Source organism: Chryseobacterium tagetis (genome assembly GCF_016735585.2).
In the GTDB taxonomy this organism is placed as follows: Bacteria; Bacteroidota; Bacteroidia; order Flavobacteriales; family Weeksellaceae; genus Chryseobacterium; species Chryseobacterium tagetis.
On record NZ_JAERSE020000006.1, the window covers coordinates 57,672 to 288,357 of the forward strand.

At 34.6% G+C, this 230,686-nt stretch carries 199 protein-coding genes, 9 tRNA genes, 1 other RNA gene and 1 riboswitch (2 of these 210 only partly in view); of the genes, 117 read left to right on the plus strand and 92 right to left on the minus strand.

The genetic code is table 11. The annotated features are described in order from the left end of the window. A protein-coding gene (gene tsf / locus JI747_RS19085; RefSeq protein WP_225690458.1) for a translation elongation factor Ts crosses the window boundary here: on the minus strand, positions 1–151 show its 5' end (the start). It extends 674 nt beyond the left edge of the window; the window shows 151 of its 825 coding nt (coding positions 1–151); the start codon lies at positions 149–151; its stop codon lies beyond the left edge, outside the window. Positions 152–297: 146 nt separating this feature from the next. On the opposite strand from tsf, the gene JI747_RS19090 reads away from it, so the two are divergent. Then, entirely contained in the window at positions 298–996 is a 699-nt protein-coding gene (locus JI747_RS19090) for a DUF6759 domain-containing protein (RefSeq protein ID WP_225690459.1), read from the plus strand. A gap of 67 nt (positions 997–1,063) precedes the next feature. Here the strand turns inward: JI747_RS19090 and JI747_RS19095 are convergent, their stop codons facing one another. Beyond that, complete coding sequence (locus tag JI747_RS19095) at positions 1,064–2,020, minus strand: acetyl-CoA carboxylase carboxyltransferase subunit alpha (protein WP_225690460.1); 957 nt, start codon at positions 2,018–2,020, stop codon at positions 1,064–1,066. A gap of 49 nt (positions 2,021–2,069) precedes the next feature. Further along, the gene (gene gltX / locus JI747_RS19100; RefSeq protein WP_225690461.1) at positions 2,070–3,575 is read right to left on the minus strand and encodes a glutamate--tRNA ligase; all 1,506 of its coding nucleotides are present in this window, start codon (positions 3,573–3,575) and stop codon (positions 2,070–2,072) included. A 120-nt stretch (positions 3,576–3,695) separates the two neighbouring features. Between gltX and JI747_RS19105 the strand changes: the two genes are divergently transcribed. Beyond that, positions 3,696–4,040: a phosphomannose isomerase type II C-terminal cupin domain gene (locus tag JI747_RS19105; protein ID WP_225690462.1), complete on the plus strand. Its 345-nt coding sequence runs from the start codon at positions 3,696–3,698 to the stop codon at positions 4,038–4,040. Positions 4,041–4,118: 78 nt separating this feature from the next. Here the strand turns inward: JI747_RS19105 and JI747_RS19110 are convergent, their stop codons facing one another. Then, entirely contained in the window at positions 4,119–4,385 is a 267-nt protein-coding gene (locus JI747_RS19110) for a hypothetical protein (protein ID WP_225690463.1), read from the minus strand. A 73-nt stretch (positions 4,386–4,458) separates the two neighbouring features. On the opposite strand from JI747_RS19110, the gene JI747_RS19115 reads away from it, so the two are divergent. Together JI747_RS19115 and JI747_RS19120 are read left to right on the plus strand one after the other, a co-directional pair. Beyond that, complete coding sequence (locus tag JI747_RS19115) at positions 4,459–4,803, plus strand: phosphomannose isomerase type II C-terminal cupin domain (RefSeq protein ID WP_225690464.1); 345 nt, start codon at positions 4,459–4,461, stop codon at positions 4,801–4,803. A gap of 6 nt (positions 4,804–4,809) precedes the next feature. Next, entirely contained in the window at positions 4,810–6,078 is a 1,269-nt protein-coding gene (locus tag JI747_RS19120) for a hypothetical protein (RefSeq protein WP_225690465.1), read from the plus strand. A gap of 69 nt (positions 6,079–6,147) precedes the next feature. On the opposite strand, the gene JI747_RS19125 is transcribed toward JI747_RS19120, so the two are convergent. The 7 genes from JI747_RS19125 to JI747_RS19155 are packed head-to-tail and all read right to left on the minus strand — an operon-like array spanning position 6,148 to position 13,683. Next, positions 6,148–6,972, minus strand: coding sequence for a DUF6492 family protein (locus tag JI747_RS19125; protein WP_225690466.1), 825 nt, complete (start codon positions 6,970–6,972; stop codon positions 6,148–6,150). Then, positions 6,972–7,835 carry a glycosyltransferase gene (locus JI747_RS19130; RefSeq protein WP_225690467.1) on the minus strand — a complete coding sequence of 288 codons (864 nt, stop codon included), beginning with the start codon at positions 7,833–7,835 and terminating at the stop codon, positions 6,972–6,974. Before JI747_RS19130 ends, JI747_RS19125 begins: the two co-directional genes overlap by 1 nt. Next, on the minus strand, positions 7,835–8,974 hold the full coding sequence (locus JI747_RS19135; protein ID WP_225690468.1) for a glycosyltransferase: 1,140 nt from the start codon (positions 8,972–8,974) through the stop codon (positions 7,835–7,837). The genes JI747_RS19130 and JI747_RS19135 overlap by 1 nt, the downstream gene beginning before the upstream one ends. After that, a complete protein-coding gene (locus tag JI747_RS19140) occupies positions 8,974–10,218 on the minus strand; it encodes a glycosyltransferase family 4 protein (RefSeq protein WP_225690469.1) in 1,245 nt (414 codons plus the stop codon). The genes JI747_RS19135 and JI747_RS19140 overlap by 1 nt, the downstream gene beginning before the upstream one ends. A 49-nt stretch (positions 10,219–10,267) precedes the next feature. After that, a complete protein-coding gene (locus JI747_RS19145) occupies positions 10,268–11,506 on the minus strand; it encodes a glycosyltransferase (protein ID WP_225690470.1) in 1,239 nt (412 codons plus the stop codon). Between the two features lie 3 nt (positions 11,507–11,509). After that, complete coding sequence (locus JI747_RS19150) at positions 11,510–12,697, minus strand: glycosyltransferase family 4 protein (protein ID WP_225690471.1); 1,188 nt, start codon at positions 12,695–12,697, stop codon at positions 11,510–11,512. Positions 12,698–12,699: 2 nt separating this feature from the next. Beyond that, positions 12,700–13,683: a glycosyltransferase family protein gene (locus tag JI747_RS19155; RefSeq protein WP_225690472.1), complete on the minus strand. Its 984-nt coding sequence runs from the start codon at positions 13,681–13,683 to the stop codon at positions 12,700–12,702. 62 nt (positions 13,684–13,745) lie between these two features. On the opposite strand from JI747_RS19155, the gene JI747_RS19160 reads away from it, so the two are divergent. Then, complete coding sequence (locus tag JI747_RS19160) at positions 13,746–14,825, plus strand: glycosyltransferase family 4 protein (RefSeq protein ID WP_225690473.1); 1,080 nt, start codon at positions 13,746–13,748, stop codon at positions 14,823–14,825. On the opposite strand, the gene JI747_RS19165 is transcribed toward JI747_RS19160, so the two are convergent. From JI747_RS19165 to pdxA, 9 genes are all read right to left on the minus strand, one after another. Beyond that, positions 14,822–15,565 carry a polysaccharide deacetylase family protein gene (locus tag JI747_RS19165; protein WP_225690474.1) on the minus strand — a complete coding sequence of 248 codons (744 nt, stop codon included), beginning with the start codon at positions 15,563–15,565 and terminating at the stop codon, positions 14,822–14,824. The genes JI747_RS19160 and JI747_RS19165 overlap by 4 nt on opposite strands. Next, complete coding sequence (locus tag JI747_RS19170; RefSeq protein ID WP_225690475.1) at positions 15,559–16,323, minus strand: glycosyltransferase family 2 protein; 765 nt, start codon at positions 16,321–16,323, stop codon at positions 15,559–15,561. The genes JI747_RS19165 and JI747_RS19170 overlap by 7 nt, the downstream gene beginning before the upstream one ends. Before the next feature lie 67 nt (positions 16,324–16,390). Further along, positions 16,391–17,149, minus strand: a complete 759-nt coding sequence (locus JI747_RS19175) for a glycosyltransferase family 2 protein (protein ID WP_225690476.1) — start codon at positions 17,147–17,149, stop codon at positions 16,391–16,393. A gap of 139 nt (positions 17,150–17,288) precedes the next feature. Continuing rightward, positions 17,289–18,536 carry an ornithine--oxo-acid transaminase gene (gene rocD / locus JI747_RS19180; protein ID WP_225690477.1) on the minus strand — a complete coding sequence of 416 codons (1,248 nt, stop codon included), beginning with the start codon at positions 18,534–18,536 and terminating at the stop codon, positions 17,289–17,291. 227 nt (positions 18,537–18,763) lie between these two features. Next, positions 18,764–20,119, minus strand: coding sequence for an acetyl-CoA carboxylase biotin carboxylase subunit (gene accC, locus JI747_RS19185; RefSeq protein ID WP_225690478.1), 1,356 nt, complete (start codon positions 20,117–20,119; stop codon positions 18,764–18,766). Between the two features lie 94 nt (positions 20,120–20,213). After that, entirely contained in the window at positions 20,214–20,696 is a 483-nt protein-coding gene (gene accB, locus JI747_RS19190; RefSeq protein WP_225690479.1) for an acetyl-CoA carboxylase biotin carboxyl carrier protein, read from the minus strand. A 127-nt stretch (positions 20,697–20,823) separates the two neighbouring features. Continuing rightward, positions 20,824–21,027: a 50S ribosomal protein L32 gene (gene rpmF, locus JI747_RS19195; RefSeq protein WP_039365059.1), complete on the minus strand. Its 204-nt coding sequence runs from the start codon at positions 21,025–21,027 to the stop codon at positions 20,824–20,826. A 59-nt stretch (positions 21,028–21,086) separates the two neighbouring features. Continuing rightward, positions 21,087–21,611, minus strand: a complete 525-nt coding sequence (locus JI747_RS19200; RefSeq protein ID WP_225690480.1) for a YceD family protein — start codon at positions 21,609–21,611, stop codon at positions 21,087–21,089. Positions 21,612–21,695: 84 nt separating this feature from the next. Further along, positions 21,696–22,787: a 4-hydroxythreonine-4-phosphate dehydrogenase PdxA gene (pdxA, locus tag JI747_RS19205; protein ID WP_225690481.1), complete on the minus strand. Its 1,092-nt coding sequence runs from the start codon at positions 22,785–22,787 to the stop codon at positions 21,696–21,698. 49 nt (positions 22,788–22,836) lie between these two features. Here pdxA and JI747_RS19210 point away from each other — a divergent pair, with 49 nt between their 5' ends. From JI747_RS19210 to JI747_RS19220, 3 genes are read left to right on the plus strand one after another with little or no spacing between them, the layout of a single operon-like run. Continuing rightward, positions 22,837–23,433, plus strand: coding sequence for a riboflavin synthase (locus tag JI747_RS19210; RefSeq protein ID WP_225690482.1), 597 nt, complete (start codon positions 22,837–22,839; stop codon positions 23,431–23,433). Further along, a complete protein-coding gene (locus JI747_RS19215; protein WP_225690483.1) occupies positions 23,423–24,877 on the plus strand; it encodes a sensor histidine kinase in 1,455 nt (484 codons plus the stop codon). Before JI747_RS19210 ends, JI747_RS19215 begins: the two co-directional genes overlap by 11 nt. Next, positions 24,877–25,575, plus strand: coding sequence for a tRNA1(Val) (adenine(37)-N6)-methyltransferase (locus JI747_RS19220; protein WP_225690484.1), 699 nt, complete (start codon positions 24,877–24,879; stop codon positions 25,573–25,575). Before JI747_RS19215 ends, JI747_RS19220 begins: the two co-directional genes overlap by 1 nt. A gap of 57 nt (positions 25,576–25,632) precedes the next feature. On the opposite strand, the gene JI747_RS19225 is transcribed toward JI747_RS19220, so the two are convergent. Next, complete coding sequence (locus JI747_RS19225; RefSeq protein ID WP_225690485.1) at positions 25,633–26,343, minus strand: cell division ATP-binding protein FtsE; 711 nt, start codon at positions 26,341–26,343, stop codon at positions 25,633–25,635. A gap of 153 nt (positions 26,344–26,496) precedes the next feature. Then, positions 26,497–26,655: a 50S ribosomal protein L34 gene (gene rpmH, locus JI747_RS19230; RefSeq protein ID WP_039365072.1), complete on the minus strand. Its 159-nt coding sequence runs from the start codon at positions 26,653–26,655 to the stop codon at positions 26,497–26,499. 229 nt (positions 26,656–26,884) lie between these two features. Here rpmH and JI747_RS19235 point away from each other — a divergent pair, with 229 nt between their 5' ends. Further along, a complete protein-coding gene (locus tag JI747_RS19235) occupies positions 26,885–27,889 on the plus strand; it encodes a DHH family phosphoesterase (protein ID WP_225690486.1) in 1,005 nt (334 codons plus the stop codon). Here JI747_RS19235 and JI747_RS19240 read toward each other — a convergent pair. The 7 genes from JI747_RS19240 to tilS form a co-directional block, all read right to left on the minus strand. Then, positions 27,884–28,687, minus strand: coding sequence for a patatin-like phospholipase family protein (locus JI747_RS19240; RefSeq protein ID WP_225690487.1), 804 nt, complete (start codon positions 28,685–28,687; stop codon positions 27,884–27,886). The two genes, JI747_RS19235 and JI747_RS19240, sit on opposite strands and share 6 nt — an antisense overlap. Before the next feature lie 48 nt (positions 28,688–28,735). Further along, the gene (locus tag JI747_RS19245) at positions 28,736–29,554 is read right to left on the minus strand and encodes a hypothetical protein (RefSeq protein WP_225690488.1); all 819 of its coding nucleotides are present in this window, start codon (positions 29,552–29,554) and stop codon (positions 28,736–28,738) included. A 9-nt stretch (positions 29,555–29,563) separates the two neighbouring features. After that, positions 29,564–30,346, minus strand: coding sequence for an alpha/beta fold hydrolase (locus tag JI747_RS19250; protein WP_225690489.1), 783 nt, complete (start codon positions 30,344–30,346; stop codon positions 29,564–29,566). Between the two features lie 9 nt (positions 30,347–30,355). Further along, entirely contained in the window at positions 30,356–30,865 is a 510-nt protein-coding gene (locus tag JI747_RS19255) for a hypothetical protein (protein WP_225690490.1), read from the minus strand. Positions 30,866–30,928: 63 nt separating this feature from the next. Continuing rightward, the gene (locus JI747_RS19260) at positions 30,929–31,456 is read right to left on the minus strand and encodes a biopolymer transporter ExbD (RefSeq protein WP_225690491.1); all 528 of its coding nucleotides are present in this window, start codon (positions 31,454–31,456) and stop codon (positions 30,929–30,931) included. Between the two features lie 281 nt (positions 31,457–31,737). Then, positions 31,738–33,807 (minus strand): protein-disulfide reductase DsbD family protein, encoded by a 2,070-nt coding sequence (locus JI747_RS19265; protein ID WP_225690804.1) that lies wholly within the window; start codon positions 33,805–33,807, stop codon positions 31,738–31,740. Between the two features lies 1 nt (position 33,808). Beyond that, the gene (gene tilS, locus JI747_RS19270) at positions 33,809–35,137 is read right to left on the minus strand and encodes a tRNA lysidine(34) synthetase TilS (protein WP_394371167.1); all 1,329 of its coding nucleotides are present in this window, start codon (positions 35,135–35,137) and stop codon (positions 33,809–33,811) included. Positions 35,138–35,223: 86 nt separating this feature from the next. On the opposite strand from tilS, the gene JI747_RS19275 reads away from it, so the two are divergent. The 7 genes from JI747_RS19275 (at position 35,224) to JI747_RS19305 (ending at position 40,451) form a co-directional block, all read left to right on the plus strand. Further along, positions 35,224–36,057 carry an OmpA family protein gene (locus JI747_RS19275; protein WP_225690493.1) on the plus strand — a complete coding sequence of 278 codons (834 nt, stop codon included), beginning with the start codon at positions 35,224–35,226 and terminating at the stop codon, positions 36,055–36,057. Between the two features lie 359 nt (positions 36,058–36,416). Then, positions 36,417–37,064 carry an O-methyltransferase gene (locus JI747_RS19280; RefSeq protein ID WP_225690494.1) on the plus strand — a complete coding sequence of 216 codons (648 nt, stop codon included), beginning with the start codon at positions 36,417–36,419 and terminating at the stop codon, positions 37,062–37,064. A gap of 92 nt (positions 37,065–37,156) precedes the next feature. Next, complete coding sequence (locus JI747_RS19285) at positions 37,157–37,876, plus strand: C40 family peptidase (RefSeq protein ID WP_225690495.1); 720 nt, start codon at positions 37,157–37,159, stop codon at positions 37,874–37,876. Between the two features lie 15 nt (positions 37,877–37,891). Beyond that, positions 37,892–38,359, plus strand: a complete 468-nt coding sequence (locus tag JI747_RS19290) for a DUF1648 domain-containing protein (protein ID WP_225690496.1) — start codon at positions 37,892–37,894, stop codon at positions 38,357–38,359. Beyond that, the gene (locus JI747_RS19295; RefSeq protein WP_225690497.1) at positions 38,356–38,697 is read left to right on the plus strand and encodes a cupin domain-containing protein; all 342 of its coding nucleotides are present in this window, start codon (positions 38,356–38,358) and stop codon (positions 38,695–38,697) included. Before JI747_RS19290 ends, JI747_RS19295 begins: the two co-directional genes overlap by 4 nt. 6 nt (positions 38,698–38,703) lie before the next feature. Then, positions 38,704–39,213 carry a hypothetical protein gene (locus tag JI747_RS19300; protein WP_225690498.1) on the plus strand — a complete coding sequence of 170 codons (510 nt, stop codon included), beginning with the start codon at positions 38,704–38,706 and terminating at the stop codon, positions 39,211–39,213. Continuing rightward, entirely contained in the window at positions 39,213–40,451 is a 1,239-nt protein-coding gene (locus tag JI747_RS19305) for a 3-deoxy-D-manno-octulosonic acid transferase (RefSeq protein ID WP_225690499.1), read from the plus strand. The genes JI747_RS19300 and JI747_RS19305 overlap by 1 nt, the downstream gene beginning before the upstream one ends. Here JI747_RS19305 and JI747_RS19310 read toward each other — a convergent pair. Beyond that, positions 40,443–41,069, minus strand: a complete 627-nt coding sequence (locus tag JI747_RS19310; RefSeq protein ID WP_225690500.1) for a deoxyuridine 5'-triphosphate nucleotidohydrolase — start codon at positions 41,067–41,069, stop codon at positions 40,443–40,445. The genes JI747_RS19305 and JI747_RS19310 overlap by 9 nt on opposite strands. Continuing rightward, positions 41,069–41,821, minus strand: coding sequence for a glycosyltransferase family 2 protein (locus tag JI747_RS19315; RefSeq protein WP_225690501.1), 753 nt, complete (start codon positions 41,819–41,821; stop codon positions 41,069–41,071). The genes JI747_RS19310 and JI747_RS19315 overlap by 1 nt, the downstream gene beginning before the upstream one ends. Before the next feature lie 147 nt (positions 41,822–41,968). Here JI747_RS19315 and JI747_RS19320 point away from each other — a divergent pair, with 147 nt between their 5' ends. From JI747_RS19320 to JI747_RS19375, 12 genes are all read left to right on the plus strand, one after another. Further along, positions 41,969–42,436, plus strand: a complete 468-nt coding sequence (locus JI747_RS19320) for a lipocalin-like domain-containing protein (RefSeq protein ID WP_225690502.1) — start codon at positions 41,969–41,971, stop codon at positions 42,434–42,436. Positions 42,437–42,616: 180 nt separating this feature from the next. Continuing rightward, positions 42,617–45,430 (plus strand): leucine--tRNA ligase, encoded by a 2,814-nt coding sequence (gene leuS / locus JI747_RS19325; RefSeq protein ID WP_225690503.1) that lies wholly within the window; start codon positions 42,617–42,619, stop codon positions 45,428–45,430. A gap of 240 nt (positions 45,431–45,670) precedes the next feature. After that, positions 45,671–46,534: a MotA/TolQ/ExbB proton channel family protein gene (locus tag JI747_RS19330; RefSeq protein WP_047436178.1), complete on the plus strand. Its 864-nt coding sequence runs from the start codon at positions 45,671–45,673 to the stop codon at positions 46,532–46,534. Between the two features lie 60 nt (positions 46,535–46,594). Then, positions 46,595–47,203 (plus strand): ExbD/TolR family protein, encoded by a 609-nt coding sequence (locus JI747_RS19335; RefSeq protein ID WP_225690504.1) that lies wholly within the window; start codon positions 46,595–46,597, stop codon positions 47,201–47,203. Positions 47,204–47,215: 12 nt separating this feature from the next. Further along, positions 47,216–47,788 (plus strand): ExbD/TolR family protein, encoded by a 573-nt coding sequence (locus JI747_RS19340; protein WP_225690505.1) that lies wholly within the window; start codon positions 47,216–47,218, stop codon positions 47,786–47,788. A 24-nt stretch (positions 47,789–47,812) separates the two neighbouring features. Next, on the plus strand, positions 47,813–48,655 hold the full coding sequence (locus JI747_RS19345) for an energy transducer TonB (RefSeq protein WP_225690506.1): 843 nt from the start codon (positions 47,813–47,815) through the stop codon (positions 48,653–48,655). Positions 48,656–48,922: 267 nt separating this feature from the next. After that, positions 48,923–49,795: a PstS family phosphate ABC transporter substrate-binding protein gene (locus tag JI747_RS19350; RefSeq protein WP_225690507.1), complete on the plus strand. Its 873-nt coding sequence runs from the start codon at positions 48,923–48,925 to the stop codon at positions 49,793–49,795. A gap of 98 nt (positions 49,796–49,893) precedes the next feature. Next, a complete protein-coding gene (locus tag JI747_RS19355) occupies positions 49,894–51,543 on the plus strand; it encodes a tetratricopeptide repeat protein (RefSeq protein ID WP_225690508.1) in 1,650 nt (549 codons plus the stop codon). A 74-nt stretch (positions 51,544–51,617) separates the two neighbouring features. After that, positions 51,618–52,337, plus strand: a complete 720-nt coding sequence (gene bshB1 / locus JI747_RS19360; RefSeq protein WP_225690509.1) for a bacillithiol biosynthesis deacetylase BshB1 — start codon at positions 51,618–51,620, stop codon at positions 52,335–52,337. A gap of 35 nt (positions 52,338–52,372) precedes the next feature. Further along, a tRNA-His gene (locus JI747_RS19365) sits at positions 52,373–52,448 on the plus strand. A gap of 328 nt (positions 52,449–52,776) precedes the next feature. Next, positions 52,777–53,211 carry a hypothetical protein gene (locus tag JI747_RS19370; RefSeq protein ID WP_225690510.1) on the plus strand — a complete coding sequence of 145 codons (435 nt, stop codon included), beginning with the start codon at positions 52,777–52,779 and terminating at the stop codon, positions 53,209–53,211. Positions 53,212–53,236: 25 nt separating this feature from the next. Then, the gene (locus tag JI747_RS19375) at positions 53,237–58,273 is read left to right on the plus strand and encodes a DUF4132 domain-containing protein (RefSeq protein WP_225690511.1); all 5,037 of its coding nucleotides are present in this window, start codon (positions 53,237–53,239) and stop codon (positions 58,271–58,273) included. Positions 58,274–58,416: 143 nt separating this feature from the next. Here JI747_RS19375 and JI747_RS19380 read toward each other — a convergent pair whose 3' ends face one another. Together JI747_RS19380 and JI747_RS19385 are read right to left on the minus strand one after the other, a co-directional pair. Next, a complete protein-coding gene (locus tag JI747_RS19380) occupies positions 58,417–58,752 on the minus strand; it encodes a DUF3276 family protein (protein ID WP_034679055.1) in 336 nt (111 codons plus the stop codon). Between the two features lie 99 nt (positions 58,753–58,851). Continuing rightward, the gene (locus JI747_RS19385) at positions 58,852–60,513 is read right to left on the minus strand and encodes an ABC transporter ATP-binding protein (RefSeq protein ID WP_225690512.1); all 1,662 of its coding nucleotides are present in this window, start codon (positions 60,511–60,513) and stop codon (positions 58,852–58,854) included. A 90-nt stretch (positions 60,514–60,603) separates the two neighbouring features. Here JI747_RS19385 and JI747_RS19390 point away from each other — a divergent pair, with 90 nt between their 5' ends. The 4 genes from JI747_RS19390 to JI747_RS19405 all read left to right on the plus strand — a co-directional run bounded on the left by JI747_RS19390 (position 60,604) and on the right by JI747_RS19405 (position 63,231). Then, positions 60,604–61,509 carry a transcription antitermination protein NusB gene (locus tag JI747_RS19390; RefSeq protein WP_225690513.1) on the plus strand — a complete coding sequence of 302 codons (906 nt, stop codon included), beginning with the start codon at positions 60,604–60,606 and terminating at the stop codon, positions 61,507–61,509. Position 61,510: 1 nt separating this feature from the next. Beyond that, entirely contained in the window at positions 61,511–62,026 is a 516-nt protein-coding gene (locus JI747_RS19395) for a DUF1573 domain-containing protein (protein WP_225690514.1), read from the plus strand. A gap of 5 nt (positions 62,027–62,031) precedes the next feature. Then, the gene (gene yajC / locus JI747_RS19400) at positions 62,032–62,397 is read left to right on the plus strand and encodes a preprotein translocase subunit YajC (protein ID WP_225690806.1); all 366 of its coding nucleotides are present in this window, start codon (positions 62,032–62,034) and stop codon (positions 62,395–62,397) included. Positions 62,398–62,499: 102 nt separating this feature from the next. Further along, positions 62,500–63,231 carry an SDR family NAD(P)-dependent oxidoreductase gene (locus JI747_RS19405; RefSeq protein ID WP_225690515.1) on the plus strand — a complete coding sequence of 244 codons (732 nt, stop codon included), beginning with the start codon at positions 62,500–62,502 and terminating at the stop codon, positions 63,229–63,231. Position 63,232: 1 nt separating this feature from the next. On the opposite strand, the gene JI747_RS19410 is transcribed toward JI747_RS19405, so the two are convergent. The 7 genes from JI747_RS19410 to JI747_RS19440 form a co-directional block, all read right to left on the minus strand. Continuing rightward, the gene (locus tag JI747_RS19410; protein WP_225690516.1) at positions 63,233–63,778 is read right to left on the minus strand and encodes a hypothetical protein; all 546 of its coding nucleotides are present in this window, start codon (positions 63,776–63,778) and stop codon (positions 63,233–63,235) included. Between the two features lie 46 nt (positions 63,779–63,824). Beyond that, positions 63,825–65,579: an aspartate--tRNA ligase gene (gene aspS, locus JI747_RS19415; protein ID WP_225690517.1), complete on the minus strand. Its 1,755-nt coding sequence runs from the start codon at positions 65,577–65,579 to the stop codon at positions 63,825–63,827. Between the two features lie 181 nt (positions 65,580–65,760). Further along, the gene (locus JI747_RS19420; protein WP_225690518.1) at positions 65,761–67,935 is read right to left on the minus strand and encodes a S41 family peptidase; all 2,175 of its coding nucleotides are present in this window, start codon (positions 67,933–67,935) and stop codon (positions 65,761–65,763) included. Between the two features lie 13 nt (positions 67,936–67,948). Continuing rightward, positions 67,949–68,155 carry a helix-turn-helix domain-containing protein gene (locus JI747_RS19425; RefSeq protein WP_039365153.1) on the minus strand — a complete coding sequence of 69 codons (207 nt, stop codon included), beginning with the start codon at positions 68,153–68,155 and terminating at the stop codon, positions 67,949–67,951. Between the two features lie 3 nt (positions 68,156–68,158). Beyond that, entirely contained in the window at positions 68,159–68,755 is a 597-nt protein-coding gene (locus JI747_RS19430; RefSeq protein ID WP_225690519.1) for a DUF2975 domain-containing protein, read from the minus strand. Positions 68,756–68,892: 137 nt separating this feature from the next. Beyond that, positions 68,893–69,558, minus strand: a complete 666-nt coding sequence (locus tag JI747_RS19435; protein WP_225690520.1) for a DUF937 domain-containing protein — start codon at positions 69,556–69,558, stop codon at positions 68,893–68,895. A 104-nt stretch (positions 69,559–69,662) separates the two neighbouring features. Next, on the minus strand, positions 69,663–70,172 hold the full coding sequence (locus tag JI747_RS19440) for a DUF2480 family protein (RefSeq protein ID WP_225690521.1): 510 nt from the start codon (positions 70,170–70,172) through the stop codon (positions 69,663–69,665). Positions 70,173–70,337: 165 nt separating this feature from the next. On the opposite strand from JI747_RS19440, the gene lpxB reads away from it, so the two are divergent. The 20 genes from lpxB (at position 70,338) to JI747_RS19540 (ending at position 115,901) form a co-directional block, all read left to right on the plus strand. After that, positions 70,338–71,441: a lipid-A-disaccharide synthase gene (gene lpxB, locus JI747_RS19445; protein WP_225690522.1), complete on the plus strand. Its 1,104-nt coding sequence runs from the start codon at positions 70,338–70,340 to the stop codon at positions 71,439–71,441. A gap of 94 nt (positions 71,442–71,535) precedes the next feature. Beyond that, entirely contained in the window at positions 71,536–73,305 is a 1,770-nt protein-coding gene (locus JI747_RS19450; protein ID WP_225690523.1) for a ComEC/Rec2 family competence protein, read from the plus strand. A 142-nt stretch (positions 73,306–73,447) separates the two neighbouring features. Next, on the plus strand, positions 73,448–74,110 hold the full coding sequence (locus tag JI747_RS19455; protein WP_225690524.1) for a succinate dehydrogenase cytochrome b subunit: 663 nt from the start codon (positions 73,448–73,450) through the stop codon (positions 74,108–74,110). Between the two features lie 15 nt (positions 74,111–74,125). Then, positions 74,126–76,138 carry a fumarate reductase/succinate dehydrogenase flavoprotein subunit gene (locus JI747_RS19460; RefSeq protein WP_225690525.1) on the plus strand — a complete coding sequence of 671 codons (2,013 nt, stop codon included), beginning with the start codon at positions 74,126–74,128 and terminating at the stop codon, positions 76,136–76,138. A 24-nt stretch (positions 76,139–76,162) separates the two neighbouring features. Further along, a complete protein-coding gene (locus JI747_RS19465) occupies positions 76,163–76,930 on the plus strand; it encodes a succinate dehydrogenase/fumarate reductase iron-sulfur subunit (protein WP_039365171.1) in 768 nt (255 codons plus the stop codon). 86 nt (positions 76,931–77,016) lie between these two features. Beyond that, the gene (locus tag JI747_RS19470; protein WP_225690526.1) at positions 77,017–77,874 is read left to right on the plus strand and encodes a hypothetical protein; all 858 of its coding nucleotides are present in this window, start codon (positions 77,017–77,019) and stop codon (positions 77,872–77,874) included. Between the two features lie 121 nt (positions 77,875–77,995). Then, the gene (locus JI747_RS19475) at positions 77,996–79,552 is read left to right on the plus strand and encodes a TlpA family protein disulfide reductase (protein ID WP_225690527.1); all 1,557 of its coding nucleotides are present in this window, start codon (positions 77,996–77,998) and stop codon (positions 79,550–79,552) included. 109 nt (positions 79,553–79,661) lie between these two features. Beyond that, the gene (gene rlmD, locus JI747_RS19480) at positions 79,662–81,074 is read left to right on the plus strand and encodes a 23S rRNA (uracil(1939)-C(5))-methyltransferase RlmD (RefSeq protein WP_225690528.1); all 1,413 of its coding nucleotides are present in this window, start codon (positions 79,662–79,664) and stop codon (positions 81,072–81,074) included. A 35-nt stretch (positions 81,075–81,109) separates the two neighbouring features. After that, entirely contained in the window at positions 81,110–83,581 is a 2,472-nt protein-coding gene (locus JI747_RS19485; RefSeq protein ID WP_225690529.1) for a zinc-dependent metalloprotease, read from the plus strand. Between the two features lie 4 nt (positions 83,582–83,585). Then, positions 83,586–84,056, plus strand: a complete 471-nt coding sequence (locus JI747_RS19490) for a DUF6452 family protein (protein ID WP_225690530.1) — start codon at positions 83,586–83,588, stop codon at positions 84,054–84,056. Then, positions 84,022–84,681: a DUF6048 family protein gene (locus tag JI747_RS19495; protein ID WP_225690531.1), complete on the plus strand. Its 660-nt coding sequence runs from the start codon at positions 84,022–84,024 to the stop codon at positions 84,679–84,681. The genes JI747_RS19490 and JI747_RS19495 overlap by 35 nt, the downstream gene beginning before the upstream one ends. Positions 84,682–84,946: 265 nt before the next feature. Then, a complete protein-coding gene (locus JI747_RS19500) occupies positions 84,947–86,962 on the plus strand; it encodes a M43 family zinc metalloprotease (protein WP_225690532.1) in 2,016 nt (671 codons plus the stop codon). A gap of 207 nt (positions 86,963–87,169) precedes the next feature. Then, the gene (locus tag JI747_RS19505) at positions 87,170–90,157 is read left to right on the plus strand and encodes a reprolysin-like metallopeptidase (RefSeq protein ID WP_225690533.1); all 2,988 of its coding nucleotides are present in this window, start codon (positions 87,170–87,172) and stop codon (positions 90,155–90,157) included. Between the two features lie 165 nt (positions 90,158–90,322). Beyond that, positions 90,323–93,346: a reprolysin-like metallopeptidase gene (locus JI747_RS19510; protein WP_225690534.1), complete on the plus strand. Its 3,024-nt coding sequence runs from the start codon at positions 90,323–90,325 to the stop codon at positions 93,344–93,346. A 190-nt stretch (positions 93,347–93,536) separates the two neighbouring features. Then, positions 93,537–94,268, plus strand: coding sequence for a hypothetical protein (locus JI747_RS19515; RefSeq protein ID WP_225690535.1), 732 nt, complete (start codon positions 93,537–93,539; stop codon positions 94,266–94,268). Positions 94,269–94,286: 18 nt separating this feature from the next. Next, positions 94,287–96,023 (plus strand): T9SS type A sorting domain-containing protein, encoded by a 1,737-nt coding sequence (locus tag JI747_RS19520; protein WP_225690536.1) that lies wholly within the window; start codon positions 94,287–94,289, stop codon positions 96,021–96,023. A gap of 432 nt (positions 96,024–96,455) precedes the next feature. Then, positions 96,456–101,069: a fibronectin type III domain-containing protein gene (locus JI747_RS19525; RefSeq protein ID WP_225690537.1), complete on the plus strand. Its 4,614-nt coding sequence runs from the start codon at positions 96,456–96,458 to the stop codon at positions 101,067–101,069. Positions 101,070–101,479: 410 nt separating this feature from the next. Then, complete coding sequence (locus tag JI747_RS19530) at positions 101,480–106,033, plus strand: GEVED domain-containing protein (protein WP_225690538.1); 4,554 nt, start codon at positions 101,480–101,482, stop codon at positions 106,031–106,033. 488 nt (positions 106,034–106,521) lie between these two features. After that, complete coding sequence (locus JI747_RS19535; protein WP_225690539.1) at positions 106,522–111,018, plus strand: GEVED domain-containing protein; 4,497 nt, start codon at positions 106,522–106,524, stop codon at positions 111,016–111,018. A 362-nt stretch (positions 111,019–111,380) separates the two neighbouring features. Next, positions 111,381–115,901 (plus strand): GEVED domain-containing protein, encoded by a 4,521-nt coding sequence (locus tag JI747_RS19540; protein WP_225690540.1) that lies wholly within the window; start codon positions 111,381–111,383, stop codon positions 115,899–115,901. Positions 115,902–116,078: 177 nt separating this feature from the next. Here JI747_RS19540 and coaE read toward each other — a convergent pair whose 3' ends face one another. The 4 genes from coaE to ruvB are packed head-to-tail and all read right to left on the minus strand — an operon-like array spanning position 116,079 to position 119,250. Then, positions 116,079–116,714, minus strand: a complete 636-nt coding sequence (gene coaE / locus JI747_RS19545; protein ID WP_225690541.1) for a dephospho-CoA kinase — start codon at positions 116,712–116,714, stop codon at positions 116,079–116,081. Between the two features lie 9 nt (positions 116,715–116,723). After that, on the minus strand, positions 116,724–117,590 hold the full coding sequence (locus JI747_RS19550) for an MBL fold metallo-hydrolase (protein WP_225690542.1): 867 nt from the start codon (positions 117,588–117,590) through the stop codon (positions 116,724–116,726). Between the two features lie 22 nt (positions 117,591–117,612). Continuing rightward, on the minus strand, positions 117,613–118,224 hold the full coding sequence (locus tag JI747_RS19555) for an FMN-binding negative transcriptional regulator (protein WP_225690543.1): 612 nt from the start codon (positions 118,222–118,224) through the stop codon (positions 117,613–117,615). 3 nt (positions 118,225–118,227) lie between these two features. Continuing rightward, positions 118,228–119,250: a Holliday junction branch migration DNA helicase RuvB gene (gene ruvB, locus JI747_RS19560; protein WP_225690544.1), complete on the minus strand. Its 1,023-nt coding sequence runs from the start codon at positions 119,248–119,250 to the stop codon at positions 118,228–118,230. A gap of 261 nt (positions 119,251–119,511) precedes the next feature. Between ruvB and hutI the strand changes: the two genes are divergently transcribed. The 5 genes from hutI (at position 119,512) to JI747_RS19585 (ending at position 124,328) form a co-directional block, all read left to right on the plus strand. After that, positions 119,512–120,738: an imidazolonepropionase gene (gene hutI, locus JI747_RS19565; protein ID WP_225690545.1), complete on the plus strand. Its 1,227-nt coding sequence runs from the start codon at positions 119,512–119,514 to the stop codon at positions 120,736–120,738. A 243-nt stretch (positions 120,739–120,981) separates the two neighbouring features. Then, positions 120,982–121,902 carry a formimidoylglutamase gene (hutG, locus tag JI747_RS19570; RefSeq protein ID WP_225690546.1) on the plus strand — a complete coding sequence of 307 codons (921 nt, stop codon included), beginning with the start codon at positions 120,982–120,984 and terminating at the stop codon, positions 121,900–121,902. A gap of 140 nt (positions 121,903–122,042) precedes the next feature. Beyond that, positions 122,043–123,335 carry an aldehyde dehydrogenase family protein gene (locus JI747_RS19575; protein WP_225690547.1) on the plus strand — a complete coding sequence of 431 codons (1,293 nt, stop codon included), beginning with the start codon at positions 122,043–122,045 and terminating at the stop codon, positions 123,333–123,335. A gap of 60 nt (positions 123,336–123,395) precedes the next feature. Then, positions 123,396–123,566, plus strand: a complete 171-nt coding sequence (locus tag JI747_RS19580; RefSeq protein WP_225690548.1) for a hypothetical protein — start codon at positions 123,396–123,398, stop codon at positions 123,564–123,566. Between the two features lie 195 nt (positions 123,567–123,761). After that, positions 123,762–124,328, plus strand: coding sequence for a thioredoxin domain-containing protein (locus JI747_RS19585; protein ID WP_225690549.1), 567 nt, complete (start codon positions 123,762–123,764; stop codon positions 124,326–124,328). A gap of 53 nt (positions 124,329–124,381) precedes the next feature. On the opposite strand, the gene pyk is transcribed toward JI747_RS19585, so the two are convergent. The 5 genes from pyk to JI747_RS19610 are packed head-to-tail and all read right to left on the minus strand — an operon-like array spanning position 124,382 to position 128,562. Next, positions 124,382–125,827: a pyruvate kinase gene (pyk, locus tag JI747_RS19590; protein ID WP_225690550.1), complete on the minus strand. Its 1,446-nt coding sequence runs from the start codon at positions 125,825–125,827 to the stop codon at positions 124,382–124,384. Then, the gene (locus tag JI747_RS19595; RefSeq protein WP_225690551.1) at positions 125,820–126,293 is read right to left on the minus strand and encodes an IPExxxVDY family protein; all 474 of its coding nucleotides are present in this window, start codon (positions 126,291–126,293) and stop codon (positions 125,820–125,822) included. Before JI747_RS19595 ends, pyk begins: the two co-directional genes overlap by 8 nt. Further along, positions 126,271–127,035 carry a ribonuclease III gene (gene rnc / locus JI747_RS19600; protein ID WP_225690552.1) on the minus strand — a complete coding sequence of 255 codons (765 nt, stop codon included), beginning with the start codon at positions 127,033–127,035 and terminating at the stop codon, positions 126,271–126,273. Before rnc ends, JI747_RS19595 begins: the two co-directional genes overlap by 23 nt. Before the next feature lie 9 nt (positions 127,036–127,044). After that, positions 127,045–128,289 (minus strand): beta-ketoacyl-ACP synthase II, encoded by a 1,245-nt coding sequence (gene fabF / locus JI747_RS19605; RefSeq protein ID WP_225690553.1) that lies wholly within the window; start codon positions 128,287–128,289, stop codon positions 127,045–127,047. A gap of 33 nt (positions 128,290–128,322) precedes the next feature. Continuing rightward, complete coding sequence (locus JI747_RS19610; RefSeq protein WP_002976354.1) at positions 128,323–128,562, minus strand: acyl carrier protein; 240 nt, start codon at positions 128,560–128,562, stop codon at positions 128,323–128,325. Between the two features lie 330 nt (positions 128,563–128,892). Between JI747_RS19610 and JI747_RS19615 the strand changes: the two genes are divergently transcribed. The 10 genes from JI747_RS19615 (at position 128,893) to JI747_RS19660 (ending at position 138,739) form a co-directional block, all read left to right on the plus strand. Continuing rightward, positions 128,893–129,789, plus strand: coding sequence for an oxidoreductase (locus JI747_RS19615; protein ID WP_225690554.1), 897 nt, complete (start codon positions 128,893–128,895; stop codon positions 129,787–129,789). Between the two features lie 53 nt (positions 129,790–129,842). Then, a complete protein-coding gene (locus tag JI747_RS19620) occupies positions 129,843–130,646 on the plus strand; it encodes a helix-turn-helix domain-containing protein (protein WP_225690555.1) in 804 nt (267 codons plus the stop codon). Between the two features lie 16 nt (positions 130,647–130,662). Then, on the plus strand, positions 130,663–131,148 hold the full coding sequence (locus tag JI747_RS19625) for a thermonuclease family protein (protein ID WP_225690556.1): 486 nt from the start codon (positions 130,663–130,665) through the stop codon (positions 131,146–131,148). Between the two features lie 194 nt (positions 131,149–131,342). Next, the gene (locus tag JI747_RS19630; RefSeq protein WP_225690557.1) at positions 131,343–132,635 is read left to right on the plus strand and encodes a phage integrase SAM-like domain-containing protein; all 1,293 of its coding nucleotides are present in this window, start codon (positions 131,343–131,345) and stop codon (positions 132,633–132,635) included. 10 nt (positions 132,636–132,645) lie between these two features. After that, positions 132,646–134,151, plus strand: coding sequence for a hypothetical protein (locus JI747_RS19635; protein ID WP_225690558.1), 1,506 nt, complete (start codon positions 132,646–132,648; stop codon positions 134,149–134,151). Positions 134,152–134,254: 103 nt separating this feature from the next. Beyond that, positions 134,255–134,530: a helix-turn-helix domain-containing protein gene (locus tag JI747_RS19640; RefSeq protein WP_225690559.1), complete on the plus strand. Its 276-nt coding sequence runs from the start codon at positions 134,255–134,257 to the stop codon at positions 134,528–134,530. Positions 134,531–134,655: 125 nt separating this feature from the next. Then, on the plus strand, positions 134,656–135,507 hold the full coding sequence (locus tag JI747_RS19645; protein WP_225690560.1) for a ParB N-terminal domain-containing protein: 852 nt from the start codon (positions 134,656–134,658) through the stop codon (positions 135,505–135,507). Between the two features lie 200 nt (positions 135,508–135,707). Continuing rightward, complete coding sequence (locus tag JI747_RS19650; RefSeq protein WP_225690561.1) at positions 135,708–137,105, plus strand: hypothetical protein; 1,398 nt, start codon at positions 135,708–135,710, stop codon at positions 137,103–137,105. Positions 137,106–137,253: 148 nt separating this feature from the next. Next, entirely contained in the window at positions 137,254–138,204 is a 951-nt protein-coding gene (locus JI747_RS19655; protein WP_225690562.1) for a pYEATS domain-containing protein, read from the plus strand. 19 nt (positions 138,205–138,223) lie between these two features. After that, positions 138,224–138,739: a hypothetical protein gene (locus JI747_RS19660; RefSeq protein ID WP_225690563.1), complete on the plus strand. Its 516-nt coding sequence runs from the start codon at positions 138,224–138,226 to the stop codon at positions 138,737–138,739. Positions 138,740–139,108: 369 nt separating this feature from the next. Here the strand turns inward: JI747_RS19660 and JI747_RS19665 are convergent, their stop codons facing one another. From JI747_RS19665 to JI747_RS19695, 7 genes are all read right to left on the minus strand, one after another. Continuing rightward, the gene (locus tag JI747_RS19665; RefSeq protein ID WP_225690564.1) at positions 139,109–142,213 is read right to left on the minus strand and encodes a metallophosphoesterase; all 3,105 of its coding nucleotides are present in this window, start codon (positions 142,211–142,213) and stop codon (positions 139,109–139,111) included. A 527-nt stretch (positions 142,214–142,740) separates the two neighbouring features. After that, on the minus strand, positions 142,741–143,130 hold the full coding sequence (locus tag JI747_RS19670) for a hypothetical protein (RefSeq protein WP_225690565.1): 390 nt from the start codon (positions 143,128–143,130) through the stop codon (positions 142,741–142,743). Between the two features lie 6 nt (positions 143,131–143,136). Continuing rightward, positions 143,137–143,448: a hypothetical protein gene (locus JI747_RS19675; protein ID WP_225690567.1), complete on the minus strand. Its 312-nt coding sequence runs from the start codon at positions 143,446–143,448 to the stop codon at positions 143,137–143,139. Positions 143,449–143,467: 19 nt separating this feature from the next. Continuing rightward, complete coding sequence (locus JI747_RS19680) at positions 143,468–144,463, minus strand: hypothetical protein (protein WP_225690568.1); 996 nt, start codon at positions 144,461–144,463, stop codon at positions 143,468–143,470. Between the two features lie 4 nt (positions 144,464–144,467). Next, positions 144,468–144,842 carry a hypothetical protein gene (locus JI747_RS19685; RefSeq protein ID WP_225690570.1) on the minus strand — a complete coding sequence of 125 codons (375 nt, stop codon included), beginning with the start codon at positions 144,840–144,842 and terminating at the stop codon, positions 144,468–144,470. Positions 144,843–145,408: 566 nt separating this feature from the next. Continuing rightward, a complete protein-coding gene (locus JI747_RS19690; protein ID WP_225690571.1) occupies positions 145,409–146,065 on the minus strand; it encodes a hypothetical protein in 657 nt (218 codons plus the stop codon). 546 nt (positions 146,066–146,611) lie between these two features. After that, complete coding sequence (locus JI747_RS19695; protein ID WP_225690572.1) at positions 146,612–147,226, minus strand: hypothetical protein; 615 nt, start codon at positions 147,224–147,226, stop codon at positions 146,612–146,614. Between the two features lie 658 nt (positions 147,227–147,884). On the opposite strand from JI747_RS19695, the gene JI747_RS19700 reads away from it, so the two are divergent. Next, entirely contained in the window at positions 147,885–148,412 is a 528-nt protein-coding gene (locus JI747_RS19700) for an antirestriction protein ArdA (protein ID WP_225690573.1), read from the plus strand. Positions 148,413–148,592: 180 nt separating this feature from the next. Here JI747_RS19700 and ssrA read toward each other — a convergent pair. Then, positions 148,593–148,993, minus strand: a transfer-messenger RNA (tmRNA) gene (gene ssrA / locus JI747_RS19705). Between the two features lie 247 nt (positions 148,994–149,240). Between ssrA and rpsU the strand changes: the two genes are divergently transcribed. From rpsU to JI747_RS19870, 33 genes are all read left to right on the plus strand, one after another. Next, entirely contained in the window at positions 149,241–149,438 is a 198-nt protein-coding gene (rpsU, locus tag JI747_RS19710) for a 30S ribosomal protein S21 (RefSeq protein ID WP_039365233.1), read from the plus strand. 81 nt (positions 149,439–149,519) lie between these two features. Then, a complete protein-coding gene (locus JI747_RS19715; protein WP_225690574.1) occupies positions 149,520–150,407 on the plus strand; it encodes a tyrosine-type recombinase/integrase in 888 nt (295 codons plus the stop codon). Then, positions 150,404–150,694, plus strand: coding sequence for an HPF/RaiA family ribosome-associated protein (locus tag JI747_RS19720; RefSeq protein WP_225690575.1), 291 nt, complete (start codon positions 150,404–150,406; stop codon positions 150,692–150,694). The genes JI747_RS19715 and JI747_RS19720 overlap by 4 nt, the downstream gene beginning before the upstream one ends. Before the next feature lie 111 nt (positions 150,695–150,805). Next, positions 150,806–150,879, plus strand: a tRNA-Thr gene (locus JI747_RS19725). A gap of 21 nt (positions 150,880–150,900) precedes the next feature. Beyond that, positions 150,901–150,981, plus strand: a tRNA-Tyr gene (locus JI747_RS19730). Positions 150,982–151,068: 87 nt separating this feature from the next. After that, a tRNA-Gly gene (locus JI747_RS19735) sits at positions 151,069–151,141 on the plus strand. An 86-nt stretch (positions 151,142–151,227) separates the two neighbouring features. Continuing rightward, a tRNA-Thr gene (locus JI747_RS19740) sits at positions 151,228–151,301 on the plus strand. Between the two features lie 21 nt (positions 151,302–151,322). Then, a tRNA-Tyr gene (locus JI747_RS19745) sits at positions 151,323–151,403 on the plus strand. An 86-nt stretch (positions 151,404–151,489) separates the two neighbouring features. Further along, a tRNA-Gly gene (locus JI747_RS19750) sits at positions 151,490–151,562 on the plus strand. A gap of 41 nt (positions 151,563–151,603) precedes the next feature. Beyond that, a tRNA-Thr gene (locus tag JI747_RS19755) sits at positions 151,604–151,675 on the plus strand. Positions 151,676–151,981: 306 nt separating this feature from the next. Beyond that, a complete protein-coding gene (locus JI747_RS19760; RefSeq protein ID WP_225690576.1) occupies positions 151,982–152,662 on the plus strand; it encodes a response regulator transcription factor in 681 nt (226 codons plus the stop codon). A gap of 1 nt (position 152,663) precedes the next feature. Then, the gene (locus tag JI747_RS19765; protein ID WP_225690577.1) at positions 152,664–154,028 is read left to right on the plus strand and encodes an ATP-binding protein; all 1,365 of its coding nucleotides are present in this window, start codon (positions 152,664–152,666) and stop codon (positions 154,026–154,028) included. Positions 154,029–154,256: 228 nt separating this feature from the next. Next, a complete protein-coding gene (locus JI747_RS19770; protein WP_225690578.1) occupies positions 154,257–155,498 on the plus strand; it encodes a TolC family protein in 1,242 nt (413 codons plus the stop codon). A gap of 2 nt (positions 155,499–155,500) precedes the next feature. Further along, positions 155,501–156,586: an efflux RND transporter periplasmic adaptor subunit gene (locus JI747_RS19775; RefSeq protein WP_225690579.1), complete on the plus strand. Its 1,086-nt coding sequence runs from the start codon at positions 155,501–155,503 to the stop codon at positions 156,584–156,586. 144 nt (positions 156,587–156,730) lie between these two features. After that, positions 156,731–159,829 carry an efflux RND transporter permease subunit gene (locus JI747_RS19780; protein WP_225690580.1) on the plus strand — a complete coding sequence of 1,033 codons (3,099 nt, stop codon included), beginning with the start codon at positions 156,731–156,733 and terminating at the stop codon, positions 159,827–159,829. Positions 159,830–160,087: 258 nt separating this feature from the next. Next, complete coding sequence (gene tuf, locus JI747_RS19785; protein ID WP_225690581.1) at positions 160,088–161,293, plus strand: elongation factor Tu; 1,206 nt, start codon at positions 160,088–160,090, stop codon at positions 161,291–161,293. A gap of 52 nt (positions 161,294–161,345) precedes the next feature. Next, positions 161,346–161,416: transfer RNA gene (locus JI747_RS19790), tRNA-Trp, on the plus strand. Between the two features lie 12 nt (positions 161,417–161,428). Beyond that, a complete protein-coding gene (gene secE, locus JI747_RS19795) occupies positions 161,429–161,635 on the plus strand; it encodes a preprotein translocase subunit SecE (RefSeq protein ID WP_039369543.1) in 207 nt (68 codons plus the stop codon). Between the two features lie 21 nt (positions 161,636–161,656). Continuing rightward, the gene (gene nusG, locus JI747_RS19800) at positions 161,657–162,199 is read left to right on the plus strand and encodes a transcription termination/antitermination protein NusG (protein ID WP_039369546.1); all 543 of its coding nucleotides are present in this window, start codon (positions 161,657–161,659) and stop codon (positions 162,197–162,199) included. A gap of 221 nt (positions 162,200–162,420) precedes the next feature. Continuing rightward, positions 162,421–162,867, plus strand: coding sequence for a 50S ribosomal protein L11 (gene rplK, locus JI747_RS19805; protein ID WP_039369549.1), 447 nt, complete (start codon positions 162,421–162,423; stop codon positions 162,865–162,867). Positions 162,868–162,878: 11 nt separating this feature from the next. Beyond that, positions 162,879–163,571 carry a 50S ribosomal protein L1 gene (rplA, locus tag JI747_RS19810; RefSeq protein WP_027380917.1) on the plus strand — a complete coding sequence of 231 codons (693 nt, stop codon included), beginning with the start codon at positions 162,879–162,881 and terminating at the stop codon, positions 163,569–163,571. Positions 163,572–163,589: 18 nt separating this feature from the next. Continuing rightward, positions 163,590–164,189 carry a 50S ribosomal protein L10 gene (gene rplJ / locus JI747_RS19815; protein WP_225690582.1) on the plus strand — a complete coding sequence of 200 codons (600 nt, stop codon included), beginning with the start codon at positions 163,590–163,592 and terminating at the stop codon, positions 164,187–164,189. 44 nt (positions 164,190–164,233) lie between these two features. Further along, on the plus strand, positions 164,234–164,602 hold the full coding sequence (rplL, locus tag JI747_RS19820; RefSeq protein ID WP_225690583.1) for a 50S ribosomal protein L7/L12: 369 nt from the start codon (positions 164,234–164,236) through the stop codon (positions 164,600–164,602). Positions 164,603–165,137: 535 nt separating this feature from the next. Beyond that, positions 165,138–168,959: a DNA-directed RNA polymerase subunit beta gene (rpoB, locus tag JI747_RS19825; protein ID WP_225690584.1), complete on the plus strand. Its 3,822-nt coding sequence runs from the start codon at positions 165,138–165,140 to the stop codon at positions 168,957–168,959. Between the two features lie 84 nt (positions 168,960–169,043). Then, entirely contained in the window at positions 169,044–173,309 is a 4,266-nt protein-coding gene (rpoC, locus tag JI747_RS19830) for a DNA-directed RNA polymerase subunit beta' (RefSeq protein ID WP_225690585.1), read from the plus strand. Between the two features lie 86 nt (positions 173,310–173,395). Beyond that, on the plus strand, positions 173,396–173,701 hold the full coding sequence (locus tag JI747_RS19835; protein ID WP_039369566.1) for a DUF3467 domain-containing protein: 306 nt from the start codon (positions 173,396–173,398) through the stop codon (positions 173,699–173,701). A gap of 201 nt (positions 173,702–173,902) precedes the next feature. Then, positions 173,903–174,553: a Crp/Fnr family transcriptional regulator gene (locus JI747_RS19840; RefSeq protein WP_225690586.1), complete on the plus strand. Its 651-nt coding sequence runs from the start codon at positions 173,903–173,905 to the stop codon at positions 174,551–174,553. Between the two features lie 126 nt (positions 174,554–174,679). Continuing rightward, on the plus strand, positions 174,680–175,522 hold the full coding sequence (locus JI747_RS19845; RefSeq protein ID WP_225690587.1) for a DUF5777 family beta-barrel protein: 843 nt from the start codon (positions 174,680–174,682) through the stop codon (positions 175,520–175,522). A gap of 1 nt (position 175,523) precedes the next feature. Then, on the plus strand, positions 175,524–175,874 hold the full coding sequence (locus JI747_RS19850) for a membrane lipoprotein lipid attachment site-containing protein (protein ID WP_225690588.1): 351 nt from the start codon (positions 175,524–175,526) through the stop codon (positions 175,872–175,874). Between the two features lie 12 nt (positions 175,875–175,886). Then, positions 175,887–176,432, plus strand: a complete 546-nt coding sequence (locus JI747_RS19855; RefSeq protein WP_225690589.1) for a YceI family protein — start codon at positions 175,887–175,889, stop codon at positions 176,430–176,432. After that, entirely contained in the window at positions 176,429–176,956 is a 528-nt protein-coding gene (locus tag JI747_RS19860) for an ankyrin repeat domain-containing protein (RefSeq protein ID WP_225690590.1), read from the plus strand. The genes JI747_RS19855 and JI747_RS19860 overlap by 4 nt, the downstream gene beginning before the upstream one ends. A gap of 4 nt (positions 176,957–176,960) precedes the next feature. After that, entirely contained in the window at positions 176,961–177,707 is a 747-nt protein-coding gene (locus JI747_RS19865; protein WP_225690591.1) for a T9SS type A sorting domain-containing protein, read from the plus strand. A gap of 124 nt (positions 177,708–177,831) precedes the next feature. Continuing rightward, positions 177,832–179,112, plus strand: a complete 1,281-nt coding sequence (locus tag JI747_RS19870) for an alkaline phosphatase family protein (RefSeq protein ID WP_225690592.1) — start codon at positions 177,832–177,834, stop codon at positions 179,110–179,112. A gap of 306 nt (positions 179,113–179,418) precedes the next feature. On the opposite strand, the gene JI747_RS19875 is transcribed toward JI747_RS19870, so the two are convergent. Further along, positions 179,419–180,303, minus strand: a complete 885-nt coding sequence (locus JI747_RS19875) for an NmrA family NAD(P)-binding protein (protein ID WP_225690593.1) — start codon at positions 180,301–180,303, stop codon at positions 179,419–179,421. A 100-nt stretch (positions 180,304–180,403) separates the two neighbouring features. Here JI747_RS19875 and JI747_RS19880 point away from each other — a divergent pair, with 100 nt between their 5' ends. Next, positions 180,404–180,769, plus strand: coding sequence for a winged helix-turn-helix transcriptional regulator (locus JI747_RS19880; protein WP_225690594.1), 366 nt, complete (start codon positions 180,404–180,406; stop codon positions 180,767–180,769). Positions 180,770–180,828: 59 nt separating this feature from the next. Here the strand turns inward: JI747_RS19880 and JI747_RS19885 are convergent, their stop codons facing one another. Beyond that, positions 180,829–181,884 carry an NAD(P)-dependent alcohol dehydrogenase gene (locus JI747_RS19885; protein ID WP_225690595.1) on the minus strand — a complete coding sequence of 352 codons (1,056 nt, stop codon included), beginning with the start codon at positions 181,882–181,884 and terminating at the stop codon, positions 180,829–180,831. Positions 181,885–182,133: 249 nt separating this feature from the next. Between JI747_RS19885 and JI747_RS19890 the strand changes: the two genes are divergently transcribed. Together JI747_RS19890 and JI747_RS19895 are read left to right on the plus strand one after the other, a co-directional pair. Further along, on the plus strand, positions 182,134–183,036 hold the full coding sequence (locus JI747_RS19890; protein ID WP_225690596.1) for a helix-turn-helix domain-containing protein: 903 nt from the start codon (positions 182,134–182,136) through the stop codon (positions 183,034–183,036). A 311-nt stretch (positions 183,037–183,347) separates the two neighbouring features. After that, positions 183,348–184,679: a carboxylesterase family protein gene (locus JI747_RS19895; RefSeq protein WP_225690598.1), complete on the plus strand. Its 1,332-nt coding sequence runs from the start codon at positions 183,348–183,350 to the stop codon at positions 184,677–184,679. Between the two features lie 138 nt (positions 184,680–184,817). Here JI747_RS19895 and JI747_RS19900 read toward each other — a convergent pair whose 3' ends face one another. From JI747_RS19900 to lpxK, 5 genes are all read right to left on the minus strand, one after another. Further along, positions 184,818–186,278 (minus strand): alpha-amylase, encoded by a 1,461-nt coding sequence (locus JI747_RS19900; protein WP_262904184.1) that lies wholly within the window; start codon positions 186,276–186,278, stop codon positions 184,818–184,820. Positions 186,279–186,333: 55 nt separating this feature from the next. Continuing rightward, the gene (gene dinB / locus JI747_RS19905) at positions 186,334–187,431 is read right to left on the minus strand and encodes a DNA polymerase IV (protein WP_225690604.1); all 1,098 of its coding nucleotides are present in this window, start codon (positions 187,429–187,431) and stop codon (positions 186,334–186,336) included. Between the two features lie 228 nt (positions 187,432–187,659). Further along, positions 187,660–188,175, minus strand: coding sequence for a TlpA family protein disulfide reductase (locus JI747_RS19910; RefSeq protein ID WP_225690609.1), 516 nt, complete (start codon positions 188,173–188,175; stop codon positions 187,660–187,662). A 93-nt stretch (positions 188,176–188,268) separates the two neighbouring features. Next, complete coding sequence (locus JI747_RS19915; RefSeq protein WP_225690611.1) at positions 188,269–189,084, minus strand: purine-nucleoside phosphorylase; 816 nt, start codon at positions 189,082–189,084, stop codon at positions 188,269–188,271. After that, entirely contained in the window at positions 189,068–190,093 is a 1,026-nt protein-coding gene (gene lpxK, locus JI747_RS19920) for a tetraacyldisaccharide 4'-kinase (protein WP_225690613.1), read from the minus strand. Before lpxK ends, JI747_RS19915 begins: the two co-directional genes overlap by 17 nt. 132 nt (positions 190,094–190,225) lie before the next feature. Between lpxK and truA the strand changes: the two genes are divergently transcribed. The 5 genes from truA to JI747_RS19945 all read left to right on the plus strand — a co-directional run bounded on the left by truA (position 190,226) and on the right by JI747_RS19945 (position 194,859). Further along, on the plus strand, positions 190,226–190,960 hold the full coding sequence (gene truA / locus JI747_RS19925; protein ID WP_225690615.1) for a tRNA pseudouridine(38-40) synthase TruA: 735 nt from the start codon (positions 190,226–190,228) through the stop codon (positions 190,958–190,960). Between the two features lie 157 nt (positions 190,961–191,117). Beyond that, positions 191,118–191,456 (plus strand): hypothetical protein, encoded by a 339-nt coding sequence (locus JI747_RS19930; RefSeq protein ID WP_225690617.1) that lies wholly within the window; start codon positions 191,118–191,120, stop codon positions 191,454–191,456. A 64-nt stretch (positions 191,457–191,520) separates the two neighbouring features. Continuing rightward, a complete protein-coding gene (locus JI747_RS19935) occupies positions 191,521–192,108 on the plus strand; it encodes a Crp/Fnr family transcriptional regulator (RefSeq protein ID WP_225690620.1) in 588 nt (195 codons plus the stop codon). Positions 192,109–192,193: 85 nt separating this feature from the next. Next, a complete protein-coding gene (locus JI747_RS19940) occupies positions 192,194–192,964 on the plus strand; it encodes an alpha/beta hydrolase (RefSeq protein ID WP_225690623.1) in 771 nt (256 codons plus the stop codon). A gap of 131 nt (positions 192,965–193,095) precedes the next feature. Then, positions 193,096–194,859, plus strand: a complete 1,764-nt coding sequence (locus JI747_RS19945; RefSeq protein WP_225690625.1) for an ABC transporter ATP-binding protein — start codon at positions 193,096–193,098, stop codon at positions 194,857–194,859. 69 nt (positions 194,860–194,928) lie between these two features. Here the strand turns inward: JI747_RS19945 and JI747_RS19950 are convergent, their stop codons facing one another. Beyond that, complete coding sequence (locus JI747_RS19950; protein ID WP_225690628.1) at positions 194,929–195,594, minus strand: DUF4919 domain-containing protein; 666 nt, start codon at positions 195,592–195,594, stop codon at positions 194,929–194,931. Positions 195,595–195,813: 219 nt separating this feature from the next. Between JI747_RS19950 and JI747_RS19955 the strand changes: the two genes are divergently transcribed. Beyond that, complete coding sequence (locus JI747_RS19955; protein WP_039369635.1) at positions 195,814–196,026, plus strand: hypothetical protein; 213 nt, start codon at positions 195,814–195,816, stop codon at positions 196,024–196,026. 58 nt (positions 196,027–196,084) lie between these two features. Here the strand turns inward: JI747_RS19955 and JI747_RS19960 are convergent, their stop codons facing one another. The 17 genes from JI747_RS19960 to JI747_RS20040 all read right to left on the minus strand — a co-directional run bounded on the left by JI747_RS19960 (position 196,085) and on the right by JI747_RS20040 (position 210,588). After that, positions 196,085–197,377, minus strand: a complete 1,293-nt coding sequence (locus JI747_RS19960; RefSeq protein ID WP_225690636.1) for an MFS transporter — start codon at positions 197,375–197,377, stop codon at positions 196,085–196,087. A 114-nt stretch (positions 197,378–197,491) separates the two neighbouring features. Then, on the minus strand, positions 197,492–198,244 hold the full coding sequence (locus JI747_RS19965) for a DUF3575 domain-containing protein (RefSeq protein ID WP_225690638.1): 753 nt from the start codon (positions 198,242–198,244) through the stop codon (positions 197,492–197,494). 133 nt (positions 198,245–198,377) lie between these two features. Next, positions 198,378–199,376 (minus strand): T9SS type A sorting domain-containing protein, encoded by a 999-nt coding sequence (locus JI747_RS19970; RefSeq protein ID WP_225690640.1) that lies wholly within the window; start codon positions 199,374–199,376, stop codon positions 198,378–198,380. A gap of 142 nt (positions 199,377–199,518) precedes the next feature. After that, entirely contained in the window at positions 199,519–200,169 is a 651-nt protein-coding gene (ribB, locus tag JI747_RS19975) for a 3,4-dihydroxy-2-butanone-4-phosphate synthase (protein ID WP_225690652.1), read from the minus strand. Positions 200,170–200,261: 92 nt separating this feature from the next. Then, positions 200,262–200,388, minus strand: a riboswitch (FMN riboswitch). A 137-nt stretch (positions 200,389–200,525) separates the two neighbouring features. Beyond that, positions 200,526–200,966, minus strand: a complete 441-nt coding sequence (locus JI747_RS19980) for a DUF1801 domain-containing protein (protein WP_225690654.1) — start codon at positions 200,964–200,966, stop codon at positions 200,526–200,528. Between the two features lie 25 nt (positions 200,967–200,991). Then, a complete protein-coding gene (locus JI747_RS19985; RefSeq protein ID WP_225690657.1) occupies positions 200,992–201,345 on the minus strand; it encodes a DUF2200 domain-containing protein in 354 nt (117 codons plus the stop codon). Between the two features lie 60 nt (positions 201,346–201,405). Continuing rightward, positions 201,406–203,463 carry a M48 family metallopeptidase gene (locus tag JI747_RS19990; RefSeq protein ID WP_225690660.1) on the minus strand — a complete coding sequence of 686 codons (2,058 nt, stop codon included), beginning with the start codon at positions 203,461–203,463 and terminating at the stop codon, positions 201,406–201,408. Between the two features lie 70 nt (positions 203,464–203,533). Further along, entirely contained in the window at positions 203,534–204,088 is a 555-nt protein-coding gene (locus JI747_RS19995; protein WP_225690663.1) for a hypothetical protein, read from the minus strand. Between the two features lie 7 nt (positions 204,089–204,095). Then, positions 204,096–204,521 carry a DUF1801 domain-containing protein gene (locus tag JI747_RS20000; RefSeq protein ID WP_225690665.1) on the minus strand — a complete coding sequence of 142 codons (426 nt, stop codon included), beginning with the start codon at positions 204,519–204,521 and terminating at the stop codon, positions 204,096–204,098. A gap of 98 nt (positions 204,522–204,619) precedes the next feature. After that, positions 204,620–205,138 carry a DinB family protein gene (locus tag JI747_RS20005; protein WP_225690667.1) on the minus strand — a complete coding sequence of 173 codons (519 nt, stop codon included), beginning with the start codon at positions 205,136–205,138 and terminating at the stop codon, positions 204,620–204,622. Positions 205,139–205,241: 103 nt separating this feature from the next. Then, entirely contained in the window at positions 205,242–205,901 is a 660-nt protein-coding gene (locus JI747_RS20010) for a DUF2461 domain-containing protein (RefSeq protein ID WP_225690669.1), read from the minus strand. Positions 205,902–205,957: 56 nt separating this feature from the next. After that, positions 205,958–206,383, minus strand: coding sequence for an NAD(+)--rifampin ADP-ribosyltransferase (gene arr, locus JI747_RS20015; protein ID WP_225690679.1), 426 nt, complete (start codon positions 206,381–206,383; stop codon positions 205,958–205,960). Between the two features lie 138 nt (positions 206,384–206,521). Then, complete coding sequence (locus JI747_RS20020; protein WP_225690680.1) at positions 206,522–206,884, minus strand: hypothetical protein; 363 nt, start codon at positions 206,882–206,884, stop codon at positions 206,522–206,524. 20 nt (positions 206,885–206,904) lie between these two features. After that, positions 206,905–208,077, minus strand: coding sequence for a T9SS C-terminal target domain-containing protein (locus JI747_RS20025; RefSeq protein ID WP_225690689.1), 1,173 nt, complete (start codon positions 208,075–208,077; stop codon positions 206,905–206,907). 153 nt (positions 208,078–208,230) lie between these two features. Next, a complete protein-coding gene (locus JI747_RS20030; RefSeq protein ID WP_225690691.1) occupies positions 208,231–209,022 on the minus strand; it encodes a hypothetical protein in 792 nt (263 codons plus the stop codon). 166 nt (positions 209,023–209,188) lie between these two features. Then, on the minus strand, positions 209,189–209,983 hold the full coding sequence (locus tag JI747_RS20035; RefSeq protein ID WP_225690693.1) for a tetratricopeptide repeat protein: 795 nt from the start codon (positions 209,981–209,983) through the stop codon (positions 209,189–209,191). 416 nt (positions 209,984–210,399) lie between these two features. Next, a complete protein-coding gene (locus tag JI747_RS20040) occupies positions 210,400–210,588 on the minus strand; it encodes a SymE family type I addiction module toxin (protein ID WP_225690695.1) in 189 nt (62 codons plus the stop codon). Positions 210,589–211,044: 456 nt separating this feature from the next. Between JI747_RS20040 and JI747_RS20045 the strand changes: the two genes are divergently transcribed. Continuing rightward, positions 211,045–211,353: a helix-turn-helix domain-containing protein gene (locus JI747_RS20045; RefSeq protein WP_225690697.1), complete on the plus strand. Its 309-nt coding sequence runs from the start codon at positions 211,045–211,047 to the stop codon at positions 211,351–211,353. 67 nt (positions 211,354–211,420) lie between these two features. On the opposite strand, the gene JI747_RS20050 is transcribed toward JI747_RS20045, so the two are convergent. From JI747_RS20050 to JI747_RS20075, 6 genes are all read right to left on the minus strand, one after another. Further along, a complete protein-coding gene (locus JI747_RS20050; protein WP_225690699.1) occupies positions 211,421–213,025 on the minus strand; it encodes an HD domain-containing protein in 1,605 nt (534 codons plus the stop codon). An 89-nt stretch (positions 213,026–213,114) separates the two neighbouring features. Further along, on the minus strand, positions 213,115–214,740 hold the full coding sequence (gene groL / locus JI747_RS20055) for a chaperonin GroEL (protein ID WP_225690701.1): 1,626 nt from the start codon (positions 214,738–214,740) through the stop codon (positions 213,115–213,117). A 96-nt stretch (positions 214,741–214,836) separates the two neighbouring features. Continuing rightward, complete coding sequence (locus JI747_RS20060; RefSeq protein WP_039369684.1) at positions 214,837–215,115, minus strand: co-chaperone GroES; 279 nt, start codon at positions 215,113–215,115, stop codon at positions 214,837–214,839. Positions 215,116–215,264: 149 nt separating this feature from the next. Next, positions 215,265–216,137 (minus strand): hypothetical protein, encoded by an 873-nt coding sequence (locus tag JI747_RS20065; RefSeq protein ID WP_225690703.1) that lies wholly within the window; start codon positions 216,135–216,137, stop codon positions 215,265–215,267. Positions 216,138–216,155: 18 nt separating this feature from the next. Beyond that, a complete protein-coding gene (locus tag JI747_RS20070) occupies positions 216,156–218,537 on the minus strand; it encodes a M1 family metallopeptidase (protein ID WP_225690705.1) in 2,382 nt (793 codons plus the stop codon). Between the two features lie 68 nt (positions 218,538–218,605). Continuing rightward, positions 218,606–219,184: a HupE/UreJ family protein gene (locus JI747_RS20075; protein WP_225690808.1), complete on the minus strand. Its 579-nt coding sequence runs from the start codon at positions 219,182–219,184 to the stop codon at positions 218,606–218,608. Between the two features lie 73 nt (positions 219,185–219,257). On the opposite strand from JI747_RS20075, the gene JI747_RS20080 reads away from it, so the two are divergent. Then, a complete protein-coding gene (locus JI747_RS20080; protein ID WP_225690707.1) occupies positions 219,258–219,758 on the plus strand; it encodes a DUF6702 family protein in 501 nt (166 codons plus the stop codon). Positions 219,759–219,764: 6 nt separating this feature from the next. Here JI747_RS20080 and JI747_RS20085 read toward each other — a convergent pair whose 3' ends face one another. The 3 genes from JI747_RS20085 to radA form a co-directional block, all read right to left on the minus strand. Further along, complete coding sequence (locus JI747_RS20085; protein WP_225690709.1) at positions 219,765–220,358, minus strand: acyl carrier protein phosphodiesterase; 594 nt, start codon at positions 220,356–220,358, stop codon at positions 219,765–219,767. Positions 220,359–220,426: 68 nt separating this feature from the next. Then, on the minus strand, positions 220,427–221,983 hold the full coding sequence (locus JI747_RS20090) for a zinc-dependent metalloprotease (RefSeq protein WP_225690711.1): 1,557 nt from the start codon (positions 221,981–221,983) through the stop codon (positions 220,427–220,429). Positions 221,984–222,139: 156 nt separating this feature from the next. After that, entirely contained in the window at positions 222,140–223,492 is a 1,353-nt protein-coding gene (gene radA / locus JI747_RS20095) for a DNA repair protein RadA (protein ID WP_225690713.1), read from the minus strand. Between the two features lie 59 nt (positions 223,493–223,551). Between radA and JI747_RS20100 the strand changes: the two genes are divergently transcribed. The 4 genes from JI747_RS20100 (at position 223,552) to yidC (ending at position 228,397) form a co-directional block, all read left to right on the plus strand. Next, positions 223,552–223,959 carry a hypothetical protein gene (locus JI747_RS20100; protein ID WP_225690715.1) on the plus strand — a complete coding sequence of 136 codons (408 nt, stop codon included), beginning with the start codon at positions 223,552–223,554 and terminating at the stop codon, positions 223,957–223,959. A 61-nt stretch (positions 223,960–224,020) separates the two neighbouring features. Further along, entirely contained in the window at positions 224,021–224,590 is a 570-nt protein-coding gene (locus JI747_RS20105) for a YceI family protein (protein WP_225690717.1), read from the plus strand. Positions 224,591–224,737: 147 nt separating this feature from the next. Then, the gene (locus JI747_RS20110) at positions 224,738–226,345 is read left to right on the plus strand and encodes a CTP synthase (RefSeq protein WP_225690719.1); all 1,608 of its coding nucleotides are present in this window, start codon (positions 224,738–224,740) and stop codon (positions 226,343–226,345) included. 261 nt (positions 226,346–226,606) lie between these two features. After that, positions 226,607–228,397, plus strand: a complete 1,791-nt coding sequence (gene yidC / locus JI747_RS20115) for a membrane protein insertase YidC (protein ID WP_225690721.1) — start codon at positions 226,607–226,609, stop codon at positions 228,395–228,397. 117 nt (positions 228,398–228,514) lie between these two features. Here the strand turns inward: yidC and JI747_RS20120 are convergent, their stop codons facing one another. Then, entirely contained in the window at positions 228,515–229,099 is a 585-nt protein-coding gene (locus JI747_RS20120; protein ID WP_225690723.1) for a ribonuclease HII, read from the minus strand. Positions 229,100–229,231: 132 nt separating this feature from the next. Between JI747_RS20120 and JI747_RS20125 the strand changes: the two genes are divergently transcribed. Further along, on the plus strand, positions 229,232–230,686 hold the start of the coding sequence (locus tag JI747_RS20125) for a SusC/RagA family TonB-linked outer membrane protein (RefSeq protein WP_225690725.1). The gene runs 1,470 nt beyond the window's last position; 1,455 of the gene's 2,925 nt are visible here — the first part of the coding sequence; the start codon lies at positions 229,232–229,234; the stop codon falls past the right edge of the window.

Sequence of the window (230,686 nt, forward strand, 5' to 3'; positions counted from 1 at the left end):
CAGCAACTTTCTGTCCTTTTTTTCTAAGGATGTCTACCGCTTTTTCGAAGTCTCCTTCAGCTTCAACTAGAGCTTTCTTGCAGTCCATCATACCTGCACCTGTTTGGTTTCTTAATTTTGCTACGTCTGCAGCAGCTGGTGTATAAGACATAATATCTATTATTTTTTTATTTAAAGATTTCGTATTAAATTTTAGTTTATTTTTGAGCAGTGCAAAGATAATGATTTTAATGATAAACTAAAAAATGACTTTTCACGTTATTTAGTTATTTAATAATTTTTTTAAATATTTAGTTAATGAAAAAAACAGTTCTTCTTATACTTTTATGTGTTTTTTCTTTAGGCTTTTCCCAGAAAAAGAAAACCAAAGCTAAGGCTAAAGCGGTTGTTGAAAAAGAAACAACCATTATCTATACAGAAACTGATGCGGAAAATAGTAACGAGGCTAGAGTAGTTGCTGGCTTCTTGAAACAAAATCCCAATCACCCCAAAGTTGATCATTTTAAGAGGAAATTAATGGATATTATTATGGCAACACCTCCAGCTGAGGAATCAAAACCTATGATGGCCTCCGTCGGAAAAGATAAAGCGGCACCTAAAGCAGATAATGCCAGCAAATCTTTAGCATCCAATACAAGCCTTAAGTCGACTGCTCCGTCAAGAACAGTGAATTATGCAAGCGTAGGAGGGACGAGCAAAAAATCGGAACCGGACGAACACGGAAAGAAAACAGCAGCGTTATTGACCCATCTTTTTAATAATGACATTAGTGATAAAGAAGCGTATGTAAATGTTAAAAATAAATCGAAGTGCAATATGGAGATGAAAATAAACGGTAAGAAAAACTATAATTTAATTATTCCTGCAAGAAGTGAAAATTATGTGATGGTAGATAAAGGAGATTATCAGCTGTCTACTAAAGTGTGCGACTCGCCTTATACTACTGCTAAGAAAATAGATAAAGATATTGAGATTGCTTTAAATGTAGGAGAATAAAAAATTAAGTAAGAAAGAACAATAAATAAAAAAAGGTTAAGAAAATTTTCTTAACCTTTTTTGTATCTTAACCTTTGAATTGTCCCATTGCAATGAACTTATCTTGTCTTTGGGTTTCAAGTTCCTGTCCTGTGAATTTTGAAAACGCTTTGATATTCTGTAAAATTGAGTTCTTCAAATTCAAGAAAGTCGTTTCCGGATCATAATGTGCTCCTCCAAGAGGTTCTTCAATGATCGCGTCGATGAATTTTTCTCTTAACGCATCTTTTGGAGTAAGATTCAGTGCGTTTGCAGCATCCTCTTTGTGATCCCAGTTTCTCCAAAGAATTGAAGAACAGCTTTCAGGTGCAATTACGGTATACCATGTGTTTTCCAACATATATACTTTATTTCCTACACCAATTCCTAATGCTCCACCACTGGCTCCTTCACCAATAATATAAGTGAAGATCGGAGTTTTAAGCTGAACCATTTCGAAAATGTTTCTTGCAATCGCTTCACCTTGACCTCTTTCTTCAGCTTCTAAACCAGGATAAGCTCCCGGTGTATCTACTAAAGTTACTACAGGAATCTGGAATTTCTCAGCAAGCTTCATCAATCTTAAAGCTTTTCTGTATCCTTCAGGATTTGGCATTCCAAATCTTCTGTGTTGTCTTTCCTTAGTTGTTCTGCCTTTTTGAGTACCGATTACCATTACTCTTTGACCGTCAAGAGTGATTAGACCACCCACCATTGCAGGATCATCAGCAAAATTTCTGTCACCGTGAAGTTCTAAAAAACTGCCTTTGTCTGCCATTCCGTTGATATAGTCCAATGCATAAGGACGATCCGGATGACGAGATAGTTGTACTCTCTGCCAAGGAGTAAGATTTCCGTAGATTTCTTTTTTCTTTTCTAAAATCTTATCCTCAATTTGGCTGCATGCTAATTTTACATCAACACCACTTTCTTCTCCTACTAAAGAACAAGTTTGGTATTGATCCATTAATTCTTTTATAGGAAGTTCGAAACTTAAATATTCCATTTCTTGAAGTAAATTAAATCTTTCAAATGTATGAAAAATTATGGTAATTTTATTTAAAATTATTTATAGCATTGCTTATTCTAGAGGTAGTTTCCTCTTTTCCAAGAAGTTCCATGATGTCTGGAACGTCCGGTCCTTTCAGTTCTCCTACCAAGGATAAACGTAACGGCATCATCACTTTACCCATTCCTAAACCTTTGTTTTCAGCGAAATCGTGAACAACTTGTTTTAAATTCTCAGCATTGAAATCAGCACCTTCTAAATGTGAGGATAATTCCCCTAAAATTGCTGATGTTTCATCATTCCAAGCTTTTTTTGATGCTTTTTCATCATAAGATGTCGGTGCTTCAAAGAAGAATTTTCCGTTTTCGTAAATGTCAATTGGGAAAGTTGCTCTTTCTTTCATCAGATGAATTACTTTTAATAATTTTTCATCAGAAAGATTGATGTTTAGACTTGAGTTTTTTAGAATATTCAATAATTCGTCATCAGATGTTTTCTGAATATACTGATGATTGAACCATTCTGCCTTTTCTTTACTGAATCTTGCTCCGGCTTTATGAACTTTATTCAGATCAAACTCTTTGGCCATTTCATCCAACGATAAAATTTCTTTGTCATCTGCAGGTGACCAACCTAATAATGCAACCATATTAATAAATGCATCAGGAAGATATCCGCTTTCTCTGTATCCTTTAGAAACATTTCCAGTTACAGGATCTGTAAAATTCAAAGGAAATACCGGGAATCCGAATTTATCACCATCTCTTTTGCTTAGTTTTCCTTTTCCTTCTGGTTTTAAAATTAATGAAAGATGAGCAAACTGAGGCGCTTCCCAACCCATTGCTTCATATAATAAGGTATGTAAACCTAAAGACGGCAACCATTCTTCACCACGGATCACGTGAGAAATTTCCATTTCGTGGTCATCAATGATGTTGGCAAAATGATAAGTTGGCATTCCGTCATTTTTTACCAACACTTTATCATCTAAAGTATTTGTATTTACTGAAGAATTCCCACGGATAATATCTACAAGATTCAACGTTCTGTCAACTGGCATTTTGAATCTTACCACATATGGTGTTTTTTCATCCAGTAATTTTTGAACTTCCTCTTCAGAAAGCGCAAGACTGTTTCTCAAACGGTTTCTTGTTTTATTATCATAAGAGAAAACATCACCTTTTGCTTCATATTCAGCACGAATTGCATCCAGTTCTTCGGCAGTATCAAAAGCAATATAGGCATAATCTGTTTTTAAGATCTGCTCTGTATATCTGTCATAGATATCTCTTCTTTCAGACTGTCTGTATGGAGCGAATTTTCCTCCTTTTTTAGGACTTTCATCCGCAATGATTCCGCACCATTCCAGGGCTTCTTCTATGTAGTCTTCTGCTCCTTCAACGTATCTTGCCGTGTCTGTATCTTCAATTCTTAATACAAATTCACCTCCCTGATTTTTAGCAAAAAGATAATCATATAATGCGGTTCTTACACCTCCTAAATGCAAAGGTCCTGTAGGACTTGGAGCAAAACGAACTCTTACTTTCTCCATTTCAATTAAAATTTTGGTGCAAATTTACTCAATTTTATGCGTTTGAATAAGCTTTTTATAAATTGGTTGTTTCCATCGATCATAATTTCTATTTTTGTATAAATAATGAATTCTTAAACTATGTTAGAAATTGGCGAAAGACCTTGGGGAAAATATTTTGTATTAGCAGATGAGCCGAATTACAAACTGAAAAGAATTGAAGTAAATCCGGGACAAAAATTGTCTTACCAGTATCACCACAAAAGACAGGAACAGTGGACGATCATTGAAGGTGACGCCACAGTGGTTCTGGATGATAAAGAGATTAATCTTAAATACGGTGAAAGTATTTTTATTCCTCTGGGTGCAAAGCATAGAATGATGAATCTTTCTGATAAACCTGTTGTTTTTATCGAAGTTCAGACCGGAACTTATTTCGGTGAGGATGATATTGTGAGGATTGAAGATGAGTATGATAGAAAGTGAGTATGTATTTTCTCCTCACATAGATAAAAATAGGGAATTACAAATTGTAACTCCCTATTTTTATCTTATTTTTATAATTTAGAATGCATAAAATGCTATACCTTCATATGCGTATCCTTGACTTCCGCTTCCTAGTTCTGACCAGTTTTTAGTATACAAATGATCATTTATAGAATGATTATAATATCTGTAAACAGGGTTTCCAGTATTACTGTTAGAATATCCATAACCTACTGTTTCTGCAATAACATATCCTTGACTTATTGCACTTTGTATTTCCACAGAAGAAGTTGCTAAAATATTATCTAAGTTTCCAGGATTTGGCTTAATATATAAAATAAACAAAATTTAATATCAATTTTAGTTTTGAAAAAGTATTTTGAGTACTTTCGCTAAAATTTTTTTTATAACCAGAATTATGTTAGAAATTGGAGAAAGACCTTGGGGAAAATATTATGTTTTAGCAGATGAACTAAATTATAAGCTAAAACGAATTGAGGTAAATCCCGGACAAAAATTATCTTACCAATATCATCACAAAAGACAAGAACAATGGACTATTATTGAAGGTAATGCAATAGTAGTTTTAGATGATAACGAAATTGAATTGGCGTATGGAGAGAGTATTTTTATTCCTCTTGGAGCAAAGCACAGAATGATGAATCTTTCTGATAAGCCTGTTGTATTCATTGAAGTACAAACAGGAACTTATTTTGGTGAAGATGATATTGTGAGAATAGAGGATGACTATGACAGAAAGTAAGGCATAATGAACATGGTAAGAATGTCTCATTATGTGGGTAAGCTAAAACCCTTACTGTTTGTGCTTATTATTTTTATGAATTCTAATTCTTGCTCACAACAAGAAGAAAATTTAGTAGCCGAAAATATACCCGCCATATCTGATAATAATGTTGAATACGGAGGGGTTGTAAATTATCTAACAGATATTGGAACTCTCAATATTAATGTAGCAGCAAATGGAAATTATCCGGGAATAAATGATCCTGCATTTGTAAAAGATATTAATACACCTAATTTTGCATATTGTCATCCTGATGTACAATATTTTTCAAATGGTTTCAATGGATATAAATATTGGATGATATTTACTCCTTTCCTTGGGGTGATAGGGAATGTTCGTGAGTCTGAAAGATATGAAAATCCAACTATCGCTGTATCTAATGATGGAATAAACTGGAGTAATCCTAGTGGTGTTGCAACACCATTGCAAAGAGCACCATCAATGAATGAAGCTTTTCCTGAAAAAGAAGGAGCTGCTAAATATGCTTTTTGGTCAGATGTTGATTGGACTTTTGAAAATGGTAAATTTTCGTTATATTATAGAGGAAGTTTTATAAAGGGTAGTGCATTGAAGAACAGAGGTGCTAAAAGCCCTAATAATGTTGAAAAATTAAAATATAATGCTCAACGAACTATCGTAAGGCAGACTTCAAAAGACGGAGTACATTGGACACCGTTAGAAGCTGCTTATACCAGCAATCCTCCTTATTCTCCTAAAAATAATCATATTCTTTCACCTAGTATTGTTTATAATGGTAGTGAGTATGTAAGTTTTGAGGTCGAAAATAATATCAGTCCAAATTTTCCAGGAAATGATCCGTCATATATTATTCAAAGAACATCTAAGAACGGACTGGACTTTTCGAATTTTAAGCAAAGTAAGGTTGTTAATTTTATTAATAAACCTTGGACTAAAGTAAATTCGGAATATGCTCCATGGCATATACAGGCAACTTATGTAGACGGATATTATTTTTTATGTATTGCTGCTGGTGAAGTTAAAAAATATACTTCAGAAATGCTTTATCTTGCTTATTCTAAAGATGGTCTTAACTTTAAGGTTTTATCTAAGCCATTTGTAGAACAAAATACATACAGGTCTTGTTTTTTTCCAATGAATGTAAATAGTGAAACCATTGATTTCGGAGCTATTATTGCTTATAAATCTGGAGTATTTAAATATAGAGAATTCCAGCTTAATAAGAAAAAGCTTGATGCATGTCTTTCTAAATAATTATTCGGAAAAATATTAAAGCATAATGCTTTAAAAAAGACACAATAATATTATTGTGTCTTTTTTGATTTATCTGAAAAACTTGAAACGTTTTTTTTCTTCCTTTTTATTCCAGTTTGATTGTAAAACAACGCCAAAATAATTTTCTTCTAGTGATTCTAATGTAAATTTTTGTTTAAGAAAATCAGTATACTGTTTTTTGTAATGAAAAACTTTAAAAAGTGGCTCGGCCGGATAGATAGGAATGATATTATTTTTTAGCAGCCATTCTCCATACCAAGTAAATTCACTTGGCCTTTCTTCAAAACAAGATTTAAAAGTAAGATTATTATCTCTTAGATAATTTTCTTCAAATGACTGCCAAACTTTTGTAGACCAAATAACAGGAGAAGGACCGAAATCATATATTTTTCCTTTTCTCTCGAGTTTATCCATAATATATTTTCGGTCGTTTAAAAACTCATCTTTAGGGTTAAATCCTATTTCCTTGATGTTATTATTGCTCCAGCCAAACAATTCTTTCTGCTCATGAATTACAGTATAAGGGATTTCATCAGAATACATAAAATCATAAAAATAAAAATCTTTTATAAAATAACTGTCAGAATCTATACATACATAATTCTCACAGATGTTCAGTTTATGTAATTGCGATTTTATAATTTGTTGATAAATCCATTTGTTTTCTACCGTGCATGTGTAGATATGGCTGTCTTTTATTAGCTTAAAATTCCTTTCTTTGAATTCATTATCAAATAAAACAAAATCCTCATCATTTACGGAAACCACCAATGGCAGGTTATCTTTATTGTGCTTTATAATTGAACCAAGTAATTTTTTAAAAACAATTAAATCATTTTTATAAGTTTTTATAAATAGTACAATTTTTTCCATTATAGCTTCGAATTAAGTCCCCAATATATTCCTTTAAGATAAGCTTTTGCCAGTGAAAAATTATTTTTTTTAAAGGCTTTTTTAGCCAGCTTCAAACGTTCTTTTATAACGAATTTTACATTACCATTATACATTCTGCAAACCCAAATTCGGTTTCTGGTCATATAATATTCATAGAAACTACCTTTATTACTTGCAAGATTATAAGCTTCACATTGAGTATTGACTGCTATTTTCCATTTTGTATTGTTCATAAGACGAAGGCACCATTCAGATTCTTCATAATACATGAAAAATTTTTCATTCATAAATCCTGCCTCGCTCAGAATTTCTTTTCTGAACATAAGAGCACTTCCATCTACATATTTAATATCGTAATTATAATCGGATATTTTTATATCTTTTTTGTTTTGCTCACCATTAGCATGACCTCCCATAAAACCTTTCTCCGGAAATAATAACCCACCATCTGAGAATATTTTATTACGTTCATTTCTATAACAGATTCGAGGTCCTATTATTCCGATATTTGAAAATTCCTTTAAACCTTTATATAACTGCTGGATGGATGCCAAGGATATTTCTATGTCGGGATTTAATAAAAGAAAATAATTTTTACCTTCTTCAATTGCTTTATTTATGGCAAGATTATTTCCGTAAGCGTAGCCTCCATTATGATTACTCAGTATATAATTAATTTGCTTTTCATCTCCAAATTTTTCAATCTTGTCTCTGTCTTTTGAATTGTTATCTACTACATAAATAGATTTTTGAGAGATACCCTCGTTTAATAAAGAGTTAACCTCTCTGCTGGTATCTTCATAAGAGTTATAATTCAGTATAATAATTGCAAGATCATTCATTAATGTAAAATTTTTTCCCATTTTCCCATTGCGTTTTCCTCAGAAAAACTACTTTTAAAATATTTTTCGGCCTGGTCTTTTATATTTTGATAATGTAATTCGTTTTGTAGCAAGGATAATATATTATCTTTAAAAAGCTCAGGCTGATTGGCTGTCAAACATCCATTTAAAGTCTTTGATGAAAAACCATCTATAGCACGTTCTGTTCCTACAACGGGTAATCCATAAGATAACGCTTCTATTACCTTTATTTTGATACCGGTACCTTCAAGCATCGGGCAGATTGCAATTTTTGACAGGTGATAATATTCTTCTAAACTTTCTGAAAATTCAACAAGTTCTACATTTTCTTTTTTTTCCACATGCTTACAGATTCTCCCGATTATTATAATATTAATGTGTTTTGGAAGTAATGGATATACATAATCAAAAAACCATTGAATTGATTTTATATTAAATATATTTTCAGAACCGACAAAAATTAAATCATATTTTTTATTGAGGTTGTTTTTTTCAAAATGTGGTGGGAAAGAAGGAGGAATATTAGTTACTTTTTCTCCTAAAAATCTTTTAAAAACAAGATGCTCATCTTCTGAAATGGTTATTATATTGTCAAATTTTTCAAGATTACGTATTTCTTCACTAAAGCGCTTGCCAATATCTAATGATTTATTTTTATAAAACTCATTCAAAGTAATCCAATCATGTGTATCAATGATTTTTGTGATATTTTTCATAGAGCTATCATCAATTAATCCCGTCCAGAATTCATAATTAATGATAATAATATCGTAATGTTTTGATTTAAAAATATTTTTAAACTCTTTCTTTATAAAATCTGTTAATGAATTATTATTTGGATTAGGCTTTTCGTAGAACTTTGATATTTTATATTTCCAATAATCTGCTGTAGTTTTTATTTTTGGTGGCTTTTGTTTAATTAAAAATAAATTATCTACAATATTCTTATCAATTTTGGTGGTGTCATTTAAATGTTTGTAAACTTCGTCAACTCCAATCAAATCAATAGTATACCCTAATTTTTTTAAAATAGTAAGTGTCGTTTTTGCTCTCGTTGTATTTCCTGCTCTGTTCGAGAACGGATTTTCAGGAAAAAAAAATAGAATTCTTTTTGTCATTACAAAGATTTAATAGCTGAATTGAACTTGTTGATTATAGTATTCCATGAATAATTTTTTAGAACATATTCTCTTGCTTTATTTCCTTCCAGGATCAAATTGTTCTGGTTTTGATTAATGTAAAAAATAAGTGCCTGAGAAAATTCAGTAATATCGGTAAAGCTTTTTCCGCTTTCGCTTTTTTTTATATGAGAATACAAAACCTGACAATTTTTATTTACAATTACAGGGATTTTTAACAACATTGCTTCTAATGTTATTAAGGAAAGGCTTTCATAAAAAGACGGCATTATAAGGGCAGAAGCATTTGTAAGCAAAATATTCTTAAGACTTTCATCTACAAATCCGGTTAGAATAATATCTTCTCCCGAGGTTATTTTTTCATCCAAAGAATTTTTACCAACCAAGACCAATTTTATATCTTTATATTCAGGGTGTGTCTTTTTAAAATGATTAAAATATTCGATCATCATGACGCAGCCTTTGTCTTCAACAATTCTTCCTACATATATAAAATATTTTTTTGAATGGAGGTTTTCCGGTAATGTACCCATTGTAAGATTATAATCATCAAAACCTATTCCTGCAATTTCTGACTTTGTTCTTTTTGTCTGCGGGTAAACTCTTTCTACTAGATCTTTTTCAATCTGAGTATTATAGATGATGCATTTTGCTGAAGAAAATAAGTGTGCATATCCATCCAGATAAAATTGAGGCTCGTCGTGTGCAGTTGGAATGAGAATGCTTTTTTCAGCAACTTCCTGAATACCAATATTGGCAGGATAATACAAATAAGTGAAGAAAATAAAAGCTTTATAATCTCTTTTCTTGTCTTTTATAAAATTAATTAAATCACTGGAAAAAGGACCCTGTACTTCTAACCATTCATTAAAATTAAAAGCTTTTTGACTCTGTTTTCTTCTGTAATATAAATAAGGAAAATTAAAAATATGTAATTTTCTGTTTTTATATTTATAAAGCTCATAAAGGCTTCTTTTTAGCTGATTGAATTTATTGAGATCTTTTTTTAAATTTTTAAATCTTCGTACCTTAATATTATTGATAACTTCTGTCCCCCCAGAATAATGATTATCCCAGGATTCATGATCTATTGCACAAGTTGTAATAACTTCAACATCATAAATGGTTGACAATTTTTCTGCTAATAATCGGGCATGGAGCTCTGCGCCTCCGTTGATTTCCAAACCGTATCTTTGGACAACTATAGCAATCTTGTCTCTCATATGAATAGTATGATTAATTGATTATGAGTTTTTATATGGATTTAGTAAACTACTTTTTCCCTTTTATCTTCTTGAAAAAAACATTTATTTTTTTCCTAGTTTTATTATAGAATGTTCTTTCAAGATAATTTACTCTTTTTGTAAGTCTGTCAATTTCAGATAAATGAAAAACATTATCAATACTATTTCCAGAATTTTCTTTTTTATCAAACTGATAGATAAATGATAATCTTATTTTAAACAAATTTCCAATTGACTCGATTGAGAAATTGTCTCGAATTTGAATTTCTGCGTTATTTTTTATTTTATTTAAAGTTTCTAAATTATATTTGATATATTTCAGTTTTTCAACAGCATCATCAATATCCGGTCTTGCCAAAGTAAGGCCTTCTGCAATTAATCCTTTAGTGTTGGTCGTTTTGATAAAATCATATTGAATAAGGAAGCTATTATTCACATTCATAAAATCTAAGTTTCCAGAGTAGCCTGTTCCGATAACGATTTTTCCATATGACATTGCTTCTGCCATAGTCAGTCCAAAACCTTCAGAGCCATGAAGAGAAATGAGAACATCCGACTTCTGAATTAGTGAATGTAATTTTTCTTTAGAAAAATGTTCATTGATAAGAATAATATTAGAGATACTTGAATATTTTTCCAATGCTTTTTGAGCATCTTTACTTCGGTCGAGATTGTGGGTCTTTATAATTAAAATAGACTCCGGATCGTCATTGAAAACTTTAATAAAAGATTCAATAGTTGCTTCCGGATTCTTTCGGATTGTTGTACTTAGGGAATCAAAAATCGTAACATAAACCTTTGAATTAGGTTTAATATTATATTCACTAAAATCAAATTCGTCAGAAAAAGCTAGTTTCTGAATTGGATGAGAAAATCTAATTACAGGAATACCTGTATATTTTGTGAAAATATTCACACAAAAATCACTCGGAACCCATAATTCATCAAAAATATTTAAAAACTCAACTGTTTTGTCCGATACTTCAGGAAACTCCCAAGCCCAATAAACGATATTATAGTGACCGGCAAGCTTGATATCTTGATTTTTTGAAAAAAACTCATGAGTAACATTGCTGTTGATATGAAAAATATTAATGAAAGATTCCGGATCTGTTTCATTTTCTATTTTTTCAAGCGTATCACTTGAATAGTTTATTCTGTTTACTCTAATACCGGCTCTTTCCATAGCTATAGCATTCAGACGTGTTGCTTCAGCTATCCCAAAATTTCCGTCAAAAAATCCATGGTAATTTATATTCAACTGCATTTTTTACAATGTTTTAAGTTTTTCTTTTACTTCTTCAGGAGAAAAAGAACTTAGGCTGTTTATGGAATTTTGGCTTAATGTATTCCAAAGATCTTCATTATTATTTAGTTGAAGAATCGCTTCGGCGAACGATTTTTCATCATTTGCAATCAATACATTTTTTTTGTCAGTAAGTTTCATTCCTTCAGCTCCAATATCTGTTGTAATAACTGGAAAAAAATATTCAAAAGCCTGACCTATTTTTCCTTTTACACCAGCTCCAAATCTAAGAGGAGCAACCATGATCTTAGAATTCATGAAATGTTCTTCTACGCTTTCTACAAAACCTAAAAATTTAAATTTAGGATATTGTTTTATATCTAACTTATCAGCAACGTTTCCAATTATACTTACCTCAAGTTGAGAATCTTCTTTCCAGACAAGAGGCATTATTTTATCATACAGAAATTTTACGGCATCAATATTAGGCTCATGAATAGATCCAATGAATATAATTCCTTTGCTTCTATTGAAATTTTTTCTTTCAGAGATATCAATTTTAGGATAATGTATATTAGAAATCGTAACGATTTTATTTTTATTAATATATTCACTCATTATTTCTTTTTCTTTATCAGAAATTGCAATAATGTAATCGAGTTGTGGGGCAACAACTGTTTCCAAACGATAGAAATGTTTATAATTTTTCTTTAAAGAAATTCGTGTAGGTTCTATCTGAATAGCTCTCTTAAATCTTAAAAAATGAATATCTACCATATCATAAATAAATTTACTCTCAGGTAAAATATTTTTCATTTTTTTATAAAAAACATCTAGTGATGTAGGGCCATTGAACCAAACATAATTAATATTATTAAAACCTCTGAGAAAATCATAAATGCTTTTGTATTTATTGTTTTCTACAAATATTATAATGCCATTTTCTTTATAGAATTTAACATAGTTATCGTCCTCAAAAATATTCTGAGAAAATATAATACAGTTATATCCTAAGTTTTTATAAATAATAATAATCTCCTTTAATCTATTTGATCCGGAGTCTTTATCATGAGTAGGAAGTACTTTTGATGCAAATAGGATTGTCTTTTTAGATGAATCATATAGATCTATATTTACAATATCTTTTGTTTCAAGAATTTTTAATTTTTTCTTTCTTTCAAAATATTGTTTTATTTTTTTCTTTAATCCCATTATTAGCTTTTATGATCTAGTTTAAAAACTGTATTTACCCAATTGTCAAGAGTATATTTATAGTATATTTCTTGAGGAATACTTTGATATTCAGTTTCAAAAAATGATTTTTCGACATTGCTGAAATCATCATTCAAAATTAATATATTATTTGGGTTATAAAAATCATAATTTTGTATGGTAAAATTGTCTGTAATAAATTTTTTTTCTAATGCCATTGCCTCAAAAATACGGAAACTTAAACCCATTTGGTTATTTCGTTGGAGATCAAGAATGACTTTAGTGTTTTTATACAGCTTAGGCAAAGATTGCTGAGGAACATTTTTTGTTCTAAACGTAATAATGTCAATATTTTTCTTATCAACAATCTGGGCTATTTTCTTCTTCCAGCTTTTTTTTCCGGCAACTATGGTTCTGAAACAGATATTGAGATCGTTGATTTTATTAATGAGCACATTGAGTCTTAATAATCTCTGAGTGTCATATGAAGTAATATAGAAAAGATCAAGTTTGGGATGCTGCTTCTTTGCAGAACAGAGTTCCAGATAATTATAATTGGTAATCTTATTAAACCCAAAATTGGCTACGTCTTCGTCATCAAAAGAAAAAACGGTATCAAAAAAATGTAGAATATGTGCAGCAGGGTTTCTCGACATACTGTCGTAGAGATAAGCAATATTCCTAGTTGCGTATTTTCTAATCTCTCGATGGACCCTTTCTTCAATAGCTTCAGGATTGATAACGAGAATCTGATCCTGTCTACCTATTTTCCGCAAAGATTCTATAATGAAATTTTGTCTTTTTCCATGTTTTAGATTTTTGCCTAAGAATACTTTACTGAAGGTATTTTTTACTCTTGCTCCAAAATTTTTGTGAGTGAAAGCTCCAATGTTGATATGGTATGCTTCAATGCCTTTTTCTTTGAGCTTATTGACGATATGCTCGTCATAATGCCAAAAATCAAAACTAATCAAACAAATTTTCATATCGCAAAAATAAAGATTTTAAATTTTAAATTTATACTTTTGAGCCAAAGCCCGCTTTCTCAATGAAAAAAAATGTTCTGATAGATGTTGAACGATTAAAATATCCAAAATCTGGAATTGCAAACGTTTGTATATCACTGATAAAAGGATTGGATCAAAAAATATCTTCGTTTAACTATACATTTTACGGGCCAAAAGCCAATATTCCTGCTACAAAATCCAAATATAACGTTATAAACTGGAAATTCTGGCAGAAAAAGATCCCGATATCGACCTCTTCCTATGCTCTTATTCATACAACGCATCAGCTTTCAGAATATTTTCATACAATTAAAAAGAATCAAAAAAAAGTAGTGACTTTACACGATCTCAATTTTCTACATGATAACAGCTCGGAAAGGAAGATCAATAAAAGCAAACGTCTTGTGCAAAAGAATATTGGTAACGCAGATACTATTGTGTGTATTTCGGAATTTGTAAAAGACGATTTTGTAAAGAATAAACATTTATTTCAGCTGAAAGAGAATGTAAAAATAGAGGTGGTTTATAATGGCCTAATGTTTCCGGAAAAAGAACATTTTACTGCTCCGCAGAACTATTCTTTCATTAATGAAAAATTTATTCTGAATATCGGAGTTCTTTTTCCTAAAAAGAATCAGAATGTTTTATTGGATTTAATATCAAAAAATGACAGGCATCTGGTTCTCATAACGAGTTCTGCAAAATCAGAGTACAAAGAAAGGTTTCTCGAAAAAATTAAGACATTAGGACTTACTGATCGGGTGCATATTTTAGAAAACGTAGAGAACGAAGAAAAATATTTTCTGCTTCAACATTGTGAATCCTATTGCCATCCTTCATTAGCCGAAGGTTTTGGAATCCCTCCTGTAGAAGCGATGTATTTTGGAAAACCAGTTTTTCTTAGTACATTTACAAGCCTTCCGGAAATTGGAGGAGATTTAGCTTTTTACTTTGAAGATTTTTCAGCCGAAAATATGAATGATGTTTACGAATCTGGAATTGCAGTATTTAATGAAGATAAGGATCTTTTTCAGGCTAAATTAAAAGAAAGAGCTTTAGAGTTCAGTTACCTTAAAATGGCTGAATCCTATGAAAATATCTATAAAGAATTATTAGATTAAAGTTTTAGTTTTCCCAACCTAAGCTTCCATTTGAACATATTGATACTGTCTCCGTATTTTATATCGATACGTTTAATTTCAAATTTGTTTTTCCACGGATAAGAATCTATTTCATTTCCGATTCTTACTGCCGCAGTAATTCCGGATTGTTCAAGCATTTTAAAAAACGCTTTCTTTTTGTTCTTTTCTCTTGGGAATTTCCCATAAGGATAAGCCAGAACATTGGAGAATTCAATGTCTTTTTCCTTTAGAATTTCTATGTTTTTCTTTAGGTCTTCTCTGGCTTCATCAACAGGCATTTCAGAATAATTTCGATGGGCATGACTGTGAAGTGCGATTTCGATAAGTTTAGAATTTAAGTTCCTGATTTCATCAAAACTCATGAAATTCTTTTCCGTAGAGTTTATTCTGCTTTGAATATATTCCGTAGGAATGAAAATGGTTGCTTTTAACTGATGTTTTTCCAAGAGAGGAATCAGATATTCTAGGTTGTTATAATAACCGTCATCAAAAGTTAAAATGATCTTATTCGGAGTATTATTTTCTTTATGAAGGTCTTTAAAAAAAAGAGTAGTGAAGTTATTTTTTATATAAATAAGCTGTTCTTCTAAATTTTCTGTGGTGACAATGAGATTGTCTTTAGGTGCCAGTTCCTTTGGCAATACCTGATGATACATCAGGATACGAACGGTTTTTCTCTTTGATAAACCGAATAATCCTTTTACGGCGTTCGTTAGCATGCTTTACCGAATTTAGAAATTTCGTGAAGCTTTTTGTATTTTAAAAAAGTATAAAAAGCGGCTGTTGCTGCTGCATAATATCCAACCAGGCCATCTAAAAAACCTAAACGGATAAAATAGGACTTGATAAACTGATACATAGGTTTGAAAATGATCTTTACGACATTGGATCTTTTCCCGTTATTATACATTTTTTCCGCCATCATCGAAGTATATTTATTAGATTTTTCGATGTGGTGATAAATATCCTTGTAGGTATAATGGTTTATTTTGCCGTCTACTTTTCCTTTTTTTTCAGAAGTTATAAATTCTTCATGAACAATATCTTCAGAGTATTTCCCGAAGTTTTTTCTGAAAAGCCTTTCCCGTTTTAGATTTCCCCAACCTCCATATTTTAAAGACTGTCCTAAAAAAATATTATTAAAAGCTATTTCATAGACATTAAATGAGGGAGTTTCTGCTTCAATAATTTTCTTTATCGATTGCAGTGCCTGTTGATCTGGGATTTCATCGGCATCTAAAAAAAGAATCCAGTCTCCATTACAAAGACTTAGAGCGTAGTTTTTTTGTTTTCCGAATCCTTCGAATTTTTTTTGTACAAAATTTATTTTTGAAAACTTTTTGCAGATTTCTACCGTATGGTCTGTCGAAAAACTATCAACGACAACAATCTCGTCGGCAAGATCGTGAATTGAGCTGAGGTTTTTTTCGATAATCCGATCCTCATTGAAGGTGATAAATGCCACGGATAGCTTCATGTTGTACTTATGTTTAATACAAAAATACAGTTTATTTTCAGATCCGGAAATTTTTAATTAAGAACGTTTATGCGTACTCTTCTTTGAGGTATTCATAGGTTTTGAAAGAACTTAAAGCACTCAGATAAGAAAGTATAATTCCCTTTTTGCCATCCAAAATTCCAAGCTTTAAAATATACATTTTAAAAAAATTGAAAATGCTTTTTGAAATTTGTTTTATCAGCAGATAAGGTACATTTTTTTCGCGCAAATCTTTTGCTTTTAATTGTGCGTAATGAATTACTTTGTGGTAATAAGCCTGATAAGAATCAAAGGAAAAATGTAAAAGATAGTTTTTCAGAGTCCCCGGATTGTTCAGATTTTGAAGCCCTTCATGTACTCTTTTATTTTCATCGTAGTTACCGACAGATTTTTTGAAAAGACGAATGTTTTTATCATTTTGTGTTCCCGAATAATGCACCGGCTCTCCCATGAAGAAGAATTTTCTTTTAAAGTAATAAGCTTCCTTTGCTTTTGGGTTTTGTATTTCCTGCAAAATTTCAGCTTTAAGGGCGGGAGTTACTCTTTCGTCTGCATCCAAAAACAAGATCCATTCGAAATTGGCATAGGAAAGGCATAAATTTCTTTGTTTGGTAAAGTCTTCAAATTTATTTTGATATACTTTTACTTCAGGAAATTTAGTCTTAATAATATCGATTGTTTTATCTGTACTGTAAGAGTCTAAAACAATAATTTCATCTGCAAAATCTACGGATCTTAATGCCTCTTCTATATTTTTTTCCTCATTATAGGTAATAAGAAGTGCACTTATTTTCGGGTTCTCCATTTTCAACAACTAATTATTAGTATGTATTAGATAATAAATGTTGTCAGAAGTTAAACAATCGTTTGTGTGATTTTGCAATAAAAAAATAACACTCTGAAAATGAGTGTTATTAATTTAAAAAAATCCTAATTTTAGTATATTATTTTTGATATTCCAGCATCGTTTTTTCGATAATCTTTACACAATCTAATAATTGTTCTTCAGTAATCACCAAAGGTGGTGCTAATCTGATGATGTTTCCATGGGTTGGTTTAGCCAATAGACCGTTTTCTTTTAACTGTACGCATAGATTCCATGCAGTAGAGCTGTCGGGCGTATCATTAATTAAAATAGCATTTAATAAACCTTTTCCTCTTACTTTGGTAATCAGATCTGTTTTCTCAATTAATTTTTCAATTTCGGATCTGAATAGCTGTCCTAATTTTTCAGCTCTTTCAGATAGATTTTCTTCTTCAACAACATTTAGAGCGGCTACAGCAACTGCACATGCAATCGGGTTTCCTCCGAAAGTTGAACCATGCTGTCCTGGTTTTATAACATTCATGATTTCGTTGTTTGCCAAAACGGCTGAAACCGGATACATTCCACCAGAAAGCGCTTTCCCAAGAATTAAAATATCGGGTTGTACATTTTCGTGGTGACAAGCAATTAATTTTCCTGTTCTTGCAATTCCTGTCTGAACTTCATCAGCAATGAAAAGAACATTGTGTTTTTTACACAATTCTGAAGCACTTTTCAAGAATCCCTCATTCGGAACATATACTCCGGCTTCTCCCTGAATAGGTTCTACCAAGAATGCTGCAATATTTTCAGCTTCTTTACTTAAAACTTCTTCTAAAGCGGCAATATCATTGTACGGGATTTTAATAAATCCAGGAGTAAAAGGTCCGTAATTTTGGTTTGCATCAGGATCGTTTGAAAAAGAAACGATTGTTGTTGTTCTTCCGTGGAAGTTGTTTTCACAAACAACTATTTTTGCTGCGTTTTCTGAAATTCCTTTTACTTCATAGCTCCATTTTCTTGCCAGCTTTACGGCAGTTTCCACAGCTTCTGCTCCGGAATTCATCGGTAATACTTTATCAAATCCGAAAAGAGTAGTGATCTTTTTTTCGTATTCGCCCAGTTTTGAATTGTAAAAAGCTCTTGATGTTAAAGCCAGTTTTTTAGCTTGTTCTACTAAAGCTTCAACAATTTTAGGATGCGAGTGTCCTTGGTTTACAGCAGAGTATGCTGAAAGAAAATCATAATATCTCTTACCTTCTACATCCCAAACGAAAACACCTTCTCCTTTATCTAAAACTACTGGAAGAGGGTGGTAGTTATGAGCTCCGTACTGGTCTTCAAGATCAATGAAATACTGTGAGTTTTTTACTGCTGCTGTTGACATATATTTTGGTTTTCGACAAAGTTAAAGATTATTCATGAGATCGGTAAACAGAAAACCCATGCTGAAAAATACCCTGATGTAAGGTTAATTTTAAAGCTAATGAAAAGAGAGCAGAGAATATTGTCCACGTTCATTATACGTAGTAGGTATTATATCTTTATAAATAAATTTTATGAAAACAAAAAAACCGCCTCAATTGAGACGGTTTGTGATTTATTTAAAAAATCTTAATGATTATCATATTTTTTATCCATTACGAAATCCTCCATGAATTTTGTAGTATAGTTTCCGGCAAGATAATCTTCATTATCCATTAGTTGTCTATGGAAAGGAATCGTAGTTTTTACGCCTTCAATATAGAACTCTTCCAATGCTCTTCTCATTTTAGCAATAGCTTCTTCACGAGTTTGAGCTGTAGTGATCAGTTTTGCAATCATAGAGTCATAGTTAGAAGGGATTGTATATCCTGAATAAACGTGAGTATCAACTCTTACACCGTGTCCTCCAGGAATATTTAACCCTGTGATTTTACCCGGAGAAGGTCTGAAGTCTGCATAAGGATCTTCAGCGTTAATTCTACATTCGATTGAATGTAATTTCGGATAGTAATTGATTCCTGAAATAGGAGTTCCGGCAGCCAAAAGAATTTGTTCTCTGATCAGATCATAATCAATAACCTGTTCCGTAATAGGGTGCTCTACCTGAATTCTGGTGTTCATTTCCATGAAATAGAAATTTCTATGCTTGTCAACCAGGAATTCAATAGTTCCTACTCCTTCATATCCGATGAATTCTGCAGCTTTTACAGCAGCTTCACCCATTCTTTCACGAAGTTCGTCAGTCATGAAAGGAGAAGGTGTTTCTTCTGTCAATTTCTGATTTCTTCTCTGAACCGAACAGTCTCTTTCAGAAAGGTGGCAAGCTTTACCGAATTGGTCGCCTGCAACCTGAATTTCGATATGTCTAGGCTCTTCAATCAGTTTTTCCATATACATACCTCCGTTTCCGAATGCAGCCACAGCTTCCTGAATTGCAGATTCCCAGTGGTCTTTAAGGTCTTCAGCTTTCCAAACAGCTCTCATCCCTTTTCCACCACCACCGGCAGTTGCTTTAATCATTACAGGATAACCAGTTTCTTCAGCTGTTTTTACAGCATGCTCGTAAGATTCGATCAAACCGTCAGAACCAGGTACACATGGTACACCTGCAGCTTTCATCGTAGCTTTAGCATTTGCTTTATCTCCCATTTTTTCAATTTGCTCAGGAGAAGCACCGATGAACTTGATGCCGTTTTTCTGGCAAATTCTTGAGAAGTTAGCGTTTTCAGATAAGAATCCGTAACCTGGGTGAATGGCATCTGCATTTGTAATTTCAGCAGCAGCAATAATGTTAGGGATTTTTAAGTATGAGTCTTTGCTCATTGCAGGACCAATACAAACAGCCTCGTCAGCAAATCTTACGTGAAGACTGTCTTTATCGGCAGTTGAATAAACTGCAACGGTTTTGATCCCCATTTCTTTACAAGTACGTAAAATACGCATTGCAATTTCGCCACGATTGGCAATTAATATTTTTTTGAACATCTCTCCGAAATTTTAAATTATAAATTTTGAATTTTAAATTATTTTAAATGAAAAACTATTCATCTAAAATTTATAATCTTTCATCTAAAATTCCTTAAGACGGATCTACTAAGAATAAAGGTTGGTCGTATTCTACAGGAGTAGCGTCATCAACTAAAATCTTAACGATTTTTCCGCTTACTTCAGATTCGATTTGGTTGAATAATTTCATCGCTTCGATTACGCAAACTACTTTCCCGTTTGATACTTCGTCACCAACATTTACAAAAACTTCTTTATCCGGAGATGGTTTTCTGTAGAAAGTTCCGATCATTGGAGACTTGATTGTTACATATTTGCTGTCGTCTGATGCAGCTTCAGCTTTTTCAGCAGGTGCAGCAGCAGGAGTTGCAACTTGTGCAGGAGCAGCTACTTGTTGAGGAGCAGTGTGATAAACTGCAGGTTGTGCATAAGCAACTTCGCTTCCAGCTAATGGAGTTTTAATAGTGATTTCGAAATCTTTAGTTTTGTACTTCACTTCAGAAACCTCTGCCTTAGATACAAACTTGATAAGATTTTGTATGTCTTTAATGTCCATAAATTTGATATTTGATTTTGAGCCAAAGATACCAAAAAAACATAAAAAACAACAAAAAACCGCCAAATTTTATCAAAATTGGGCGGTTTTTGTATTAAAACGAGTGTTTTTCAGTGAAAAGCGACTCTTAGTTTTCTTCAGTAGTTGCTACTTCTTTTTCCAATACTACTTTTCCTCTGTAATATAATTTTCCTTCATGCCAGTGAGCTCTGTGGTATAGGTGAAGCTCTCCTGTTGCTGCATCTTTTGCTAATTGAGGAACTACAGCTTTATAGTGAGTTCTTCTCTTATCTCTTCTTGTAGACGATTGTCTTCTCTTTGGATGTGCCATTTTGTAATAACTTTTTTAATTGATGAGCGATGAGATTCATCATCTCATCATTAAACTATTTAATTTTTATTCTTTAAATTTTTTAAAGCGTCCCATCTGGGATCACTTTCATGTTCTTCTTCTTCCTCAATTTCTTTTGGACTGAACTGATCAAGAATTGCTAAATCTTCTTCGCTTACGTTGGGTGATAGCTTTTTCATTGGAATTGAAAGCGCTACATTTTCGTAAATCAATTGTGCAATATTGAATGCATGGTCGCTGGTTGGGATGGTGATAACATCTTCTTCGCTGTCATCATATTCTTCTCCGAACTTCACCAGAACCTTGATTTGATTTTCGATGGGGTGGTCAAAATTTTCGTTTGTAATATCGCAAACCAATTCTACCGTCCCACTTACTTTGATCTCAAATTCTAAAAAAGTAGAGTGTTTGTCTAATAAAACATCTACTGTTATTTTAGGATTTGTAAAATCCTGTTCAGTGTCAAATAATTGAAAGAACTCTTTATCTATCTCAAACTTGAACTCGTGCTTGCCGGTTTTGAGGCCGGAAAAGCTTACATCATAGTTTCTTAACTTGTCCATAAAATGAGTGTGCAAAAATATGCATTTTTTTTATAATAACAAATAATTTTTATAACAAATTAATTTAAAATTTGTTTCAATGTTTTAACCTTCTGTATCTTGAGGAAGGTCTTCGTCTACTCCGTTGTCCATAGCCATTTTTCTAGGCTGCATACGATTGTCCATCAGTTCTTTGTATTCAAGTCTGTTTTTGAAAACTTTAATGGCTGTGAAAATTGCTTCGGTGAAACTTTGTTCATCGGCGATATTTTGTCCTGCAATATCATAGGCCACTCCGTGATCGGGAGAAGTTCTGATGAATGGAAGTCCTGCTGTGTAATTTACTCCTTCTTCATAGGCTAATGTTTTAAAAGGAGCTAAACCTTGATCGTGATACATTGCTAAAACGGCATCAAAGCTTTTGTATTTGTTTGGCTGGAAAAAACTGTCTGCAGGGAAGGGACCGAAAGCTAGAATTCCATTGTCTGAAAGTTCTTTGATTGCAGGAGAAATGATTTCAATTTCTTCATTTCCTATTACACCACCGTCACCTGAGTGAGGATTTAGGCCCAAAACAGCAATTTTCGGCTTCGTAATATTAAAGTCTTCAATTAAAGTCTGGTTTAGAACTTTGATCTGCTTTTTTATTTTTTCTTTAGAAATGTTTTCAGCAACCTGTGCAATTGGAATGTGATGTGTTGAAACAGCTACTTTCAGATCTTCTGTTACCAGAAACATCAATCCTTTTTTGTTGAATTTTTCTTCAAAATATCCAGTATGACCTGCGTGTTTGAATCCCATTTTCACCATTTCGTCTTTGTTGATAGGTGCGGTTACCAAAACATCAATATCTCCCTTCATCAAAGCTTCAGTAGCGGCTTCCAAAGAATCAATTGCCATTCTTGTAGATTCTTCAGTAGGAACTCCCAGTTCTACATTTACATTGTCTTTCACAAGGTTTACCATATTCAGTTTACCCCCATGAGCTTGAGAAGCTTCATTGATGTAGTTGAAATTTAAATTTAATTTAAAAATATTTTTCTGATAGGTAAATAATTTTCCCGAACCAAAAATTACAGGAGTGAAAAAATCTGTAATGGTTTTGTCTTTCAGAGACTTCATGATGATTTCCGGACCGATGCCGTTGAAATCGCCAATTGAAATTCCTACTCGTACTTTATGGTTTTTTGGGCTCATTTTGATTATCTTTGAAGATTATAATTTTACAAATTTAGCAAAAAATAATATGTTCACAGGAATAATTGAAGCAGTAGGTGTTATTGAGAAAATTGAAGAAAACGGAAGTAATATAGATTTTACACTTACCTGTCCTTTTACGAATGAATTAAAAATAGATCAGAGCCTTGCTCATAACGGGTGTTGTTTAACGGTTGTGAAAATTGAAGGAGATCAATACGTAGTAACTGCCATCAACGAAACATTGGAAAAAACCAATCTTGGAAAATGGGAAGTTGGAACGGTGGTGAATCTTGAGCGTTGCATGAAAATGGATGGAAGACTGGATGGTCACATTGTACAGGGACACGTTGATAAAACAGGTGAAGTTGTAAGTATTGAAAATAAAGACGGAAGTTATTTTATTACCATTAAATATGAAGATAACGGAAGTTTTGTGACAGTTCCTCAAGGTTCTATTACGGTAAACGGAATTAGTTTAACGGTGGCAAAAAGTGAAGACACGCAGTTTTCTGTTGCGATAATTCCGTATACTTGGGAATTTACGAATATGCAGTACCTGAAAGCAGGAGATAAAGTTAATTTAGAATTTGATATTATAGGTAAATATATTGCCAGGTTAATAAACAAACAGCATGGCGTTTAATAAGTATAGAGGATATAGCTTAAGAAACCGTGTTTTCTTCGGATTCTTACTGGTATGTCTTTTAAGTGTTGTCGCTTCGTCCTTGGTACCTTATTTTGTACTGAGGAATAATTCTTTGCAGCAAAGCCGTATCGATATGCAGGATAAAACGAATGCCGTAATGAGGTATCTGGATTATGCTGTAAGTAGAGCGCGCATTGAAACAGCGGATCTTCCAACTGTTCTTGAGAATAAAATCTTTGAAATAGCGGATATCAATCAGCACGATATTATTATTTATGATTTAAAGGGAAATTATCTGCTTTCCAATAAAGATGTAAGTCTTGTTGAGCAAAAAAAAGTGCCTTTACATATCGTAAATAAGATTTTGGCTACTGATGCCAGAGTTGATATTAAAAGCTATGATCCTTCAGTAGATGCGGGGCTTACTTCTTCTTATTTGCTGTTGAAAAACAATGAACTTGAGCCTATTGGGATTGTATATATTCCTCTGTATCATAATGAATCGGCCGATTTGGAAGTCCTTCACGAATATGTTAAGTATATTCTTTTGGTAGATATATTTCTTATTCTTTTTAGTATTTGGATAAGCTGGGTGACTTCAAATAGTCTGGCAAAGAACATTACGAAGTTTTCAGATATGATTACCCGCATTACCTTATTTGAAAATGAAATGCAGCCTATCAGATATTACAAAAACGATGAACTGAATGCATTAGCAAGGGCTTACAACAGAATGATTCTTCAGATTCAGGATCAGAAGGAAAGGCTAAGATTTAAGGCGTCGGAAGAGGCGTGGAGAGAAATGGCCAAACAGGTAGCTCATGAAGTGAAAAACCCACTGACTCCGATGAAGCTTACCATTCAGAATTTTGAAAGAAAATTTGATCCGGAAGATCCAAACATCAGAGAAAGGGTAAAACAGATGAGTAAAACAGTTGTTGATCAGATTGATTTGATCGCTACGGTGGCGTCCGCGTTTTCAGAATTTGCCAAACTTCCTGAAAAAAATAACGAGGTTATTAATTTGAATAAAGAAGTAGAAGATATTCTTAGAGTATTTAATGATGACAATATTTTTATGCACACCAATAAAAATAATATCATGATTAGTATGGATAGGATTTATCTTTCCAGAATTATCACTAATCTTGTGACCAATGCTAAACAGGCGCAAAGTGATGAAAGAAAGCTCATCATCAATGTGGATGTTGAACAGCACCAAAGAAGAGTGATCATCTCGGTGCAGGATAATGGAGTAGGGATTCCTGAAAATATGTATGAAAGAATTTTTGAACCCAATTTCACTTCCAAAAGCAGCGGAATGGGACTTGGTTTATCAATGGTAAGAAAAATGATTGAGGATTATAAAGGAGAGATTGCTGTAAAATCAGAAGTAGGGAAGGGGTCTACCTTCATCATCACATTACCAACGAATTTATAGTGAAATCTTTTAAGTTTAAACAATTCGAAATTCAGCAGTCGAAAGATGTTTTCCGTGTAGGGACAGACGGTGTTCTTTTGGGAGCTTTGGCCAGTGTGAACAATGCTTCTAAAGTGCTGGAAGTTGGAACGGGAACCGGATTAATTTCATTGATGCTGGCTCAAAGAATATCTAAAGCAGAATTTTTAGGAATTGATATTAATGAAGATGCTGTAGAGCTGACGAGAACTAATTTTGAAAGTTCTCCTTTTGCTTTAAGATTAAAAAATACGCTACAGGATTTTAAGAATTTTGAAACTGAAGAAAAATTTGATCTTATTGTTTCAAATCCTCCTTATTTTGAAGCTTCAGAATCTGATAAAGATAAAATTGCAAGACAGACCGTTGAACTGAATTTTAAACAATTGATTTTCCAATCAGCTAAATTACTTTCTAAAAACGGAATTTTTTCAGTGATTATTCCTGTAGAAGTTGGAGCTGATTTTATTGAAATTGCAAAAGAAAATCAGTTGTTCTTAATAAGAAGAATAAACATTAAAGGAATTGAAACTGCAAAAACAAAAAGGCTGATTCTTGAATTTTCACCTATTGAAAAAAATCCAGAAGAATTAGAATTTATAATAGAAAAAAGTCCGAGAAAATACTCGGACCAATATCTTGAACTCACCAAAGAGTTTCATGTCTTTAAAGAAGCTTGAGATTAGATTTTAAAAGTTGTTAGTAATCTCTAAATTTCTCAATCTTTTAATTATTTATTACTCAAACAATTCTGAAGTATCCAACACAGAAACTTTTCCGTCTTCACATCTGATCGCTTCTCCCGGGAAGTTTTGGATCATGTGATAGTCATGAGTTGCCATCACTACTGCTGCTCCGTTTTCCAGTGCTACCTGCTTTAATAATGTCATAATTTCGTTTGAAGTTTCAGGATCAAGGTTTCCTGTAGGCTCATCTGCTAAGATCAGATCGGGGTGGTTTAATAACGCTCTTGCAATCGCGACACGTTGCTGCTCTCCTCCGGAAAGTTCGTGAGGCATTTTGTGCTTTTTGCTTTTCATGTTTACACTCCCCAAAACTTCATTGATACGGTCTTCCATTTTTGTTTTGTCATTCCAGCCCGTTGCTTCAAGAACGAATATTAAGTTTTTCTCTACTGTTCTGTCAGATAATAACTGGAAATCCTGAAATACAATTCCTAGTTTTCTTCTCAGATTAGGAATTTCAGACATTTTTAATTTAGCCAAATCAAAACCAACTACTGCTCCGTGTCCTGAAGCTAATGGAATGTGCCCGTACAAAGTCTTTAATAATGAACTTTTTCCTGAGCCTGTTTTTCCGATAAGATAACAAAATCTGCCTTTTTTGATGTTAAGGTTAACGTCAGAAAGAACAGTGAAGCTTTTTTGCGCAATCTTTGCGTGTTGTAAACTTATAATATTATCTCCGGATATATTTGTATGTGGCATAATGCTGTTTTATGATACTATTTTTAGAAACTTTTTCAATTTTTAAAAATAGAAAAAAGAAATGTAAGAACCTTAGATTTTAGTAAAATTTAACAACAAAAAATGCCTGAAAAGATTATTTTCAAGCATGATTTGTATATGATAATTAAAGAATTATCTCTTAGCGCGTGCAGCACTTACAGTTAAACTCTTTCTGCCTTTAGCTCTTCTTGCAGCCAATACTCTTCTTCCATTTGGCGTAGACATTCTTTCTCTGAAACCGTGTTTGTTTCTTCTCTTTCTTTCTGATGGCTGGAATGTTCTTTTACTCATTACTATATGTTTAAATCGTAATTAATCTATTAATTTTTCAGGTTGCAAAGATATAGATTTTTTTATAAGATACAAACTTTCAACTCTTTTTTTTGAAATTATTATTAAGGTTTTTCATTTTCATTTTTATAAAAGTCCTGCTGTAGGCGAAATCCGTAACATTTAAAAATAATACTAATGATTTATTTAAAAGCTCTATCTTTGGAGACTCAAATTTAAAGAAACTTAGATGTTTACACCTGCAGAAATTCTAGAAATCAAATCACTTCTTATTCCACAAAATAAAATTGTCATCATTACTCATTACAATCCTGATGGGGATGCTATTGGATCAAGTTTGGGATTAAAGCATTATTTGCAGGCTAAAGGTATACACGCAGAAGTCGTGGTGCCGAATGATTTTCCAAAATTTTTGAAATGGATGCCCGATGCGAAAAAGAGCATCATTGCAGAATATAAAAGAAAGGTAGCTTTTGATATATTGAATGAAGCAGATGTTATTTTCTGCCTGGATTTCAATTCACCGTCAAGAATCGGAATTTTAGGTGACTGGCTGGTAAAATCCAAAGCGAAAAAAATTCTTATCGATCATCACCAGCAGCCGGAGCAGTTTGATTTTGTGTATTCAGATACAATCATTCCTGCGACCTGCCAGATGATTTATCACTTTATTGAAGCGATGAATGGTGAAGATCTTGTTAATAAAGATATCGCAGAATGTCTTTATACAGGAATTATGACCGATACGGGAGGTTTCCGTTTCCGTTCCACAAGTGCGACAACACATAGAATTGTTGCCAACCTTATTGAAAAAGGAGCGGATCCCTCAGTAATTACTTCAAATACATGGGATACCAATACGGTTTCGAGACTTCATTTGCTGGCTCTTATTTTAGGAAGAATAGAAGTGGTGAATGATGGTAAAGTGGCTGTATTATACCTTACAAGAAAAGAATTGCAGGAATATGGTTTCCAGAAAGGAGATACCGAAGGTTTTGTAAATTACGGATTGAGTATTGTTGGCGTAAAAATGTCGGCTTTCTTTATGGAGGATCTGTATGATGATTTTATTAAAATATCTTTCAGAAGTAAAGATGATGTGGATGTAAACCAGTTCTCAAGAAAATATTTCAGTGGAGGAGGGCACATCAATGCAGCCGGAGGAAAATCTTTAGAATCTCTGATGGATACTCTTGAAACTTTTAAGAACAGGGTAGCAGAAGAACAGTTATAAAGAAGACTGTATCTTTTTATATCCTTTCTCTTCCAGTTCTTTACAGGTATATTCATAAACTTCCTGAAACATTTCATCAAGATTCTTTTTATTGAATAAACTGAATTTTGTCATTTTAGGAGGGTCTAAAAAAATATCACAGAAGTCAGCTTTAGAATATACCGATTTTGCAATGGCTAAATGTAAAATACGGTCAAACTCTTTAAGTAAGCTCATATTGGGAAGCGGATCGTAGCTTAGAGAATTTACATGGGAGGCAATCAGGAAATCACATTTGTCCATAATCGGTTCTATAGGAAGGTTATCTAACACACCGCCGTCTACATATATTTTCTCACCTATTGTTACCGGAGGGAGAACAAAAGGAACACTTGACGAAGCCAATAAAGGACCGAAAAGTTCGCCTTCTGAAAAGAAATCAACGATTCCATGGGTCATTTCTGTGGCGGCAACATATACCGGTATTTTTAATACTTTAAAATCGTCTTCCGGAAAATAGTCAACAAGAAGTTTTAAAATAAACTTAGAACTGAAAATTCCGTTTTTTGAAAGCCTTAAATATGATCGGGAGAAAAATGTGGTTTGCTTTACAATTTCCATCATTTCGTCCGGTGTCTTTCCTAAAGAATAAAATGCTCCAATAATAGATCCTGCGCTTGTTCCCGAAATGATCTGCGGTTTCAGTCCGAATTCTTCCAGTGCTTTTAAGACGGCAATATGGGCAATTCCACGCATTCCGCCTCCGGAAAGAGTTAATCCGATGACGGGTTTCTTTTGTGGAGAAGAGAATAAACTCATAGATCTGTTTAATTTGGTGTTTTTATTTTTTATAGCTTCTTAAATGATTTAAGGTTCGTCGCATTGCGAATCAATCTTAATAAATAAAGAATTGAATGCCTTTGTCATTTTTTCGTCGTTCTCAACCCTTTTAATATTGTTATTGGCGCAGTTTTCCCATCCGAAGGTGATGAGGTCAATAATAGCATATTCGTTTTTATTCTGAGCGTGCAGGTTGCTTTCGAATTCATCCATTATTTTTTCCGGACTTCCGTTTTTTTTGCTCATTTGTACTCTCAGTTTTCTCCATTCGTCGATCATGACGTCTTCATCAGAGTTTAATGCGCGAACAAAGTTTTCGCAGTTTTTTGAAAATTTGCTGTTCAGTAATACGGAAGGATCAGAAAAGGCCATGATTTCGGTTTTGTCAAACTCATATTCCATAGCTAATTCTTGGATTTTCTGAGCTTTAATGTTTTGCCAGTATGGATCGTTGACAACCTTTAAGTTTTCAAGATCTTTCTTTTTTTCTGCAAAATCTTTATCAAGTTTTGCCAGGATTTTATCTTTATCTCTTCTTACTTCCTGCAAGGTTTCAGGTTTAAAAACGGAAGGCTTATTCAGTAATATGCTGCTGTATTGAAACCAAAGTTTGTAAGTGTCTTCAATTTCTTCGCGGGAATATTTGCTTGCATCATATTGACCTTTGTTGTCGCAAAGTTCTGTCGTAAAATTGAAAGTTTGTTTATTTTTAGCTGATTTTAAACTGTCAGTTTGAGTTTCTGTCATAGAAACAGAATCTTTTGAAGTTGTATTTTTAGAAGTTTCAGCTTCTTTTTTACAGCTGATTACGGCAAGAAGCAGTAGTGATGAAATCCAGATTCTCATAAAAATTTTTTAAAGGATCAAATTTTTTGGTAAATGGTGAAGGAGCTCGGTATTGATGATTTCGGCGCAAATGCTTGGCTTTTCCCAATGTCCGTTGTGTCCGCAATCCAGTACATAAGATTTTATATTCGTTCTATCCGGAAGATTTTTAATCATAACTTCTGTTTTTACAGCATTGTCATGTTTTCCTGCTAAGACTAAAATTTTAGCGTCAAGACTTTCCAGAACGTGTTTTTTATCGGTTCTTTCCACCATACCTTTTACAGAGGCTAAAGCTCCGAGATTATTTGTAGAGAGTGCAATTGCTAAAGCAGTTTCTATTTTTCCTTCCAGCGTGTCTCTTTCGTTGGGATTGAAAAGATTGGGAACTCCGGCTCTTGCATAATGGGCGAAAGCATCTTTAATAATTCTGTAGCTTTTTATTCTCTGTTCCTTTTTTTCAGCATCGTCCGCAAGATAAGTGGAGAAGAATAAAGTTAAGCTTGTAAGGTATTCCGGATATTTTTCTGCGAAAGCTAAAGAAGTATATCCTCCCATCGAATGTCCTAATAAATGAACTTTAGTTAAGTTTTGATCATCCAGTACTTTTTTTACTTCTTCAGCCATAAGCTCCATGGTTTGGACTTCAGCTATAATTTCAGACTGGCCATGTCCTGGAAGATCGATCTTTAATAACGAAAAGTTTTCAGAGAGATGAGGCTCCATATCATTCCAGATAGAGGTATTTTCCATGAATCCGTGGAGAAGTACCAGAGTCTCTTTTCCGTTTCCTTTTCTTTCAAAATTGAGCATATTCAAAAATTAAAAATGAATGTCTATATAGTCTACAAATCCCGAACCATTTACCATATCCTGAAGGCGATAAGTTTTTCCGCCATCTTTAGAAGCGAAAGTTTTAGTTCCTTGTCTTATATAAAGTTTTCCGTTTTCATTTTCAGAAATACTTTCGGAAACGTTACCTGTAAAATTCATATGCTTATTGGAAACAACAGCGATAAAGCCTTGAATATGGACATAATCTTTTCCTACTCTTATATCTCCCGAAACGTTATAATGGTCTCTTTCTCCATCAATTTTCTTAAAATTAATAGTTCCTGGGTTGTTAATTAAATTATGGGTGAATTTGTGATTTCCGCTAAAATCTTTGAAAGAATTTTTGCTTCGGATGCTGTCATTTATTTTTGTTCTTACAGCATTGATGGAATCAATAATTTTTGTACTGTCCGTTTGAGCTGAAGAAGGAATGGCTTCTTTTTTAGAACATGAAACAATTAAAACTGCGATTGCGATTGTGGCTAAAAAGTTTTTCATCAAAAAAAATTATATCTCAAATGTAAACAAAAAAAAGAGCATTTTTAAAATGCCCTTTCTGTTTTATTGAGTTAATTCTTCGTAAACTTTCTTTTCCCAAGGTTTGATATCGGTGATTCCGTAGCGTTCTTTATTAGAGATTGCGATGTTATCGAGAACGTCTACAAAATTTTTATAGTTTGCATCGTCTGTAGGTTCTATAATGATTGTGAAATTTTCTTTTTTCGGAGCTTTGTTGTAAGCTTCGGAAATTATTTTAGAAATATTGATTCCACTGAAGTTTGTTTCTTTTAAGTTGTTTTTATTTAATTCATCTTTATTGCTTTGATGATAGAAAACACGATTATCTTTTCCTAAAATGAATGTAACCTGATTTAAGTTATCAATATAAGGGATATCTATTGGATGAGGATTTGGATCTTTTGCAGGTAATCCTAAATCCATCACATTAGGTTTTGTGAAATTTGTGGTAAACATAAAAAAGGTAATCAATAAAAAACCTAAATCCACCATAGGAGTCATGTCAACTCTGATCAGTTTTTTTCTTTGTTTGCTTCCTCCTGATTTCTCTTGTGCAATTACTTCAGCCATAATAATATTTTTTAATGTTAAACGGTATTGATAAAAAAGCTGCGCTTTCAGATCTTTCTGTTTGAAACTATACAAAGTTTATACCTAATTTATGAAGTTGGTTGGTAAAATTCAAAAAAAAATAAATTTTAAAATAAGAAAAAGCTATTTGTGTTTTGATATTGTAAAGTTTTATGAAATTTTAAGGATTATAAATTATTTTTATTTCGAATTTTTCTGCTGAAAAGAGTCAAAAAAACTCATGCCTTTCGACATGAGTTCTCTAAAATATTTGAAAGTTTTTATTTATTCTTTTTATAATAATTTACTCCACATTCTAAGAATTTTTTGAAATCCTCTTTTGGCATATATCCTGAAACAGGAGTGTTGATTACTTTTCCGTCCGGAGTTACCAAAACATAGTGTGGCTGTGAGTTGTTATTAAAGTTAACCTGTTGGAATAAGCTCCATCTGTCACCGATTGTTTTTACCTTTTTTACCTGTCCGTCTCCCAGATCAATTTTGGTTTTCTGGTCTTCCGGAAGTTCTTCTTTATCGTCAACATATAAAGAGGCTAAAACAACATCATTTTGAAGAATAGGTAAAATATCGGGTTCGCTCCAGACGAATTCCTCCATCTTTCTACAGTTCTCACAACCGTATCCTGTGAAATCAATTAAGATAGGTTTGTCTTCTTTTTTTGCTAATTCAATCGCTTTGAAAAAGTCGTGTTCAGGATGCATTCCTAAAATTCCGTCTTTTTCGTCATGGAAATAACTAACATTTAAAGGAGGTAAAATACCACTTAATAATTGCAGTTTCGGACGTTCTGAAGGAATTAACCCCTGAACCAAATAGATCACAAATCCGAATCCTAAAACTCCAAGAATTCTTCTGGTAATAGAAATTTTTGGTTTTTTATCATCGTGTGGAAATTTGATCAATCCGAATAAATATAATGCTAAACCTAATGCGATAATAATCCAGACTGCAATGAAAAGTTCTCTTTTTAATAAGAATGTTTTAGAAACTAAGTCTGCTTTTGATAAGAATTTTAGTGCTAAAGCCAATTCTACAAAACCTAAAACTACTTTTACCGTATTCATCCAGCCTCCTGATTTTGGAAGGCTTTGTAATGCTTGAGGGAATAAAGCTAATAATCCGAAAATAATTGCCCAAGCCAATCCGAAACCAGCCAATGCAAATGTCAATAACATCGGAACGTTTGCTGAACCGGTTACTGCACTTCCCAGTAAACTTCCTAAAATAGGACCTGTACAAGAGAAAGATACGATTACCAATGTTAAAGCCATGAAGAAAATTCCGATGATTCCTCCCGCTTCTTCCGCTTTTGAAGATTTGTTCGCAATCGAGCTTGGTAATGTAATGTCGTAGTATCCAAAGAAACTTCCTGCGAAGAAAATGAATATGATGAAGAATGCGATATTTAGCCACACGCTGGTGGAAATTTCGTTGAAAATATTTCCTGCAATTCCGTCAATGATATGGAATGGAACACTTAATAATACAAAGATCAATAAGATGAAAAATCCATAAATTAATGCATCTCTTTTTCCCTTTGCTTTGTTTTTACTGCCTTTCGTAAAGAAAGAAACAGTCAATGGAATCATTGGGAAAACGCAAGGTGTTAACAATGCAATTAATCCACCGATAAATCCTAAGAACAAATACGTCCAATAATTTTCTTCAATTTTTGTAGAACCTGTTCCGCAATCCGTCAAAGGTTTTTCAAAATCAATAGATTCAATTTTTAATTGTTTTGGATCTAGTTTTGAAGTTTCTGTTACAGTGATTTCTCCTTTAGCAGGATTTTCTACAACTGTTTCAACAGCTTTTGCAGAATCCTTTGCTGGTTCTGTTTTTTCTTCAGTAGTAGCTTCTTCAGTAGCGCCGATTGGCTTAACCTGCTTATTGAATTCTAAAGTATTGGGAGCCAGACAAACTCTGTCGTCACACGTTTGATACGTAATTTCTGCAACGACATCGCCCGGCTTTGTTCCGTCTTTTAATTTGAATTTTTGTTTAAAACCTGCAGAATTGGAATAAAAAATAATTGTTCCTCCGAAAGCCTCTGAAAACTCTTCATGCTTTTTTCCGACTTCGGTAAATTTTCCAATCAGTTCAATATTTTTTCCGGAAACTTTATAATCCGTTGGAATTCCTGTGTCTTCAGGAATGTCTTTCGAATAGATATGCCATCCGCTTTCCATGGTCGCATTCAAAACGGCTTCGTATTGATTGTTTCCTAAATCGTTGATTGTAAATTTAAACTTTACAGGATTTTTGATTTGTGCATTAATTCCTGTTGCTAAAAATAACAGAATTAATAAAAACCAGTTTCTAAATTTCATCTTACTTTTCATTAATAATTTTGAGAATTTTGTTAGTATTCTCATCCTTTGCATTTCGGCGGTCTTGTCTGAAAGGGATAATTCCAAGAATAGAATTTTCACGATCTACAAGTACCCAAATTTTTTGCCTCGCTAAAATAGATAATTTTTCGTCCCTAAAAAATTTAGAAACCTTCTTTTTCCCTGAAAAACCAGATGGGAAAAATTCATCACCGTTGTGTTGTCGTCTTAAGCGTAGTGGGAACTTGAGTTTTTCAGCATTAAAATCCCATTCGAAACGCTTATTGATTTCTTCAATATTCTCAATTGTGTTTTTGAGATCAATCACTATTTGATCTTCGGTCGCATCAAATTTTTCAACCAGAAGAATTTCATCTTCGTTATTGATGTTATTGATTTCAGACTTTAGGTTGATAACCAGTTGGTCATAATTGATCAATAATTGATAATCTTTTGAAAAAAAATAACTTCCATTTTCTGCTTTGAAAATTTTAGGAATCTCTTCATGATCAAAACCATATTTTTTTAAAATCTCAAACTGCACAAAATCGCTTTGTTGTTCGAGTCTGTCTTTTGATATGATTTTAGAATCATGGTTAAATGTAGTTAGTTCATCTTCTATTTTTTTGATTTGTTCTTTAACAAAATCTTTTGTCTGATTTAAATAAGAAATGCTTTTCCTGAAATTCTCTAAAAAATGGTCATTGGTCTCCAATAATTGAGGCGTGATTTCAAGACGGATTTTATTTCTTAAATAATCACTTTTTTTATTGGAAAGATCTTCGCGGTAGTCAATAGAATTTTCTTTTGCGAATTCGTAGATTTCTTCTTTGGTGAAATGTAAAAGAGGGCGCAGAATATTATTTTCATTCGAAGGAATTCCGCTTAGTCCATTAATTCCTGCTGCTTTAGAAAGATTGATAATAAAAGTTTCCAATTGATCATTCAAATGATGAGCGGTAACCAAAAATTCTAAATTTTCTTGCTGCTGAACCTTCTTGAAGAAATTGTATCTCAATTCCCTTGCCCAAAGCTGAATCGAGTTTTCAGGTTGCTGATCCTTTTCAGAAACTTCATATAAATGAAACTTAATATCATTCTTTTTGCAAAAATCTGAAACCAGTTTCTGATCAAGATTAGAATCCTCATTTCGAAGATGGTAGTTGATATGTGCGATCTGAAACTTGCCGTTCAAATCAGGTATCTGGTTGAACAGGTAGGCTAAAACCATAGAATCAACACCTCCGCTCACTGCTAAAAGATAGGTGTGATTTTCAGGAAGCAAAATGAGATTTTCTAATTCTTTTTTTAAGTCCGGCTTTTTCAAAATGTAAGGTGAGAATTTCTATTGGACAAAGATAATCCTTATAATTCAATTCAATTTCCTACCTTTGGCTCGTCTAAAAATGATTATTTATGAAGATTTTTAAAATTTTAGCAGTTTCTGCAATGGTGTTGGGATTGACATCTTGCGTTAGTAAAAAGCAGTATGAAGCTTTGAGTTCCAATTACAAACAGTGTATTGAAAATATTGGAGAAAGACAACGTGAGATTCAGGATTTGAAGTCTCAAAATTCTGCTTTATCAGGAGAAAATAATTTGTTGAAAAGTCAACACGATGCTTTAAAATCATCTTTGGATGCTTGTTTATCCAATACAGGGAAAAGCTCTGCGAATATTGATAAACTGGTAGGAGAAATTAATGCTTCTAACTCTTATATCAAACAATTGATTTCTAATAATGCTAAAAACGACAGTTTGAATTTGGCATTATCAAACAAATTGAAAAGATCATTGGATAACGTAACAGATGACGATGTTCAGGTGAAAGTCTTGAAAGGAGTGGTGATGATTTCTCTTTCAGATAAGATGTTATATAAAACAGGTGATTACAATATTCTTCCTGCAGCTCAAGAGGTGCTAGGTAAAGTAGCTAAAGTAATCAATGATTATGATAAATATTCGGTATTGATTGAAGGGAATACGGATAATGCACCTTTAAGCTCTACGAACTTGCCAAGAGATAACTGGGATCTTTCTGCATTGAGAGGTACTGCGGTTGCTAAGATCTTACAGACTCAGTTTGGTGTTGATCCGGCAAGAATCACAGCAGGTGGACGTTCTGAGTACAATCCTAAAGCGACTAACATGAGCGTTTCCGGAAGGGCGGAAAACAGAAGAACTGAAATTATCATTATGCCTAAGCTTGATGAATTTATGAAACTTATGGATATTGCTCCAAAGAAATAATAATAACAACATACATAAAAAAACTCCCGAAAATTTCGGGAGTTTTTTCTTTTTCTAAACTACATCTTCTTGTTTCAATAAAGAGATAATTCGTTGTAAAAATGAATTGGATATTTCTGGTTTAGTTTTTTTCGAAGCATTCATTTTCATGATATACGCTCTGGATTCCTTAGTCTTTTTGATTTGGTTTTCTCCCGTATTCATTTTGATAGTGTGTTTTTACCTTCCTCTGCAAAGGTATTGTTTAGTTTGGCTGGGAAACATCCGTGTTTTTACGGTATTTTCCATGGTGTTTTTTACCGGTTCTATAATAAAGACTAAAATATTTTTAATTAAATTTGAATCATTAAAAAAATAAAATGAGCTTTTTTGAAGAGAAAAATCCGGAAATGGATAGATATTTGGAAATGCATGCCTCATCTGAACCTGAAATTCTGAGAAAATTGAGAAGGGAAACCTTTCAGAAAACAACACAGCCTCACATGATTTCGGGATATCAGCAGGGTAGATTGCTGACTATAGTATCTCAGATGATGCAGCCGAAAAACATTCTTGAAATTGGTACTTTTACAGGATATGCTACACTTTGTTTAATGACAGGTTTGGCAAAAGAAGGAAAAATTACCACATTGGATGTGAATGAGGATCTGGCTTATTTACCCCGAAAATATTTTGCAGAAAGTGAATATTCAAATCAGATCGATTTCAGGCTTCAGGATGCAAAAGAATTTTTAAAAGAAACAGATGAGGTTTTTGATCTTGTTTTTATAGATGCAGATAAAGAAAACTATGCAGAATATTTCAGACTGATAAAACCGAGAACAAAATCAGGTTCTGTAGTGATGTTTGATAATGTGTTGTGGTACGGAAAAGTGTTAGAAGAAGATCCAAAGCAAAAATCGACCCAGGTGATTAAAGAACTTAATGATTTGGCGGCAAATGATGACGATTTTGAGAATCTTATTTTACCTTTGCGTGATGGGGTGAATTTACTTCGTAGAAAATAATTAATTAAACCATTAAAAGATTAAATTGTTGAAAAATTAGAGAGCGCTAATTTTTTAATTTTTAATTCTTGAATCTTTTAATCAAAATATAAATGAATAAAGGAATTTGTGTTGTTACCGTAGCACCTGTTCGTGCGGAAGGTTCAGATAAAGCAGAAATCGTTACAGAAATACTTTTCGGGGAAAGTGCAGATATTTTGGAGGTGAATAAAAACTGGACCAAAATAAAGATGCATTATGATGAATATGAAGGATGGATGGATACAAAGCAGATCAAACCGGTTTCAGATGAAGATTTTGCGAAAAGAAAAGTGACTGTAGTGACCGAAGATTTTTCGTCTGTCTTGATGAATGACGGGAAAACCTTATTGTCCATAGGATCAGAAGTGGAGTTTCCTGTAGTGGCATCACGTAGAAGTCATGATATGCGGGAAAGTATTGCTTTAACAGCTAAAGAATTCCTTAATGTTCCCTATTTATGGGGAGGTAAAAGCTTTTTTGCAGTAGATTGTTCTGGATTCACACAACTGGTTTATAAAGTTCATGATATTAAATTGCCAAGAGATACTTATCAGCAGGCTGAAGTAGGAGAGACGTTGAGCTTTGTAGAAGAAAGCAGACCGGGAGATCTTGCCTTTTTTGAAAATCCTGAAGGGAAAATTATTCATGTGGGGATCATGCTTGATGCTCAGAAAATTATTCATGCTTCAGGAAAAGTAAGAATAGATACATTAGACTCTACGGGTATTTTCAATAAAGAACTGAATAAACATACCCATAAACTAAGAGTCATTAAAAGTATTTTACAATGATAAAATAAATCCAAAATGGAAAATGCATTCTTTATAATTTTTGATGTTTTCAATTTTGGATTGCTTGTTTTTCTGTGGTGGTTTACGATAAAACATTATAAAATATTACCGCAGACAATTCCTGTCCATTTTGATTTTGACGGAAAAGCAGACGGTTTTGGAAGCAGGAAATATTCTTTTTTAATGCCTGTTTTGGCTGCTGTATTTTACGTTTTCTTTGCTTTTATAGTGAGAGAGTCTGAATCAGCAAATTATCCCGTAAAAATAACTGAGGAAAATCGAGATGCTCAATTCCTGATCATGAAAATTTTTATAAGATGGCTGTATATTTTGATTGTCCTGATTTTTTTGAACACGCTGGATTATATGTTCAGATATACATTTGATGAACATGTAAAACCGAAAGTTCCCTTAGCGATGTCTATTTTGGCGGTGATTGGAAGCTTAGTTATCTCATTTATTTTCATAGGTATTTTCAAATGATAAAATCTAAAAAAAATTCCGAACATTATATTTGGGGAGATAACTGTGATAGCTGGATTCTTAAAGATTCTCACGGTCTCTCTGTAAAACAGGAAATAATGCCTTCGGGAACGGCTGAAAAAAGGCATTTTCATAATAATGCAGAACAGTTCTTTTATATTTTAAAAGGAGAAGCTGTTTTCTATATCAACGAAGAAAAATTTTCTGTAAAAACCGGAGAAAGCATAACTATTTTACCCAAATCAGAACATTATATTTCGAACGAATCGACAGAAGATGTAGAATTTTTAGTAATTTCGGCCCCTTCTACCAATAATGATAGAATAGAAATTAACTAAAAACCCATGAATAAAACTCTACTTGAGATTTCTCAAACCAAAAATGCAGGCTTATCAGAAGTACTGGTAAACTGGAAAAAGTATGATCATGAAACGGTTATTCTTGCGATGTCAGAATTAAAAAAGCGAAACATTCCTTTTAATGATGAAATGCAGAAATTGGTTGCTGATTTTGCCCTATATAATGGAAAACCGATTACTGAGCTGGAACATGAATTTTTTCAGGATAAAGGAACTACAGATTATGAAGAATATTACCAGTCTAAAATCAATGTTTTAGAAAAAAGCGACGAAGAGAAACTTCTTTTGGAGAATCTAAGACGTGAACGAATTCATCAGTTTGGGCAACTTGAGAAAAAACAGGCGGGTAAAGATGTTTTGTATGGAGCTTTGTGGCTTGGCGGAGGATTGGTGGTTACTTTGGTTTCCCTGAGCAATGGGAAAGGAGGAGTGATTGCGTATGGAGCAATCATCTTTGGTGGGATTCAATTTTTTAGAGGATTAATGAAAAGCTAATGTCTTTTTTCTATAACATATTTATCAATTTATTCATCTTAGGGATGAAGGTTTTTTCATGGATTAATGATAAAACTAAAAAAGGCGTTGAAGGAAGAAAAGAATCTTTGCAGAAAGTAAAATCTGTTTTCAAAGATTCCGATGAAGTCATCTGGATGCACGCTGCCAGTTTAGGGGAATATGAACAAGGTTTACCTGTACTGGAACAATTAAAAAAAGAATTTCCGGAACATAAAATTTTAGTTACTTTCTTCTCACCTTCGGGCTATGAAAATGTAGTTAAGAAAAAACATATTGCTGATGTAATCTGTTATTTGCCGTTTGATAAAAAGAAAAACGTAAAAGATTTTATATCAGCTTTTAATGTTAAACTATTTTTTACGGTGAAGTATGATTTCTGGTATAATCTGTTGGCTGAACTTAAAAATAAAGGAGCGAAGACTTATGTGATTTCAGCATTGTTTTATGAAAGACAATCGTTTTTTACAAGCTATGGAAAATGGTTTGTAAAGCAGCTTAAAAATAATATTGACTGGTTTTTTCATCAAAATCAACATTCATATCTTTTGGCGAAAAGCTTAGGTCTTGTGAATTCTTCTGTAACCGGAGATACAAGATTTGACCGGGTAAAACAGCTTAGAGAAAGAAATAATCATGTCGATTTTATAGTTGATTTTATAGCAGAGAAAAAAGCGGTGGTATTTGGAAGTTCTTGGCAGGCTGAAGAAAAAATGGCTGAAATGCTGGTCGCGAAAAATAATGAAGTAAAACTCATTATTGCTCCTCATGATTTAAAAAGAGTTCATCATTTAAAACAGGTTTTTCCGGAGTCTGTTCTTTACAGTCAGATTCATAATCTTCAAAAATCTGAAATTTCGGATACTCAAATTCTTATTATTGACAGTATTGGTCTGCTTTCAAAATTATACTCTTATGCAGATATTGCTGTAGTCGGAGGAGGATTTCATGATGCAGGACTTCATAATATCTTAGAGGCAGCAACCTTTGGGATTCCTGTTGTTTTCGGAAATCATTACAGGAAAAACCCGGAAGCAGATGATCTGATCAAAGCCGATGGAGGGAAGTCGTTTGAAAGCGAAAATGTGGCTACTCAATTTGTTCTTTCCCTTATCGATAATGAAGAGATTTTAAAAGAAATGTCTTATAACGCTGAAAAATTTATTACAGAAAAACCTAACTCTACCGAACTGATTATAAAGAAAATAATGTCACTTTAGAAACCCCTGACTTTTAAGATCTTTTGCAATCTGATCAATGTTCTCGGGAATTCGTTCTGTAGTCAGCCAATTAAGCTCTAAGCCATTGTTGATATACAGTTTTTTCAGATAATGATTGTCTTCTATTTTTTGTTGAAGTTCTCTTAAATACTCGTCAATTTCCATCCAATAATCTTCGTCTAGTTTTTTAGTTAAGATGAGGTTTTTAACGATTTTATTGATGAGGTATAGATAGAGTTTATAAGTAGCGTCAAATCTCTGAGTATTCAGTTTTTTATTGTTTTCTAAAACTTCATTGACAAGAAAAAGAGTCAGAGAAACCTCTCCGAATTTATCAGTTGTTATTTTTACATGTTCTGTAATTTCACTGCTTATTTTCCGGATGTGCATCAGATAATACTTATGATTCGATATATACTTGCTTAAAAGGGTTAGCTTTTCACGGATATTTTCCTCCATCTGATTTCTTTTCTGATCGGTATTTTCCGGATCAATAAGCTCAAAATAAAGTTTCTTTGATAGCAGTTTGTCTTTTTTTAATAATCTGAACAGCAACCGGTCTTTTTCCAGTGAAGAAAAATTACTTATTGCTGCTTTAAACTCTTTTGAATATTCCATCAGTTGAAAATTTTTGAATATTTTAAAAATCCGTTAATCGCCCAGTTTACTGTATAATATAGAGACTTTATCGTAGAGAACTTCATATAATCTTTATAAACAAGATATTGATCTTTCACAACATCTTGTTTCTTTCTTGAAACACTGTTGGAATGCATTCTGTATTTTGCCATTGTTTTTGGCAACGGTTTACCGATCGGTATTTTCTTTAATAAATTGAGCCACATGACATGATCCTCACGTTTGCTTCCTTCCGGAAAATATTCTTTTCCTACTCTTTGAGAATCGTACATAGACGAAAGAAGAGAAAGGCGACAGGTTTTCAGGAGATTCTGAAAAGTGACTTCTTTGTCTGCTTCAAAATCTTCAAGTTGTGGAACGAGTTCCTCATTACATCTTGCGTAATTTGAATAGGCAATTTCAGCCTGCTCTTTTTGCATGAAACTAATCATCTCTTCAAGGAATTCCGGCTCCCAGAAATCATCAGCATCCAAAAAGGTGATATATCTTCCCACTGCTTTTTCTAATGATATATTTCTCGCGTGTCCCGCTCCTTTATTTTCTTCAGAAAGACTAAGCTTTATTCTTGGGTCGTCTGTCTTTTTTATGATTTCAACAGAATCATCCGAAGAGCGGTCGTCTGTGATAAGCCATTCCCAGTCTGTAAAGGTCTGATTTATTACAGAGGCAATGGTTTCTTTCAGGAACTTGGAAGAATTATAACATGGAGTAATGATAGAAACTAACGGCATGCAATGTTTTTATACAAATATAAGGCTTAAAATATAAGGTTCTGACAACGGTATTTTTAATAATTTGAAAATTAAATTACGAAAGCTAAAAAAAATGATGAAGTTTTTAAAAAAAATCATAATTTTAGGCCTTGAAAAATTTGATATATGAAGAAATTAGCATTGCTATTCGCAGGTTTATCATTATTGTCTATCTCAGCTTGTAAAGATGATACTACTGAACAAGTATATCCGCTGGTTGGTACATGGTCTCCGATTAAGGAAGTAAGAACAACTATCCAGACTTCAGGAGCAGGCGTTTCAGACGAAATTGCATATACTGATTGTGAAAAGGCCTCTAGATGGATTTTTAGTGAAGGATCCTCAGGTAAAAGAAAAGATAGTGATGATGATGCCGCAAATCCTGGACAGTGTATTGTGTCTCCGGATCGCGCATTTACCTATATATATAATGAAGATAAAAGCATACAGATAAAATATGTGGGAACTGTAGAACCTGAGAAAGGAAAAGTTACCCTTCTTGATGCCACTACATTGAATCTTACCATTGAGGATAAGACAGATCCTACAAAATATTATTCAGTAACGTATACAATGAAAAGAATTCCGCAATAAGTAAGTGCAGAGTTTTAAATAATATTACAGATCTCATCTTCGGATGAGATTTTTTTGTTTTCATTTATTTAATTCAAAATTAAAATTTCCATTTCTTTAAAATTCATTATTTTTGTGAAAATTAGAATTGGATTTTAAACGTTCAATATCTAATGTCTAACATCTAATATCTATAAAAAAGTGTTTTACGATCATCAGCAGATAGAAAAAAAGTGGCAGAAATACTGGGAAGACAACCAAACGTACAAGACTTCCAATAACACAGACAAACCGAAATTTTATGTTCTCGATATGTTTCCGTATCCATCAGGTGCAGGGCTTCACGTAGGTCACCCGCTTGGATATATTGCTTCCGACATTTATGCGAGATACAAAAGACATCAGGGTTTCAATGTGCTCCATCCGGTTGGTTATGACAGTTTCGGGCTTCCTGCTGAGCAGTATGCAATTCAGACAGGGCAACATCCTGCGATTACTACTGAGCAAAACATTAACAGATATGAAGAGCAATTAAGAAAAATTGGTTTCTCTTTCGACTGGAGCAGAGAAGTAAGAACTTCTGACGCTTCTTATTATAAATGGACACAATGGATTTTCATTGAGCTGTTCCATTCTTGGTATAATAAAGATACTGATAAAGCTGAATCTATTTCAACTTTAATTAAACGTTTCGAAGAAAAAGGAACAGAAGGATTAAATGCCAATCAAAACGACGAATTGAGTTTCACGGCAGAAGAATGGAATTCTGCTTCTGAAATGGATAAAGAAGATATCCTTTTAAATTATCGTTTAGCATACAGAGCGGAAACGACTGTAAATTGGTGCCCTGCTTTAGGGACCGTTTTGGCGAACGATGAAATAAAAGACGGAAAATCCGAAAGAGGAGGTTTCCCTGTTTTCCAAAAGAAAATGATGCAGTGGAGCATGAGAATCTCTGCCTACTCTGAAAGATTACTGCAGGGATTAAAAACTTTGGACTGGCCACAACCTCTGAAAGACTCTCAGGAATACTGGATCGGAAAATCTCAAGGTGCGCAAGTAAAATTCAATGTTGAAGGTCATGATGAAACTGTTGAAGTTTTCACAACAAGACCTGATACTATTTTCGGGGCAACCTTTATGGTATTGGCTCCTGAAAATCCTTTAGTAGAAACAATTACTACACGTGCTCAAAAAGTAGAAGTAGATACTTATATTGAAGAAACTTCCAAAAAATCTGAAAGAGACAGAATGTCTGACGTGAAAAACGTTTCAGGTGCTTTTACAGGAAGTTATGCAGTTAATCCGTTCAGCGGAGAAAAAATGCCGATCTATATTTCAGATTATGTATTGATGGGGTATGGAACCGGGGCTGTAATGGCTGTTCCCGCACATGATGAGCGTGATCACAGATTTGCAAAGAAATTTAATTTAGAAATTAAAAAAGTAGTGGATACTGATGAAGATGTTCAGGAAGCTTCTTTTGATTCTAAAGATTCGGTATGTGTAAATTCTGATTTCTTAAACGGATTAAATTATAATGACGCGAAAGCAAAAATAATTTCTGAAATAGAAAACAAAGGAATCGGCCACGGAACTACGAACTACAGACAGCGTGATGCGATTTTCTCAAGACAAAGATATTGGGGAGAACCCGTTCCTATATATTATAAGGATGGGATGCCTTACACATTGCCGACTTCTGCATTGCCTTTGGAACTTCCTGAAGTAGAAAAATATTTGCCAACTGAAGACGGAGATCCGCCATTAGGAAATGCGAAAACTTTTGCTTGGGATGAAGTGAACCAGAAAATTGTTGATACCAATTTAATTGATGAAAAAACTGTTTTCCCATTAGAATTATCTACAATGCCGGGTTGGGCTGGAAGCTCTTGGTATTTCCTAAGATATATGGATCCTGAAAATGAAGAAGTTTTCACGAACAAAGATCTTTCTGATTATTGGGGACAGGTAGATTTATATATCGGAGGTAGCGAACACGCAACCGGTCACTTATTATATTCCCGTTTCTGGAATATGTTCTTAAAAGACAGAGGATATATTAATCATGATGAGCCTTTCCAAAAATTGATCAACCAAGGAATGATTTTAGGAATGAGTGCTTTTGTGTATAGAGTTGATGGTACTAATCAATATGTATCTAAAAATTTAGCAAAAGACTATACTACTCAGGCAATCCACGTTGATGTATCTTTATTAAAAGGAACATCTGATGAATTGGACACAGAAGCTTTCAAATCTTGGAGACCAGATTATGTAGATGCCGAATTTATTTTGGAAGATGGAAAATACATCACGGGTCGTGAAGTAGAAAAAATGTCTAAGTCTAAATATAATGTCGTAAATCCTGATGATATCTGTAATGAATATGGAGCAGACGGTTTAAGACTGTATGAAATGTTCTTAGGTCCATTAGAACAATCCAAGCCTTGGAATACACAAGGGTTAAGTGGAGTATATGGTTTCCTGAAAAAATTCTGGAATTTATATTTCAACGGAGAAGATTTTGAAGTTTCAGATGAAGAACCGACGAAAGCAGAATATAAAGTATTACATACCTTAATAAAAAAGGTAGTTTACGATATCGAAAACTTCTCTTTCAACACTTCTGTATCTTCATTTATGATCGCAGTAAATGAATTACAAAAAATAAAATGTAACAAACGCAATATTTTAGAACCTCTTGCCGTTATCATTTCGCCGTATGCACCTCACATCTGTGAAGAGCTTTGGAGTTTATTAGGTCATAATGAGTCTGTCGAATTCGAGAAATTCCCTGTATTGAACGAGGATTACTTGGTGGAAGATGAAATTGAATATCCTGTAAGCATTAATGGGAAAATGAAGTTTAAAATTTCACTTTCTGCGCAACTTTCTGCTAAAGAGGTTGAAGAAGTGGTACTTCAGGACGAGAAAATGGTACAAATTTTGGAGGGTAAAACGCCTAAAAAAATCATTGTAGTACCTCACAGAATTGTGAATGTTGTGATTTAAAAAAAAATTAACATTGGTAAAATAAAAAAAAAAGCAGGGTAATTTTTTTAAATTTTCAAGATATTATTTAAAATGGAATAATATTGCCAAAAAAATAAAGAATAATTAAGATTTTGAAATTGATTTAAAATTTATCGATCAAAAAAAAGCGAATTGTTTATTTAAAATAATTGCATTTTAATTAATTTTGCCTTTAATTTACAGCCTCAAAAAATTTAAAACAATATAATTTAGTTAAATATGGAAATGAATGTTTCAAAAAATGATGAGCAAGTAGTTGCTAAAAAAGCAGGAGGTTTAAACCCGGCTGTTATTATTCCTATCATCTTCGCAATAGGAATTTGTATTTATTTATTCGTTTTGGGTAGCCCTGGAAACTTTAAAGATGCTGAAAAAATTGGAGGAGCTTCTGTAGCTTTTTCTGATATTGAAGGAAAAGACATTCATCCAGATTCGTTCTTGGGAATTATCTACAAAGGAGGGGTTATCGTACCTATCTTGATTACTTTCATGCTTACTGTAATCGTTTTCTCTTTTGAAAGATATTTCGTTTTAGGTAAAGCTGCTGGAAAAGGAAACTTGGATAACTTCGTAGTACAAGTAAGAAGCTTACTTAACCAAAACAAAATTGATGCAGCTTTAGAAGAGTGCGACAGACAAGAAGGTTCTGTTGGTAACGTAGTGAAAGAAGGTCTTACTACTTACAAAGCTCTAGCTCACGATACAACTCTAAACAAAGAGCAAAAAATGGTAGCGCTTAACAAAGCGATCGAAGAGGCTACAACTCTTGAGATGCCAATGTTAGAGAAAAACATGATGATCCTTTCTACTTTAGGTACTGTTGCAACATTAGTAGCACTATTAGGTACGGTAATCGGGATGATCAAGGCGTTCTTCGCATTAGGTTCTGGAGGAGGTACTCCTGACGCAGCTGCACTTTCTACTGGTATCTCTGAAGCATTGATCAACACTGCATTAGGTATTGGTACATCAGCTATCGCTATTATCCTTTATAACTTCTTTACTTCTAAAATTGACGGATTAACTTACAAGATCGACGAGATCGCTATGAGTATCCAACAATCTTTCGCTGAATTCAACTAAGAATTAGGCAAAGAATTTGTAGTAAGTAAAAAGAAGTTTAATTAAAAATAATTATTAATAATGGCGAGAGTCAAACCTAAAAGACATGGAGTAGTTACGGATATGACGGCAATGTGTGACGTTGCGTTCCTACTACTTACGTTCTTTATCTTGACCACTCAGTTTAAAAAACCTGACGTGGAGCAGATCAAACCGCCATCTTCAATATCAGAGAAGTTACTTCCTGATGCAAGTTTGATGACTATCAACGCTACTCCGGACGGGAAATTCTATTTCCAGCCGGTAGAAAATGCATCTGAGAGATTACAGCTTTTAGACAATATGGGAAAAAAGTATGGAATTACTTTTGACAATAATGAAAAAGCTGCATTCCAGAAAGTACAAGCAATTGGGGTTCCTATGAACCAGCTTAAGAGCTATCTTGATTTGCCAGATGACGCGCAGAAGAATTTCAAGAGTCCTACAGGGATTCCTATGGACAGTACAAATAAGCAGTTAGTAGACTGGGTAAAAGAAAGTTTGAACGTAAATCCTGACTATAAGTTAGCGATTAAAGGAGACGTTACAACAGAATATCCAAAAGTAAAAAGCTTATTTGAGGGTTTAAGAGATATCGATTTTCTTAAATTTTGGTTGATTACATCACAAGAAGGTAAACCTAATGAATAATATCATTTAGAAATGGCAGAAGTACAAGTACAGGAAAAAGGCGGGAAAGGCGGAAAGGTTCGATCCAAGAAGCAGAATACCCGCGTAGATATGACTCCGATGGTGGACTTAGGTTTTCTATTGATTACCTTCTTTATGTTTACAACCACATTCTCTAAACCGAATGTAATGGATTTAGGTCTTCCGGCAAAACCAAAGCCTGATGCACCAAAACCACCACCAACAGAAATTAAACTTTCTAACTCTATATCTTTATTATTAGGAAAAGACAATAAGATTTTTTGGCATCAGCAAGATAACACATCTTTAACTGACCAAAATCTTAATGAAACTACTTTTGACAGAGAAGGAATTAGAAAAGTAATTGAGCAGGCAAAAGCAAATGCGGCTGATAAATCTAAGTTTACTGTGATTATTAAACCGACTGACGATGCTGTATATAAAAACTTTGTAGATATTCTTGACGAAATGGCGATTACTAAGAGTGAGCAGTACGGGGTTACTGATCTTAAGCCTTGGGAAAAAGCGATTTACGATAAAAAAGTTGGTAACTCAGGGGCTCCTGCCGCACCAGCTGCAAAGTAATTTAAACCATAAAATTGTAAATCTATGGCAAATGAAAATGTATACGATCATAATCTTACTTTAGATGAGATTGTATTTGAAAATAGAAACAAGGAATATGGTGCATACGATTTAAGACATCAGTATCCAAGACTTCTGACGAAATCTTTTATCGTTGGAACAGCATTATTCCTTATTGCGGCTTTGTCTCCTTTCATTTATCTTACAATTAAGAGACTTACTGCTCCACCTAAACAAGAAGTAAAGGCGGATTTAGTAGAAATTCTTCAGGAAGATAAAATTATTGAGCAGCCAAAAGAAAAAGAACCACCTCCACCACCTCCACCTCCAAAAGAGGAGAAAATTGAGGTGATTCAGAATGTGGTTCCGGAGCCTGTAAAAGCTCCAAAAATTGAAACTCCACCTCCACCAATTTCTAAGCAATTAGAAACAACAACAGGGTTGACAAATCAGGAAGGGGTAAAAGCTCCGGCTTATACACCGCCGCCACCGCCACCTTCAACAGGGACTAAAGCTTCTACAGCTGAAGTTAAACCTCAGGTAAACGAAAATCAGGTTTATACAGAGGTAGAGCAGACTGCAGAATTCCCTGGAGGTATTAATGCCTTCAGAAAGAAAGTAGGAGAAAACTTTGATACTTCTGCTATTGAAGGAGCTGATGGTGTTGTAAAAGGAGAAGTTACTTTCGTTGTTGAAAGAGATGGAAGTATTACAGACGTTAAAGTTACAGGTTCAAACTCTGACTTTAACTCTGAAGCAGTAAGAACTGTTAAATCAATTAAAAACAAATGGGCGCCTGCTAAGATTAATGGTCAATCTGTACGTTACAGATACAGACTACCTCTTGCAATGCAACCACCAGAATAATTTAATTATTAATAATTAAATAATATCTAAAAAAGAGAAGCAATTGCTTCTCTTTTTATTTTTTTTGGTATTTTTGTCATATGATGTTCAAGTGGTTATCCTTAATAACAGGATTTTTTTATATCGTTTTTGGTATCGTTGTAATTATTTACAAATTCTTCGTGGTTACCTTAGAACCGACAATTGCCTATCCGTTAGGCGCTGTTTTGGTGCTTTATGGGATATTTAGAATGTTTAGAGCAATATCCCAACTTAAAAAAAATAAAGATGAATAATTCTCTTAAAATAGCTTTAATAATTTTTATAACTATTCTTTCAGGGTGTTCAAAGAAAAAAGAAAGCTCACCATCTTATAACAAAGGAAATCTTACAATTCTTACCGATGAGTCATTTCAAAGTGTCACAGAAGCTTTGGCAGATGGATATATGATCAATTATCCGGAAACTAAGCTAAAAGTGGTTACAAAAAAGGAAGACTTAGGATTTCTAGATCTATTAAATGGCAAAGCAAGAATTGTTGTCATGTCTAAAGAACTTTCTCCTGATGAAATAAAAGAATATGAAAAGCAAGTAGAACTAAAGTTTTTACCTGCTAAGTTTGCTGCAGATGCAGTAATATTTGTGGTTCCCAATACTTCATCTAAAGAATCTATTTCCATAGAAGAAATTCAAAAAGGATTAGAATCAGACGAAAAAGAATTTATTTTTGACGGAACTAATTCAAGTAATTTGAATTTTGTAGCTCAAAAATTACATAAACAACCAAAAGATCTGAAGTTTTCAGTCATTCCGGGGAGTAAAAACCTTATTGAAGAGCTGAATAAATATCCGAATAAAATCGGTGTGATTGGGCTGAACACATTTAGCCGTCCCTATGATGAAGCTTCTATCGAATTAAGAAATAAAGTTAAAATTCTTCCGGTAAAAAGTAAAGGGAAATTATATGCAGCTGATTATTCAGGACTGAGAGAGATGAACTATCCTTTTACAAGAATATTATATTTCTTGGCAAATGAAGGAAATTTTAATATTGCTAATGGATTTATAAGATTCTCTTGTACGCAATTGGGGCAAATGATTGTTCAGAAAGAAGGTTTACAACCGTATAATATTTACAAGAGAGAAGTTCAGATGCGTTAAAAATATTTAATAAAATGATTTTCAATAGATCAAATACCTATTTTGGTCTGAAAATTGTCTTTAGAATTATCTAGTTTTTTTAATTTACAAATATAATAATGAAAGATATAATGATTATGAATGTAAAAAAGATTGCTTTAGGAGCAGCAGTAGTATTTTTTACCAGCTTTGCGACAGCACAGACATTGCAAGATGGTATCAATAGTATAGACAGTGATAAATTTGCTCAGGCAAAGACCAACTTCACTCAAATGATTGCTAAAGAACCTACTGCAGAAAACTATTTTTACTTAGGAAACACTTTTCTTAGACAGGGTGAGCCTGATTTTGCAGCGGCTACCGAAAACTTCAACAAAGGATTAGCAGCTGATGCTAAAAGCTATTTGAACAAAATAGGGTTGGCTACCGTTAAATTGGGAAAAGGAGATAAATCAGCAATTGCTGAAATTCAGAAAGTTGTTGCCGATTCTAAAGAAAAAGATGCGGAAGTTCTTTTCAGAGCGGCAGAAGCTTTAACATTATTTGAAAAAAATAATGCGCCTGATCTTGCTATAGATTATTTGAATAAAGCGGTTGAAAAAGCTCAGAAAAAAGGAGTTCCTGCGAACTATTACTATACATTGGGTGATGCTTACAGATTGAAGAGAATTCCTGGTGATGCAATGACGGCTTATGATAAAGCTTTACCATTAGCTACGAATAAGGCATCAGTGTATACAAGAATCGGAACTTTATGGATGGCTGCTCAACAATGGCAACAAGCTAAAACAAGTATTGAAAAGGCAATTGCTACAGATGCAACTTATGCACCTGCTTACAAAGCAATGGCAGCTTACAATATCAGATACCAGCAAAATGAAAAAGCTACCCAAGACCTTATCAACTATACAAAATATGCGGATGAAGATCCATATACTCAGTTAGAAATTGCTAAACTTTATTTTACCAATGAAGACTATGCAAACTCTAAGCAGGTTTTGGATAAAATCTTTGATAAGATTAATGACCCAATTAAATTTAAATTAAGAGCATATCAGTTATTTGCAGACGGTAACTACGCTGAAGCAAAACAAAACATGGAAAACTTTGTATCTCAGGCAGACAAATCAAGAGTTCAGCCTGCGGATCAGGGATTACAAGGTTTAATTTCAGCAGGATTGGCAAAAGCAGAAAAAGATACAGTTAAGAAAGCTCAATTAACAACAGAAGCACAACAAAAAATTGCTATTGCAAAAGCGGCTAAAGATGAGACCATGAAGTGGGATATGGAATTGTTGAAAATTTCTGGTGGTGGAGCTTCACAAGCTGATGTAGATGCCGGACCAACAAACCCAACGATTGAAGGACTAAAAAAACAAGTAGCTGCAAATGCGCAAGATTCAGATGCTCTGTTTAAATTAGCGACAGCTTACCAAGATGTTAAAAACTGGAATGGAGCAATTGCTACGTGGCAGAAAATGAGTGCACTTCTTCCAGATTGGGCACCTGCTTATTATAGCTTAGGATATTCTTATCAGCAGGCAGGAAACAATGATTCTGCAAAAATGGCTTATGAGAAATTCATTAATACAGTGAAACCTGCAGATCAGGAAGCAAACAAGCAAACTCTTGCTTATGCCTATTTTGCTGTAGCTTATATGAGTAAAGATTCAGACGTAGCAAAAGCAAAAGATTATGTTGCTAAATCTGTTCAATTAGATCCTACTTATCAGGATGCTGTAAAATTGAATGCAGAAATCAATAAATAATTTGAATTAATATCATAAAAACTTCCCATTCGTTTCGTTTGGGAAGTTTTTGTTTTAAATCTTATCTTTGAGATATGAAAATAGATATACTTGCTTTTGGAGCACATCCCGATGATGTAGAACTAGGATGTGGTGGAACTATTGCTAAATTAATTTCTGAAGGGAAGACCTGCGCGATTGTGGATCTTACCAAAGGAGAACTTGGAACAAGAGGTACAGAAGAAACCAGAAAAGCAGAAGCAATGGATGCTGCAAAAATTCTTGGAGTAGTGGCAAGGGAAAATCTTGGAATGAAAGATGGTTTTTTGGAGAACTCCGAAGAATACCAAATGAGGATCGTAAAAATGGTTCGCAAATACAGGCCAGAAATTGTCTTAGCGAATGCAATTGATGATAGACATCCAGATCATGCAAAAGGAGCGAAATTAGTATCGGATGCGTGCTTTTTATCGGGATTGAGAAAAATTGAAACCGTTTTGGATGGAGAAAATCAGGAAGTGTGGAGACCGAAGCATATTTTCCATTATATTCAATGGAAAAATATTGAACCGGAATTCTGTATCGATATTTCTGAACACTTAGATAAAAAAGTTGCTGCCTGTATGGCGTTCAAAACTCAGTTTTATGATCCTACTTCTAAGGAACCTGAAACGCCAATTACATCAAAAGATTTTTACGAGAGTCTTACATACAGAGCTCAGGATTTAGGGCGTTTGTCGGGAGTTGCTTATGCTGAGGGATTTACGTCAGAGAAGTTAATTTCTTTGAAAAATTTTGATGGAATTGTTTGGTAATTAAAAAATCTTCTCTATATTTGCACTCACAAAACGGTGATTGTAGCTCAGTTGGTTAGAGCGTCGGATTGTGGTTCCGAAGGTCGTGGGTTCGAGACCCATCATTCACCCAATAAAAGTATACTTTTTAAAGTGTACTTTTTTATTTTTATACTTATATGAGAACCTGTTTCTCCACTTTATTTTAAAATATTTTCAAAAATTTTTCACTATAATTTCAAGTAGAGCTATCAAGTTGGGGATTTGATGGAGAATGTAAATTTTATTTATATTTTGTTTTTGAAGGTATTATCTGTTTTTTCTTACCATATTTTTTTTCGGAAAGAAATTTTAGATCATTTGATATTAATAATTTAGGTTATGTTTAGAAATGCCCTAAAAATATCAAAAGTAAGTTTGAAAATATTTTGATATTTTTAAATTCACAATCTCAAAATAAATGGAAATAAAGGTTACTGTAAAGCAACTGGGCAAAAAATATGCTGTCCTTTCAGAGCAATACATCGATATTGCTCATTCCGAAGGTTCAATTTCATTAGAACATCTTTTACAACTAATCGTTCAGCAGCAGGTAGAGACATTCAATTCAAAGTCTTTTGAGCTGGAGGATGAAGATTACGCTAAGATTCCGCAAGAAAATTATTTAAATATTCTAACCGATACAGGGAAAGTAGGTTTCGGAAGTATTTATAACGAAAAAAGAGCTGATCTGAAAAAAGCACAGGAAAATGCTATTCAGGCTTTTGAAGACGGAATGTTTGCTGTGTTCTACAATGAAGAGCAACTTGAAGATCTTACACAAATCATCGACTTAAATTTACAACATACCTTTACCTTCATCAGGCTTACATTTCTGGCAGGAAGTTACTGGTAAATTATAATACTAAATCATAAACACAATGGAAATCAGTGAAAAATTAAAATCGAAGAAAGTTGTCGATTACCGAAAGAATTTAAAAAAAGATCTTAAAGAACAGGCAGAAAAAGGATTGATATCCAAACTTTTTTCTAAAACCAAATTAAAAAAAGAAGTAGCAGAATTAGGATTGCTTCTTCTTGGGAAAAACGATTATTACGAAGAAATAACGTTAGGTTCTTCACAAGCTGATAAAATAAAAGAATACATCAAAAGTAATATTTGGGAAGACAAAGACTATTATGAATTACTAGTGTATTTCTTTGGAGATAAAGCCGATTTGGTGAAATATGCATGGAATAAAATGCCTTTTAAGATGTATCAGACGGGCTATGATCGCCGTTCATTCCGTGCTCCGAATAATGCAAGATTTACTCTACTTAATCAGGTGAATTTAATAAGAAGTTTACTGGAACTTCCAAGTATTTACAATTATGGTTCAGGGTATCAGTCTTATGAACTTTCGTTGGAAGAGCAGATTATTTATGATACGCAGCTGTCCAATAGCACAGGTCAGTTTTATATTTGGTCGGCGGCTATTGATACGGGAAATAAAGAGATTTACCAATTAATTGAAGATATTATTTTCAATAAGCATCCGGAAGGAAAAGTTTCACAAAAAATCATTAAAGCATTATTAAACAGTGAACGGCAGCATTGCTGGGAGCTTGTGGAAAAACTTCTGCTTGCGGCACAACGTCAGGAGGGACTTCGGCAAACTATTTTAGAAGCTTTGGATGAAACCAACACGCAGGCTCTGCAATATATGGTGAATGTGATCGAGGAAAATAAACTTACACGTTTCTCATCTGTTGTACGAGCAATCGGAACATGGACAGGTCTTGGCTGGGAATCTGAAAAAGAATCTATCGTGAAAAATATTGTTTCACTTGCCAATACCTATTTTAATAATCCTGATCAGATTTCAGAAGCGGTAAAAAGCAAAAATAATAATGAAGTGTATATGGCGCTTTGGGTTCAGGGTGTTTGGGATGTGGAGCAAACGGTTCCTTATCTGAATGATTTGCTGGGTAAAGGAAGTCTAGAAAAAAAATGTTTAGCTGTTAAATTTGCTATAGAAACCAGGGATCCGTACATTCAGATGCCTGTTTTTTATAAAGCGGTTTTGGATGGAGATTTGCAAGTGTTGGCATTTGCGGGTCAGGCTTTAAGCTTACTGTTAAGCGTCAATGTAAAATCAAAATTCTATATCAATAATCCTGATTATCCTGATTTCTTTGAAAAACTTCATGAGTTAACTCAAAAAATAGAAATCAAAGAAAAGAAATTTGAAGGGAAAGTTTTTTCCTGGCAAAATGTAACATTCAGAAAGAGTGATTTATATGCTTCTATGTTTTATCTGGTAGGGGAGGACAATGAAAAATTGGATTTGGTACTTTCTTATTTTGATCAGTTTGAACTGACTTTGCGTGAACAGCTGACAAGAAATCTTTTGGGTGATTTTTACTGTTATTCCTATTCTTACAATTTTGAGAAAAAGGCAAAAGAGGTAACGCCTTTCCAGAAAGAATTTGCCTTTAAGATCGTTAAAGATCGTGGAGAATCTTTAGTTGCTTCAGGAATTAATGTTTTACAGCAAAATCCTTTGAGTAAAGAAGAAGCTATGACCTTTTATGAGCTGTTTAAAAGAAAAGGCGGAACACTTCGTAAAAAACTGATCGAACTGATGATAAAACAGGAAGATGTGGTAGTAACATCTTTAGTCGATGAATTAGCTGCTAAGGGCGATATAGAGCAGAGAACAGCTTCTCTGGATATTATGCTTCAGCTTCAAAAAGATAAAAGGATCCCAAATCAGATTAATCAATGGCTTCAGCAATATTCGGAAAGAACAAAAATTTCGGACAGGGAACAGGGGTTATTGGATCAATTGAATCCTTCCGGAAATAAAGAAGCTCTCTCTGCTGAAAATGGTTTTGGTTTCTACGATCCTTCTGTCAGATCAGAATATGGATTGCCAAAAGTAGAGAGCAATTCTGTATATAAACAGGCAATAAAAAGCGATAAATATGGTTTTACACAATCGCAGAGCTCTATCAAAAAAGAATTAGAAAAGCTGAATAATCTGTTCCTTAAAAATAAAGACTACGAATATGAAACAGAAGACTGGAATGGTTCTTTTACAAAAGAACTGATTGGAAACAGTTTCCGTCCGGTCAAAAGAAATACAGAAGGCTTTACAGGAGAGCAATTATTTGAGAATTATCCTTTGCATGAAATTTGGGAGCAATGGTATAAAGAATCGGGATTACAGCCGCGGGATTTATTTTTATTAACATTTGTGGATAACTGTGACCGGAAAAAATTCAGGGATTTTCTTGAGGACTATGTATTCTATCACAAAGATATGATACCTAATCCGCTGAAAACTAATTATTATTGGAATAATCCTGTCAAAAATATCCTTGAATCTTTACAGTATAAATTTGTATTTGAAGAGAAAAATGATTTTTTGATCGATGCCTGCAGTACTCTATTTGCTAATCTACCGAAAGATATTATCAATTTTAAAGCAAAGCAAAATGAATATTATTTCGGTCGCAGTGGAGATGGGTGGCAACAGCAGCTTTTTTTCAATATATTTTTACAGGTAATTCCTTATAAGAAATTAAATGACGAACAGTTTACAAAAGTCTGGAATCTGTATCGATGGATGCAGTTCAACGGACTGGAAGAAAATATCAAATATACTGTTCCGAATTTGTATTTGTTCTGTAAAGCGTATGAATTGAATTTGATTACAAAAGATGAGTTATACGAGGGGATTTTCACTGCAGAATCGGCGATTAAAGATCTTACAGCAACAAAATTCTATCATCACAGCGAAAAATATCTGGAAATATTTCCTTTTTTGAAACCCATCATTGAAGAGATTCAGAATAAATTTTTAGATATTGAATTAATTCGTGGCGATGCGGGAACCCCGGTTTCTCATTTTGTTCAGAGCTTTCAGTCTATTTACGGAGCTGAACGATTGGTACAAATTTTAAAAGGGTTAGGAAAAGCGAATTTATATGCGAATTATATTTATAGCTACAGCAATGAAAGTATGACGAAGCAAAAGCTGTTCTCTTACCTTCTGTCTAACTGCTATCCGCGGGAAACAGATACACAGGAAGCATTCAATGAAATGGTGAAAAAAGAAAAGATTACTGAACTTCGTTTAATTCAGGCATCGGTATATGCGCCGCAATGGCAGAAGTTCATCAGTAATTATTTGGGATGGAAAGGTCTGGATTCTGCGATCTGGTGGATGCATGCCCATACAAAGACTGGAACTTACGAAGCTCAGAATTCAGGGCTTGAAAGTGAAGTGGCGAAATATTCTTCCGTAGATGTTCAGGAGTTTAAAGATGGCGCGGTGGATAAAGACTGGTTTACAAAAGCCTATAAAGAATTAGGGAAAGCACGTTGGGAAATGCTGTATGATTCTGCAAAATATATTTCAGACGGTAACGGTCACCGCAGAGCAAGATTGTATTCTGATACCTTAACGGGAAGCCTGAAGATAAAAGAAGTTACGGCAAAAGTAAAAGATAAGCGTGATCAGGATTATCTACGTGTGTATGGATTGGTGCCTCTAAGCAAAACCAATCCTGAAAAAGATGTCTTGAGCCGTTACGAATATATTCAGCAATTCAAAAAAGAAAGTAAAGAATTTGGCTCGATGAAACAGGCGAGCGAAGCATTGGCTATTCGTGTGGCATTGGAAAACCTGGCCCGAAATGCAGGGTATCCGGATCCTATTCGCCTTACGTGGGCCATGGAAACAAAACAGATTCAAAACTTATTATCAAAAGAAACTCAGGTTACGATTGATGGGGTTACTGTCGGTTTAATTATCGAAGATGACGGAAAAGCTGAATTAGTAGTTTTCAGAGATGATAAACAGTTAAAATCAATTCCTCCGAAGATCAAAAAAGATAAAGCAATTGTAGAATTAGCAGGTAACCGTAAGATCATGCGTGAACAATGGAGTCGTTCCAGAAAAGGGCTTGAAGAGGCAATGATACGAGGTGATGAATTTCTGTATGCTGAAATTAAAAATTTATTTGAACATCCGGTTATCATAAAACATCTGGAGAAATTGGTGTTTATTTCGGATGATAATAAGATAGGATTTTTCCATAATGGGAATTTAGTAGATGCTCAGGGAGAAATTCATGAATTAAATGAAAATAATACATTAAGAATTGCTCACTGTGTAGACTTACATCAATATTCGGTTTGGAGCGATTTCCAGCATTATTGCTTTAAAGAAAAACTGATTCAGCCCTTCAAGCAGATCTTCCGTGAACTATATGTTCCTACGCCGGACGAATTACAAGAAAAATCAGTTTCCCGTCGTTATGCAGGACATCAGATTCAGCCTAAACAGGCATTGGCATTATTGAAAACAAGAGGCTGGAAAGTAGATTATGAAGAAGGATTGCAAAAAGTTTATCATAAAGAAGGATTTCAGGTAAAATTATATGCCTTGGCAAATTGGTTCTCACCGGCCGATGTAGAAAGTCCTACGCTTGAAACAATAGAGTTTCATTCCTTAAAAGATTATAAAAATATTCCTTTTGAAGACATTAATCCGAGGTTATTTTCTGAGGTGATGAGAGATATTGATCTGGTCGTTTCTGTCGCTCATGTGGGTGGGGTAGATCCGGAAGCAAGTCATTCATCTATAGAAATGAGGGCTGTTCTGATGAAAGAAACGGCAAGGCTGTTCAAACTTAATAATATTAAAATTGAAGGTTCTCATGTTTTAATAAAAGGTCAGATGGCTGAATACAGCGTTCATTTAGGAAGTGCGGTGGTTCATCAGGTTCCTGGGAAATATTTATCCATTTTACCGGTGCATTCTCAACACAGAGGAAGACTGTTCTTGCCTTTTGCTGATGATGATCCGAAGTCGGCTGAAGTTTTGTCTAAGGTTTTATTATTGGCTAAAGACAACGAAATACAGGATCCAACCATACTTTCTCAGATCAAAAGAGAATTTGTATAAAAATAGATATTAAAGATTTTTATTAAAAAGGTACACTGTTGAAAGTGTACCTTTTGCTATTGTAATAAGTGAATTCTTAAGGGTTGTAATATAAAAAAAAGCATCTTTTTTCAGATGCTTGTGTTTTTTTTAGTATTCTTTTTTTAAACTTCGTCGTCTGAATCTATTGTGTAAGATTTGCTTTTGAAGTCTTTATCATGTTTTTCTGATATTACATCCTCACCCTTCTCGTTAATGATGAAATCTGTGGACTCATTAAACATCTCCTGAAAACTTTTAAAATCTTCCTTGTAAAGGTAAATTTTATGCTTCTCGAATGTTGCTTCTCCATTCTCTCCGAAGTTTTTCTTACTTTCTGTAATCGTAAGATAATAATCTCCTGCTTTCGTCTCGCGCACATCAAAGAAATAAGTTCTTCTCCCTGCTTTTAACACCTTAGTGAAAATTTCATTTTCATGGCGTTCCTTGTATTCACTCATTGTTAGATATTTTTTAATCTTGTTAAGAACAAATATAAAAGTTTTCTTTTAATCACAAAATTTTTTTTATGATTTATTTAACAATTGGAAACGAAACGGCTAAGCAGTTACAGAATTTGTAATTTCGGTAAGGTTGATGATTTTATCGGCTTTTTGAGCGCTAGACTCTCTATGTGTGATAATTATGGAAGTCGCGTTATTGATTTTTCTATCAATATTTTTTAAAATATTCTGTTCGGTTTCAGTATCTAAAGCAGACAGAGAATCGTCAAAAATGATAATATTAGGGTCCTTAATTAAGGCTCTCGCAATACAGATTCTTTGCTTTTGTCCTCCCGAAAGCATCACTCCACGCTCTCCAACCATGGTTTTGTACTGATCTTTAAACTCGATTATATTTTTATCAACATCAGCAATTTTAGCATACTCAACAATCTTTGTATGAGTAGGGTGATCAATAGCAAAACCGATGTTGTTTTCAATAGAATCTGAGAAAAGATAGCTTTCCTGAGGAATATATCCGATGAAATTTCTGTAATTTTCTAGATTGTGTTCCGTAAGGTTTTTTCCGTCGATTAAAATTTCACCCTCTGTAGGATCAATTAATCTACACAGCAAGAGAGCGATGGTTGATTTTCCGCTTCCTGTTTTCCCCATAATAGCTAAAGATTCTCCGGCTTTTACTTTGAAGCTCAGATTTTCCAGTGCTTTAATTCCTGTATTTGGATAAACGTAAGAAACATTTCTGAATTCAATATCTCCCTGAATAGGATAAGTCTCAAAATTGGTATTAATGATTTCAGATTTTTTGTCCATAAACTCATTAATTCTTTGCATGGAAGCTTCCGCACGCTGATTGACGGAAGTTACCCAACCTACCATTGAGAAAGGGAAAATCAAAGTATTAATATACATGAAGAAATCTGCAATTTTACCGATGCTTAATTGACCGTCAATATATTTTTGGCCTCCAATTAAAATAATAGCAACATTTAATAATCCAATTACAAATAGTATGATGGTAAAGAAATAAGCTTCTGTTTTGGCTAAATCAAGGGCTTTGTTTTGGTAATCGGTTACTTTTATTCCGTAGTTTTTTTCAATATACTTTTCTTTGGCAAAAAACTTCACCACTCTAATTCCTGAAAAGCTGTCCTGAACAAAAGTGGAAATAGCAGACTGGCTTTTCTGCATGATTTTCGACTTTTTGTTGATAATTGAACTGACCTTATATATAGCGAATGATAAAATAGGAAGAGGCAGTAATGTCCAGAGCGTCATTGAAGCATCTGTCTTCACCATATAAATGGCAGTGATAATCACCAAAACAATTAAATTGGCAACATACATTACACCAGGACCTAAATACATCCTTACGGCAACAACGTCTTCACTTAATCGGTTCATTAAGTCTCCAATGGTGGTTTGCTTATAATCAGTTAAAGATAAATCCTGATAATGTCTGTAGATCTTATTTTTAAGTTCATATTCAATTCTTCTGGAGGCCACAATAATTGTCTGGCGCATCATGAAAGTGAAAAAACCGGTTAATAAAGAACAACCCACAATAATGGCAACATATATCAAAACCTGATGATTGAAACCCAGATTACCGTTTTTTGTAAGTTCATCTACCGATTTTCCTACATACTGAACTTTATATATGTTGAAAAAATTACTGGCAATGATGAATAGTACTCCCCAAAATAATAGTATTTTGTGTTTCCAAAAATAGGGGTTTAAGGTTTTAAGCGCTTTCATAAAGTTTTGCAAAATTACGAAAATGTCATCACACTACGAATTTCATAAATTTTAAATTTTGTATCTTTGCAGTCATTAAAAGCTCTTTGAATGTTAGGAAGAAGACAAATCCGTGAAAAAGTAGTACAGACTGTGTATTCATATTACCAGAATCCTGTAAAGTTTGATGTATTAGAGAAAAATATGTTCTCTGGAATAGAAAAAATCTATTATCTGTACATCTATCAACTGAATTTTTTAGTTTCTCTAAAAGAATTGGCAGAGAATCAAATTGAGATTGGTAAAAATAAATACATCAAAACTGATTCTGATATCAATCCTAATCAAAAATTCATCAACAATCAAGTTTTAATTAAGTTAGAGGAAAATCCTGAGAGATTATTTTTCACAGGGCAGCATAAGCAATTGAAATGGGATCTGCATGATGATTTGTTGGTGAAAACTTTTCAAAGAATTACTGCAGGAAAGCGTTATCAGGACTTTATGAAAGAAGAAGGATATTCTTTCGAGGAGGATCAGAAGTTTATTGGTAAATTGTTTTTAAGATATATTGCTGAGAATGATGATTTTCATGATTTTCTTGAGGATAAAGAACTTTCATGGTATGACGATATTCACATTGCAAACTCAATGGTTCAAAAAACAATTGGTTTCCTTAAAGAAGATGAAGAAAGCAGAACGCTGATCAAAATGATCAAAGATGAAGAGGATAAAACTTTCGCAATGAAACTTTTGAGAAATACACTGGATAGTTGGGAAAATAATGAGAAGAAGCTTTCAGAAAGACTGGAAAACTGGGATTTGGAAAGAGTTTCTTTGATGGATAAAGTGATTTTATCTACAGCTATATCGGAACTTGATAATTTTCCTTTTACGCCTTCAAAAGTTATTATTAACGAATATATTGAGATTGCAAAAGTATTTGCAACCGACAGATCCAATATATTTATTAATGGAATTTTAGATAAATATTGTAAAGATCAAAATAGAATTTAACATGAAAAAGACGTTATCAATTATCGCTTTGTCTATTATAGGCTTTGGTTTGGTTTCTTGTAAAAAAGAAAATAAAGAAACTCAGGCAGCAGATGCTGTAACTACAGATTCAACTGCTACAACTACAAATACAACTTCTGCTGATTCTTCTGCAGTGGCACCGGTTTCTTCTGAAACAGCTGCTGCTCCGGTTTCAAATCAGCCATTAACAACAATTGCTCTTGCTGAAAGTAATTTTGACTTCGGAAAAGTAAAAAAAGGAGATAAAGTACAACATGTATATGAAGTTACAAATACGGGTACCAATCCATTGGTAATCTCTGAAGTAAAACCTGGATGCGGATGTACAGTTCCTGATTTTACAAAAGAGCCAATCTTACCAGGTAAAAAAGGAAAAATTACATTACATTTTGATTCTACTAACTTTGACGGAGCAGTTAATAAATATGCTGATGTTTTTGCTAATGTAGAAAAAGCTCCTATTAAATTAACATTCACTGCGAATATTCAACCATAATTATGATGAATTTACTATCGATCTTTTTACAGGCTCCGGCAGGAGGTAATTCATCAATGATGCTGATCATGATGGGGGCGATGTTTGTAGGGTTTTATTTTTTAATGATAAGACCTCAAATGAAAAAACAAAAACAGGAGAAAAACTTTCAGGAAACCTTAAAAGTAGGAACTAGAGTAGTGCTTACTTCAGGTCTTCACGGAAGAATTGCTCAGGTTCAGGATGATGGTTTTGTTATTGAAACTTTATCTGGAAAGCTAAAATTTGAAAAAGCGGCTGTTTCGAGAGAATTTACAGAAAATCGTTTTGGAGATAAGGCTAAAGCTGCGGAAAAAACAGCTGAGAAAAAAGAAGTAGAAGAGAAAAATTAATCTTTTTCTTTTTGGAAAATATTTCGTTTCGGCGGGGTGAGCAAAGCTCACCCCGCCGAAACTTTTTTAGTAACATGTAAGGAATACAATTATCTTTGTTTTATGGATCAAAATACAAACAAAACGGTTCTTATTTTAGGAGCAAATTCCGATGTGGCTAAAGAGAGTATTAAGCAGTATATCAAAAAAGGATTTTCGATAATGGCTGCTTCCAGAAATACGGATTCACTTAGGAATTTTGTTACTGAAAATCATTTTGATTCCAAGGTTGCGATTTTACATTTTGATTCTGCTGATTTCGTTTCGCATCAGAAATTTTATGATGAACTCTTGGTGAAACCTCATATCGTCGTTTATGCGGCTGGATTTTTAGTAGATAATGAAAAAGCTTTAAATGATTTTAAAGGAGCTCAACAAATGATGATGGTGAATTATATGGGAGCTGTTTCGATCTTAAATATCATTGCAACAGATAGAAGCAACAAAGATTTAGAAAGAATCATTGGATTGTCTTCGCTTTCAGGAGTTCGTGGCAGAAAAAGTAATTTTGTCTATGGAAGTACAAAGGCTGCTTTTACAACATATTTAGCAGGTTTAAGACAGGAATTGGCTTCAAGAAATATAAAAGTAAACGCTTTAGTGATTGGCTATATTAGAACCAAAATTAATGAAGGTTTACAATTAAATGAATCCTTGATCATGGAACCGGATTATGTAGCAACATTCATTGTCAATGCCGGAGATTCTTTCACCATTGTTCCGAATTTTAAATGGAAAATGATTTATTTTATTTTGAAAATATTGCCGGAGAGTTTGGTGGCTAAATTACCTTAATTCAAATTTCTTTAAACTGAGATTTGCTCTCGAGATATTGAATGGTTTTATTAAGATTTATTTCATCAATATTCGCCTTGTCCAAAATAAAATTCAGAAATGAAGATGCTGTAATGTAAAGATATTTGTCGTCTAAAATACAATATGTAATTTCTTCCCAGATAAATTTATATTCAGATTTATAATTTTTAAAACCAAAATGAGTAGGAGTGAATTCCCAGATCACATCCTTTGAATTTATCTTAAAATTTGAAATTTCTTTATCAATAATTTCCTGAAATTTTTTCTTATTTTTTCTGTATGATGAATAATAAGAGATGTAATTGATAATTGTTGCAATAGCGAATCCTGAAAATACCCCCGAAAATCCGTAATCTTCAGTAAGAAAAAATACTATTGCAAATATTAAAGTGACAATTCCACCTAGAAGATTTTTGTTATTTTTATAAAGATTATTTTCCCAGAGCCTTTTAAACTCATATTGATTAATCTGTCTTAAAATTTCTTCCGAACAAGGTGTATTATAAGTAAGAATTTCTTCTTTCATGGTTTTATTTTAAATAAAAAAGCGGAGAAAAATCTCCGCCTTAAATTTATGCTTTTAAATTCAATTTCAGTTCCAGTTCATCGAGCTGTTCATCAGCAATCGAAGAAGGCGCATCAATCATTACATCACGTCCTGAATTATTTTTAGGGAATGCGATATAATCTCTGATGACTTCATTTCCGTCAAGAATCGCTACTAAACGGTCAAATCCGAAAGCTAAACCACCGTGAGGCGGAGCTCCGTATTTGAAAGCATTCATCAAGAATCCGAATTGAGCTTCTGCCTCTTCTTTTGAAAATCCTAGTAGATCAAACATTTTAGACTGAAGATCTTTATCAAAAATTCTGATAGAACCTCCACCGATTTCGTTTCCGTTCAATACCATGTCATATGCGTTGGCTCTTGCTTTTCCCGGATCAGTTTCCAATAAATGAATATCTTCAGGTTTTGGAGAAGTGAAAGGGTGGTGCATTGCGTGGTAACGTCCGCTTTCTTCATCAAATTCCAATAACGGGAAGTCAACTACCCAAAGTGGTGCGAATACGTTTCCTTTTCTTAATCCTAAACGATTTCCAAGTTCCATTCTCAACGCAGAAAGCTGAGTTCTTACTTTGTGTTCGTTTCCGGAAAGAATCAGCATTAAATCGCCTTCTTTAGCTCCAAATTTTTCGATGATTTTTGCTAAGTCTTCTTCGTTGTAGAATTTATTTACAGAAGAAGTTTTTACGCCGTCATGCTGGAATTTGGCCCAAACCATTCCTGATGCTCCGATCTGTGGTCTTTTCACCCAGTCAACAAGTTCGTCGATTTGTTTTCTTGTATAATCTGCACATCCTTCAACATTGATTCCGACAACCAATTCTGCCTCATCAAATATTTTGAAATCTTTTCCTTTTACTAATTCGTTCAATTCCACGAATTCCATTCCGAAACGGATATCCGGTTTGTCGTTTCCGTATTTCTGCATTGCATCGGCAAACGTCATTCTTGGGAAAGTTCCGAATTCCTGACCTGTAATATCTTTAATCAGAGTTTTAGTCATTCCTTCGAAAACATTCATTACGTCTTCTTGCTCTACGAAAGCCATTTCACAGTCGATTTGTGTGAATTCGGGCTGTCTGTCGGCTCTCAAATCCTCATCACGGAAACATTTTACAATCTGGAAATATTTATCCATTCCACCAACCATTAACAATTGTTTGAAAGTCTGTGGAGATTGTGGCAAAGCGTAAAATTGTCCAGGGTTCATTCTGCTCGGTACAACAAAGTCTCTTGCTCCTTCCGGAGTAGATTTAATTAAAACCGGAGTTTCAACTTCGATAAATCCTTCGTCTGAAAGGTAATTTCTTACTTTCTGCGCCATTTTGTGACGGAAAATCAATTTATCTTTTACAGGATTTCTTCTGATATCCAAATAACGGTATTTCATTCTTAATTCTTCACCACCGTCTGTTTCATCTTCAATCGTGAAAGGAGGAAGCTGAGATTCATTAAGAACTTCTAATTTTTCAACTAAAATTTCAATTTCTCCTGTTGGAATATTAGGGTTTTTGCTTACTCTTTCGATTACTTTTCCGGTAACCTGAATTACAAATTCACGGCCCAATTTTTTTGCATTTTCCATCAGTTCTGCTGTAGAACGGTCTTGGTCGAAAACCAACTGAGTAATTCCGTAACGATCTCGAAGATCTATCCAAATCATAAATCCTTTATCACGAATGGTTTGTACCCATCCTGAAAGTATAACTTCTTCATTAAGATTTTTCAGAGATAATTCTCCGTTTGTGTGCGATCGAAACATAATTATTTATTTAAAGTTCAATGTTTAAGGCTCAAATTCGAACCTTGAATTTTCCGTTGGCAAAGATAAGATTTTTAGAAGTTTTATAAGCAAAAAAACTCCCTTTCGGAAGTTTTTGAATAATAGGAAGCGAAATTTATTATTTGAAATTTGTGTTTTTATTGATAATTCATCTCGATGATCAGCTTTTGATCCATTCAACGGCTTTGTCTAAAACTTCATCTTTATTGTTTTTAATTCCTTCAATAGTAGGTTTTACTTCTACATCAGGTACAATTCCTATTCTTTGGGTTTCTGTTCCGTCAGGATTATAAATGCCCAGTCCTGTAATCATTGTTTGGATTTGTCCGGGTAATGTTATGCGGGACACGTCTCCATCTGCACCGGCAGTTTGAGAGCCAAATACTTTTGCTTTCGGGGCTTTTCTAAATACCATTGTATGGAATTCTGCACGGCTGATCGATGTTTCATTGACTAAAATCGCGACCTTGCCTTTATAGTAATTTTTATTTTTTGTTCCGTTGGGCTTTTCTGTGCCCAAGATGAAGTTTCCGGGAATTAATGGATTTATAATGCTGAATTTCGCATATCGTTTTGGTTTTTTCATTAGGTAGTTTCCTAATGCTGATTCAAGTCTGTTTACAGGGTATGTTCTGAGGTCCAGAATTAAGCCTTTTGTATTTTTAATTTTTTCAAAAATGCCGGGAAGTGTTTCTGTGTTGACGTTATTCAGGTAAAGGTAAGCTGTGTCGTTATTGAGCATTTCAAATGTTGGTTTTACCTCTTGATTGTATTTAAAATCTTTATAGGTATAAGTTTTTAAAGTAGTTTCTTTTTCAACTCCGTTACTTGAAAATTTAATAGGAACTGTTTCGTTATTAGAGTTTAAAAGCAGGAATGATAAACTCCTTAATTTTATGCTGCGGTTTGAAGCCGGGAAATATTTAGATTGTTCTTCCAATATTTCTTCCACTTTTTTTCCGTTGACCTCAAGAATGACATCACCAATTTTTAGTCCTGTTTCTTTTCCTAGATCTTCATCAATATAGCTCTTTATAACCGCTTTGTTTTCTGCAAAAACAACTTCCACGGCTGGAAATCTTTTTCCGAAATAATTATTGATAGACTCGTTATAAAGTGTGGCATGGGAATCGTTTATACGTGTGATAAGCTCCAGACAGGTCATGGAATAGGTGCTGTTGTTTTCTGCCTGTATAAATTTAGGAATGAATTCTTTTAAAACATTTTTCCAGTCTTCCCCAATTGCATATCTGTATGGAAAATAATATTGTATGATGTTCCAGTAGCGGAACAAACTTATCATCCTTAAGCCTGAATCTTGTAGAGACATATTGTTATAAGCCTTTTCATTGCCAAAATCGGGATTTCCTATTTCTGGTGAAACCGAGACATAATAATTAGGATTTTTTCTTTCCGCAGTCTTTATTTTAAGCAATAACTCAGTTAGTTCCTTAGAAAATCCTGATGTTTTAATCCAGTTTAAATCTGCTTTCATTTTCAGATTTTTTGCTTTTGGGTATTTTATTGTTTTAAAGTCTCCAAATTGAGTTATCCAATTTACTATTATCTTGTCCCTTTGCTCCTTTGTTACATTTTCAAGCTTAGGTAAGATTCTGAACAGTTCATAGTCCCAGTTATGATTTCCGGAAGCAATATTGGGATGATAATATTTAAGATATCCCCATATCAAACCTATCTGATACAGATTTTCATTGCCTACTTTTTCTAGAATGTCATTTGTAATTTTTGAACCGTTAATAAATTCTTTGTCAGCATCTGCTTTATACGGACTTGTATACGCTTTTGCTTCACTGATGTCTTTTCCGTCGATGGTAATTTTCAGGTCATCAAACCACATCTTTCCTTTTCCGGTTAAAATTCCGCCAATAACAATTTTTTCTGTTTTCTGGGGATTCAACAATGCCTTTATTTCATACTTTTTCCAGTCGGTAGTTCCTGTTATATTTTGATTCCCTAAATCAGTAAACATAACTTTTGGATCTATTCTCAGATACATTCCTGCATATCCGTCAGAAACTTTTTCTGTTTTAATATAAGCAGACAGAGTTATTTCCTTCCCTATGTAGTTTTCCGGAAGAGTGAGTGCGATAGATCTGTAGTTATTGCTTTCGCTTTTATTTTCAATAACTATTGAATGGCTGCCACTTTTAAAATTTTGCTGATCAATTTTGACTGAATAATTTTCATTTCCTAAAAGATACCAATTGGCAGGAATTTCATTTGTTTCAAAATCTAAATTTAAATTTTCGTTTTTTTGTGCGTGAGTTACCGCACTTATAACCATTGTTAAAAGTGTGATGAATATCTTTTTCATAAAAAATTAAGAATTAGTCTTTTACATATTCGAGAATGTCTCCGGGTTGGCAGTCCAGTGCTTTGCAAATGGCTTCCAGTGTGGACAGCTTTACAGCTTTGGCTTTTCCTGTTTTTAGAATTGAGAGATTAGCCTGTGTGATCCCTATTTTTTCAGCCAATTCCTGCGACTGCATTTTTCGCTTGGCGAGCATTACGTCTACGTTGATGATGATTGGCATGGTTTAAATTGTTAAATCGTTTTCAGTTTGCAAAGCTAGTCCCTTTTTGAAAAATTCTACAATGAAAAGAATAATCATCCCAAAGAAGGCAAAGAAGAAGAAGGTCAAAAAGGTGTATGCGGAATCCATTCTGAAATAGAAAAATTCGAAAATACCTATTCCTGCAATACTAAGATTTAAGAAAGAAAATCTTTTAAGCCATTTTATTGCGTTTTGATTGAAAATCTGATCTACACTCATTTCTTTAAAGCATTTATATGAGAAATAGAAAAACAAACTCAGGAAAAGCATCCCTATAATGTTATGGAAAATCTGATTGGCGGCATAGATTCCCGTTACCATTTGAATATCAGAAAAAGGATAAGTGATTCTGAACTTTAATTGATTTTCCATAGGAATTGTCCATTTGTTTTTACCCCATCCTACATCGTTTGCCAAAGCAAAAGTGTTTGAAAATAGTGTGCTTCCTGTTTTGTATTTGTAAAATAAGATGGCGTGACCGATTACTTCATACACGAAATTAAAAGCAATAATAATAAACAAAACAAAAAGAATATAACTGATATATTGTGATAAAGAGTTTTTCCCGATGATTTCCATTTGATGAATGTTTTATTATTGCAAATATATAATTAATTATTGTTTTACGATAATTAATTATTGATTTTTTTTGATTTTTGAAATAAAAAATACCAAAGACTAATCTTCGGTATCTGAATATTTTAATGGATAAGGATTTATTTTCCTCCTAAAAAGCTTCCTAGAATATCTCCTAATCCGCCTCCTTGCTGGCTTTGCTGATTGTTATTATTGCTTCCTCCAAGAAAGTTTCCCAATATATCGTTCAAAGGATTTCCGGAAGATTGTGATTGTCCGCCACCTAAAACACTTCCTAAAATATCATTCAATGGGCTGGACTGCTGTGCTTGAGCTTGATTGGATGCATTGCCCAAAATACCTCCTAAAAGATCTCCTAAACCTCCCGCTCCTACATTGCTCTGTTGCTTTTCTTTTCCGATATACCCCATAATTACAGGAGCTAACATAGCTAGAACTGGACCTATTTTATCAATGGAAATACCTGTATTCTGAGAAAGCTGGTTTTCTACATTCTGCTTGTCTCCACCAAAAATGTGGCCCAAAATAGAACCGCCTTCTGATTCTCTGGCTTCTAATTGAGAAGAATCATTTAAGATGCTTCCGTCATGATCTTTATCTAATGCATTGTTTAGTGCTTCAGCTTCTTTGGCATCCTGAGATTTGTTTCTCAGATAAGAAATAATCAAAGGAGCAGCAACTGCTAATAAGGCAATAATTTGATTTCTGCTGATTCCGAATTTATTTTCAGCCTTTTCAGCAACCTGATTGCTGGTGTTTCCGGTAAGTAGATCAAGTAAACTCATTTCGTATGTGATTTTTAATTGTTGAAATCAAATTTATTAAAAATTCTGATTGATGAGTTTTTTATATTGCAATTGTTGGACGTGTTATGAATAATTAACTTAAATTAATTTTTCAAGATCGGAACATTAGAACAAGCTTCTCCGAACATAAGTGATTTTACAATCGGCTGTAACTGTTCAACAAGCTCAATATAAGCGTTTTCCGGAATTTCTTTATCTGAGCAGCCTTTCACCAAAACTCTTTTCCCTCTCATTTCATCAAAGTCATAGCTTTGAATGGCATTGTGCATTAATATGACTTCCAAATCTTCTTTGTCTCCGAAAACAATTTTCTTGGTGACATCAGTGATTTTTGCTGTGATTAAAAAATAGGCCCAAAGCGGAACAATCGCATCTGCAGAGTTGTATACATAAACATAAGCACCTTTATACTCTTCAGGATTGATCGCAGCTACTTTTTCGCGGAAATCTTTTTCCTTTAAAATCATTTCCATGTAAAGAAAATCTTTCAGGTCAATTCCCTTTCTTACTCCTTTCGGAACAAGATCTGTAAGGTCAAAATTGATTAAACCGCTTTCAGCAACTTTATTTCGTATTTCAAATTCTTCTGACATTTTTATCATTATCTTTGAACAAATTTACAAATTAAGATAGTATCATGTCTTATTTGTTTTCTATCCTGATCATAGAAACCTCCCATAACTTGCACTTTCAATAGAGTGAAGAGTTCATTGTAAAGGTTTGCTGATGATTATAAAACATAAAAGATTTCAGAGAAAATGAAATATTATATTATCGCAGGTGAAGCATCCGGAGATCTACACGGAAGCAATTTGATGAAAGCTTTAAAACAAAAAGATCCTAACGCAGAATTCAGATTTTGGGGAGGAGATCTTATGGAAAAGCAAGGTGGGACATTGGTAAAGCATTACCGTGATCTGGCTTTCATGGGATTTTTGGAAGTTGCGATGAATTTAAGAACCATTTTAAATAATATTAAATTCTGCAAAGAAGACATCAGAAATAATAAACCTGATGTTTTGATTTTGGTGGATTATCCGGGATTTAATTTAAGGATTGCAAAGTTTGCGAAGGAACTGGGGATAAAAGTTGTGTATTATATTTCACCACAGCTTTGGGCCTGGAAAGAAGGAAGAGTGGAGATCATCAAAAAATATGTAGATGAAATGATGGTGATTCTTCCTTTCGAAGAAGATTTTTATAAAAAGCATAATGTTCATTCTCATTTTGTAGGGCATCCTTTGTTAGACGCTATTTCTACCCTTCAGAAAATAGATGTTGAAGAATTTAAAAAAGAGAACGGATTAAATCAAAAAGAAATCATCGCGCTTTTACCGGGTTCTCGAAAACAGGAAGTTGAAAAAATGCTTGAAATGATGCTTTCTGTAAGACCGTATTTTAAAGATTATCAGTTTGTCATCGCAGGTGCGCCAAGTCTTCCGAAAGAATTTTACGAAAAATATGTAGATGAAAACGTACATTTTGTATCTAACAGAACGTATGATTTATTAAGATGTTCAAAAGCAGCTCTGGTAACTTCCGGAACAGCCACTTTAGAAACAGCTTTACTGAATGTGCCGGAAGTGGTTTGCTATCGTGGAAGTAAAGTTTCTTACGCCATTGCAAAAAGATTGGTAAAGAACATTAAATATATTTCTTTGGTCAACTTGATTATGGATCGGGAAGTGGTGAAAGAATTAATTCAGAACGATTTAAATACTAAAAATCTGGTTGAAGAACTTAAGAAAATGTTGGCAGGAGATAAAAGAGATGAGGTTCTTAAAAACTATGAATTGCTGAGAGAAAAACTGGGTGGAAAAGGAGCCAGTGAAAATGCCGCAGATGTAATTCTAAACCTTTAGTATTTTGAGTAATGCTGATTGGTTTTGAAAATCAGTATTTTACTTCTTTTTGTATTTGAAAATTTACTAAATTAGGTGTTTAAATCACCTTGTTTTGAATAAACAGCCATTATTTATTCTCTGTATTTGCTTTATTCTTGGAATATTTCTGCAAGATATTTTTCCTGTAAATGGAAATGTAATTGTAGGGATTATTATTCTAAGCGTAATCTTATTACTTACAACTTTTTACCGTTCATATCTTATTTCTAGAATTAAACCTCTTTTGCTGATGGTTTCTTTTTTCGGAATTGGAATTTGTTTTCATTATTTCCAGCAATTTAATCAAGATGCAGAAGGTTCCAAAAAAGAAGATTTTATTGTCTTTAAAATTTCTAAGAAATTAAATTCTACAGAAAAGTACAAGAAATATGAAGCATTGGTAAAAGAAGGAGAAGAATATAAAAATGCCCTGATTTATCTTCCAAAAGCATCTAAAGAATTAAATTTTGAGAATTACTATAAATCACAAGCTTTTCGGTATGATGTGAAAGAGCCTCAATATGATTTTCAGTTTAATTATGCAAAATACCTTCACCGGAAAAAGATACATTCGCAATTTTATCTTAACGGAGAAATCCTGTCGAAAAACAGGTCGGATCTTTCTTTAACCGAAAAAATACAGCAGAAAAGGCTGGAGGTTTTACAAAAAATTAACCAATCAAACCTTTCTCCCAAAACTCAAGAGTTTTTAAAAGGAATCATTTTAGCAGATCGTACAGAAATTGATTCTGAAACCTTACAGGATTTTAATAAATCTGGATTAGTTCATTTTTTGGCAATTTCCGGGACGCACATTGTGGTAATCTTCGGATTGTTTTATTTGATATTGATGAAAGTTTTACCACTTCAGTTCAGGAAATATGCAATCATTTCCAGTCTGATTTTTATTTGGTTGTTTGCAGCATTTATAGGATTTGGAAATTCGGTGGTGAGATCTTGTATTATGCTGACTGTTTATTTTATCTATGTTTTGCTTCAGCGTAAACAGGATTTGTTGCATTCTTTGGCCTTGTCTGCTTTTATTATTTTAATTTTTGATTCTGAACAATTGTTTGATGTCGGTTTTCAATTGAGCTTTCTTGCTGTTTTGGGGATCTTTTGGTTGAATCAGCCCATTTTGCATTATTTACCGAAAACAGATACTTATTTTAAGAAATTAATTTTTAATACTGTCTCAATTTCTCTTTCTGCACAGTTGGCAACATTGCCGCTTGTGCTGTTCTATTTTCATCAGTTTTCATTGATTTCCATAGCGGCTAATTTTATTATTGTGCCTTTTTCTGAAGTTATTATTGTGTTTTCATTTGTAATGACCGCTTTGCTTGCCTTTGATCTGGATCTCTCTTTTATTAACACTGTTTATGATTTTATAGTTCAGATATTGCTTGACGTGATTCATTGGTTTGCAGGTGTAGATATGCTTTTTTCTGAGAATATTCCTATGAATATTTTTGAAGTGGTTTGCCTGTTTACAGGTGTTTATTTGCTGAGGTTTTTGATTTTGAAATGTAATGCTAAAAATTCTGCGAGATTGATAATGTGTCTGCTGGGGTTTTTAATTATCAGAACTGGTTTCAATATGTATGAAAATACTAGAGATGAGGTGCTTGTACATGATTTTTATAAACGTAAAGTGTTTTCTGTGAAAAAAGGAAATCTTGTTTGTTTTTGGGTTGATGAAAAGGCAGATAAACAGAAGGTTAAGCAATTTATCATTAATCCGTATTGCTCTTCAAGAAGAGTGAAAGCCATCGATGTAAAAACGATTCCGGATAATGTTCAAAAAATCGTGTATGATAACAAAATTTATGTGATAAAATAATTGTTGAAAATTTTATTCTCTATGAATTGATAAAGCTAGAATTCTTATTTAGAAAGATTACAAACTGATAAATTGTGAGATTTCTCACTTTTTGTTATTGTTAACATTTCATAATTTTGTGGAAATTCAAATTTAAACTTATATGGCAGGTTTAACGAGTTCTACGATAGGTAGAAAATATGCTATGGCATTATCAGCTCTATTTTTGCTGATTTTTCTTATACTGCATTTGACGACCAATTTGTTATCAGTTCTGAACAAGGATGCATTCAACACGGCATCTGACTTTATGGGCTATAATCCTTTTGTGCAGTTCTTAATGCAGCCTGTTCTTGGTTTTGCAGTTCTTTTCCATTTCATTATGGGATTTGTTCTGGAAATGAAGAACAATAAAGCGCGTCCGATAAAGTACGCTTCAAACAATCCTTCTGTGAATTCTTCATGGATGTCCAGAAATATGATTATTTCCGGAGCGGTTGTTTTGGCTTTCTTGGCGCTACACTTATATGATTTCTGGTTACATGAAATTAATTACAAGTATGTAGAAGGTATTGCTCCGGATGCAGAACGTTTTTGGCCAGAACTTCATGAGAAGTTTGCAGACCTTTGGAGGGTAGCTATTTATGTAATTGCTTTCGTTTTGTTGGGATTACACTTGGCTCATGGTTTCCAGTCTTCATTCCAGTCAATTGGGGCAAGACACCCAAAATATACTCCGGTAATTAAGGCTGTTGGAAAATGGTATTCTATCCTTATTCCTGCAGGATTTATCTTTATCGCAATTTTTCACCTTGTAACTCAATAATATCAGTATACCAGTATGAGTAAATTAGATTCAAAAATTCCGGCGGGTCCTTTAAAGGATAAGTGGAAAAATCATAAAGACCATATGAACCTTGTTGCACCAAACAACAGAGATAAGATTGATATTATTGTTGTAGGTACAGGTTTGGCAGGAGGTTCTGCTGCAGCTACTTTGGCTGAGCAGGGATATAACGTAAAAGCATTCTGCTATCAGGATTCACCAAGAAGAGCGCACTCTATTGCAGCTCAAGGGGGGATCAACGCAGCTAAAAACTATCAGGGAGACGGTGACTCTACTTACAGATTGTTCTACGATACCATTAAAGGTGGTGACTATAGAGCAAGAGAGGCCAACGTTTACAGACTAGCTGAAGTTTCTGCAAATATTATTGACCAATGTGTTTCTCAGGGAGTTCCTTTCGGTAGAGATTACGGCGGTCAGTTAGATAACCGTTCATTTGGTGGGGTTCAGGTAAAAAGAACTTTCTACGCAAAAGGACAAACAGGTCAGCAGTTATTATTAGGTGCATATTCTTCAATGAGTCGTCAAATCGGTAAAGGGAGAATCAAAATGTACAACCGTCATGAGATGATGGAATTAGTAATTGTAGACGGAAAAGCAAGAGGGATTATCGCAAGAAACCTGGTAACAGGTGAGATCGAAAGACATTCTGCTCATGCTGTTGTAATTGCTTCAGGAGGTTACGGAAACGTATATTTCCTTTCTACCAACGCAATGGGGTCGAACGTTTCTGCAGCTTGGAAAATCCACAAAAAAGGAGCATATTTCGCAAATCCTTGCTACGTACAGATTCACCCGACTTGTATTCCGGTTCACGGAACTCAGCAGTCTAAACTGACTTTGATGTCTGAATCATTAAGAAACTCAGGAAGAATCTGGGTTCCTAAAGATATTAAAGATTCTGTTGCGATCAGAGAAGGTAAATTGAGACCTGAAAATATTAAAGAAGAAGATAGAGACTATTATTTAGAAAGAAGATATCCTGCATTCGGAAACTTGGTACCTAGAGACGTTGCTTCTAGAGCTGGTAAAGAAAGATGTGATGCTGGTTACGGAATCGAAAATAATGATACTAAAGAAGGTGTTTACCTTGATTTCTCTACAGAGATCATCAAAAAAGGTAAAGAAGCCGCTATCGAAAAACATATTCATAATCCTACAGATCAGCAGATCTATGATTTAGGAAAAGCTTGGATTGAGGAGAAATACGGTAACTTATTCGTAATGTATGAGAAAATTACTGCTGATGATCCTTATAAAACTCCAATGAAGATTTATCCTGCAGTACACTACACAATGGGTGGTGTTTGGGTTGATTATAACTTACAATCTACAATTCCTGGATGTTTCGTAATCGGTGAAGCTAACTTCTCAGACCACGGAGCCAACAGACTGGGAGCTTCTGCTTTGATGCAAGGGTTGGCAGACGGATATTTCGTACTTCCTTACACGATTGCAGATTACCTTTCAGCGGATATCAGAACTGGAGCAATTCCTACGAATTCTGCAGATTTTGACAAAGCTGAAAAAGAAATTAAAGATAAAGTAGATTTCTTCTTAAATAATAAAGGAACCCATTCAGTAGATCATTTCCACAAAAAATTAGGACACATCATGTGGAATAAGGTGGGAATGGGAAGAACTCCTGAAGGTTTGAAAGAAGCTATTGCTGAAATTGCTCAGGTGAAAAAAGAATTCTGGGCAGATGTAAAAGTTCCTGGTGATGCAGAAGGTATGAATACTGAACTTGAAAAAGCGTTTAGAGTGGCAGACTTTATCGAGCTTGGACAATTGATGGCTATCGATGCTTTGCATAGAAACGAATCTTGTGGTGGACACTTCAGAGAAGATCATGCTACTGCAGAAGGTGAGGCTGAAAGAGATGATGTTAACTTCAAATATGTTGGAGCTTGGGAATATCAAACAGATGATATTACAACAGAAGTTCTGCACAAAGAAGACTTGATCTACGAAAACATTGAAGTTAAAGCAAGAAGTTACAAATAATCTCCAACCTATAAATAAATAATTATGAGTGCAAAAAAAGGCCTTCATCTTACCCTAAAAATTTGGAGACAAAAAAATAGCAAAACTAAAGGTCAGTTCGAGACCTACAAAATATCAGATGTTTCTACAGATTCTTCTTTCTTAGAAATGTTAGATATTTTGAACGAAAATATCATTAACGAAGGAAAAGAACCTATCGCTTTCGACCACGACTGTCGTGAAGGTATCTGCGGTATGTGTTCTCTTTACATCAATGGTAGAGCTCACGGTCCTGATACTGGTATCACAACTTGTCAGCTTCACATGAGAATGTTCAAAGACGGTGAAACCATCGTTATTGAACCTTGGAGAAGTGCTGCTTTCCCAGTTATTAAAGATTTAATGGTAGACAGAAGCGCATTCGACAGAGTAATGGCTGCAGGTGGTTTCATTTCGGTGAACACTTCAGGAAATACTTTAGATGCTAATGCAATTCCGGTTCCTAAAGAAGATGCAGACAAAGCAATGGATGCTGCGGCTTGTATCGGATGTGGAGCTTGTGTAGCGACTTGTAAAAACGGATCTGCAATGCTATTCGTAGGAGCTAAAGTTTCTCAGTACGCTCTATTACCACAAGGTAGAGTAGAAGCGAAGAGAAGAGTTCTGAACATGGTGAAAGCTATGGACGAAGAAGGGTTTGGAAACTGTTCAAATACCGGTGCTTGTGAAGTAGAATGTCCGAAAGGAATTTCTCTTGAAAACATCGCCAGAATGAACAGAGAATATATGGCAGCTCTTGCTGACAGAGGATAAAATTTTATCATACATAAATAAAAAATCGTCACCTTTACCGGATGACGATTTTTTTATATAATAATTTCTTCAACCCCCTTTACAATATGAGTGTAAGCACTTCACAAATTAAAAAAACAATCTATCAGAAACTCTGTTTATTCACTTTTCTAATTTGTTCTGTACTTTATTCGGCCCAAAATTTTCAGTTAAAAAAAGACACAGAATTAATCAAAAATTATCAAATAGAAGTCTATGGCAAAACCAATCAGTTATTTATATCCAAAAATGGCCTTGCCGATATCCCTTTAGAAAGTATACATAATGCGGAAAAATTTGTAATTATTGATTTAGATAAAAAGATGGATTATCATCTCTATAAAGAAGAACTTAAAATAAAAGATGACGTGTTGTATTTTTCTTCAGGGAAAATTATTGAGACGGTAGTAATTAATAATAAGAAAGAAGAATTATTAATTGGGATAGAAGATAAAGGTGGCTCATCAAGACTATATATCCTACCAGATAATACAAGAATAGTTGAAATTCCGGAAAACCAATCCTACTTGGACAAAAAAATAAAGAAAATCAGATACTATTTTAGTAGTGGTAAGCATCCCGTATCCGGAGAAAAGATTGATAAAAATGATACAAAAATCATAGCTTTTATGTACACCTGTGAATCAGCGGATTGTAAAGATCCACAATATCTTCTTCCAAAGACAGAAGTGAATTTTATGGGTAATAGTAAATATTTAGAAATAGATGTTAGCCATAGAAATATAATCATTGATGAGAACTTTAAAAATATCTATGTAGGATTTGTTTCATTAGGCCGTTTTGTAATTAAAATGAAGAAAGCTGATAAAATAGGTGACAATAAATGCTACAACAGCAATGAGGAACTTCAATGGTTTCGGCAAGCTACTTACCATTGTCCGGTAATTTTTCTATTCATTGAATAAGTGTTATCATACTGTTTTCCCGAATAACTGAAATATTAGTTAAATCTTTCATAAAATACCTTAAATAATTGTTTTCAGTTGATTGGAAAAACCTATTTTTGCTACATTATTAAAATCAAAAATGAAAAAATATCTTTTATTGTTTATCATCGCTATTTTTGCGGTGTCTTGCTCTAAAAAAGTTGAAGTAAAAGGAAAAATTACAGGAGCTTCTCCATTAGAGAGAATCGAATTTATTGAAGCTTCAGGGGTGGCTACGTTACCTTTGGCTAATATTGGAGTAAAAAATGACGGAACATTTTCTGGTAGCTTTGAGGCTCCTAAGAATGGGATGTATCTTATCAATTATGCGGGTAAGCAAAATTTAGTCTATCTGAAAGGAGGACAGACTCTTGAAATTTCTGGAAACGGACTTACTTTCCCATCAGAATATGTAATTACTGGTGATGCTAAAAAGAATAATGACTTCTTTATGGCAACTCAAAAATACCTTGGAGAATACGGTCAGAAAGTAAACTCTACTATGGCTGAACTGATGACGAAAGACGATAAAGCTTTCGTTGCAGGAGTTGAGAAAATTGAAAAAAATATTAGCGATAATATTGATCAAAACGTTAAGAAATTCAATCCGGACAACGAAATTGTAACTTGGAAAAAGAATGATCTTTCTGCAACCATCCTTTCTATTCTTATGCAATATGAAATGAGACAAAAGCAGTTTTCAGGAAATCCATCTTTCAAGCCTTCTAAAGTGTTTACAGATTATGAAAACAAACTTCAGGAGAATAAAGATGTAATGGTAAAAGAAAATCCTTTCTACAGACAATATTTATTGACTAAAATTAGCCCGGATTTCCAAAAATATGCGGAAGCTAACAGTAAAGGTAAAACTGATCTTACGACTTCTGAGCTTTTCTCTCAGTATTTAAAAACTGATAAAAATTTGTCAGATACAGCTAAAGATTATTTATTGGCTTTTGTAATGGCACAATCTGATATTCACCCGGGAACACCTGCCAAGACTTCAGAGAAAATTAAAAAAATTATTGATACTGAAATTAAAGATGCTACTATTAAAGCAGACCTTACTAAAATCCAAACTGCTGTGATCGGATTAAAAGTAGGGGAAGTTGCTCCGGATGCATCACTTATCAAACAGGACGGTAAAGCGTATAAATTATCTGAAAATAAAGGTAAACCTTATATGCTGTGCTTTTACGCATCTTGGAATCCTTATATCGCAGAATCTACAGTGCCGGTTTTAAAAGAAGTTGTTAATTTCTATAAATCAAAAATGAATTTTGTGTTTGTAAATGTAGATGATACAAAAGATCAGTTCATTAAAACAAGTAATTCAATGTTGAAAGGGATTACAGGTACAAATGTATATGCTGAAGGAGGGCTGAACTCTGATATTGCAAAAAAATACGGTGTTTACGGTTTCAAACTTCCAAACTTTGTAATCATTGATAAAGACGGAAAAATTGCAAGCAGATCTTTTGTAAACCTAGGTGAGCAGGAATTGGTAACAATCTTAGATAAGCAAACAGGTTTGTCTGCTCCAAAAGTAGATCCTAATGTTCAGTTGCAACAAGGCGCAGGAATGGATCCTGGAGTAGTAGCGGCTCAACAGGCGGCTGCACAACAGCAGGCTCCTCAACCGGCTCAGGCAAAATAAGAAACATTTAATAACATATGAAAACCTTATCTTCGGATAAGGTTTTTTTTATTGTATTTTTGCAAACTGGGACGTCAAAGTTTCAATTAGGAAAATAGAAAAAATTAGAATGAGCAGAAAGAGTAAGAAAAATTTAGTTCTTGAAAATATAAAGCTGTTGACCGCAGGAGCAAAAGGTGTTGCGATCGGAAAAACAGAAGAAGGAAAAACGGTGATGGTAACGGGGGCAATTCCTGGAGATATTGTGAATGTACGAGTAAAGAAAGCGAAGTCAAAATACTATGAAGGTGAGGCTGTAGACGTTCTTGAAAAGTCGCCTTATAGAGTGGATGCTAAATGTATTCATTTTGGAACTTGTGGTGGGTGTAAATGGCAGAATATGAGCTATGAAAAACAACTCGATTTCAAACAGGAAGAAGTGTACAACAACATCAAGAGAATTGGTGGAATTGAAAACTTTGAAACCATTCCGATTCTAGGTTCAAAAGAACAATATTTTTACAGAAATAAAATGGAGTTTTCGTTTTCGAATGCTCGTTGGCTTACGCAGTATGAAATAAGTTCTGAAGAAAATTTCGGAAGTAAAGATGCCCTTGGTTTCCATATTCCGGGAATGTGGAGTAAGATTCTTGATCTTAAAGAATGTTTCCTTCAGGAAGATCCTTCCAATCAAATAAGACTTGCAGTAAAGAATTATGCAGTAGATAACGGATTAGATTTCTTCGATGTCAGAAATCACGAAGGGTTTTTAAGAACCTTAATGATGAGACAGAATTCTCACGGAGAGTGGATGGTTCTTTTCCAGTTGTACAGAGAAGAAAAAGAAAACAGAGAAAAACTTTTTGAATTTTTATTGGAGAAATTCCCTCAGATAAAAACATTGGTGTATGCGATTAATCCAAAGCCGAATGATTCAATTTACGATTTAGATATCAATGTATATTTCGGTGAAGGGTATTTAATGGAAGAAATGGACGGTCTGAAGTTCAAAATAGGTCCAAAATCTTTCTTTCAGACAAATTATAAACAAGCTCTTGAATTATACAGAAAAACGCTTGAATTTGCCGATTTAAAAGGTGATGAAGTAGTTTATGATTTATATACAGGAACAGGAACAATTGCGCAGTATGTAGCAAGAAACGCAAAACAGGTGATCGGTATAGAATCTGTGCAGGAAGCGATTGATGCAGCAATTGAACATGCAGAATTGAATGGCTTAACGAATACAACATTCTATTGTGGAGATATGAAAGATATTTTCAACGATGAATTCCTTGCCAATCATCCGAAAGCAGATGTTTTAATTACAGACCCACCAAGAGACGGAATGCACCAGAAAGTAGTTGAACAGATTTTAAAACTTTCTCCTGAAAAAGTGGTGTATGTAAGTTGTAATTCTGCGACCCAGGCAAGAGACCTTGCTTTGATGAAAGAGCATTATGATGTGATTAAAATTTTGCCGGTAGATATGTTCCCACAGACGCATCACGTGGAAAATATCGCATTACTTATCAAAAAATAAATACTTACATTTGAAATATTAATCAGAAAATTTAAATGAAAAAAGTGAAAAACCTCAGTACTGCATTCGTCTTATTGGCATTGGTGTTTGGACAGTATGAATTGAAAGGTCAGGAAAAAGATTCTACAGCAGTAAAAACAGATACTGCCAAAGTGAAAAAAGATGATAAGAAAAAGCCTACTATGAAATCTTATAAAGAGATTATCACAGACAAAGCAATTTCTGACCAAGGGGTTATTACGGTTCATAAAATTGAGGATAAATATTATTTTGAAATTCCTGATACTGTTTTAAAAAAGGAGTTTTTATTGGTAACAAGACTTACAAAAGCGGCAGCAGGAATGCGTTCCGGAAGTACAGGATATGCAGGGGATCAGATCGGACAGCAAGTGGTGGCTTTTGAAAAAGGACCAAAAGATAAAATACTTTTAAGATCGATCTCTTTCGTAGACTATGCAAAAGATTCTACATCAGAGATGTACAATTCTGTAATCAGAAACAATGTACAATCTATCATTAAATCTTTTGATGTAAAAACATACGGGAATAATAAAAAAACCTCTGTAATTGAAGTAACAGACCTGTTGAATTCAGATAATGATATGGTTTCTTTTTCTGCCAATTACAAAGACGATTTTAAAGTAGGCACATTTCAGAAAGATATGTCGTTTGTGAATTTTGTAAAATCTTATCCGACGAATATTGAGATCAATACGACTAAAACTTTTGCGCGTACACTGGGAAGACCAATACCCGGAATTCCGGCTGCAAACCTTCCAAAAATCAGTGGAAACTATACGGTAGAAATCAATTCTTCATTTGTTCTTTTACCGGATAACAAAATGCAGGCAAGATATTTTGATCCCAGAGTAGGATACTTTGCTGTAGGATACACAGATTTTGATCTTGATCCTCAAGGCGTAAAGAGAGTTTCTTTGGTGAAAAGATGGAGACTGGAGCCTAAACCTCAGGATTTAGAAAAATATAAAAAAGGAGAGCTTGTAGAACCTGCAAAACCGATTGTATTCTATATTGATCCTGCAACTCCTAAAAAATGGGTTCCTTATTTGATTCAGGGGGTAAATGACTGGCAAAAAGCTTTTGAAAAAGCAGGTTTCAAAAATGCGATTTATGCTAAAGTTCCTGATGCAAAAACTGATCCTGAATGGAGTCTTGAAGATGCAAGATTTTCAGCAATCGTTTATAAACCGTCAGATGTTCCGAATGCTTCAGGGCCTTCAATTTCAGATCCTAGAACAGGCGAAATTTTGGAAAGTCATGTTAACTGGTATCACAATGTAATGATGCTTTTGAGAAACTGGTATTTTGTTCAGGCATCACCGAATGATGAAAGAGCAAGAAAAATTGAGTTTGATGATAAATTGATGGGAGAACTGATCCGTTTTGTTTCTTCTCATGAAGTAGGACATACATTAGGTTTAAGACATAATTTTGGATCAAGTTCTACAGTACCTGTTGAAAAACTGAGAGATAAAAAATGGCTTGAGAAAAACGGACATACTCCTTCAATTATGGATTATGCGAGATTTAATTATGTTGCACAACCGGAAGATAATATTGGAGATTCTGGAATTATGCCGAGAATTGGGGATTATGATAATTGGGCTATTGAATGGGGGTACAGAAGATTTTTCCAATACAATACACCGGATTTGGAAAAAGAGTATTTAAATAAATGGGTGATCAAGAATCTGAAAGACCAAAGACTTTGGTTTGGTACAGAAACTAATCCATTTGATCCGAGATCTCAGAGTGAGCAGGTAGGAGATAATGCAATGGTTGCGAGTACGTACGGAATCAAAAATCTTAAAAGAATTATTGATAATCTTGAAAAATGGACAAAAACTCCGAATGAAGACTATAATAACCTTGGAATGATGTATGACCAGGTAACGACACAGTTCAGAAGATATGCAGGACACGTTTCAAAATATATCGGAGGAGAAATGGAAACTCCTAAAACGGCTGAACAGTCAGGAGTGGTTTATGAACCTGTATCTAAAAAAGATCAGAAAGAGGCGATGAAATTCTTAGAAGAAAATATTTTCACGACACCGCAATGGCTTCTTAAAAAAGAAATTTTTGAAAAAACAGGAAAAACACCTGTAAAAACCGTTGAGGATATCCAGAATGGGGTTCTTTCCAGAATTTTGAGTCCGATGGTACTGAATAATATGTATCAGATGGAAACAGTAGATCCGAATACTTATACAATGGTTGAACTTTTTTCAGATCTTAACACCTCAATTATTAAAAAAGATAATCCAGATGTGTACGGAAGAAACCTTCAGAGAAATTATGTTGATAATCTGATTAAGCTTGTTGACTCAAAAAGCTCAGACAGATCGGATGTTTCTGCTATTGTAAGAGGAAATTTAGTAATGATTAAAAAAGATCTTTCCGGAAGAGCAGATTCTAATGCAGTAAATAAATATCACTATGAAGACCTTGTTTTCAGAATTGAAAAAGCTTTAGACCCAAAATAGAAGTATGAAATATATTACCATTCTTATATTATTATGCAGCCTCGGAATGCTCACCTCTTGTGGAGGAGACGATGATATCTGTGAAAGCGGAGAAGGTACCCCGAGAATGAAAATCAAATTTAAAAAGGCCGGAAAACAGACCACTTTAGATTCTATAAAAGTGTTTGTAAACTATGGCTCCAATGTTGTAGATTTCGGCTGGCAGGAAAACGTTGACTCAATTTTTGTTCCATTGCGTGTAGACGATTCTCCATACACGGATGTGTTTGTTAAAACTACAACGACTGCAGATTCATCAAAAGTTAGAGTAAGCTATACAACTAAAGCTATCTATGTTTCGCCAGGTTGTGGAATTAAAAAGAATTATGAAAATCTGAAATCGGAATTATTATTACCAACCACTGTTTTAAGTGTAGAAACTGGGCAAAATTTTATTGAAAATGAACAGAAAACTAATTTATACCTTAATTTTTAGTCTTTCCTATTTTGTGGTCTTTGCCCAGGAAAAGAAAGAGGAGAAGAAAAAAGAATGGCATTATAAGCCTAATTTTATGGTAGGCTTTGATCTGCTGAATACCGGTGCTTCTTTTTTTTCGGATAGAAAACTGTATCAAGGTTTCATCTCATCAAAAATTAAAGATAATGTTCATGGAGTGATAGATGCGGGTTTTGACTCAAATGTTTATCAGAAAAATGGCTATGATGCTAAAGTAAATGGCGCCTTTCTGAGAGTGGGAGGTTTTTACATGTTGGCAAAAGATCCTGAAAATGAATTCAATGGCTTTTATGGAGGAGGAAAACTGGCAGGATCATTTTACAAACAGGAATATATGGCTGTTCCGGTTCGTGGATATGGGGGAAGCAGCTCCTCAATAGCGTTTCCTTCGTCTACTCAATCTTCTTACTGGATTGAAGCTTCTTTGGGAGGAAGAGTTCAGCTATTTGAATCTAATTTTTATATAGATGTAAATTTACAGCCCAAATATCTAATATATACAACAAAACAGGATGAAATTCAGCCTATGATTGTTCCAGGTTTCGGAAGAAGCTCGGGTAAATTTACAATGGGATTTGCCTGGAATATTGCGTATAAGTTTTAAGAATAGTATTTTATAAATAATAAAAGACAGCCAATTGGTTGTCTTTTTTGCTTTTGAATAGTTTTTTGTGATATTTTATAGATAAAGGGGAGATTTATTTTTGAAATATAATATATGTCAAAATTTTCAGATCAATATGTTTTCGTGTAAAGTAATGATTAAGATTGAAATGAATGCTTGAAATGATAATGTTTTAGAATAAATTACAACTAAGTTTTAGAATTACCTTAAAAAAAAATATCTTTGCAAAATATTAAATAATAACATGAAGAGAATTTTTACATCTGTTTTATCACTTTCATTTGTTGCAATAGGGATGATTAGTATTCATGCTCAGAAAATACAAAAAACAAATAATGATTTTAAAAAGAAGTCGCCACAAGAATTGGCACAAAGTAATGGTTTTGATCGTTGTTCTTTTGTAGAATATGAAGAATATTTACAAAGAAAAGATCCTAAAAGGATGACAGAAGATCAATTTGAGGCTTGGATTGCGCCGTTAGTTGAAAAAGTTAAAGAAGAAAGATTAACCAATAAATCTACAAGTGGAGGTATTATTACTATTCCTGTAGTAGTGCATGTTATTCATTCTGGAGAGCCTTATGGTACAGGAGCAAATATTACTGATGAGCAGGTTCAATCTCAGATTACAGTAATGAACCAAGATTATCGTAGAATGGCATCTACTCCGGGATATAATACATCTGCAGTGGGAGCGGATACAATGATACAGTTTGCTTTAGCAAAAGTGGACGTTAATGGTAACCCTACTAATGGTATTGATAGAGTGAATATGTGTTATCCTGATTGGGCACAAACCGATATTGATGGGTATGTGAAGCCTAACACGATATGGAACCCAACGCAGTATATGAATATGTGGAGTATAACATTTTCAGATGCTACATTATTGGGATATGCAACATTCCCTTCCGGTTCTGGTTTAAGCGGCTTGACTTCCGGTTTGGGGACGGCAACTACAGATGGGGTAGTAGCAAATTATGCAACTTTTGGAAGTACAGATTTTGGATCTTTTCCAATGACCCAAACATATGATAAAGGAAGAACGATGACTCATGAAGTGGGACATTTTTTAGGTCTTAGACATATTTGGGGTGATTCTAATTGTGGGACTGATTATTGTGCAGATACTCCTACGGCTCATACTGCTAATTATACTTGTAATACCAATAAGGCTGGGTGTACTTCAGGGCAGATAGAAATGGTTCAAAACTATATGGATTACACCAATGATACGTGTATGAATATTTTTACACAGAATCAGAAAGATAGAATTACTGCGGTAATGAATAATTCTCCTAGAAGAATGGAGCTGAAAACGTCTACAAAAGATGTGGCAATTCCTTTGTTTCCAAATGATGCAGAGATAAAGTTTGAGACTGCATGTTCTGCGGATAATTTTTGTACGGGATATGCTATTAATATAGCACTTACAAATAGAGGAACATCTGCTCTTACATCTGCTGTTATTTCTTATACAATTAACGGAACTCCTTATTCATATAACTGGACGGGTAACTTGGCTCAGGATAAGTATCAGATTGTTACATTACCGGTGCCTGCCACTGCAACGAATGGTGCTTTGTCGATTAATGTTCCGACTGTTAATGGAGTAGCAGATCAAAGAAGTTCTAATAATGCACTGACAGGAACATTCACGCCTCCTGCTATAGCAGCAAGTACGGCAACTAATTTTGTATTTAATTTACAATTAGATTACTGGGGTTCTGAGGTGAGCTGGAACTTAAAAAATAGTGCAGGAGTAATTGTTTATAGCGGAGGAGGATATTCAGATGTATCTAATCCAACTTCTTCTACCCCTTTACCTGCTTTGATTACTCAGAACTGGACATTAAATACTAATGACTGTTATACCTTTACAATTAATGATGTGTATGGTGATGGTATTTATGGCTATGGAGGTTTTTATAACATAAAAACGACTGCTGGGGCGGATGTTGTTACTGGATCTTCATATTTTACTGCACAGACTAGAGCTTTAAAATTAGGTACATTAGGAACCAGTGAAGTAAATACTCAGAATTTTGGTGTTTACCCAAATCCTGCTACGGATGTTCTTAATATAACTAAAGTCTCAGAAAAAGCTAAATTTGAAATTCATAATGCTGTGGGACAGCTGGTAAAAGCTGGAAATATTAATAATAATCAAGTGAGAGTAACTGATTTAGTTAAAGGAGTTTACATTATTACAGTTAAAGATAATAACCTTTCTGAAAATATTAAGTTTATTAAAAAATAAGAAATAATTTTATTGTAGAAAAGCCTCAAGCATTTGCTTGGGGCTTTTTTATTTGATAGTATCTATCTTTGTGATATGGGAATTCGTTGAATTTTTTACAATAGTTGTCGAATAAAATTAGGTAATTGTCGATAATTTAGTTTGTTAATTAAAGAAATATGTATTTTTGGTAATTCAAATAATTTTTATAAGAAAAGATTTGTGTATATGAAAAAACTTTTTACTGCTTTATTTTGTAGTGTGATAGGTGGTTCGGCTGTAGCGCAGTGGACTCCAACTGTCCCGAAGAAGAGTTCAAGAACGATGGAAGTGTCTGCTTCCCGAGTGAGAGATTACTATAAGCTGGATTTGGATATACTCCAATCTCAGTTGAAAAATGCACAGGAAATGGGTGCAAACGCAACACCGGTAATTATTTCTTTACCTACGCTTAGTGGGAAAATAGAAAAATTCTCAGTGTACAGTTTTCCTGTGGTGGTGAAAGAACTAGCAGATCAATATCAGCTGGGTTCTTATGTGGGGGTAGGAGTAGATGATCCTACCAAATATTTAAGATTTTCTTTGGCTCCAAATGATTTCCAATCAATGATTATTGGAAATGGGGAGTATGAATTTATTGAACCCCAAATTGGTGATAAAACTATTTATGAGGTGCATCCTAAAACAAGAAAAATGCCGGGTAGTACTTTTTTATGTGGTACAAACGAAACGGCTGCACAGAAAAAACAGATTTCTGAATTGTTGAAAAAAGGAAGTTCTTTTACTAATCAGCCTGGTGATTTCTCTAAATCATCTGATAAGAAATACAGAACGATGAGATTGGCAATGTCTGTAACAGGAGAATATACTGCTTATTTTGGAGGTACAGTTGCAGGTGCATTAACGGCTATTAATGCTACTCTTACCAGAGTAAATGGAGTATTTGAAAAAGACTTTGCTTTGCATTTGAACCTTCAAAATTTTCCTGGGGTAATCTATACAACAGCATCTACAGATCCATATTCTGGTGCTACTGCCGGTGTTGCCGGAGCTTGGAATGGAGAATTGATGAACGTTTTACATAATAATGTTGGAGATGCTAATTTTGATATCGGACACTTATTTGGAGCTTCCGGTGGAGGTGGTAACGCTGGGTGTATCGGTTGTGTATGTAGCAATGATATGACTACTGATTCAAGTGGTTCTCCAGAAGCATACAAAGGATCAGGATTTACTTCACCTGCCGATGGTATTCCACAAGGGGATAATTTTGATATTGATTATGTAGCTCATGAAATGGGGCATCAATTAGGAGGTAACCATACATTTTCTCATAGCCTTGAAGGATCAGGGGTGAATATGGAACCGGGTTCAGGTTCTACTATTATGGGATATGCAGGGATTACAGGGACTACTACTGATGTGCAGGCGCATTCAGATCCTTATTTCCATATGGCAAGTATAGGTCAGGTATTAGATAATTTACAAACTACAACTTGCGATGTAGAAACTTCGGTAACAAATGATCCTCCGGTGATTGCTGCTTTACCTACTTATAATATTCCTAAAGGAACAGCATTTGTTTTGACCGCTTCTGCTACTGATGCTCAAGGTGATCCAATGACTTATTCTTGGGAAGAAATAGATGATGCCAGTACGATCATCAACAAAACCAATTTGGGAACAACTTCTTCGGGAGCTTCGTTCCGTTCTGCTGTACCCTCTACAAATCCTACGAGATATTTTCCTAAATTGTCTTCTGTATTAAATGGGGTATTAGATAATACAGGAAATACTTGGGAGTCTGTATCTATGGTTCCTAGAACTACAAATTATGCTGTAACGGTAAGAGATAATAATGCAAATGCTACAACTCAGCAAACACAATATGCAACGCAGACTATTGTTGTGGGAGATAATGGTCCATTTAAGGTAACCACTACGGTAGCGGAAGCCAATGGTTCTCCAACTCCTATCTCTTGGGCGGTTGCCAATACTACAGCATCACCTTATAATGTTGCCAATGTAAAAATAGATTATACAACAGATAATGGAACTACGTGGACAGTGCTTTCTGCTTCTACGCCAAATGATGGTTCAGAAAGCTTTACACTTCCTACTTCATTGAATGGAACAACGATTAAAGTAAGAGTTTCTTCTATTGGTAACGTATTTTATGCTATTGGAAGCGTTTCACTTACTACATTGTCTCCTTGTAGCAGTGCTGCACCTTCTGGTCTTACAGTAATTACGTCACTTGGAGGGGCTTCAATCTATTGGACGCCTTATTCTGGAACCACTACGACATACATTGTACGTTATAAGAAAACAACAGACACTACTTGGACGGAAGTTCCTACATCAGGTTCTGCAATCAACATCAGTGGTTTGACAGCAGGAACGTATGAAGTGCAGGTAGCAGCAGTATGTTCTGGTACTACAGGTTCGTACTCTACATCTGTAAACTTTACGGTAAGTACAACTTCTACAGTTAATTATTGTGATTCTTCAACACTTTTAGCTACATACGAATATATCTCAAATGTGTCATTGTCAAATGTAAATAATCCTTCTGGAGCATCTACATATACAAACTTCACTACAAACTCTGCATTGCAGATTAATTTGATAAAAGGGGCTTCTCCTTATACTTTAACAGTTAATGTAGGAAGTGGGGATAATTACGATGCAGCAGCAGCATGGATAGATTGGAATAGAAACGGAACATTTGAAGATTCTGAAAAAGTATTGAATGCTGCTGTAGCTGCTGCTATTCCAACTCAGTATACTTCTTCTATTACAGTTCCTTCTTCTGCTATAGAAAACCAACCGTTGAGAATGAGAGTAGTCTTCATCTACGCAGGATCTGGTAATAACGGATTGTCTATTCCTTCTGATTATGCTTGTGGTACCAATTTCTATTATGGAGAAACTGAAGACTATAATGTAGTGGTAACAGCGGCACTAGGAACAAGAGAAGTAAGCAACACTAACAGTGGTATTCAAATTTATCCTAATCCTGCAGCTGATGTTTTAAATATTAGTAAAGTATCTGAAAAAGCTAAATTTGAGATTCATAATGTAGTAGGTCAGTTAGTAAAAGCTGGTGATATTACCAATAATCAAGTAAGAGTAGCTGAATTATTGAAAGGAAATTATATTATTACCATTAAAGATAATGGTCTTACAGAAAATATTAAATTTATTAAAAAATAATTAAAATATTATTATACATAGGGCCTCAAACAATTTGTTTGAGGCTTTTTTTATGATATTTAAGTTTTTAAAGGTATTCATTTAACATAATTTTTAGTTTTATGTATTTAAATATTCTTTAAAGCATTATATTTGAGGATTAAATAATTATTAAGATTTGTTTATATGAAAAAAATAATTACATCCTTGTTTGTGACATTGTTGGTCGGTACGGCAACCGCCCAATGGTCACCATCCAGCGGATTAAATGGTGTCTCCGGGAATCCGAAGAGAGGAGGATTTGCTACTGCAGATGCAGCCTCATTGAGAAGCTACTATAAGCTGGATATTAGTCAAATCCGTGAACAGCTAAAGAATGCTGTGGAAATGGGAGAGAACGCTAAACCAGTTGTAGTGTCTGTTCCGACATTGGATGGGAAAGTTCAAAAATTTAATGTTTATAGCTTTCCTGTTGTGGTTAAAGAGCTTGCCGATCAATATCAATTAGGCTCTTATATTGGGACAGCGGTTGATGATCCAACGCAACAGATTCGATTTTCTGTGGCTCCAAATGATTTCCAGTCTATGCTCTTTAGGAACGGAAATTATGAATTTGTAGAACCTGTAGATAAGTCAACAGGATTATATGCGGTACATCCGAAAACCCAAAGAACAGGAGATAAACCTTTTGTTTGTAGTACAGCAGAAAGTCCTAGTGCTGTGCAAGAAGTACAGGGATTATATAATAATGCAAATACATTTACTCATCAGCCAGGCACATTCAATAAAAGTTCGGATAAAAAATACCGTACGATGAGATTGGTAATGTCAGTTACGGGAGAATATACAGCTTATTTTGGAGGTACTGTTGCAGGAGCTTTAACAGCAATTAATGCTACAATGACAAGAGTAAATGGGGTTTTTGAAAAAGATTTTGCTTTACATCTTATTCTTCAGAGCTATCCTGGAGTTATTTATTTAGATGCTGCTACTGATCCATATTCAGCTGCAGCTACGGGTGCAGGAGGTGCTTGGAACGGTGAGCTTATGAATACATTACATAATAATGTAGGAGATGCTAATTTTGATATTGGACACTTGTTTGGAGCTTCTGGAGGAGGAGGTAATGCAGGATGTATTGGTTGTGTGTGTAATAATACACTAGCGACTGGTGGAAGTGCATTTACGGCTTATAAAGGTTCTGGATATACTTCTCCTGCAGATGGAATACCTCAAGGAGATAATTTTGATATTGATTACGTAGCTCATGAAATGGGACACCAGCTAGGTGCAAATCATACATTCTCTCATGGTATTGAAGGAACAGGTGTAAATATGGAACCAGGTTCGGGTTCTACTATTATGGGGTATGCAGGAATTACTGGTACTAATACAGATGTGCAGGCGCATTCTGATGCTTATTTTCATAAAGCGAGTGTCGGGCAAGTACAAACCAATTTAAGTTTGTCTACTAAAACATGTGATACTGAAACATCTGTTGCGAATAATCCTCCTACGATAGCCTCATTACCAAGTTATACAATTCCTAATAAAACGGCTTTTGTATTAACGGCTAGTGCTACTGATCCTGAGAATGATCCAATGACATATACATGGGAAGAAATTGACAGTGGATCTACATCTGCTCAAACAATTAACAAAACAAATTTAGGAACTACTACGTATGGTGCGTCATTTAGGTCTTTCACTCCAACGACAAGTCCCACAAGGTATTTTCCTAAATTTTCATCAGTACTTGCAGGCGCTTTAGATAATTCTTTAAATACATGGGAGTCTACATCTCAGGTTGCCAGAAATTCAAATTTTGCGGTTACGGTGAGAGATAATAATACAAATGCAGCTCAGCAACAAACCAATTTTGCCACTCAGGCTATTACTGTAGGGGCTGATGGTCCTTTCCAAATTACTTCCGGGTATTTATTTAGTAACTTTTCTACGACTTTAACTTGGGATGTTGTGAATACTTCTGCTGCACCATATAATGTAGCTAATGTAAAAATAGATTATTCTACAGATAATGGAGTGAACTGGACAGTGCTGGCAGCATCTGTACCTAATAATGGTGCAGCAACTATAGCGGCTTTGCCTGCATCTCTAAACGGACAACTTATAGTGGTACGTATTTCTGCGATTGGAAATGTTTTCTATGCATTGAAAAAAATTACAGTAAGTACACAAGCGAGTTGTGGTTCCGCCCCTGTCGGATTAGTTGCGTCTGGTCTTACAAGTGTAGGTGGTACTGTTTCTTGGGCTCCGGTAAATGGGGCGAGTTCTTATTCTTTACAGTATAGACTGGCATCTGCATCGACGTGGACTACAGTATCGGTAACTGGTAACACATATACATTGAGTAATTTAACAAGTTGTTCATCATATCAAGCGCAAGTTGCAGCTATTTGTTCTGGTGTAACTGGTCCTTATACTACTCCTATTACATTCTCAACGGTTTGTACAAATTATTGTACAGATACAAGTACTAATGCAACGCTAGATTATGTATCCAATGTAACATTAGGGACTGTAAATAATACAACTGGAGCATCAATGTATTCGGATTTTACAGTGAATTCTGCATTGCAGCCTACCTTGTTAACAAACAGTTCCAACTCGATAAGTGTATCTGTTACGACTCCTACTGCAACAGGAAGTACAAGTGCAATGTCAGTTTGGATAGATTTCAATAAAAATGGAACATTTGAAGCAAGTGAAAAAGTTCTTAATAAAACTGCTGTATTAGCGGCGGTTGGAACAGTAGTTACTACAGGAACATTCACAGTTCCATCAACAGCAATTACAAATTCTCCATTGAGAATGAGAGTAGTTACAGTAGTTGCGACTGCGGGAAGTGCAGGAGCAAATCTACCTGAATCTTATGCATGTGGAAGTTTCACTTACGGAGAAGTAGAGGACTATAATGTTATCGTACAAAGTAGCTTAGGAACAAGAGATGTTGAGAATCCTAACAATGGTATTCAGATCTATCCAAACCCGGCAACAGATTTCTTAAACGTAACTAAAGTTTCAGACAAAGCAACTTATAAAATTTATAATGCTGCAGGGCAATTAGTAAGTAATGGAAATATTAATAGCGGAAAAATCAATGTTTCTACGCTAATAAAAGGTGCTTATGTGATTGCTATTGATGATAAAGGAAACGATTTGTTTAAATCTAAGTTTATTAAGAAATAGTAAATCTTTTAAATTATATTTATAAGCCTCATGTTATCATGAGGCTTTTTATTTGAAAAAATTGCTTGGTTTAAATCTAAATAAAATTATAGAATATCAATTTTTTTGGATTGAGAAAATCTGAATTTTTATCTCACAATATGTTGATGTTTTAACTATATTTAATGCTCAAAATTTTAAATTAATAACTATGAAAAAAATCGCATTATTTGCGGCATTTGCCCTATTTACAAATTCTTTATTTTCTCAACAATGGAATGGGAATTCAAATACGACTGATGATATCTCAAGAGAGGGAGATGTTTCATTAGGCTCAGGATATTATACTATAAATTCGTCAAAACTTACGGTAAATGGAAACTTTAGAGTAGTGTCTGGGAAAATTATGTTTGGTAATAAACTTGCACCTATGGGTAATGCAGGTTTCTTCGACATTCAACAATTAGGTGATAATTTATATATGAGACCAGCTAATGGTAATTTTCCTAATCTTAGTGATCCACCTAATCTTGGAGATTATGCTTTTGTAATGAATAATCCTACAGGGAAAATTGGAATGGGAACTGAGAATGTAAATTGTAGTACATGTAATGATTATAGGCTTTTTGTAAGAGAAGGTATAAAAACAGAGAAAATAAAAGTAGATATTGCAGCTAGTAATGGTTGGGCAGATTATGTTTTCAAAAAAGATTATAAGTTGATGCCATTAAAAGAAGTAGAACATTTTATTAATAATAATGGTCACCTTCCTGAAGTTCCTACTACAGAAGAAGCAATAAAAAATGGTATAGAGCTTAAAGAAATGAATATTCTTTTGTTAAAGAAAATAGAAGAACTTACTCTATATTCCATACAACAACAGAAAAATATTGAAGAACAGAATAAGCGCATGGAGATACTTGAAAAAAAGCTTAATAAATAATTTTAAAATATTTTATTTATGAAAAAGTTTTTTCTGACCATATTTTTGTGCTTGTTCTTTTTAGGATATGCACAAGGAGAGAATGATAATTGGTATTTTGGATTATATGCCGCAGCGAATTTTTCAAATCCTACAAATCCAATAGCTCTTACTGATAATGCAAGTCAATGGTCTGATGCAAGCGTAAGTGATGAGAATGGTAATCTTTTATTTTATACCGATGGGAAGAGTATTTGGAATCGTGAACATCAAGTGATGCAAAACGGACATATTAATAGTGCATTAGGAAGTTCAGTTTCCTATTTACACGATGATGCAATAGCGAAAGATCCATTTAATCCCAATAAATATTATATTTTTTCAACAATTACCTATTATTCTAATGGCTCTTCTGGAAGTATTACTCTTACAGGAGGGTTTTGTAGCTATACCGTTGTAGATATGTCGTTAGGAAGTATAAGTACGACTAATGGCTTACCATTAGGGGATGTTGTATCTGGAAGTAATTCACTTCCGGTATTGGATGCCAATGGAAATGCTTTTTTTTCAAATCAGGTGAATGTTGTAAAGCATGCGGATGATTCATCTTTATGGGTACTTATCCCCAATCAGAATCAGATGTATTCCTATAAAATAGATAACCTAGGGTTTTCGAATATTCCCGTAATAAGTAGCTTACCAAGTTTTAATTTTTCAACTAATGGCTTTAGTCAATATTCATTAAATTCATCGCCAGTAATAAATGGAAATAGTAATTTTTCCAATTTTATTTTTCTTAGTTTGCTAGGAATTAACCCTGGAGCCTCTAAAGTTATGTCCTTTGATAATAATACAGGAAAAATAACGAATGATTATTTATTGGATATAACTTACAATCCTGGAATTTCAATAGCAAATGAATTTAATAAAGATGCTACTGTTCTGTACATTGGTGGGGCAAATCAAACTGTGTATGGTGTAGATTTAATTAATACCAGTACAATTAATTATTATTCGGTGCCTATTAATTATCCTGTAGGAACGTCAAATATCTATGGACCTATTTCAATGAGGAGGATTAAGAATGGGGATATTTATTTTACATCTCAATCCACTCTATATTATTTAGGGATAATTAGGAATGCTGATGTTTTTAATAATGCATCCGCTATTTATGATTATCTCTATACACAGGGTAGAACTGTTAATACGGTAGTTCCTCTTCCTAAAATTGTGTTAGCGTCATCAAACAATTGTGTCCAGGATTATACTTTGTCTTCACAAGAGACATATGCTGCTCACACTTATCATGCATCCAATACAATTACGACCAATACAAATTATAGTATAAATGCAAGTCAGGATATAAAAATGAAAGCGGGTCATAGTATTTTGTTAAGTCCGAATACAACTATAAACGGTCAATTTCTTGTCAATATAGAAAATTGTACTGTAGGCTCTCCTGTGTCAAAATTTTTAAGGAATTCTGTATTGTCTCAAAAGCCAGTCAGACTTTCATTGGATTTAAGAACAAAAGATAAAGTAGAAGAAAATAATATCCAAATCTATCCGAACCCGGCAATAGATTTCTTGAACGTAACTAAAGTTTCTGATAAAGCGACTTATAAAATTTATAACGCTGCAGGACAATTAGTAAGCAACGGAAATATTAATGGTGGAAGAATCAATGTTTCAGCATTAGTAAAAGGTGTTTATGTGATTGCTATTGAAGATAAAGGAGATGATTTGTTCAAATCTAAGTTTATCAAAAAATAGTAAATTTTCTAAATTATATTTATAAGCCTCATGTTTTCATGAGGCTTTTTTTGTTTGAAAATCGAATAGTATGTAAGTTTTACTGTTGATAGGTATTTAAAGTTTATTATATGATATAACAGGTTTAGGTTTATTTTTTTAATGGTATTGATAAAAAAAAGAAAGTTTTAATAGGTCGATTGTAAAAAATGATTAGATTTGTATTAATAATACCAATACAAGTGAAATATTATGGAATTAAACTCTACTTTACATTATGCTCAATAATAAATTTTTAGATTAAATAAAGGAATCAACCTGATTCATTAATATCTAATAGAGCAATCTTTAGCTGGTTTTCTACGAAATAATAACGCTCTTTTTAAAGAGGAGCTTTTAAAAGTAGACCTATTGGCAATGTTAACACTTACTTTAACACTCATTTATTATACTATGAAAAAACTTCTACTCATGTGCCAATTGTTGTTTGGCTCATTTTTGATGGCCCAGGTCGCCTACACCCAAGACTGGACGGCCTCAGGACTTAATAACTGGACCACAAGCGGGTCGGTTTTTTCCAATAATACGACTGCAAATCAGATCTGTGGAACCACCGGAGGAACCATAAGAGGAGAAAGGTATTATGGGAATGCTGGGCAGTTTACTTCCCCTAACCTTACAGGAAATAACACGGGGCAAGTAACAATGTCTTTTGATTATAAAGTAACCGACTATTATGCGGGAACTACTGCTACACCTTCTGCTAATATAGGAAATATAAAGGTAGAATATGCTACAAGTACTTCTGGACCGTGGATAACGGCTTATACGATTAATTCTGCCAATCATGTAGCTGCTAATACATGTACTACAAAAACAATTACTTTTGTACCTTCTGCAGGAAATTTATATGTGAGATTTAATGCTACTTCTGATATCAATTCAGATGTATATTATTATTTTGATAATGTATCTATTTCTCAATCTGCACCACCAACTTGTGCTGCACCATCTGCAATAACATTAGGTACCGTTACCGCTGCTACCGCTGCTGTATCTTGGACGGCGCCGACGCCAGCACCGGCAAATGGATATGATGTGTATTATAATTCTACAGGAATACCTCCAACTTCTAGTACAGTGCTTAATGCAAGTAATTCTGTATCAAGTACTACTACATCTGCTACGATTTCAGGATTGTCACCAATAACAACTTATTATGTGTGGGTAAGAGCGAAATGTAGTGCTACAGATCAAAGTTATTGGATTCCAATGGCTTTACCATTTACAACCCCTTGTGTTTCAATTTCTACTTTTCCTTGGTCAGAAAATTTTGATTCAATGACAAGTATTGGAGCGGGTGTACTGCCAAATTGTTGGGCTACTAATGGAGGAGGGCCTTTATTTACGACTCAAGATGCTTCTTCTCAAGGATATAATGACCCAAAATCTACTCCTAATTATGTAACTGTTTATTATCCTACGACAGCGTCTTATTTATGGACACCGAGTTTTCATTTAACGGCAAATCAGTCTTATGATTTCTCTTTCTTTTGGGTAGGAGACGGATACTCTGGTTGGCAAGGAGATGTATTGGTAAATACTTTACAATCTTCTACAGGAGCTACTAATTTGAATACTTTTGTTACTTCTTCACAAACCACAAATGGAGGTTCAAATAGTACCAACTACACGAAAGTTAAAGTTACATTTGTACCTACTACCACAGGAGAATACAATTTTGGAGTTAAAGCTTATGCTGCAACATGGGATCCGTATTATCTAGGATTTGATGATTTTAATGTAATGCCGACTCCTACATGCGTAGAGCCTGCAGGAATGGCCGTGAGTGGAATTGTTTCGAACACCGCTACAATCAGTTGGACGGCTCCTAATCCTGTGCCTGCAAATGGATATGAATATTATATTTCTACAACCAATACGTCACCTACAGCGGCTACAGGGCCTGTAACCGGAACTTCATTTAGTTTACCAAGTACTTTAATCCCAAACACAACGTATTATTGGTGGGTAAGAGCAATTTGTTCTTCCACAAGCTCAAGTATTTGGATTCAAGGACCAACGTTTACAACTACACAGGTTCCTGCTACATTACCTTACTCTCAACCGTTTACAAGTAACGATTTTGGATTTGTAAATGGTTCTCAGACCAATAAATGGTATTATGGAGCTACAGCAGGTAATCCTGCCAACTCAATATATATATCTAATGATAATGGAGTGACAAATGCTTATGATGTATATTCTACAAGTGTGGTTCATGCATATAGAGATTTTGCTATTCCTACAGGAACAACATCGGCTTCACCAGCTATTCTGACTTTTGATTGGAGAGCAGTAGGAGAAGGAACAACACCATATTTATATGATTATATCAGTGTATGGATGGTCCCTTCGTCATATATGCCAACTGTAGGGAATTCAATTACAGCCGGAACAAATAGAGTATTGTTAGGTCAATTAAATCAGAATGGAACTTGGCAGAATTTTATTAATACCAACGTCGACTTATCAGGTTATGCGGGAGGGGTAATGCGTTTGGTATTTGAATGGAAAAATGATTCTTATGGAGGGACTTCTCCGGCGGGAGCAATAGATAATATTAATTTATTGATTCCGACTTGTAAAGTTCCAACAACTTTAGCTGTAACAGGAATTGTGTCCAATGGAGCGACTATCAGTTGGGCAGCTCCAACACCTGTGCCTGCTGGTGGATATGTATACTATGTTTCTACATCAAATGTGCCGCCTAGTTCTAGTACTCCGGGAGTACCTACTACAGCGACGACTGTTAACTTAGCGCCTGGTTTAGTACCAAATACAACCTATTACTGGTGGGTAAAAGCAGTTTGTTCTTCTTCAGACTCCAGTATTTGGATTCCGGGACCAAGCTTTATGACTACGCAGATTCCGGCAACACTTCCTTATCTTCAGGATTTCTCCGGCAGTAATGATTTCGGGTTATTAAATAGTGGACAGCCTAATGTATGGTTCCATGGATCTGCAACCGGAAATACCGGAAAATCAATTTATATTACGAATGATGGAGGAACTACAAATGCATATACAGATAATGCAACAAGTATAGTACATGCGTACAGAGATATTCAGATTCCTGCAGGAACCAGTCTTGCTACCTTCTCTTTTGACTGGAAGGCAGATGGAGAAAGTTATTATGACTATTTAAAAGTGTGGTTGGTACCATCCAACTTCTTGCCTACACCGGGAACTCAGATTACTGCAACGACAGGAACACCTGGAGCACCGGGAAGAATTCAGATAGGGCAGTATAATTTAAATGGATCGACTTGGAGCTCTTATTCTAATGCGAACTTAAATCTTACCAATTATGCAGGAAGTGTAATGCGTTTGGTATTCGAATGGACAAATGATAGCTCAGGAGGAACTCAGCCACCGGTTGCTATTGATAATATCATATTAAGAGTTTGTAGTACGGCTACTCCGGTAGTTACTGTGGTACCAGCGTCTATCACTCATAACTCAGCTACGATTACCTGGCCGCAGGATACTGGGGGAGCATCTTATAAAGTAAGATACCGTCCAGTAGGTACTGGCCAATGGTTGCCAACTGCAGGTCCAATTGATGTAGCGGCATTAACAGGAACAGCAACAACACAGACATTGACCTTAAACCCGCCAACTTACCCTTTAACACCGGCAACGTTGTATGAAGTAGAAGTAGCGGCAGTGTGTAATACCGTAAATGTAGGAACGTATTCCCATAATGAATTTACTACGAAATGTGATCCGACTCCGCCGAATGTAACGTTCACTAATATCACGGCAACATCAGCTGTTGTGAACTGGTCGCCATTGGTAGCAAGTGCAACCTATCAATTGCAGTGGAAAAAAGTAGGAGACCCTACATGGATTGGACCAATTGATTTACCAAACCCTCCGTCAAATACTTTCTCACTTCCTTCAGCAGGATATACTTTAACACCATATACCCAATATGAAGTTCAGGTAAGAAGTACGTGTGTAGGTTCAACTACAGCTAACCCATGGTCAAGCTTATCAAGATTTACCACTGAGAGAACATGTGATATTGCTCCGCCAGGATTAACGATTCTAGAATTGAAGCCAACCAGTGCTAAAATTCAGTGGGATCCTTATGTAGGACCAGATGCAACCGGTAAATATATCTTGAGATATAGAAAAGTAGGTATTCCGGGATGGACTAATGTTCAGGTAAATTCAAATATCTATACCCTTACCGATTTAACTGAATTGACTAAATATGAAATGCAGGTAGCGAATGTTTGTAGTGGTACTCCGGGTAACTATACTTTATCGTATTACTTTACAACGCCTACAGTGATCTATTGCCAGATGGGAGCTAATAATACATCAGGAGAGTACATCTCTAAAGTAACAGTAGTACCTAATGGAAAACCACAAATGGTTAATGCTTCCGTAGCCTCAACATATACTGATTATACAGCTGTTATACCTGCTCAGATCGAACTGATTCAAGGATCAACGAATAACCAGTTAACGATTGATAAAGTGGTAACAGGAGATGCAGGAGTTGTGGCATGGATTGACTTTAACAGAAACGGAGAATTTGATATCAATGAAAGAATCTTAGTATCCGGACCGAACAGTGCGGCAACCGCAACCACAACATTCAGTGTACCGTCAGATGCTTTTGTAAGCAACGCCGACTATATGTATGTAGTAATGCGAGTAGCCTTGATGAAAGGAGGAATTCCTGTAAACTGTACCAACTTCGACAGTGGAGAAGTAGAGGACTACACCGTGAGAATCACTAAGAAATCAACAGACAGTTTGTTGAATCAAAATGATATCCTGATTTACCCTAACCCGGTAAGCACGGTATTAAATGTTAAGAATATCAGCAAGCGAGCGAACTATAAGATCTATAGTGCAGCCGGTCAGTTGATCTCAAGTGGTATCATCTTAAACAACAAAGTAGATGTTCACGCATTGATCAATGGAATGTATGTGATCGATATTCAGGATGGATCAACTTCTGTACAGAAGAAGTTCATCAAGGAATAATAATCATAACAATTGATTACTTTTAAAATAGAATCAGCTCTCAGAAATGAGAGCTGATTTTTTTTAATTTTAATATGCTCAGGCCTTATAAAATATAAAAATTTTAAATATTTTTTTTAATATTCATATTTATGTGGTTGATTTATAATTAGGTGTTTTGTATTGTTTTTCAAAAATAAGTGATTTTTAATGGTCTTTCTTTTGATAAAATTGTTAATTTAGCATTTAACATAAAATTTAATAGCCTATGACGAAAACTTCTACATTCTTAACACATTTTTAGTGTTACAAATTATTCACTACCCTATATGACGATGAAATATGATCTTTATTTATTTCATCACAATAGGTGATTGCATTTAAAAAATGCGAACAAATCAATTTAATACTTAATTTAAAATCCTATAACTATGAAGAAAATCTACTTATTCTTTTTAGCGCTTCTGCTATCAATCCAAAATTTTGCACAGCAATATCAGGTCGCCGGTACCTGTACAATGACTTTAGGAACGAACACCTATGGGCCTATGTACAGTACAGCAACATCTGCAGCAACAAGTCGGGTTGCTGTAATTTATCCTGCCTCGCAGCTTACTGGTGTATCTGGTCAGGCTTTAACGGGTATTTATTTTAAAAAGATAACAACCGGTGACATGACCGGAACTCCTAATCTTAAAGTCTATTTAAAAGAAACATCAAGTCTGGATTTTGGGACTGCTGCGATTGACTGGACTACTACTGCTACGGGAGCCACTTTGGTGTATGATTCTAATCCCGTTGCTGCATCTGTAGGCGCTGCGGGATGGAAACAATTTATATTTTCAAATAACTTCACGTATTCAGGAGCACAGAATCTTATGGTTCTGATGGAATATACGAATACGGGTAATACAGTCAATACAACTTGGGAATATGAATATACTTCACCTTGTGTGGTAACTACAAATAGTAATACCACCAAGTATATTAATAATACAACTGGAACGCTTGGAACATCTCTAAGCAGTGCGAATTACAGAAGACCATTTATATCGTTTTCTCATACTTCTGCGGCTGCTTGTACAGGTGCGGTAACTGCAGGTACGCCAACAGCTACTGTTTCTAGTGCCTGTGCTAATGTTCCTTTTAATCTGGCGCTTACAGGAGCTACGGCAGGGACAGGAATTACCTATCAGTGGCAAAGTTCACCTGCAGGAGCAAATACTTTTACCAATATAGCAGGGGCCACATCTATCTCTTATTCGGTTGCCAACCAAACGGCAGCTACAGATTACCGATGTGTTGTGACCTGTACTAACGGAGGAAGTACACAAAACTCCAGCATAGTTGCTGTAGGGCAGAATTCAGGAATGGCTTGTCTAAATTATTGTGCGGCAGTAAGCTCTGGGGGAACAGGTACATTGATTAATAAAGTACAGTTTGGTTCTATTAACAATGACTCTTCCACTTCTCAGCCTACGGCTTCTCCTTATTATACTTACTATCCTGCTGCTACGACTACCGTAACCATGGGATCGACTCAGAATTTAAGTGTAACAATTGGTCCTTCTGGTACTTATAGTGGTGCTATTACTTCAGTTTGGATAGACTGGAATCAGGATGGGACACTAAGTTCTACAGAACATTTTTATGTGGGACCAGGTAGTGGTTCTGCTGGGATTCCTTCAGGAACGACAGTGACAATACCTGTTAATATTCCGGTAACAGCTGTACCTGGAATTACCCGTATGCGTATCCGAACCAGAGGAAATGCTAATCAAAACCTTCCTACGGATGCTTGTACCAACTTCGGATCTGGTGAAACAGAAGATTATAACATTACAGTTGTTGCAGGTACTCCTTGTACAGGTACTCCGGTTACGGGTACAGCAACAGCTACAAGTACCAGTGCTTGTGTAGGTGCGCCATTTGATCTTACGCTTACAGGTTATACAATTGGTGGAGGTATTACTTACCAATGGTATAGTAGCCCGGCTGGTGCGGGTACCTTTACTGCAATTGCAGGTGCTACATCGCCTATTTATACAGTAGCTAGCCAAACAGTAGCTACCGATTACCGTTGTGTGGTTACCTGTACCAATACAAGTCAGAGTGCTACTTCTAATACCGTTTCTGTAGGGCAGAATCTTCCTATACAGTGTTATTGTACACCAACAGCAGGAGGTACTTCGACTACTTATTATATAAACAGTATCGTTACAACCGGGGCTTGGTCAAATATTAATTATGCGGCATCATCTTATAATGCTTATGTAAATTCTAATATGGCTGCGTTGACGTCTCCTGGGAATAACGTAAATGTTAGTTTAGCTGCTTCGGTGCCAACAAGTACTTATTTTTATAGAGTATGGGTAGACTGGAATAAAGATGGAGTTTTTTCTGATCCGGGAGAATTGGTTCTTTCAAATACTACTTTTGCATCTACATTATCGGGAACAATTCCGGTGCCTGCAGGAACTACATTGGGAGATTACAGAGTAAGATGTTCAATTTCTTGGACAGGAACGGTTACTCCTTGTGGTCCGGCTCCGTATGGAAATTATGTAGACTTTACATTAGCAGTTGTAGCGCCACCTACTTGTTATCCACCTACAGGATTAGCGGTCTCTGGAATTACAGGAAATTCAGCAACCATAAGTTGGGTAGCTCCAACACCTGTGCCTGCTGGTGGATATGTATACTATATTTCTACTTCAAATGTACCTCCTAGTACTGGTGGAATACCTACTACAGCGACTTCTGTAAGTTTGCCTACTACTTTACTGCCCAATACTACTTATTATTGGTGGGTACAGGCGGTTTGTTCACCTACGGACAGTAGTTATATTATCCAAGGACCAACCTTTATGACGACACAGATTCCGGCGGTACTTCCTTATATTCAGAATTTTGAAGCAACGAATGATTTAGGACTCTTGAATGGAACCCAGACTAATAAATGGTTCCATGGTTCTGCAACCGGAAATACCGGAAAATCAATCTATATTTCTAATGATAATGGAGTAACGAATGCCTATACGATTACCTCAACAAGTGTAGTACAGGCATACAGAGATATTCAGATTCCTTTAGGGACCACTTTAGCGAGTTTCTCTTTTGACTGGAAAGCGGATGGACAGACTACGGTAGATTATTTAAGAGTATGGTTGGTTCCGTCAACATTTATGCCTACACCGGGAACTCAAATCACCGCAACGACTGGAACACCGGGAGCGCCGGGAAGAGTTCAGGTAGGACAGTATAACTTAAACGGAACGACTTGGAATGCTTATTCTAACCCAAGTTTGAACCTGACCAATTATGCTGGAAGTGTGATGCGTTTGGTATTTGAGTGGGTAAATAATGCAGCGACAGGAACTCAGCCTCCTGCTGCAGTTGATAATATTTTACTAAGAGTTTGTAGTACGGCTACTCCAGTGGTTACAGTAACTCCAGCTTCTATTACGCACAACTCAGCTACGATTACCTGGCCACAAGATCCAGGAGGAGCTTCTTATAAATTAAGATACAGGCCGGTTGGCTCTACACAATGGCTACCTTCAACAGTAGGTCAAGATGTAGCGGCAACATTAAATCCTAATCAGAATGTTCCGATTTCGGGATTGAATCCTGCAACATTATACGAAGTAGAAGTTGCAGCAGTTTGTAATACCGTAAATGTTGGAGCGTATTCACATAATGAATTTACTACGAAATGTGATCCGACACCTCCAAATGTGACATTTACTAATATTACATCTACATCAGCAATTATTAACTGGTCACCACTTGCAGTAAGTGCAACCTATGAAATGCAATGGAGAAAAGTTGGAGGAATATGGTCTCAATTAATAGCTTTGCCAAATCCGCCTTCAAGTACTTATTTACTTCCGAATTTAGAACCATATACCCAATATGAAGTTCAGGTAAGAAGCACATGTGTAAATTCTACAACACCTAACCCTTGGTCAAGTTTATCAAGATTCACGACTGAGAGAACATGTGATATTGCTCCGCCAGGATTAACGATTCTGGAATTGAAGCCAACCAGTGCTAAAGTTCAGTGGGATCCTTATGTTGGTCCAGATGCAACCGGGAAATATATTTTAAGATACAGAAAAGTAGGCATTCCGGGATGGACTAATGTTCAGGTAAATTCAAATATCTACACCCTTACCGATTTAACTGAGTTGACGAAATATGAAATGGAGGTTGCAAATGTTTGTAGTGGTACTCCGGGTAACTTTACCTTACCATATTATTTCACGACTCCAACAGTGATCTATTGTCAGATGGGAGCATTAAATCCATCCGGAGAATATATCTCTAAAGTAACAGTAGTACCTAATGGAAAACCACAAATGGTTAATACCTCCGTAGCATCCACATATACTGATTACACGGGTGTTTTACCTGCTCAAATTGAACTGATTCAAGGATCAACGAATAACCAGTTAACGATTGATAAAGTGGTAACAGGAGATGCGGGAGTTGTTGCTTGGATTGACTTTAACAGAAACGGAGAATTTGATATCAATGAAAGAATCTTAGTATCCGGACCAAACAGTGCCGCGACAGCAACTACAACATTCAGTGTACCATCAGATGCTTTTGTAAGCAATGCAGATTATATGTATGTCGTGATGAGAGTAGCCTTGATGAAAGGAGGAATTCCGGTAAACTGTACCAACTTCGACAGTGGAGAAGTGGAAGATTACACGGTAAGAATCACTAAGAAATCATCAAGCAGTTTATTGAATCAGACAGATATCTTAATTTACCCTAACCCGGTAAGCACGGTATTGAACGTTAAGAATATCAGCAAGAGAGCGAACTATAAGATTTATAGTGCAGCAGGACAGTTGATATCGAGCGGAATCATCTTAAACAACAAAGTAGATGTTCACGCATTGATCAATGGAATGTATGTGATCGATATTCAGGATGGTTCAACTTCCGTACAGAAGAAATTCATCAAGGAATAATAATCATATTAATTCATTTAATTACCTTTTAAATAGAATCAGCTCTCAGAAATGAGAGCTGATTTTTTATAAGTATTTCGATAAGGAAAAATAGGTGAAAAATTATAAAACATTTTCAACTCGTAGGATCTCTTAAATTTTATAAAATATGAATGATATTGTATGTATCTACTTGAAGGTATTTATTTTCTGGGGGTGTAGAGGTTTTTAAATTCACACAAGTGTGGGTTTTTGTATTATTTGTAACCATAATCAATGATTTCATTAAATTAAATCAAAATAAGTAACTATTAATTGTATTTATAATGAAAATATGATTAGATTTGTGTAAATATTAAAAAATTAACAATATGAAATAAATAACTACTCTTTACTTATTGCAGATTCATCTGCAAACAAAATACATTCAAAAAGCTTTGAATGTATGATATGAAAAACATATCATGTCTTTCGATAACTATTATCATTATTAAATTTTTTTTTAAATTATGAGCGTATTTTTACATTGTAAAACCAAAAAACTCTTGAAGGAGTTGATGGTAGTATTTTGTATGCTTTTCGGGTTGTTTGCTCAGGGGCAAACAGGTTCGATCGGTACAGGTACTGCGACATCTTCTTATCTTCCTGTTTACTCTTGTTATGGATATAATTATTCACAACAATTGTATACAGCTGCAGAACTTACTACAGCTATTGGAACGACCAATACGGTAATAACTAAGGTACGATTCTATGTATCAGCTACAGCAGCAACTCAGGCCAACTATAATCAATGGACGGTATATCTTGGTAATACTACCAAAACAACTTTTGCTTCTACCACAGACTGGGTTCCTTTATCTCAAATGTCTCAGGTTTATTCTGGAACATTAGGAACTATGACAACAGGGAATTGGGTAGAACTTTCCTTGAGCACCCCATTTGTATGGGATGGAACAAGTAATCTGGTGATTGCAGTTGACGAAAATGCCCCTGGCTATTCTTGTACAGCTACTTGGGGAGCATATACATCAGGAGCAAATACCGGGATTTATCAGTATAGTGATACTGTAAATGCTGACCCTGCTTCACCGCCAACGGCAAGTAGCAGAACGGCATCTATTCCTAGGTTGCAGCTTGTAAGCGAGGCTCCTTCCGGATGTATGTTTCCTAATCAGTTAGCTACAGGAATTATTACCAGCAACAGTGGTCAGGTTACCTGGACAGCGCCAACGCCTGTACCAGCTAACGGTTATGACGTTTATTATAATACCACAGGAGTAGCACCTACTTCTTCGACTGTATTAAATGCAACTAACTCTGTGCAGAGTACAACTACCTCAGTGACGATTCCTGGGTTAGCAGCTAATACAACATATTATGTATGGGCAAGAGCTAAATGTAGTTCTACTCAGCAAAGTATTTGGGTGGGGCCTGTTTCTTTCTACACAGGCTATTGTGTGCCGACAGGAGGAACAAGTTCAACAACCTATTATTTGAATAAAATCCTGACAACAGGAGGATGGACTAACTTGAATTATACAGCATCATCTTATGCAGCGTATGTTAATAATTCAACAAATACCATTAGTACCTCACCGGGAAGTGCGATCAGTGTTAGTTTAGCGGCAGCGGGATCTGGTAGTTATTACTATTATGTTTGGGTAGACTGGAATAATGATATGGATTTCAATGATGCGGGAGAGACTATTCTAGCTACTACTTCTTATGCAGCTACGGGATCAACAACGATTAACGTTCCGGCAGCGCAGGCTTATGGAAATTACAGAGTAAGATTTGCTGTGTCATACAGTGGAGCCCTTACGTCTTGCGGTACTGCTCCTTATGGAAATTACGTAGATTATACTATAGCAGTTGGAGCCCCACCTACATGTATGCCTCCTGCAGCATTAACTTTGACATCGGCAACAACATCTTCAGCTACTATTGGCTGGACGGCTTCTACGAGTAATCCTGCTTTAGGATACGAAATTTATTATAATACAACAGGTATTGCGCCTGGATCTACAACTACACCTCAGATTACCAATGTAACAGGTACATCGGCTACAATTCCGGGGTTGGCAATTAATACGACTTATTATATATGGGTACGGGCAAAATGTACTACTTCAGATCAAAGTCCTTGGTCTGGGCCAATTACGGTATTTACCAATTATTGTGCTCCAACAGGAGGTAGTAGCTCAACAACTTACTACCTAAATAATGTTACCACCACAGGAGGATGGACGAATCTTGGGTATACGGCAACATCTTATACGGCGTATGTTAACTCTAATATGTCTTTCCTAAGTTCACCGGGAAGTAGTGTTGTGATGAATTTAGCAACTTCTGGAGGTTCTACATATTATTATTATGCATGGATTGACTGGAATAATGATATGGACTTTAATGATCCGGGAGAAACTATTTTGGCAACAACTTCTTATGCAGCTACCGGAACAGCAACGATTAATATACCAGCTGGTCAGGCACTAGGAAATTATAGAGTAAGAACTTCTTCCTCTTATATCGGAGCAGTTACGCCTTGCGGACCTGGACCTTATGGAAATTATGTAGACTTTACGCTAGCAGTTGTAGCGCCACCTACTTGTTTGCCACCAACAGGTCTTGCGGTAGCAGGTTTAACAGGAAATGGAGCAACTATCAGTTGGGCGACACCAACAACTCCACCGGCAAACGGATATGCATATTACGTTTCTACAACTCCTGTGCAACCGGCAACACCAACGGGAACAACAACAGCGACATCTGTCAATTTGGCACCTACTTTACTTCCTAATACTACTTATTATTGGTGGGTAAAAGCAATTTGCTCTCCTACGGATAATAGTTATGTAGCCCAAGGTCCAACCTTTATGACGACACAGATTCCAGCGGTGCTTCCTTATATTCAGAATTTTGAAGCAGCGAATGATCTGGGATTATTAAATGGAACACAGACTAATAAATGGTTCTATGGCTCTGCAACAGGAAATACCGGAAAATCAATTTATATTACGAATGATAGCGGAACAACGAATGCCTATACAATTACTTCAGCAAGTGTAGTACAAGCGTACAGAGATATTCAGATTCCTGCAGGAACCAGTCTTGCTACCTTCTCTTTTGACTGGAAAGCAAATGGCGAAAGTTCTTATGATTATGTAAGAGTATGGTTGGTTCCGGCAAACTTTATGCCTACACCAGGCGTTCAGATTGCAGCGGCTACAGGTAGAGTACAGATAGGACAGTATAACTTAAACGGAACGACTTGGAGTTCATATTCCAATGCGAACTTAAACCTTACCAGTTATGCAGGAAGTGTAATGCGTTTGGTATTCGAATGGAGAAATGATACTTCAGGAGGAACTCAGCCACCGGCTGCTATTGACAATATTGTACTAAGAGTTTGTAGCACCGCTACACCGGTAGTAACAGTAACACCGGCTGCTATTATGCACAATTCAGCTACCATTACCTGGCCACAGGATATAGGAGGAGCTTCTTATAAAGTAAGATACCGTCCAGTAGGTACAACTCAATGGTTGCCAACTGCAGGACCTATTGATGTAGCAGCAATAACAGGAACAACACAGACGCTTACTCTAAATCCACCAACTTACCCTCTAACACCGGCAACGTTGTATGAAGTAGAAGTAGCGGCAGTGTGTAATACCGTAAATGTAGGAACGTATTCACATAATGAATTTACTACGAAATGTGATCCAACACCACCAAATGTGACATTCACTAATATTACATCTACATCAGCTGTTGTGAACTGGTCGCCATTGGTAGCAAGTGCAACCTATCAACTGCAGTGGAGAAAAGTAGGAGATCCAACATGGATTGGACCAATTAATTTACCAAATCCACCGACAAATACTTTCTCACTTCCTTCAACAGGATATACATTAACACCGTATACCCAATATGAAGTTCAGGTAAGAAGTACGTGTGTAAATTCTACAACACCTAACCCATGGTCAAGCTTATCAAGATTTACCACTGAGAGAACATGTGAGATTCCGCCACCGGGATTAACGATTCTGGAATTGAAGCCAACCAGTGCTAAAGTTCAGTGGGATCCTTATGTAGGACCAGATGCAACCGGTAAATATATCTTGAGATACAGAAAAGTAGGCATTCCGGGATGGACTAATGTTCAGGTAAATTCAAATATCTATACCCTTACCGGTTTAACTGAGTTGACTAAATATGAAATGGAGGTAGCTAACATCTGTAGTGGTACTCCAGGTAACTATACCTTACCATATTATTTCACGACTCCAACGGTAATCTATTGCCAGATGGGAGCTAATAATACATCCGGAGAGTACATCTCTAAAGTAACGGTAGTTCCTAACGGAAAACCACAGATGATTAATGCTTCCGTAGCCTCAATATATACTGATTATACAGCTGTTATACCTGCTCAGATCGAATTGATTCAGGGATCAACGAATAACCAGTTAACGATTGATAAAGTAGTAACTGGAGATGCGGGAGTTGTAGCATGGATTGACTTTGACAGAAACGGAGAATTTGATATCAATGAAAGAATCTTAGTATCCGGACCAAACAGTGCCGCAACAGCAACTACCACATTCAGTGTACCGTCAGATGCTTTTGTAAGCAATGCAGATTATATGTATGTAGTAATGCGAGTAGCTTTGATGAAAGGAGGAATTCCTGTAAACTGTACCAACTTCGACAGTGGAGAAGTAGAAGATTACGCTATTAGAATTTCTAAGAAAGCTACAAACAGTTTGTTGAATCAGAACGATATCTTAATTTACCCTAACCCGGTAAGTACGGTATTAAATGTTAAGAATATCAGCAAGAGAGCGAACTATAAGATCTATAGTTCAGCAGGACAATTGATCTCAAGCGGAATCATCTTAAACAATAAAGTAGATGTTCACGCATTGATCAATGGAGTTTATATGATCGATATTCAGGATGGTTCAACTTCCGTACAGAAGAAATTCATCAAGGAATAATAATCATATTAATTGATTTAATTATCTTTTAAATAGAATCAGCTCTCATTTCTGAGAGCTGATTTTTTTTATATCTAAAGGGTGTTTTTCTTACTCTCTAATTTTAAGGGGATATTTTCTATTATACTTGCATAATTTAATTTTCAATAGTGTTTTTCTAAAAAAATAAATGATTAGATAGCTTAGTTGTAAAAAATGACTAAATTCGCGTCGTTTTAAATATTATATACTATGGAGTGAAAATTATCTTTTATACACAGTTTACCTGTGTACAACATGTATTTAGAAAAGTTTTTGAATACATAAAAATATATTGGTCTTTCGGCCGTTATTATTATCATTATTAAATTTTTTTTAAAATTATGAGTGTATTTTTACATTACAAAACCAAAAACCTCTTGAGGGAGCTGGTAGTAGTGTTCTGTATGCTTTTCGGATTGTTTGCAAAAGGGCAAACAGGATCGATCGGTACAGGTACTGCAACATCCAGCAACCTTCCTGTTTACTCTTGTTATGGATATAATTATTCACAACAATTGTATACAGCTGCAGAGCTTACTACAGCTATTGGAACGACCAATACGGTAATAACCAAGGTACGATTCTATGTATCAGCTACAGCAGCAACCCAGTCCAACTATAATCAATGGACGGTATATCTTGGTAATACTACCAAAACAACTTTTGCTTCTACCACAGACTGGGTTCCTTTATCCCAAATGTCTCAGGTTTATTCCGGAACATTAGGAAATATGACCGCAGGGAATTGGGTAGAACTTTCCCTGAGTACCCCATTTGTATGGGACGGGACAAGTAATCTTGTGATTGCAATTGACGAAAATGCACCGGGCTATTCTTGTACAGCTACTTGGGGTGCGTACACTTCAGGAGCAAATACCGGGATTTATCAGTATAGTGATACTGTAAATGCTGACCCTGCTTCACCGCCAACGGCAAGTAGCAGAACGGCATCTATTCCTAGGTTGCAGCTTGTAAGCGAGGCTCCTTCTGGATGTATGTTTCCTAATCAGTTAGCTACAGGAGTTATTAGTAGTAACAGTGGACAGGTTACCTGGACAGCGCCAACGCCTGTACCAGCTAACGGTTATGACGTTTATTATAATACCACAGGAGTAGCACCTACTTCTTCGACCGTATTAAATGCAACTAACTCCGTACAAAGTACTACAACCTCAGCAACGATTCCTGGGTTGGCAGCTAATACAACATATTATGTATGGGTAAGAGCAAAATGTAGTTCGACTCAACAAAGTATTTGGGTAGGACCGGTTTCTTTCTACACAGGCTATTGTGTGCCGACAGGAGGAACAAGTTCAACATCCAATTATTTAACTAAGATCTTGACAACAGGAGGATGGACGAACTTGAATTATACAGCATCATCTTATGCAGCATATGTTAATAATTCAACAAATACCATCAGTGCTTCACCAGGAAGTGCGATCAGTGTTAATTTAGGAGCTGGAACTTCTACTTATTACTATTATGTATGGGTAGACTGGAATAATGATATGGATTTCAATGATGCGGGAGAGACTATTCTAGCTACTACTTCTTATGCAGCTACGGGATCAACAACGATTAACGTTCCGGCAGCGCAGGCTTATGGAAATTACAGAGTAAGATTTGCTACATCAGGATCTGGCGCAATTACATCTTGTGGTACTGCTCCTTATGGAAATTACGTAGATTATACTATAGCAGTTGGAGCCCCACCTACATGTATGCCACCTACGGCTTTAGTTCTAAATTCTGCTACAACAGCTTCAGCTACTATTAGCTGGACAGCTTCTGTAACTAACCCTGCTTTAGGATACGAAATTTATTATAATACTACGGGAGTAGCACCTACTTCTTCAACAGTATTGAATGCTACTAACTCTGTACAAAGTACAACTACATCGGCGACGGTTCCGGGGTTAGCAGCGAATACGACTTATTATATATGGGTACGTGCAAAATGTAGTACCTCTGATCAAAGCCCTTGGTCTGGACCGGTTTCTGTATATACAGGATATTGTGTGCCTACACCTCCAACGAGTACAACTACCACTTATTATTTAAATAAGGTAACTACTACAGGAGGATGGACTAACTTGAATTATGCAGCTACTTCTTATAGCCCGTATGTTATCACGAATTCATCAATTAATAGCTCACCGGGATTCGCGGTGAATATGAATCTAGGAATTAGTTCTTCTACAGGATATTTCTATGTTTGGGTAGACTGGAATAATGATATGGATTTCAATGATCCGGGAGAAACAATTTTGGCAACAACTTCTTATTCTGCAACAGGAACAGCAACCATTAATATTCCGGCAGGGCAGGCATTAGGTAACTATAGAGTAAGATGTGCAACTTCATACAGTGGTGCAATTACACCTTGTTCATCTGCTACTTACGGGACATATGCAGACTTTACCCTTATTGTAGGAGCTCCGCCAACATGTTTACCACCAACAGGTATGGCAGTAAACGGAGTAACAGGAAATTCAGCAACAATTAGCTGGGCAGCAGTAACACCTGCACCAGCAAACGGATATGCATTCTATCTTTCTACATCACCTACACCACCAGCTTTTGGGGCACCAGCTACAGGAACTTCAACAACTAACTCTGCGGATTTAACGCCTTATGGTCTACAACCAAGTACTACTTATTATTGGTGGGTAAGAGCGGTTTGTTCTTCTACAGATAACAGTTATTGGTCACAAGGTCCAAGCTTTATGACGACACAGATTCCGGCAGCACTTCCTTATCTTCAGAATTTTGAAGCTACGAATGATTTAGGATTACTGAACGGAACACAGACTAATAAATGGTTCTATGGTTCTGCAACAGGAAATACAGGGAAATCTATCTATATTTCTAATGATAGCGGAACAACGAATGCCTATACAATTACTTCAACAAGTGTAGTACAGGCGTACAGAGATATTCAGATTCCTGCAGGAACCAGTCTTGCTACCTTCTCTTTTGACTGGAAAGCAAATGGAGAAAGTTCTTATGACTATTTAAGAGTATGGTTGGTTCCGGCAAGCTTTATGCCTACACCGGGAACTCAGACCACTGCAGCAACCGGAACACCGGGAGCACCTGGAAGAATTCAGGTAGGACAGTATAACTTAAGCGGAACAACTTGGAGTTCATATTCTAATCCGAACTTAAACCTTACTAATTATGCAGGAGGTGTAATGCGTTTGGTATTCGAATGGATAAACGATGGCTCAGGAGGAACTCAACCACCGGTTGCTATTGACAACATTGTACTAAGAGTTTGTAGTACCGCTACTCCTGTAGTAACAGTAACTCCAGCTTCTATTACGCACAACTCGGCTACGATTACATGGCCTCAGGATATAGGGGGAGCTTCTTATAAAGTAAGATACCGTCCAGTAGGTACTGGCCAATGGTTGCCAACAACAGGTCCTATTGATGTAGCGGCAGTAACAGGAACAACACAGACGTTTACTTTAAACCCACCAACGTATCCGTTAACTCCTGCAACATTGTATGAAGTAGAAGTAGCGGCAGTGTGTAACACTGTAAATGTAGGAACGTATTCACACAATGAATTTACGACTAAGTGTGACCCTACACCGCCGAATGTAACGTTCACAAATATCACATCTACTTCAGCTGTTGTGAACTGGTCACCACTGGTAGCAAGTGCAACATACCAAATGCAGTGGAGAAAAGTTGGAGATATAGCGTGGTCATCTACGATCAATTTGCCTAATCCGCCAACAAGTACTTATTTACTTTCAGGATTAACAGCATATACTCAATATGAAGTTCAGGTAAGAAGTACTTGTATAAACTCTACTACACCTAACCCTTGGTCAAGCTTATCAAGATTTACGACTGAGAGAACATGTGATATTGCTCCGCCAGGATTAACTATTCTGGAATTGAAGCCAACTAGTGCTAAAGTTCAGTGGGATCCTTATGTAGGACCAGATGCAACCGGGAAATATATTTTAAGATACAGAAAAGTAGGGATTCCGGGATGGACTAATGTTCAGGTAAATAACAATATCTATACCCTTACCGGTTTAACTGAGTTGACGAAATATGAAATGGAGGTAGCGAATATTTGTAGTGGTACTCCGGGTAACTTTACCTTACCATATTATTTCACGACTCCAACAGTGATCTATTGCCAGATGGGAGCTAATAATACATCCGGAGAGTACATCTCTAAAGTAACAGTAGTACCTAATGGAAAACCACAAATGGTTAATGCTTCCGTAGCCTCAACATATACTGATTATACAGCTGTTATACCTGCTCAGATCGAACTGATTCAGGGATCAACGAATAACCAGTTAACGATTGATAAAGTGGTAACAGGAGATGCAGGAGTTGTTGCTTGGATTGACTTTAACAGAAACGGAGAATTTGATATCAATGAAAGAATCTTAGTATCCGGACCAAACAGTGCAGCGACAGCAACTACAACATTCAGTGTACCGTCAGATGCTTTTGTTAGCAATGCAGATTATATGTATGTAGTAATGCGAGTAGCTTTGATGAAAGGAGGAATTCCTGTAAACTGTACCAACTTCGACAGTGGAGAAGTAGAGGATTACACGGTAAGAATCACTAAGAAATCATCAAGCAGTTTATTGAATCAGACAGACATCTTGATTTACCCTAACCCGGTAAGTACCGTATTAAATGTTAAGAATATCAGCAAGAGAGCCAACTATAAGATCTATAGTGCAGCTGGTCAGTTGATCTCAAGCGGAATCATCTTAAACAACAAAGTAGATGTTCACGCATTGATCAATGGAGTTTATATGATCGATATTCAGGATGGCTCAACTTCCGTACAGAAGAAGTTCATCAAGGAATAATAATCATATTAATTGATTTAATTATCTTTTAAAATAGAATCAGCTCTCAGAAATGAGAGCTGATTTTTTATATAATAAAGACATCAGAATCTTCTCAGAGTAAAGAATGCCCGGAATATTCCGGTGTCTGGTTTTAAGAAATAAAAAACTCGTTGAGTATTTTCAACGAGTTATATTTTATTCAATACTGAAGATGATTTTTTCAGTTTGTTCCTTTAGATCTTCTAGATTTGTATTATTGTAGATAATGCAGTTTGCCAGTTTTATCTTGTCTTTTTCAGGCATTTGCTTTTCCATAACGGCTTCTACTTCACGATAGGTTTTTCCATCCCTATCCATTACTCTTTTAGCCCGGATATTATCTTCGGCGGTTACTAAAACAGATTTGTAGCATTGCCTGTTTAATTTTAATTCAAACAACAAAGCCGTTTCTTTAAAAACTAGGTATTTGGTCTGTCTTTTCAGCCAGTCTTCAAAATCAATCCGGACAGCCGGATGAATAATTTCATTTAAGCCTTGAAGTAAATCTTTATTGTTAAAAACTTTGTCGGCCACAAACTTTCTGTTGTAAAGCCCGTTTTCATCATAAGATTCCTCTCCTAAAAGCTCTTTAATTTTACTCTTCAAACCGTCATTATCATTTACAATGTCCTTTGCTCTGTCGTCCGAGTAATAGACAGGAAATCCAAATTCTTCAATAAACTTTGCGACCGTAGTTTTTCCGGAACCTATTCCTCCCGTTAAACCAATGATTTTGGGGGTAGATAACGGTTCTGGTTCCGCTTTCTGAGTTTCTGATTGTAATTCTTCCATACTTAAAAATTAATATCCGAAAACATCATTAAAGCTAAACGTCTCATCCAATCTTACTCCCTTTTCAGTCATTTTAAGACTGGCCAGTTCATGGTGTGCATCATGTTCAAAGAATAGCAGATATTCATTATCTATACATTGCTTCAGGAATTTTCCTTTCTCTTCTAATGTTAAAAGAGGTCTTGTATCATATCCCATCACATATACCTGATTGATATGCCCGGCTGTCGGAATCAGATCAGCAGCAAAAACGATTGTTTTTTCCTGATATTGAATAACAGGAAGCATTTGTTTCTCTGTATGCCCGTCAACAAATATAACATCCATTTTCAGATCCGGAGCAAAACCATAATTTCCTGTTGTTGGAAGTGGCAAAAAGTTTAATTGCCCACTTTCCTGCATAGGAATAATATTTTCCTTTAAAAAACTAGCTTTTTCTCTTGCATTAGGTTCTGTCGCCCATTGCCAGTGGTTTTCGTTGGTCCAGAAGTGAGCATTTTTAAAAGCGGGTCTGTAGCCTGTTCTGTCATCGTTCCATTCAATAGCGCCCCCACAATGGTCGAAATGAAGATGGGTCAGGAAAACATCTGTGATATCCTCTCTTACAAAACCGTATTTTTTTAAATTCTTATCTAAATTATCATCTCCCCAAAGAGAATAATGCCCGAAGAACTTATCGTCCTGCTTATTTCCAAGACCACAGTCAATTAAAATTAATTTCTTTCCGTCTTCTACAAGAAGAGAGCGTGTTCCGAGCTCGATCAGGTTTTTTTCGTCTGCAGGATTAGTCTTTTCCCACAAACTCTTTGGGACGACTCCAAACATGGCGCCGCCATCCAGTTTAAATTTTCCACATTGTATTGGATATAGTTTCATATAATATTAAGTTTATAATGTATTATTTTTTTAACAGTTTCATTTTCTCAGCAATCTTTCTTCCGTTTTCATCGCTGTTTTCAAGATTTGAAATGATATTTTTAAAATCGTTCTCTTTTCTGTTTTGAGAAAGCTTTTGTTTAATGAAAATCTCAGTAGGAATAATTTTTAATCCGAAAGCCCCTTTCATTTCTTTTTCAACAAACTCCTTTCCCATATTGTCTACCATCATCGGACATTGCTGAAATATCTCATACTTGGAAGTCAGTTTATCCAAATGATGATACAGCTCTTCCGGGTTCATCAGTTCAACCTTTCCATAGATTTGAACCGCTTCATAATTCCAGGTAGAAACATTTACATGATCGTACCAGCTGCTCGAAATATACGTATGCGCTCCTAAAAAATCACAAAGAACTTCATCTCCGTTTTTTAAGGTCTTCGCCTGAGGATTCGCCTTCGAAATGCGAGTTTCAATATAGATATTTTCTGTGTCATCTTCATTCAGCATCATCATCGAATGGGTAGCGCGAATTTTATCCACAGAAGAAATTAATAAAGCGAAAGAATGCTCTCTGATGATTTCTTTCATCAGGCTGTAATCTTCACTCTTGTATAATTTAGGTATAAACATTCTTTAAAATAATTCTCCAGGATTTTTTGGTCTTGTAATATTCAGATGTTTGTATGCTTTATCTGTAACTTCACGACCTCTGGGAGTTCGGATAATGAATCCCTCCTGAATAAGAAAAGGTTCATAAACCTCTTCCAGCGTTTCCGGGTTTTCTGCAATAGACGTTGCAAGCGCTGAAATTCCTACAGGTTTCCCTTTGAAATTCTCAATCATCACCCGCATAATTTTGTTATCCATTTCATCTAATCCGAATTCATCTACATTCAATGAATTTAAAGCATATTTTGTAATCTCTATTTCAATTTCGCCATTCCCTTTAATTTCAGCAAAATCACGGACTCTTCTTAAAAGTGCATTGGCAATTCTCGGAGTTCCGCGGCTTCTTCTGGCAATTTCAATGGCAGCATCCTCATAGATTTTTACGCCCAAAACTCTTGCGCTTCTGATGATGATCATCGATAACAATTCGATCGTATAATATTCCAATCTGCTTTGAATCCCAAATCTGGCAAGCATCGGCTTAGTCAGCATTCCGCTTCTTGTAGTTGCTCCCACCAAAGTAAAAGGATTCAGACCAATCTGAACACTTCTTGCATTCGGGCCGGTTTCAAGCATGATATCAATTTTGTAATCCTCCATTGCAGAGTACAGGTACTCTTCCACAACAGGAGATAATCGGTGAATTTCATCGATAAAAAGAACGTCATTCTCTTCAAGATTAGTCAAAAGACCGGCTAAACTTCCTGGTTTATCCAAAACAGGCCCCGATGTAATTTTACAATTTACACCAAGCTCATTCGCGATAATATTTGCTAAAGTAGTTTTACCTAAACCCGGAGGACCATGTAATAAAACATGATCGAGAGCACCGCCACGTTTTTTGGCAGCGGTCACGAAGACTTCAAGATTTTCCAAAGTTTTCCTCTGCCCCGCAAAATCTTTAAAGCTCTGGGGACGAATCTGTTCTTCCTGAATCAGCTCTTCACGGGAGTAATTGTCTTTGTCTGGATGTAAAAAATCAGGCATTAATTCAATTTCATTTACCGTAAAGATAGGAAAATTAGGTTAAGATATAAAGGTTGAAACAGATGAAAAATTAAGATTTGAGCAGAAGAGATATTTTAAGTATTTTTGAGAGAGAAAATAAGATAAAACTCTTCTGCTTATTTCTGTGCAGAGATTCCTGCGGAATGACAAATTGTATGTGCATCTTTTGTCATGCTGAAAGCATCTAAGCATTAGTAAGCTTTAGAATTATATATCTGCACTTTGTTTTAAACTAAATAAATGAAACTTATAGGCCCTTTTAAGCAAGTCGTAACACTTGCCAATCTTCCGCTAAGAGGAAAACTTTCTGATGAGCAACTTGAAATAATTACTGATGGTGGAATTTTAGTGAATAACGATACAATTCAGCAAGTTGGAAACTTTGAACTCCTAAAATCTGAACATCCGAATATAGAAATTGAAACAATTGAAGGAGAACAAATTGTTCTTCCTGCTTTCGTAGATTCTCATACCCATATTTGTTTTGGGGGAAACCGTGCGAATGATTTTGCCATGCGTAATGCAGGAAAAACATATCTTGAGATTGCTGAAAGTGGTGGTGGGATCTGGAGCTCGGTTCAGCATACAAGAAATGCTTCAGAAGAAGAATTACTGAAAACCTTATTAGAAAGAATCAATTTCCTGATTTCCCTTGGAATTACAACCATCGAAGTCAAAAGCGGATACGGACTAGACGTAGAAAACGAACTGAAAATGCTTCGTATTATTAAAAAAGCTCAGGAACAAACCAAAGCAACTTTAGTTTCTACCTGTCTTTCCGCACACCTTAAACCAAGAGACTTTGAAGGGAATAACGAAGAATATTTACAGTATATATTAACCGAAATTTTACCTAAAGTAAAAGAAGAAAATCTGGCAAAGCGTGTAGATATTTTCATTGAAAAATCTGCGTTTCAGCCTGAAGAAAGTAAAGATTTCTTACTTAAAACGAAAGATTTAGGTTTTGAAATTACCGTTCATGCAGATCAGTTTACACCCGGAAGTTCCAGGATTGCTGTGGAAGTCGGAGCAAAATCTGCAGACCATCTGGAAGCAACTATTGATGAAGATATTGAATTTCTGGCTCAATCCGAAACTGTGGCAACGGCTTTGCCGGGTGCAAGCTTGGGGTTGGGAGAAAAATTTACTCCCGCTAGAAAACTATTGGATGCAGGAGCAATCGTAGCCATCGCAAGTGACTGGAATCCGGGGTCTGCACCCATGGGAAACCTGATTACACAGGCTTCAATTTTAGCAACATTTGAAAAACTAACAACCGCAGAAGTATTAGCGGGAATGACGTTCCGTTCAGCTTTTGCGCTGGGTCTGGAAGACAGAGGAAGATTGGCAAAAGATTTAAAAGCAGATTTCGTGACTTTTAAAACCAATAATTTCCAGAATGTTCTTTATAATCAGGGAAGTTTAAAGGCAGAAAATGTTTATATCGATGGGATAAAATCTAAATGAAAAAAATAATTATTTATTTTATCCTGGCTATTGTATTGATTATCCTTCAATATTTTTTATCGATAATTTTAGTTTTTCAATTAGCGACAAAAAGAGAAGGAAGCCCATCATTTGGATTTAAGGATGGACTCATTATATGTATTTGGTTGGTTGGAGCAGTCTCTATATTATATATGATAATAAAATTTCTTATAAGTATTTACAGACACGAATAATAATTAAATTGTGAAAGCATAAATTAGCATGAATAAAATCTGGCAAGGAAGATTAGACGGTGAAGAGCTTCTTTATCACAGGCTCTTTCAAAGAGTAAAAGAAGAAACTAATTACGATGCGATTTCAACGAACGATTTCGTTTTACACGGGTTTGCCGTAGATGAAGGCGTTCGTAGGAATAAAGGAAGACAGGGAGCAAAAGATGCCCCGTGTATCATCAGGAAAAATATGTCTAATTTTCCAGTGGTGCTTCCCGATTTCTCATTGCTGGATTTTGGTAATATTACCTGTGAAGACGGTAATTTAGAGAATACCCAGAATAATCTTGCCAAAAATGTTTCCAAAGTCCTATTGAAAGGAGGGAAGTCAATGGTTTTAGGAGGTGGTCATGAAGTTACCTATGCCCACTATCTAGGAGTAAAAACAGCTTTCCCTGAACAAAAGATCGGGATCATTAATATTGACGCTCATTTTGATAACAGGCAGCCTGAAAAAGGAGTAGGGGCAAGCTCCGGAACCGGATTCTGGCAAATTGCACAGGAAGGAGAGATCAATTCTTTGCATATCGGTATCCAGAGAAATTCCAATACACTGAAGCTGTTCGATACCGCGCATCAGTATGGAATGAAATATATTCTGGCAGATGAGCTTTTCTTTGAAAACCTGCCTTCCATTTATCAGAGAATCGACGAGCTCATGGAAAGTGTAGATTATGTCTATTTAACGATTTGTATGGATGTTTTTAATGCTTCTATTGCTCCGGGGGTTTCCGCTTCGGCTTACAACGGAATTCCTGCAGATACTACTTTTATGCATTTTTACAGACATATTTTAAAAAATCAAAAACTCTTGGCACTGGACGTGGCAGAAGTTAACCCGTTATTTGATATTCAGGAGAGAACGGCAAGACTGGCAGCGTGTCTTGTGAATGAGTGGTTTATGATATAAACGGTGAAATCATATTTTCCCGATAGAGAAAATCATTATTTTATTCATCTTTAAGGAATAAAATTTGGTGCTTATATGGTGCTTTTGAGAAAAAGCGCTAATAAATTCATTGAATTGAATTTAAAAACAGAGATTACAGTATGGAACAATTAATTGAAAATAAACTTATTGCAGCAGATAAGGCATTTTCCGAATGGAAAAAAGTACCATTCGAAGACAGACAAAAACTCATTGCAAAAGCTGCAGAAATTTTAAAGAACAATTCTGAAAAGTTTGGAAAGATTATTACCAAAGAGATGAATAAACCCATCTCACAGTCGGTTGCAGAGGTAGAGAAAAGTGCTTTGATGATGAATTATTATGCAGATGCTGAAAATATTTTAAAACCGGAAAAAGTAGATTCAGAATATGCGTACTCTGAAATTCATTATGTTCCAAAAGGAGCGATTTTGGGAGTAATGCCATGGAATTTTCCTTTTTGGCAGGTATTAAGATTTGCTGTTCCTGCCATCTTAGCAGGAAATACAGTGGTTCTGAAACATGCCTCTATCTGCTTCGGAAGTGGAAACGCTATTGAAGAGGTATTTTTGGAAGCCGGTTTTCCAAAAGGTATTTTCCAAAACCTGGAAGTAGGGCACAAAGAAGTAAAAGAAATTCTTGAGCATGATGCGGTAAAAGGAGTGAGCTTAACGGGAAGTGGAAGAGCCGGTGGAGAAGTAGCCTCGATCGCAGGATTAAATATCAAAAAATCTTTGCTTGAACTGGGCGGGAGCGATGCTTTTATTGTTCTTGATGATGCAGACTTAGATACAGCAGCAAAAGTAGGAGCGCAGGCGAGACTTCAAAATTGTGGACAAACCTGTGTAGCTGCGAAAAGATTTATTATTGATGAAAAAATTGAAGATGTTTTTCTTCCAAAATTCATTGAAGAATATAAGAAATTCGTTCCTGCAGATCCTATGAATAAAGAGACGAAGATTGCCGGGATGGCAAGACCTGATCTGGCGGATGATCTGGAAAAGCAGTTTCAAAAGGCTTTAGAGAATGGGGCGGAAATTATAATCCCATTGGAAAGAATCTCTGATATTGAGTTCAGTCCGGGGCTGATCCGTGTAAAGGAAGGTAATCCTATTTTACAGGAAGAACTTTTCGGACCTCTTGGAATGGTGATGATTGCCAAAAATGATGAAGAAGCTTTGCAGATGGCCAATGATATCCCTTTCGGGCTTTCGAACTCTGTCTGGACGGCTGATAAAGATCGTCAGTTATTCTTTATTGAAAATCTTGAATCTGGAACGGTAAATATCAACAGAATGACAAGTTCTGACCCGCGTTTTCCTTTTGGCGGAACAAAGGCTTCCGGTTATGGTACGGAGCTTTCTTTGCTGGCTTTAAAAGAATTTGTCACCGCTAAGACGATTGTTGGAAACTAATAAAATATAAATAATCTATACAAACCCCTCACGAATCATCCGGGAGGGGTTTTTCATTGTATGAAACTAAGCTTTTTACATATTCTTCCCCTGGGAAAATCTGTATATCGGGTGCAGGAAGTTTTCCCGGCTTCCGGAAAGTCTGTCGCAGGGGTGCTGCATACTTTCCCGATTACCGGAAAAACCTGTAGCGAGGGAGACAAGCCGTCCGGAAAAGGAGACAGCCGGTGATGAGCTTGTGCTTTATTTTCCTTGTATTCGAAGACATTGTGTCTCACACCCAAAGTTTCTTTAAAAAATTAATTAGGACTTTTTATTCAGTAAAATGGTGAATCATTTATGTTAGAATTTTTTTAAGATAATAATAAAATCAAGGGATTGTGGGAGATCAGAAAATATTTATTTTTGCTGTGTTCAAAAAAAATAATGAAAAAAATTACTTTATTACTCCTGTGTTGCCTGTATTATTCTTTTTCTGCTCAAGAAATTAAATGCGGGCTCAGCAAATCCGAATTTGATATTATAAAGGTGGGTGTAGAAGACGTGAAATGTCTCGCTAAAAATTCAAATAAAAAGAATACTGTTTTTTATACATTTGCTCGTTGGTGTGGCCCATGTTTATACCATTTGCCTCAAATTCTGGCTGTTGAAAAAGAGTATAATGCAGATGTATATGTTCTTCTTATTGATCCTGAAGGCTCGAAGATGACAAAGCTTGCTAAAGACTACGTTTTAGAAGATTTTCCTGATGCAAAGATTTTAATTTTAAAAGACGGGAATGGAGGAAAGACTAAAAACTATAAGAATTTCTTAAGTGAAATCACTCCGAAGAAATTTGAAAATATCAGAGATATGTCCAAATATATTGTTTTGAATAAGGAAGGTGAAGTACAGCTAGTCACCAACTGGAAAGATGAAAAAGATGATCCTGACTGGAGAGATCATCAACCAGTCATCAGCAGATTGGTTCTCCCTCTTCTGGAAAAGAAATAAAAATAAAAACCTCCCAATATTTTGGGAGGTTTTTTTAGGGTATCATATTTTGATTAAACCGTTGTTAATCTTAATGTATTTGTTTTTCCACCTTCGTATGATGGAGTAGCGTTGATGTTGATCACAAAGTCTCCGGTTTCAATATAACCGTGGTTATGGGTCAACATATTTACCTGGATAATGGTTTCATCTGTAGGTTTTTTCATGTCATAATAATAAGCATGAACTCCCCAAAGCAAGTTTAACATTGCGATTACCCTTTTATTTCCACTATAAACGATGATATGTGAGTTTGGTCTGTGCGCCGCAAGTTGGAATGCTGTATATCCAGAATGCGTTAATGTAACGATTGCAGAAACGTTGGTTGTTTTGGCAATTCTTACCGCTGCAAGACATACTCTGTTTGTGATGAATCTTTCATCAATACAGTTGTAATCTTTCTCGATAGGTTCGTTCTTGTGCTGGTAAAAATGTGTCATTTCAATGTTTTTCACAATTTTAGCCATATTTTCAACAACCTGAACTGGGTATCTCCCTACAGAAGTTTCTCCTGAAAGCATTACCGCATCAGCTCCGTCTAATACAGAGTTAGCAACGTCATTTACTTCTGCTCTTGTTGGAGTCAAGCTGTTAATCATTGTTTCCATCATCTGAGTAGCAATGATTACCGGTTTAGAATAAAATCTGGCTTTTTCTACCAATGTCTTTTGGATAGCAGGAACTTCTTCCATTGGAACTTCTACTCCTAGATCTCCACGGGCAACCATCAATCCGTCACATTCCAATAGGATTTCGTCGATATTTTGTACCCCTTCAGGTTTTTCAATTTTCGCGATAATCGGAGTTTTGAATTTCCCATTCGGATGCTTTTGAATCAATTCTTTCAAATCAATAATATCCTGAGCATGACGTACAAATGAAAGAGCGATCCAGTCTACTTCCTGATCAAGCATGAAGTTAGCATCCTGAATGTCTTTTTCCGTCAATGCAGGAAGAGATACGTTTGTATTGGGAAGGTTTACTCCTTTTTTAGAGCTTAGAGGTCCCCCTTGAATTGTTTTTGCTTTTACGGTATCAATTTGGTTGGTTTCAGTAACTTCCAAAACCAATTTTCCATCATCGATCAAGATTCTTTCACCAACTTTTACATCTTGTGGGAATTGCTGGTAAGTCATGTATACTTTTGTAGAATCTCCTTCAATCTTTTCATTGGTGAAGGTAAGAATGTCTCCAGGATTTAGATAAGAACCTTCTTTTACAACACCGACTCTCAATTTTGGACCTTGCAAATCTCCCAAAATACCTACAGAGTACCCATATTCTTTATTAAGGTCTCTGATGATTTCGATATTTGATTTAACTAGATCGTAGTCTGCGTGCGAAAAATTTATTCTAAAAATATCAACTCCCGCTTTCATTAATCCTAACATTACTTCCTTCGACGATGAAGCCGGTCCAAGTGTTGCGATAATTTTTGTCTTCTTTAAATACTTATTCATAATACTGGATAATTTGATAAAGTTCCTCTTCAGAACTCAGTGTATAATCTTGAATTGGAAAAACAAGATTTTCAGGGAGCAAAATTACGGAAAAATCAGGAAACTGTTCCGAACTATGCAGAATATATTCTACATCTACCTGATTATTTAATAAAAACTTAATATTTTCTTCTTCTGAAAAGAGTTCTGTCTGTATTTTTTTTTGTTTACTTTCTGAAGATTTGTTCGAGATGAAAGTAAAACAGGTCTTTGTAAACTTGTGATAAGCTTCAAACCTTGGAAAAAAATAATCATAATAATCTCCGTGTAAGACTATATCTTTCTTTCTGGAGAATGTAAGATCATTATTCTGATTTATTTTGTAGAAAAACTCATGATCGGGTATATTTTTTGCTAATCTTACCAAGCCTATGGCAACATCTTCAAATTCTATATCGTCTAGATCATAAAGTTTTTGGATTTCCAAGTATATTTTCTTTTTTATTTAAAATATAAAATGCTCTCTGTGCTGCTTTTTCTTCTGCTTTTTTCTTAGAAGTTTCTGTGGCATTGGCAATTTTTTCTTCTCCTAACCAGACATGGCAGCGAAAAACAATTGTTTTATTTACCTGAACCTCTTCACAGGTTTCGTATTTTATACTTACTTTTTTCTTTTGGCTCCATTCCAGCAAAAGACCTTTGTAGCTTACAATTTTGTTCTCAAGCTTATTGATCTCCGAAGGGGTTAAAAGTCTTTCCAAAATGATTCTTTTACAGGCATCATAGTGAAAATCTAAATAAACGGCCCCTATTAAAGCTTCAAATAAATTTCCGGAGATGTTTTCTCCTAAAGCCACAGAGTTTTGTTTTTGCAAAAGATCTGTCAATTTTAAATCTTCTCCAAGCTTATTAAGGTTTTTTCTGTTCACAATCTTAGATTTCATTTGTGTCAGATATCCCTCATTCGCTTTAGGATAGGTCTGAAACAGATGACAAGAGATTATTGTACCCAAAACAGAATCTCCCAAAAATTCAAGTCTTTCGTAATTACTATTGTCTTGATTTTTAGAAGAGCTTTTTAAAGAAAAAGCTTCACGGTAGAGCGCAACATTTTGTACCTCGGCACCCAACATTTTATTAAGTTCAGTACTGAGGAAAAAGTCTCTCTCCGTTAATTTTCTTTTTCTTTGTTTGAGAAGGAATTTAGAAAAGTATTTCTGTAACTCCATTCAGTAAAATTAGATTTTCTTAAATAGAACGCAAGCGTTATGTCCACCAAACCCAAAAGTATTACTCATGGCTACTTTTACATCTTTCTTCACAGCTTCATTGAACGTAAAGTTCAGTCTGCTGTCAATATTTTCATCATCAGTAAAATGGTTGATGGTAGGAGGAACAATACCATGAATAATAGTTCCTAACGCAGCAATAGCTTCAATAACACCGGCAGCACCCAATAAGTGACCTGTCATTGATTTTGTAGAATTAATCTGAATGTCGAAAGCGTGCTCTCCTAATAATTTTGAAATTGCATTAGATTCTGCAATATCTCCTAATGGAGTAGATGTACCATGCATATTGATGTGATCTACTTCATCAGCAGTTAATTCTGCATCTTCTAAACAACTTTTCATTACCAGATAAGCTCCTAAACCTTCAGGATGAGGGGCTGTCATGTGATGTGCATCTGCACTAAGACCTCCACCTTTTAATTCTGCGTAAATTGTAGCACCACGTTTTACAGCGTGCTCGTATTCTTCAAGGATGATACATCCTGCTCCTTCACCCAAAACAAATCCATCTCTGTCTTTGTCAAAAGGTCTTGAAGCTGTTTTAGGATCATCATTTCTTGTAGAAAGTGCCATCATTGCATTGAATCCACCGACACCACTTGCTGTAACGGCAGCCTCAGAGCCCCCGCACACAATTACATCTGCTTTTCCTAATTGGATCAGCATTTTAGAATCAATTAAAGCATTAGCTGAAGACGCACATGCAGAAACAGTAGTATAGTTAGGCCCATGAAATCCATATTCAATAGAAATATGGCCAGGTGTAATGTCTGCAATCATTTTAGGGATAAAGAAAGGGTTGAATCTCGGAATTTCCGTATTTGCCCATCCTAAAACCTCAGTTTCGAAAGTCTCTAAACCTCCGATTCCTGAACCCCAGATTACACCAACTCTGTTTTTATCTACATTGTCTTCAATAATTCTTGAATGTGATACTGCTTCTTTGGCAGCAACAAGTCCAAGCTGTGTATTTCTATCCATTTTTTTAGCCTCTTTCTTATCGAAATGATCTAAAGGATTGAAATTTTTTACTTCACAAGCGAACTTGGTTTTAAAGTTTGTGGCATCAAAAAGAGTAATCGGAGCGGCACCGCTCTCACCTTTCACAAGATTTTCCCAGTATTCTTTTGCATTATTTCCAATCGGTGTTATTGCTCCAAATCCGGTTACAACTACTCTTTTTAATTCCATAAACTTTGTTTAATTTCTTTTTGTTGAAGAATATTATTTATTTACTACTTCTTCGATATAAGCGATAGCGTGTCCTACAGTAGTAATTTTTTCAGCCTGATCATCAGGGATTTGAATGTTGAATTCTTTTTCAAATTCCATGATTAGTTCAACTGTATCCAATGAATCAGCTCCTAAATCGTTAGTGAAGCTAGCTTCAGGAGTTACTTCTGTTTCTTCAACGTCAAGCTTATCAGCGATGATAGCTTTTACTCTTGATGCAATGTCTGACATAGTAAATTATTTTTTTTAATTGTTAGATGGTGCAAATATATAAAATTCTTTACGATAAAACATTTTTTTAGTCTTTTTTGTGGCGTGTAGGTGCTTATTTTGTCGTTTGCTAGTTTAGTGTTTTAGTTTTCAGGAGTTTATATTTTGACATTTAATGTGTTGGTTTGAGTTTCATTAAAATAAAATTTTGGAGTCTTCTCATATCCTATATAATAATAGCTCAACCTGAAATAAAATGATCTTTTAAACAAAGTGATTTTGAGCTTTTTAACAAATAAGATGTAATCATTATTGACGGAAATTTGTATCAAACAAAAAATCAGTAATACAATGAAAAAAGTTTGGTTTATCACAGGAAGCTCAAAAGGTTTAGGAAAAAGCCTTGTAGAAGCGGTGTTATTAAAAGGAGATTATGTGGTGGCGACAGCAAGAAACCCTCAACAATTAAAAGAACTGGCAGAGCAATATCCGGAGCAGTTGTTGCCACTGGAGCTGGATGTTCAGAATAAAGAACAGATTTATGCTACGGTTGAAGAAGCAGTGAGTCATTTCGGAAAAATTGATGTGTTGGTAAATAATGCAGGCTTCGGAATTACGGGCGCGGCAGAAGCTTTTACGAATGAACAGGTCAGAAATCAGTTGGAAGTTAATTTGTATGCGCCGATTGAAGTGACCAGAGCTGTTCTGCCATATATGAGAAAAGAACATTCAGGAAATATTCTGCAGATCAGTTCTATTGGAGGCAGAGTGGGGAATGCGGGGCTTTCTATTTATCAGGCTGCGAAGTTTGGTTTGGTTGGTTTTTCTGAATCTCTGAGTAAAGAAGTTGCTCCTTTAGGGATAAAAGTAACCTGTATTCAACCTGGAGGTTTCCGTACAGAATGGGCAGGTTCTTCCATGAGTTTTGCAAAAGATATTGAAGGGTATGAAGCAACGGTAGGAGGAGTGAAAGAACATTTGATTTCCGGTAAGTTTCTGCCGATGGGAGATCCTGCGAAGGCAGCAAAAGTAATGATAGATGTTGTGGAAAATGAAAATCCTCCACTGCATTTGGTTTTAGGAAGTGAAGCTGCCGCTATTTTAAAAGCTACGGACGAAAAAAGAAAAGAGGAATTCGAAAAATGGATGGATGTGACAGTTTCTACCGATCATGACGATGCGGTTAATATTTTTGACACAGAATATGGGAAGCAATATCTGTCACACAAAGGAATTAGTCTGAAATAATCATAATCATTGAGACTGTATTTTTGCAGTCTCATTTTATATCTTTGCATATAATGAAACCTAAAAGAGAAGATTTTGGAAGTATTGTGTATTCCTGCTATACTCAGTTGAGTCGGCAAGGGGAGCATTTTGTATCTGATCATGTGTTGAGTTATCAGATCTCTGGTGATTTGATTTTAAATGACGGTTTACATGATTATTCTGCGAAAGACGGTTCAATTCGTTTCTTGAGGAGAAATCAGCTATTAAAATTTACAAAACAGCCGCCTCCTGATGGAGAGTTTAAATCTTTATCAATTTATTTGAATCAGCAAATCCTAAAAGATTTCAGCATAGAGTATAACTTGGTCTCAGAAAGAAAAGAGTACAATAAACCTTTGTGTATGCTTAATGAAAGTGTACAACTTCAGAATTATATGGATTCATTACTGTTTTATTATAATTCGGGAAAACTTTCCGATGTAAGATTGGTAGATTTAAAAATAAAAGAAGCGTTAATTTTATTACTCGAGGAAGAACCTGAATTAAAAAATATCTTATTTGATTTCAATGAACCCGGTAAAATAGACATTGAAGCGTTTATGAATAAGAACTTTCATTTTAATGTTAATTTAGACCGGTTTGCCTATCTTACCGGAAGAAGTCTGGCGACTTTTAAGCGTGATTTTGAAAAGGTTTTCGGGAGTACACCCGGAAAATGGCTGGTTCAAAAAAGATTACAGGAAGCTCATTACCTGATTTTAGAAAAAGGAAAAATGGCTTCCGAAATATATCTGGATTTGGGGTTTGAAGATCTTTCTCATTTTTCATTTGCCTTTAAAAAACACTATGGTTCATCACCCAGTAAAATAATATAGCCTTACCTTATATATAATGAAGTTGAAATTTGTCTGTGTAATTCTGTTTTTAAGTTATCATTTACTGTGTTCTCAATCCAAAGGCAAAGTCATCAAAGTGAAAGATGGAGATACTGTAGTCGTTCTTTTAGGAAATAATCGGCAGGAAACATTGCGTTTAGCAGAGGTAGATTGTCCTGAAAGCGGGCAGGCTTTTGGTAAAAACGCGAAACAGTTTACCAGTTCTCAGGTTTTTGGCAAAAAAGTAGTGTTTTACAGAATTGCAAAAGATAGGTATAAACGAACGGTTGCCAAAATATTCTATGATGATGACAAGTATTTATCTGCTGAGATTATAAAATCAGGTTGGGGATGGTGGTATTTTAAAGCATCAAAAAGTGTAGAATTAAAGGACTATGAATTGAAAGCTAAAAATTCAAAAACCGGATTGTGGAAAGATAATAACGCGATTTCCCCATGGGAGTTTCGGAAGAATAAAAGAAAGAAAAAAGAGGTTTTGTAACTTACAAAACCTCTTTTTAGTGGAGTTGGAGGGACTAAGTTTTTAAATCTGTTAAAATCTTGATTAATTTATAAATGCTTTGTATAAAGGCTTTTTAAGATTATTTAATTAAATTGAATTTATTGAAATTAAACTATATTTGAATTTTTTGGGTACAACTTTGGGTACAACTTTAAATTTTAATCATTTCAATTATGGCATCAGTAAGCTTTTTTATTAGAGGAAAGGTAGCGGATAAAGAAAGTACAATTTGGGCAAAGTTTAGAGACAGGGACATTGATATACGTGTTCCTGTTCCTTATTTGAGTTGTAAACCAAAAGAATGGAAAGACGGAAAGTGCAAAATGCCATCCAAAAAAATGCACAAAGGTGATGCTGAAACTATAAACACTCGTCTTGCACAATTAGAAGCTAATATTATTTCAAGTTATACAGAGGATAATCCAGAACTCGATTTAAAAGAATGGCTGAAATCAATTATAGAACCTACAACTTTAAAAGCTGAAGATAATAACTATTCGGATGATGTGATTGTTTTTATTGATACTTATATTTCTTTAAAAAAAGATAGTGTTACAGAATCGACTATTAAGAAAGCTAATGTTGTTAAGCAGTTAATGATAAGATATGTAGCAGATAGAAAAACCAGAAAGAAAACATTTAGAGGATTAAAGTTTAAAGATTTAGATAATTCTTTTAGAATTGATTTTGAAGATTATTGTAATAAGGAGAATTATAAGATTTCAACAACGTATCGCAACCTTAAATTTTTAAAAATGATTTGTAAAGTTGCGGGTTCTTTTGATATTGAAGTTCACAAGCATGCGGAATTGTGGAAATTTGAAGTTGAGAAGGCGACAAAACATATCCCCAAATCAATTTATTTAACGTTTGATGAACTGAATAGAATAGAGCAGAAAGAAATGCCGCATGATTATTTAGATAATGCAAGAGATTGGTTACTTATCTCTTGTTATACAGGACAACGTGTGAGTGATTATATGAGATTTAATTCCTCAATGATTATTGAAGATAGTGACGGACAAAAATACATTGAATTTACCCAACAAAAGACTAATGCTAAAATGCAAATTCCTTTATTAAAAAAGGTTCAGGATATTTTAGCAAAACGAAACGGAGAATTTCCACGAAAAATATCGGATGTAAAACTAAATCTTTATATTAAGAATGTATGTGAGATTGCTGAAATAGATGAGATTGTATACAATGGTAGAACTGAGACGATAGAAAAAGATGGGAAGAGTATTACACGCAAAGTTTTTGGCAATTTTCCTAAACATAAACTTGTTACATCTCATATAGGAAGAAAAAGTTTTGCTTCTAACTTTTATGAGAAAATTCCTACTACTTATTTGCTTAATTTTACAGGGCACACAACAGAAAAACAGCTTTTAGCATATATCAATAAAACAGAAGTAGAAAAAGCAAAGTCAACTGCAAAAATATTTAACAGTTTAGGGTATTAATAATTATTGTATGATTAGTATAGAATCGAAAAGAGGAATGGCATTAGATTTCATTGTTTATTTAATAGCTGTTGAAGACCCTGTTTCAAATCATGGCATACATGAGTTTTTTTTACAAAAATTTGAAGTACAAAAATCTGAGAATATTAATATTGAAAACATACAAGCAAAGTTAGATTCATTATCTCCTTTTTTTCAGTTCAGTATTGAAAATATGATACTTTCAGAAACAGTCAATGATTTGTTATCATATTACCCAAAAGAACTATCACCGCAAAAGACTGAGAATGTAGCAGATTTTACAGCGGATTATTTTGATTATATCAACCGTTTTGTAGATATAAGTACAATAATTGTTAATGATGAATCTATTGATTTTTATGATATTGAATCATCAATTGAAGAAAACTATGATGATGAAGAAATCAATAACATTTTAAGTGTGATTAATTCTATCATTACATCTAACGAATTATATCAACAGAAAAAGCATCAATTTGAAACCTTGTCAATTAATCAATTCGAAATTAATTTAGCATCTATTAAGGAGCATTTTGAAAACTATTTTATGTTGAGAATTGTATCTCCAGATGTTTACATAAGCTACTATGCATCGCTCATATTTTCTTTGAATAAAAGAGCATCAAATTTTCTTAATCGTTTTATTAGGGAAATTAATGGGGTATCAGAATCTATCGTTATTAATAAATATTTTAATAACAAAAACTTTAAAAACAAAGAATACTTAGATTATCAAATTGATGAAAATGAAAAATTACTTTTTCAGCATTCATTTGAAGTTCCACAACTTGATGGTTTTTTTACGAAGAATAATAAATCTTCAATTATTTCTTTACAAGCTTCTCTTAAAAATTACTTTAGCATATTAAGTGCTTCTGAATTACTACGAAATACAAATCTCACAGAGATTAATCCTCACCAATATTTAGAATTAAATGCGGAACATTCTCTTTATGGAATGAAATTAAAATACCTGAATTTTCTGAGGTATGGAGACAGAATTCATTCGCAGGAAGATAAAGGGATTGAGAATAATTTGGAGGAGTTAATGACTGAGAAATCAGATTTTATCGAATATCTTAAATCTAAAAATTTTGATAATGATGAGATTAAAATTATTTTAAACGCATTGTCTGAAAATAAGTATAGTAGCATTGGTATTAAGGAAATAGAATTTAAAAATGATATTAATTTCTTTAGGTTTTGCTATTTCTTTTACGCTTTTGATTATTTCCAAGATATTGAAGGGAAGAAATTCGATACAATTGCTTCCTTTGAAAAAATTACTAAATTCAATAGGGATAATAGGAGAGAAGTTAAGCAACAATACCATAAGAATTTTATTGAAATTGACAATTCAAATGGTAAACACTTTCCTTTTTCGGCTAAATCCACGGATGCTTTTCTTTTAGAAATTGAATATTCATTAAGAATTGATAGGGAAAAGTTAAAACCAATTCCAGAACAAAAAAAAATATTAAAATTTTCTTACTGATTAACAGTTAGTTGTGTTTAGTTAAGTGAAAAATATTTCCCTTGATTTTTCCCTATTTTCCCTGTCTATATGTTTGCATCATAATAATTAAACAAAAAATATTATGACAAATTCAGCCATTCAATTGATGCAAATAGATATAGAATCTTTTGGTCAATTCATTCAAAAATTAGTTAGGGAAGAATTAGAAAAAATTATTCCTGTACAGTCAGCGGAAAAAGAGTTTTATACTCGTGAAGAAACAGCAAGACTTTTAAATGTAAGTTTGACAACATTATTTCATTGGAATAATGACGGTACACTAAAAAACACCAAAATAGGCAATAAAGTGTATTACTCAAAAGAAGAAGTGTTTTCAAAATTGAAACAGGTTTCTTAAACTTTGGGAAATTCTTATTATCCCAATTATCTCTTAATCATTTACCACACTTTTAATATTTAATCGAAGTACAATTTGAGTATTGTGAGGGTGTCTCTTGCGCTAAACTTAAAATAACAATTATCATGTCAAATACAATTCAATTATTAGGTCAAAGCTATAATGCGAACTATCATTATGAAGGTTTAACAACAATTTCAGAATTACAATCCTATCTCACCATTGCGGATATAAATAGATATAGCCGGTTAAAAGCAGATATTGAAAAAAATGGAATTAACGACCCAATTCTATACTATAAAACAGCAAACGGAATTAAACTCGTTATCGACGGTCATGTACGTTTAAAAGCTTGTATATATTTAAAAATATCAGATATTCCAACAAAGGAAATCAAAGAAAATTTTGAAACTCTTTCTGATATTCAGTTTTGGATAGTTAAAAATCAATGTCAAAGAAGGAATCTTACACAAATACATAAAATTCAACTTGCCTGTTTACACGAAGCAAAAATACAACAAGCCGCAAAAGATAATCTTGTTAAGGCGGGTAAGGGTAATGATATTGAAAAAGCAGTTGATACACTTTTAGAAATTGCAAAAATAGCCAACGTTGGCAGAACAACTGTTGCTAGATATAAGAAAGTTACAAGCAGTGGCTTAGAAGATATTATTCAAAAAATGATTACAGAAGATTTGAGTATTTCTTCCGCATATAAGCAGGTTCAGAAATCGATAAAAAATGGATTAAATAAAACTGTAAAAGCTGAAGTTCAGGAAGATGATTCAGTTGAACTCGGAGTAATTGAAGCCGAAGCTCAAGAACCAAAATATGTTTTGGATTATCATGCAGGTAGACATCTTTTAACCACTAATGAGGTTGAGTATTTTATCATGGCTAAAGATGAAACTAAAGTAAAGGACTTTGTATCTAAACAGCACAATGTTAAATATGCTGTACTCATAATCGAGGATTAACATTATATACACAGGTACAAGGCTGGTAATGCGGAGTTTTTTTTCATGTTACATCGCACAGTTAGCTCTGTGTGTACTTGCCGTAAAAGCCGTGTAAACGCACCAAAAATCAACTAAAACATTTCGTATAACAAAACCCCTAAATGCATTGCAAAAAAGCTGTGTACAGCCATTGTTATGTCCTTTTTTATAACATTATTATGAGTGAATATTATGTACTTATACCAAAAAAACTGAATCTTGAACAAAGATTGTTTAAATTTCCGCCTGATTTTGAACTAAGTAGAGATTATTGTCATTATTTTATCTCTGAGCTGATTAAAGAATCATGCAATAAAGATACTGAAGAATATGGCAGTTTTGAATCAGTAATAAATCATTTCATCCCACGATGTGCAGGAATTAATCAATCTATTTACAGAAATTCTAAACAGCATATAGAATATCTTTATCAGGATTTCGGGGGTGAGGGGCGGATGCTTTGGAAGCGGAATTATAAACCAGGTGGTTGCTATGCTTATCACTTACCTAAATACTTTTGGGGTGATGGTGAGTTAAAAATGTATTGTATCACTGAAAAAACTCTGGCCCGTAAAATCATAAAAAATAATGCACCTCAGGTTGATAATACCGTGCGAAAACGCTTCGATTTCACTCGCGGGTATTTTGATTCTTCCCGCTTTAAATTAGACGCAGAATCAGCCTTAAATGAGCTTTATTTGGATTATTTGCAAACAGGAGACTACAACAAGTATCTTTTAAATGCTCAAAGAGTTGTAGATTTTAAAAACGGATGCTTTAACTTTTATAACAAGCCTGAAACGGACGGTAGATTACATACCGCTATAACGTCATTTTCTAAATTATGTAGGAAGTATCTGAAATATGACGGTGAGAATCTGGCGGAAGTCGATTTGTCGTCCTCAATTCCATTCTTCCTATCTTATATACTCTCCATTCCCACCACCTGCGGGGAGGATAAGGCGGGGGTACTATGCACACAGCTATGCAGTCAGGATATACTCTATCATTATATGATAGTAGAATCTTTGGTGAAGCCTTCTGATAGGGAGATAGCGGGTTTCAAGGAACTTGTGCTAAATAACCAACTTTATGAGTACTTTATGGATAGTTTTATGAATCTTTCAAACTTTGAATCCAGTTTTGAAATTATGTTTAACAGACCGTTTGATGGAGATGTAGATGAACTCAGAAAATATACTAAAAACAAATTTTTAGCTATGCTTTTTGCGCATCCTAAATATTATATGCAGGAACAAGCCGTATTTTATAATCATTTTCCTAAGATATATGAACTTACCAAAAAGTTTAAGCGAGTGAAATATGAGGGGGTTCCGCCATCTGAAAGACATAAAAGACTTTCATATTTGCTGTTTCAATTAGAATCTCATTTTATGGTTCACACTATTGCTCGGGAGATAAACAAAACGTTTAAAAGAAAGATTCCGTTTTTTACATTGCATGATTGCTTAGTGGTAAAAGAATCTGATTTAGACCGAGTTTATGAATTGATGCATGAAATATTTATCCGTGAGATTGGCTATGCTCCAAATATGACCAAAAAGATTTGGAGATAAATTAATTTGTAGAATTTGTATTTTATATTAAATAAATATTATATAAACTACACAAAAGTAGTATTTTATACTTGAAAAAAACTTCGTAATTTTATTGTGTTGGATAAGATAGATATAACTAAATTTTAAACCAATAAAACTAATTACCATGAAAAAGACAGCTTATTTAATTTTCTTTTTCTTAATAATATTAGTATGGGGACAAATAGATAAAAAATATGAAAGTATTAAATGTAATTTCAATTCTAAACCTCTTCCTACAACTATTTTAGAAAATTCTAGTGCAGCTTCGAGAGAGTATGCTGACCTTATTACTAAAATTTTTGCATTCTGTGGACAAAAGGACTTATACTTATTTGTATACAATACTACATCTGCCGATTTAGATTATGCATGTTGTGGATATAATAAATTTGGTAAACCGTCAATAATTATAAATGAAACAAATTTGAACAGTTTACCTGAATATTCTCGAATATCAATTCTTGCACATGAAATTGGACATTTTAATAATAGAGATATTGATATGGATTCAGTGACTAGAAAAATGGAATTGAATGCAGATTTTTTCAATGGATTTTGGTGTGGTAAAAATAATATTAATGATGTATATCTAACAGATATATTTTATCCTTATGACTCTTTAGTAACAGAAGATTTGCAACATCCTGACCCAAAAATAAGAATTGATTCTGTTAAATCTGGTTTTCAGAAGGGGAAAAAATCATTTAATATGGGAGTTTATGACTTAAATGTTTCAATGGCAGATAATTATAAAAATGATTTAGACCTAATTTTAACAGTAGACCCGAAAGTGACACTTCACAAAAATAAAAAAACTTTTATAATACACTTGAATTCCGTAATTGCGAAAAATGCACAGTTTTCAAAAAATAAGATATTTTCAAACATAGAGTATGTAAGATATGTTATTGATGATAAGAGTTTTAGAAAAGAAATTATTAAAGTGAAAAATGAAGAGACCAACTTTAAATTTGACCTAACAAAAGTTTGGGGAGATTTCCCTGTAACAGCTATAATAAGATTTAAAGACTATTCCGAAATGTCAATAACAAAGACCTTTAAACTACCAGAATAACTTTTAAAACCAATAAACAATGAAAAACTTAATTAAAATTTTAATTTTTGCATTCGCTTATTTCAGCAATTATGCAGTAGTTTATGCACAGAGTATTGATTGCAGCCGTAATAATACAATTCAGGCTAATAATCAAAAGATTAGAGAGGTAACTTATCAGTATATTAGACTTGCAGCAAGTCAAAATACTAATAAAGAAATAATGAACTCTTTAGCACTAGATTATATAGAAATTCAAACCAGCTTTAATGCATTATTTACTTCAATGAAAGAAGATAAAGCAAATTTTGCATCTAAAAAGAAGATTTGTACTAGATATTCTAAAGAGTTATTAGATTTAACAAAGAAGGCTAATGATTACGATAAAAGAATTTTCGAAATTATAAGCCCAAATACAAAGTCAACTAGCTTCGGAGTAAGTGATGTATTAAGTATTATTGATTGGTTATTCAAAAAACATAATGAAGGTACAGAAACATTTTATAATAAGCTTAAATGGGATGATTGGGAAGATGTTATAAAATCTAAAAAATAAATTCTTATCACAGAGAATTGGACTATACAATGAGTTTTTGTAGTTTTCATATATTTCCCGTTTTAAAAAATGATTGGTTTCATCTCTCTGTGGTAGAACCAATCATTTTTTGTCGGATTAAGTAATTGCTACTATATTAATATAAATCTTCGTTTCTCAATTTTACTGTTTTCCAAATGAGTTTTATGAGTTCCAAAAATCCATTGTTTTTTCTCAAGTTATTCTTTTCAATATGGTGTAGGAGTCATTTTAAGTTATTATAAGAGTATTTTACTGAGCTTTAAGGTCGAGTTATTGTAATACTGATAGTAGCTGAGAGAAATTTCTAAAAATTAACCTTGACAATTTCTAGTCAAGGTTACGTTTTAGTTAATATGTTATTTTACTTTTCTTTTTAGTTGTTGATGTCATTTCTATTTGTCTTTGAATTTCAATAGGAATCTCTAGCTTTTCACAAATTTTTTGTTGGTCAGTTTCTTTCATTGGAAACATTCGTAAATAATTAAATGATAATCTTCTCATTATTAAATATGGAAACTTGTTGTTTTTAAATTGTGTTTTCAACAAGTCTACCTCATTAAAAGGAAATTTATGTGAATATTCTAATCTATTAGAGATATCAATTAAAGCTATGGCATTGTTTGTTTTATGCTTTTTCTTTATATCATTAAAAGTCAATTCTAAATCTTTAGTTGCTACAGAGGTTGAAATCCTTTTTATAATAGAATAAGCAGTCATATAATACATGTTGAAAATAATTTTCTTTGCTAAATCTTCTTTTTCATGTAGTGAAATAGTTTTATCTTCACCAATTATATTAATAATTTCTGCTACAAGAAAATCTTCACCATCAATTAATGTTTTAAAAACTGAAGATGTCGTTCTTAATCCTAAAAAATAAATTTCTTCAGCAATTGTTTCCTTTGGTTGAGTTTTTAACGATGCATATCGATTTTTTAAGATAAGTCCTAAAATTTCTATTGTTTTAAAAGACTTATTGATTTCAGAAATATAATCAATAACATCTACTGTATCTTCAGGCTTCTTATCAAATAATTCCTTTTCCTCTTTTTGCTCTTTTTTTTCTATCTCTTCAGCTTTATAATCTTCATGTGATTTAGATAAGTCTAATGATAGTTTTTGAGATTTATCAGTAACTAGTTTATCAATTTCCTTAACATCTGTTCCAAAATTCAAAATACTTTCCTCTTTGAATAGTCCTTTTGCAGATTTTAATATTGTTTCCGTAATAAAATCAGATTTACTGTGATGAGAAAGAAATAAATAGATGTTTGCATTTTGAGAATTATATAAATTTTCAGATAGCTCAACGATATATGATTTTATTTCTGATTTATCAATGTTATCCGCAAAGTATTTTCCTAAAAAATAATAATATATATAACTATATTTAAATTTATAACTATCCGCATTTTTGTACAAAATATTAGTTTCACATAAATTATCTAACATTGTTACAAACCCATTTCTTTGTAAATTAAATTCTTGCACAAAAAAATTATGAAATTCTATAAATTGTTCTTCTGTCAGTTTATCTGTATTTAAAGAAAATATATAGTACGAAAGTTCTTTTAAATATGTATAATATTTTTCTATTTCTTTGTTATTTGTTAATTTTTTACCTAATGCAGATTTTATTAAAACATCATAATAATGCCCTTGAGTGCTTTGTTCAAAATTCTCTCCAGGGTATAATTCCAATGTTTGCAGAACTGTAAGTATGAAAAGTGGGTAAGAGGGAACCAAATTTTTACCTATTATAGAATCAATAAGCTTTTCTAATTCATATACTCTTAAAACTTTTTCTTCCTCCTTTAGTATATAATCATTGTCGAAATCTAGCCATTTTTTAATAAGATTAAAACGATTTTTTGTTCCAAATGGCAATATTTCAAAAACTCTTATTCTTTCATTTAAAGTGTCTACTACATCGTTTAATGTGAAGAACTCGTCCCAAAACATTACAAAGTCTAAATCATTTCTCATAATCATATCGATGAATGCTTTTTTATATTGCATTTGAAGTTTTGACTCATTGAAATTATCAATAATAAAGAATGGCTTTTTATTTAGTGGAAATTTTGTACATGAATACTGCTCTTTTAATAATCTTTCTTTTAATTTTAAAAATTCAGCAGGAGATGTACTTTTAATTTCATCACCATTGATTAAAATGGGATAAAAATTATCATTCACTAAAATATTGCCAAAAAGTTTCTTTGCTAAACTTGTTTTCCCTGATGAATTATCTCCTAAAATTATATGATTTGTGATTATGTCATCATTTATTGAGTTGAAAAGATGAATGCTTGAAATAACTTGACTTTTCTCGTCATTTTTATAATTAAATTCTTGTAAACTTGGGTAAATAAAAATATCGTCGAGTTTAATTTGGTTTTTATGTTTATGTGTTAAATTTACGCCAACATCATTTATATATTTATTAAAGCTCTCTTCTACAGTAAGCTCATTTTGAGCTATAGGATTAACATCTTTATTTATCTCAATCTCAAAAATACCATTTTCAAATCCATAGTCTGAATTATCTATGAATATATTTTTCGCAAAGTTATATTTCCGTAAATAGACTTTAATTTTTTTGTGTGGTTCTAATTCAATGATTGAATATCCATTTGTATAAGAGTTTTTATCTGATTCTAAGCCGTTTAATGATTTGCCAATTGAAAAATAACAATTACCTAAAAGAGATTGGTTATAAGTAATTTGTTGCTTATGTGTATGGCCTAAAAATACTAAATCAAATTCTTGTTGTATTTTTTCCTGTACCTTTTCTTGTTCAGAATCGTGAAGAAATTCCAATGGATGGTGCATTAGAGCAATCTTTATATCACATCCATTAATGAAATTTAAAGAATTTTCAATTTGATTTTCTAGTAATAATAATTTTCCTTTATCTTCGTTATCAAAGCATAACCATGAGCTATTAAAACAAGTAATTCCAATACTTTGATTATTTAAATTTATGATGAAATTGTTTTCAAAATATGATAAATTTTTTTTTTCGTTAAAATCAGCAAAGAAGTTATTTTTAAAATCTTCAAATTCATTTAAACCTATTTTGTCACGAGGGTTTCCTGTTGTGAAATCATTATAAATATTTTTTCTAATATTTTCATCTGTTAATAGAGAATTTCTGATAATTATGGATGTTGTACTGATTTCTTTACGATTAAGGTCATGATTTCCTGGAACAAAAAAAATTTTATTTTTTAAAAGCGGAAATTTTTCTAAAATTGGTTTAAATATAAGATTATTAAAATCATTAAAGCTAATTGAAAATTTATCACTAAAGTCTCCTGTAAAAAGCAAAATTGTTTCATTGTCTAAATAAAATTCTAAATCTTTAATTAATGCATCAAGAACTCTTTCATGTTTATAATCTAATGGGGAACTTGCTAAATGAATGTCTGTTATATGAATAAATTTTATCATTTGAAATTAATGTTAGTTTATTATTAATTAGTATTTTATGGTTTAAAATTTTTATTTAATCAGTAAATTTATCAAAATTTTGAATAATTCAAATACGGGAACCCATAAATTATAAAAAGTTACAATATAAAAAATTAAGAATGAGATTTTGTATTAATGTCGTTAGCTTTGGAACTGATATTTTATCCATTATTGCATATTTTCTATGCTGCTAAAATCCTCTTCACTTTCTTTAGTGGCTATATCGAATCTTTAAGAATGAAGTATTAGGTAAATATAATTTGACTTTTAATAACTTATTTAGTTTTTTATAAAATGAAAATACACGATTATTTTATTATTTGGAATTACTTATCCTAATATAATTTTTATTGGTTGCGCACTTGACAAAACAAATGTTTAGCAATACTTTGTTTTTTACTTAAATTGAGGTTTTTTATGTATTCTGTTAAAATTCAATATTTAATTACTGTTTTTATAACTTAATAATAGATATAAGCCTCAACCCATAAGGTCAAGGCTCAATTTTACAGTAAATATCCGCTGTAAATGTATTCCCAATTATTATATTTGAGATTGATTATAGCACTTTCACTTTTACTTATCACAAATGTTACAATACATTTTTTACCGCTTGAATCCACACAATAATAATCCTGAACTAAGCTGTCATCAATATGTTGTGTTGGTTTGAAATCAAGGATTCTGTATGTTTCCTGCGGACTTGAATGTACTATGATTCTTTGTTCATCTGCATTTATGGTTACTACGACGGATGTCTTTTTTAGTCCACTCCAGTGAGTCCAATATCCGCCTTTGTTTTGCCTGTATTTTACGTACTCTGTTTTCATCTGGGATTTTTGCCCGAAACAGATTGCAGATACTATGAGTAATACAGCTACTAATAGGTTTTTCATAATTAATTACTTTTTGAAGGGATTGTTTCCTTCCCTCATAAAAACTGTTCCCATCTTTTGATATTGGATTGGTTTTCCCTTCACGCAAGCTGTATAGATTCCACTTCCAAGACCATTTTGTGCCCTGATAATGATTACTTCTTTTTCCTCAACTCCGTTGTCAATGGCTACAAACTTTTTTAGTCGTTTGTTTTTAATTGGCTCTTTGAAGTCAGAAGGTAAATCACATTCTTTTGCAGTTTCTTTTGGTTTTTCTTCCTGCGCAAAAAATAATACAGGTGTCGTTGCTAATACTAGTGTGAAAAATAGTTTTTTCATAATTGATTTATTTTTGAGATTAATTGTAGTTTCTTTTTTGTTCATTTTCCCAGACTTCATATTCAGCCTGCATTCTTTCAGCTTCTTTATGTTCTTCGGCTGTGATGCTTTTCCAATCTCTAATAATCCGCTTTTGTTCCTCTTTGGTTAGAGTTTTTGGAGTCCGTTTTTCTTTTACAGAAGATTGAGTAGCTGTGGAATTGCGGATGTTAGAGATTTGTTCTTTTTCCTGACTGGCTTCTGCGTAACTGTCAAATCTCATCATGTATCTTTCAAGAATGTTTTTGTCAAACAAATAGGTGTTGCATTTAGCCTGTGTATCATCTAAAATCATATATTCCTCATCTGTGCTAATAGTGTAGGGTGTGTTAAATATCCCTGTTACTATGACAGATTCTTTACCGAAGTATTTATCTTTTACCTTGAAGACTACAAACGAATGTTTTACGACTGTTTTAGGTGTGTTTTTAGGTGTTGTTGTGTTTGTGTTGCTTGAGTTGATTTTTACTGTGTCTATGGGGCTTATACAGTTTCCAAATGGTTCTTGTTTGGTCTTGTCACAACTGATACCTAAAGTTGGTAATATCAGAATCATAACCTTTAATTTGTATCTCTTGAAAAACAAGGTGATTAACGTATAGACCAACCAAAAGAACAAAAGATATTTGTAATCGTTAAATGTAGATTTTGCAAATAACAAACCTTTATTAGAGTAGCTTTTAAAGTCTGAACCCCCAATCAAAAGTTCGCTACACATCATACTGTTTGTTGGTAAATCTATTTTTTTTCCAAAAGGCGTTGTTTGATGTAATGTAGCTACTGGTGTTGTGGTGGGGTCATATGTTCCACTTAAAATAATCTTTCCGTTACTATCAGTAGTTGGTATATTTAAATTGGGGATATAGGAAAATGTGCTAAAATGCTCTACTGCAAAAACAGTCAAAAAAGCTAATACAAAACCTATCAATATTGATTTAGGTATGTTTTTGTCGACCTGAATAGTTTTCTTTTCCATCGGATTATTGGTTTTTGAGTTGTGCAATAATTTCTAGGAATATCTCGAAGTAATCTGAGTCTTTCATGAATGTTTCCCGAGATATGTTGTAAATATTTTTGCGATACATTTCGTAATGTGCTTCTGTACCGTATCTATGGTCTGCATAAGCTGCATTGATGCAAATCTGTCTCAGGCTGTTTTCATCATAAACTTGAGATATAACCAATGGTAATACCTCTCTACCTTCTTTGAGCGTGATTTTGTCAAGTCCATAACTTCGGAGTTCCCGATACTTATTCAGGTAATCTGTTTTAGAAAGATTGTTACAATCAAATTTTTCCTGTGAGAATACTGTTATACCCACGAACAGCAGGAGAGAAATAAAGATTTTTTTCATAAGTGATTTGTCAGTTCACTAATCCCGCAAAGTGAAGGTTATTAATGCAGAAAGCACGGGATTAAACCATATTTGCTAGCAGAGGCTCTGACAAAGCCAAACGACACAAATAGGAATAACCCGTGCCCATATAGCACGAGTCATAAACTATTTATTTTGTATCGTTTTTTGAAACTGTCAGATTTCTGCTAACAAAATAAAAGCTATGCTTCTGTTTTTTCGATAAAATTTGAGGTGCTAATATAAGAATTTTTGTAATTATATGACAGTTTGTTTTTTGTGGAAATGCAACTGTTCGGGCATCATCACACACAAAAAAAGAGACTCTTATCAAAGTCTCTTCTATCTCTATATTTTTCCGATAAAACTATAATTACAGAAAAAGCTAACGAAGCGGGAGTTTATCCTGAGATGGTTTAAGGGTTGAACAGGTTTTCGTTATTAGCTTTGCAAGCTCAACGGAAAGGGCTTTTGAAAATCGTCAGTCCAAATATAGTCCAAATGCTCAATAACTTCCGTCTACCCTGCTTTTGCCAAACCGATGTTAGCAGCAGCACTTTTTAAAATCAATGTATTTGCCCTTTTGCTTTTAACCATACAATTTTAAGATTTGTTTTTTGCACTATTTGTTCAAGGTCTTTTTTGGAATAATAGCCAAGAACAAAATCTTGTCCACCAGTATTGAAATATGTAAATCGTCCTTTTGTTTTGTATTTGTCTGCCAAGTCTTGAACTTTGTCAAATAAATCTCCATCTGCCCAATCATCGTTAACTTTTAAGTCCCATTTATAATTGTCTCCATTGCAAGTGAATGAAACCCAAGCTTTTTTTTCTTCTACATCAACATAGTCTTTTAAATTTTCAAACTTTAATTCACCACTAGTAATTCTTGAAATGTTTTGCATTATATCTATGTATGCACCATGGTCTTCAATTGCTTCAAGGTCAAAGTCCCAACATTTATTTGTTATTGGTGTCCAAGGTTCTCTTTCAATAGTTTGTCCAAGTGTCTGATACAATAAATGAAAAGGTTGGTCTTCAAATTCTTTGTAACCTCCTTGCCAACGATTTATGTCTGAAGTGTCAACACCTTTGTTTAGTGTAAAACCAAGTTGTTTAAATATTACAAGTTGTTCTTGAAATGTCACTTTGTTGTTTAGTTTCTCCGTTGATTTTGTCTTCCCATTACAGCCAAACAATCCAAGTAGTCCTATAATTCCCATTATCAAAATTGTGATTTTTATTTTCATTGTGAAGTCTGTCTCTGTGTGTTTCTGCTAACTTTCTAATTTAGGCATTGCGTCAATAATAACAATAGATATTGTGCTAATTTTTTTAATATTTATGAATTAAAGTTTGTAATTATTTGATTTCAGTAATCAAGGAATGAGGTGTTTTTATGCTTTTATTTATATTATTTTTGGTTAAAACATACTAATGGAAATTTATATCCTATCAGTACTGTAAGAAACTGAGGATATGACTCTATCTGCAATAATTTTGTAATAATTTACAATTTCCTTTGTTATTATACATTCGCTATAAACTACAAAATTTGATTCATTTTGTAAATTTTTACAAGTCTATTGCGACTTAGGTAAGTAATCTTTATGGGCTTGATGGAGGTGTGAAAAATAGGAATAATAACAAGTGTACTTTTGTTAATATATATCTACCTATTTGCCCCAAAATGAACAGGCTAATATTTATATAAATATTAATCGAATTATTTCAGCCCTTTTGGTAAACCTTTTTAGAGGCGGTACTTTTTATGGGTTGTATGGTTTTTCTTTTTCGTTATCTTTATAATATTCTGAAATGATTGAAAACTGTTTTTTTGTCAAAAGTATCGCCTGCAAATCATTACCTCCATAAAGTAAATAAAATTGTTCGTCTATATTTTTGACTTTTAATATTTCATTTACTTTCTTAAAAAAGTTTCTTGGTGCTGCGTCCCAAAATGTTAGATTATCAAGTTCTTTTTTTGTGTAAAGATTTAATTTTTCTCCGTTGATTATTACATCATTTGTTTTTTCATAATCACTTGCAGTTTTTACAATCAAATTCACGGTTCTTTTCTCTAATATTTTATTTATTTGAGGAAGGAAAAAGTCAAAATTAAATTCAGCAAGTTCTTCTGCATCAATATGAGCTATTTTGAGATTGGCATCATCATAAATGTCAAAAGAGTTTTTAAGTTCTCTTTTCAAACTGTTAATTTTTGAGCTGTCAGTATATTTTAGAAACTCATTGTCGATAAGTTCTTTGGCGTATATGCTGTCTGACTTTGATATATTTTCTTGTAAATTTTTATTTTTAGTCTGCGCTTTTTGATTGCAACTAAATAAAACCAGTAAAAGGAATAAATATGTTAGCTGTTTCATTAGATATCATTTTTAGCATTGCCTATATTTGTTGTTGCTTAATGTTTGATATAATAGTCCCTTTGTATAGCATAAGTAGGTAAATCCTTCCAAATATAAAATTTATTTCATTATCTATCTCACTCTAATTCACTTCTAACAATCTTAAATAAATATTTCGGGTAGCTATGGTAAACGGATTGTTTTGTTTTAGGTATGGTAATGATTTTACCTGTGGAGTTTTGGGAAAGTGCATAATACTTGGTGTGCTATTTACACCACCCTCCAAATTTTTGCTGTAAAAATACACCCCTATGCCGTATCTCAAAATTTTTATAGATATGTCGGGTGTGTACCTACTATATGGATTTCGCACCCCGACAGAGTGTTTTTTTTCGGTGTACCCCTGTCAAAGATTTTTTGTTTTTTTTGACTGCTGTTCTTATTTTCCTGTACTCCGAGTGATTAAAAAGTTTTTAACAGACGTTAATATTTTGGTTAAAAACTGCTGTAAACACTTGTATTTATGAGGATTTTGCTGTATATTTATACATCTTTACAAGCTACTTTTAGCCTTGTGTCTTTGGGTACAAGGTTCAATATAAAAAAAAAAATGCCTAGCTGGCTCGAACACAACTAGGCGAATCAATAAATTTTAACTACACTAAAACTTATCAACATGACAAAGTTAACAAATTGTCTTGATACTGCTAGTATCTATGTATCAACATACGCTAAGTACAATAATTCATGCCTGTATGGCAAATGGCTTAACCTTTCAGATTATTCTGATTTTGAAGAATTACAACAGGTAATGTATGAACTACATTCTGATGAATCTGACCCTGAATTTTTATTTTCCGATTATGAGGGTTGTTCTCTATTTGAAAAATTGAGATTGATAGGGGAAAGTTTTTTATCTCCCGAAATTTATGAGATTGCCGAGCAAATAAATGTATCAGAATATGATTCAGAAGTTTTTGAAGCTTGTATTGACTGTTTAGGCAAAATGGATTTTCAAAGCCTGTATGAATATGTAAACAACTTTTATTACGGCGAATACGAAAGTGATGAAGACTTTGTACAATACTTATATGAAGATGATACTTTTAATATTCCGAATTGGGTTGTGATTGATTGGGAAGCTACGGCAAGGAGTATAATGTTTGATTATTTTGAAAGTAACGGGCATTACTTTAAATCGTAGTATATTTGTATTATTATAATAACTTATTGTATTCTCAAAATTTAAATAAGTTTAATTAAATTCAAACAGATTCAAAAAAGTACATTTTAAAAATTTGGGTACAACTTTGGGTACAAAAACAAAAAAGAGAAAATGTAATTATTTAAAATTCAATAATTTACAAATTCTCTTTAGTTTAAAAAGTGGAGTTGGAGGGATTCGAACCCTCGTCCAAACAAGCAATACATAAGCTTTCTACATGCTTATTCTACCATTGGTTTTCGACTGGAGGCAGAGGATAGACACCCAACTTCCAGCTTATCTTCTAAATTTTCGTGTTTTATCCGAAGCTTATAAAACCTTATTTCCGCATTCCTATATCCCAGAATCAAACGCCGCAGAACAGAGCATTTGTGGAATATCTTGCTTCCCTACTGAAATCTTCGGGAAAACGCTTGATCTACTATACTTCGATATTAAGCTGCAAGAGCGAACTCTTCGTTGCCAGTTAAAATTTTGTAGCAAGGGATTATAGAGATCGCGCTACGGTTCTCTGCATGCTTACTTATCCATTGACCTTGCTGTCGAAACCAGTCAACCCCATGAATAAAGTGAATGCAAAGATAATTAATTTGTTCAAATAACATTAATATTGTGAGTTGCTTTTTTATACAATTGATAAAATGAGAATTTGTAACATATTATGGACTTAATTATTTATGAAAGTAAATAGCTATTAATAAAGGGTTCTTTTGATTTTTTTTAATTAAAATTGAATTATATAAGATTGATTATTTTGTAGTTTAATAAAAAATGTATACTTTTGCAATCCAAAATGAGATGTAATATATGTTAATAATTCCAGTAAAAGACGGAGAGTCTATCGACAGAGCATTAAAAAAATATAAAAGAAAATTTGATAAAACGGGTACAGTTCGTCAATTAAGAGCTAGACAAGCGTTTATTAAGCCTTCTGTAACTTTAAGACAAGCTAGATTGAAAGCTGCTCACAAGCAAAGAAACCTTAGCAAGGAAGAACAGGCTTAAGATATTTTCTTAAATACATACTAAATTCACTCTTTAAATAGTTATATTTGAAGAGTGAATTTTTGTTTTTATACTTAAATGATGCTGAATAAATTTTTAGACTATTTACAATTAGAGAAGAGGTATTCTCCTCACACCATTACAAGCTATAAAAAAGACCTGGAAGATTTTTCTCATTTCTATCTTAAAACTGAATCTTCCGACGATATTTCTAAAGCCGACAAAAAAATAATCAGAAACTTTATCGTAGAATTAAGTGAGAATGGTATTTCCAAGAGAAGTATTAATAGGAAACTTTCTTCATTGCGTAGCTTCTATCTGTTTCTTCTTAAGATAGGGGAGATTAAGGTTTCTCCTACAGAGAGCATCTCTTCCCTCAAATTTTATGCAGAAAAGCAAATTCCTATCTCTAAAGAGGAAATGCAGGTGCTTAGTGATAATATATTTGATTACATACACGATGTTTTGGAAAAATCTATCATAGAGGTATTGTATCAGACTGGTATTCGGAAGGCGGAGCTCTGTGGTATGATATTTGAGAATGTTAACATAGACGGAAACGAAATGAAAGTTATCGGGAAAGGTAATAAAGAAAGGGTGATTCCTATTTCCCAAAACTTGTCAGATCTGTTAAAAAGTTACTTAGATGTCCGTAAGCCAATGGTTGAATATGAGTCCTGTTTTTTTGTTAACAAGAAAGGCAAAAAACTCTCTGAAAAATTTGTTTATGTGGTAGTTAATAAGTACCTTAGTCTTATAACAACAAAAGAAAAAAGAAGTCCTCACATCCTTCGTCATAGCTTTGCTACACACGTTTTGGATAATGGGGCGGAGATCTCCAAAGTGAAAAAAATATTAGGGCATTCCAGTCTTGCAAGTACTCAAGTTTATACGAATGCGAATATAGAACAATTGAAAAAAGTGTTTAATCTGGCTCACCCTAGAGCATCAAAAAAAGAAGAATTATGAAGATCACAGTACAATCAATTGGTTTAACTCCACACGAACCACTAGAATCACACATTGAAAAAAAAGTAAGCAAATTGGATACATTTTATGATAAAATTGTAGAGTGTAAAATATTTTTAAAAGTAGAAAACAACTCGGATAAAGCTAACAAAACTGCCGAGATTATTTTGGCGGTTCCGGGAGATGATATCGTAGTAAAAAAGACTTCCAACTCTTTTGAAGAAAGTTTAGACCTGTGTGTTGATACTGCTAAAAAGCTACTAATCAAGAAAAAAGAAATGGCATAGAAAAAAAAGATAAAAAAAGTCATTAAAAAATTTGAGAATTCAAAAAAACCGTTCTATATTTGCACTCGCAAAAAGGGAACAGTGTTCTTTTGAATTCTTTTTTTATTAAATGCTTCCATAGCTCAGTTGGCCAGAGCACGTGATTTGTAATCTCGGGGTCGTGGGTTCGAATCCCTCTGGAAGCTCAATTTTAATATAAAATATCTGGGGAGATTCCAGAGTGGCTAAATGGGACTGACTGTAACTCAGTTGCTTCGGCTTCGTAGGTTCGAATCCTGCTCTCCCCACATTTTATATTAGAAAAAAAACTTGCAAGATTCGAGAATTATTCTTAGTTTTGCACAGCGTTTACCAATAGTTTTGGAAACAAAATTGCGGAAGTAGCTCAGTTGGTAGAGCGTCAGCCTTCCAAGCTGAATGTCGCGGGTTCGACCCCCGTCTTCCGCTCAAATATCACTTGTAAAGTGTGTTTTTTACAACTGAAATGATGTAGAGTAGAGTTTCTCTAAAGATTCAGTCCAATTATTAAAATTGCTTCCATAGCTCAGTTGGCCAGAGCACGTGATTTGTAATCTCGGGGTCGTGGGTTCGAATCCCTCTGGAAGCTCAATTTTAATATAAAATATCTGGGGAGATTCCAGAGTGGCTAAATGGGACTGACTGTAACTCAGTTGCTTCGGCTTCGTAGGTTCGAATCCTGCTCTCCCCACATTTTATATTAAAGAAAAACTTGCACAACTAAAGGATTTTTCCTAAGTTTGCAAAGCGTTTACCAATAATTTTGGAAACAAAATTGCGGAAGTAGCTCAGTTGGTAGAGCGTCAGCCTTCCAAGCTGAATGTCGCGGGTTCGACCCCCGTCTTCCGCTCAACGAAAATCATGCTATTCAGTGTGATTTTTTTAGTTAATGCCGACTTAGCTCAGCGGTAGAGTGCTTCCTTGGTAAGGAAGAGGTCACGGGTTCAAGTCCCGTAGTTGGCTCTCGTTTCAATCCCGATTTCTTCGGGATATTTTTTTGCCTGAACTTTTCAAAAATATTTCGATACCATTTTGAAGCCCCCTTATTTTAAAAGTAGAAATATTTCGGATCTGACTTAAGATAATTGTTAAACACCCAATTGGATTATAATGAAATTCTTGGCTGATGTCAATGTTAGAATTGTATAGTTGGTCATAGTTATTAAAATAGAAATTCAACCTTAAAATTTAATTAAAGTCTCTCTTTCTCTTTACAACTTCATTTACAATCATAAAAAATTTTGTTACATTCGTATAAAATATAGTTTGATGAATATTCTTTTATTGGAAGACGATCTTATTCTTTCGGCAGAACTTTGCAAATTCTTGGAATCAAATAATTTTACGTGTGATAAAATCTATGATGGTGAAACCTTTATCCGCCAGATAAAGAATAATACCTATGATTTGTATTTGCTGGATATTAATGTTCCAAAGATCAATGGGCTGGATGTATGTCAGACGATTCGTTCTTTTGATAAAAATACTCCGATTATCATCATTTCAGCTTATGGAGATCTGTCAGATAAGAAAGATGCATTCACGAGGTTGGCGGATGATTATCTGGTGAAACCTTTTCAATTTGAAGAACTCTTGTTGCGTGTCAATTCATTACTGAGAAGAAAAACCCCTTCTGAAACTACAGATCAGGATATTATCAGAATTGATGATCTGATCGTAAATAAAACCGAACAAAAGGTATATCGTGCTGGTAATGAAATAAGTCTTACCCTGAAAGAATTCCAATTGCTGGTTTATCTTGCCGAAGCGCAGGGAAGAACAGTTTCCAAACAACAGATTACAGAACATGTTTGGGAACACAATTTTAATACGAATACCAATACAGTAGAAGTATATATCAACTTTTTAAGAAAAAAAATTGATAAAGATTTCAAAGTTAAACTTATTCACACACGTTCCGGTTTCGGATATTACCTAAGTCCATTATAAAATGTCTTTAAAACGGAAGATAGCGCTCAATCTCAGTATTGCCTTTTCATTGCTTTTCGGTATTGTAATGGCGGTCATTTATATGTCTTTTAATGATTTCCGAAGAGAAGAATTCAAAGAAAGATTCAGGCAGAGATTGGAGTTTACTTCTCATTTTATTGCCAAGTCAAAAGATTTTGAAGAGGAAGCCCCCATATTTTTTAATGAAAACTCGGATAACATTCTTTTAAATGAAACCATTTTGATTTTTAATGGGGAAAAAGAACTTATTTATAGTACTATCAAAGATAGAAATGTAACCTGGGATAGTGCTTTATTAAAAGAACTTGACGAAAAGAAAATTATCTATTCCGAGAAAACGGTTCCTGAAATTTATGCGGCTCTTAAAACCATTAATGGTGAAAACTATTATATACTTACCAGTGCTCTTGACACGAACGGGAATTCAAAATTAGCTTATCTGAAATATCTTTTGATAACAGCGTATGTCATGAGTACATTGCTTATTGGTTTCTTTAGTTATTACTTTATGGGACAATTCCTCAAGCCTTTGGAAGATCTGAATAAAGAAATTTCAGAAGTGACTGCTCATAAACTGACAACACAGATTCCTACTCGTAATTCTAATGATGAGATAGACGTTCTTGCAAAATCTTTTAACACGATGATTGGTAGGCTAGATGATGTTTTCCAGTCACAGAAAGATTTTACGGCAAGTGCTTCTCATGAGATCCGGACTCCGATTACAAGAATGGCTTTTCAGCTGGAGAATTTAATTAAATTTGAACAGCATTCTCCGGAAACCCTGTCTTCTTTAAAACAAATTCAGCGTGATGTTTACCAGCTGTCGGATTTGACGAACTCACTTTTACTATTAACAAAATTCGATAGAGAAAATATTCAGAGTATTTACGAAGAAGTAAGAATCGATGAGGTGATTTTTGAATCTTTCGAAGCTGTTGAAAAAAGTTACCCAAAACTGAAAATAGATTTCCTTATTTCCGAAGGTACTTCTGAAGATGCTCTTTTGACGATAAAAGGAATACAATCTTTATTGGAGATTGTTTTTATTAATCTGTTTAAAAACGCAGCTGTCTATTCCGATGATGTGGAAGTTGATGTTTTGATTACAGAAACAGCCGAAAATCTTGTTGTGGATGTAATTTCTCACGGAAATACGATTTCTGAAGAAGAGCAGTCAAAACTATTTGAGGCTTTTAAACGAGGGAAAAATTCTCAAAATATTTCCGGATCTGGGCTTGGTTTAAGAATTGTCAAAAGAATTCTTGAATATCATGGCGCTAAAATCATCTATACTTCTCCTGAAGATTTGGTGAATAAATTCAGTGTTATTTTTCATAAATAATTCTTTACAATCATTTTCATTTTATAAATCTCAAAATCATTTTTGTGTTAAACGAATGATTAAATTTTACTTAAAATTCAACGATAAGGGATTAAATATTACCAGGAATTTTAAAAAATATTTATTCAAAAAATGAGTGTTAATCAGGGATTTTAATTTTTTTTTAAGGATTCTTTAAGAGCTTTTTAATAGCATAAAGGCAATTTTGTAACTTAAAAAGAAAAAATAATGAACAAATTTGCAGGACTGTTCATCGTCATTTCCTCATTCATGACGGCACAACAGAAAATGTCTCTTCAGGATTGTGAAAAAGCTTTCCAGGAGAACAATTTACAACTGCTTGCGGAACAGTACAACATTAACATGGCTGATGCAGACGTTTTGCAGGCCAAAATCTGGGAGCTTCCGCAGCTGAGCGGACAAATCAATGCGTATAATCCTGAAGACAGAAGAATCTTTGACGCAGGACACGCAAAAGGAGCGCAAGTAACGCAGTTAATTTACATGGGAGGCAAAAAGAAAAACGAAATTGCCTTCGCGAAATCTAATAAAGAACTGGCTCAGCTTCAGTTTTCTCAACTTCTGGTAGATTTGAGATCACAGCTTCGTTCTGCGTATTTCGATCTTTACTACGAAAAATTAAAACTTGAAAATACCAATAAGCAGCTTGGGTATATGAATGACCTTTTGGCAGCTTATAAAGTACAGTCAGCAAAAGGAAATGTCTCTTTGAAAGATGAAGTGAGACTGCAGAGTATCGTGATTCAGCTAAATAATGATAAAATAGGAATCAATAAAAATATTCTTGAATTTGAACAGACTTTAAAAGTTTTAACAGGAATTACAGATGATATTGATCCTGAACTTTCAGAATTAGAGGCAAAAGATATCCTTGCAGCTCAGCCTTTCGGGGATGACATAGAACTCAAGAAAAAAGCATTGGAAAACAATGCAGATTATCAATATAATTTAAAATTAATAGACAACAGTAAGTTGTACGCTCAATGGCAGAAATCACTGAATGTTCCGGATCTTAATCTTGGAGCAGGATGGGATCAAAACGGAGGAACTTTTAAAAATGAAGTGAATCTGATGGTCGGAATTCCGTTGCCGTTGTGGAAATCCAATAAAGGAAATGTAGATAAAGCGAATTTCGCCATTCAGCAAAATCAGAAAAATGCAGATTTCCAAAAACTGAATCTGGAAACGAAAGTGCAGTCCGCCTATAAAACATGGAAATCGCAATATGACCAGTTGGCAGAAATCAAATCTACAGATCTTAATAATATGGAATTGGTCTACAACGGAATGCTGAACAATTTCAGAAAAGGCAATGTAAGTCTTATTGAATTTACAGATTTCATGGACAGCTACAGAGAAACAGCTCTTCAGATCTATGATATGAAAAACGAAATTATGCAGTCCGCAGAACAATTGAATCAACTAGTACAAACGAAAATCTTCTATTAAACATGAAAAATTATATAATCCCGGTAATGGTGGCTTTGTCAGTTTTATCTTGCTCCAAAAAAGAGGCAGAAACAAAACCACAGGCAAAAAAAGGCTTTGAATTGAGCAATACCATGCTTCAATCGATTTCATTGGCTAAAGTTGAAAAAAAATATATAGAAGACGATTATAGTTTTTACGGAAAAATTTCAGCGGACAAAAACAGTTATATCGACGTTTATCCGTTAGTCGGAGGAAACGTTTTGAGCGTAAATGTTGAACTTGGAGATCATGTGACGAAAGGCCAGGTTTTGGCAACGATCAGAAGTACCGAGCTGGCGGAAGTTCAGAAAGATGTGAGCGATGCAAAAACTGATTTGGTCGTTGCTCAAAATAACCTTCGTGTAGCAAAAGAAATGTATGAAGGTAAATTGAATACCGAGAGAGATGTATTAGAAGCAAAAAGCCAGCTGCAGAAAGCACAGGACCAGTTACAGAGAGCGAGTGCGGTAAGTACGGTTTATAATGTGAAGAAAGGAAATATTTACAGTGTTGTTGCTCCGATCAGCGGATATATTGTTCAGAAGAATATTAACAAAGATATGCAGTTGAGAAGTGATAGAAGCGATAATATTTTCGATGTAGCTAACACAACCAATGTTTGGGCAATTATGAACGTCAACGAATCTGATATTGATAAAATCAGTCTTGGAATGAAAGCACAGGTTTCAACATTATCTTATCCGGATAAAGTTTTTGACGGAAAAATTGATAAAATCTTTAAAATCATCGATCCGCAAACCAACGCAATGCAGGCAAGAGTCGTGCTGGATAATCAAAACGGATTGCTGATTCCTGAAAGTAAAGCAACAATAAAAGTAACAAGCTCAGAAAATGGAACGGCACTCACTGTTCCTTCAAAAGCTGTAATTTTTGATGACAACAGAAGTTTTGTGGTGATCTACAAATCCAGAACCGATGTAAAAGTGAAAGAAGTGAAAGTCTTGAAGCAGGTTGGAGATATCACCTATATTTCCGAAGGCCTGTCTGAAGGAGAACAAGTAATCACCAACAATCAATTATTGATTTACCGTTCTTTGAACAGTTAAAATCTTAAGTGTTCAGAAATGAATTCTTTGCTGAGTGAAACGCCTTTGCGAACGAATATGCAGAAAGAGAATCATGAAAAACCTTTGTGAGCTTTGCGTTTAAAACAAATTCAACGACTTTTTTAGGTCATCAAAAAATCTATCATGAATAAATTCATTAAAAATATAATTGCTTTTTCATTAAAAAACAAAGCATTTACTTTTATTTGGGTAGCGGTTTTGGCTGTTGCAGGATTTATAAGTTTCAAAAATATGCCTATTGAAGCTTTTCCGGATGTTACCAATACCCAGATTGTTATCATTACCCAATGGAACGGGCGAAGTGCAGAAGAAGTCGAACGTTTTGTAACCACTCCTATCGAGTTGGCAATGAGCCCCGTTCAAAAGAAAACAAGCGTGAGAAGTACCACGATGTTTGGACTTTCCATTGTTAAAATTCTTTTCGACGATGGGGTAGACGATACTTTTGCACGAAATCAGGTAAATAACCAATTACGCACAGTCAGCCTCCCGGATGAGGTAGATCCCGAAGTTCAGCCGCCTTATGGGCCAACCGGAGAAATTTTCCGATATACTTTAGAAAGTAAAAAGAAAGATTCCCGTGAACTATTGACTCTTCAGAATTGGGTGATCGATCGTGCTTTAAGAGGTGTTCCGGGAGTTGCAGATATCAATGTTTTCGGAGGTCAGGATAAAGTCTTTGAATTAAGTATTGATCCGAGAGCTTTAGATAAATATAATTTGACACCGCTTCAGGTGTATGATGCTGTTACGAAAAGTAATTTAAATGTCGGAGGTGATGTGATCGAGAAAAACGGACAGGCTTATGTTGTTCGTGGAATCGGTTTGGTGAAATCCGTTGCTGATATCGGAAATATTACGATTCAAAATGATAGCGGAAATCCAGTCTTGGTTAAAAATGTTGCGGAAGTTCACGAAAGTTCCATGCCTAGAGTAGGACAGGCGGGATTGAACAATCATGAAGATACGGTGGAAGGAATCGTTGTTATGAGAAAAGGGGAGAACCCGCGTGATGTATTAGTTGGAGTAAAAGCTAAAATTAAAGAGCTTAACGAAAAAATCCTTCCGAAAGATGTAAAAATGGTTACTTTCTATGATCGTGACAATTTGATGGATTTCACTACACACACTGTAATGCACAACCTTATTGAAGGAATTGTTTTGGTGACTGTGATCGTTTTGATCTTTATGGCAGACTGGAGAACAACTTTGATTGTTTCCATCATTATCCCGTTATCCTTATTATTTGCATTTCTATGTTTAAAACTTGCGGGAATGAGCGCCAACTTACTCTCTCTTGGTGCGGTAGATTTTGGGATCATTATAGACGGAGCCGTCGTCATGGTCGAAGGACTCTTTGTAATGCTCGATCATAAAGCCCATAAATATGGAGAAGAGAAGTTCAATAAAATGGCTAAAGGAGGCTGGATCAAACAAACTGGAACCGGATTAGGAAAAGCGATATTCTTTTCAAAATTAATTATCATTACTTCCTTAATTCCGATCTTCTCATTCCAGAAAGTGGAAGGCAAAATGTTCTCGCCATTAGCATTTACTTTAGGTTTTGCTTTGATGGGAGCTCTGATTTTCACTTTGACCTTAGTTCCTGTTCTTTCACATATCCTTTTAAATAAAAATGTAAAAGAAAAAAACAATCCGTTTGTGAATTTCTGGGACAGAATTGTCTTGAAAGGGTTTAACTATACTTTTAAACATAAAAGAATGAGTTTGATCGTTGCCATCTCATTTTTGGCAGTGACTTTATTCTCAGGAAAATTTTTAGGAACGGAATTTTTACCACAGTTAAATGAAGGTTCGTTGTGGATCACTGCAGAAATGCCGATGAGCTCGTCTCTAAAAGAATCTTTAAAAACGGCGGATCTTCTCAAAAAAGATATTATGAGTTTCCCTGAGGTGACCGATGTTCTGGCGCAAACAGGACGAAGTAATGACGGAACCGACCCGAATGGTTTTGGATTCGTACAGTTTGCCGTAAACCTTAAGCCTAAAGAAGACTGGAAGCGAAAAATCACCTATGAGGAATTAATTGAAGAAATCGATAAAAAATTAAGAACCTATCAAGGGATTACCTTTAATTATTCCCAGCCGATTTCTGATAATGTTGCCGAAGCAGTGGCAGGTTTCAAAGCTGAAAACGGAATTAAAATTTATGGGGATAATCTTGAAACACTGGATCGATTAGCCGAAGAAGTTTTAAAGCAAATCAAAGATGTAGATGGAGTAAAAGATCCTGGTATTATTAAAAATATTGGTCAGCCTGAAGTAAGTGTGGTCTTAGACAGAGATAAAATGGCTGCGTACGGAGTGATGCCGGATGATGCACAATCTGTACTGGAAATGGCTTTTGGAGGGAAAACGGCTTCCGAAATGTTTGATGGAGAAAGAAAGTTCCCAATCCGTCTCCGTTACTCACAGGAGTACAGAAAAGATGAGAATGATATCGCTGCATTGATGGTTCCTACACAGGATGGTGCTAAAATTCCTTTAAAAGAGATCAGTACAATTGTGAAAGATAACGGAGCGGCATTTATTTATCGTGATGATATTAAAAGATATATTGGAGTGAAATTCTCGATTCGTGACCGAGATTTGGGGAGTACGATTGCCGATGCTCAGAAAAAAGTGGCGAAAATTGAACTTCCCGATGGCTACTCAGTAGGATGGACCGGTCAGTTTGAAAACCAGCAAAGAGCTTCGAAAAGATTGACGCAGGTGGTTCCGATCAGTATTTTAGGAATTTTCTTCCTATTATTTATCCTTTTCGGAAACATGAAAGATTCTCTTTTGGTATTGGCGAATGTACCGTTTGCTTTGATTGGAGGAATTATCGCACTTCATGTCACAGGAATCAACTTTGGGATTTCCGCTGGAGTAGGGATGATTGCCCTTCTAGGGATCTGTATTCAGAACGGGGTGATTCTTATAACGGAATTCCATCAGAATGTCAAAAACGGACTGAGTCTGGATGAGTCTATATTGAGTGGAGTGAAATCCAGAACGCGCCCCGTGATCATGACCGCGTTGATGGCTTCTATCGGATTGATGCCCGCTGCATTATCTACGGGAATTGGGTCTGAATCTCAAAAACCATTGGCGATTGTAATTATCGGTGGATTAATCACAGCAACAGTTTTAACATTGTTAATTTTTCCCATTATCTTTTGGATCTTCAACAGAACCAAAAAATCGCAGCAAATTTAACTATTCTTTCATTTACATTATATTAACCCGGCCTGGAACGAATTGTGTTTCAGGCTTTTTTATAAAAGGTTTTACAAAGTTTTTTTCAATTGAGAAAAATGTGTAAATTTGCAGTCTCAATACTTTGAAATATGCGGTTTGTACTTCATTGGATTTGAATATTGAAACTTTTTTTAATAAAAAGGTTTTGGTATTTAAAAATTCATTATATTTGCACACCGAAAATTTGAAAAACAATAAATAAATAATTTTACAATCATGGCAAAGGAAACGTTTAATCGTAACAAACCACACTTGAACATTGGTACTATTGGTCACGTTGACCATGGTAAAACTACTCTTACAGCTGCTATTTCTGCTGTATTAGCTAGCAAAGGTCTTGCTGAGAAAAAAGACTTCTCTGCAATTGACTCTGCTCCAGAAGAAAAAGAAAGAGGTATTACTATCAATACTGCTCACATTGAATACGAAACTGTAAAAAGACATTATGCTCACGTTGACTGTCCAGGTCACGCGGATTACGTAAAGAACATGGTAACTGGTGCTGCTCAGATGGATGGAGCTATCGTAGTATGTGCTGCAACTGACGGACCAATGCCTCAGACTAGAGAACATATCCTACTTTGCCGTCAGGTAAACGTACCGAAAATCGTTGTTTTCATGAACAAAGTTGACATGGTGGATGATCCAGAATTGTTAGAGCTTGTTGAAATGGAACTTAGAGATTTATTAGCTACTTATGATTTTGACGGAGATAACTCTCCAGTAATTCAAGGTTCTGCTCTTGGTGCACTTACAGCTGCTACTAACGGTGATTCTGAAGATAAGTGGTTCAAAACTGTTGAAGCTTTAATGGATGCAGTTGATGAGTGGATTGACGAGCCAGTAAGAGATACTGAGAAGCCATTCTTGATGCCAATCGAAGACGTATTCTCTATTACAGGTAGAGGTACTGTAGCAACTGGTAGAATTGAAGCTGGTATTATCAACACTGGTGACCCAGTTGATATCGTAGGTATGGGTGATGAAAAATTAACTTCTACAATTACAGGAGTTGAGATGTTCAGAAAAATCCTAGACAGAGGTGAAGCTGGTGATAACGTAGGTCTATTATTGAGAGGTATTGAAAAAACTGACATCAAGAGAGGTATGGTTATCGCTAAGAAAGATTCTGTTAAGCCACACAAAAAATTCAAGGCTTCAGTTTATATCCTTTCTAAAGAAGAAGGTGGACGTCACACTCCATTCCACAACAAATACCGTCCTCAGTTCTACGTAAGAACTACTGACGTTACAGGTGAGATCTTCTTACCAGAAGGTGTAGAAATGGTAATGCCTGGTGATAACTTAGAGATCACTGTAGAATTGTTACAACCAATCGCTCTTAACGAGGGTCTTAGATTCGCGATCAGAGAAGGAGGTAGAACAGTTGGTTCAGGTCAGGTTACTGAAATCTTAGACTAATCATCTTAATATAATTAAAGTTCCGTAAGGAAACTTACGGAACTTTTAATCTACGGGCATCGTCCAATGGTAGGATACCGGTCTCCAAAACCGTTGATCAGGGTTCGAATCCTTGTGCCCGTGCAAATAACAATTATGAGTTCATTTATCGATTTTTTAAAAGGTTCTTATAACGAATTCAGACATAAAGTTGAATGGCCAAAATGGGCTGATCTGCAATCATCTACAATTGTAGTGACTATTGCAACAGTTATTCTGGCGTTATTTACCTTTGGGGTTGACGAATTGTTTTCTAAAGCAATAAGCAACATAATAGGAATGCTAATCAACTTGTTCAATTAATAATAAAAGTATTTTCCCACAATGAGCGAATTGAAATGGTATGTGCTGAAAGCTATCAGCGGACAGGAAAATAAAGTGAAAAACTATATTGAGACAGAAATCAAGCGTTTAGGGTTTGAGCAGTACGTTACTCAAGTGGTTATTCCTATGGAAAAGGTTATTCAAATTAGAAACGGTAAAAAAGTTCCTAAAGAAAGACCTTACTATCCTGGATACTTAATGATTGAAGCTGAATTAATGGGAGAGATTCCTCACGTTATTAAGAATATTCCCGGAGTTATTTCTTTCTTAAGTTTAACAAAAGGAGGTGATCCAGTTCCAATGAGAAAGTCTGAAGTTAACAGAATGCTTGGAAGAATGGATGAATTGTCAGAATTCGCAAGTGATGTTGAAATTCCTTACATCGTTGGAGAAAACGTTAAAGTGATTGACGGACCATTCAACGGATTCAACGGAACCGTTGAGAAAATTCTTGAAGATAAAAAGAAAATTGAAGTTTCTGTACTTATCTTCGGTAGAAAAACTCCAATGGAACTTAGCTATATGCAGGTTGAAAAAGTTTAAATAATATTTTTAAAATATATAGAATCCACTTATTTTTCAATAAGTGGATTTTTTATTTCAAGATTAAATTTTAATAAAAAACAATGTATCAGTTTGCTATTTCAAAAATATTTTATAATTTTGCAGTCCGAAAAGTAGGATTATCTAAGGTGAGAATGGATAACCTGCTGAATAATAAATGCTTCCAAACTCATTAATTATTCAAATTTAAAAAACAAAAAATGGCTAAAAAAGTCTTTAAAATGGTAAAGCTTCAGGTGAAAGGTGGCGCAGCTAACCCTTCTCCACCAGTAGGTCCAGCATTGGGTTCTGCAGGTGTGAACATCATGGAGTTTTGTAAGCAATTTAACGGAAGAACTCAAGATAAGCCAGGACAAGTTTTACCTGTAGTAATTACAGTATACGAAGACAAATCTTTTGAATTCGTAATTAAAACTCCTCCTGCAGCAATCCAGTTGATGGATGCGGCTAAAATCAAGGGTGGTTCTGGAGAACCGAACAGAAACAAAGTAGGTGCTGTAACTTGGGCTCAAGTTCAAAAAATCGCTGAAGATAAAATGACTGACCTTAACTGCTTTACAATGGATTCTGCAGTTTCTATGGTTGCAGGTACTGCTAGATCTATGGGATTAAGAGTAACAGGAACTAAACCAACTTTTAACGCTTAAAACTATTAGAAATGGCAAAATTGACTAAAAAGCAAAAGGAAGCTTTAAGCAAAGTAGAAAAAGGAAGAATATATAACCTTGAAGAAGGTTCAGCTCTTGTAAAAGAAGTGAACACTGCAAAGTTTGATGCTTCTGTAGATATCGCTGTAAGATTGGGTGTAGATCCAAGAAAAGCAAACCAAATGGTAAGAGGTGTTGTATCTCTTCCTCACGGAACTGGTAAAGATGTTAAAGTTTTGGCTTTAGTAACTCCAGATAAAGAAGCAGAAGCTAAAGAAGCTGGTGCTGATTATGTAGGTCTTGATGAATATTTACAAAAAATCAAAGACGGTTGGACAGATGTTGACGTTATCGTTACTATGCCGGCTGTTATGGGTAAATTAGGACCATTGGGTAGAGTATTAGGACCAAGAGGTTTGATGCCTAACCCTAAATCAGGTACTGTAACAATGGAAATTGGTAAAGCAGTAACTGAAGTAAAAGCTGGTAAAATTGATTTCAAAGTTGATAAATACGGTATTATCCACGCTGGTATTGGTAAAGTATCTTTCGATGCTGCTAAAATCAAGGAAAATGCTCAGGAATTGATTTCTACTTTGATCAAAATGAAGCCAACTGCTGCTAAAGGTACTTATGTGAAGTCTATCTATTTGTCTTCTACAATGAGTCCTGGTATTGCAATCGATACTAAATCTGTTAACTAATACGAAATCCTTAAGACAATGACAAAAGACCAAAAAGTTGTAGCAATACAAGAGATCAAAGATTTGCTTCAGGATGCTAAAGTAGTATATGTTGCAGATCTTGAAGGATTGAATGCTGGTAAAGCATCAGACTTCAGAAGACAAGCTTTCAAACAAAATATCAAAGTAAAAGTTGTGAAAAACACACTTTTACAGAAAGCAATGGAGCAAATTGAAGGAGTAGATTACTCTGAGATGTTCCAGTCTTTCAAAGGAAACTCTGCAATCATGATTTCTGAGACTGCAAATGCTCCTGCGAAATTAATCAAAGACTTCAGAAAGAAGGATGAGAAGCCGGCTTTAAAATCTGCTTTCGTTCAAGAAACTTTCTATGTTGGTGACGAGAATCTAGATACTTTGGTAAGCATCAAGTCTAGAGAAGAAATGATCGGTGAAATCATCGGATTACTTCAGTCTCCAATTCAAAGAGTTATTTCTGCTCTTCAAAACAAATCTGAAGCTGCAGAGGCTACAACTGAAGAAGTTGCTGCTCCTGCTGTAGAAGAAACTCCTGCTGCTGAGGAAGCTCCTGAAGCTCCAGCTGCAGAAAGCACTGACGAAACGCCAGCTGCTGAATAATTACACTCAAAAAATAATAAATAATCAACAAAAACATTACAACAATGTCAGATTTAAAAAATTTAGCTGAAACGCTAGTAAACTTAACAGTAAAAGACGTAAACGAATTAGCTGCTATCCTTAAGGATGAGTACGGAATTGAGCCAGCTGCTGCTGCTGTAGTAGTTGCTGCAGGTGGTGCAGGTGAAGCTGCTGAAGAAAAAACAGAATTCGACGTAATTCTTAAGTCTGCAGGTGCTTCTAAATTGGCTATCGTTAAATTAGTAAAAGATTTAACTGGTGCTGGTCTTAAAGAAGCTAAAGATATCGTAGATGGTGCTCCTGCTCCAATCAAAACAGGTATCTCTAAAGACGAAGCTGAAGCTCTTAAGAAGCAATTAGAAGAAGCTGGTGCTGAAGTAGAATTGAAGTAATCAATTTATACTATAAATAATAAGCCTGAGTATTTTACTCGGGCTTTTTTTATGTAGTAAACGCAGTTTAAAGTTTTTGTTATTTTGATGAAAAAAAATCAAGCATATATTTTTAGAGCACCTCTTGATTTTTAAATTTAAAATAAATGAATAAAACGCAGTTCACAATAAAATATTGTGAATGCCAATAAATTTTTGTATCTTTGCTCCTCTTTTGGCGCGAAAAATTGTTTGTAAATCTATAAAATACTGAGTAGTAACTCTTTCATTTGAATGAAAGGGCTTTTGTGTATATAGATATTGCGGCGGTTCTGCCTCAAAAGTAATAAAAATATTTTGCATTACGCTGTGAAAAGATATACCAGTGTTGCAATTAGAAGCTTAATAGTATTTAAATACTTGAAAATTAAGAATAAAACTTGATCATTGCGCCAAAATTTTCTTACTTATTCTTTTTTCTTACGTTTAAATAACCATTTGCTTCTGATATTTTAGTAATTAATCAAAATATTTTTTAACCTTTCTTAAAAGTTTTATGAGTAAAACAACACCTACAACTAGGGGAAATCAGAGAGTTAACTTCTCTTCAGCGAAAGGAAAGATTATCACTCCGGACTTCTTGGATATCCAAATCGAGTCTTTTAGTGAGTTTTTCCAGCTTGATACGCTTCCTGAAGACAGAACTGACGAAGGTTTGTACAAAACCTTCCAGGAAAATTTCCCAATTACCGATTCAAGAAACCAATTCGTATTGGAATTCTTAGATTATTTGGTAGATTCTCCACGTTATTCAATCGATGAATGTGTGGAAAGAGGATTGACGTATTCGGTTCCTTTAAAAGCAAGACTTAAATTGTATTGTACAGACCCTGAACACGAGGATTTCCAAACGGTGGTTCAGGATGTGTATTTAGGGCCAGTTCCTTACATGACGCCTAGTGGATCTTTCATCATCAATGGTGCAGAGAGAGTTATTGTTACGCAGCTTCACCGTTCACCTGGTGTATTCTTCGGACAGACTTACCACGCAAACGGAACTAAATTGTACTATTCAAGAATTATCCCTTTCAAAGGATCTTGGATGGAATTTACGACAGATATCAACAGCGTAATGTACGCGTATATCGACCGTAAGAAAAAATTACCATTAACGACTTTATTAAGAGCGATCGGTTATGAGTCTGATAAGGATATCCTTCAGATCTTCGACCTTGCTGAAGAAGTGAAAGTTTCTAAAGCTGCCCTTAAAAAAGTGGAAGGAAGAACATTGGCTGCGAGAGTATTGAACACTTGGTTCGAAGATTTCGTAGACGAAGATACCGGTGAAGTAGTTTCTATCGAAAGAAACGAGATCATCTTGGATAGAGAGACTATTCTTGAAAAAGAACATTTGGATCTTATTCTTGATGCTGGTGTGAAATCTATCCTGATTCACAAAGAAAACAGCAATGAGTTCTCTATCATTCAGAATACATTACAAAAAGACCCTACTAACTCTGAGAAAGAAGCAGTAGAGTATATCTATCGTCAGTTGAGAAATGCAGATCCACCAGATGAGGAAACTGCAAGAGGAATCATTGAAAAATTATTCTTCTCTGAGCAAAGATATTCATTAGGAGAAGTTGGACGTTACAGACTAAACAAAAAGTTAGGTCTTAACATTCCTACGACAACTGAGGTTCTTACCAAAGAAGATATTATTGCAATTGTAAGACACTTGATCGAACTTGTAAACTCTAAAGCAGAGGTTGATGATATCGACCACTTATCAAACAGAAGAATTAAAACTGTTGGTGAGCAATTAGCAGGACAGTTTGGAGTAGGTCTTTCAAGAATTGCAAGAACAATCAAGGAGAGAATGAACGTTAGAGATAACGAAATCTTTACTCCGCTTGACCTTGTAAATGCTAAGACTTTAACATCTGTAATTAACTCGTTCTTTGGTACCAACCAGCTTTCTCAGTTCATGGACCAAACCAACCCATTGTCAGAAATCACGCACAAGCGTAGACTTTCTGCACTAGGACCTGGTGGTTTATCAAGAGAAAGAGCAGGTTTCGAGGTTCGTGACGTTCACCATACTCACTACGGAAGAATTTGTCCGATTGAAACTCCGGAAGGACCAAACATCGGTTTGATTTCATCTCTAGGTATTTATGCTAAAATCAACAGACTAGGTTTCATCGAAACTCCATATAGAAAAGTAGAAGACAGTAAGATTGATCTTGCTGCTGATCCTATTTATCTGAATGCAGAAGATGAAGAAGATAAAGTAATTGCTCAGGCAAACGTTGAATTGAATGATAATGGTGAATTCTTAACAGACAGAATTATCGCAAGACTAGATGGTGACTACCCTGTAGTTGAGCCATCTCAGGTTAATTTGATCGACGTTGCACCAAACCAGATCTCTGGTATTTCAGCTTCATTGATTCCTTTCTTGGAACATGATGATGCGAACCGTGCATTGATGGGATCTAACATGATGCGTCAGGCAGTACCTCTATTGAAGCCACAAGCTCCAATCGTAGGTACAGGTCTGGAACAGCAAGTTGCGAGAGATTCAAGAATCTTAATTAACGCTGAAGGTACTGGTACTGTAGAGTACGTAGATGCTGACAGAATTGTTATTAAATATGAAAGAAGCGAAGACGAAGATTTAGTACAATTCGAGTCTGCTACTAAAACATATAAGCTGACTAAGTTCAGAAAAACCAACCAGAGTACAACAATTACCCTAAGACCAAACGTAAGAGTAGGTGATGTAGTGGAAAAAGGACAGGTACTTTGCGACGGTTATGCTACTGAGGACGGAGAATTAGCTCTTGGTAGAAACTTAGTGGTTGCGTTCATGCCTTGGAAAGGATATAACTTCGAGGATGCGATCGTAATCAACGAAAAAGTTGTACGTGAAGACTGGTTTACTTCAATCCACGTAGATGAGTACTCTCTTGAAGTTCGTGATACCAAATTAGGTATGGAAGAATTGACAGCAGATATTCCAAACGTTTCTGAAGAAGCTACTAAAGATCTTGACGAAAACGGTATGATCAGAATCGGTGCTGAAGTGAAGCCTGGAGATATCATGATTGGTAAAATTACTCCAAAAGGTGAATCTGACCCGACTCCTGAAGAAAAACTTTTGAGAGCGATCTTTGGTGACAAAGCTGGTGATGTGAAAGATGCTTCATTGAAAGCTGACTCTTCACTAAGAGGTGTTGTGATCAACAAAAAATTGTTCTCAAGAAATATTAAAGACAAAAAGAAAAGAACTGAAGAAAAACTTAAGCTTGAAGAGATTGAAAACACTTACAAGGCTAAGTTTGATGAGTTGAGAAATACTTTAATTGAAAAATTAAATACACTGGTAAGCGGTAAAACTTCTCAAGGGGTTACCAACGACTTAGATGAAGAAATCATCGGTAAAGGTGTGAAATTCACTCACAAATTATTGACTTCAGTTGAAGATTATGTGAACGTTAGCGGTTCAGACTGGACTGTTGATAACGATAAAAATGAATTGATCAAACAATTAATTCACAATTACAAAATCAAATTCAACGATATTCAAGGAGTTAAAAACCGTGAGAAATTTGCAATTTCAATCGGAGATGAGCTTCCGGCTGGTATCATGAAGTTGGCTAAAGTTTACATTGCTAAGAAACGTAAATTGAATGTAGGGGATAAAATGGCAGGACGTCACGGTAACAAAGGTATCGTTTCAAGAATCGTTCGTGAAGAAGATATGCCATTCCTAGAAGACGGAACACCAGTAGATATCGTATTGAATCCGCTTGGGGTACCTTCTCGTATGAACATCGGTCAGATTTATGAAACAGTTCTAGGATGGGCTGGTAGAAAATTAGGATTGAAGTTCGCTACACCTATCTTTGATGGGGCTACTCTAGATCAAATCACTGAGTACACAGAGAAGGCAGGTCTTCCTAAATTCGGTCACACTTACCTTTATGATGGTGGTACCGGAGAAAGATTTACACAGGCTGCAACAGTAGGTATTATCTATATGTTGAAACTTGGACACATGGTAGATGACAAGATGCACGCACGTTCTATCGGACCTTACTCATTGATCACTCAGCAGCCGTTAGGAGGTAAAGCTCAGTTCGGAGGTCAGAGATTCGGAGAGATGGAGGTTTGGGCTCTTGAAGCATTTGGAGCATCAAATATCTTGAGAGAAATCTTGACTGTGAAGTCTGATGACGTGATTGGTAGAGCAAAAACTTATGAAGCAATTGCAAAAGGTGAATCTATGCCTGAACCAGGTATTCCGGAATCATTCAACGTATTACTTCACGAGCTGCAAGGTCTTGGATTAGACGTAAGACTAGAGGAATAATTTTAAATTTTAAATTATAAATGTTGAATGGCAACATTCAGAAATTAATCTAAAATCTAAAATCTAAAATTTAAAATCTAACAAATGTCAAATAAAAATAAAACAAGTAGATTTAATAAAATAACCATCGGTTTAGCTTCACCGGAGTCTATCTTACAAGACTCAAGAGGAGAGGTTCTTAAGCCGGAAACTATTAACTACAGAACGCATAAGCCTGAAAGAGACGGTTTGTTCTGTGAAAAAATCTTCGGTCCTGTAAAGGATTACGAATGTGCTTGTGGTAAATACAAGAGAATTCGTTACAAGGGGATTGTTTGTGACCGTTGTGGTGTAGAGGTTACGGAGAAAAAAGTACGTAGAGAAAGAATCGGACATATCGGTTTGGTTGTTCCTATTGCGCACATCTGGTATTTCCGTTCTTTACCAAACAAAATAGGTTACCTTTTAGGAATTCCTTCTAAGAAATTAGATATGATCATCTACTACGAAAGATACGTAGTGATTCAGCAAGGGATTGCTAAGAAATTAGACGGTTCTGATTTCGAAAATATGGAGTTCTTAACAGAAGAAGAGTATCTTGATATTATGGATACCCTTCCGATCGAGAACCAATATCTTGATGATTCTGATCCAAACAAATTCATCGCTAAAATGGGTGCTGAAGCTGTTGAAGAATTATTAAAAAGAATCGATCTTGATGCATTGTCTTTCGATTTGAGACACAAAGCTCATAATGAAGGTTCAAAACAAAGAAGAACAGAAGCTCTTAAGAGATTGAACGTTGTAGAAGCATTGAGAGGAGCTAATACAAGAATGATCAACAGACCAGAGTGGATGATTATGCGTGTACTTCCAGTTATTCCACCAGAACTAAGACCATTGGTTCCATTGGATGGAGGACGTTTCGCTACTTCCGATTTAAATGACCTTTATAGAAGAGTTATTATCAGAAATAACCGTTTGAAGAGATTATTGGAGATCAAAGCTCCAGAAGTAATCTTGAGAAACGAGAAGCGTATGCTTCAGGAATCAGTAGATTCATTATTCGATAATACAAGAAAATCTTCAGCAGTAAAATCCGAATCAAACAGACCATTGAAATCACTTTCAGATTCATTGAAAGGTAAGCAAGGTCGTTTCCGTCAGAACTTACTAGGAAAAAGGGTAGATTACTCTGCGCGTTCGGTAATTGTTGTAGGTCCAAACTTACAGCTTCACGAATGTGGTATTCCTAAAGATATGGCAGCTGAACTTTACAAACCATTCATCATTAGAAAACTAATTGAAAGAGGAATTGTAAAAACAGTAAAATCTGCAAAGAGAATTATTGATAGAAAAGAACCGGTAGTATATGATATCTTAGAAAATGTGATGAAAGGTCACCCTGTTCTATTGAACAGAGCACCTACGCTTCACAGACTGGGTATTCAGGCTTTCCAACCTAAGATGATCGAAGGTAAGGCAATCCAGCTACACCCGTTAGTAACAACAGCCTTCAACGCCGATTTCGATGGTGACCAGATGGCGGTACACTTACCGTTAGGACCAGAAGCGATCCTTGAAGCTCAGTTATTGATGTTAGGTTCTCAAAACATCTTGAACCCTGCAAACGGTTCTCCAATTACGGTACCATCTCAGGACATGGTTCTTGGTCTTTATTTCATGACTAAAGAATTGAGTTCTACTGAGACAATGAAAGTAAAAGGAGAAGGGCTTGCATTCTATTCTCCTGAAGAAGCTGAAATCGCTTATGCTGAAGGTAGAGTATCTTTAAATGCTAAAGTAAGATGTAGACTTCCTGTAAAAGAAGACGGACAAATCGTAACAAGATTGATCGAAACTTCTGTGGGGAGAATTTTATTCAACCAGATCGTACCTAAACAGTCAGGGTATATTAATGAACTTCTTACTAAGAAATCATTAAGAAATGTTATCGGTAGAATTCTTGCTGATACAGATTTCCCTACAACGGTGAAGTTCTTGGATGCAATGAAAGACTTAGGATACTCAAACGCATTCAAAGGTGGTCTTTCGTTCTCATTAGGGGATATTGTAGTTCCTGTTGAGAAAAAGCAGATGATTGCTACTTCTATTGAAACTGTAGACGAAATTAGAGCTAACTATAACATGGGTCTAATTACCGATACAGAACGTTATAACCAGGTAATCGACGTTTGGACGAACACCAACGCAGGATTAACTGAAATGATCATGAGCAGAATGAAAACTGACCAAGGTGGTTTCAACTCTGTATATATGATGCTTGACTCTGGAGCGAGGGGTTCTAAAGAACAGATCCGTCAGTTATCAGGGATGAGAGGTTTGATGGCAAAACCGCAGAAAGCTGGTTCTACCGGTGCGGAGATCATCGAAAACCCAATCCTTGCAAACTTTAAAGAAGGTCTTTCGATTCTAGAATACTTTATCTCTACCCACGGTGCTCGTAAAGGTCTTGCGGATACCGCTCTTAAGACTGCCGATGCAGGTTACTTAACGAGAAGATTGGTAGACGTTGCACAGGACGTTATCGTTACAGAAGACGACTGTGGAACTCTAAGAGGTACAGAAGTTACTGCACTTAAGAAAAATGACGAGATCGTTGAAAGAATCTCTGAAAGAATCTTAGGTAGAGTTTCTTTACATAATATTTACGATCCAGAAAGTGATGAAATTATCGCAGAAGCTGATCAGGTAATTACTGAGCAGTTAGCTAAGAGAATTGAAGAAGCTGGATTAGAAGCTGTTGAAGTACGTTCACCATTGACGTGTGAGGCTAAAAAAGGTATCTGTGCGAAATGTTACGGTAGAAACCTAGCAACAGGTAAGATGATCCACATGGGTGAAGCTGTAGGGGTTATTGGAGCACAATCAATTGGGGAACCGGGAACTCAGCTTACGTTGAGAACTTTCCACCAAGGGGGTACTGCAGGTAACGTTTCAGAAAACCCATCAATCGTTGCTAGAAGAGACGGTATCGTTGAAATGGATGAAGTAAGAACAATTACTTCTGAAGATGAAAACGGTAATACAACTGAAGTTGTGGTTTCTCGTTCAACGGAATTCAGATTGGTTGCTGATAATGAGTCTAGAACTCCATTAATGGTAGCTAACGTACCTTACGGTTCAATATTATCTGTAAAACCAGGTGATAAAGTGAAGAAAGGAGATACAATCTGTAAGTGGGATGCGTATAACGCGGTAATCATTGCAGAAACTTCTGGTAAAGTAGAATATGAGGATATCATCCAGGGTATTTCATTCCAGTTGGAAATTGACGAAGCTACAGGTTTCGAAGAGAAAGTAATCTCTGAATCTAGAAATAAGAAAGCGGTACCTACATTAAAAGTGGTAGATTCTAAAGGAGTTGAACAAAAAGGGTACAACTTACCGGTAGGAGCCCACTTAATGGTTAACGATGGTGAAAAAATTAAGGCTGGTAAAGTCCTAATCAAGATCCCAAGAAAATCTGCAAAAGCAGGGGATATCACCGGAGGTCTTCCGAGAGTTACTGAATTGTTCGAAGCAAGAAACCCTTCAAACCCGGCGGTTGTTACAGAAATCGATGGGGTAGTTTCTTACGGAAAAATTAAGAGAGGTAACAGAGAACTTATCGTTGAGGCTAAAACTGGAGAGAGAAAAATTTATTTAGTTAAATTATCAAACCAGATTCTAGTACAGGAGAATGACTTCGTGAGAGCTGGTTCGCCACTTTCTGACGGTTCAATCACTCCGGACGATATCTTAAGAATTAAAGGTCCAACTGCGGTTCAGGAATATTTAGTAAACGAAATTCAGGAAGTTTACCGTCTACAGGGGGTAAAAATCGACGACAAGCACTTCGAAATTATCGTAAGACAGATGATGACGAAAGTATCTATCGTTGATGGAGGTGATACTCAATTCCTTGAAGGAGCTCTTGAACATAAGTATGACTTCTTAGAAGAAAACAACAGAGTATTCGGTCTTAAAGTAGTAGTAGATGCTGGTGATTCAAAATCATTCCAACCAGGTCAGATGATTACGGCAAGAGAATTAAGAGATGAAAATTCTAAATTGAAGCGTGAAGATCAGGCTTTAGTGGAAGTAAGAGAAGCTTTACCGGCTACAGCAACGCCTGTACTTCAAGGTATTACAAGAGCAGCTCTTCAAACTAAATCATTCATGTCTGCTGCATCATTCCAGGAAACAACTAAAGTACTAAATGAAGCTGCAGTTGCTGGTAAAGTAGATGATCTGAACGGTCTTAAAGAAAATGTAATTGTAGGACACAGAATTCCTGCAGGTACAGGTCTTAAAGAATACCAAAATGTAATTGTAGGTTCTAGAAAAGAATTCGAAGACCTTAACTAAAATTAATGATTTGGAATTTGAGGTTTGAAATTATTTTTATATTTTCACAACCTCAAATTTCGAATTTAAAAAAATAATTTATAACAATGGACAACAATCAAAATCCACAAGACGGAAACATCAACATCGAATTAAACGAAATGGTAGCAGCAGGGATCTATGCTAATTTAGCTTTGGTAAACCACTCTCCATCTGAATTCGTTGTAGATTTCATCCAATTAATGCCGGGGGTACAACAAGCGAAAGTAAGATCAAGAGTTATTCTTGCTCCTCTTCACGCAAAAAGAGTATTATCTGCTCTTCAACAAAACATCGCTAACTACGAACAACAATTTGGAGAAATCAAAGAAGTTGAGCCTTTCGTATTAGGTGCTAACAACGTACAAGCTTAAGATTTTTCTTAACATACATAAGAATGCCTCAATTTGTATTGGGGCATTTTTTTTATGCTCGAAACTTAAAAAATTCTTTCATATCAGTTTTCATTATACATTCAAAACACGATTCATTATTAAATATCTTTAATAGATAAAAATATATTCCTGTGAATTATTCAATTTTATATCTTTGTTCTTAGATATGATTTAATAGATATGATAAATAACCAGTTTATTCTTAATAAATTCGGGTTTCTTGGTAGTGATTTTTCAACTGAGCTTCAAAAACATGCATTGATTACCGATATAAAAGCAAAAACGGAAATCATTACAGAAGGGCAGAAGGTAAGATATGTCCCGTTCCTGATCAAGGGTTCCATTAAAGTATACTCCTTAAATGATGGAAGAGAGCTTATCTATTATTACGTAAGACCTAATGATAGTTGCTTAATGACCTTTTCATCCATTTTTGGAGATTATGTAAGTAAAATCTATGCGCTTGCTGAAGAAGATTCTGAAGTAATGCTGATTCCCGTTGGAGTATTGCATGACTGGCTGATCAGATTTCCGGAGATCAATAAGCTTTTTTATCATGAATACGATAGAAGGTTCACAGATGTAATGAATATGGTAAACGATGCCGTTTTTCACAGGCTTGATAAAAGAGTTTTGAATTATATCAGACAACAGATTTTAGTAACGGGAAACAATCCTATAAAGCTTACCCACAGAGAAATTGCCAGCAATTTGGGAACTTCCAGAGAAGTTGTAAGCCGTGTCTTGAAAAAAGTTGAAAATGAAGGCGAGATCATTCAGACAAAAGAAGGTATAAAAGTGCCTGTGAATGAAAATGTTAGAAACCTCTAATAAATGTTATTTAATTATTTTAACAATTTGATTGATAAAAACAATTTTGTCGGTGACTTTTATCACCTGCTTTTGAAACTATAAGTCTATAAGTTTGTCATACTAATATTATAATAAAGTAAATGTATGACAAAAACTCTCTTCTTTTTGTCAATGTTGGCTTCAAGTCTCGCTTTTGCGCAAGAAGACTTGTTGAAGGATATTGATACTATTAAAACAAACACCGAAATTTCACAGCCTGCATTTAAGGCATTACAGATTGTCACGGGACAATCTACAAAGCTTCCTGCAAAGAACGAATGGTATATCGTAGTTGCGCATCGATTCGGGGATGTAAGCAAAGGATTCAAAGATTTTTTTGGGTTGGATGATGCATCTACTAAATTGGGCGTAATTTATGGCGTTACTGACGGCCTTTCATTAAACCTTTCCAGAGAAACCAATCAGAAAACCTTTGAAGGCGGTGCAAAATATAAACTGCTAAAGCAAAGCGAAAGTTTTCCGGTTGATATCGTAGGATATAATGTATTGGCTGTAAATACAGATCTCAGTAAAGATAATTATCCTGATCTTCAGTTTGGAGATAGACTTTCTTATCTTACTCAAGCGCTTATTTCACGAAGATTTAATGATAAACTTTCTTTGCAGCTTACTCCATCCTATGTTCACAAAAACCTTTATGAGCCGAGTATTGAGAATAAAGATCAATTTCTTACAGGATTAGGAGGCCGTTATAAAGTTTCAAAAAGAATCTCTATTAATGCGGAATACTTTGTGAATTTTGATAATCACAGTTTTTATAAAAATCCCCTGTCTTTAGGGATGGATATAGAAACCGGGGGACACGTGTTCCAGCTTTTATTTACGAATTCCCAGCTCAATTCTGATATCGGATATCTCACCAATGCAACAGGAAATTGGGGAAAAGGACATATTTTCTTTGGGTTTAATCTTTATAGAGTTTTTTAATATGAAAAAAATAATCTACTTATTTTCATTGGCAGCTATTCTTACTGCCTGTGAAAGCTCAACCTATGAAGAAATCTCAGGATCAGCTCCCATTGCAGACCAGGTAACGTACAATAAAGATGTAAAACCTCTTATAGATGCTAACTGTATTGTCTGCCATTCAGCAGGAGGCGCGGCTTCATTTCAGCCCTGGACGAGCTATAATCAGGTGAAAAATCATATTGATAATATTCTGGACAGAATACAGAGACCTGTTGGAGATCCTCAGAAAATGCCTCAGGGAGGCGCGTTGTCACCCTCACAGATCAATATTTTCATTAAATGGAAATCTGACGGACTTATTGAAAACTAAAAAGAATTCTCTATGAAAAAATTAATTATACTAACCGTTTCGTTACTATTTGCAACCCTTGTTTCAGCTCAGAAATATAGCTCAAAAACAGGAAAAGTAACCTTTGAAGCTTCAGTCCCTTTATTTGAGGACGTTTTTGCTCAGGATGATAATAATATTGTGGTGTTGAATGCAGACACAGGAGATATGGCTTCCGTTTCTGCGGTTAAAAACTTTCATTTCAAAGTCAAACTTATGGAGGAACATTTTAATGAAAGCTATGCCGAAACAGCAAAATATCCAAAAACAACTTTTACAGGAAAGATTTTGAATTTTGATAAAACCAAGCTTACTGCCAATCCGCAAAAATATACCTTACAGGGAACTTTAAACTTTCATGGTGTGGATAAAGCGTATACGTCAAATGCAACAATTTATGCTAAAGACGGTAAAATTTATATATCGGGAGGTTTTATAGCGAAATCGGCCGACCATAAAGTAACTATTCCTAAAATGGTTACTAAAAAGGTAGCTGAAAATGTAAATGTTCAATACGATTATACCTTATCAAAACAATGAAGAACCTGATTCTCATAATAGGTACTTTTCTGAGCTTTACCTTGATGTCTGCTCAGGAAAAAGCAAAATCGATTTTTGATATTGCCAGAAGTGGAACTGTTACTGAAGTACAAAACCTCATGAAGCAGAATCCGGATGTTATTAATCAAACCAATGAACACGGTTTTTCACCTCTTATTTTAGCATGTTACAGAGGAAACACAGAAGTGGCTAAATTTTTGATTGATAATGTAAAGAACGTTAATTATAAGAGTCAGGAAGGCACCGCTTTAGCCGGACTTTCTGTGAAATATAATAAAGATTTGGTAGAGCGTTTATTACAAAAAAACGCTGATCCCAATATCGCGGATGCTACAGGAGCTACTCCTTTATTCTGGGCAGTGAAATTTGGTAATAAAGAACTTATACAATTGTTATTACAACACAAAGCCGACAAATCAATCAAAGATTCTCAGGGAATGACCCCGTTCGAATATGCCCTTCAGACTAACAACAAAGATATCATCACCCTCTTAAAAAATTAAAAAAATGAAAAAAACTTTACTAATATTGGGAACGCTTCTGGCAAATTTTGCCTGGGCTCAGTTTACAACAGGAACGGTCTCTTTGCCTACAACAGGAATGACTGTAAAAATAGATACGACACCTACTACGGTAACTTTAACCGTAACAGGTGACAGTAATTCGATGCTTGGAATTGGTTTCGGATCCAGTGGAATGGCAAATGGTGCAGACGGATTTATTTATAATTCTTCAGGAAATACCGATTATACTTTTGGAGGAATAGGAATTACCCCGACTGCAGATGCATCACAAGACTGGACGGTGAGTAGTAATACAGTATCCGGAAGTACAAGAACTATCGTTGCCACAAGAACTTTAGCTGGTGGAACCGGTGATTTTGCTATTTCAAATGCGAATTCAGCGATCAGTATTTTCTATTCAAGAAGAGATGGAAATACAGCTTTAGGATATCATAATGCATTGAGAGACTATGCAACACTGTCAAGATCTGCAACCCTTGCAACGAGTGATTTGACACTTGAAAGCAGAAACGTAAGTATTTATCCGAATCCTGCTAAAGAAACAGTAAATTTTGAAAATGCTGATAATATTAAATCAGTTGATATTTACGAAACGACAGGACGAAAAGTGAGATCTGTAAAAGTTGAAGGAGGAAGTATCAGTGTTTCTGATTTAAGATCCGGAAGCTATTATTTGGAGATTACACAAAAAGATGGAACAATGTCCTATCAAAAATTGATTAAAGAATAATTGAAAAGCCACTGAAAAGTGGCTTTTTTGTTTACACTGATTCTAAAAAGTGCTTTTAATGTTTTTTTAACTCAGGAAACTTTTATGTCAAATTTTCCGGAAGTAACTTTGTGAAAAATTTATAATGAAGCGAGGATTACAATTTTTACTGTTGGTTTTTTCATTGACAGTTTTTGCCCAGAAAGAAACAGTTGATACGGCACAAGTCGTTATTCCTAACAGGTACAATAGCGCTGAAGCGCAGACAAAACCTTATGTGATCATGATCTCCACAGACGGTTTTCGATATGATTATGCTAAAAAATACAATGCAGAAAATCTTCTGAAACTTTCAAATGAAGGAGTTCAGGCTAAAGCAATGATTCCAAGCTATCCAAGTATCACTTTCCCGAATCACTGGACTTTAATTACTGGACTTCACCCTTCTCATCACGGTTTGATTGATAATTATTTCTATGATTACAAAAGAAAAGAACCGTATGCAATGAGCAATAAGAAGAATGCTGAAGACGGAAGTTGGTATGGTGGAACTCCGCTTTGGGGATTAGCTGAAAAGCAGGGGATGGTTTCTGCTTCTTTACAATGGGTAGGTTCTGCGAGTGATGCGGGAGGAAAAAGACCGACATATTATTATCCTTATCATGAAAAATTTTCCCCTTCAGCAAAAGTGGATAAAGTGATTGATTGGCTAAAATTACCGATGGATAGAAGACCTCATTTTATTTCGTTATACTTTCCTGAAGTTGACGGAAGCGGCCATCACTTTGGTCCCGATACAAAGGAAACAGAAGATGCTGTTCATTTGATCGATAACGCCATTGGAGAATTGGTTCAGAAAGTAAATGCTTTAGGATTAAAAAATGTAAACTTTATTTTCGTATCAGACCACGGAATGATAAAAGTAAACGGAGGAAATCCGCTGGAAATTCCTGCGATGCTTTTAGATAAAAATAAATTTGATATTTATAATTCTCAGACTTTGCTGAGAGTTTACGTTAAAAATCCTGATGAGGTTAAAAAAACGTACAAAGAATTAAAAGCCAATAAAACGGAAGATTATGAAGTATATCTGGATAAAAAGCTTCCAAAATATCTTCATTTCGGTACAAAAGACGACAAGTATAACAGAATAGGACAGATTCTATTAATTCCAAAAGCTCCAAAAATCTTCCTGGAAAAAGGAAAGAAAACTTCCATTGGAAAACATGGCTATAATCCAAGAATTGTTCCTGAGATGAAAGCGACTTTCTTCGCTTGGGGACCTGAATTTAAAAACAATCTGGTGATTGATGAATTTGCTAATATCAATGTGTATCCTTTGGTTGCTGAAATTCTGGGATTAAAAATTGATCAGCCTATTGATGGGAAATTGAAAGTTTTGAAGAAAACGTTAAAAGAAAAATAGAAATTAAGATTAGAAGCTTAATTCAATTATTAAAATATCTACAGCTTCGGCGAGCCAAAGGCTCGCCGAAGCTGTAGATATAAATAGGGCATTCAAACCGACCTAGGAATCAAAAGCGTTAAGAAAATGAATTGTATGAACGTTAAAAAAATTCTACTATTCGAAGCGCGAGATCAATTTAACTGAATCAAAATACAAATCATGAATTCGCGCAAGTTTTAGAATTTTTAGTGAATAGAATTTATTTTTAGTATTTTGATTCCAAGTCTTGAACTTTTGTTTCTTTTGATTCAAGTCAAAAGAAAATTAAGCATTAAACTTACCCGCGAATTCTTTTGCAAACTCCTCCAATTTAATTTTTCCGTCAATTACAGAACCATGTTCAATAAAATCTTTCTGTACAACTCCCGTTCGGATTCCTCTTCCCATTTCCGTATACAATTCTGCCATTTCCTGAGGAAGTCCGGCCTGTAACATTCCGTTCAACGATTCTTCGTCTTTGAACTCAATCCATGGAAGTTCCGGTTTTCCGATGGCACTTCCAAAAACTTTAGCAAAATCAGAAGCGAAGCGAACATCACTTACAATATATTTTACTTTTTTGCCCTCTGAATGATTTACTAATTCTTTTGCTGCAGCTTTCGCAATATCTTTCGGATGAACCAATGGAACTTTTGTATCGATAGGATAATTTCCTCCAATAATTCCTGCATTTTTAATCAACGGAATATCATTGAAGAAATTGATATAGAAATATCCGGCTCTTAAGAAGGTTACTGAAGTATTTTCCAATTCATTGTAGAATTTTTCAATAAAATGAAGACCTTTGATCGGTCCGTTTTCAACAGGAGATTCGGCTCCGATGCTGCTTAACATAACCACTTTTTTTATGCCTGTCTGTTTGATCGCTTCAGCATAATTTTTTCCTGCATTGATGGTGTTTTCTACAATATTTTCAAATCCCATATTGGGAGGTGTCATCAGAAATGCGGCATCATTTCCTTTAAAAGTTTCAATTAAAAAATCTAAATCAGTGATTGAACCAATAGCTGCTTTTGCTCCTAAATTTTCAATTTCATTTTTTTTAGAATCGTTACTGCTGATAATTGTGATATCGTGCCCTTCAGCAATTAATTGTTCTGCAAGAGGTTTTGCTACATTTCCTAATGAACCTGTGATGATAATTTTCATAATAATTTGTATTATTTGTTAGTAATTATTTTTTTATTTCCTGATACAAAGGTATATTTGTACTTACTTTTATACAAGTACTTACCCTGAAGTATGTATTATGGCAGCAATTAAAGAAAGTTCAACGATTCAGCAGAACAAGAAATATGCACTTGATTCTTGTCCCGTAACGTATGTGATGGAAAAAATAGGAGGATTCTGGAAACCGATTATTTTATACCATCTTTCGAACGGTGATAAAAGATATAGTGAACTGAAACGTGCAATTCCGGCAGTGACGGAAAAAATGCTGATTCAGCATTTGAAACAACTGGAAAATGACGGATTAGTGATAAGAACGGCAAAACCTGTTGTTCCTCCTCATGTAACATACGAACTCAGTGAAGCAGGAAAAGGATTGGTTCCGGTGATCAATTCCATGGCAGAATGGGCGTTTAAGGATATGGAAGGAAAATATAGCAATTAATATAAACGGAAAAAGACTCTCCGAAGAGAGTCTTTCAGTTAAAAATATACGACGAAGAATTATAAAGATTGCATATCAATGACAAAACGATATTTTACATCGCTTTTCAGCATTCTTTCATATGCATGGTTGATGTCCTGAATTTTAATTAATTCAATATCAGAAACAATATTATGTTTTCCGCAGAAATCAAGCATTTCCTGAGTTTCAGCAATACCACCGATCAAAGAACCGGCAACAGAACGACGTTGGAAAATCATAGGTCTTGTACTTGGAGATTCATTTTCGAATTCACCTACAAATCCTACTAACACCAAAGTTCCATTTAATGCAACAGTCTGCATATAAGGATTAATATCGTGTTCGTAAGGAACAGTATCAATAATTACATCGAATTTTCCCGCCACCTCTTTCATTTGAGAATCATCCGTAGAAATTACTACGTGATCTGCTCCCAATTTTTTAGCATCTTCAGTTTTTCCGGGAGTTCTTGAGAATAAAGTTACTTCAGCTCCCAAACCTTTTGCAAGTTTAATAGCCATGTGTCCCAAACCTCCTAAACCTACAACAGCCACTTTAGAATCCTGACCCACATTCCAGTGTCTCAAAGGAGACCAGGTTGTGATTCCTGCACAAAGAAGTGGAGCAACGGCAGCCAAATCTAAATTTTCAGGAACGCGAAGAACAAAATGCTCATCTACAACAACTTTTTGAGAATATCCCCCGAAAGTATGTCCTCCCAAATGTTTGTCTTTTCCGTTATAAGTTCCCGTGAAACCATTTTGGCAGTATTGTTCCAGATCATGTTTACAGCTATCGCAGTGTCCGCAAGAATCTACCATACAACCAACAGCAGCCAGGTCTCCAACTTTAAATTTAGAAACTTCGCTTCCTACATTTGTGATTCTTCCTACGATTTCGTGTCCCGGAACAACAGGATACATAGATCCGCCCCAGTCGTTTCTTGCAGTATGAAGATCCGAGTGGCAAACTCCGCAATATAGAATTTCAATTTCTACATCCTTTGTGGTTACTTCTCTTCTTGCAATATTGATTTCTGCTAAATCTGCAGTTTTAGATTCTGCTCCGTAGGCTTTTACAGTGAGTGTGCTCATTTATTTTTTAGTTTAAGTGTTAATAAAGTTGAATTTAAAATTTGTGTTGAGGTATGATTAAAAAATGATGTTTAATTTACGATTAAAATATATTCATCAGGATTAAATATTCTTATCACGGGTACAAAAGTCGAAACTTTTAGATAAACTCTGCTTATATAAATTACGGAAAGACGTACCAATTTTACCGGCCCTGTAAAATATCAACAGAGAAAGTGGTAATTTTGAATCGTAATAAAAGTGGAATTCATGGAAAATCAGGAGGTTGAAATCTATAACAGTGTTTCGGAATACAATAAAATGGCAAATCATGAAACCTTACATCCTTTGGTAAGTATCATTGATTTTTCCCAATCCAATCCCATTTGTCAGCATCTCCGAAAATTTGGTTTTTATACGGTCTTTTTGAAAGATGTAATGTGTGGAGATATGCTCTATGGAAAACACAGTTACGATTATCAGGAAGGAACTTTGGTTTTCATTGCTCCCGGACAAACCTATGGAATTTACAATAAAGACAGATATGTTCAGCCTGCGGGTTATGCGCTCATTTTCCATCCTGATTTGTTGAAAGGGACGAATCTGGGGAAGAATATCAAAGAGTACAATTTCTTCTCTTATGACGTACATGAGGCTTTGCATCTTTCAGAAAAAGAAAGAGAAATCATTTTGGAATGTTTTAAAAATATAAAACATGAACTCGGGCAGGCAATCGATAAACACAGCAAATCTTTAATTGTAAACAATATTGAATTGTTTTTAAATTACTGTATGCGTTTCTATGACCGTCAGTTTATTACAAGAGATCATGTGAATCAGGGAATGATTGGTAAGTTTGAAAATTTGGTGAATGACTATTTAAAATCTGATAAACCTAAAAATCTGGGTTTGCCTATGGTAAATTATTTTGCAGAGAAGCTCAATCTTTCTGCAAATTATTTTGGAGATCTGATCAAAAAAGAACTCGGAGTTTCTGCTCAGGAATACATTCACAATAAACTGATTGATGTTGCAAAAGACCAGATTTCTGACTCTGCGAAATCCATTAGTGAAATTTCCTATGATCTGGGATTTAAATATCCACAGCATTTTACACGACTGTTCAAAAGTAAAGTTGGAGTTTCCCCAAGTGAGTACAAAACGTTGAATTAACTCTTTATAACTATTGAAAAATATTCGTATTATTTGTCATTCTGAAAGAATCTAAACAGGAATTTTCCATACTATGTTTAGATCCCTACGGGGATGACAAACTCTGAAAGTAGATTTTCAGAAAACTTATGTGTTCTTACTTGTGGTTAAAAAAATATGCAAAAATTAGTATCTAAAACTTCACTGAGTGAAATGCCTTTGCTGTCTTAAAAACGGACTGAAATTTAAAGGAGATCTTTGCGTTTAAAAATAAAAAAGTTGTAAATTGAAGTTGAAAAAATTGAAGTCTATCGCTTAAAGCTTGAAGCCCAATGACATCACAACAGAATTTTGGAACTCATACATTTCAGACTCCTTTCGGGAAAATAGTAGCTTTAAAAGAAAATGGAGTGATTAAAGCGAAAAGCATCCGCTATGCAACATCAGAAAGATATCAAAAACCTACCCCGGTAAAATATTCTTCCTCAGAGATTAGTTTTCCGGATAAAACACCGGTTTGCCCACAGAAAATCAGTCCGCTTTTAGAAAGACTCATCGGGAAAACAGAGATTGAAAAATTTCATGTTGATGAATCCACTCAATATTTGACGATCACCCGTCCTGACATTATTCCTGAAAATGAAAATCTTCCTGTTGTAGTCTGGATTCATGGTGGTTCTTACGAAGTCGGTTGCGGAGATCTTCCAACTTCAGATCCTTCGGTTTGGGTGAAAGAACAAAACATTATCGTAGTTTCTGTTTCTTATCGTCTCGGGCTTTTTGGCTTTTTAGGCGGTGATGAAAAAAGATCTCCGAATTTGGGACTTTTTGATATTATTGAAGCCTTAAAATGGATCAAAAATAACATTCAGAGCTTTGGCGGAAATTCAGAGAATATTACGCTTTTCGGACAATCTTCCGGTGGTGATGCAATTGCCCATTTAATGATTTCCGAGGGTGTTGAAAATTTATTTCAAAGAGTCATTATTCAGAGTGCTCCTCTTGGTTTTCGTCTTAAAAGAAATAAAATGTCTCTGGAGTTTTTTCAGAAAACAGAATTCTTAAGAGATGAAGAAGATCCTTTGAAAATGACCGAAAGTTATACAGAATTTTTACCGTCGTTTATGAAATATGGGTTAAAAACCGCCATGCCTTTTTGTACACAATATGGATATCCGCCTTTGTGCCGGGAAGAAGAAAGTTTTCCGAAATGGAAAGAAAACGCAAAAAAGTATGATGTATTAATAGGTTTAAATCATGATGAAACGGCTTTCTATGTAAAAACTGCCAAAGAAGGGTTGTACACCTATTTACACGAGAAAATTCTCAATAGGATTATTCGGAAAACCACGGAATCTATTTATGAAAAACCAGCGAATATTTTTGCTGAAAACTATGCAGAAGGCGGTGGAAATATCTATCAGTTTACCATTCATTCCAACATAAAAAATAATTATATCGGAGCTTCCCATTGTGTTGATCTTCCGTTAATCTTTGAAAATGAAACGGCATGGAAAGATTCGGAATTATTAAAAGATGTTCCCTGGAAATATGTTCAGGAAAATGGTAAAAAACTCCGTTCTCTATGGGCAGAATTTGCCAGAACCGGAAAAATTTCTAAAAATTCTGAAAAGCCTGAAATTCTCGAGATCAGAAAAATTTAATCTGATTTTAATTATAAAAGATATTCGTGAAGTTTGTCATTCCGTAGCAATCTAAGCTAGTTTTTTCAATTGTATTTCTAATATTGTAGCCCAGATTTCTACGAAATGACAAGTGTTATAATAAAAACGGATCTAAGATTACTCAGCAATCCAAACACTTACATTTCCAGCCGGAGCAGGGAAATTTCCCCATCCTTTTTCATCGATAGTTACTTTTTCTTCAGATCTTCCCAACAGATCATAAAATGTTTTTCCAATATATTTTTCACCCATTTCCATAGGTTTTTCATAAGCATCTTTGTTACTCAAAACAACTGCACAGCCTGAATGTTCATCATCACCATCACGCGTCCAGCCAATACAGTTAGCGTCTTCAAAATAATCCCGTTCTTCACCATAAGCATGGTCTTTTCTGGCTTTCAGAAGCTCTTCGATACCATCAATTTTGTTTAAAAATATTTCCTGATCATTACCTTCTTTATCTTTATCCACATAATGAGCTCCGAATAAATCAGGGTAGAAAACACAAGGATAGCCGTCTTTTCGCAATAAAATCAAAGCATAGGCAATGGGTTTAAACCATTCTTCTACAGGCGCTTCCAAATCCTGTAAAGGCTGTGTGTCATGATTATCTACCAAGCTTACGGAATGAAGCGGATCTGCCTGTGTAAGACTGCCGTCAAAAATTTTACTGAGATCATAAGAAGATCCTTCTTTGGAAGCATTGTGAAAGCTGTTCTGTAACGAACTGTCAAACAGACTCATGCAGCCTTCGGTCACATCAATATATCGTTGAAGTAAATTCAGGTATCCTGGAGCCCAGTATTCGCCGACAGCAAAAATATTTTTTCCGGAATTGGAACGGAGAAGGGTAATCCATTCTTTATAAAAATCAAAAGAAATATGTTTTAAGGCATCAAGTCGTACTCCATCAAAATCGGTCTGCTCAAAATACCATTTTGCCCAGTAATTTAATTCTTCACGTACGTGCGGATTTCGATGTTCTACATCATTAAACATCAGATAATCATAATTTCCTTTTTCATCATCAATCATTTCTTCCCAGTCATTCCCGTATTCCGATTGAATTTTATAGATGTGTTTATCCATTCCTTCCGCATAATCGGTTCCGCTGAAACACGTGAAATTCCATTCAAAATCTGAATACTTCTTTCCTCTTCCTTCAAACGTAAATTTGGTATAGGACTGTATTTCGAAAACATCGGAAATTACTTTTTCACGGTTGTTTTCATCCACTTTTACCACTTTGAAAGTTTCCAGTTCATCACCGCCTCCTTTGTGTCCCAATACAATATCAACGATAATCTGGATATTATTTTTCTTAAGCGCTTTGATGGCTTTTAGATACTGATCTTTTGTTCCATATTTTGTGGGAGTGGTTCCTTTTTGATCAAATTCTCCGAGATCGTAGAGGTCATAAGTGTCGTACCCGGTAGAATACCCTCCGTTTGCCCCTTTATAGGCAGGAGGAAACCAAACTGATGTGATTCCTAATTCTGCTAAATATTCTGCCTGTTTTTCGGCTTCCTGCCAAAGTTTTCCATCTCCTTCCGAATACCAGTGGAAAAATTGAATCATAGTTTCGTTCATACTTTGTAAAATTGGTCTCTACAAGGTAGTGAAAATTTATAAACTATTGATCTTCAAATTCTTTAAACGGGATTTTTAGTTGAACAGAAATCAGCTTTTTATCTTCAGTATTTAAATGGGAGAGTGATAAACCCAATAATCGAACAGGTTTATCGAAGGGACGGAGTTCCCAGAGTTTTTTTCCGGTAGTGTAATATTGTTCAGCCGAAGAAAAATACTCTTCTTTGGTAATGCTTCTCGTAAAAAGGGAGAAATCTTTGTATTTGATTTTTAAAGTTAAAGTTCGTCCCAGAATATTATTTTTTTGTAACCTTGAATGAAGCTCTGTACTTAAGCTTTCCAGTTTTTCATTGATTTGCTGTTCATCAAAAAGATCTTCAAAAAAAGTTCTTTCCACGGCCACACTTTTTTGGATGCGATGAGGTTTTACTTCAGAATGATGAATTCCACGGACTACATTATAATAATATCCTCCTGATTTACCAAACATTCTGGTTAAGTCCTCAATAGATCTTTTCTTTAAATCTTTTCCTTTAAAAATCCCTAAACTAAACATTTTATTGGCGGTAACTTTTCCCACACCATAAAATTTTTCAACAGGAAGCTCTTCTAGAAATGTTTCGATTTTATCTGGATGAATCGTTTTTTGTCCATTCGGTTTATTGATGTCTGATGCTACTTTTGCTAAAAATTTATTGACGGAAATTCCAGCAGAAGCAGTAAGTCCGGTTTCTTCAAATATTTTCTGACGGATTTCTTTCGCAATCTGATTGGCCGATTCTATATCTTTTTTATTCTCGGTGACATCAAGATAGGCTTCGTCTAAAGAAAGAGGCTCTACAAGGTCTGTATATTCGTAAAATATTTCCCTTATCTTTCTTGAAATCTCTTTATAACGGGCGAAACGAGGCGGAACAAAAATAAGATGCGGACATTTCTCTTTGGCTGTTTTACTGGGCATTGCAGAACGGACTCCAAATTTTCTGGCTTCATAGCTGGCTGCAGAAACCACTCCGCGATGTCCACCACCTACAGCAATAGGTTTTCCTCTCAGTGCAGGGTTATCATGCTGTTCTACAGAAGCATAAAATGCGTCCATATCAACATGAATTATTTTGCGTATCGGAAAAGGAAAATCCATATCACAAAGATATGGATTCCTATATTTTTAATTGATTTCTTTTGTCTTAAAACAAAAGTTCAAGGCTTGGAAATTCCGACTAAAAATAAATTCTGTTCTCTAAAAATTCTAAACTCGCGCGAGTTCAGGATTTGTTATTTGACTCTGAATGAGTCTCGCGCTCAAACAGAAGAATTTTTTTAACGTTCACAGATTTTATTTTCTTAACGTCTCCATTTCCTATGTCGATTATTTTAAAAGCTTATCAATTGTAGTTTGAATTTCCGGATCTTCAGGGGAAACTGCATAATATTTTGCAATAACAGATTTCTGATCAATCACCATATATCTCGGAATCCAGTTGAGATCTACGTAATTATTGAAATCATTTTTCCAACCGGAAGCAAACCAATAGTTTTCTTTGTCTTTCATTTCAAATCTTTCCAGACTTTTATCAAAACCTTCTTTGGAACGGTCTAATGAAAGGAATACAAAATCAATATTTTTATTATTTTCCTCTAATTCTTTAGCTTTTGGAAGCGCTTTCAGACAGTCTCTGCACCAACCTGCCCAAAAATCAATGACCAATACTTTTCCTTTATGCTGATCTAGAATTTGCTGAATGGTAATACTTTTTCCATCTTCATCTTCCATCTTCTGGTGTAATGCTTCCTTGGAAAAACCGGTTTTAAGAACTTTTGGGATCTCCTGAGAATATCCTAACCCAAAAATACTTAATGCAAAAATTAATACTAACTTTCTCATTGTCTCAATTTCATTTTATGCAAATCTAAACAATGAAACGCAATTTGAGATTGGTTTCTTATGAATTAGGAAAAATTTATAAATCGAGATTGTCTATTGGTAGTTTTTTACCAAACCTTTTACCAAAGTGATCACATTAGGCATAGCTTTATTGGCTGCGTTTAAGACTTCTTCGTGAGAAACGGTGAAAGCAATATCCGGTCCTCCCAGATCTGTAATAACGGAAACACAGAAAACATCCATATTCATATGTTTGGCAATAATCACTTCGGGTACAGTACTCATTCCCACCATATCTCCACCGATTGCTTTTATCATTCCATATTCTGCCGGAGTTTCAAAAGTTGGTCCCTGCAAAGCAACATAAATGCCTTGATGAACTTTAATGTTATTTTCTTTGGCAGATTGCTCTGCAACGGAAATCATTTTTTTGTTGTAAGGTTCGCTCATATCAACGAAGCGAGGACCCAATTCATCGATATTTCTGCCACGAAGCGGATGTTCAGGCATCATATTGATGTGGTCTTTTAAAATGACAATATCAGCAATGTTATAATCCGGATTTACGCCACCACAAGCATTAGAAAGAATTAAATTCTGGATGCCTAATAAATGAAACACTCTTACAGGAAAAGTTACAGTTTCAATAGAGTGACCCTCATAGTAATGAAAACGGCCGCTCATCATCAATACTTTTTTCCCTTCCAGAATTCCATAGATCAGCTTTCCGCTGTGACCTACAACGGTGGTTTGTGGAAAATTAGGAATGTTTTTGTATTCAACAACGTGAATAGCTTCCACTTCATCCTGAAGTTTTCCCAATCCGGAACCTAAAACGATGGCAAAATCAGGAGTTTCCTGAATGATATTTTTAATAAATTCGGCAGTCTGCTTAATTTTTTCTAACATAATCTAAGATGATTTGATTGAATTCTTCCTTCTTATCAATGATCACATTAATAGGCCAGTAGTAAACAATATCTCTAAGATAGTCAAAAGTTTTAAGACGTACGTAATCTTTTTCTGTTGTTAAGATTAATTTATATTCACCCAGTTTTTTGTACTCGGCAATAATTTTTTTGATGTCATCATCCGTAAAGCTATGATGATCTCTGAATTTTAAATGTTTTACCCTTTGTGAAAATTTGGATAAATGCTGCAACAAAGGTTTCGGATTGGCAATTCCTGTAATTAACAGAATATCATAATAATTCAGGTTGTTGTCGGGAAGCATTTTTTCTTTTCCGTACACGTTTTCGTCATAACCAATTGATGAAAAGAATACTTTTTGGGTACGATCCGGTCTTATTCTCGAGATATAGTATTGTTTGGTTTCCTCAGTAAGTTCATCAGGACATTTGCTGACCATAATGATGTCTGCTCTTCTGGAGCCTGCTCTGGATTCCCTTAAATCTCCGGCAGGAAGCAAATGATCTTTAAAATAAGGATCATTAAAATCAGTCATTAAAATATTGAAACCGGCTTTTATAGCTCTGTGCTGCATGGCATCATCCAGTACAAGTACATCAAGATCCATATCGTCGATGACTTTCTTGGCTCCCGGAACTCTTTTTTCGGAAACAGCGATGACAAAACGGTTTTTGAAACGCTCAAACAGCTGCATTGCTTCATCACCTACCATTTTATAGTTGCTGTCATAGTTCGTTACTTCATAGCCTTTTGTAACTCTTCCGTAACCGCGTGAAAGAACGCCCGTTCTGTAATGTTTTGCTAAAAACTGGGCAAGATACATCACCATAGGAGATTTTCCGCTTCCGCCCACAGAAAGGTTTCCGACACAAATAATCGGAGTCTTGAATTTTGTTGATTTAAAAATCCCTACGTCATACATTGTGTTCCGGATACCCGTTACCAAATGATAACCGAGGGAAAAAGGATAGAGGTACCATCTTTTCATACGAATGCAAAAATAGGAAATTTAGGAACGCGTTGCTTCATTATTAACCGTGACTTTTCAATATTTATTTTGTAAAATCTCCTTCTGATTATTATTTTAATTAAAGTATTTTTGTAAAGTTAAACTATTACATTGAGGTATTTTATAGAATTTTCCTACAACGGTAAAAATTATTTTGGTTATCAGATTCAGCCGAATGCCATTTCTGTGCAGGAAGAATTGGAAAAAGCACTTTCCACAATTTTAAGGGAAGAAATTAAAACAACGGGAGCAGGAAGAACAGATACGGGAGTTCATGCAAAGAAGATTTTTGCTCATTTTGATACGGAAAAAGTTTTGGATAAAGAATTTTCACGCAGATTGAACAGTTTTTTGCCTGCAGATATTTCTATTAAAAGAATTTTTCAGGTGAAAGATGATTTTCATGCGAGATTTGATGCTACGTTCAGAACCTATGAGTATTATATTTCCTTGGAAAAAAATCCGTTTACTGAAGAACTGGCTTGGCAACATTGGAGAAAACCTTTGGATATAGATAAAATGAATGAAGCCTGTAAAATTTTATTTGAATATGAAGATTTTACAAGTTTTGCAAAATTACATACCGACAACAAAACCAATCTTTGCAAAATGTATAAAGCGGAATGGGAGCAAAATGGAAGTGAACTGAAATTCACCGTTTCGGCAAACCGTTTTCTGAGAAATATGGTGAGAGCAATTGTCGGAACAATGGTTGAAATTGGCTCTGGAAAAATAAAGCCTGAAGATTTACGAAAAGTAATTGAAGACAAACATCGTAATTCTGCCGGAACTTCTGCACCCGCTCATGGATTGTATCTGGTGGATGTGGGATATGAATTTGATTAAAACTTACTTAAAAGTAAAACAGTATTTTTGTCATTCCGTAGGAATCTAGGCGAATTTATTAAAGATTAAATTATAAAATGTTTGTTGAGATTTCTACGGAATAACAAACTGGATGATTATTTTTGAAATCAGATAAAAACTAAAAAAACAAATAACTATGCTGGGAATTTTTATTTTGATCGGTGCATACAGGTATTATGCAAGGCTTGCTGAAGCATTTAGAAAAACAAAATGGCATTATGGGCTTCTTGCCATTGGAATTTATATCGGAACTCAATTACTTTTCGGTTTTTCCTATGGTATTTATGTAGGAATTACAAATCCTGAGTCTTTAAACGATATGAATTACACCGGTTTTTCAGGAGTAAATGTTATCGGATGGCTTATTTCTATAGCTGCGGTGTATGGAGTTTACAAACTTCTTGAAAATAAGTTTATAAAAGAAAATCGTCAGAAACCTACTTTAGAAATAGAGGAAATTGGTAAGACAGAATAATCATAAATAATGGTGGCTCGATGTTTCGAAGTCACCATTTTAATTGTATATAAAAACTAAAACCATGGAAGAAATAGAAAGATTAGCTTTTGCATTGAATCATTTTGCTGGACTTTCGGAAGAGGATTTTAAATTATCCGAAGACTTTTGGCTTCCCAGAGATTACAGGAAAGGTGATTTTTACAACCTTCACGGAACGGTTTGTACCTATTTAGGCTTTATTGTAGATGGTGTTTTCCGTTCTTATACCATCGATGAAAAGACCGGGGAAGAAAAAAATGTTTTTTTGTATTCTGCCAATGGTTTTGTGGTTTCTTTTAAAAGCTTTATCAACCAGATTCCGTGTGATTATCATACTCAGGCTCTAACGGATGCTTCTATTATTTACATCCGGTATACAGATTTGCTTTCACTGTATCAGAAATCGCATCGGTGGGAAAAGTTTGGGCGACTTCTGGCGCAGGAAGCGTTTAATGTCACCATGACCCGTATCGAGGGTTTTATTTTAAAATCTCCCGAAGAACGGTACTTAGATCTTATTAAACAACATCCTGATATTTTCAACAATGTTCCGTTGTATCATATTTCCTCGTATCTAGGAATACAGGGACCGTCTTTAAGCAGAATCCGGAAAAGAATTTCTGGTAAGTAATACGATTTTAACCAAGGTTAAAATTATCCTCATTTTATTCGCGGAACTTTGTCTCATAATTTAAAACCAATAAAAAATAAAAGTTATGAAAACAAAAACTATCGTATTGATTCATGGGTTATTTGTGAATAATACAAGCTGGAAAGAATGGAAAACTTATTTCGAAGCACAGGGTTACACAGTACACACTCCTGCTAATCCGGGACATCATGGTGATCCTAAAGAACTGAAAAAGAATATTCCGGCAGATCTTAAAGATGTAGGTTTTGATGATGTGGTTGATTATTTATCTAAATTTATTGATACATTACCGGAAAAACCAATTGTAATCGGACATTCATTCGGAGGATTGATGGTTCAGAAACTTATTGACATGGGAAAAGCTGTGGCCGGAGTAAGTATTGACGGAGCTCCTCCCAAAAATGTAATGGCTCCCTTTTCTACGGTGAAAATCGTTTGGCCTGTCGTGAATTTCTTTAAAGGAAATACCGTATTTGTAGGTTCAAAAGAATGGTATCATAAAGCATTTTTTAATAATTATTCTAAAGAAGAAAGCGATAAACTGTACGAAACTGTAGCCGCTCCCGAAAGCAGAAAACTGGCAAAAGATCCGTTGTTCAAATCTTCCGCAAAATTAGATTTAAAGAAACCTCACGAACCGCTTTTATTCATCGCAGGTGAAAATGATCATATTTTTCCGGCAGAGTTTTCCAGAAAAATTGCAAATGCCTATCAGGATAAAAACAGTATTGTCGATTTTAAGGCATTTCCTGGAAGAAGCCACTTTATAGCAGGTGAAAGAGGTTGGGAAGAAGTTGCAGGATATGTTCTGGATTGGCTGAAAAAAGTCAATTAATCCTATTCATACCATAAATAACAGCTATCTGAAATTTTCATGAGTATTTAACGAAGTTGTAAAGGCTGAGAAATTTGAAAGTCTTATTTTTGCAGAGAATTTTATTTTAATTCTTTTCTTCAATTCGTACAATGAAAAAACAAGATACCTGGGGAATTATCAAGAGGCTGTTCTTTATCGGAATGAAGTTTCGTTCTTGGTTCATCATGACGCTGATTATCTCCATTTTACTGGCAATGGTTTCCACGTATAGACCTTATCTTACAATGGAAGTTGTAGATAACGATATCACGAAACTACAAGACAAAGCGCTTATGATGAAACATATCTACCTGTTGGTAGGTCTTGTTTTTGCTGAAACGGTTCTGAACTTTTTCTTAGTTTATTTCTCCAACTATATTTCACAAAATGTAATCAGAGACATCAGAGAAAGGCTTTATAGTAAGCTGATCTATTTTAAAACGTCATTTTTTGATAAAACTCCGATCGGCCAGCTGGTAACAAGAGCGGTCGGTGATGTTGAAACCATTGCAACGGTTTATACAGACGGATTCCTGATGGTTTTCGGAGATGTGTTGAGGATCATTTTCGTATTGTTCATGATGTTTAGTACGAATGTTCACCTGAGTTATATTACATTGGCTATTTTGCCTTTGATGCTTATTATTACTAGATTTTTCCAGAAAAGACTGAAGAAAGCTTTTGGTGATGAAAGAAACTGGACAGCCAATCAGAACTCTTTTGTTCAGGAAAGATTAGCCGGAATGTCTATTATTCAGGTATTCAACAGACAGGAATCTGAATTTAAGAAATTTGATGATATTAATATTACCCTGAAAGGAGCATTACTGAGAACGGTTTTCATTTTCTCATTGTTCTTCCCTGTAGTGGAACTTATTTCTTCACTTTTTATCGGATTTATTCTTTTCTACGGAGGCTATATTACCATCAGTGCGGGTGTGGTAATTGCATTTATTCAATATATTTCCATGCTGATTCGTCCACTGAGACAGATTGCAGACCGATTTAACAATATTCAGAGAGGAATTGTAGGGGCAGAAAGAGTTTTGGGATTAATGGATGAAGATTATGCAATGTCAAATGAGGGCGTGGTAAAAAAAGATCATTTTGACGGGAAAATTGAATTCCAGAATGTTCGTTTTGCCTATGATGATAAGCAGGAAGTTTTAAAAGGAATAGATTTTAAAGTCAATCCGGGAGAAACCGTAGCGATTGTAGGAGCAACCGGAGCGGGGAAATCTACCATTATCAGTTTGATCACAAGATTATATGATATTAATTCAGGAAATATCCTCATTGATGATGTTGATCTTAAAGACTATGAATTATACAATCTGAGAAGTCACATTGGCGTTGTATTGCAGGATGTGTTCCTTTTCCACGGAAGTATTTTTGAAAACCTTGCATTTGGTGACGAAACGGTTACTTTAGATAAAATAAAAGCAGGGGCAAAAGAAATTGAAGTCGATCAGTTTATTGAGCAGCTTCCGGGAGGCTACGATTATGTGGTAAGCGAAAGAGGTTCATCAATTTCACTGGGACAAAGACAGTTATTGTCTTTCTTAAGAGCTTATTTATCTGATCCGAAAATTTTAATATTAGATGAAGCAACATCTTCTATTGACCATGAAAGTGAAAAGCTAATCCAAAGAGCCACTGAAAAGATTACCAAAAACAGAACCTCAATTATTATCGCACACCGACTTTCAACTATAGAAAAAGCTGATAAGATCATTGTAATGGAACACGGAAAGATCGTTGAAGAAGGAAAACATCTGGAGCTTTTAGATAAGAACGGATATTATGCGACACTGTATAAAGCCCAGTTAAGACATGAAGTGGAAATGGAGGAGGAGACAGAAGAATCCAAATAAATTACTAATTTAAACATATAAATAAAGGTTAAAATCAATGTCGATTTTAACCTTTATTTTTTTGAATACCTAAAGCTTCCCGTAAAATATGCTTACATCGAAATATAAACCGGGGACTTTATATTTATCTTTTTCAAACTCCAGATAATCACATGTTCCGGAATAGCTTTGTGAATGGGTTTCCATTTGGAACATATTCAAAAGAACGTATTCATCAGGTACAGCAATCACATGAAATCCTGTTTCACATTTCAGTCCGTCGCCGGAAGATAAAATAGCATCCAGCAATCCGTGAAAATTTCTCGACATTTTCTTTGCTGTAGCCTCATCTTTGTTGAGGTGGTAAAGGTACGCCAGATAATTCATCGCGCGAAGGTTGAACGGATTTTCTTCCAACTCTTGCGTGAATAAGCTGATTCCTTTTGGAAAATCTTTTTCGGTAACCTCACCCAGATAAAACTTTTTCAATTCGTCAGTTTTCTTACTTATTTTATAGGGTTTGTAGTTTTTCTGGAAAATAAACCCAAAATAAAGATGCCTGTAGTGCTCATTGGTAAGAAGGGTATCATTCACCTGCAATCTTTTTAGAATACGGGGATAATAAAACTCTGAACTTTTATCTTCTATATTCTTTTTAATTAAGGTATAGTCTGGAGCCTGAAATTCCTGCTTCTGAGCTTGTAGAATCAAAGACCAACTAATGAGAAATAAGATGAAAAATGCTTTAAGATTCATAGTTTCGAAAGATTTCTTTAAATCGTAAATATAAGGAATGTGTATGGATATTATGAAAAAGGTTTTTATTTTACATTTATTTATGTGAAATATTGTGAAAATCTTATGATTATTCCTGTGAATTTATTAACTTTAATGAAAAATTAAACGACACCCCTTAAAAATGGCAGGGTGTTTGAAATAAATTGATCATTTTTTAATTAAAACCAAAATATATAGATGAAGAATATCCAAGATGAATTTCAAGTTTTTAAAGATGAACTTAGAAAATTGAATATCGATGTGCAGAAAGTAGTAAAAGTAGGAAACGGGAGTATGGATTTCCATGAAGTTTTTTATAAGTCACCAAGGTACGAAGATGTGAAGAGTGTGTATGTGCAGAGGCATAATTTAGACAATATTCTGGAAAAGTTTAAACAAGCTTATCATTAAAATAAAACACGCGGCTCAGAGAATCTGAGCCGCGCGTTTTTTATACGTATTGTTGAAATCAGTCTTTATCCAGAGTAGATGTGTTTTTTGTGTCTTTCATGGTTGCATATACTACGAATGAAAAGAAAATACAGGCTGTAATATACCAGTAAAAATAATGTTCCACATTAGCCTGTTTGAACCAAAGTGCAATATATTCTGCCGTTCCGCCAAAAATAGCAACCGTCAAAGCATAAGGTAATCCTACTCCTAAAGCTCTTACTTCCGAAGGAAAAAGTTCTGCTTTCACCACAGCATTGATCGAAGTGTAACCACTTACAATAATTAAAGCCGACATGATCAGAAAAAATGCACCCCACATTGAAGTGGTATGGCTTAAAGCATTCAGAAGAGGGTAGGTGAAAATTGTCCCTAAAATTCCGAAACTTAATAAGAGAGGTCTTCTTCCTATTTTATCAGATAAAGCCCCGAAAACAGGCTGTAAGCATGCAAAAATAAGCAGAGAAATAAAAGAAATAAGCGTAGATTCTTCTTTGGTAAGATGAACCGTATTCACCAGAAATTTCTGCATATACGTCGTATAAGTATAAAAAGCCAGTGTTCCGCCTAAAGTTAATCCTACAACGGTTAATAACGCTTTAGGATGTTTTAATAATTCTTTGATGGTTCCTTTTTTCTTTTCACTCACGTCTTTTTTGTTTTCAAACGCTTCAGTTTCATGAAGGTTTGATCTTAAATATAAAGCAATCACAGAAAGTAAAGCTCCAATCACAAAAGGAATTCTCCATCCCCAATCTTCAAGCTGAGCCTCCGTTAATAATAATTTTTGCAAAATCAATTGAATGCCCAAAGCGATCAGCTGTCCGCCAATTAAGGTGACATATTGAAAGCTGGAATAAAATCCTCTGCGGTCATTGGTCGCCATTTCGCTGAGGTAGGTTGCCGAAACACCATATTCTCCGCCAACACTCAATCCTTGTAAGAGTCTTGCCACCAACAAGAGGAGTGGGGCTAAAACACCAATTGTTTTATATGTTGGAGTTAAAGCAATCAGTAAAGAGCCGAAAGACATCAATAAAACAGATAAAGTCATTGCTTTTTTTCTTCCGATTCGGTCTGCAATACTCCCGAAAAGCCAGCCTCCTACAGGTCTCATAAGAAAACCGACTGCAAAAATTCCTGCCGTATTTAAAAGCTGTGCGGTAAGATCCGAATCCGGAAAAAATGAGTTGGAAAAATAAATGGCAAATGCTGCATACGCATACCAATCATACCATTCTACCAGATTTCCTATCGATCCTCCTACGATAGCTTTGATTCTTTGTGTGGTGGTGATTTGTGATGAATTCATGAGGGAAAGATATAAATTTTTAACATAATTGAAATGGGTAGTTTTTCTATGGTTCATCAAAATAAAAAACCGCTCTCAAAAGAACGGTTTCAAAAAATTTTCAAATCAAATTTTCTAGAATCTGTATCCCAAAGACAATCCGCTTCTAAAGCCGATCCACGGTCCGTCTATTTTTATTCGGGCTCCGTTTGAATTGGTTTCTACGGTGTAATTCACATAGGGGACGTCAAGGTCTTCTATTTGCTTTTTCAGCTGAGCCTGCATATCGGGCGTCAGAACCACATCGCTGGTCATGGTAAAGTCTCCTTTTCCTGCACCGTAATGTGCTCCTGCAATCCAGAAATCTAACACCAGATTTTGATTTTTTGTCAGAAAGAACTGTACTCCGACCATCAATCCGCCGCTATTTCCATTGGTGTTTCCGAAACCTTTAAGAGGTATCTGGAAAGTATTTCCGCTGAAAGTATAGTCATAATAAAAATCGAAGGTATTGGAAGTTACTTTTGAATAGCGGTAATAAGGGGCAAAATAAAATCCTTTACCATATCCGTGTCCGATATAAAAACGGGGTTCAATAGTAAAGTTGAACGCTTTTACTTCAAGATTCTGAAATCTTTTTTCGTCCTCATCATTTAAAAAAGAATTGATAAAAGGAACTTTTCCTTCCGGCATGGCTCCGAATCCCATATTGACCGAAAACCATTTGTTGAAAGCTCTTTCGTAAGAAAGATTAATGTTTCTGAATACATAAGCTGTAACATTCGTTTTTACGATATTCATCTTTTCTGAAGATACAGCTCCCGGTTCTTCCTGTGCGTTTATTCCCGAAAAAATAAAACAAAGAAGGAGAATGAAATATTTTTTCATGATTTAATATGTTAAGATGGTGTAATAAACCAGAATGCAAAAAACGGGCAAAATTTTTCAAGTTTGCCCGTTTTTTAACATAAGATTTCAGAAACATAAGCTCTGAAAATCATAAGCTGTTTTTATGAATCTTTTACTTTTTGATCAGTTTTGTGGTTTCTGTTGGCGCATTTTTACCGGAAACTTCAATAAAATAAGCAGCTGAAGGCAATTCTGAAATCTGAATTTTTCCAGAGTTAATATCAGAAGTTTTAATCAGTTTTCCGTCCAGGCTGTATATTTTGGCTGTAGAATAATTTTTTGAATCTCCTGTAAATTCGATAAAATCTTGTGCAGGATTAGGATAAATTTTAAAATTCTGTTTTTTAGATACGGTATCTTTCACTCCTAAGAAAACTTCATTAATAACCTGCGCTCCACTTGTAGATTGGTTAATACTAAGTAATGGGACGCTAATTGTTCCGCTGGTAGAACTTAATAACGGAAATTTATGAGTGCTGTCAAAATAAGTGTAAGCTGTATTTACAACACTTCCGATAGGAATAAGATAATTGACATCCGAAGACTGATATAAGTTGAAATTCTGTACCGATTTTATTCTCAAAACATTCGTATACGTTTTTGGACCGACAATAAGCGTTCCTGAAGCATCTCCTGTCGTGACGATTGTTCCTTTAAATAATCCTGAAGCTGCTGTTGAGGTGAAAGTTCCTTTTGCAGTATCCGTATTGGAATATCCTAAACTTGCAGGATACGTAATGAATGTTCCGTTATCCGCTGCAAAATTTAAGGTCGCCGCAGAAGTAATGACTCCTGTAATTTCTAATTGGGTTGCGGTGGCTTTATATAAAACAGAATTTCCGGTATCGACCATTTTGATGGTAGAACCCGGGTAAGTGGTAACTTCGGAGGAAGTAGGAGCAATGTAAGTGACCTGTGAAGCAGCACCTTGTGTCAAAGATGCGTTGTTGAAGGTCGTATTGGCTCCAGTTGCAGAATTATCAACCGTTCCGTTTACCACAAAATTATTGGCAATGTCACCTACAAGAGGATCATTAAATGCTTTGGTAATGGTAGTTTGTGCAGAGCATACACCAGAAAGTGCAAGCATAAGAAGTAGATTTTTTTTCATCATGTAAAATTTTATTAAATATAACTAAAAACTTATATATGAAAATTTTTGTTTTAAAATGATAAAATTTACACATATAAGTCATAAAATAAAGCCGCCCAAAATCATTGAACGGCTCTTTCTGTGCGCTAAATATTCTATTTTAATTCTGACTGATAAGCATCTTACGATAATGATAAATATCTTCAATCGTTACTACGGTCATTTCTTTTTTCTCTGCAAAATCTACAATTTCCGGAAGTCTTGCCATGGTTCCGTCTTCGTTGGTCAGTTCGCAAAGTACAGCGTCATTACCAAGATTAGCCAACTGAACTAAGTCTACACTTCCTTCTGTGTGACCGCGTCTTTCAAAAACGCCGTTTTTTCTGGCAATTAAAGGAAAAACATGTCCCGGACTGGCAATATGCTCTGCCAAAGCATTTTCTGCAATGGCTGTTTTAATGGTCGTTACACGGTCTTTCGCTGAAACTCCGGATTCTACGCCTTCTTTAGCTTCAATGGAAATGGTAAATGCGGTTTGATTTTTAGAGTTGTTGGTTTCTACCATCGGACGAAGATTAAGGTGTTTACTTTTCTCTTCAGAAATACATAAGCAGACGATTCCGCTGCATTCGCGGATCAGAAGTGCCATGTCTTTTTCTGTGATGGTAGAGGCGGGAAAGATGATGTCGCCTTCGTTTTCACGGTTTTCATCATCTACTAAAAGGATTCCTTTGCCTTGTTGTAAGGTAAGAAGTGCTTTTTCTACACGTTCTTTCGGATCTGCTCCGAATTTTTCTAATAATTTTTCCATGTTATTTTACTTTTAAAAGTTAAAATACACTTCGGTACATGGAAATGAAATACAACACAATGAGTCTATAAGAATAGCCTCACTGATTGTTCCATTTTCTTCTCCCATCCAGACTCTAACTGTCGGTTTTGGAATTTCACCAAATCAGTCCTTTCAAAAAGAAAGGAGTCGCGGACTGTAACCGCCGGTAGGGAATTTCACCCTGCCCCGAAGAAAACTTATACTAAGTTTTACTGTATGTCTTGTTTAAATTTTTAATTCATTAATTTTTTGTTTAACGCACAGGCTGCTAATTTCGGGAGTTTTTTTGGAATGAAGAAGAGATGAGTATAAAATTTATCAATAGTAAAATTCTGTTATTTTTCTCTGCATGCACATTCATGATGTTCATTTATATATGCAATCGTCATTTTACAGAGCTTTTCTAAGATGTCAATATGAATGTCAGATAGTCTTTTGATATAAATGCAGGCTTTACCCATCTTAAATTTTCCTAGATTATCTAATAAAGGTTTGCTTTCTTCAGTTGGCGAATAAACATACAAGGAAAATTCTGCTTTGCGGGGTGAAAAACCAATGATAGGTGCATCACCTTCATGGCCACTTGCATATTTATAATGATAACTGCCAAATCCGATGATTGTTGGTCCCCACATTTTAGGTTCAGACCCAGACCAGCTGCTCATAAGTTTAATTAATTGGAAGCTGTCTGATTTCTTGTCATCTTTTTCAACGTATGAATTAATAAAATCAGTTACATTGACGGTTGTTTCGTTGGTTTTATTTGCTTTGGCCATGATAATTTATTGTATATCATTGAAATTATTTTCTTAAAATTTTTTCCATTGTTTTTCCTTTTGCCAGTTCATCGATCAGCTTATCGAGATAACGGATGTTTCTCATAAGTTCTTCTTCGATGTCTTCCACACGGTAGCCACAAATCACACCTTTTATCAAAGAAACATTCTGATTGATTTGAGGAGCCTGTCCGAAAAATGTTCGAAAGTCTGTTTTGTTGTCTAGAATTTCCTGGAGGCTTTTTTCATCATAACCTGTTAACCAGAAAATAATTTCATGCACTTCTTCTTTAGAGCGGCCTTTCTTTTCTGCTTTTTCAATATAATGTGGATAAACTCCTGCAAAAGACATCTTATAGATTCTTTCGTTGTTTTTCATTGGTAAAGATTTAATAGCTAAAGATAAAAAAAACGCCCTGAAAAATTAGAGCGGTATTTATTAGGAGATCTTTGCCATAAAGCTTTGTTCTTCCAGTTCTTTAATCAGCTGTAAAAGTTCTTTTTTCTTGTAAAAATATTTTCTGTGAAGAAAATAGGGAAGATAATTGATAGCCTTCATCAGAAGTTGGAGATTATGCTCCATATATTCATTATTGTTAAAATAAAGATGCTCTTTTTCTGTGTAGAATCTCAGATCTTTGATATCTTCTTCGTTCATTTCTTTAATGAGAGTCTCATTCTGATAAAAAACAGTAATTTGATATTTTAGTTTTTCCTCAAGAGGTTTCAGGTCGCTGAAATTTTTCCTGATCTGTTCAAAAGGTGTTTTCGTATTCAGAAATGCAGTTGCATTCATCAAGTCTATATACAGTTTGTATTGGTCATCATATTCGGCATCGTATTCTCCAAAATCTTTATAAAGCTGTATGAAGTCAGTTTTCTTTTGCTGATCTTCCGCTTTCAGTATAAAATAATTATAAATATCGGTGTCATTTTGAAGAATTTTTTCTTTAATCTCTTCAATCGTTTTCTGAATTTTTGGGATTAAAATTCTGGCTTCAGCTTGTTTATATTTTCTCCCATCATAGTCAAACGTTTTAATGGCATATTCCTTTTTTGAGATGGCTTCTACGGTTTTCAGATCACTTTCAAGAGCAATTAATGTATAGACCCATTCCACTTTTTCTTTGCTGAAAAGTTCATCGAAAGAAATTACGCTAGTCAGTCCATTTTCTTTTACTGTGAAATCAGGGTTTTTGTTGTCATAATAGGCATTGAAAATTTTATCGAACGAATCTTTCTGATATTGCTTTTCAAATTCTGACTGAAATTCTTCGAACTCCAGATCTGTTTTCTGTTTCTGGTACTGTACTCTGGAAAAAAGCTTTGAAGTGATCTGTTCTTCTGTTTGCTGAAAGTTTCTAAAAATATTTTTTGCAGATAGATTATCCTGTTCCTTTACAATATTTAAAGTACGGAGTTTGGTGATCCGTTCTTTTTGAGAGGGGTGAGAAGCCCACTGATTTTCAATATTGAGCTTTGATTTATTAAATAATCCCGATTCCGAAAGCTGAATATTGGGAAGTCCGTTTTTAGATTCCACTTCATTCTGCCCGGCAAGAAAACTCATGACGAAAAACTGTTCGCGGTAGATATTTTTACTCGATTCGTTTTTGGAAAATCGGTTATCATAGAAACTTAGAACATTTTGATAAGAATTGTTGGCAAGCTCCAGTCTTAAAAGTGATTCTTCTAAAGCTAGCGAACCTGCAATATTTGCGGCGACTTCATCGGCATGAAATTCCATTTCTCTGGAAAGTGCCATGTGACGGATATTGACAAAATTGTACATTTTTACCAGAATCCACTTAATTTTTCCGGTAAAGAAAAATGCCAAGGCTGCAAATATTGAAAAATAACCACTGATGTTGGCAAACTTTTCTACAGAATTCCGGTAAGATTCATCATCGTTTACAAGGTTGAATATAATTTGATTTACATTATATACGTAGCTTCCGACCTTCATAGAACGTTGGGAAAAATGTCCGAATTCGTGAGAAAGAATGGCTTTCAGTTCCTGTTTTGTCGTAGTATTGATCAGCCCCATTCCAATGGTCAGGTTTTTCTGAATAGGTAAGAACATGCTCCAGAAACTTGAATCATAAAAAACGCTCGCATTCACATCATAGGAAAGATAAACTTTTTTTGGAGCATTTGTTCCGGCTTCTTTTACGATTTCATCGATCATTCCGAAAAGTTCGGGCTCATCATTTCTTCTGATTTCGGTAAGATCGCTTCTGTCGTTGATGTGTTTTTTAAATAAAAATTTAATGATAAAAAAGAATACGAAGAGCCCGGTTCCTGCCAAACCTGCTCCTAACATAAGGGTTATAAACATTGGTTTTGCGGCAATGATTGCTATTCCGCCGGCAATGCATCCAAGCGCCAATGCTATCGTAAATAAGAATAGAAGAATGTAAACAAAAACGAAAATTGCAATAGAAAATACGGCTGCCTTCGTTTTCTTCTTAAAATCCTGAGAAACTTCAATGTACATGGAAATAATTTTTTACAATAATACGTACAAGAGTTCAAAAGAGCAAAAAATCCCGCCAAACTGGATGAAGTTATTCTGCAATAAAGTAATTCATATTAAGTAGTCCTTGTTTAAATTTTAGCTTGATTATATCTCCGTTTTTTAATTTTGAAGCGTCCTTTAATCCAAAATATTTATAATAGTCTGATTCATTGATGAAATCTTTTGGTTGAGTGGTGTTTTCTGCTGTAAAATATTTATTATCGGAGATATAGATGGTTTTATAAGAATTGTTGATCTCTTTTTTTGTATCTAATCTATTTATAAATAGGCATAAACAAGTGACCGTATTCTGCATCAGGAAGAAGATCATAAAACAAATAAATGAACCGGAAATGAAGAGGTTCAAAATTTGTTTAAACTTTAATTTCTTCAGAAAACCGATTGTAAGCATGATGCATATTAATATTCCGCTGGAAAATAAGGCTATTCTGGGATAAAGGTTTTCTTTAAAAGACTGAATATCTTTTTCTAAATAATATTCTTTTTGTTTAGAATTGAATAGGAAAGATACAAATCCAAAAAATACAATATAGATCAGAAAGTATTTATATTTAAAGATAAAGGGTAACAATTTGTTTTTCATATTCTGTTTATGCAGATCTCTTAGCTCCGTCTTGTAGGGCTGCTTTCAGTATTTCGATATTAATATCTTTCAGTTTTTTGAACTTAATACAATATCCGGTCACGCTTGCTTTTCCTATTTTCTCTCCATAAGTTTGGAGCAGATGTTTTTTATCTTCAATTCCCATGATATAAACAGAAATTCCGGTAGAGTTTGCACTGAGACCAATCTGATAAAATTCTCTGGCTGTTCCGTCTGCATAGTGTATACGATAGGATCCATACCCGATATTCGGATTGGAAACAATTTTACCTTCTTCATTTTTGCCGTCTAAAAACCAAAGTTTACATTCAGGCATGAGTTTGAGAATGATATTGTGCAGTTCCTGCATATCGCTGCTTTTGGGCTCCGGCTGATTGGTTATATATTCTTGGATTTGATCTTGAATAGACATATGAAATATCGTTAGTGTTTTCAGTAATAATTTTTTCCGAATATAATAAAACCCTTCTTGAAATAGAAAGGTTTATTGTATTTTTAATGGATAGTGAATTAATTACTATTTTCTACATCTGCCTCTTTATAAATATTCCAGAAGTTGTAATCTGTCATTGGAGCATCGGTGATTCCCACGTTTCTTCCCATTGTTACAATTTGTCCTCGGTGATAAGTCCCATGTAAAACAATATGCTGAATGTATTCATATTTTGAGAAATCGCATTGAAACCATTGTGAATCGATTTTTACATTTTTTGCAAGATCTTTTTCGGATAAACTTTCAACATATTCCATCAGTTTTTGTGAATTGTTTCTGATGCCATTGAAAATTCCTTCTCTGTCGATGGTTGCTGAAGTGCCTTCAAAATCAAAATTATGGGTTTCTGAAATTTGGCTCCACCAATATTCCTGTGATTGCCAGATATGATGCAGTGTTTTCAGGATTGTCGGAAAGCTTGAAATGACTTCCTGATTAAGTTGTTGATCAGACTTGGCAGAAAGCCAGTCGAGATACTTGTTGACCACCCAGTTGTTGTACTGAACGGTGTGAGTGAGCAGGGTTTTGAGATTCATGGTATTAATATTTTTGGTTGATGATTTAGGGTGTTATAAAAATAAATAAAATAGTAACCGGGTTTATACAAGGCAAAAAGTTTTTAAACGCTTTCTTTATATTTTAAAATAAAGATTCCCCATTTAAATCTGTAGTCAGTACTTCGCTCATATAATCAAAAAAAGGACGCATAGCTAATAAAGTGAGAACGATTTCTCTCTGAAAACTATCGGATAGAACTTCTTTATCTGTGAATTTTCTCATCACTACATATTGTTTTTTTCTGATGAGATCTATGGCAGGATGATTTTTATCAAATCCTCTTGGGGCAGTTTTTACGGCATCGCCTTTAATTTCTTCAAAATATTTTATGAATGTATCGTCTGAAGTGATCTTTTCAATTTCTGCGGTATTGATTTCAAATTCTTTACGGATACGGAGCAGATCTTTGGCATCGGGTCCCCAGAATCCACCTCCTGCAAAGCTGTTGCCAGGTTCGAGCTGGATATAATAGCCTCCTCTCAGCATTGGTTTTGAACGGGAATATCCAACTCCGAAGTTAGTCTTGTATGGAGTTTTATCTTTAGAAAAGCGAACATCTCTGTAAATTTTGAAAATATGGATTCCTTTTAAATTATCATATTCCTGAAGCTCAGTATAAATCTGATTGAAAAAGACTTTGTTTTCTTTTAGAATCGAATCATACTCGGCTTTGTGCTGAGCAAGCCATTCACGATTATTATTTTTTTCTAACTGTTTAAGGAATTCGAAGGTTTTTTTCATTGGTGGTTTTTTAGTAAAGCTGGATGATATTTTATTGAACATTACGTTTTGCAATTCTAATTTATAATTTCTGCATTCGGATTTTCTCTAAGCTTTACAATTCTTTCCCGCCAGTTTTGAAGTTCTTCATCGGTTAACCTGATCCAGTCTGTTATTTCTCCGACAATTCTCACAGGCTCTTTACTGCGATAAGATCGGGTAGGGTTTCCCGGAAATTTTTTATCGGTTACATTGGGATCATTTTCAAATGCTCCTGTTGGTTCTACAATATAAATACGTTCACGATTTTCTCCTTTTGCCAATGCAGCAGCTAATCCTGCTCCGTTTTGTAAAGCCGTAAAGTAAATATGGTTCATAATGATCTCAGGATAATAATTCGATTGAAATCCGGCACTCAGTACATCACCGATTTGTAAATCAGCTTTTGTACCATGATAAAATGGACCGTTATCCAGAATCTTTTCCTCTTTTTTGTTTTCCATTGTGAAAGTGTTTTTGAAATTGGAAGAACCTGTAAACTTAGGTATTTGTTTTGGAATTAAAAAACCGCTGTGGAAATTGAGCGGTGTTATGTTTGTGAATATAAGTGAGGCAATCGAACCATTAAAGTGAGATCTTTATTATTGTAGTTTTGTCTCAACACCTTTTTTTAGCGCTTTTAATTCTGGTACTGTTAATTTTCGGTGATTGATTTCTTCCCATAATAATTGAGCTTTTTCAAAATCTTTTATTCCAGTTTGATTTACTGCAGCTCCCCACATCAAAATTGTAAAATCTTTTTTGTTGTATAAAACTTTATCGAAAGCTACGAAAGCTCCATCATATTTTTCCACTACATTTTTAAAGTCGAATTTTCCGCCTTCTTTTGATTCGGTTTTAATAAATTCTTCCAAATCGGTGTTCATATTCTTAACGGTTTGCGAAGATAATCTGGTGCTTACCAAAAAAAGTAAAATTGTAATTGTTGATAAAATTCTTTTCATGATTGTTTTTATTAATATTCTTATCTAATCACCCTCACTTTCTGCAAAACCCCTTTTTCATTTTTATACGTAAAAATATACGTTCCGCGGGGTACTTTTGATAAATCTATATTTTGATTGTAATATGCAAAACCTTTTCCGGCTTCTTTTCCATCCAATGTATAAACAATGTATTCAAACTGGTTGCTGTTATTTTTATTACTGATCGTAAAGCCGTCTCTCTGTGCATTGGTATAAACTTTTGATTTAAATACATCTTCATTGGTTGCTGCAGCGGAAAGTGCTTCTTCGCTAATATCCGCAACCTGAATGCTTTTAATGGCTGATTTGGTTAAAGATGTTGTACTTCCACCCATGATGTATAATTTATTGTTATAAATTTCCGCAGCAGCATGTCTTCGCGGGATCATGTTTGAAGATAATTGATGCAGTTTATTGGTTTCAGTATCAAAATAGGCTAAAAAAGTCTGATTATTATAACCGCCTGCAATAAAAATCTTATTACCGGATACTGCTAATGAATGACCGGATATCCCGGAAGGCATCGTATATTGCTCAGTCCAAAGATTTTTGTTGAGATCGTAAACATCGATCAGGCGGGATGAGGTACCATTAAAACCACCAATGACATACAGTTTATCATTCACAATTTTGCCTTTTGTTTCTCTGGCTTTAGGCATATCCGGTAATGGATGCCATGTATCTGAAGCAATATCATAGTATTGGAATCTGTTAGAAAATACTGTGGTGGCGGCATTGTTTAGCCCGCTTCCTCCGAATGTATATATTTTTCCATTATGAATGGCAGAACCTGCATTTCCTGTATAGGAATGATTAACAGCTCCCTTCGTTACTTTATGAGTTGCAAGATCTACAATTTCAAGATGGCTATTTCCCCAGCCGTTAAAAATATAAACTTTATTATTGTAAGTCTCCGAATTGGCGAATCTTTTAGGAAGCAGGGTAGAGTTGATCACACTCCAGCGGTTATCTTTTATACTGTATTTCTCAATAAAGTTGGCATTGCCATCGGTGTCTTTATACCCATTGCTTACATAAATATTATCATCTACAATGACGCTGCTTATAGCTCCCCTGCCCACAGACATATCCGAAAGATGTTTAAAATTTAGGGTTTGTGCATTCGCGAAGAATAAGCCGAAAAACGAAAAGAGAAATAATTTTGTTTTCAATGGTGGTGGGATTTGGTTTTAAAGATAGGGAAAAGTCACGGATTGAGAATTGACAATGTTGAGTTTGGGTTGAAATGGGAAACTGCTCTGGAGTTGAGCGTTTTTTTGTATTTATTGGTATGAGCGAGACACTTGTACCAGTAGGGGGGAATATTATAGATTTGGTAATGATTTAACAGTAGTAGCTTTAGTTTTGTCATCCAGCAATTCGTCTATCTTTTTAATCATTAATTTATCTTCTTTTTTTTCATTCTTATATCTGATAAAAATATAGGTATCATTTTTATAATATTTTTCAATAATTTCTTTATTATTAAATTCGTGTTTTAAAACAGGAAAATTAGTAAGCATATCAGACGGTGTTGAAATAACTGACCTTGGAGCTAAATAGTTTAATACATTCAGTCCTATGATTCCAATTATAAAGATGTGAAAAAAATCAACTTCAAATGGGATATCATTATTGTTATCATTTTTTTCATTCTTTATTCTTCTTGTCAGTTCTTTTGTATTAAAGCTATAAATTATTAAATACAAAGAAAAACTGTATGTTAAAAACATAAATGGAGCTGTATATAATAAGATGTCATTTGCTTTTGAAAGAATAAATGAAATTATTGTTATAATTAAAATTACGATTCCTAAATATAATTTATATAATAAAGATTCTTTAAATATAACTTTTCCAATATGACTTCCTAAAGTATTAAAAGAAAAAATAAGTAATACATAATAAATCATATAGTTGATTCCTTCAAAAATTATATGACTTACTGAAAAATATGATAAAATCCATGTACCTGATCCTATTAATATCAAGTCAATATATTGCATGATTGCACCAATAAATGAAGTAGTAATACCAATTTTAGTTAAGATATTAGCGTATTTTTCAATTGCTGATTCAGTGTGTTGATTCAATTTAAAGTTTTGTAAAATTTTCATATAATTAGTTTTAGCTAAAAATAAATAATATAATGTATTTAACTATTGGAAAAATTATTTAAGTTCACCAAAAAACCGCTCTGGTCATTGAGCGGTTATCTATTATTCTTTATAGGATATTTAATAGAATTATCTACGTCTTATCCTGTCTTTATTTAATTGTCCCTTAGGTTTTCAAAGTATTTTTAATGAGATCAGGTAAGCCGGCCTTGTTTTGTACCCTTTCATAATATTTTTTAGACTTTTTCATCAGTTTCTCATCTGTGTTTTTGATTCCGACTTGCTGCAGGCTCAATGCGTAGCATCCATTAAAAGTGTCATCTTTTTTAAAGTTTGATTCTACCTTTTCAAAATAGGGAATAGCCTCTTCATATTTTTCATTGAGTGTTAATAATACAGCTTTAAGGCATTGAGCGTCTTTATTGGGAGTACCGTATTTATTTTCGGCAATATTTATATTTTCAAGACCATTTTTGTAGTCTTCTATAAATAAAGAGGTAAGTCCGACTCCATAATATCCTTCAGGACTTTCAGGAAAATATTCTGTCATTTCCTGGAATTTCTTTCTGGAAAAAGTCATTCTTCCTACTTTCATAGCGAGGGTGGCAAGATTCTGTTTAAATTCTATGGATCTGTTTTGGGCAAGGCTGTCTGCAGCGTGATAGAAAACAACCGCTTCATTCTCCATATTGCTTAATCTTAAAGTATATCCGGCCCAAAAATAGGCATCGCAAAAAGATTGGTTGGTTTCTATGACTTCTGCAAAGATTTTGAAAGCGGCACCGAGGTATAGGTTTTTTTGCACAGACTTTATTCCCAGAGGATATATTTGATTGAATCTTTCAGTATCCGGTTTTTTACAATAGGTTCTGTTTCCTAAAAAATAATCTGTCTGAGTTTGCTGAGCCTGAATATTGATCAGACATGACAGCATTAAAAAAAGCAATACAATTTGTTTCATGGGTTAAGTTTATACAAGAGAAAATATTGGCTAATGATAGCCAATGCACAATTTTAATTCAGTTTTTTGAACGGGCTAAACTAAGAAAAAAATGTGAAAAAGAACAATGGAATATTTTAAAGGGGTTCTTTTGTTGGCTCAAAGTCAACAGGTTTTATTTTGCTAAAATGAAATATAAAAATTACTAAACTCCGTCACAACTCTGTTTGCGATCTCCGTCGTTGTTATTTGATTTAAAACAAGGTTGTTTATCATAAAATGCATACGCAGGAGATTACAAACAACCTTGTTTGTAATCTCCTGCGTTGTACAAAAGTCTTACGCAAGTTGCGGGAAACAAAATGCAAGTGTATTTTGTTTCCCGCAATAGTGTTTGTAATGAAATGCAAAATCATCAACTCAGATTGGTTACCTTATTATTTCTCTTTTTTATCGACAGTTATCGTAAGCTTGTTTTTCTTTTGGGTGATATCTACTATTTGCCCTTCTTTAAAACCTAGCTTTTCCAGCCATTTTCCTTTAAGCCGGATTTCCGGAACAGTTATTATCCTGTCCGTACTTGTTTGGTATCTCGTATGAATTTTAAGTTTTCTTGAATTCATCATTCTTATATTTTGTGTGTTTTTTATTGGTTGTAAAGGAGGATGTTTTGGTAAAACCTGAACCAAGCCCAGTGAATATTTTAGAATTTGTGTTTTTCTAAAAGCCCTAAAGCCGCAATGGATTGTACACTCCATTGTAACATACATGATACTTTATATGGAAGAGTAGGCTTAGAAAAAATATTGTAGAAGAGTAGAACTGCATAAAAATAAAAACGGCATGAGACTCTACAATATCTGTCATAGAGGTACTGGTATACCGTGCAACAGATAAGAGAGCTCACGCCTATGTCGTGAGCTTCATACTTATCATCTTGTTGCTTTAAAAATTACCAGTTTTCTATGACAAGATTCTAAGCAATAGCTTCTATATTTCGTTGAAGTATCGCAAAATTACATTTTCGAATGTAATCTATTGGCAAATATAATATATTTTCTTAATTATGGTAATATATTACCATGGAATATTTAATTGAAATTCCAAAATTGCTACTAATTATAAAATTAATGGATAGCAAAGAAGTTTTAAAATTGTATATGCAATGTTTTTCTGAACATCTCAAGGAGATAAGAAAGAAAAAATATAATTCTATGGATGCTGTTGCACAAAATTCAGTTTTTGATTCCAGTAATTATAATAAATATGAAAATGGTAAAGGAAATCCAACCATTGAAACTATTCTTAAAATGGCTTCAGTATTTAAAATTCCGCCGAAGGAATTATTTGATTTTGACTTCGATATAGAAAAATATAAAATTGATGAATAAATCCTAGTGAGAACTAGGATTTATTATTTTATTGACTTAAGTTGGAGATTTTGAGTAGCAGGAAGAGCTATTTCATGTCTAACTCTTTCATATATTGTTTGATTTTATTCTCAATTTCAGTAAATTCTTTAGCTGTATTAAATGTTCTTCTAACATATATTCTTTTTATAAATACATTTGTTTGACTTAAAAAGTAAAATTCATCATTAATTTTATTCCAATCGTCCCTTACACCATTTACATGTTCTTGATCAATTAATACTAGCTTAGATTTTTCAATACCTTTAAGACCAAAATTTGAAGAATAATGTTCTTGAATATATATTTTTTTTTCTTCGTTTTCAAGCTTGGATTTAAGCTTGATCATTTTATTAGGATCATATCTATGAATTTCTTCTTTTTCTTTAAGAGCTTTCACGTAATCTTTTATATTATGAATTTTTTCCTCATCTATTTTATCTACTTGTATATTTTCTCGCATTTCGATAGCCTTTTTCCATAAATTTCGATCCAATAATTCATCTAATACATCATTTTCAACGCATCCAGCTTCACAAATTTTACATCCATTATTGTCCAATATTGTTTTTAGTGTATTATTAAAAAAATATTCATCACCATTTTTGCAATAGAAGTTTTCAAAACTATCATAGTCTTTTATATTCTCTAATGCGCTTTCATTTTCTAAATTTCTAAAAACAAAATCTAACATTGCATTTGTTGCACAATTTGTTTTATGAAAGTAAACTTGTGTATATAAATGATTTCTTGACTGAATAAATCTAATAATTGAGTCTAGGCCACTTTTCTTAATCCCTAAAGTAAATTTTCCTTGATGTTCAACAGGTAAAAGTGAAGCTAAAATTCGACTTTGGTCAAAAAAACCATACTTTACACCAGAATAAAAACTATCTCTATATAAATAATCCATCCTATCAGCATCAAATGGAAAGCTCGCAATTATTGAATTGAAATAATTTGTGAAATTTTTACCTTCAATTTCAATCTCATAGTCAGGTAAAAATTCTGGATCAATCATCTTGAGAATATTTTTTATTCTTAATAAATGTATGATTTCCTTAGATTCGTCCGTAAAATTCTGGTTTTCCTTAAGTGTATGAATCAAATTTATAACAAATACACATGAAACTAGTTCATGTTCGATTTTATCATTTTTTAAATTTTTTAAATCTATATACTTTTCGAAGTAATTTAAATATTCATTAAATATATTTTTTTTAGTGTAAAGAATTTCTAATAGTTGTTCACCTGTAATTGTAAAATCATCAAACTTATGAGAGGTTGGTCCATGCCCTATATCGTGCAAAAGAGCTGCTAATCGAAGTTCTTGTAAAATTACTTCTTGTTTATTTTTTTCTTTAATGTAATCAATTACTGAAAAATATTTTTTATCTACACCATATTTTTGTTTTTTTAAGTAAGTTGTTTCTACATTCTCATTGGATTTATTATATATCATTTCTGCCAAATGCATAACACCAATTGAATGCTCAAATCTTGTATGATTTGCTCCTGGAAATATATAATTAAGCAATGTATTTTGTTTTACTTTTCTTAACCTCCCAAAAATTTTTTGATTAATTATAAATTCTTCTATCTCAGTGATTTCGATTAACCCATGTATTGGATCTAAAATTTTTCCTGTTTTCATTTTTGATTATAGTTTTAAATTATTTGTAAAATAAAACCGCTCTGCTATACAGAGCGGTTAGTATATTAATTTGCCTCGGTCGCTGACCGTTACATCATTCCTGGCATTCCACCACCCATTGGCATAGCTGGTTCAGTGCTCTTCACTTCAGTGATCACACATTCAGTGGTAAGAAGCATTCCAGAAACAGAAGCTGCGTTTTCAAGAGCAACTCTTGTTACTTTTGTAGGGTCGATGATCCCTGCTTCAAGCATGTTTACGTATTCGTCAGTTTTAGCATTGTATCCGAAATCTCCGCTTCCTTCTGCTACTTTAGCAACGATTACAGAACCTTCACCACCTGCGTTAGCAACGATTTGTCTCAATGGCTCTTCGATCGCTCTTTTTACGATTTTGATCCCTGTATTTTCGTCTGCGTTTGATCCAGAAAGGTTTTCTAGAGAAGCAATAGCTCTTACCAAAGCAACACCACCACCTGCAACGATACCTTCTTCAACTGCTGCTCTTGTAGCGTGAAGTGCATCATCTACTCTGTCTTTTTTCTCTTTCATTTCAACTTCAGAAGCTGCCCCTACGTAAAGTACAGCAACACCACCAGCTAATTTAGCTAATCTCTCCTGCAATTTTTCTTTATCGTAGTCAGAAGTAGAAGTTTCCATCTGAGCTTTGATCTGAGCCACTCTACCTTTGATTTTGCTTTCTTCACCACCACCGTTTACTACAGTTGTGTTGTCTTTATCGATAGATACTTTCTCAGCAGTTCCCAACATATCCATAGTGATGTTTTCCATGGTGAAACCTTGCTCTTCAGAAATCACTGTTCCTCCTGTAAGGATCGCGATATCTTCCAACATTGCTTTTCTTCTGTCTCCGAATCCTGGAGCTTTTACAGCAGCAATTTTAAGAGAACCTCTTAATTTGTTTACCACTAAAGTAGCCAAAGCTTCACCTTCAACTTCTTCAGAGATGATCAATAAAGATTTCCCACCTTGAGCGATTGGTTCAAGAACTGGTAATAATTCTTTCATAGAAGAGATTTTTTTCTCCACTAAAAGGATATATGGATTTTCAAGTTCAGCTAACATTTTCTCAGGGTTAGTCACGAAATATGGTGACTGGTAACCTCTGTCAAACTGCATCCCTTCTACAACGTCTACTGTTGTATCGATTCCTTTAGCTTCTTCTACAGTGATAACTCCTTCTTTACCTACTTTTCCGAAAGCTTCAGCGATCAAAGCACCGATTGTTTCGTCGTTGTTAGCAGAAACTGAAGCAACCTGCTTCACCATTTCTGTAGAATCTCCAACCGTTTTAGACTGAGATTTTAAGTTTTCAACAACAGCAGTTACCGCTTTGTCGATTCCTCTTTTCAAATCCATTGGGTTTGCACCTGCAGCTACGTTCTTAAGACCTTCTCTTACGATAGCCTGTGCCAATACAGTAGCGGTAGTAGTACCGTCTCCTGCGATATCATTAGTTTTGGAAGCCACTTCTTTTACCATTTGCGCTCCCATGTTTTCTACTCTGTCTTCAAGTTCGATTTCTTTTGCTACAGAAACACCGTCCTTAGTAACGTGAGGTGCACCGAAAGATTTTTCGATTACTACGTTTCTCCCTTTTGGTCCCAACGTTACTTTTACTGCATTAGCCAATGCATCAACACCTCTTTTTAAAGCGTCTCTTGATTCAATATCGAATTTTATTTCTTTTGCCATAATATTTTGATTGTATTAATGTACTTTGTACAATGTATTAATGAATTTTTATATCCATGAAATCATTTTACATGAATACATTTTACTTTTTACGAATTAACCAATGATTCCGAGTAAATCTCCTTCTTTTACAATTAAATAATCTTTACCTTCTAATTTCAATTCAGAACCTGAATATTTTCCATAAAGAACTTTGTCACCTACTTTCACAGTTGTCGGCTCGTCTTTTTTACCTGGACCTACTGCTACTACAGTCCCTTCCTGTGGTTTTTCTTTTGCGGTGTCCGGAATAATAATACCTGAAGCTGTTTTAGTTTCTGCTGCAATTGGCTCTACCAAAACTCTGTCTGCTAATGGTTTAAAGTTTACTGACATAATATATTTAATTTTTTAATTATTTCTGTGTTGAAATTCTCTAAATGCGTGCCATCGATTGTTCTGAGTTGAAATGGCAGACTTTATTTTTTTGTAGTGGAAATTTTGGCAGAAAAAAACCTCCATAATTTTGGAGGTTGGGTAATATTTTATTGAGTACATTTTTGATTGTAAGCATCTACAAGGTTTAGATAAGGATCCATTCCATATTCGGCATCAACTTTCATTTGTAAAAACTCTTCTTCAGCTTTATCTTTAGTTGCTTTACGAATTTGTTTCTTTTTTTCTTCTTTATCGTAATACATTTGCTTTATTTCCTTTTTCATTGGCTTTTCAAAGACCTTCATCGTTTCATCTATATTTGCCTGAAATTCAGGGCAAGGTTTTGTTGCTTCCTGCAAGGCTATCTTGAATTTCCCTTCAAGCTTTCCCAGATTAAAAAGGTTCATACGATTAATATCAAACGGAAGATAGGCATATTCACTGTCAGAATGTTTAAGATAAGGAATGAACAGGGTAGTTGCATAACTTCCTTTCGTAGTAACTCCAAATTGTGTAGAGTTTGTGCTGTATAACATCAAAGTAATACCATATAGATTAAGCTTTCCTTCTTGTTCTAAAGGTAAAATAACGGTTTTGTTTAGATCAACAACTTCATGTTTTGAATTGACTGTCTTTAGTTTCATTTTGTCATAAACAAGTCTTTCAGAACCGTCTGTATTTAAAATGACAATTCTCTTTACATCTGCAATATTGATTTTCTGAATAGGCGAATTAACATTTTCTTTGAATTTGAACTCTTTGGTATCGTAATCTAATCTTTTCTCAATACTTGTTATAGATTGCAAATCAGAATTCAGATATCTTGCGATTTTAAAATCTTGTAAAAAACCTGTTTTGATATCGCCATTTTCTAAAATAATCTCAGCTCCTACAAGTGGTTTTTTTCCAAAATACACATCAGATTGTCCAAAAAATAAACAAGAGGTAATGATAAAAAGAAATACGAGTAAATTTTTCATTAATGGTATAAGATAATATTAGTTTTTCTTTCCTGCTGCCTGCATCGGATTTACTTTTCCGTTGGATGCGCCTCTTGCATTGCCACCTTCTTTTTGTTTAAATAATTGGAATTTGGAAACTTCAGCAGTTCCGTTATCATTGCTCCAGAAATTGTTTGAAGTATCAATATCGGCAGTTTCTCTCATTGGATCTAATTGAACTGACTTTAATTTTTTCTCAAAGTAATACGTCTTGGAAACTTTCTGCTCGTTCTGTCTCCAGATTTGTGCAGAAGATTTGTCAGTCAGCTTGGTTCCGTCTTCAAAAGTAAATTCAAGGATAATTGGCATTACCAAGCCTCCTTTGTTTACGAAATCGATCTGATACGCCGTAAGGTTTTTAAATTTGTCTTTTTCTTTGGCCGTTAAAGGTTCTGTACCTTCAGTTTTAGAAACATATTCTTTTTGGGTATCTACTTTTTCCTGACCTCTGTCGTATCTGTAATAGAAATCCTGAGCTTCTTTATCTTTATCTACGTAAAAAGTGATGTTCTTATCCTCTCTGTTTCTGACCTTTGAAATATCTTCAAACTCATTTTGCAGAGGTTTGTCAACTTTATATTTCGTTTCCGAAGCCTGTTTTGGAGCTGTTTCCAGATCAGGAGTCGCAATAGTTACTTTATCGATTGCGATATCTACAGGATCTGTTCCATAGAACCAGCCTCTCCAGAACCAGTCCAGATCTTCACCACTTGCATCTTCCATGGTACGGAAAAAGTCTGCAGGTTCAGGATGTTTGAATGCCCATCTTTTTGCATACGTTTTAAAAGCCTTATCAAAAAGCTCTCTTCCCATGATGGTTTCACGAAGGATATTCAATCCGGTTGCCGGTTTTGAATATGCATTCGGACCAAACTGGATAATGTTTTCAGAGTTACTCATGATAGGTTCCAGCTGATCTTTCGGAAGTTTCATATAATCAACGATCGTCCAGGCCGGTCCTCTTTTAGAAGGGAATTTATTGTCCCATTTTTCTTCCGTAAGATATTCTGTGAATGTATTCAGACCTTCATCCATCCAGCTCCATTGTCTTTCGTCTGAATTGATGATCATTGGGAAAAAGTTGTGCCCAACTTCGTGAATAACTACGCCCAACATTCCGTTTTTGATTCCTTCCGAATACGTTCCGTCTTTTTCCGTTCTTCCGTAATTGAAACAGATCATTGGATATTCCATCCCGTTGGATGCTTCCACAGACTGAGCAACAGGATACGGATAAGGAATTGTAAATTCAGAATAAGTTTTAATGGTATGTGCAACGGCTTTTGTAGAGAATTTTCTGTACAATCCGTAAGCTTCTTTAGGGTAGAAGCTCATCGCCATTACTTTATTATTGTTTTCAGGAATCGTAACTCCCATTCCGTCCCAAACAAATTTTCTGGAAGAAGTCCATGCGAAATCTCTTACATCATGTGCTTCAAAATTCCATGTTTTTCTTTGTTTTGAATGATTTTTCTCTGCTTTTTTAGCTTCATCAAGCGTTACAATTTCTACAGGCTCACTTGACGTTTTAGATTTGTTGTATCTCGCTAACTGATCTGATGTTAACACCTGATCGTAGTTTTTACATTCACCGGTTCCTCCTACAACGTGATCTGCAGGGACATTCATAGAAACTTTAAAATTTCCGAATACCAATGCAAATTCTCCTCTTCCAGTAAACTGGTGATTCTGCCATCCGTGGAAATCGCTGTATACGCACATTCTCGGATACCACTGGGTCATGGTGTACAAATCGTTTCCGTCTTCGGCGAAGTTTTCATAGCCGCCACGACCACCCATTTTCATTCGGTTGGGAATATTATAGTTCCAGTCGACTTTGAAAACCAGTTTTTCTCCTTTTTTCAGGACTTTAGGCAAATCAATACGCATCATGGTTTTGTTGACCGTATATTTTAACGGATTTCCCGAAGCGTCTGTTACTTTTTCAAGATTCACCCCATATCCGTTATCTTTTGCAGGCAATTCAGAAGCTTTAAGCTGCTGATCATTAGCTGCTTTCGGAAGGGTAGAAGAGGAAGGGAAATCTGCTTTTTTTACGGTAGACTGCTGATTTTCGTCCAGCTGAAGCCATATATAATCAAGATCATCCGGAGAATTATTGTAATAGGTAATGGTTTCCGATCCTTTCAGATTTCTTTTATCTTCATCAAGAAAAGCAGTGATGTCATAATCTGCCTTGTTTTGCCAATAAGCGTGCCCCGGAGCTCCGGAAGCTGTTCTGTACACGTTGGGAGTTGGTAAAATAGTTCCCAATTGTTCAAACCTGTTTCCGTGATTGCTTCCCGGATTATTCTGAATGTTTTGAGCAAAAGCACCGATGTAAAAAAGAACTGAAAGTGCTGAAACTTTAAATTTCATAACCGAAATGATTTAATTAATTTTCAAATATAATGATAAGTAGCTGAAAACTTGAAAATGTTTCAAGGCTAAAAAGGAATTCTTTCCAATGTCATTTTTAAGGATAAAGCGAAAACGCCTGATGAAACGAACAGGATCCAGTCTTTTTTATTGACTTTAAATAAGTTTAAAAGAATAAAAAGCAGAATAAGGATTCCGAAAACAATGGCAATCTGCCCGACTTCCAGTCCTACATTAAATCCTAAAAGAGGTAATGCGATGCTCTGACTTTTAGCAATCATCACTCTCGCCGTATTGGCAAATCCCATCCCGTGAATGAGCCCGAAAAACAAAGCTAAATAATAGTTGAGTTTGCTCTGAGACTGTTTTTTATTTTTCAGGAGAATATTTCCTAATGCTGTTAAAACGATCGTAAGCGGAATAAGAAATTCCACCCAGGCTGCAGGAACTCTTACAATATCTAAAATACTTAAAGCTAAAGTCACTGAATGACCAATTGTAAATGCGGTGACCAAAACCAATATTTTTTTCCAGTCACTGTACGAATAAACCGCGATAAGTGCTAGAACAAAAAGCTGATGGTCTAATGCATCTAATGAAATAATGTGTTCCCAACCAAGGTTTAAGTAGAATAGAAAATCCTGCATCATAATTTTACATAATAAAGGTTACGAAAATAATGATTAATTTCGGAACAGATTTTAGCAATGGGTTGATATTATGAAAAAGCTTTTGTTGTTTTTGTGCTGTATTTTTTTTCTTTTCTCTTTTAAAGAAGGGAAGCATCCTTATCATGTAGGTTCGGTAGAAATTAATTACAATTCCAAATCAAAGACTTTTGAAATTACAGGAAGGTTTTTTCTGGATGATCTTGAAAACGGACTGTCTCAAAAATACGGAAAGCCATTTCATTTCAATGATGAGAAATACAAAGCTCAGCTCAATGAAGCCTTAAAGAATTACACCGCTGAATATTTTAAACTGAAAACTGATAATAAGTTTTTAAAAATAAATTATGTAGGGTACGAGGAAGATAATGAATCTGTAAATTTTTATCTTGAATCGGAAGGGGTTGCTGCTCCTAAAAAAGTTGAAACGGCGGTGAGTTTTCTGTACAATTTATTTGAGGATCAGATTAATATTGTTCATATTATTGTCAACGGAAACAGGAAAAGTGAAAAGCTGACGTATCCGAACCGGTATTTATATCAGCAATTTTAGAATCAATTATCTTTCCATCTGTAACAATGCATTTTCTGCTTTTGCATGGGCAAGAAGATCTGGAAAGAAATCATCATAGCATTTCTGTAAAGTTTCTTTATGGTCAAGAAATGCCTGAAAGACCGGAATATCTTTTTCCAGATATTTAGCTTTATTCAGTACGTTTTGAATACTGAATTTGATTCCCCAATCTTCGCGATAATTGTACAGCCAGTCGTCATGCTCCATCTTTACAAGCATTCTTTTGAAGTTTTCAGGTAAGAATTCATTGTTTTCATTTAAAACCCTGTAGACTTTCAGCGAATGATCTTTCCACCCTTTTTCTGAATGTAAACTCAAATCGTTGGCTAAAAAATAATCCATTGCCACATCTACAAAAGCTCCTGCATATAATCTTACCAATGGACTGAATACTTTCTTGGCTTCATGAATGGCAGGATGTGAATCGGTAAAAGTATCAATGGCTCTATGCATTGTGATCCCATCCTGAATTTCTTTAGGAAAAGAAAATCGCTCTTTGTTCCGTATAAAGTCTTCCAGAAACTGACCGACAATTTGTCCGTCAGTAAATGAGAGAAAAGAATGGGCGAGATAATTCATAAACGAATATAAAAAAATCTCCAGTCATTAAAAAATAAAAGGAGACTTTAATTAAGTGGAATGATATTTTAATTTTTCAGGAATTTTTTACTTCCTACCAAAGTATTTTTCCCCGAATAGATATTAATAAAGTATTCTCCTCTTGGATATTTACTTATGTTTATCTCTTTTGAAGTGGTTTTCAGAAGAGTCTGTCCTGTTGCATTAATGATTTCGAAACTGTAGTTTTCTTTTTCATCAGTTGTAATATTGATGATGTCTTTTGCGGGATTGGGATAAATAGCAAATTCTTTAGTTTTTGTTCCTCTTTCTTCAATAGCCAGTATATCTGAAGTTACGCTAGGAGTGAACCCGGCAACCACACAGACAAAACGTGCAAAACCGTAAGCTTCATTGGCCGGATTTGTGCTTCCAATAGCAACACCTGTCGGATACGTATTATAATTGATCGCGGGATTTGCCCATCTGTTGATTCTTGTACAGCTTATTCCTGCGCTGGTACATTCATCATTGTAGGCCATAATGGTTCTCCATTTTTGAGCAGATGTTGCAGAAGTTCCGTTGGTAATAGCGATTGCATTGGTGTAACCGTGATGGTTGCTGCAAGGTGTTGTGCTTGTATCTACAAACCAGTCATGTCTCAATCCCATATTATGTCCCATTTCGTGAGCTAATGAATAATTGGAAACTGCACAATTATATAAAACGGCAGAAAAACCTGCTGTAGCTACATAGTTGGTTGGTGAAGTATTGACATATCCTAGTCCGCAAGTCGTGGTAGGAGTGGAGGTAACTAAAGAAACAAGATCGGCTCCGTAAGTTGTTCTTAGAGTATGAACATTATCCATATAACCATCTGCCGTAGCTCTCAATCTTGATAAATCTGTGCTTAAATCTCCGGATTCTGTGTAGGAAATAACCCCGGAATAGACCAGATTGATGGTTGCATTGGTAATTCCGGAATTGGTAAGTGCGGTATTGAAATTGGTAATCGCTGTTGCGATATAAGAATTACTTTGTGAAGTTCCTCCCCATGCTGTACTTGCCGCACTGGTGTAAACAACCATAACATCTACAGTGGATGCTGAACAGGCTGCAGTGCTTGAAGAACAAATATTGCTGTTGGTTTTGGCAGTTACTAAGTTTTCTATTGAAGATTTGTCAATGATCGTATCATCCGAAGAATCCTGGTCGATCAGTAATTTTTCTGCGACCTGAGAGATGGCAAATGTATTATCGTTTACCTGATGATACATTACTTTTTCTCCGGAGCCTGAAACGTACATTCCGGTGATAATATTGTCATATTTAGAAAGGACGAGTTCTGCGGAAGGATCGTTGGCAACTTTATAAGTATAAGATTCACTTTTATTGGTGTATCTGTAGATTTTGTCAAGTTTTGCAACAATTACCTGATCTTTCACTGTCGGGATTTTTAGATCCTGATTCAGATCAAATGAGGTCTGATTATAATATTGAGTATTATAATACGTTGTTGCAAGCTCTTTTGAAATTTTTTGTAACTCTTTTAAAGAACTGGTGGGAATCTTGTTTTGAAAATAGGTCTGCTGCGCAAAAGCTACTGAGGAAATCGCTAATGCTAAAATTGAGATTTTTGTTTTCATAAAATAAATATTTAAGTGTATCGGTTGTGTTTGTTTGGTTTTTATATAAAATTAATAATTTATTTCTAATGTTTGTGAATTTTTATTATGTTTCTCATAAAAAGAGTAGGGCGTTTTTCCTAAAGGAAAAACGCCCTACTCTTAAAAAAGTTTATCTTAAAAAAGTCTTTCGTGGAAATCCTCTATTTTACTTACTTCTTCGATCTTAATTCCGAATTTCTTCTTAGGAATTTTGTTGAGGTTGGAAACGAAAATTTTCTCATACCCCAGTTTCTCGGCTTCAGAAATTCTCTGTTCAGCCTGTGCAATCGGACGGATTTCACCGCTTAATCCTATTTCACCCGCAAAACAATAATGTTCAGAGATTGGAATATCTTCATTGGAGGAAAGAATAGAAGCTACGACAGCTAGATCTAAAGCAGGATCATCCGTTTTTATACCTCCGGTAATATTCAGGAAAACGTCTTTGGCGCCCAATTGGAAACCTGCTCTTTTTTCCAGTACAGCCAACAACATATTTAATCTTTTAGAATCAAAACCGGTACAGCTTCTTTGTGGAGTTCCGTAGACTGCAGAACTTACTAATGCCTGAATTTCCAATAGCATCGGTCTGTTTCCTTCTATCGTTACAGCAACCGAATTTCCGGAAAGCTCCTCAGATTTTTTTGTTATTAATATTTCGGAAGGATTTTTAATTTCTTTTAAACCTTGTGAGATCATTTCATAAATTCCGATCTCGGCGGTTGATCCGAAACGGTTTTTATTGGCTCTCAATAATCTGAAAAGGTGATTTCTGTCTCCGTCGAAATTCAGGACAACATCTACCATGTGTTCCAGTACTTTTGGTCCGGCAATTTGTCCGTCTTTTGTAATATGCCCCACTAAAAATACAGGAACATTATTTTCTTTGGCATATTTAATAATCTCATTGGAGCATTCTCTGATCTGCGAAACGGTTCCGGGAGAACTTTCAATCAGTTGAGACTGTAAGGTTTGTATAGAATCGATGATGACAAAATCGGGTTCTAATTTTTTAGCTTCATGAAGTATTTTTTCTAAAGAAGTTTCTGTGTAAAGAAAACAGTTCGGATTTTTTACGTCTGCTAAACGATCAGCTCGCATTTTGATTTGAGAAGCACTTTCTTCCCCGGAAACATAAAAGATTTTTTTCTTCATTTTCAGGGCAAGCTGAAGAAGCAAGGTAGATTTTCCGATTCCCGGTTCTCCACCGATTAAAGTGACCGATCCTAATACGATTCCGCCTCCCAATACTCTGTTGAGCTCATCAGAAGGTGTTTTTATTCTCGGTTCTTCGATGGCTTCAACTTCAATGATGTTGATGACGTGTTGTTTTGTTTTTGAAAAAGGCGGAGTTTTGTGCGAAGTCGTTTTTTCTACAATTTCTTCTACCAAAGTATTCCATTCACCACAATTTTTGCACTGTCCGACCCACTGAGGATACTGTGACCCACAGTTTTGACAGAAATATGCTGTTTTTAGTTTTGCCATACCGCGAAGTTCAAAATTTTTTTTGAATTTTTCTTTTGATTTTTAATTAATTTTCTAGCATGAAAAATATTTTTTTGAGTTTACTGATCTTTGTGGTGATGTCAATCTTGCACGCTCAGTTTACAGATTGGATGGTGAGATTTTTGAAGTTGCCTGGCGGAGATTATGGAATGTATTCTATATTTATACTGATTTTCTGTTCGGTAATCACAGCAATAGGATTGGTGACCGTTATTATTTTTAGAAGAAGTTATGAGTCAATTGTAAGAATTGCAATTTTATATGAAGCTATTTACTTGTTGTTTTTAATGATTTCAGGAAATAACCCTTTCACATATTTTTCAAATTCTACAAATGAAAATCTTTTAATGATTTTGATGTATATAAATTCATTGGTAGTGTTTTCTCTAATGTACCTAGTTCATTTAATCTATTCAAAAATAATTTTAGCAAAATCAAAAAACTAACATAGATCAAGGTCTGAATTCGCAATTAAAGAATAACTTTGTTAGTATAATAAATAAAGAAATGAGAAAACTATTTTTAACTTTTGTATTTGCGTTTATAAGTATTGTAAGTTTTGCGCAATCGGCTTGGGTGGTAGATCAAATGCATTCTTCAGTTAATTTCAATATTAAACATATGGGAATTAGCTTTGTGCAAGGAAAGTTTGATAAATTTGACGGGAAAGTTTCCACGGCAGGAAATAATCTGGATAAAGGTACATTTGATTTTATCGTATATCCTGCAACCATCAATACTGGAGTAGAGAAAAGAGATCAACACCTGATGAGTGCAGATTTCTTTGATGCAGAAAAGTTTCATGAGATAAAATTTGAAGGATTTACTGTAACAAAAGGAAAAGACAATACCTACACTTTGAGAGGGAAACTTACCATTAAAGATGTTACAAAAGAAATCAGCGTTCCTGCTACTTTTGGAGGTGTTGCAAAAAATCAGCAGGGAAAAGAAGTGTTGGGATTTCAGTCTAAATTTACCATCAACCGTTTAGATTATAATATCAAATATGATCCTACAGGAGCGGGAGTGGCTAAAGATGTAGATATCGCTTTATACTTTGAATTAATAAAACAATAATTTACTATATAATTTGGTTTGGGTGAAGGCTTTCAATAGATGTTGAAAGCCTTTGTTTTATCCCATTTTCAATGAATGTGAAATTTAAAATCACAACAAAATTGCTTTGTATTTCTTTTTCCCCTAACTTTGCACAAACCTAATCTAATGAGTAAAAAGAATACAAAGTACATCTTTGTGACAGGAGGTGTAACTTCATCTTTGGGAAAGGGAATCGTTTCAGCTTCTCTTGGACTTCTACTAAAATCACGTGGCTTCAACGTAACAATTCAAAAACTAGATCCTTACATTAATATCGATCCGGGAACTTTGAATCCTTATGAACACGGAGAATGCTATGTAACCGAAGATGGTGCGGAGACGGATCTGGATTTAGGACACTATGAGCGTTATCTTGATGCTCCAACATCCCAAAACAACAACGTTACGACAGGAAAAATCTACCAGACTGTAATTGAAAAAGAAAGAAAAGGAGATTTCCTTGGAAAAACAGTTCAGGTAATTCCTCATATTACGAACGAAATCAAACGCAGAATTAAAATCTTATCTAAACAGAACTATGATATCATTATTACTGAGATCGGTGGAACTGTCGGAGATATTGAATCTTTACCTTACATCGAAACTGTTCGTCAGTTGAAGTGGGAATTAGGTGAGAAAAATTCTATGGTGATTCACTTAACTTTATTGCCATACTTGGCTTCAAGCGGAGAATTAAAAACAAAACCTTCTCAGCATTCTGTTCGTCAGTTAATGGAAAGCGGAATTATGGCAGATGTTTTAGTTTGTCGTACAGAACATAAAATTCCGAAAGATCAGAGAGCAAAATTGGCTCAGTTCTGTAATGTTCCTTTAGATAATGTGATTGAATGTAAAGATTTGGAAACGATCTATGAAGTTCCGATGTACCTTCAAAAGCAAAACTTTGATGATGTAGTTTTAAAAGAATTAGATCTTAAAAGTGATAAAGAAGCAGATCTTAAAGACTGGAAATCTTTCTTAAAAAAATTCCAGAATCCTAAAAAATCTGTTGAAATTGCATTGGTTGGAAAATATGTATCTCTTCAGGATTCATACATTTCAATTGCTGAAGCTTTCAAACATGCAGGTGCGGATCTGGAAACTGAAGTGAAAGTAAGATGGGTGTACAGTGGAGATTTAACAGCTGACAACATTAAAGAAACTTTAAAAGATGTAGATGGAATTCTTGTCGCTCCAGGTTTTGGCGACAGAGGAATTGAAGGAAAAGTGCTGACTGCTCAATATGCAAGAGAAAATAAAGTTCCGATGTTGGGAATTTGTTTAGGAATGCAGATTATGACTGTTGAATTTGCGAGAAATGTTTTAGGCTATGCTAAAGCAAACTCAATGGAATTTGATACTTCTACAGAACATCCTGTAATTTCATTAATGGAAGAGCAGAAAAATGTTGTGGATAAAGGAGGAACTATGCGTCTTGGAGCTTGGAAATGTTCTTTGAAGAACGGTTCTAAATTAAACGACATCTACGGAGCTAAAAATATCACGGAAAGACACCGTCACAGATATGAATTCAACAGTGATTATATTGGTGAATTCGAGAAAAATGGTTTCTTAGCAACAGGTACAAACCCGGAAACTGGATTGGTAGAAGCGTTGGAAATGCCGGATCACCCATTCTATGTGGGAGTACAGTATCACCCGGAATATAAGAGTACGGTTGCAACACCGCATCCTTTATTCAGAGCTTTCATTAAAGCTTGTACTTCGAAATAAAGTAAAATTTTAATTGATAGACTTTATAACTTAACGAAACCTTATAGGTTTCAAAAACCTATAAGGTTTGAATATAAAGTAATTATTCGATTACAAACGTCATATATAAACTCAGACTGATTATTCTCAGCCTGAGTTTATTATATAGTAATAGATTAGACCATAGAGTTTTGATAAAAAAACAGTATTTTTGTCGACTCGAAAATGTATGTTATTTTGATATACATTTTAAATAGGTAAAAAATTTTAATTAAAAATAAAATGCAACAGAACAACGGACTCGATAAAAGTCAGATTATTAGTTTTGCGGTTTTATGTTTGGTTCTCTTCGGTTTTATGTTTTATTTCCAGAATAAACAATCGAAAGAGGAAGCAGTAAAAGCTCAGCAGCAAAAAACTGAACAGGCAAAAACTGCCGTAAAACAAACTCAGGCAAGCAATATCAATCCAAATGTAACTCCAAGCTCGATTCAAACGGCTAATTTGGCTAATAATGAATTAAAAATCGAATTCAATAGTTTAGGAGGGCAGGTTTCTAAAGTGGAACTTGCGGAATACAAAGCATACGATCGTAAAACGGATAAAGCTGATCTTCCACTTTACCTGATTACAAAAAATAATTCAAACTACGGTTTCCAGTTCAAGGATAAAACAGGAAAAGTAATCAATACTAAAGACTTAGTGTTTGCTCCGACTGTTAATGGAAATGCAGTAACAATGACTGCTAATTATAATGGAGCGGTTATCCAGTTTATTTATACACTTCTTCCAAAATATACATTAGATTTTAAAGTAAGAACTCAGGGTCTTGCTAAGATTACTTCTGATAATAAAGCAGATTTTCTTTGGGATTATAGTGTAAGAAATTTAGAAAAAGGTAGAGCTCAGGAACAGTCTCACTCAGAATTCTCGTATACTTTCAATAATTATAAAGATTATGATTATGATGGAAGAACAACGATGACTGAAGATAAAGAAACACTTAACTGGATTGGGGTAAAACAACAGTTCTTTGCTTCTGTGATTGAAGCTAAAAACGGATTTACACAAAGTAAAGGAAATCAGGAAACAGTTGAAGAAGGCGAATATTTGAAGAAACTAAACTATGAAGGTTTTGTTCAAATGGCAGGAAGCGAGCTGAACCAGGACTTTACATGGTATTTTATGCCGTTAGATTTACCTTTATTGAAATCTTACGATAAAAACTTTGACGAAATTCTTCCATTGGGTTGGTCTTTCATCGGATGGATGAACAGAGGATTCTTTATTCCTATTTATAACTTTATTGCATCTTGGGGATTAACTGCTGGTTGGGCAATTTTCTTATTGACAATCTTGGTTAAGTTAATCTTGTCACCAATTATGTATAAGCAGCATAAATTGAGTGCAATGATGAGAGTAATTCGTCCGGAAATTGATGAGGCAAATGCTAAATTCAAGGATGCGGATCCTATGAAAAAACAACAGGCTACGATGGAGATCTACCGAAAAGCGGGAGTGAATCAAATGGCTGGATGTTTACCTGCATTGGTTCAGATTCCTATTTTCTATGCATTATTCCGTTTCTTCCCGAACTTTATTGATTTAAGAGGAAAAGGATTCTGGTTTGCAAAAGACTTAACGGCTTATGATGATTTAATCAAATTACCATTCAAAATTCCATTCTTAGGAGATCACTTGAGTATTTTTGCATTGGCGTGTACAATCGTAATTTTAATTTACACCGTGATGACTTCAGGAAATATGCAGCAACCTCAACAGGAAGGAATGCCAAATATGAAAGTGTTGATGTACATTTTCCCTATTACATTCCTATTCTTCCTGAATACTTCTGCTTCGGGTCTTTCTTGGTACTATTTTGTATCAAACGCGATTAACATCTTGATTATCCTTGTAATTAAATATGTAATTCTGGATGAAAAGAAAATTCACGCACAGATTCAGGCCAATAAGGAAAAGCCTAAAACTGAAGGAAAGTTCCAAAAACGTATGAGAGAAATGATGGAAAAAGCTCAGGAGCAGCAAAAAGAGCAACAAAGAAATAAGAAATAAAATAACTTATTATAACAGAAAGAGAAGCAAATTATTGTTTCTCTTTTTTATTTAGAATGGATTTAAATTTCAAATAGTGGTGATAAAAATAAGATAATTCACTTTTTTATTTTGAACCTAATCATATTTTAATCTAAATGATTGACGATGATGTTTGGTAGGTCCGTGTTTGATCAAAGCTTCCTGGTGTTTTTTTGTAGCATAACCAAAGTTGGTATTCCATCCATATTCAGGATGTTCTTCATGAAGCTCGATCATTAATTGGTCTCTGTAGTTTTTCGCTAAAATCGAAGCTGTTGCAATAGACAGGACTTTTGAATCGCCTTTGATTATGCATTCATGAGGTATATAATTATAAGGATGAAATTTATTTCCATCTACTAATATAAGCTCTGGTCTTATGTGAAGTTGATCAAGTGCTTGATGCATCGCATGTATGCTGGCATTGAGGATATTATGCTGATCTATAAAAGAAGGCGAAAGTTCTGCAATCGCATAACTTTTAACATTGTCTTTAATATATTGATCAAGCTCCATTCTTATTTTGAAATTCAATTTTTTGGAGTCATTGATTAGGTTTTGCTCAAAGGTATCATCAAGAATTACAGCTGCTGCCACTACTGGCCCGCATAGACAACCTCTTCCAACCTCGTCACATCCTGCTTCAATATAATTATTTGTCCATTTTTTTAGTAATTCCATAAAAATGATTTTTTTTTCAAGGGTAAATTAGATAATTTTATAAAAATTGTGGTAAAAATAACATTTTTTTAGGGTTTTGTTTTGTTCTTTTAAGAAAGTTTCACAAATTTGTCTTTACAAAATTAATTTGATATGAAGAAACTAACAGCGGGTGTGCTTGTGTTAGTACTATCCTCATCTTTAGCTGTAGCGAATGCTCAACAGAAGAAGTCGGATACAGTAAGAACTCAAGACATTGAAGGTGTAGTGGTAACTGCACTAGGTATTAAAAGAGAGAAAAAAGCTCTAGGTTATGCGGCTCAGGAAGTCAAGGGTGATATTATTTCGGATGCAGGACAAACTAATGCAGTAAGTGCATTATCTGGAAATGTAGCTGGGGTACAAGTTACTGCACCGAGTACAATGGGAGGTTCTACGAGAATTACTATGAGAGGAATAAGCTCTATTGGTGGAGAAAATAGACCTTTAATTGTTGTGGATGGAGTACCATTAGATAATTCAAATGTTAATGATAGTGACACACAGAGAGGAGCTGGAGGTAGAGATTATGGAGATGCTTCATTTGATATAAATCCAGATGATATTGAGAGTGTAACTATATTGAAAGGAGGACCCGCTGCTGCATTATATGGCTCTAGGGCTGGAAATGGTGCTATAATATATACTACGAAGTCTGCAAAAAAAGGAAAGACAGACGTGCAGTTTAATACGGGTGTCGCTTTTGAAAGCATTTATATTAGACCTAAATTACAAAATCAATATGGAGGAGGGTATTCTGATACTTTACCTACTGCAACGATTAATGGTCAAACATATAATATTCAAGAATACGAAACGGATGCATCTTGGGGGCCAAAATACGATTCTAATTTAATGTATTTACCTTGGTATGCTTTTGATCCTGAATTTTCGAATGATTATTTGAAAGCTGTTCCATGGGTAGCTCCTAAAAATGATGTGGATTCATTTTTTAATACAGGAGTTACATATACAAATAACCTTTCTGTAGCTAAATCTTTTGGGGATACAAACATTAGGTTATCTTATACCAATACAAACATTTCGGGGATTGTTCCTACTTCTAAAATTAAAAAGGATAATTTTAGTATTAACTTAAATTCTAAATTATCTGAAAATTTGAAAGCTGAAGCTATTATGAACTATGTTCATACAGAAGGTTTTAATAGACCTGAAGTTGGATATGGAGATAACTCTGTCGCGCAAAAGTTTTATCAATTTGGACAAAGGAATTTAGATTTTAGTAAACTAAAAGATTATAAACTTGCGGATGGAAGTCAAAGAACATGGAACAGAACAGCTTGGGATGATGCCACTCCTTTATATTCTGATAACCCGTATTGGACTATAAATGAGAATACCTCAGCAGATTCAAGACAAAGATTTTTTGGAAATGCAGGTCTTACTTATAATTTTGACAAACATTTTTATGTTGTAGGTAAGGTTTATGGAGATGTTTATTCACAAAATATTAGTTCAAGGGTAGCAGTAGGATCACAAGCTATTTCTAATTTTACTTTGCAAAAAAGAAATGTTTCTGAATTTAATTATGAGGGAAGAGCACATTAT

Bases quoted from the DNA above. Each gene is read 5' to 3' on its own strand.
- JI747_RS19090 (WP_225690459.1), top strand. From the start codon at position 298: ATGAAAAAAACAGTTCTTCTTATACTTTTATGTGTTTTTTCTTTAGGC.
- JI747_RS19095 (WP_225690460.1), bottom strand. From the start codon at position 2,020: ATGGAATATTTAAGTTTCGAACTTCCTATAAAAGAATTAATGGATCAA.
- gltX (WP_225690461.1), bottom strand. From the start codon at position 3,575: ATGGAGAAAGTAAGAGTTCGTTTTGCTCCAAGTCCTACAGGACCTTTG.
- JI747_RS19105 (WP_225690462.1), top strand. From the start codon at position 3,696: ATGTTAGAAATTGGCGAAAGACCTTGGGGAAAATATTTTGTATTAGCA.
- JI747_RS19115 (WP_225690464.1), top strand. From the start codon at position 4,459: ATGTTAGAAATTGGAGAAAGACCTTGGGGAAAATATTATGTTTTAGCA.
- JI747_RS19120 (WP_225690465.1), top strand. From the start codon at position 4,810: ATGAACATGGTAAGAATGTCTCATTATGTGGGTAAGCTAAAACCCTTA.
- JI747_RS19125 (WP_225690466.1), bottom strand. From the start codon at position 6,972: ATGGAAAAAATTGTACTATTTATAAAAACTTATAAAAATGATTTAATT.
- JI747_RS19130 (WP_225690467.1), bottom strand. From the start codon at position 7,835: ATGAATGATCTTGCAATTATTATACTGAATTATAACTCTTATGAAGAT.
- JI747_RS19135 (WP_225690468.1), bottom strand. From the start codon at position 8,974: ATGACAAAAAGAATTCTATTTTTTTTTCCTGAAAATCCGTTCTCGAAC.
- JI747_RS19140 (WP_225690469.1), bottom strand. From the start codon at position 10,218: ATGAGAGACAAGATTGCTATAGTTGTCCAAAGATACGGTTTGGAAATC.
- JI747_RS19145 (WP_225690470.1), bottom strand. From the start codon at position 11,506: ATGCAGTTGAATATAAATTACCATGGATTTTTTGACGGAAATTTTGGG.
- JI747_RS19150 (WP_225690471.1), bottom strand. From the start codon at position 12,697: ATGGGATTAAAGAAAAAAATAAAACAATATTTTGAAAGAAAGAAAAAA.
- JI747_RS19155 (WP_225690472.1), bottom strand. From the start codon at position 13,683: ATGAAAATTTGTTTGATTAGTTTTGATTTTTGGCATTATGACGAGCAT.
- JI747_RS19160 (WP_225690473.1), top strand. From the start codon at position 13,746: ATGAAAAAAAATGTTCTGATAGATGTTGAACGATTAAAATATCCAAAA.
- JI747_RS19165 (WP_225690474.1), bottom strand. From the start codon at position 15,565: ATGCTAACGAACGCCGTAAAAGGATTATTCGGTTTATCAAAGAGAAAA.
- JI747_RS19170 (WP_225690475.1), bottom strand. From the start codon at position 16,323: ATGAAGCTATCCGTGGCATTTATCACCTTCAATGAGGATCGGATTATC.
- JI747_RS19175 (WP_225690476.1), bottom strand. From the start codon at position 17,149: ATGGAGAACCCGAAAATAAGTGCACTTCTTATTACCTATAATGAGGAA.
- rocD (WP_225690477.1), bottom strand. From the start codon at position 18,536: ATGTCAACAGCAGCAGTAAAAAACTCACAGTATTTCATTGATCTTGAA.
- accC (WP_225690478.1), bottom strand. From the start codon at position 20,119: ATGTTCAAAAAAATATTAATTGCCAATCGTGGCGAAATTGCAATGCGT.
- accB (WP_225690479.1), bottom strand. From the start codon at position 20,696: ATGGACATTAAAGACATACAAAATCTTATCAAGTTTGTATCTAAGGCA.
- rpmF (WP_039365059.1), bottom strand. From the start codon at position 21,027: ATGGCACATCCAAAGAGAAGACAATCGTCTACAAGAAGAGATAAGAGA.
- JI747_RS19200 (WP_225690480.1), bottom strand. From the start codon at position 21,611: ATGGACAAGTTAAGAAACTATGATGTAAGCTTTTCCGGCCTCAAAACC.
- pdxA (WP_225690481.1), bottom strand. From the start codon at position 22,787: ATGAGCCCAAAAAACCATAAAGTACGAGTAGGAATTTCAATTGGCGAT.
- JI747_RS19210 (WP_225690482.1), top strand. From the start codon at position 22,837: ATGTTCACAGGAATAATTGAAGCAGTAGGTGTTATTGAGAAAATTGAA.
- JI747_RS19215 (WP_225690483.1), top strand. From the start codon at position 23,423: ATGGCGTTTAATAAGTATAGAGGATATAGCTTAAGAAACCGTGTTTTC.
- JI747_RS19225 (WP_225690485.1), bottom strand. From the start codon at position 26,343: ATGCCACATACAAATATATCCGGAGATAATATTATAAGTTTACAACAC.
- rpmH (WP_039365072.1), bottom strand. From the start codon at position 26,655: ATGAGTAAAAGAACATTCCAGCCATCAGAAAGAAAGAGAAGAAACAAA.
- JI747_RS19235 (WP_225690486.1), top strand. From the start codon at position 26,885: ATGTTTACACCTGCAGAAATTCTAGAAATCAAATCACTTCTTATTCCA.
- JI747_RS19240 (WP_225690487.1), bottom strand. From the start codon at position 28,687: ATGAGTTTATTCTCTTCTCCACAAAAGAAACCCGTCATCGGATTAACT.
- JI747_RS19245 (WP_225690488.1), bottom strand. From the start codon at position 29,554: ATGAGAATCTGGATTTCATCACTACTGCTTCTTGCCGTAATCAGCTGT.
- JI747_RS19250 (WP_225690489.1), bottom strand. From the start codon at position 30,346: ATGCTCAATTTTGAAAGAAAAGGAAACGGAAAAGAGACTCTGGTACTT.
- JI747_RS19255 (WP_225690490.1), bottom strand. From the start codon at position 30,865: ATGAAAAACTTTTTAGCCACAATCGCAATCGCAGTTTTAATTGTTTCA.
- JI747_RS19260 (WP_225690491.1), bottom strand. From the start codon at position 31,456: ATGGCTGAAGTAATTGCACAAGAGAAATCAGGAGGAAGCAAACAAAGA.
- JI747_RS19265 (WP_225690804.1), bottom strand. From the start codon at position 33,807: ATGAAATTTAGAAACTGGTTTTTATTAATTCTGTTATTTTTAGCAACA.
- JI747_RS19275 (WP_225690493.1), top strand. From the start codon at position 35,224: ATGAAGATTTTTAAAATTTTAGCAGTTTCTGCAATGGTGTTGGGATTG.
- JI747_RS19280 (WP_225690494.1), top strand. From the start codon at position 36,417: ATGAGCTTTTTTGAAGAGAAAAATCCGGAAATGGATAGATATTTGGAA.
- JI747_RS19285 (WP_225690495.1), top strand. From the start codon at position 37,157: ATGAATAAAGGAATTTGTGTTGTTACCGTAGCACCTGTTCGTGCGGAA.
- JI747_RS19290 (WP_225690496.1), top strand. From the start codon at position 37,892: ATGGAAAATGCATTCTTTATAATTTTTGATGTTTTCAATTTTGGATTG.
- JI747_RS19295 (WP_225690497.1), top strand. From the start codon at position 38,356: ATGATAAAATCTAAAAAAAATTCCGAACATTATATTTGGGGAGATAAC.
- JI747_RS19300 (WP_225690498.1), top strand. From the start codon at position 38,704: ATGAATAAAACTCTACTTGAGATTTCTCAAACCAAAAATGCAGGCTTA.
- JI747_RS19305 (WP_225690499.1), top strand. From the start codon at position 39,213: ATGTCTTTTTTCTATAACATATTTATCAATTTATTCATCTTAGGGATG.
- JI747_RS19310 (WP_225690500.1), bottom strand. From the start codon at position 41,069: ATGGAATATTCAAAAGAGTTTAAAGCAGCAATAAGTAATTTTTCTTCA.
- JI747_RS19315 (WP_225690501.1), bottom strand. From the start codon at position 41,821: ATGCCGTTAGTTTCTATCATTACTCCATGTTATAATTCTTCCAAGTTC.
- JI747_RS19320 (WP_225690502.1), top strand. From the start codon at position 41,969: ATGAAGAAATTAGCATTGCTATTCGCAGGTTTATCATTATTGTCTATC.
- JI747_RS19330 (WP_047436178.1), top strand. From the start codon at position 45,671: ATGGAAATGAATGTTTCAAAAAATGATGAGCAAGTAGTTGCTAAAAAA.
- JI747_RS19335 (WP_225690504.1), top strand. From the start codon at position 46,595: ATGGCGAGAGTCAAACCTAAAAGACATGGAGTAGTTACGGATATGACG.
- JI747_RS19340 (WP_225690505.1), top strand. From the start codon at position 47,216: ATGGCAGAAGTACAAGTACAGGAAAAAGGCGGGAAAGGCGGAAAGGTT.
- JI747_RS19345 (WP_225690506.1), top strand. From the start codon at position 47,813: ATGGCAAATGAAAATGTATACGATCATAATCTTACTTTAGATGAGATT.
- JI747_RS19350 (WP_225690507.1), top strand. From the start codon at position 48,923: ATGAATAATTCTCTTAAAATAGCTTTAATAATTTTTATAACTATTCTT.
- JI747_RS19355 (WP_225690508.1), top strand. From the start codon at position 49,894: ATGAAAGATATAATGATTATGAATGTAAAAAAGATTGCTTTAGGAGCA.
- bshB1 (WP_225690509.1), top strand. From the start codon at position 51,618: ATGAAAATAGATATACTTGCTTTTGGAGCACATCCCGATGATGTAGAA.
- JI747_RS19370 (WP_225690510.1), top strand. From the start codon at position 52,777: ATGGAAATAAAGGTTACTGTAAAGCAACTGGGCAAAAAATATGCTGTC.
- JI747_RS19375 (WP_225690511.1), top strand. From the start codon at position 53,237: ATGGAAATCAGTGAAAAATTAAAATCGAAGAAAGTTGTCGATTACCGA.
- JI747_RS19380 (WP_034679055.1), bottom strand. From the start codon at position 58,752: ATGAGTGAATACAAGGAACGCCATGAAAATGAAATTTTCACTAAGGTG.
- JI747_RS19385 (WP_225690512.1), bottom strand. From the start codon at position 60,513: ATGAAAGCGCTTAAAACCTTAAACCCCTATTTTTGGAAACACAAAATA.
- JI747_RS19390 (WP_225690513.1), top strand. From the start codon at position 60,604: ATGTTAGGAAGAAGACAAATCCGTGAAAAAGTAGTACAGACTGTGTAT.
- JI747_RS19395 (WP_225690514.1), top strand. From the start codon at position 61,511: ATGAAAAAGACGTTATCAATTATCGCTTTGTCTATTATAGGCTTTGGT.
- yajC (WP_225690806.1), top strand. From the start codon at position 62,032: ATGAATTTACTATCGATCTTTTTACAGGCTCCGGCAGGAGGTAATTCA.
- JI747_RS19405 (WP_225690515.1), top strand. From the start codon at position 62,500: ATGGATCAAAATACAAACAAAACGGTTCTTATTTTAGGAGCAAATTCC.
- JI747_RS19410 (WP_225690516.1), bottom strand. From the start codon at position 63,778: ATGAAAGAAGAAATTCTTACTTATAATACACCTTGTTCGGAAGAAATT.
- aspS (WP_225690517.1), bottom strand. From the start codon at position 65,579: ATGTTTCGATCGCACACAAACGGAGAATTATCTCTGAAAAATCTTAAT.
- JI747_RS19420 (WP_225690518.1), bottom strand. From the start codon at position 67,935: ATGAAAAAGATATTCATCACACTTTTAACAATGGTTATAAGTGCGGTA.
- JI747_RS19425 (WP_039365153.1), bottom strand. From the start codon at position 68,155: ATGCCAATCATCATCAACGTAGACGTAATGCTCGCCAAGCGAAAAATG.
- JI747_RS19430 (WP_225690519.1), bottom strand. From the start codon at position 68,755: ATGGAAATCATCGGGAAAAACTCTTTATCACAATATATCAGTTATATT.
- JI747_RS19435 (WP_225690520.1), bottom strand. From the start codon at position 69,558: ATGAGTTTACTTGATCTACTTACCGGAAACACCAGCAATCAGGTTGCT.
- JI747_RS19440 (WP_225690521.1), bottom strand. From the start codon at position 70,172: ATGTCAGAAGAATTTGAAATACGAAATAAAGTTGCTGAAAGCGGTTTA.
- lpxB (WP_225690522.1), top strand. From the start codon at position 70,338: ATGAAATATTATATTATCGCAGGTGAAGCATCCGGAGATCTACACGGA.
- JI747_RS19455 (WP_225690524.1), top strand. From the start codon at position 73,448: ATGGCAGGTTTAACGAGTTCTACGATAGGTAGAAAATATGCTATGGCA.
- JI747_RS19460 (WP_225690525.1), top strand. From the start codon at position 74,126: ATGAGTAAATTAGATTCAAAAATTCCGGCGGGTCCTTTAAAGGATAAG.
- JI747_RS19465 (WP_039365171.1), top strand. From the start codon at position 76,163: ATGAGTGCAAAAAAAGGCCTTCATCTTACCCTAAAAATTTGGAGACAA.
- JI747_RS19470 (WP_225690526.1), top strand. From the start codon at position 77,017: ATGAGTGTAAGCACTTCACAAATTAAAAAAACAATCTATCAGAAACTC.
- JI747_RS19475 (WP_225690527.1), top strand. From the start codon at position 77,996: ATGAAAAAATATCTTTTATTGTTTATCATCGCTATTTTTGCGGTGTCT.
- rlmD (WP_225690528.1), top strand. From the start codon at position 79,662: ATGAGCAGAAAGAGTAAGAAAAATTTAGTTCTTGAAAATATAAAGCTG.
- JI747_RS19485 (WP_225690529.1), top strand. From the start codon at position 81,110: ATGAAAAAAGTGAAAAACCTCAGTACTGCATTCGTCTTATTGGCATTG.
- JI747_RS19490 (WP_225690530.1), top strand. From the start codon at position 83,586: ATGAAATATATTACCATTCTTATATTATTATGCAGCCTCGGAATGCTC.
- JI747_RS19495 (WP_225690531.1), top strand. From the start codon at position 84,022: ATGAACAGAAAACTAATTTATACCTTAATTTTTAGTCTTTCCTATTTT.
- JI747_RS19500 (WP_225690532.1), top strand. From the start codon at position 84,947: ATGAAGAGAATTTTTACATCTGTTTTATCACTTTCATTTGTTGCAATA.
- JI747_RS19505 (WP_225690533.1), top strand. From the start codon at position 87,170: ATGAAAAAACTTTTTACTGCTTTATTTTGTAGTGTGATAGGTGGTTCG.
- JI747_RS19510 (WP_225690534.1), top strand. From the start codon at position 90,323: ATGAAAAAAATAATTACATCCTTGTTTGTGACATTGTTGGTCGGTACG.
- JI747_RS19515 (WP_225690535.1), top strand. From the start codon at position 93,537: ATGAAAAAAATCGCATTATTTGCGGCATTTGCCCTATTTACAAATTCT.
- JI747_RS19520 (WP_225690536.1), top strand. From the start codon at position 94,287: ATGAAAAAGTTTTTTCTGACCATATTTTTGTGCTTGTTCTTTTTAGGA.
- JI747_RS19525 (WP_225690537.1), top strand. From the start codon at position 96,456: ATGAAAAAACTTCTACTCATGTGCCAATTGTTGTTTGGCTCATTTTTG.
- JI747_RS19530 (WP_225690538.1), top strand. From the start codon at position 101,480: ATGAAGAAAATCTACTTATTCTTTTTAGCGCTTCTGCTATCAATCCAA.
- JI747_RS19535 (WP_225690539.1), top strand. From the start codon at position 106,522: ATGAGCGTATTTTTACATTGTAAAACCAAAAAACTCTTGAAGGAGTTG.
- JI747_RS19540 (WP_225690540.1), top strand. From the start codon at position 111,381: ATGAGTGTATTTTTACATTACAAAACCAAAAACCTCTTGAGGGAGCTG.
- coaE (WP_225690541.1), bottom strand. From the start codon at position 116,714: ATGGAAGAATTACAATCAGAAACTCAGAAAGCGGAACCAGAACCGTTA.
- JI747_RS19550 (WP_225690542.1), bottom strand. From the start codon at position 117,590: ATGAAACTATATCCAATACAATGTGGAAAATTTAAACTGGATGGCGGC.
- JI747_RS19555 (WP_225690543.1), bottom strand. From the start codon at position 118,224: ATGTTTATACCTAAATTATACAAGAGTGAAGATTACAGCCTGATGAAA.
- ruvB (WP_225690544.1), bottom strand. From the start codon at position 119,250: ATGCCTGATTTTTTACATCCAGACAAAGACAATTACTCCCGTGAAGAG.
- hutI (WP_225690545.1), top strand. From the start codon at position 119,512: ATGAAACTTATAGGCCCTTTTAAGCAAGTCGTAACACTTGCCAATCTT.
- hutG (WP_225690546.1), top strand. From the start codon at position 120,982: ATGAATAAAATCTGGCAAGGAAGATTAGACGGTGAAGAGCTTCTTTAT.
- JI747_RS19575 (WP_225690547.1), top strand. From the start codon at position 122,043: ATGGAACAATTAATTGAAAATAAACTTATTGCAGCAGATAAGGCATTT.
- JI747_RS19580 (WP_225690548.1), top strand. From the start codon at position 123,396: ATGAAACTAAGCTTTTTACATATTCTTCCCCTGGGAAAATCTGTATAT.
- JI747_RS19585 (WP_225690549.1), top strand. From the start codon at position 123,762: ATGAAAAAAATTACTTTATTACTCCTGTGTTGCCTGTATTATTCTTTT.
- pyk (WP_225690550.1), bottom strand. From the start codon at position 125,827: ATGAATAAGTATTTAAAGAAGACAAAAATTATCGCAACACTTGGACCG.
- rnc (WP_225690552.1), bottom strand. From the start codon at position 127,035: ATGGAGTTACAGAAATACTTTTCTAAATTCCTTCTCAAACAAAGAAAA.
- fabF (WP_225690553.1), bottom strand. From the start codon at position 128,289: ATGGAATTAAAAAGAGTAGTTGTAACCGGATTTGGAGCAATAACACCG.
- JI747_RS19610 (WP_002976354.1), bottom strand. From the start codon at position 128,562: ATGTCAGACATTGCATCAAGAGTAAAAGCTATCATCGCTGATAAGCTT.
- JI747_RS19615 (WP_225690554.1), top strand. From the start codon at position 128,893: ATGAAAAAAGTTTGGTTTATCACAGGAAGCTCAAAAGGTTTAGGAAAA.
- JI747_RS19620 (WP_225690555.1), top strand. From the start codon at position 129,843: ATGAAACCTAAAAGAGAAGATTTTGGAAGTATTGTGTATTCCTGCTAT.
- JI747_RS19625 (WP_225690556.1), top strand. From the start codon at position 130,663: ATGAAGTTGAAATTTGTCTGTGTAATTCTGTTTTTAAGTTATCATTTA.
- JI747_RS19630 (WP_225690557.1), top strand. From the start codon at position 131,343: ATGGCATCAGTAAGCTTTTTTATTAGAGGAAAGGTAGCGGATAAAGAA.
- JI747_RS19635 (WP_225690558.1), top strand. From the start codon at position 132,646: ATGATTAGTATAGAATCGAAAAGAGGAATGGCATTAGATTTCATTGTT.
- JI747_RS19640 (WP_225690559.1), top strand. From the start codon at position 134,255: ATGACAAATTCAGCCATTCAATTGATGCAAATAGATATAGAATCTTTT.
- JI747_RS19645 (WP_225690560.1), top strand. From the start codon at position 134,656: ATGTCAAATACAATTCAATTATTAGGTCAAAGCTATAATGCGAACTAT.
- JI747_RS19650 (WP_225690561.1), top strand. From the start codon at position 135,708: ATGAGTGAATATTATGTACTTATACCAAAAAAACTGAATCTTGAACAA.
- JI747_RS19655 (WP_225690562.1), top strand. From the start codon at position 137,254: ATGAAAAAGACAGCTTATTTAATTTTCTTTTTCTTAATAATATTAGTA.
- JI747_RS19660 (WP_225690563.1), top strand. From the start codon at position 138,224: ATGAAAAACTTAATTAAAATTTTAATTTTTGCATTCGCTTATTTCAGC.
- JI747_RS19665 (WP_225690564.1), bottom strand. From the start codon at position 142,213: ATGATAAAATTTATTCATATAACAGACATTCATTTAGCAAGTTCCCCA.
- JI747_RS19670 (WP_225690565.1), bottom strand. From the start codon at position 143,130: ATGAAAAACCTATTAGTAGCTGTATTACTCATAGTATCTGCAATCTGT.
- JI747_RS19675 (WP_225690567.1), bottom strand. From the start codon at position 143,448: ATGAAAAAACTATTTTTCACACTAGTATTAGCAACGACACCTGTATTA.
- JI747_RS19680 (WP_225690568.1), bottom strand. From the start codon at position 144,463: ATGGAAAAGAAAACTATTCAGGTCGACAAAAACATACCTAAATCAATA.
- JI747_RS19685 (WP_225690570.1), bottom strand. From the start codon at position 144,842: ATGAAAAAAATCTTTATTTCTCTCCTGCTGTTCGTGGGTATAACAGTA.
- JI747_RS19690 (WP_225690571.1), bottom strand. From the start codon at position 146,065: ATGGGAATTATAGGACTACTTGGATTGTTTGGCTGTAATGGGAAGACA.
- JI747_RS19695 (WP_225690572.1), bottom strand. From the start codon at position 147,226: ATGAAACAGCTAACATATTTATTCCTTTTACTGGTTTTATTTAGTTGC.
- JI747_RS19700 (WP_225690573.1), top strand. From the start codon at position 147,885: ATGACAAAGTTAACAAATTGTCTTGATACTGCTAGTATCTATGTATCA.
- rpsU (WP_039365233.1), top strand. From the start codon at position 149,241: ATGTTAATAATTCCAGTAAAAGACGGAGAGTCTATCGACAGAGCATTA.
- JI747_RS19715 (WP_225690574.1), top strand. From the start codon at position 149,520: ATGCTGAATAAATTTTTAGACTATTTACAATTAGAGAAGAGGTATTCT.
- JI747_RS19720 (WP_225690575.1), top strand. From the start codon at position 150,404: ATGAAGATCACAGTACAATCAATTGGTTTAACTCCACACGAACCACTA.
- JI747_RS19760 (WP_225690576.1), top strand. From the start codon at position 151,982: ATGAATATTCTTTTATTGGAAGACGATCTTATTCTTTCGGCAGAACTT.
- JI747_RS19765 (WP_225690577.1), top strand. From the start codon at position 152,664: ATGTCTTTAAAACGGAAGATAGCGCTCAATCTCAGTATTGCCTTTTCA.
- JI747_RS19770 (WP_225690578.1), top strand. From the start codon at position 154,257: ATGAACAAATTTGCAGGACTGTTCATCGTCATTTCCTCATTCATGACG.
- JI747_RS19775 (WP_225690579.1), top strand. From the start codon at position 155,501: ATGAAAAATTATATAATCCCGGTAATGGTGGCTTTGTCAGTTTTATCT.
- JI747_RS19780 (WP_225690580.1), top strand. From the start codon at position 156,731: ATGAATAAATTCATTAAAAATATAATTGCTTTTTCATTAAAAAACAAA.
- tuf (WP_225690581.1), top strand. From the start codon at position 160,088: ATGGCAAAGGAAACGTTTAATCGTAACAAACCACACTTGAACATTGGT.
- secE (WP_039369543.1), top strand. From the start codon at position 161,429: ATGAGTTCATTTATCGATTTTTTAAAAGGTTCTTATAACGAATTCAGA.
- nusG (WP_039369546.1), top strand. From the start codon at position 161,657: ATGAGCGAATTGAAATGGTATGTGCTGAAAGCTATCAGCGGACAGGAA.
- rplK (WP_039369549.1), top strand. From the start codon at position 162,421: ATGGCTAAAAAAGTCTTTAAAATGGTAAAGCTTCAGGTGAAAGGTGGC.
- rplA (WP_027380917.1), top strand. From the start codon at position 162,879: ATGGCAAAATTGACTAAAAAGCAAAAGGAAGCTTTAAGCAAAGTAGAA.
- rplJ (WP_225690582.1), top strand. From the start codon at position 163,590: ATGACAAAAGACCAAAAAGTTGTAGCAATACAAGAGATCAAAGATTTG.
- rplL (WP_225690583.1), top strand. From the start codon at position 164,234: ATGTCAGATTTAAAAAATTTAGCTGAAACGCTAGTAAACTTAACAGTA.
- rpoB (WP_225690584.1), top strand. From the start codon at position 165,138: ATGAGTAAAACAACACCTACAACTAGGGGAAATCAGAGAGTTAACTTC.
- rpoC (WP_225690585.1), top strand. From the start codon at position 169,044: ATGTCAAATAAAAATAAAACAAGTAGATTTAATAAAATAACCATCGGT.
- JI747_RS19835 (WP_039369566.1), top strand. From the start codon at position 173,396: ATGGACAACAATCAAAATCCACAAGACGGAAACATCAACATCGAATTA.
- JI747_RS19840 (WP_225690586.1), top strand. From the start codon at position 173,903: ATGATAAATAACCAGTTTATTCTTAATAAATTCGGGTTTCTTGGTAGT.
- JI747_RS19845 (WP_225690587.1), top strand. From the start codon at position 174,680: ATGACAAAAACTCTCTTCTTTTTGTCAATGTTGGCTTCAAGTCTCGCT.
- JI747_RS19850 (WP_225690588.1), top strand. From the start codon at position 175,524: ATGAAAAAAATAATCTACTTATTTTCATTGGCAGCTATTCTTACTGCC.
- JI747_RS19855 (WP_225690589.1), top strand. From the start codon at position 175,887: ATGAAAAAATTAATTATACTAACCGTTTCGTTACTATTTGCAACCCTT.
- JI747_RS19860 (WP_225690590.1), top strand. From the start codon at position 176,429: ATGAAGAACCTGATTCTCATAATAGGTACTTTTCTGAGCTTTACCTTG.
- JI747_RS19865 (WP_225690591.1), top strand. From the start codon at position 176,961: ATGAAAAAAACTTTACTAATATTGGGAACGCTTCTGGCAAATTTTGCC.
- JI747_RS19870 (WP_225690592.1), top strand. From the start codon at position 177,832: ATGAAGCGAGGATTACAATTTTTACTGTTGGTTTTTTCATTGACAGTT.
- JI747_RS19875 (WP_225690593.1), bottom strand. From the start codon at position 180,303: ATGAAAATTATCATCACAGGTTCATTAGGAAATGTAGCAAAACCTCTT.
- JI747_RS19880 (WP_225690594.1), top strand. From the start codon at position 180,404: ATGGCAGCAATTAAAGAAAGTTCAACGATTCAGCAGAACAAGAAATAT.
- JI747_RS19885 (WP_225690595.1), bottom strand. From the start codon at position 181,884: ATGAGCACACTCACTGTAAAAGCCTACGGAGCAGAATCTAAAACTGCA.
- JI747_RS19890 (WP_225690596.1), top strand. From the start codon at position 182,134: ATGGAAAATCAGGAGGTTGAAATCTATAACAGTGTTTCGGAATACAAT.
- JI747_RS19895 (WP_225690598.1), top strand. From the start codon at position 183,348: ATGACATCACAACAGAATTTTGGAACTCATACATTTCAGACTCCTTTC.
- JI747_RS19900 (WP_262904184.1), bottom strand. From the start codon at position 186,278: ATGATTCAATTTTTCCACTGGTATTCGGAAGGAGATGGAAAACTTTGG.
- dinB (WP_225690604.1), bottom strand. From the start codon at position 187,431: ATGGATTTTCCTTTTCCGATACGCAAAATAATTCATGTTGATATGGAC.
- JI747_RS19910 (WP_225690609.1), bottom strand. From the start codon at position 188,175: ATGAGAAAGTTAGTATTAATTTTTGCATTAAGTATTTTTGGGTTAGGA.
- JI747_RS19915 (WP_225690611.1), bottom strand. From the start codon at position 189,084: ATGTTAGAAAAAATTAAGCAGACTGCCGAATTTATTAAAAATATCATT.
- lpxK (WP_225690613.1), bottom strand. From the start codon at position 190,093: ATGAAAAGATGGTACCTCTATCCTTTTTCCCTCGGTTATCATTTGGTA.
- JI747_RS19930 (WP_225690617.1), top strand. From the start codon at position 191,118: ATGCTGGGAATTTTTATTTTGATCGGTGCATACAGGTATTATGCAAGG.
- JI747_RS19935 (WP_225690620.1), top strand. From the start codon at position 191,521: ATGGAAGAAATAGAAAGATTAGCTTTTGCATTGAATCATTTTGCTGGA.
- JI747_RS19940 (WP_225690623.1), top strand. From the start codon at position 192,194: ATGAAAACAAAAACTATCGTATTGATTCATGGGTTATTTGTGAATAAT.
- JI747_RS19945 (WP_225690625.1), top strand. From the start codon at position 193,096: ATGAAAAAACAAGATACCTGGGGAATTATCAAGAGGCTGTTCTTTATC.
- JI747_RS19950 (WP_225690628.1), bottom strand. From the start codon at position 195,594: ATGAATCTTAAAGCATTTTTCATCTTATTTCTCATTAGTTGGTCTTTG.
- JI747_RS19955 (WP_039369635.1), top strand. From the start codon at position 195,814: ATGAAGAATATCCAAGATGAATTTCAAGTTTTTAAAGATGAACTTAGA.
- JI747_RS19960 (WP_225690636.1), bottom strand. From the start codon at position 197,377: ATGAATTCATCACAAATCACCACCACACAAAGAATCAAAGCTATCGTA.
- JI747_RS19965 (WP_225690638.1), bottom strand. From the start codon at position 198,244: ATGAAAAAATATTTCATTCTCCTTCTTTGTTTTATTTTTTCGGGAATA.
- JI747_RS19970 (WP_225690640.1), bottom strand. From the start codon at position 199,376: ATGAAAAAAAATCTACTTCTTATGCTTGCACTTTCTGGTGTATGCTCT.
- ribB (WP_225690652.1), bottom strand. From the start codon at position 200,169: ATGGAAAAATTATTAGAAAAATTCGGAGCAGATCCGAAAGAACGTGTA.
- JI747_RS19980 (WP_225690654.1), bottom strand. From the start codon at position 200,966: ATGGCCAAAGCAAATAAAACCAACGAAACAACCGTCAATGTAACTGAT.
- JI747_RS19985 (WP_225690657.1), bottom strand. From the start codon at position 201,345: ATGAAAAACAACGAAAGAATCTATAAGATGTCTTTTGCAGGAGTTTAT.
- JI747_RS19990 (WP_225690660.1), bottom strand. From the start codon at position 203,463: ATGTACATTGAAGTTTCTCAGGATTTTAAGAAGAAAACGAAGGCAGCC.
- JI747_RS19995 (WP_225690663.1), bottom strand. From the start codon at position 204,088: ATGAAAAACAAATTGTTACCCTTTATCTTTAAATATAAATACTTTCTG.
- JI747_RS20000 (WP_225690665.1), bottom strand. From the start codon at position 204,521: ATGTCTATTCAAGATCAAATCCAAGAATATATAACCAATCAGCCGGAG.
- JI747_RS20005 (WP_225690667.1), bottom strand. From the start codon at position 205,138: ATGAATCTCAAAACCCTGCTCACTCACACCGTTCAGTACAACAACTGG.
- JI747_RS20010 (WP_225690669.1), bottom strand. From the start codon at position 205,901: ATGAAAAAAACCTTCGAATTCCTTAAACAGTTAGAAAAAAATAATAAT.
- arr (WP_225690679.1), bottom strand. From the start codon at position 206,383: ATGGAAAACAAAAAAGAGGAAAAGATTCTGGATAACGGTCCATTTTAT.
- JI747_RS20020 (WP_225690680.1), bottom strand. From the start codon at position 206,884: ATGAAAAGAATTTTATCAACAATTACAATTTTACTTTTTTTGGTAAGC.
- JI747_RS20030 (WP_225690691.1), bottom strand. From the start codon at position 209,022: ATGAAAATTTTACAAAACTTTAAATTGAATCAACACACTGAATCAGCA.
- JI747_RS20035 (WP_225690693.1), bottom strand. From the start codon at position 209,983: ATGAAACAAATTGTATTGCTTTTTTTAATGCTGTCATGTCTGATCAAT.
- JI747_RS20040 (WP_225690695.1), bottom strand. From the start codon at position 210,588: ATGATGAATTCAAGAAAACTTAAAATTCATACGAGATACCAAACAAGT.
- JI747_RS20045 (WP_225690697.1), top strand. From the start codon at position 211,045: ATGGAATATTTAATTGAAATTCCAAAATTGCTACTAATTATAAAATTA.
- JI747_RS20050 (WP_225690699.1), bottom strand. From the start codon at position 213,025: ATGAAAACAGGAAAAATTTTAGATCCAATACATGGGTTAATCGAAATC.
- groL (WP_225690701.1), bottom strand. From the start codon at position 214,740: ATGGCAAAAGAAATAAAATTCGATATTGAATCAAGAGACGCTTTAAAA.
- JI747_RS20060 (WP_039369684.1), bottom strand. From the start codon at position 215,115: ATGTCAGTAAACTTTAAACCATTAGCAGACAGAGTTTTGGTAGAGCCA.
- JI747_RS20065 (WP_225690703.1), bottom strand. From the start codon at position 216,137: ATGAAAAATTTACTCGTATTTCTTTTTATCATTACCTCTTGTTTATTT.
- JI747_RS20070 (WP_225690705.1), bottom strand. From the start codon at position 218,537: ATGAAATTTAAAGTTTCAGCACTTTCAGTTCTTTTTTACATCGGTGCT.
- JI747_RS20075 (WP_225690808.1), bottom strand. From the start codon at position 219,184: ATGCAGGATTTTCTATTCTACTTAAACCTTGGTTGGGAACACATTATT.
- JI747_RS20080 (WP_225690707.1), top strand. From the start codon at position 219,258: ATGAAAAAGCTTTTGTTGTTTTTGTGCTGTATTTTTTTTCTTTTCTCT.
- JI747_RS20085 (WP_225690709.1), bottom strand. From the start codon at position 220,358: ATGAATTATCTCGCCCATTCTTTTCTCTCATTTACTGACGGACAAATT.
- JI747_RS20090 (WP_225690711.1), bottom strand. From the start codon at position 221,983: ATGAAAACAAAAATCTCAATTTTAGCATTAGCGATTTCCTCAGTAGCT.
- radA (WP_225690713.1), bottom strand. From the start codon at position 223,492: ATGGCAAAACTAAAAACAGCATATTTCTGTCAAAACTGTGGGTCACAG.
- JI747_RS20100 (WP_225690715.1), top strand. From the start codon at position 223,552: ATGAAAAATATTTTTTTGAGTTTACTGATCTTTGTGGTGATGTCAATC.
- JI747_RS20105 (WP_225690717.1), top strand. From the start codon at position 224,021: ATGAGAAAACTATTTTTAACTTTTGTATTTGCGTTTATAAGTATTGTA.
- JI747_RS20110 (WP_225690719.1), top strand. From the start codon at position 224,738: ATGAGTAAAAAGAATACAAAGTACATCTTTGTGACAGGAGGTGTAACT.
- yidC (WP_225690721.1), top strand. From the start codon at position 226,607: ATGCAACAGAACAACGGACTCGATAAAAGTCAGATTATTAGTTTTGCG.
- JI747_RS20120 (WP_225690723.1), bottom strand. From the start codon at position 229,099: ATGGAATTACTAAAAAAATGGACAAATAATTATATTGAAGCAGGATGT.